The following is a 228,630-nucleotide window of genomic DNA, read 5'->3' on the forward strand; positions in this document are numbered from 1 at the left end:
CCACCCCCGCCCAAAAAAAGTTGCGGCAACCACACCTCCAACGCCCCCACCCAACCAGAGCCCCGCGGCCTCGGGTCGATCTGGCCCCGGCGCGTCCCCCCGCCGGGGGCGGGGGGGGGGGGGGCCCCCCCCCCAGGACTCAGACACGAGCCGTACGGGCTAGCTGACGTTGACCGCCGCGTCGTCGATCAGGAACGACGTCGCGAGGGAGGCGTCCTCGGTGCCGGTGAACTTCAGGCTGACGGTCTGGCCCTTGTAGGAGGACAGGTCGACCGAGCGCTGGACGTAGCCGGTGCCCTTGTTGACGTTGGAGTAGGTGACCAGGGTCGTGCTGCCCGCCGTGAGGGTGAGCTTGTCGTACGCCGTGGTCGTGGAGGTCTCCTGGCTGCTGATGTAGAGCCAGTAGGTGAAGGTGGCGCTTGTGCACGAGGCGGGGATCGTGACCGACTGGGCGAGCGTGTCGGTGTGCGTGGTCCCGTAGCCGTTCAGCCACGCCTTGTACGAGCCGCCGTGGGACGCGGCGCCGGTGCTGTTGTCGATCACGCCCGACGTCGTCGTCCAGCCGGTGTTGCCGCTCTCGAAGCCCGGGTTGGTCAGGAGCTGCGCCGCGGTGCAGCCGCCGCCGCCCGCGCTGGTGACCGTCCAGGTGAAGGTGGCCGTACCGGTGGCGTTGGTGGAGTCCTTCGCCGTGACCGTCACGCTGGAGCTGCCGGTCGCGGTCGGGGTGCCCGAGATCAGGCCGCTGGAGGCGTTGATCGACAGACCGGCCGGCAGGCCCGTCGCGGTGTAGGTCAGCGCGCCGCCGTTGGTGGTGCTCGCCTGGATCTGGAGGCTGGCCGCCGTGTTCACCACGGTGGACTTGGCGCCCGGGTTGGTGACGGTGACGCCGCTGGGCGTGGTGACCCGGCTGCCGACGTTGATCGCCGCCCAGGTGTTGGCGACCGTGTTGTACGTGGCGCTGTTGGCGCCCCACAGGTCGGCCGCCGCGAGCAGCGACTGGGTGCGGGCCGACGCGTAGTTGGTGGTCGAGGTGAAGCGCTCGGTGAGCGCCTTGTACCAGAGCTTGAGGGCGTTGTCCCGGCCGATGCCGGGCACCGACAGACCGTCGGAGGTCGGGCTGTTGTAGCTCACACCGCCGATGACCTTGGCGCCGCTGCCCTCGGAGAGCAGGTAGAAGAAGTGGTTGGCCGGGCCCGACGAGTAGTGCACGTCGAGGCCGCCCAGGCTGGAGGACCAGTAGTCCTTCGAGCCGCCGTCCTTGCTCGGCTGGTCCATGTACCGCAACGGTGTGCCGTTGCCGTTGATGTTGATCTTCTCGCCGATGAGGTAGTCACCCGGGTCGGAGGTGTTGTTGGCGTAGAACTCCACGCCGGTGCCGAAGATGTCCGAGGTGGCCTCGTTCAGACCGCCGGACTCACCCGAGTAGTTCAGCCCCGCGGTGTTGGAGGTGACGCCGTGGCTCATCTCGTGGCCCGCGACGTCGAGCGCGGTCAGCGGGTGCGTGTTGCCGCTGCCGTCGCCGTACGTCATGCAGAAGCAGGAGTCGTCCCAGAAGGCGTTGACGTAGCTGTTGCCGTAGTGGGCGCGGGAGTACGCGGCCACACCGTCGCCGCGTATGCCGCTGCGGCCGAAGGTGTTCTTGTAGAAGTCCCAGGTCTCCTGGGCGCCGTAGGCCGCGTCCACACCGGCGGTGGTGGCGGTCGACGGGTTGCCGTCGCCCCACGTGTCGCTGGACTGCGAGAACAGCGTGCCGGTGCCGGAGGTGCCGTGGTTCAGGTTGTACGTCTTGTGGCCGCCGCGCCCGCCGTCGGTCAGCGTGTACGTCGACCCGGACTGCGTGGTGCCGATGGTGACCTGGCCGCTGTACTCACTGTTGCCGATGCCGGTCTCGATGCCCTGGTACTCGTACAGGCGGTTGCCGGTGCTCGCGTCGGTGATGACGTGGAGCTGGTTCGGCGTGCCGTCCTCCTGGAAGCCGCCGATGACGGACTCCCAGGCCAGTACGGGCGTACCGGACGCGGCCCAGATGACCTTGTGCGGCGCGCCGACCGCGGCCGGGGAGTCCGCGCCGTCCGCCTTCGCGCGGGCGAGCGCCGTGGTCTTCGCCGAGTCCGCGCTCTTGACCGCGGTCGTGCTGGCCACCGCCACCGAGGCGTTGGTCGCCTTGTCGACACCGGTGGTCGCCCCTGCGGCGTCCTGGTGCACGATCAAGTCGCCGCCGAGGACCGGCAGGCCCTGGTACGTACGCTCGTAGCGGGTGTGGACGGCGCCGTCGGTGTCCTTGGTGACGGACTTGACGACCAGCTTCTCACCCGAGCTCAGGTGCAGCGAGGACGCGGTGGCCGCGCTCTTGGTCTGCGCCTGCGAGACGAGGGTGGCCTGCTGGGCCGGGGAGAGCGATGCGGGCAGCGCACCCGCTCGCGGCTGAACATGTGTACTGGCCTGGGCCGTTGCCTGCCCGGGTACGCCTGCTGAGGCCGTACCCGCGGGCAGTGCGACCGCCAGCATCGCTGCACCGGCAATCAGCACTCCTGCTGCTGTTGCCTTGCGGGGGGATCTGCGCACTCGTCACTCCTTCTGCGGCGACCGCGGATGGGCGGTCGGTGACAGTCCGGACAGGTGGGGTTGGTGATCTGTCCGGGTAGAGCTGTGGCACTGCTGTAGTGCTGTGGCGTTGCTGTGGAACGGGGCACAGAGTGGCATCCTTTACCGGTACATGTCAGTGGCGTGGGGCAAACTTGGCCGAAAACAGTCCGTTGTTCGGTGAGCGGTGTTCGCATAGCGGTCATTTGTCATCGCGGTGTTGCGCGGAGAAGAAGTTTTTCTGCGGGCGAATGGGGTCAAGAGGGGGCCAATCCGGCCCTCTGGATCAGGCGCAGTTGGTGTCCCGGCAATACGAACCGCCCTTCGCGCGTGGCGCGAAGGGCGGTTCGTTGGCGCGGGCCGGGCGGTGCGGCGTCGCGGGGCGGGGCGGTGCGCCGATCCGGACGGGGTGATTCGCCGACACCAGCGGGGTGGTGCGCCGACGCGGGCGGGTGCCGCGTCGGCGTGGACGGCCTCGTCGTAGGGGCGCTGACGGTCAGACCAGGCTGTCCCGCCACGCCTGGTGGAGTCCGGCGAAGTGGCCGTCGTCCGCGATGAGTTCGTCCGGGGTGCCGTCCTCGACGATCCGGCCGTCGCGCATGACCAGGACCCGGTCGGCGATCTCCACGGTCGACAGCCGGTGCGCGATGATCACCGCCGTACGCCCGTTGAGCACGGTGTGCATCGCGTGCTGGACGGCCTTCTCGCCCGGCACGTCCAGCGAGGACGTCGCCTCGTCCAGGATCAGCACGCCGGGGTCGGCGAGCAACGCCCGCGCGAAGGCGACCAGTTGGCGCTGGCCCGCGGAGATACGGCCGCCGCGCTTGCGTACGTCCGTGTCGTAGCCGTCCGGCAGCGCCGCGATGAAGTCATGGGCGCCGATGGCCTTCGCGGCGGCCTCCACATCCTCGCGGGAGGCGTCCGGCCGGCCGATCGCGATGTTCTCCGCGACCGTCCCGGAGAACAGGAACGCCTCCTGCGTCACCATCACGACCCCGCGCCGCAGATCGGTCTGCGTGAGATCGCTCAACTCCACGCCGTCCAGCAGCACTCGGCCGCTGGTGGGGTCGTAGAACCTGGCCAGCAGTTTGGCGAGCGTCGACTTGCCCGCGCCGGTCGCGCCCACCACGGCGACGGTCTGCCCCGCGGGCAGCCGCAGCGAGAACCGCGGCAGCACCTCGCCGCCCGTGCGGTACGCGAAGCGCACCTCGTCGAAGACGACCTCGCGGCCCGGCAGTTCGCCCGCCCGCTCCGGCAGCGGCACCGCGCGCTCGGGCGCGGGCTCCGGCACGGTCGGCCGCTGGGCCAGCAGCCCGGCGATCTTCTCCAGTGAAGCCGCCGCGGACTGATAGGAGTTGAGGAACATGCCGAGCCGGTCGATCGGGTCGTAGAGCCGCCGCAGATACAGCACGAAGGCGGCGAGCACACCGAGCGCCATCCCGCCGTCCGCCACCCGGTACGCGCCCCACATCACGATCGCGGCGATCGTCACGTTGGCGATCACGCGGGAGCCGACGACGTAACGCGCCATCTCCAGGATCGCGTCGCCGTTGGCCCGCTCATGGCGGTGGTTCAGTTCGAGGAACGCCTCGTCGTTCGGCTCCTCGCGGCGGAACGCCTTCACCGGGCGGATGCCGTTCATCGTCTCGGTGAACTTCACGATGACGGCCGCGATGGCCGTGGACCGCTTGCGGTAGGCGACCATCGAGCGCCGCTGGTACACGCGGATCGCCACGTACAGCGGGGCGTACGACACCAGGGCCGCCAGTCCCAGCTCCCAGTCGAGGAAGATCAGCAGCGCGGTGATGTAGACCGCCGACAGCACGACCTCGATCAGCTCGTCCAGGCCGTCGTTGAGCAGTTCGCGGATCGACTCGACGTCCGAGGTGGAGCGGGAGATCAGCCGGCCCGAGGTGTAGCGCTCGTGGAAGTCCAGGCTGAGGGTCTGGGCGTGCCGGAAGATCCGGCCGCGCAGGTCGACCAGCACGTCCTGGCTGACCCGGGCGGCGACCCGGATGAAGAAGCGCTGGAGCGTGCCGGAGGCGATGCCGCAGCCCATGTAGCCGCAGGCGACCGCGATCAGCGCGCCGTGCCGGCCGTCGCGCACCGCCGGGATGGCGTGGTCGATGGCGTACGCCACCAGGAGCGGGCCCGCCTGCACGGCCGCCTGCTGGACCAGCAGCAGGATCGCGGCCAGCCAGACGCGGGCGCGGTGCGGGCCGAGGAGCGAGCGCAGGAGGGTGAACTGGGCGTTCTTCGGGGCGGGCAGGACGTCTTTGGCGAAGGGGTCGTCGGGCGGGAGCGGCGCGGCGGTGGGCTCGTCGAAGTCGTACTCCTCGGTGGCGCCGGCTTCTGTCGCGTCCTCTTTCGCCGCCCTCTCTTTCGTCGAGCCCTGTTCCGTCGCGCCCTGTTCTGTCGCGGAGGTCATCGGGCGTCGCTCCTCTCCCGCGCGGCGGAAACCTCGTCGGCCTCCCCGGTCCGTTCTTCGGCGCCGTGCTGCTCCGGCAGGTCCGGGTGCCCCTCGGCGTCCGGCTCTTCGTCGGCGCCTGACTCTTCGTCGGCACCCGGCTCTTCGTCGGCGCCCGACATCAGGTGGCGGTAGACCGCGCTGTCCCGCAGCAGTTCGGCGTGCGTGCCGACGGCCGTGATCCGGCCGTCCTCCAGCAGCGCCACCCGGTCCGCGAGCATCACCGTGGACGGGCGGTGCGCGACGACCAGCGCGGTCGTGTCGGCCAGCACCTCGCGCAGCGCGGCCTCGACCAGCGCCTCGGTGTGCACGTCGAGCGCCGACAGCGGGTCGTCCAGGACCAGGAACTGCGGGCGGCCGACCACCGCGCGGGCCAGCGCGAGCCGTTGCCGCTGCCCGCCGGAAAGGCTCAGGCCCTGCTCGCCGACCTGCGTGTCCAGGCCCTGCGGCAGCCGCTCCACGAAGCCGCACTGCGCGACGGCCAGGGCTCGTACGATGTCCGCCTCGTCGGCGCCCTCAGGGCCCGCGCCCATCGCCACGTTCTCCCGTACGGTCGCGGAGAACAGCGTCGGCTCCTCGAAGGCGACGGCGAGCAGTTCGCGCAGCCGCTTGACCGGCAGGTCGGCGATGTCCGCGCCGTCCAGGGTGATCCGGCCGCCGGTCGCCTGGTGCAGCCGGGGGAGCAGCGCGGTCAGGGTCGTCTTGCCGCTGCCGGTGGCGCCGACCAGCGCCATCGTCTCGCCGGGGCCGATGTGCAGGTCGACGCCCTTGAGGAGGTCGGGGCCCGCGTCGGGGGCGTCGGGGTAACGGAAGCGGACGGCGTGCATGCGCAGGCCGTCGCTCGGTCGTCCGGCTCCGGTGCCGTCCGTCGCCCTCGCGGCGCTTCCGTCGTCCTCGCTCCCGCTGGTGCTGCCGGTCCTGCCGGTCCTGCCGCTGCTGTCGGGTTCGGGGGTGTCCATCGCCTCGAAGTACCGGTCGGCGGCGGTGGCCGCCTCGTTGCTCATCGCGAGCAGGAAGCCGATCGACTCGACCGGCCAGCGCAGCGCGAGCGCGGTCGACAGGAACGCCACCAGGGTGCCCGCCGACAGCTTGCCGTCCGCGACCTGGAGCACACCGCACACCAGCGCGGCGCCGATCGCCACCTCGGGCAGCGTCATGATCACGGCCCAGATGTCCGAGAGGAGCCGCGCCTTGCGCATCTCGGTACGCCACAGCCCCCGGGTCTGCGCGCGGAAGGCCCGCGCCTGGCTGCGGTGCCGGCCGAACGCCTTGATGATCCGGATGCCCAGCACCGACTCCTCGACCAGCGTGGCCAGATCGCCCGCCTGGTCCTGCGCGCGGCGGGCGGCCAGCGCGTACCGCGTCTCGAAGACGGAACACATGATCATCAGTGGCACGGCGGGCGCCAGCAGCACCAGGCCGAGCAGCCAGGACTGCGCGAACAGGATCGCGAAGCCGATCAGCACGGTGACGGTGTTGACCACCAGGAAGACCAGCGGGAAGGCGAGGAACATCCGCAGGATCTGCAGGTCCATCGTCGCCCGCGAGAGCAACTGCCCCGACGCCCAGCGGTCGTGGAACTCCACCGGCAGCCGCTGGAGATGCCGGTACAGATCCGCCCGCATCGCCGCCTCGACCCCGGCCAGCGGCCGGGCCACCAGCCACCGCCTGATCCCGAACAGCAGCGCCTCCAGCAGCCCGAGCAGCAGGATCAGCCCGCCGCCGAGCCACACCCCGGCCGGATCGTGGTCCGAGACCGGGCCGTCCACCATCCACTTCAGCACCAGCGGAATCAGCAGCGCCACGCACGACGCGCCCGCGCCCACCACCGCGGACACCCCCAACCGCACCCGCACCGCCCGCACATAAGGCCAAAGGCGCAGCAGCGACCGAATCGCTGATCTCGAACGGACGGCGGGCGCGGGGTCAGTGGTCGTGGCAGACATCCCTCCCGACATTAGGCGCGACCACCGACACCGCTCACCCTGTTTTCCGCCGCGCCCACGCCCCTCCGATCTCTTCCCGCCACGGGCACGGGGCCGCCCCCGCGATCACCTGTCGCACACCATGCGAATCCTTGAAGAATTCATTACCTCGCCATGACCCGAGGCCCCCCGGACCAGACGGCGAGGCCGCCCTCCGCGTGGTCCCCGCGCCGGGGGCGGGTGAGGCCGTCGGGACTCGGCGGCGGCACCGGCCCGCTGGCGACCGTCACGGTGGACGGCAAGTCGTACGGCATCACCGCTCCGTGGACGCTCCCGGCGCCGACCCTGACCGGGGCCACGGCCACTTACGCCTCCGTGCTGCCCGACGTGGACCTCGTGGTCTCCGCGGTCGCGGACGGATTCGCCGAGAACGTGATCGTCAAGTCGCGCGCCGCCGCGCAGAATCCGCAGTCAGCGGCCCTCCGGTTTCCCGTCACGCTGAATGAGAGTCGTATTCCGGCGGCAAATGAGTATCGCGGTCGAGCCGGAAGTGCGGCCACGGAGAAAGCGAAGTGTCGAACTTGTACCGCGGGTATACGGGTACCCACGGGGGCCATGGCAGTACCCTGCTCGTGTGGCGGAAGCTGTGCGGAACGCTGGTGCGGGCAAGGTGTGGCATGAGATGCCAATTGCACCGGCACGACTGGGATGCGTACCAGTGCGGGTGCGGGGAGACGGCGAGGCGCATTCCGGAGACCTTATCGTGGCTGTTCGACGCTGCTGTGCCCGGTGACATCTTTGATCACGGCTTGGATGGCCATCTGGAAGTCCAGTCAATGCTTTTCGGGGCCGCGGTCCCAGCGGTTTCCGTAAATTTGGCCGGCTTGGGGTATGGGGTAAAGCCATTCGTGTGGAGTCATCTTATGGTTACTCTGCTCCGGTTGGTTTCTGGAGAATCACATTCGAGTGAAGTTGCAGTTGGACGTCCTGATCTGGGTGAGGAGTACATTGCCGCGGCTCAATCGGGCATTTGGCTGCTAGAACGAAGGACAGATAACCAGGATTAAGGGCTGTCCCGCTCAATGGTCAGAGTGAGCAGCAGGTCTATGGCACCGGGGCTGGCTCAGGTTTCGAGGCGGCCCGGTCACCTGGCCGATCGTCGAAGCGCTTCCCGCCACTCGTCCTTCACATCGCTGGACTCATCCAGCGCGGGATCGCGCCTTCCGCCTGGCGCATAGGCCGGGGACCGCTCTGCGCGGAGCGGCACGTGGGCGCAGTACCAGGCCCGCTCGGCCCCCGCCTGCTCGGCGTCCGTGCCTGTCCGTAGATAGTCGAGTAGTGCGCTCATGACACGGCGTCGTCCGAAGGCGTAGACGGCTGGTTCGGCGAACCAGCGGCAGAAGCTAGGGTCCGGGTCGTAGACCGCTGCGGCCATCAACGGGGCGAAGAACTCTTCGGGTAGGTAGGCGCGTTGGAGCAGTGGCTTGCGCACCGCATGGGCCAGGTGCCGTGCCCGGCGGGTTTCCGGCACGTCGGCCGCGTTCCCGAGATCCATCAGCCGCGCCACCTCGGTGGCGCATGACAGGAATGTGCGTGCAGCTGCCTCGTTGTGCTCTTCGTCATCCATGGCGGCATTTTGGACCGAATCAGGCCGGGAGGGTATGGGGCGGTGGTTGTTTCTCTGCCGAGTGAAACGATCGCAAGGACACCGTGCCTCATCGTCGGCGGGACCCTGGTGCCCACCCTCCCGTGGCTGGGGGGAGTCCGGGGCCAAGGCTGCCGTCGGCACCGCTATGACTATCGTCACGGCGGCTACCAGGACACCGGTCTGGTCATCCCGCACCGCCGCCGTAAGGGCGAAGAACTTCGCCCCGGAAGGAGAAGCACAACCGCTCCCACAAACAGGTCCGCGCTCGCGTTGAGCACACCTTCGCCCGGATGAAGAGCTGGAAGATCCTCCGCGACTGCCGCCTCAAAGGCGATGGCGTGTACCGAGCTGTGCTCGGCGTCGCCCGGCTTCACAATCTTGCTCCGACCCGGTGACTGAGGGGGTCATTCCAGTGCAGGCATGTCAGAACCGGTCGGCCTCGGCGGCCTTTGGTGACCGCACTCCAGCCGAGTCCCGTTGGCGTCGGTCACTGTGTACTCAAGGACAATCCTGGTCGGATCGCCGTTCTCGTAGGGCCACACGGTGATGCCTCCCTCCCAGACAAGGGTGGAGAACCAGACATCGAGCCCTTCGGCTTCAGGTGCGACCGTGAAGACCTCCCCAGGCTTGAGGTAGAAGTCCTCGCCGTACGGCTCGATGAACAGACAGAGATCCCTTTCACCAGCGTTCTCCACGGGAAGCTCACTGCGCCCCACTGTTCCCCCCAGCCCCCTACCGATGAACCGCTCCACCGTATCCGCCACACCGGCATCGCCGTCACCCAAGCCTTACAAACTCTCTGCGGGACAGTCCTTAGTTGAGGGAACGCGTGCCGGGGGCGTTCACGTTCCGGCGGTTCGAGTTGACGACCGGAAGCGGGTCGTACGACCTGGCCGTGCCCACCGATGACGTGGAGACGGCGCGAGGGGACGCTTCCCGTGGTCGGTGGCGCGGTGGTCGTCGAACTCGACCCAGCAGGGCGGCGGTATCTCGCCGCGCTGACCGACCTCGTCGTGGCCAGAGTGAGCCTGGTTGTACCGGCGGTCCGGGGCAACGGAATTGCCCGTTGGGGCGGGTGGTGAGGGGCCGGTCGTGATCCGCCAGACAGGCCCTACGTCGTGGGGACTCGGCGGAGGTTGCGGATGGCGGGGACGGAGAGGAGGAGGGTGCAGACGATGAGGGTGACCACGGCGCCGGTCTGGAGGACGTGGCGGGCGCCGAAGGCGGCGGAGGCGGGGCCGGCGAGGGACTGGCCGACGGGCATCATGGCGATGGAGCCGGCGACCTCGTAGGCGTGGATGCGGTTGAGGATCTCGCCGGGGACCTGGGTCTGGACGCTGGTGGCCCAGTTGACGCCCCAGTAGGCCCAGCAGATGCCGGAGCCGAAGACGCAGGCGGCGATCGCGGGGACCGGGAGGTCGAAGCCGACCGAGGCGGGCATCAGGGCGGTGCCGAAGAGGGCGATGGAGCCCGCGCGCAAGGGGCGGTCCGCGCGTACGCGCATGGCGATCAGCGCGCCGACCGCGGTGCCGCCGCCGAGGGCGGAGTTGACGAGGCCGTAGGCGCCCGCGCCGTGCTCGGGGATGATCTGACCGGCGGCGAGCGGTATGTAGGGGCCGAAGACAAAGATCATGTAGCCCATCCAGATCACGATCACCCCCCACATCCAGGTGCGCGCGCGGAACTCCCGCCAGCCCTCCGCGAGATCGGCCTTGAACGTGCCAGTGCCAGTGCCAGTGCCCGAGCCGGTGCCCGACCCCGACCCCGTCCCGGCACCCTTCTTCGCTGGAAGCGGTCGCAGCCGCAGCGCGATCAGGCACAGCGCGCTGACCAGATACGTGGACGCGTGGACGGCGAAGACGACGCCCGGTGAGGTGAAGCCGATCAGGACACCGGCGACCGCGGGCCCGGCCAGCCCCGCGACGGACTCGGCGGTACGGGTCACACCGTTGGCGCCCTGCACATCGGTGGCGACCCGCACGACCGTACTGGCCACGCCCGGCTGGAACATGGCCGCCGCCGTGCCGTTGACGACGGCGATCAGCGCCATCTCCCACAGCGTGATGTGGTGGGTGAGGAAGAGCACCGCCGCGGTGGACTGCGTGCCGACGCGTACGAGATCGGCGCCGATCATCAGCCGCCGCGCGTTGAAGCGGTCCGCGAAGACCCCGCCGAAGATGACGAATCCGGCGAAGCACGCGGTGGACGCGGCCATCACCAGGCCGATGTCACCGGCCGAGTAGCCGTACTGGATCAGGCCCGCGGACAGCGCGACCGGCAGCATCGTGTCGCCGAGCATGGCGACGGAGCGGGCCGTGAAGTAGAACCGGAAATTCGCCGACCACAGCCGCTCCTTGCCAGGGAGCGGGGACGTGCGCGGGAGGTCCACCGCGGCGTCGGACAACGGCATGAGATTCGGCTGCGAAAGCGGCTCGGCGGCATCGGCCCCGGCGCGGTCGGGGCTGGGCGCGGAAGAGGTCACCAGGACATAGTGGACTGGACCATTCGGTGTCGTCCACACCGGTCCACACCGGTCCACGCCATCCCCCGCGCCGGTCCACGCACCAGTCAACGCACCGGTCCACGCCATCCCCCGCACCGGTCAACCCCCCGGTCAACGCACCGGCCCCCGCCACCCCCCACCCCGGCCCCCGCCACCCCGCGGCACCCCCCGCCGCCCACCCGCTCCGGTGACCGAACTCACCCGCTGAGCAGCTCTTCCCGCCCCTCACCGCCGCCGCACGCCCGGTACAGCCGTACGGACCTCTCCGCCACCGCCACCTCGGAACCAGCCGCCGCACGCGCCCCCTCCGGCGCCGCCGTCTGCTCCTCCAGGGCGGTGTCGACGAGCAGTTCGTACGCCGCCGCCCACGGCGACCCCGGCAGCGTGAAAGCGGCGGGCCGCGACCCCGCGTGCGCGATCAGCAGGAAGCTGTCGTCCACGACCGCCTCCCCCCGCGCGTTCCGCTGCGGAATCTCCTGCCCCGACAGGAACATCCCCAGCGTCGAGCCCGGCGCGAACCAGTCCTCGTCCGTCATCTCCTCGCCGCGCGGCCCGAACCAGGCCAGATCGCGCAGCCCCTCCGGCGCCTGCGCGAGCCCGGAGAAGAAGCCGCCGCGCCGCAGCACCGGATGGGCCCGGCGCAGGGCGATCAGCCGCGCCGCGAGATCGGACAGCGACCGCCAGGCCGGATCGTCCGCCAGCGACCAGTCGATCCAGCTCACCTCGTTGTCCTGGCAGTACGCGTTGTTGTTGCCGCCCTGCGTCCGCCCCATCTCGTCGCCCGCGACCAGCATCGGCACCCCGGTGGACAGCAGCAGTGTGGAGAGCAGGTTGCGGATCTGGCGGCGGCGCAGCGCGCTGATGCCGGGGTCGTCGGTCGGCCCCTCGGCGCCGCAGTTCCACGACCGGTTGCCGTCGGTGCCGTCCCGCCCGTCCTCGCCGTTGGCCTCGTTGTGCTTGCGCTCGTAGCTCACCAGGTCGCGCAGGGTGAAACCGTCGTGCGCGGTGACGAAGTTGACCGAGGCGTACGGCCGCCGCCCGCCCCAGTCGTACAGGTCGCTCGACCCGGACAGCCGGTACGCCAGATCGCGTACGTCCCCGGCCGCGCCCCGCCAGAAGTCCCGTACGGTGTCGCGGAACCGGTCGTTCCACTCCGTCCACAGCGGCGGGAAGGCGCCCACCTGGTAGCCGCCGGAGCCCACGTCCCACGGCTCGGCGATCAGTTTGACCCGGCGCAGCACCGGGTCCTGGGCGATCACCGTGAGGAAGGGGGAGAGCATGTCCACGTCGTGCGTCGAGCGGGCCAGCGCCGCCGCCAGGTCGAACCGGAAGCCGTCCACGCCCATTTCGGTCACCCAGTAGCGCAGGCTGTCGGTGATCAGCCGCAGCACGTGCGGCTGGACGACGCTGAGGGTGTTGCCGCAGCCGGTGTAGTCGGCGTAGCGCCGCGCGTCCTGCTGGAGCCGGTAGTAACCGCGGTTGTCGATACCGCGCAGCGACAGCGTGGGGCCGCCCTCGCCGCCCTCGGCGGTGTGGTTGTAGACCACGTCGAGGATCACCTCGATGCCCGCCGCGTGCAGCGCCCGCACCATCCGCTTGAACTCGCCGACCTGTTCGCCGCGCGTGCCGCTCGCGCTGTACGCGGCGTGCGGCGCGAAGTAGCCGATCGAGTTGTAACCCCAGTAGTTGCGCAGCCCCTTGCGCTCCAGGTGCTCCTCGTGCGCGAAGTGGTGCACCGGCAGCAGCTCGACGGCGGTCACCCCGAGCCGGGTCAGATGGGCGATGGCCGCCGGGTGCGCGAGACCGGCGTACGTACCGCGCAGCTCCGGCGGAATGTCCGGGTGCGCCCGGGTGAAACCGCGCACGTGCAACTCGTAGATCACCGAGTCCGACCAGGGCGTCTTCGGCCGGTGGTCGTCCTCCCAGTCGTCGTCATCGTCGACCACGACGCCCTTGGGGACGTACGGCGCCGAGTCGCGGTTGTCGCGCACGGTGTCGGCGACCTGCCGCTCGGGCCAGTCGCGCACGTGCCCGTACACCTCGGGGACCAGCGTGAAGTCGCCGTCCACCGCCCGCGCGTACGGGTCGAGCAGCAGCTTCGCCGGATTCCAGCGGGCCCCGGTCCACGGGTCCCAGCGACCGCCGACCCGGTAGCCGTACCGCTGGCCCGGCAGCGCGTCCGGTACGAAGCCGTGCCATATCTCATGGGTCAGCTCGGTCAGCGGCGCCCGCGTCTCGGTGCCGTCCGCGTCGAACAGGCACACCTCGACGGACTCCGCCCCGCCCGCCCACAGCGCGAAGTTGGTGCCCGCGCGCCCGCCGGGACCGGCGTGGAAACGCGCGCCGAGCGGCTGCGCCGAGCCGGGCCACACGGTCGCGAGCCGCGGCGCCACCCGCCGGTCCGACGCACCGGACGGCAGCGATACGGAAGCCACCGGCGGATTCCGCGGTACGGCCGGGGCGAGTGCGACAGACGGGTCCCGCGGTACGGCCGGGCCCGGCACCGGCGACGGCGGCGGTACGGTCGCCACCCCCGGATCGCCTGCGGGCAGCGGAAGACCCTCCGGGCGTCCCACGACGCCGTGTTCGCGTGTCTCTGACACGTGTATGCCTCCCGCGGCTCCGAAGGACCGAGCTGTGACCAGGTGCGCTGTGCCGGCAGGGCGGGCCGGGTCCGTACCGTACGCCGGGTGTCCCTCCCCGCGTCGACGGCCGTTTCCCCGCACCCGCTGCTCCATTCATTCCCACCGGGGGGTACGGAGTCACACGGTTGATCGGTGCACGTGCCGGCGGACAGCGCGTTTCCCCGGCGGCGGTCGTCTCGTTGACGGTGCGTGAAGACAGCGGTGAGGCGCGTGCTGCGCGCGGGTGCGGGAGTGGTACTGGGTGCGACGCTGATCGCGGGCTGCGGGGGACCGGGCGGGTCCGGCGGGTCCGGCGGGACGGGCGGGGGTGACGACCGGGCGCCGAGCGCCACGTCGACCGACACCTCGACCGCCGTACCGGACGTCTCGCAGGCGGCCATCACCGTATCGCCCGGCGACGGCGCGAAGGACGTACCCGCCAGCGGGACGCTGCGCGTCACCGTCGGCCAGGGCAAGCTCACCGGGGTCACCGCCAAGAGCGCGGACGGCACCCCCGTGCCCGGCACCCTCGCCGCCGACGGCAGCGGCTGGCAGCCCACCGGACGCCTCGCGCTGGCCACCCGCTACACCGTCGACGCCTACGCGGTCGACGAGCAGGGCCGCCCGGCCGCCAAGCACGCCGACTTCACCACCCTCGTGCCGCAGCACACCTTCATCGGCTTCTTCACCCCGGAGAACGGCTCGACCGTCGGCGTCGGCATGATCGTCTCGCTGAGGTTCAACCGCCCGGTCACCGACCGCGCCGCCGTCGAACGCGCCATCACGGTCACATCCGTACCCGCCGTCACCGTCACCGGCCACTGGTTCGGCGGCCAGCGGCTCGACCTGCGCCCCGCCGACTACTGGAAGGCCGGCACCCGCGTCACCCTCCACCTGCGGCTGCGCGACGTCCAGGGCGCGCCCGGCGTCTACGGCACCCAGTCCAAGGACGTGCGGTTCACCATCGGCCGCGACCAGCGCAGCACCGTGGACGCGGTGGCGCACACCCTGGTCGTCCGGCGCGGCGGCGCGGTCGTGCGCACCCTCCCCGCCTCGACCGGCGCGCCCCAGCACACCACGTACGACGGCGTGATGGTCATCGCCGAGAAGCACGCCGTCACGCGCATGAACGGCCAGACGGTCGGCTTCGGCGGCGAATACGACATCCCGGACGTCCCGCACGCGATGCGGCTGACCAACTCCGGCACCTTCGTGCACGGCAACTACTGGTCGCCCGCCGGGGTCTTCGGCACCACCAACGTCAGCCACGGCTGCATCGGGCTGCGCGACGTCAAGGGCGGCAGCGCCACCAGCCCGGCGGGCTGGTTCTTCGACCACTCCCTGGTCGGCGACCCGATCCGCGTGACCAACTCCCATGACCGCACGGTCGCCGCCGACAACGGGATGGGCGGCTGGAATCTCAGCTGGGCCCAGTGGCAGGCGGGTTCCGCGCTGTAGCGGCGGCCCCGCCCGTCCCGCGCGCGGGCTCGCCAGTCCGCCGCCCCCGTCCCGCATGCGCGGGCTCCCCAGTCCGCCGCCCCGCCCGCGCACGCGGGCTCCCCGTCCGCCGCACCCCCACTACACCCCCGACCGGCCCCGGTCCACAGCCATCTGGGACGGAACGGTGACAATCTCGTGAGCACTCGCGCTTGTTCCGTGTGATTGTCTTGCGCTGACCAGGGGAGTTCAGGTGTTCCGGGCGGTAGGGGAGAGCAAGAGTTGAAGCCGATATTGGCTGCGCCGGGTATCAGGAGAAACGTTCTGGTGCTGGCGCTCGGAGCGTTGCTGCTGATGGTCACCGCGTGCGGTGGCGGCGGTGGCGGCGGCAAGGCCGGCAGTGGGAACGGCTCCACGTCGGCCTCGAACGGCAAGGCGAACGCGTCGGACACGGTCGCCTCGACCGCCGTCGTGACGATCCTGCCGAAGGACGGCTCGACCGAGGTGTCGACCACGGGGACGCTGAAGGTCACGGCGCAGGGCGGCAAGCTCTCGTCGGTCGTCGTGAAGGACGACAAGGGCACGGAGGTGGAGGGCGCGATCTCCGCCGACGGCGCCGGATGGGTGCCGGCCGGGCACCTGGACACGTCCACGCAGTACTCGGTGGACGCGGTCGCCAAGGACGACGCGGGACGTGAGTCCGACAAGCACTCCAGCTTCACCACGGTCACCCCGAAGAACACCTTCGTCGGTTACTACACGCCGGAGGACGGTTCGACCGTCGGCGTCGGCATGGAGGTCTTCCTCAACTTCAACCGGCCGATCACGAACAAGAAGGCCGTCGAGGAAGGCGTCAAGGTCACCGCGAGCCCGTCGGTCCCGGTCGCCGCGCACTGGTACGGCGACCAGCAGCTCTACATCCGCCCGCAGGAGTACTGGGCGGCCGGTACGAAGGTCACGCTGAGCCTCAACCTCAACGGTGTCGAGGGCGCCCCCGGCGTCTACGGCAAGCAGCACAAGGACGTCCACTTCACCGTCGGCCGCCGCCAGGTGAGCATCGTGGACGCGGCCAAGCACACCATGACCGTCTACCGCGACAACAAGGTGCTGCGCACCATCCCGATCTCCTCGGGCGCGCCGGACCACACCACGTACAACGGCAAGATGGTCATCTCCGAGAAGTACGTGACCACCCGGATGAACGGCGACACGGTCGGCTTCGGCGGTGAGTACGACATCAAGGACGTGCCGCACGCCATGCGGCTGACCACCTCGGGCACCTTCATCCACGGCAACTACTGGGCCGCGACCTCGGTCTTCGGCAACAGCAACACCAGCCACGGCTGCGTGGGTCTGCACGACGTGCGCGGCGCGGGTGACGCGAGCACCCCCGCGGCCTGGTTCTACAACCAGTCGATCATCGGTGACGTGGTGCAGGTGCAGAACTCCAAGGACAAGACCGTCCAGTGGTACAACGGCCTCAACGGCTGGAACCTCCCCTGGAGCGAGTGGACGTCCTGACCGGGTTCCGCATCAGGTTCCGCATCGGGTTCCGCCCGTGTGAGGCACCGCACGTGAGCCGCGACGGCCCGCCCCTGACCTGGGGCGGGCCGTCCGTCGTACGCTCGCCCGTATGACTGTGACCTTTGAAGTCGACGAAGGCGTCGGCACCGTCCGGCTCGACCGGCCGCCCATGAACGCCCTGGACTCCGGCACGCAGGACCGGCTCAAGGAGGTCGCCGAGGAGGCGGCGCGGCGTCCCGAGGTGCGGGCCGTGGTGGTGTGGGGCGGGGAGAAGGTGTTCGCGGCGGGCGCGGACATCAAGGAGATGCAGGCCATGTCGTACGAGGACATGGTCGACCGCTCGCGGGCGCTCCAGGAGTCCTTCACGGCGGTGGCGCGGATTCCGAAGCCGGTGGTGGCGGCCGTGACCGGTTACGCGCTCGGGGGCGGCTGCGAGCTGGCACTGTGTGCCGACTACCGGATCGCGGGCGAGAACGCGAAGCTCGGACAGCCGGAGATCCTGCTCGGTCTGATCCCGGGCGCGGGCGGCACCCAGCGGCTGTCCCGGCTGGTCGGTCCCTCGCGCGCCAAGGACCTGATCTTCACCGGCCGGATGGTGACGGCGCGGGAGGCGCTGTCGCTGGGGCTGGTGGACGAGGTCGTCCCGGCCGACGAGGTGTACGCGCGGGCGCGGGCCTGGGCGGAGCGGCTGGCGCGCGGTCCCGCGTACGCGCTGCGGGCCGCGAAGGAGGCCGTCGACGCGGGTCTCGAAACGGATCTGGAGACCGGGCTGACGATCGAACGCACCTTGTTCGCGGGGCTGTTCGCCACGGCGGACCGCGAGACGGGGATGCGCAGCTTCGTCGAGGACGGACCGGGGAAGGCCACCTTCCGCTGAGCCCGCGGATGCTGACGCGTGGTCAGCCGGGGACGGCGATCCTGCGCACATGCGGCTGAGCGTCGAACGGGTGCTCGGCTGACAGCGCGTCAGAGGTGACGCAGGGTGCGCGGCTCACCTTAAGGCAACCTTATGCCAGTCTTAAGGAATGGGAGGCCGCCACCATCCGCTGTGATGGTTGCACACGTCAACTCCACTGATCAGCGGGGCCGTTGAGGGGTGTTCTGTGCCCAGGGCATATGCCTAGTCACAGGTGTGGGGCGGCGTACTCCGTCGGACGAATTCCCCCGGTTACCCCTCGGAGCGCTGCAATTGCAGCCATCATGAAGTCATGGCGGGCCGGGGAGCATCTGAGCAGCCGCAGCGGGTGGACACCGCCGCGGGTGCGGTTCCCGTTCTCACCGACGACACGGCGGCCAAGGCCCTCGATCTGTACGGCGACCCGTCCGTCCAGGAGGTCCATCTGACCTCCCGTCCCGAATCCGCCTCCACCGCCCGGCGCCTGGCGCTCTCCGTGGTACGGGTCTGGGGCCTCCCGCAGTTCGCCGACACCGTGGAACTGCTCGTCTCCGAACTCGTGGGCAACGCCGTACGGCACACCGGGGCGCGGACGTTCGGGCTGCGGATGCACTGGCGCCGGGGCTGGGTCAGGGTCGAGGTGCGGGACCCCTCGCGGGCGCTGCCCTGCCTGCTGCCGGTCCGCGGCCTGGACGCCAGCGGCCGGGGCCTGTTCCTGGTGGACAAGCTCTCCGATCGCTGGGGCGTCGACCTCCAGCCGCGCGGCAAGACGACGTGGTTCGAACTGCGGGTCCCGGAGCGGTAGTTCGCGCCCGGCGCGGGCGTCGGGGCCGTCGTGCGGGGGTGTCGGGGCCGTACCGCCGCGACCGGCCCGGATATTGTGAAGAGGCCCTTCGCGTCGTGGTAACGACTGCGCAAGGGCCTCTTCGAACCGCCGCGAAGCAAGGGGGGTGTGGTTCGCGGCGTCTGTGGAACGGCCGAGCGCGGGTCGGTGCGGGCCGTTGAGAAGACTCTGGCACGCAGTGCCAGGCATGGTCAAACGCGTATATGGCTCACATCTGGATAAAAGAGGCATTGTGCCGCGCAAAGCAAGGGTGATGTACGCCACCCGCCTTGTAAACCATGGATAAGTACGTTCATCTTCTTCTAATGATCGGAACCCTCGGGGATGTGGGGGGTACGCCCCTGAGGAGGGGTGGGGGTAGCCCCCACACGCAATGGGGGACACACCTGATGGGCCCGCGCGCGGCCGTGCGGAAGAGTCGGTGACACGACGACGGGCGCCCTCAGCGGCCGTCACCGACACAGGAGTTGACCATGGCCGCCAGCACGGCGATCACCGGCCCGGCGGCCATCGCGTCCCCGTCCTCGCGCACCGCGGCCCTCGCCTCCTTCGTGCGCTTCGTGCTGTGCGGCGGCGGAGTCACCGTCCTCGCCAGCGGCGTCCTCCTGCTGATCGGCGACAGCGTCCCCCTCGCCCTGTCCAACGCCGTCGTCACCATCGGCTCCACGGTCCTGGCCACCGAACTCCACGGCCGCTTCACCTTCGGCCGGGGCGGCGCCACCTGGTCCGACCACTGCGCCTGCGCGCTCACCGTCCTGCTGTCGTACCTCTTCACCACCGGGGCGCTGCTCGCCTACGCCTCCGTGTATCCGTCCGGCGACGCCCTCACCCGGCAGGGCGTCTACATCGCGGCCTCCGCCCTCGCCGGCCTCGGCCGCTTCCTGCTCCTGCGGCTCGTCGTCTTCCGGCCGGCCCGCGGCGGTGTCCGGCTCGGCCGCGCGGCGGTCGCCGTCGCGGCCTGACGCCCGACCGGTGACGGCTGTCCGCGGGCTACGCGGTGGCCGCCGCCGTACGGGCGAGGGCGGCGGCCTCGCCGCGGGAGGCGACGCCGAGCTTGGCGAGGATGTTGGCGACGTGGAATTTCACGGTGGACTCGCTGATGTGGAGGGCGAGGGCGATCTCGCGGTTGCGGCGCCCGAGGGCGAGCTCTTCGAGGACCTGCCGTTCCCTCGGATGGAGGGCGTCCAGCGGCCCGGCCGCAGCGGGGGCGGCCGGGAGGTCGGGGGACAGCGGCAGGGTGACGGTGAAGGTGGAGCCCCAGCCGGGCAGGGCGTCGAGGACGAGCCGCCCGCCGAGCGCCGTGAGCCGGTCGGTGAAGCGGTGGACGGCGAGCGCCTCCGGGGCGAGCAGGCCGGGCCCGTCGTCGCGTACCAGCACGCGGAGCGTGTCCTCGTCGAGCTGCCAGCTCACATGGAGCCGCCCCAGGTCGCCCTGCTCCAGCATGGCCAGGACGGCCCCGCGTACCGCCGCCCGCGCGCCGTGGGCCACGTCGGCGGCCAGCGTACGGCGGGAGGCGGGAGGTCGCAGGTCCAGCTCGACGGGGCTGTAGCGCAGCAGCGGGCGCAGCTCGGCGGTGAGGCGGCCGAAGGCGGCGTCCGCGGGCTCCTCGCTCAGCTCCCGGTCCAGGTCGGCGCCCGCGCGCAGGTCGATCAGGGCCGCGACGGCCAGGTCCACGGCGCCGCGCCGCGCGGCGGTGTCGTCCAGCGACGCGGCGCGCAGCGTACCGAGGATCGCCGACAGTACGGAGGAGTGCGCGTCGGTCAGCTTCGCGATGGCCCGCGCCCTGGCCGCGGCGGCGGCCCGCGAACTGGCCGCCTGCGTCGGTCCTGCCTCCGCCATCCGGCGCTCCTGGTTGACGGTGACCAGGTCCCACAGGCCCTGCGCCACCGCCGTGACGTCGGCGTCCAGCGGCTCGGCCGAGGAGCGTACGACGACCAGCAGCGGGCCGGCGCCCGCGCCCGTGTCGGCGGCCTCGGTAGCTTCGGCGGGTTCGGCGAACTCACGCGCGGAGGCGACGGCGAGCACCGGGTGCGGCGCCCCGGCCAGTACCGCCTCGCCCTGCCAGGGCGCGCCCGCCGTCACCCGCCCGGCCAGGCGCGTCAGTTCGGCGCCGGTGATCCGGCCGGTCAGCTCCTCGTCCCCGAAGGCCGCCGTCGGAGTGAACGTGCAGACGGCGCTCCGCCGGGCGACCGCCCGGTGCGGCACCAGGTCGGTCAGCACCTCCGACAGCCGCCGCATGGTGTCGGGCAGCGGTGCGCGGGTGACGACCAGGGCCCGCGCGAGGGCGTCCTGCGGGCGGATTCCGTCATGGCTCGGCATGCCTCCCGAGCGTACGGCGGCGATGATGGGCGCGGACTGTCCTTTCGGCCGGGCGGAACCGTCCGAACGGCGGGCCGGGTCGGCGGCGGCCCGCGGCGATGCTGGGAAGTGCCCTGAAGGACCCCGGGGAGTGCCGGGGACACCCGGGGAGTTCCCCGGGACACCCGGGGAATGCCCGGGGACGCCCGGGGAACGCCTAGGAGGTGCCGGCGGAACGCCCGGAGAATGCCGCCGTCGCACCGGGGCGCCGCGTCTCCTCGGGCGCCCGCCAAGGCAATTGCTTCAGGTTTTCGAATGTTCTCGAATATTTCCGAGTCCTCCGAAGGATTGTGAACCCATGACGAAGTCCATCGCCTTCACCGAATACGGCTCCGCGGACGTGCTGCGCGTCGTGGACACCGACGTGCCGGAGCCGGGCCCCGGCCAGGTGCGGATCACGGTGCGCACGGCGGGCGTGAACCCGCTCGACAGCAAGATCCGCGCCGGTTACATGGAGCAGGTCTTCCCCGTGGACTTCCCGCATGTGCCGGGCCTTGAGGCGGCGGGTGTCGTCGAGGCGCTGGGCGAGGGCGTCGAGGGCCTGGCGGTCGGCGACGACGTCTTCGGCCAGACCGCCACCGGCGCCTACGCCGAGCGGGCGCTCGCCGAGGTCGCGAAGGTCGCCCTCAAGCCCGGCACGCTGAGCTGGGAGCAGGCGGCGGCGCTGCCGGTCGCGGCGGAGACCGCGTACCGCGCGCTGGACATGCTCAAGGTGCGGCCCGGCGAGACGCTGCTGATCCACGGCGCGGCGGGCGGCGTCGGCACCGTCGCCGTACAGTTCGCGGTCGCGCGCGGCGTCAAGGTCGTCGGCACGGCGAGCGAGGCCAACCACGAGCACCTGCGGGCGCTCGGCGCGGTCCCGGTCGCCTACGGGGACGGGCTGGTGGAACGGGTGCGGGCCGCCGCGCCCGAGGGGATCGACGCGGCGCTCGACGCGGCCGGGCGGGGCGACGCGCTCCAGGCGTCGGTCGAGCTGACCGGCGGCACCGAGCGGGTGCTGTCCATCGCCGACGCGCCGGGCGCGGGCAAGCTCGGCGTCCGCTTCACCTCGGGCGCCGAGGGGTACTACGGCGAGCCCGCCTTCGCGGAGGCGCTGGCGCTGTTCGCCGCGGACAAGCTGACCATCGCCGTCCACGAGGTGTTCCCGCTGGAGGCGGCGGCCGACGCGCAGCGCGCGAGCGAGGCCGGGCACCTGACCGGCAAGATCGTGCTCAAGGTGTCCGAGGGCGTCTGACCCCCGGACCCGGGGACGTGGCGTGACGGCGGGCGGTACGGGCGGGCTCCGTACCGCCCGCAGCCGTACCGCCCGCCGCCGTGTGGCCCGCGATCCCTGTGGGGTCCCCGGCCCTTGTGGGGTCCCCGGCCCCTGTGAGGTGTCCGGCCCTTGTGAGGTCCCCGATTCCTGTTAAGTTAGGGCACCCTAACCTTAATGATCAGAGGGAGTCAGGGTGAGCAGCGAGGTCTTCAGGGACGCCTGGGGCATCCCCCACCTCCGCGCGGACAGCGCCCGCGAACTCGCCTTCGCTCAAGGCCGGAACGCCGCCGTCGACCGGGCCTGGCAGCTGGAGACCGAACGGCACCGTGCGGAGGGCGGCACCGCCGCGTTCCTCGGCGCCGACGCCGTCGAGTGGGACCGCTTCGCCCGCCGCGCGCTGCTCGCCGACACCGCCCGCCGCTGCCACGCCCGGCTCGACCGGGACACCGCGCGCTGGGTCGCCGCCTACGTGGACGGCGTCAACGCCGGGCTGCCCCAAGGCGCGGCGCAGGCACCGGAGTTCGCCGCCACCGGCCTCGCACCCGGCCGCTGGCAGCCCTGGACGCCGCTGGCCGTCTGGCTCTCCACCCACATCCTCTTCGCGGGCTTCCCCGCCAAACTCTGGCGGTACGAGGCGGCCCGGCGGCTCGGCCCGGACGCCGTCGCGGCCTTCGCCACCGACGGGCCCGGCACCGCGGGCAGCAACGGCTGGCTGATCACCGGGGACCGCACCGCCACGGGCGCGGCGCTCCTCGCGGGCGACCCGCACCGCTTCATCGAGGCACCGGGCGTCTACCAGCAGATCCGCCTGGCCTGCCCGGAGTTCGACGTCGTCGGCCTCGCCGTCCCCGGCGTCCCGGGCCTCGCCCACTTCGGCCACACCGGCCGGGTCGCCTGGGCCATCACCAACGCCATGGCCGACTACCAGGACCTCTACCGCGAACACCTGCGCCGCGCCCCCGACGGCTCCGTCCGGGCCCTCGGCCCCGACGGCTGGGAGCCCGCCGCTTCCCGTACCGAGACCGTCGCCGTCGCGGACGCCGACCCCGTCCGCGTCGAGATCGTCGAGACCGCACGCGGCCCGGTGATCATCGGCGGCCCCGACGCGCCGGAGAGCCCCGACGCGCCGGGGAACCCCGACGCGCCCGAGAGCCCCGACGCGTCGGACGGCGGCGCGGACACCATCTGGAACGCCGTCAGCCTGCGCTGTCCCGCCCGCGCTGGAGCCGAACTCGGCTTCTCCGCACTGCCGTCGCTGCTGCGCGCCACCACCGTCGGCGACGTCGACCGGGCGCTGGACGGCTGGGTCGAGCCGGTCAACGTCGTGCAGGCCGCCGACACCGAGGGCGGCCTCCTGCACCGGACGGCGGGCCGGGTGCCCGTACGGCATCCGGACAACTCCCTGTACGCCGTGCCCGCGTGGCGGAAGGAGCACGCGTGGACCGGCGCCTACGCGCCTCTGCCGCGCGCCGACGTCCGCGACGGCCTCGCGGTGATGGCCAACGCGCGCGAACTGGCCGCCCCGCTCGGCACCGAATTCGCCGCGCCGCACCGCGCGCGCCGCATCCGCCGCCTTCTGGCATCCGCCGACGACTGGACGGCGGACGGCATGGGGGCGATCCACACCGACGTCCATCTCGGCTCCGCCCGCGCCCTGTTGGACCTCGTGGCCGCCCTCCAGGGCCCTGACACGCCGCCGCTGAGTCCCGCGGCCTCCGCTCTCGGCGCGCGACTCCTGCGCTGGGACCGGCGAATGGCGGCCGAGAGCACTGACGCCGCGTCATACGCCCTACTGCGGGCGGCGGTCGTCCGCGGTCTCGCCGCGCACCCCGCGCTCGCCCCGCTGGCCGAACTCGTCCATCCGCCGTCGTATCCCGCGACGTTCACGCCGTGGCTGGCACTGGTGCCCCGGGTGGCGTTCGCGCTGGAGACGCTGCTGGGCGGCGGGCTCATACCCGCGCGGGACCGGGCCGCGATCGTACGGGCCGCGCTGGAGGAGACGGCGGGGGCCGGTGCGGGGGAGGCGGGTGCGGGGGAGCGGACCTGGGGGGAACTGCACCGGCTCGCGCCCTGGCAGGCGCTGCCGCCCGACGCGTACGGGCACGCGCCCGAGGTGTGGCCGGGGCTGGCGGGGGACCACGACTGCGTGCTGTCCACGTCCAGCGTCCCCGGCATCACCCACCACAGCCTGCGCGGGCCCGCCGCCCGCTACGTATGGGATCTGGCCGACCGTGAGAACAGCCGGTGGGTCGTGCCCTTCGGAGCGAGCGGAGTGCCCGGCGGCCCGCACCACCGCGACCAGCTTCCGTACTGGCTGCGCGGCGACCTCGTCCCCGTGGTCACCGACTGGACCCGACTCACCAGGGAGACCTCTGTGCCCGAAGCCCCCGAAGCCCCGAAAGCCCCCGAAGCGCCTGCCGCTGGCCCCGCTGGAGCCGCCGCCTTTCACGGGCCGCCCGCCGGCTTCGGGACCGTCCGCTTCGTGCCCGTCGACCCCGACCGGGACATCGACCTCATCCACGCGTGGGTCACCCAGGAGCGGGGCCGGTTCTGGGGCATGGGCGACGCGACCCGCGACCAGGTGCGCGAGATCTACGCCTTCCTGGACTCGCTCGACACCCACCACGCCTACCTGGTCCGCCGCGACGACCGCCCCGTGGCCCTCTTCCAGACCTACCAGCCGGAGGCCGACCCCATCGGCGACTTCTACGACCGGCTGCCCGGCGACGTCGGCGTCCACGTCTTCGTCGGCCCCATCGACCCCGGCGCCGAACGCGAACCCGACTACACGCGGCACCTGTTGACCGCCTTCCTCGCCCACGTCTTCGCCGACCCCGCCTGCCGCCGTATCGTCGCGGAACCCGACGCCCGCAACACCCGCGCGATCGACCGTCTCCTCAGCACCGGCTTCACCCTCGGCCCCCGCGTCGAACTCCCGGACAAACCCGCTCAGTTCGTCTTCCTCACACGCGACTTGACCACTGGTTGACCAAAAGAAAGCCGATACCGCGACCGGGAACCCTTCAGGTAGCGTGAAACGTCTCTACTGATGATCAGCTGTTGATCACCGGTTCACCACCCGTGAACACCACCCGCTGAACACCACGCGCCGACGGGGGGATTGACGCATGGGTCGTCCGAGCGACTGGCACATACTCGACATGGATCGCGATCCGGTTCCGGGTGACGCGTCGCGGGTGAAGACGTTGTCGCGGCAGTTGCACGAGTTCGCGGACGATGTGGGCGGCGCGCTGCGGCTGGTGAAGGGGATGCAGTCGGAGGACGCGATCCTGGCGTGGGCGGGGCTGTCGGCGGACGCGTTCCGGGAGGAGTTCGGGTCGACGCCGAAGAACCTCGACAAGCTGCATACGTCGTACCGGATCGCGGCGGAGGCGCTGGAGTCGTACTGGCCGGATCTGGAGCACGCGCAGTACCAGGCGGACCGCGCCCTGGCCGACGGGCGCACGGCGCATGCCCGGCTGGTCTCCGCGCAGAGCGGTCTGAACGGTGCGCAGGACTGGGTGCACACGGCCACGTCGACCGCCGACTCGTACGATCCGGCGAAGAACCACGGTGCGACCGTCCCGCCGCCCGATTCGGACCAGGTCCGCCAGGCCACCCGCGACCTGGCCGCCGCCAAGGCCCGTCGGGCCGACGCCCAGCTTGTGGGACGTGCTCTTCGCCGTCCTGGACTGCGTCCCCATGACCAAGGGCCTGACCTCCCTCGGCAAGCTCGCCGAGCTCTACAAGGCGGGCGGCCTGCTCAAGATCGGTGCCCACGCGCTGGGTTCGGCCAAGGGCGCGCTCAAGAACATGGCATCGCTGATCCGGGACGGCGGCGAGGGTCTCCGGGCGATCACGGTCGCCTTCAAGGGCGGCGACCGGCTGCCCGGCGGCACCATTCCCTTCCGCGATCTGTCACCGAAGGCCAAGCAGTTGGTGAAGGCGCTGGAGGACGGCCACATCCAGATCCGCCCCGCCGAGGTGAATGTCACCCACCTCGCGGAACTCCAGAAATTCGCGGGTGTGGAACACGCCATCGTCCAGGGCCCCGGCGGTGAACTGCGGCTTTTCCGGGGCACGGAGATCGGCAGTTCCATTCCGAAGGACCTGCGCGGCCGGGGCTACAAGTTCACCGTCCACACCCACCCCGAGGACCGCATACCGGGGCCGCCGACCGATATCGAACGGGCCCGGGGAATGCGGAACAGTATGCAGTTCGACCTCGACAACAAGGCGAGCAGGCACGTGGAAGCCGTGGTCAGCCGCGACGGCAATGTCACGTTCTTCGACCACAACGGAATTATCGACGTGCCACAGGGGCAATATCCGCCGGGCGGTCCCATGAATGACCGCGGGTACGTGGTGAGAGTGCCTCATGTATAGTCGGCGTGAATCACCTTCAGCGACGGCATTGAGTGTGAGTACGGAGGATTCGGGCGCGATGAACGGACCCAACGCCTGCCAGTTCTGCGGACGTTATGTCCTCCAGGTGCCGGGCTGGACCACGTTCGTGAAGAGCTACCGAATGCTGCTGGCGCCCTGGGACCCCCAAGAGGTGTTCCTGGAAGGCTCCTTCCACCACTCGTGCCTGCGCACCTCCCCGTACCGGCGGGAGTTCCGCGCGGACGCGCTGCGGCAGCTCACCCAGGGCGACCACGACGTGGAGGTCGAGTTCGAGGGGCGGACCCGGCAGCAGCGCCGCCCCGGAATGGCCTTCACCGAGCAGGTGTTCTTCGGCGCGTCCGGCGAGCTGTTCCGCCATGCCAACGTCGACAGCTGGGTGTTCGTCGAGAAGGACGGCCCCTGGCATTTCCTCTCCGCCGACGACGTGCGGACGCTCGCCGCAGGGAGTCCGCTGCGGAAGTCCTCGGAAGCCGGTACGACACGGCTGCCGAGCGACCCCGGCGAATCCGTCGCCGAATGGACGCTGCCGGAACTGCTCGACTTCCTCGAAGTCCGCGACCTCTACCAGGAAGTGCTCGACCGGCTCGAACCCGAATACACCTTCTGGGAGTACAACGCCATCGCGCCGAAATACTTCCTCGACTACTCGGTGGACTGCGTCCAGCCGCTCCCCGCCGAACTGGCCGCATTCTGCGCCACCTACACGTACCGCGCCCGCAGCCTGGACTGGGAGGACGGCGACGCATGAGCGAGGACCGGCTGGCGATACCGCTCGACCTGCTGGAGGACTTCGCCACGATGCTCGGGTCGATCACCAGGCGGCTCGACGACACGAAGGCGACCCTGCGGGCCTTCGAGGACGACATGGGCGACGGCAGCGTCGCCGGCGCGCTCGACCACTTCCAGTCCAACTGGAAGGACGGCAGGGGCGACATCCACAAGCAGCTCACCGGCCTGGAGAAGATGGCGACCACCGTGGTCAGCGAGATCCGCAAGGTGGACACCGACCTGGCCAAGCAGCTCGCCGACTCCACCGAGAGCGCCCCCGGCCCGCAGCAGGGGCCCGCCCCGCACGGCACGAAGGAATAGCCGGTCATGAACGAGAGCACGCCGGAAGCCCCCGCCGCCCCGCCGGTCGGCGTCTCCCTGTCCGTACCCGAGTCGTGGTGGGAGTTCGACGTACGGCCCGAGGGCCGCGAGGAGACCGTCCGCGCGCTGATCGACGCGCGCGTCCGGGCCGTCCCCGAACTGGCCCCGTACCGCAAGGACCTGGTCGCGCTGCTGCGCCGGATGGCCCGTGACGCCCATGACGCGGGGGCGCTCTACTGCGGCTGCATGGCCGAGAACTTCGAGGGCGTCCCGCTGACCGCGATGGTCACCGTCACCGTCGTGAGCGCCACCGGCTCCCAGGGCTCCACGCTGAGCACCGACCCGCGCGTCATCGCCGAGACGCTCAGGACGATCACGCCCCGCCGCGAAGGCGACGCCTGGCGGCGGGTCACCACCGTCGAGATCCCCGAAGTCGGCCTGTGCGCCCGCACGGTGGGCGTCGAGGACGTCCCCGTCGAGCAGGGCGACACCCGCACGGTCCGGATGGCGCTCACCCAGACCTACATCCCCGTTCCCGGCCGCCCCGCCGAGATCGTCCTCGTCTCCGGCGCCAGCCCCGTCCTCGACCTCGCCGAAGCGTTCCACGACATCTTCGACGCGGTGACGAGCACCTTCCGCTTCGCGACGGCGTAGGACACGCGGCGGTACGCGGCGAGGGCGGGCGGGCCCGGCAGGGGTCCGCCCGCCCTGGTACGCGGGGGAGGCGTTCAACTCTCCTGGAGGTGCGGGCTTCGGGCGGTGTCAGCTCCCGAAGACCTGGAAGTCCCAGAGGGAGTAGCCGTAGGCCGTGGCGCGTTGGGTGCCGTACACGCGGATGTAGCGGCCGGTGCAGTTGACGTTGAGGGTCTGGAGGCCGCCGGTGCCCGCCGTGGTGCTGTAGCAACTGGTCCAGTTGGTGCCGTCGTTGGAGACCTGTATCTGGAACGCCTTGGCGTAGGCGGCCTCCCAGTTGAGCTTGACCTGGTTGACGGCGTGCGAGGCGCCGAGGTCGACGCGCAGCCACTGCGGGTCGCTGAAGGCGCTGGACCAGCGGGTGGTGGTGCTGTTGTCGACGGCGGCCGAGGCGGGGGTGCCCGCGTTCTCCGTGGAGGAGGCCGTCGCGGGCTTGTTCAGCGCCAGGTTGGTGCCGTTGGACGGCGGAGTGGTGCTGCCCGGGCCCTTGTTGTAGACGGCCACGTAGTCGATGTTCATCTGGCCGCCGCTGACGGTCGCCGCGTTGGGGCCGCCGCCGAAGGCGTCGGGGAAGCCGCCGCCCATCGCGAGGTCGTAGATGATGAAGAACGGGTGGTCCACCGCGTTGGCCCAGGTCGTGGCGTCGACCTGATTGGCGTTGACGGTGAAGTAGTTGGCGCCGTCCAGGTACCAGCGGATCTGCTCGGGCGAGACCGAGCGGTCGATCTGCACGGCGTAGGTGTGGTAGCCGGTCTGGCAGCCGGAGCAGGCGCGTTCACCGCTGCCGATGCCGGTGGACTCGTTGCACGGACCGCCGGGGTTGACGCCGCAGTGCAGAGTGCCGAACACCGAACTGCGGGAGTTGATGTCCTCCATGATGTCGACCTCGCCGGAGGTCGGCCACGTGGTGCCGGTGCGCAGCGTCGAGCCGAGCATCCAGAACGCGGGCCAGTAGCCGGCGCCGTTGGCGGTCGTCAGATTCGGCTGCTGGATCGACGACTGCATCATCACGACGCCGCCGGGAGGCGCCCCGAAGGACGACGACTGCGTCTCGATCCGGCCCGAGGTCCAGCCCGCGCGCGGGTCGCTGCCCGAGTGGAGGGCGCGCAGCACGAGATGGCCGTTGCCGTCCTGGAAGACATTGGACGTGCTGTTGGTCATCGTCTCGATCTCACCGGTGCCGAAGCTGCTGCCGGGGCCGGTGTCGTACTTCCAGTTGCCGCCGTCGACCCCGGTGCCCGAGGCGCCGTTGAAGTCGTCGCTCCAGGTGGTGGTGAAACCGGCCGGAGGGGCGGGTACGGCGGCGGGTGCGACGGCCGGGGCCGCCGCGGGGGTGGCCGCGCCGCCCGGGCTCGCCACCGCCGTCAGGCCGGCCAGGGCCAGCGCGCCGACGGCCAGTGCCGCGAGGCCGATCCGGGTGCGGGAGCGGCGCCCGCGGTGCGACGCGGCGCCGGCCGTACCGGCCCGGTCCTGAGGGTCGTGCCGGTGGTCCTGCTCTGGTGCGTGTCCGGTGGACATGCGAGATCTCCTGTCCCGACGAAGCGTTGTGGGGGGTGCGCCCGTGTGCGGAGTACGGCGTGACCGCCGCGTACCGCGTGACCGCCGTGTACGGCGGGGCCGTTGAGCGCGGCGTGACCGCTGGGTGCGGCGGGACCGCGCGTTACGGCGTAACCGTTTCCGGCGGCTCAGGGAGCGTGCGGGAGCGCTGACTGCGAGAGGCTGCCGTGTGGCATCGCGCTGCCTTCCGGCATGGCGTGCATGAGGACTCCTGACCGGGTGGGGGGCCGTGTACAGGGTGGGGCACGCTCGTGAGAGCGCTCTCTCGAACAGGTAATGGTCTATAACTCCGCCATGCGCGCGTCAAGGCGTGGGGCAGGAAAGCCGGGCAGCGCGAAGGGGCGGACCCCGCCGGGCCCGCCCCTCACATGTGCCTCACGCGTCACTCAGGCGTACGACGACCTGCGACGACGTGCCGCCGTACGAATGACGACCTGCTACGGCTTGATCTTGACGACCTGCGGGTCGTGGTCGCTCGTCTGGTTGGCGAACTCCGAGTTGATGTGCACCACGTCGTAGTCGACGTGCTTCAGGCTGGGGCTGACCAGGATGTGGTCCAGGACCTGGGAGTTGCCCTCGTACACGTAGGAGTAACGCTCGTCCTTGGGCAGGGTGTTGACCAGGTCGGTGAGGACCGTGCCGTTGCCGGTGAGGGCCTGGGCGGCGGGCGAGAACTGGTAGTCGTTCAGGTCGCCGAGGACCACGACGTTGGCGTTGCGGTCGGCCTTCTCGAGCTGCTGCACGAAGTCGTGCTCCAGGATCGCCTGGCGGTTGCGCTGCACCTCCGAGCTGCGGACCGGCGGCTGGAAGCGGCTGTCGATGCCCTGGTCGCCGCCCTTGCTGTTGAAGTGGTTCGCGATCACGAACAACTTCTCGCCGCGGAAGGTGAATTCGCCCACCAGCGGCTTGCGGCTGCTGTTCCACGCCGGGTCGGTGGGCGCGATGCGGCCGGGGGAGACGGTCAGCGCGGTCTTGGAGCCGGTGCCGGTGATGCCCACCGCGGTGGTGGAGTCGCCGCCGGGACGGTCGACGAAGCTGACACGGTCGGGGTTGAACAGGAACACCGAGCGGATGTTGCCGCCGGGCTCGCCGCCGTCCTTGTCGTTGACCGGGTCGATCGAGCGCCACTGGTAACTCGGGCCGCCCGCCGCCTTGATGGCGTCGGTCAGCTTGGTCAGCGTCTTGTCCGCGGCGACCGTGCCGTCGTCGGTGGCGCCGTTGTTGTCCTGGATCTCCTCCAGCGCCACGATGTCGGGCGAACGGAGGTTGGTGACCAGGCCCTTGGCGAGCGCGTCGAACTTCGACTGCGGGTTGCCGGGCGCCAGGTTCTCCACGTTGTACGTGGCGATGGTCGCCTGGTCCGACTTGGCCTTGTCGGTCACCTCGGGCTTGAGGCCACCGCTCTTGACCGTGCCGATCGTGCGCGCCTGGACGGCGAAGGTGCCCGCGTACTGGTTGTAGTCCAGCGGACCCGCCGTCGTACCGCGCAGCGTGTCGCCGACGTTCGCCACCGGGAACGCCTGCGTGGCGGTCGGGATGAGCGACTGCACCATCAGACGGCCGGAGTTGGGCTGGTCGTAGCCCGTGTAGAGGGTGCCGCCGCGCTTGGTCTTGTTCTGGTCCGCCTTGACCGTCACCCACAGCTCGGAGTACGGGTCGGTGGCGCCGACGACGCGGCTGTCACCGATCTGCACGTTCATGCCCTCGAGCGAGGCGAAGAGGTCGAGCGCGTACTCGTCGGGACGCAGCGGCAGGTTCTCGATCGTGCCGCCGCCGACGGCCGGGACGAACGCGTCGGGGACGCTCTTCTTGTCCAGGACGACGGGCGCGGGGAGCGCGTTGCCGTGCGAGACCACCGTGGCGGCGGCCTTGGTCAGCTCGGTCACCGGCTGGCCGCCGGCGGAGGTGCCGCCCGGGTAGTAGTCGGAGACGGTGCCCGCGAGCGAGACGCTGTCGCCGACCGCGACGGTCGGGGTGACCGAGCCGGTGAAGACGTAGATGCCCTCGCTGGTACGGGGGTTGGCGTCCGGCGTCGGGTCCTGCACCCAGTAGCCCTGCGAGGAGCCGAAGGAGCGGACGCCGATGACGATGCCGGTCACGCCGGTGACCGCCTTGCCCGCGAGCGGGGAGAGCCGGGTGTCGCCCTGGATGTCGTGGATCTTCGCCTCGACGCCGGTCGGGGGCGAGGTGGGCGGCGTGGTCGGCGGGGTGGTGGGGGGCGTCGTCGGGCCGCCGCCGTCGCCCGCGGCGCCCGGAGTGGGCGCGCCCGCGGTGAAGTCCGCCGCGTTGTCGTCGGTGTCCGTCAGGGCGGGGCGCGCCACCGAGTCGGTGTTGCTCGCCCCGGCCGCCGGGCCGTTGCCCTCGAACACCGCGGCCGTGCCGTAGCCGACCAGGTCGCGGATGGTGCCGTCGGCGGCGCAGTCCGCCTTCGTCACGCAGGTCAGCGGGTCGGTGCCGTGCACAAGGGCGACCGTTCCCGTCGTACCGGACATGTTGATGGCGCCGACCACGTTCGGCGACGGCAGCGCCGTCGTCCCGCCGGTGCCCGCGGCCTCCTGCACCAGATACCGCGCGCCCGCGCCGAGCGACCCGGTCAGCGGCGTCACCTGCCACTTGGACGTCGGCGTCGGCGCGCCCGGCAGGTACTGCACGCTGTACCCGCTCAGGTCCAGCGGAGCGCTGCCCGAGTTGGCCAGCTCGATGAAGTCGTTCGTATACGTGGCACCGGAGTTGCCGCCGCCGCCGTACACCTCGGACACCATCACATCGGCGGACGGCGTCGCGAAGGCGGTGTGCACGCCGACCGCGGCCAGCACCACCGCGCCGGCTATCCCGATCGTGACCAGCCGCTTGCGGTTCCCGGCAGTACCGGGTCTGTCAGGGCGGGGCTCTGCCCCAGAGATGTGCGACACCGGTGAGGGTCTCCTTCGTGCGGTGCGTTGAACGCGATGAATACGTCGTGTTTCCACGTCTCATGACGGCACATCACCATGAGCCGGAATGAGCGATCCGGCTCAAGATACGCGCGTAGACCCCGCCGTAGAAGGAGCCGAGAGGTTAAATCTGCGTAGTTCCCGACGACGCTTTCCCGTACCGCCGATCAGTCCCCCCGCCCAGTGCTACCGCCAGGACCGCGGCTGCGCCGACGGGCGAGAGTCGCCGCGTGCCGCTTTCCGGCCTCTTCGGCGAGGACGGCGCGCAGCTTCTCGCGCCTGCGCCCGCGGGTCTTCACCGCGTGGCAGTTCGGGCACAGGGCGACCATGTTGGCCGGGTGGTCGCGTCCGCCGAGCTGGAGGTCGACGACGTGGTCGATCTCCACTATGGCCGCGCCGCTCGGTGTCGTGTCCGCGGGCTGGCCCGTGCAGCCGGGGTTCTCGCAGAGTCCGCGGCAGCGCTCGAGGACGGCCTGACGCGCCGCGCGCGACCGGACGTAGCGCTCGGTGGTGGTGCTCACGCGGCCGGTCCCGCGCCGCTTCTCGTGGTGCTCGGCGGCGCGGCAGAGCCGGTCGTAAGCGGCCGCGAGGACAACGGGGTCGGGGGTGAAGCGTTCCGCGCCCTCGGCGACCTGGCCGTCCTGATACGGCTGACCGTCCTCATGCGGCCCGGTTCCGTACCGTTCGGTCTCGTGGGTGTCGTGGGTCTCGTCGGGCACGTCGACTTCGTCGTCATCGAGCCCGACCTCGCGCAGGAGCGGGCCGGGGTCGACGTCCTGGTAGTACGTGTCCACGAGCGTGTCGACGACGACGGCCCGCGCCTCGCCCGACCGGCGCAGCAGGTCGTACACGGCCTCGGTCAGACCGCCCGACGGCTGCTGCTCGGCGAACCAGCGCGCCAGCGTCGCATCACCGTGCGCGGGCGGTACGGCGCCCGAGTGGCCGGACAGCTCCCACAGCCCCGCGCGGTACAGCGCCGCCACCGGATAGTCGGCCCGCGCCCGCTCGCCCCGCGTCCCGCGCCGTTCGAGCAGCCCGCCCAGCTCCTCCTCGACGCGGCTCCACGGCAGCACCCGCGCGCGCCCCCGCCCCGCCCGCCCGAGCGCCCAGAGCAGCGTCATGGGCTGGTACAGCAGCGGGGCCCCTTGCGCCTTGTTCACCTTCAACCGCCCTATGCGGCGGACGAGTTCGCCGTACGCGCCCAGCAGGACGGCGTTGTCGTCGGACCCGGACCCGGCCCCGCTCGCGACTTCGGCCCCGGCTTCGGCCCCGACTTCGGCCCCGACTTCGACTTCGACTTCGACTTCGGCCTCGGCCTCGGCTTGAGCTTCGACCACCCTGTAGCCGAGCGCGCGGAGCACGCCGACGGCGGCGGCCAGCCCGCCGGAGAAGTCGGCCGGGGCGAGCGGCTGCCGGCCGGGGAGGTAGCCGTGGGCCACGCCCACGATCGCCTTGGAGTCGTACCGCTTTCCGTCGTGCAGGAGGAAGTAACGCAGCGCGGGGCGGAAGCCGTACGTCCGCAGGAACGCGTCGCGGCCGAGCCGGTCGAACTCCTCGATCGCCCGGCTGATCTCCGTACGGGTGACGTCGCTCGGTGCCATGGCGGAAGGGTAAGGGGTGTGAACGGCCACGGGCGGGCCCGGCGGGGTCAGGGTCAGGGGCGGGGCCCGGGTCAGGCGATGGTGACGGTGATGCCGGCTTCTTCGAAGGCGGCGGCGGTTTCCGGGGGGATGGCCTCGTCGGTGATGAGGGTGTCGATGGTTTCGAGGCCGCAGACGCGGGCGAAGGCGCGGCGGCCGATTTTGGAGGAGTCGGCGGCGATGACGACGCGTTGGGCGCGTTCGGCGAGGAGGCGGTTGATGCTGGCCTCGTCCTCGTGATGGGCGTAGACGCCCTGGGCGGGGTCGAGGGCGTCGATGCCGAGGACGGCGATGTCGAGGATGATCTCCTGGAGGACGCCGCGGGCGAGGGGGCCGGTGAGTTCGTAGGACTGGGGGCGGGCGACGCCGCCGGTGACGACGATCTTGATCTGGGGCCGGATGACGAGCTCGTTGGCGATGTTGAGGGCGTTGGTGACGACGGTGAGGGCGGGCTGGCGGGTGCCGTCCGCGGTGACGTCGCCGCGCAGGGCCAGCGCGCGGGCGACCTCGGTGGTGGTCGTGCCGCCGGTGAGGCCGACGACGTCGCCGAGGGCGACGAGGGAGGCGGCCGTCCTGCCGATGCGCTGCTTCTGGGAGGCGTGCCTGGCCGTCTTGTAGCGCAGCGGCAGCTCGTACGAGACGCCGTGCGCGACGGCCCCGCCGCGGGTGCGGGTGAGCATCTGCTGCTCGGCGAGCTGGTCCAGGTCGCGGCGGATGGTGGCGGTGGAGACGTCGAGCGTGGTCGCGACCTCCTCCACCTCCACGCGGCCGTGCTCGGCCAGCAGATCCAGCAGTGCGGTCCACCGGGCGTCCCTGGACACAGGCGTTCTCCTCCGTGACGTGATCGTCCTCGGCTTGATCGTGCGTGTTTGGCCGGTTCGGCTTGACCGTGCGCGGCTGATCGGGCTCGGCTCGACCGGTTCGGCGTGATCGTGCGCGCACCAGCGTGGCACACGCGCGCGGACCCCACGGCCGTGCGGACTGCGCGCACCAGGAATGCTTGAAAGTGTTCGATTGTGCGGAGTAAGGTGCAAATACAAGCATCCTCGCGCAAGCACCGTCGGGAGAACCCATGCCTCTTGCAGCCGCCCGCGCGCTGATCACCGCCGCAGCGGTCGAGCACCGCGCCATCGCGGCCTTCGACGCGATCACCCTCGAACACGTACAAGCCGTCGTCGAAGGCGCGGAGTCGGTCGGCTCCCCGGTGATCATCCAGGTCAGCGAGAGCGTGGTGCAGTACTACGACGGGCGCCTGCTGCCGCTCGCCCGCGCCGCCGCGGAGACCGCGCGGGCCGCCGCCGTACCGGTCGCACTGCATCTGGACCGGGTGCGCAGGACGGCGCTCCTCGCCCAGGCCGCGCACTGCGGCTTCAGCTCGATCATGTACGACGCGGCGCGCCTGCCGTACGCGGAGAACGTGGCGGTGACGCGCGACGCCGCGCAGTGGGCGCACGAGCAGAATCTGTGGATCGAGGCCGACGCGGCGGCCGTCCCCGCGGGCGCCGCGACCGGTCCCGAGCCGGGCGGCGGCCCGGCCGCGGCCCGCGCCTTCGTCGCCGCGACGGGAGTCGACGCCCTGACCGTCCCGCTCGGCGCGCGCCCGGACCGCCGACTGCTGGCCCGGCTGCGTACCGCCCTCGACGTCCCCCTCGTCCTGCGCGACACGGCGGGCGCCACCGCCGGTGAACTCGGCCTCGCCGCCGCCGAGGGGATCAGCAAGGTCACTGTCGGAACCGGGCTCGACATCGCCATGACCGGCGCCGTCCGCGCCCGCCTCGCCGTGGACGACATCACCGACCCCCGCGTCTATCTCCGCGAGGGGCGGCGTGCCATGACCGCGACCGTCGCCGGGTTCATCCGGGCGCTGGACAGCCGCCTTCCGGCGGGGGCGTAAGGGGACATGAGGCTTCCGGCGGGGGCGTAAGGGGGCATGAGGCTTCGGGCGGGGCGTAAGGAGTGCGTGAGGCTTCGGGCGGGGGCGTGACGCTTCGGGCGGTCTGGGGCGCTGAGAGCGGCGGCGGGAACCGTTACGGCAGCAGCCGCAGTCCGGCGACGAGGACACCGGCCAGGCGCCGCGCGTCGTACGCCGGATCGCTGTCCGCCCCGATGCAGAGATTCCCGACCCCCCGCATGAGCACCCGCGCCTCGACGTCCGAGCGGATCTCGCCGGTGGCGACGGCGGCGTCGAGCAGCCGGGTGCACACGGGCACGAGCCGGTCGAGGAAGTACGCGTGCAGCGCGTCGAACCCGGCCTCGTCGGAGTGCAGCACGCCCGCCAGCCCGTGCTTGGTGACCAGGAAGTCCACGAAGAGGTCGATCCACTGCCCGAGGGCGGCGTACGGGGACGGGTCGGCCGCCAGCAGCGCGGGACCGGCCTCGGCGCAGGCGTCGACCTGGTGCCGGTAGACGGCGATGATGAGGTCGGCGCGGGTCGGGAAGTGCCGGTAGATCGTGCCGGTGCCGACGCCCGCCTCGGCGGCGATGTCCCGTACCGGCGCCTCGACGCCTGACGTCACGAAGACGGCCGCCGCCGCGTCGAGCAGGGCCTCCTTGTTGCGCCGGGCGTCCGCCCGCTTGGGCCGGGGGGCCGCGCCCGCGCCGCCTGCCGCGCCGCCCCTGCCGTCCGCGCCGCCCCCCATGTCCGGGCCGCCCCCCGCGCCCGCGCCGCCTTCTCCGTCGTTCACCGCACCGTCCTCCGTCCCACGTCCCCGGCAGTCGCGCTTGCTATCCGGAACGTCGTTCCGTATCGTCGTTTGTGGCGGAACAATGTTCCGTTTATCTCATGATGCCAGAGCACGGAGGAATCCACTCATGCAGTACCGCACTTTGGGCCGTACCGGCGTGCAGGTCAGCACCCTCGCGCTGGGCGCGATGAACTTCGGCGCGATCGGCCGCACCACGCAGGACGAGGCCACCGCCATCGTGGACGCCGCCCTCGAAGCCGGGATCAACGTCATCGACACCGCCGACATGTACGGGCACGGCGACTCGGAGGAGATGGTCGGCAAGGCCATCGCCGGGCGCCGCGACGACATCGTGCTGGCCACCAAGGCGACCATGCCGATGGACGACGAGCGCAACCACCGGGGCAGCTCGCGCCGTTGGCTGGTCACCGAACTGGACAACAGCCTGCGCCGCCTCGGCGTCGACCACGTGGACCTCTACCAGATGCACCGCTGGGACCCGCGCACCAGCGACGAGGAGACGCTGTCGGCCCTCACCGACCTCCAACGCGCGGGAAAGATCCGCTACTTCGGCTCCTCGACCTTCCCCGCGTACCGCATCGTGCAGGCGCAGTGGGCCGCCCGCGAGCAGCACCTGGCCCGCTACGTCACCGAGCAGCCCAGCTACTCGATCCTCCAGCGCGGCATCGAGACCCATGTCCTGCCGGTGACGGAGGAGTACGGGCTCGGCGTGCTCGCCTGGAGCCCGCTGGCCTCCGGCTGGCTGTCGGGCGCGGTCCGCGAGGGCCGCGACATCACCACCAACCGCTCCGCCCACCTCCCGGAGCGCTTCGACCTGACCGTCCCGTCCAACCGGGCCAGGCTCGACGCCGTCGAGCGGATCGCCCGCGTCGCCGACGACGCCGGTCTGACGATGATCCAGCTCGCGCTCGGCTTCGTCACCGCGCACCCCGCCGTGACCAGCGCGATCATCGGCCCCCGCACCCTGGACCACCTGCACTCGCAGCTCGCCGCCGCCGACACCGTGCTCTCCGCCGACGTCCTGGACGCCCTCGACGCCATCGTCCCGCCCGGCACCGACCTCGCCCCCCAGGAGAAGTTCGACACCCCGCCCGCCCTCCTCGACCCCTCCCTCCGCCGCCGCTGACTCAGCGGGCCGCGGCGGGAACGCGCACCGTATCGCGGGGGCCAGACCCGTGCGGCGGGGGTATCGACGGTCGTCGACGTGTGCGCGGTGCTCTTTGTCACGGGGCCGGCTGCGACCGGTCCCCGTACTCCTCGCCGGCGCGGTTCATGCCCGGCGCGTGTCTCACGCGGCGGCGCTGTCGAGGGCGCGCAGTCGGCTGCCGAGGTTCTCGAACTCCCTTCTGCGGTCTGCGCGGTTCCTCTGGCCGCCGGAGACGTACGGTGCCGCGACGGCCATCAGCTCCGCGGCCTGCTCGGCCCACCTGTCGCGGTCCGCCCTATCGTCCGGTATCGCGTACTCCGCCGAGGTCAGGAAGCAGTTCGCCAGGCTCAGCGCCATGACGAACCCGGTCGCCCGCTCGCCCGCGTACTCCAGCAGTCGGTCCACCTCGTCGGTGTTGGCCCGGATCTCCGCTGCGTACGTCCGGGCGGCCGCCAGGTGCTCGCGCGAGCGCTGCGGGTCGTCAAGGTCCCGGGCCAGCGAGACGTGCCCGCGCATCGCTACCTGGAGGACGTTGCGCAGGGAGGTGAACGCGGTGCCCAACTCGTTCATCCGGCGGCGGACCGGGATCACCTCGTTGTCGTACAGCTCCAGGCCCTCTTCGCGCATCTCGACGTTCGAGCCCGCCCCGACGAGGAAGGCGCAGTAGTTGTGCAGCCGCACGTAGTAGCGCGGGCTGCCGTTCTCGAAGAAGCAGGTGAGCAGTTCGATGCAGTCGTCCCAGAGCGGGATGAGCTCTCTCGTGATCTGCTCCGCGTCGGGAAGCCCGGTGACGTGAGCCTCATACTGCGCCTTGCGCAACTGGTTCACGCCGACCAGCAGGTCGTCGAGGCGGGTGGCGAGGTATCCGCCGTCCACGCTGCCCCCGCTGACCCGGCCCATCAGCGTCTTCGCCAGCGCGACGCCCTCGCGCAGCCACCCCGCACGCCGGGTGACGATCTGCGGGTGTGACGGGTCCTCGTCCTGCGCGGCGGGGAACTGCACGAGATCGGCCAGCGCGTGCAGCCGCTCCAACAGGAACTCGGGGGAGTCCGCGCCGAACAGTTCGCGGACCCGGTCGGCGAACTGTTCCAGCATGCGGGCCCGTACGTGCCGGGTCGACTCGTCCCGGTCCTCGAAGAGCGCCAGCGTCGCCGTCACCAGGCCCTGTCGCACGGTCAGGGCGGCCTTGACGTCGAGATCGGGACCGGACGGGGTCTCCTCGATCACGGACTGGAGCAAGCTGAGCTTGTCCGCCATCCGGGCGGGGGTCTCCTGTGGTGGCAGCTCGACGTGGGGGAGCACCGCCTGCGCGAAGCGCCGCACCCGTACCTCGGTGTGCAGATGGAGCTCAGCCCTGCGGCCCTTCTTGTTGTCCACGATGCGCACCGCGGCGTCGTCCGTGACCGCGGAGAGGTCGAAGAGCGTGGCCTGCGCCATGCCCACGACGGTGCGGCGCAAGCGGTCGCGGGCGCTCCCGCCCGGCAGCGGCTCGTTCATGCCGACCTCGTTCGACTCCCTGGGGCGCAGGCGCGCGCACAGGACCGTCGCCAACTTCTCCACGAGGTCCAGACCGAGCGGCGCGTGATCGGCGTCGTACCGCGCCCGGATCGGACCGTACTCGTGGGAGGCGAGGCTCCGCACGCCCTCGCTCCGGACCGGGGCGTCCAGGGCGCCCAACGCGTGCTGCACGCCCTGCGCCTGGAGCGCGGCGACAAGCAGGATCGGCTCCGAGCGGAAGACTTCGAGCAGGCTGTACGCGAAGGCGCCGATGAGCAGGTGCGGGTCCTCGACGGGAATCTCGTCGAGCGCCCGACCGAGGGCTTCGGTGACCGGCGCCAGCAGCACATTGGTGCCGATGAGGACGAACGCGGCCTTGGTGTCGGGGCCGTAGCGCGACGCCGTGGCGTTGGCGATCGGAGTGTGCCCCGCCTTGGTCACCTCGCTGTCCGGCAGTCCGCGGTCGGTGTGGTCCCCCAGTTCGGACGGCTTCGCGGGGCGCGGGGCGCCGCGCATGATCTCGGCGAGCGTCACCTGCGCGTAGTCGCAGCACCAGGAATGCATGCCGCCCGGGGCGCCGTCCCAGGCGACTCCGAAGAGCGGTCCCACCTTGCGGGCGAGCCGGGCCGGCATCTGCCGGCCCCGACTCTCCGGGATGGGGGGGATCTGGGCTTTGAGGATCACTGGCCGTCTCTCCTCTAATCGCAGGTCAGTGCACGTCACGAGAGTACTGGCTTGTAGCGATCTGTAAACCCCAGATAACTTTTGCTCTTGAAGTAGAGAATATTCACAAACAGAGTTGACTCTGGTTAGACAAGAAGAGACGCTTCATGTCGATGGACTTGCGAGGGTGCACAGGGCGTCCCTCCCGTCCGTCGCACCGCTTCGCGGTGCCTGCCAAGCCCACGGGAGGCCCCAGATGTCCCCTCGCCTCAACGGCCGTACCAAGCCCGCACCCCTGCCCAAGCCCCGGCGCTATGCGATCCACCTGCGCCTGGTGGACCGGCACCATGCCAACCGCGACGCGAAGGCCGGACTGCCCGCGCTCGGCGAGAGCGGCGTCGGCGGCACCCCGACGCCCGAGTTCCTCGGTCGCGGAGCCGCCGCTGGTCAGCAGGCCGAATGGATCCTCTGCCTCAGGGAGACCGCCGAGGACCGGGGCCGGGCGCTGGTCCTCCGGGCCCGCGTACAGGAGGCCGAACGGCTCGCCGCCGAGGCCGAAGCAGCCGTCGCCGAGTCGGCCGGCCCCCTGAGCGAGGAAGAGCAGAACCGGCGGCGCGGCGGCGAGCACAAGACCGCCGAGGCGGTGGTGCGCGCCCGCCGGGCGCGCGAATGGTCGCGCCGGCTCGCCGACCTGCGCTCCGCCGCCGAACAGGCCGCCGGGCGTGCTGCCGCACTGACCGTCGAACTGCACACGGTCGAGGCCCGTATCGCGGTGCGGCAGGAAGCCGCCGCGGCACGCGCGGTCTACCTGCACGAGCAGGCCATGCGCCGTGTCATGGCCTACGACCGGCAGTTGGTCCGGCGACACGCGGACGGTGCCCGGATCAACGGTGAGGCCAAGTACGGCGGTCCCGAGCTGCCCGCCTGGGTTGCGGGCCACCGTCCCGAACTCGGCTGAATTCCGCCGGACTCGTGAACGGCCGTTCCCTATACGGCCCAACCACCGACGGACCCGTGAACACCCGCCCCGAGAGGACCCTCCGTGGACCTTCCCTTTCTCCGCCGTAAGACCAAGCGCCCGCCCGAACAGCCCGAGCCGACGTTTTCGACCGTGGTCGACGGCGACCCGAGCTGGACCATTCCGGCGCTCTACCGGATGGCGCCACCGGCCGATCTCGGCACCGCCGAGGAGACCGTGCGCCAACTCGTCGGCGAACTCGCTCCCAACGCCATCGACGCCGGTACGGGCACCGCGCTGGACAACCTCATCGACGCCTGGACGGTCCAGTGGGTCACCCGGCTCGAATCCGAGCACAAGCTCCGCGAGGCGGTCTGCGACCACCTGATCGGCGTGGCCGCCGAGGAGCTCTCGGACGCGCAGACGGCACTCGACCACGCCAAGGACGACCTCAGCCGGGCCGAGAGCGACCTGAGCGCGTTCCGTGCCCGTCTCTCCCCGCCCGCCACTGTGAGCGTGTCGCCCGCCGGGCCTGCCGAGGCCGCGTCGCCCGCTGAACCCACCCCGCCCCCGCAAGGAGGACCGACCCCATGAGCAGAACCGTCCCGCCCGGTCACATGCCGTTCGCCGACCCTGATCTGGTCGTCGGCAGAACCAGGCACTACTACCCCTACCTCGCGCTGGTGCTGGCGGTGGGGGCAGACGGGATCGCCTTCTACCAAGTCGTCGGCCTGTTGGTGAACGAGGCCGGGTGGATGATCATTCCGCTTGTCCTCGGGTTCACCGGCCTGGCGCTGGCTGTGAGCCACCAGGTGGGTGTACTCGCCCGCAGGTTCGTGGAGCGGTCCACGCCGGCCGTGGGCGCTCTCGCGGTGGTGCTGACGATGGTCTGGCTGTTCATGGGCGCCGTGTGCTTCTTCGTCCGCGCCACCAACACGCCCGCCACGTCGGGGGGCAGCGGGCTCGAGACCCTCGGTCTCCCGAGCACCGCGGGGGCGCCCGCCGACGACTTGACCGGCAGCGCCAATCTCGGCACGGCCCTGCTGTTCCTCGGCCTCTACCTGGCCGGCGGCCTGCTGGCGGCGGTCACGGCGTACCTCGCCCACAATCCGCTGGCCACGGCGTACCGAATGGCCCTGGCACACCGTGCGGCCGCCCGGCAGGAGGTGCAGCGGCTGACGCCACGCCATGTCCGTGCCGTCCACCGCCACCAGCAGGAGCTGGCCGAGCGCGAGCGCGACCACCGGCGCTGGGAGGTGGCTACCGGGCAATGCCTCGGCTGGGCCGACGACCTGAAGCACTACGCCCGGTTCCTGATGGCCGTGCACATCGCTGACCCGGCGGCCACCGACGGACTCACCGACTCAGGGGACCGGCTCGTCCCCGGCGGTTGGAAGGGCCCCGACCTGCGCGCCGCCGATCGGCCCGACGGACCGGGGGAGTCCGACGAGCCCGATGCGGAGAACGGCCAAGGGGCGGCGGCGTGAGCCCGCAGCCGCGCCCGTTCCCGATGCGGCCGCCCGCTCCCCGGCCCGAGTTCTGCCCCCACTGCGCTCGTCGTCTGCTGCCGTGTCCGGACTGCTCGAACTGCCGTCTGGGCCTGCGCTGCCCGTCGTGCGGCCGGCACTGGACCAGCCCCTGACGTCTGCGCAGCGTCCCGCCACTTCCCGCTCGTCATCCGGTCGCCCGGACGCCTCCGGGCGGCCGGGCTCATTGAACCTGGCCCCGCGCCGTCGATCGATTCGAACTCCTGGAGCACACACCATGGCATCACCGAGATTACGATCCCTTCTCCGCGGACTCACCGCTCTCTGCCTGCTGGGTGCCGTGGCGCTTGCGGCATCCGGCTGCGGTCACCCGGCCAAGAACAGCGCGTCGGAGCAGCGGGAGCAGGCCGCCGCGTGCGCCACCGGCCGAGGCCGCGTCGCCCTCGTCCTCGGCGCCCGAGCCAACACACCCGCGCCCCGGCTGACACCCGCCGCGCTCTCACTGGTGGATACCGCGATCGACGGGGGTCAGCTGATCTCCGTGGTCGGAGTGGACGGCGCACCCGACGTGGAATTCCGCGGGGCCTTCGAGGACACGGGCAAGAACGGTTCCCGCAGCGCCAAAGACCACGACACATTCGTGAAGTCGCTGACGAACACGATCCACCGCATGAAAGCCGGCCGTCCCGAGGCCGACCTGCTCGCGGCGCTGGCCGAGGCCGCGGGGAACGTCGGTCCGGGCGGCACGGTCGTGGTGGCCGACTCCGGGCTTCAGACTGTCGCGCCACTGGACTTCCGCCGTGACGGCGTGCTGGACGCCCAGGCCACCGATGTCGCCGACTTCCTGAAGAGGCAGGGCTCGCTCCCGCAGCTCACCGGTATCTCCGTCCTCTTCAGCGGCGTCGGCGACACGGCGCCGCCGCAGGCCAGACTGCCGCTCCCGGAGCACAAGAACCTCGTCGCCATATGGAAGGCGATCGCCGTCGAGGCGGGGGCCGAGTGCGTCGCGGCCGACCCCGTGCCGGCGACGGGTGCCGCCGTACCGCACACCCCCGCCGTGTCCGTCGTCACGGTGCGTCCCCTGGAAACGTATCCGCCCTCCTGCGGGAACCACGTGCTGCGGAACAGCGGCAGTGTCGGATTCCTGCCCGACACGTCGGTACTGCGCGACCGGCCTGCTGCCGCCGCCGCCCTGAGGGAACTCGCCGACTGGGCCGTGGCCCACCACGCGAAGATCCGGCTCATCGGTACGACGGCGTCCGCGGGAACGGCCGATGGCCGTAGGCGACTGTCCCTCGACCGCGCAACAGCGGTCCGCGACGTCCTCGTCTCGCTCGGTGTGCCCGCCCACGACATCACGCTGCGGGGAGTCGGCACGCGGTGGCCGGGCCACGTCCAAGACCTCGACAGCGAAGGCCGGTTGCTGCCCGGCCCCGCCGAACGCAACCGCTCCGTCGTCCTGGACCTCGTCTGCTGAACCGTCCGGGCGCGCGCTCGGACATGACCGCCCGTCCGGGCGCGCGCTCGTCGGCAGCCGACCGCCCCACCCCGCGGCCCGCCGATCGCCACGTGCCGCGCGGCCGACCCGCAAGTCCCGACCGTCCCACCCTTCAGAGAGGACTCGACATGCCGGATATGAGAGCAGTCGTGGACCGCGTGATGCGACGCTGTGAAGCGTCCTGGTCGTCCGACATCGAACGCCGGGTCGGCGCGGTCCGCGCCGACCCGCGGAGCTGGCTGTCCGCCGCCGACGGACTGCTGCTGTCCTCCTGGTCGAGCGGCGGCCGCGACGCGGCGGTGGCCGCCGCGGCGCTGCTGGAGTTCGCGCTGGACACCGGCGCGCGGGACGATCCCGGGCGGCCTGCGTGGGTGTTGCACCTGTGGCTGGCCGAGCGCACCCTGTCGTTCCGCTTCGGCGACTACCGGTTGTCGCGCGACGTTCAGCACCATCTCGGCGCGCAGAAGCAGGGGCGTACGGCCGACGACCCGGTAAGGGTCGCCGCCACCTACCCCGAACTGCCGCTGCCCCGGCACTTCCAGCCGGTCCTGCCCATCGAGTCGGCGGCGGCCCGGCTGGCGGACTCGCTCCCGCGGGACGACATCGCACGCTGCTGCCTGTTGGTACGGCTCGCCCAGTCCGCGTGCTTCCGGTACGAGTCCGGCGACGAGTCGGCGCTCCCCGAGATGTGGCGGCTCGCCCGAGCCGCCCACGACGCCGTCACGCCCGACCACCTGGAGGCGGAACTGGTCGGGCGCACGGCCGCACACGCCGCCGTCGTCAGATTCCGTGCGGACCCGAAGGACCGCGCCTCGGCCGCCTTCGCGGTCACCGCCGGCCGACTGGCGCTGGCGGGCGTGGAGCACGCGCGGGTCCACGGCACCGACTATCGGCCCCACGAGGCGGCCCCGGTGCACCTCTTGCTGGCGATAGCCCTGATGTCCGTACTGACCTACGAACTCGACCTCAAGACGGCCGACGAGGCCATCGCGCACATGGAGGCGTTCCGGGCCGACGGGCCGCCGGACGACGGCGGTGTCTACGCGATCAACATGGCGTCCTTGCTGGCCGGGCGCGCCGTCCTCAGCGGATCCCGGCGGGACGTCGCCAGGTCGGACGAGCTGTGGGCGATGTTGCAGCGGGACCTGCGGCCGGGCGACCCGCTGCTTCCGCATATCGCCCAGAAGCGCGCCGCGACCGCCGAGATGGTGCGGCTGATGGGAATGCTTCCGTTCAAGTCGGGAGGTCTTCTCCGCCTCGTGCGGCCGTGGATGGGTCCACTCCTGACCTTTCCCCCGCTGCCGCCGATCCGGTTGTACGAACCGCCACGCAGCCCCGGTTACCGGTCACCGGGCGCAGGACCGGAGGAGATGGCCTCCTTCGGCGGTGCTCCGGACCCGGAGGCGCGAACTCCTCGCGGGCCGGACCGCGAACGCGCACCGGGCGGCGACGGGGGACCCGCGTCCTCCACCTCACCGCACTGGCCGCCCTGCCCGGCGCCCGCGCCGGGCCTCGTCTGCGACCCTGCCCTGGAGTCCGACCTGACCGGTCTGCCACCAGACGCGGAAGCGGTCCTCCGCAGTCTCGTCGGGGTCGACACGTCTCCGTCGGACCCGCGCCGACTGGCGCTCGCCGAGAAGCAGTTGCTCGCCAGGCTGGCCGAACCAGGACTCAGTGCCGGCCGCCGGGGATGGACGGCCGCGGCCCTGCTCCAGGTGTGGGCCGGGAAGTACCTCATCAGTAGGGACGCCGCGGACCTGGAGCGGGCTGTGCGGGCCGGCGACGACTTACTCGCCACCCTCCCGGCCACCAGCTCCCGCTATATCGAACTGCTGTGCGCGGTCGAGGAGCACCGGCAGGCGTACGGTTCGCTCCGCGGCGACGCCGTGACGATGCTCCGGGCCTGCGACGGCCTGCGGTGGGCCGTGGACCACGTCCGCCCCGAGTCACCGCAGTGGGTCGCCTGCGCGATGTTCTACGCCAAGGCCCTCGCCGGGGTCTCGATGCTCCGCCGCGACCCGGACCTGTCGAAGGAGGCGGTCGGGCTGGTGCGGAAGGTGGCCCGCACGTTGGAGGCGCTCCCGGACGCCCCCGGCCACTGGGGCAGCGTGGCGGAGCAGCGTGAACGCCTGCGGCCGACGCTGCGTACGATCACCGACCTGGTGGTGATGGCCGACCACGACCTCCGCGGAGACCTGATCGGGGTCGAGGAAGCCGAGGTGCGGTGGCAGCCTGAGGCAGAGGCCAAGCTGCCCCCAGCGCTGAGATTCGAGAACGCGCGCGTCGCGCTCGGCCGCCGGGTGGAGCTCGGGGACTGGGCACGGGCCGCGGACGCCGCGGCCGTCGCGCTGGAGATGCTGCCGCTGCTCACCTCGCGGGCGCTGCACCGCGACGATCGCCAGCGCGCCGTGCACACTGCCCTCCAAGGGCCGTCCCCGGACAGTTCGACGGGCACCAGCCTGACCCGAACCGGGTGCGCGGTGGCGCTCGCCGCCGGCCGGACCGAACAGGCGGCCGCGCTGCTGGAACAAGGCCGTGCCGTCCTCATGAGCCAGGACCTGGAGGCGCGCGGCGACGTGTCCGACCTCGCAGAGGCTCATCCGCGGCTCGCCGCGCGCTTCACCGACCTCGCCGGGCGGATGCGGGAGGCCGATGACATCGCGTCGCGGGACGAGACCTCGGGCGTACGGGCGCAGCACCGGGCGGCCGAGCAGTGGCGGCTGCTCCTCCGTGACATCCGGTCCCACCCCGGCTTCGGCAGTTTCCTGCTGCCGCCGACCGCGATGCAGATGCAGGCGGAGGCGGTACAGGGGCCCATCGTGCTGATCAACATTGACCGGCTGCGATGTGACGCGCTGGTGGTCACGTCCCGGGGCATCAGGACCGTGACACTCGACGTGACCGAAGGACTGCTGGCCCACACGGCCCGGGACTTCCTTGCCGCGGTCGCCGTGGATCTGGACAGCCCGAAGGACGTGCGCGCCGCGGCGGCCGAGACCATCTTCCGGACCCTTGAGTGGCTGTGGGACAAGGTCGCGGAACCGGTGCTGCGGGCGGCCGGCCTCACCGAGCCGATCCCGGACGGGACGCCGAGACACGCTGTCCCTCGGCTGTGGTGGTCCGCCTCCGGCCCGCTGGCGCATCTGCCGCTGCACGCCGCCGGCTACCAGCGCAAGGCGGACCTGGTGGAGCGCCGTTCCGTGCTCGACCGGGTCGCCTCCTCCTACACGCCCAGCATCAGGGCGCTGCGGCACGCCCGACTGGAACGTCGCCCCGCGGCGCAGGGCTCCGCCCGGCACCTCGCGGTGGGCCGCCCCACCGGTACGGACGGCGGCTCCGGGGCGGCCGCGGCGGAGATCTCCGCCGCGGCCGGCGCGCTGGCCGGACTGCGGGTGATCGCGGACGCCGACGCCACGGTCGACGGGGTGCTGGCCGCACTGCCGTCGGCGTCCACGGTGCACTTCGCCTGTCACGGTGTGAGCGACCCCGACAACCCCTCGAAGAGCCACCTGCTGCTGGCCGACGGACCCCTTGAGGTGCGGGCCGTCAACCGCCACGAACTGCCGTACGCCCAGCTCGCCGTGCTGCTCGCCTGCAACACCTCGCGGACCGACCGGCTCCCGGACGAGGCGATTCACCTGACGTCGGCGTTCCTGACCGCGGGATACCCCCAGGTGATCGGCTCACTGTGGGAGGCGGCGGACCTGGTCTCGGCCGGCCTCGCCCGTCGGCTGTACCGCTCGCTGCGGCGCTACGGCGGCGGCATCGACGTGGGCGACTGCGCCGTCGCCCTGCACGGGGTGGTACGCGAACTTCGCGCTCGCCACGCCGCCTCACCGGCGGCGTGGGCGCCCTACATCCACACCGGCCGGTGAGGCAGTACGCCTTTCCGGCCGCCGATGACGACGGTCGACAGGACCGGCAGCGCCACCAGGACCGACAGCACTTCCAGGATCAGCAGCACTTCCAGGATCAGCAAGATCAACAGGAGGCAGTGATGGGTACCTCGGACGGAGCACGACGGATCGGAAGGACGGCCAGGTTCGAGGCATTGGCGGTCCTTGACGCGGTGCTGGCCTGGCGGCTGCCGCCGGATTCGTGGGAGGAGGTCGACGAGCGGATCGCCGTGCTGACGAAAGCGGTCGGCGAGGGCGACACGGTCCTGGTCGGTGAGGTGACGGCGGAGCTGGAGACGAACGGTCGGCGTGTCGGACGGATGGGTCCCCATGGCACTACGGCACCCGACGGCAAGCAGCAGTCGCCGCCCCGGGTGCGCGAACGGGTCGTCGCTCTCATCCACACCCTGGACCCGGCCTCGAAGCCGGCGGGCGGCGGCGGCCAGGCACCGCCCGCGGGCAACGGCAAGGCATGACGTGGCCATGGGTGTGACCGGTCGAGATCTTCCGGCCGCACGGTGAACTGCCGCACAATGGGGGACTGTCCGGGGAGGGCGGCGCGATTATCTCAGTGCTGGTGAACATAGCGATCGGGCTGGTGACGAGCCTCCTGGGCCTCGGCTTCGGCTGGCTGTGGGAGCGGGGCAGGCGGTCCCGCGCACTGAATAGAAAGGCTGCCTTCTTCGGCGTCCGCCCCGGCGAAACCTGCCTCATCGTGCTCAGCAACAAGCACAACGCCCCCGGGACCGCACAGCACCGGGACGTGCGGGCGGTCATCGAACTGGCCATGCTCGCCGGTGAGCTGGGCTGCCGGGTGACCGTCGAGTCCGGAGAGTTCCGCGGCAGCAACGCCGACCGCACGGAATTCTGTGTCGGCGGACCGATCGGCGACTCGAACATCCGCACCGGCGGCCATCTGGCCGCCCACCTGCCGGGCGTGACCATCCACCCCTACAACGGCGGGCCCGACTCGGTGGCCATCGAGGTCGGAGGTGACCGCTTCCTCTTCGACCGCGGCAATCAGGAGTACGCCCTCGTCGCCAAGTTCACGCCTGCGGAGTCCAGCCGCCCCGTGCTGCTGATATGCGGCCAGACCTCCGCGGCGAACCAGGCGGCCATCAACTTCCTGCGGCGCGAGTACGACCGGCTCGGCAGGACCCTCGTCTCGGTGGACCGCTACTGCATCGTGATCAAGGCATCGCACCTCACGACATACGGAATCCACCGGGCCGTGCTGGAACGGGACGTCTCGGCCACGGCCTTCGGACACGAATGAACGCCCGGCGCGAAGCCGGACGTTCATTCGTCGGGCGGGCGGACCGGCCTTGCGGCCCCTCCCCTTGTCCGCTCAGATGCCCGTGTAGGTGAGGGAGGGATCTTCCTCCTGGAGCGAGACGACGAATCGGCGCATCTTGCGGTTCGCAAGGATGCGCAGGGCGCGCACGTTGCCTTCGGCTTCGAGCCGGATCTTCCGGCATTCCCCCCGGTCCCAGATGAGGAGGTGGACCGACAACCGCTCGGTGCTCTCTCCCCGGCTCACGAGTTCGGCTGTCAGCGCGAGGTCCGGCATATCGGTGTGGTGGATGCCGAGCGGTGAACCACCGCTCTCCGTGAACGTCGTGGCGATTCCGGTGTTGTTCTCCCCGAACCAGTTCGCTCGCATATCCGTGCGGAACAAGGCCGCTGCGTCCTCCACGGAGGCCGTGGTGGATATATCCACCGGCTGCTTGGTCATCTGCTCAACTCCCCGATGTGAACCCCGTGGTGCCGTGGGGGCGGTGCTCTTGTGCGGGAACTGCGTTCCGCCACGACCTTCTCACTGAAACGGAACCGCGGTGGGTTTTGTTGCACGGTTTCCGGAAGTACGGCAGCGGTTACCGTGAGGTGCGGCGTTTTCGGTCGGCCGGTCAGAGGCTCGGCGCGGAGAAGGGAATGAACGGCATGAGCTCGTCGGCGACCCAATGGGCCGGGACTTGTAATGCCTCGCCGATCCGCAGATAGAGTTCGTACTGCGTCGCGGCGCCGAACCAGTCGAACCGGCAACCGGCCGGATCGCGGCCCCGACCGCATGCCTCGACCACCGCCACGCAGCCGTCCTGGACATCGGCCCTGGCGTACACGGTCTCGGCGTGAGGTCCGGCCGACATCCGGGCGACCGGGCGCAGTTCCCCTGTTGCCAGCGGTGGGAGAGCCGCCCCCGGCGCCGGGGGCGGTCGGCCGACGAGCCAAGGCTCGTCGGGTCCCCGGTGCAGTCGCCAGAACTCGCGATCCCCTGCGGACAGGCGGTTGCCGGGTACCCCGCGAGCTCGGAAGAACTCCAGCGCGTCCATCCGCAAGGCGTCGTAGCAGGGATGCGCGAAGTCCGGGCCGAGCAGGTTCCAGACCGTCCTGGCCGCTCCGAAGAGCGCGAAGCCGCCTGCCGGTATGACGGCCGCGGCCAGTTGAGTGGTGAACCGGTCACTGTCGGACTGGGCGAATTCCAGAAACGGCGCCTGTAGTTCGCTCCACACCAGATCAGCGCCGAATTCGATCCCCGTGGCATCGAATTCGAAACGGCCGAACCGCTCCATCCGCAGAACGACATCGGCCGGGAGCCGTGAGGAGCCTGTGGCGTCCGAAGCGACTTTCATGATCCCTCCCTGCTTCGACCGTGCCGTCCACGGCGACGTGGGCCGCGAACCGGTCCGCGTGTCCGGTCGATACGTGTCCGGCGGCAGTACGTGTCTAGCAACGGACGGAGAATGGGCACAATGGTTCTCCGGCGTACCCGGACGATCTCCGGAGAACTCCGCACGGCACCGGCACCGGCCGCCGGGCGCTCCCAGGCCACCGGGCGTTGTGCCAGACTCGGCGGTGGCAGCAGGCAGCGAAAGGGAGTTCGGGGCATGGGCCGTCCGCAAAAGGAACTGCCTCCCGACGGTTCGCCCGTCACGCTGTTCGCGTTCTGGCTGCGAGATCTGCGTCGGACCGCGGGACTGACCTTCGACCAACTGTCCCGTCACACCGGGTACGGTCGCACCACCATGACCGACGCGCTCCGCGGGGACTCGCACCCGACTCTCCCGGTGACGATGGCGATCGTCGGCGCCTGCGGCGGCGACATCGACAAGTGGGGCGCGTTCTGGGCCGAGGTGCACCGCGCCCTGGACAAGGACGCCGTGCCCGGGACTGTCATCGTCTCGCCGCCCCCCTGGACCCCGTCGATCGCGGGCGGGGCGCACGGCGAACTCTGTCCGAGCGGCTGCGCCCGTACCGATCCGCACGGCTGGTACACCGAGTCGGTCGAGACCCGGCTGCGTCTGGACACCGTGACACCCGAGGCGGTGGAGCGGCGGGTCATCGTCGCCACCTGCGACGGCCTCGCCGAGATCCCGGTCGCGTTCAGCGTTCCGCGCCGCACCGACGACGAGGCCGACGGCCACGGTCTGGAGGTCTCTGTCCTCGACGGTGGCCGCCTCGATCTGCCCGAACACCCCTACGAGAGCTTCTTCCAACAGCGGCTGATCCTCCCGACCCCGCTGCGCACAGGTGCCCGCCACACGTACACGCTCCGGCTGCGCATCCCCCAGGACCAGCCGATGGCACCGCACTTCGTCCATGTCCCGCTGACCCGCAGCGAACGCTTCAGCCTGCGGGTGCGCTTCGCCCCCGGACGTCCGCCGCTGTCCGTCTGGCAGTTGAGCCGAGTTCCGACCGCCGTCATCTACCAGCGAGCGCCGGGGACATCCCTCCTGCGCCCCGACCGGCAGGGCACGGTGGCAGTGGAGTTCGACGCGATGCGGGTGGGATACGGCTACGGACTGTGCTGGCAGGACGGACCCGCCCCTGCCGCACCCGAGCCCGAAGTGCCGCCCGGCTACTGAGAGATCGGCGCGTCCGGCAGTTTGGCGCTGATCCGGGCGGCGTCCGGGTGGTGCAGGGTCCGCAGCACATCGAGCGCTTCCCGTCGCAGCGCGTACGCGTCGCGGTCGTGGCCGAGCGCGGCGTGCGCGTCCGCCAAATGATCGAGGGCGTGCGCCTCGCGGTAGCGGTCGCCCACCGCCCGGTCGAGAGCCAGGGACCGTTCATAGGTGCCGATCGCCGCCGCGTGCCGGCCCGAACTCTGCTCGGCCCGCCCGGTGGTGAGCAGGATCGCCGCCTGGCCGTCCAGATGGCCGAGTTCCGCGTACAGGTCGAACGCCCGGCGGCCGTGTACCAGCGCCGCCGCGTGGTCCCCCGAGCGTTCCTGCTCCTGGGCCAGGGCGCTGAGGCCATCTGCCAGCGGCAGCGGATCCGCGGTCCGCTCGGCCATCGCCAGCGCGAGCCGGGCCTGCGGGAGCGCCCGCCGGTGGTCGCCGCGCGCGGCGTACACCCGCACCAGGGACAGCCGCACCTGGCGCGCGCCGTCGTCATCACCCAGCCGGCGGCATTCGCGCAGCGCCTCGTAGAGCAGCGACAGGGCTTCGTCGGACCGGTCGAGGCGGGAGAGGGCGTCCGCCAGCCGGCGGGTGGCCGACGCCCAGGCCCGGCGGTCCCCGGCCTTCGCGGCCGCGTCCCGGGCGATTTCGTGCACCAGACCGCGCTGGAACCGCCGCCCCGAGCGACGCAGATAGACCGCGCACGCCTGGGCGAGGCGCCAGGTGTACGACTCCAGCCCCTCGCTCCGCGCGGCCAGCGCGATCACCGCCTGTAGCGTGCCCAACTCGGCCTCGAACCACGCCATGGCCGCCGCGTGATTCTCAACGGGCGGTTCGGTGCCAGTCGGCTCGACCGGAGCGCGCCGCCACGGTTCGAGGCGGCGGTCCGCCCGTCGCGCGGCACTCAGATAGTGCCGCAGCAGCCGCTCGACGGCGGAGGCGCGCTCGGCGGCCGGGCCGTCGTCCGCCAACTCCTGCGCGTACAGCCGCAACAGGTCGTGCAGTACATACCGGCCCGGCGCGTGCTGCCGCACCAGATGGGCGGCGGTGAGCGCGTCGAGCAGTTCGTCCGGCGGCGCCTGTTCGCCGAGCAGCGCCGCGCACGCGGTCGCGTCGAGGTCAGGGCCGGGGTGGCAGCCGAGCAGCCGGAACAGCCGCGCCACGGGCGGTGGCAGCAGGGCGTACGAACCCTGGAAGACCGACCGCAGGTTGACGTCCGCGTCCTTGAGCTCCAGGATGCCCAGCCGCGCGTTGGCCTGCCGGAGCCGTGCGACAAAAAGACCGATCGAGCCCTTGGGCTCCAGCGCCGCCCTCGCGCCGGCAACGCTCAGGGCCAAAGGCAACCGGGCGCACAGGTCCACGAGTTCGTCAGCGGCCCGTGGTTCGTCCGCCAACCGGTCGGCCCCGATCTGCCCTTCCACCAGGGCCCGGGCGGCATACCGCGGCAGCACGTCCAGGGTGACCCGGAACGCCCCGTCCCGTACCACCAGTCCGTCGAGGCGGTTGCGGCTGGTGACGATCACCAGCGATCCCGGCCCGCCCGGCAGCAGCGGGCGAACCTGATCGGCCGAGCGCGCGTTGTCGAGCACCACCACCACCCGACGGCCTGCCAGCACGGTACGCAACAGGCCGGCGGCGGCGGTCTCCCTGGCCGGGATCGCGTCGGGCGTCACGCCCAGCGACTGCAACAGGTCGTGCAGCGCTTCCGCGGGGGACATGGGCACTCCCGAGTCGAAGCCCCGCAGATTCAGGTGGAGTTGACCGTCGGGAAAGTGCTCCTCCACCCGGCGTGCCCAGTGCAGCGCCAGGGATGTCTTGCCGACTCCCGCAGTGCCCTCGATGCTGGTGATCACCACCGGCCGGACCGCCGCGACCGGATCCGGCTCCAGTAGCCCGTCAAGCCGCCGCAGTTCGGGCTCCCGGCCGACGAAATTCCGCAGAGACGGGGGAAGTTGGTGGGGCACGCGGGAGGACGGTGGCGGACCGCTCGTGCCGACGGTCGCTCTGGCCGCGGCGGGGCGGAGCCTCCGGGCCGCTTCGGCGCGGTCCCGGAGCGTGCTCAGCCGACCGGCTTCCGGGCCGCCGACACCGAGTGCGACCAGCAGTTCATCGAAGACGCCCACCCCCGCGAGCGTCGTCCCGTTGAGGTAGGCGTACAGACTGCTCGGCGAGACGTTCAGCCGTCTGGCCAGTTCGGCCCGGTCCAACGCGCGGCCGAGCCGCTTCTCGGCGCGGACCACGGCATGGGCCAACTCGACGGCCAGCCGCTGCCTGAGCGCCGACGGGTCCTCATCCGTCGCCGGGGTCCGATCCCCTGCCACCGCTTTCCCTCCGTACCGGCCCTACGCCTTGGCGGACGTGGCTGACGTGCACACCCGTACGGCATGCCCGCCGCGTGTCTCGTACCCGGATCGTGACGCATACGACCCGTGCGGATTCGTACCGCGCCTCCAGACTTGTCCAGTGTCTTCCAGAGCGGCCGGGAGTGCTGAGGATCCGCGTGTTCCGGTGGGGTCCGACACCGGCGGCGCGCTGTTCGCCGGGCCGGCCCGGGAGGACGACAGCCATGCAGACTCACTGAGGACACACACCGGAAGACCCCGGCACGACCGTCGGTTCAGGACTCCTGGGGCCGGCCGTCCACCTCCGCGCACCGCAGCACGTGGGCGGCGGCCGTGCCCCACGTCACTCTTTCAGCCATCGCCTCGCGCAGGCGGGCGGCCCGGGCGAAGGCGCTCGGCCGGTCGAACATCACCGAGTTGATGGCCCGTTCCCACGCGGCGGCGTCCGCCGCCAGCCGCTTCTCATAACCGTCCACGTCAACGACGACCTGCTCCGCCTCCGCGGGCAGGATCTCGCGAAGCAGCATGCCCAGCCCGCTGCGGCCGCTCACAAGAACCGGCACCCCGGCCACGATCGCCTCGAGCGCCACCAGACCGAACGCCTCGGCTCGGGACGGCATCAGCACCAGACTGGCCCGCCGCACATCCCTGCGGATCTTCTCCTGGTCTTCTGTGTAGGTCCGCACCTTGACGTCGATGGCCGGATGGCCGATCAAGTCCTTCGCGTACTCGCTCAGGCTGCGGGAGGTGTCCTCGGGCGCGCCGCGGACCAGCAGTTCCCAGTGTCCGGGCCCGGACCTCGGCGGTACCGCTTTCTCCAGTGCCCGGCAGGCGATGTCCAGCCCCTTCAACTGCGCATCCTTCAGGCGCCCCATGAACAGGATCTGCGTCCGACCGGAGCGCGGTCCGTCCACCGGGTCGGCCTCGCCGTCGAATCCGGGGTCGATGCGCTGTATCGGGGGCAGGTCCCGGTATCCCGGCAGACCTCGCTCCCGTTCCAGCAGTTCCTCGAGGCGCGGTCCCACCGGCATGATGCGGGCGGCACCTCGGCACAGGTCGAACTCCAACTCCGTGAGGGCCTCGGCGCGGGCACCCACGTCGTCACCCTCGTCTTCCTTGGACCATTCCGCCTGGTCCGGCTCGACATGGAGGAAGTGCAGCCGCCGCGCCCCCCTGAAATGGTCCTCCGCCTGTGCCTGCGCCGCAGGTCCGCTGACCCTGCCGTGCCCGATGACGAGGTCCGGCACGACTCCCTCCGGCAATTCGGCGCGACGCATCAGCGACTGCCGCCCGGTACGGCCCGGCCGGGCCGCGGCGAGCAGACGCACCCCGTGCTCCTCCGCGTCGGCCTGTTCCTTGGCGGTGAAATTCTCCACCAGCACGTGGACTTCGGCGCCCGCCGCCGTCAGCGCCAGGCACAGCCCTCGGTTGAACGCCGTCAGGCCGCCGTGCGCGGGAAACCACTCGTCGGTCACCGCGAGCACCCGCACGGGGCAGCCGTCCGGCCGCGTCGGCGCCGTCGCCGCGACCGGCGCCAACTCCGCCGACGGTTCCGATTCGTCGTTGTCCGGCGGCGGTTGCCGTGCGCCCTGACGCTCGGCGGTTGCCGTTACGGGCAGGCTGTCGGTCGTCTCCACGCGCGTGATGCCGTCCTCAAGAAGTTGGACGAACCAGTCGACGACCTCGCGGTCGTCGTCCAGCACGTCGGTGTCGGTCACATCGCCGCCGTGTGCCTCGCGGCTCCGACGCAGGGCCAGTCGCGCGTTGGTCCACGTGACGTCCACGGTGTGCCGGAGGCCGCGCAGTGCCCGCGCCGGATCGCCGAGCGGCAGTTCGCCGATCCCGCCGCCGTAGGGGAGCCGTACCAAGGCCCGCAGACCCGTGTCGCCGCCGTCGATGGCGGAGAGCCTTTTGTGGACCCGCAGTTGATGCCGGACAGCGGCCATATGCATCAGGTAGCTGACGAACGGCGGCATCTCGGCACTGCTGTCGGCCGACCACGCCCAGGCACCGAGGAAGGCGTCCTGCTCCGGATGCCCGAGCAGGAGGAGCCGGCGCAGGTACCGGTCGTCGTCCTCGCGCTCCGGTTCCAGCAGGTCCAGCCCGCCGACCGCCCCGCCGGGCTGCTTGCCGACCAGCAGCACCACGGCGCCCAGGCAGCTGGCGTCGAGCGGGCCGAGCACGTCGGCTGCCCGCTGCTCCAACTCCGGCCAGGCACGGTCCTCGCGCGCCCCGAGCAGCAGCGACAGATTCAGTACGGCACCGTGACGTCGCACGATCGCCTGGTCGAGGCCCCCGGGCGACTGGACGGCAGCCACCGTCACCGAGCCGTGCAGCGCCGCGTCCGGCAGCACCTCCGGGATCTCGGTGGGTGCCGTCGCCCACACCGGCTGGTTCGCGCCCTGGAGGGCACGGAAGCGCTGCCACATCACGCGGACTGCGGTCGGCCAGACGTCGGCACGCGGCGCGTCGAGCGGCACGAAGACGTGGGCCACGACTTCCTGTTCCGTCACGGCGAGTTCGTGCACTCGGTCGTTCGCCCCCGGGCTGCGTGCCGTACTCACTACGGTAAGTCCCCGCATTCTACTGACGGTTCGGCCGTGTCGAGGACCTCTCGGGCTACGTGCTCAACTGCTGTCGACCGTATCGGTGTTCAACACCACAAGCGTGGCGGCCGACGCCGGTCCGAACAAGGACACCGACCCGGCCGGACTGAACCTGGTCAAGACCACCGCCTACGACGCCCAGGGCCGCGTCATCAAGGCCACCCTGCCCAAGTCCACGGGCACCGACGCGGGGGCCACCGTCACGACCTACTGTTCCGCCACCGGCTCCGGCGTGGACCACCCAGGACGCCACCGGCATACCCACCCGCGACGTCCAGAGCATCGGCGGCGACCTCGCCGTCGCCACAGCGGCCAGCGACCCGAACAGTACGATCCTGCAACTGACCAGGCACGTTGCCTGGGGAACCGGTGTGGCGGGGGGGCTTCGGCATGATCGAATCCAAGATTCCGTGGCCCGCTGTCAAGGCTAGCGCCTACGCGCTCCGTTGGGGACTGTGGGCAGTCACGGCCAAGGCGTCCCACGTAGCAGTGCGAGCACGCTGTGTCACCTTCGTCGCAGATCTCCCCACCGGATTCTGGCGAATCAACGAACGGAAGTGCTGATCGATGCCTAGACCTGTCCGGATCACTATCCCGGCGCTTATCGCCCTACTGCTCGCGGCCGTAATGATCGAAGCGATAAGCCACTCTTCGTGGCCCACTGTAGCCCTCATGGGCGTCGGTATAGGCTTCATGGTCATCGATATCGTAAGAGCGCTGCGGGACAACCGTCACGAGTAGGAACTCGCGACGAGCGCTGTCGCGTCAAGCAGCCGCACAACTCGTCCCCCCTTCGGGAACACAGCCGCTAGGTCCTCCCTTCAGGGAGGGCCTAGCAAACCCCATTCCCGAGGGCAGCGCCAACGCCTGCGAAAGACCTTCCGTGCGGCACCCTTGGGCGTGCGGATTTTTGCAGGGTGGGTGACATTCCTTGTCGTGATGCGCTTGGCTAGTGGCGACCTCCTGGGTCGCTCGTCTACTGCCCTGTTCTTTGGTGCTCGGGTTTCGCACCGTGATGCACTGCCTCAACGGCCGAGCCCACGCGTGCCTACGCGGAGTCAGGGACTCTCCACTCGGTCGGAGGGACTTCCGAGGGACGTTCCGCCGTGCAAGCACGGAAGGCTCCGACAGCGCCGAAAGACGGGAACCCCAGCTCAGGCGCTAAAAGCTCAGCACTCGATCACGTTCACGGCGAGGCCGCCGCGGGCGGTTTCCTTGTATTTGACCTTCATGTCGGCACCGGTCTCCTTCATGGTCTTGATGACCTTGTCGAGGGAGACGTGGTGGCGGCCGTCGCCGCGCATGGCCATGCGGGCGGCGGTGACGGCCTTGACGGCGGCCATGCCGTTGCGCTCGATGCAGGGGATCTGGACGAGGCCGCCGACCGGGTCGCAGGTGAGGCCGAGGTTGTGCTCCATGCCGATCTCGGCGGCGTTCTCGACCTGTTCCGTGGAGCCGCCGAGGATCTCGGCGAGGCCGCCGGCCGCCATCGAGCAGGCCGAGCCGACCTCGCCCTGGCAGCCCACCTCGGCGCCGGAGATGGAGGCGTTCTCCTTGAAGAGCATGCCGATCGCGCCCGCCGCCAGCAGGTAGCGCACGACCGCGTCCTCCTGGTCGACGGCGCCGGCGGTCGGCGCCGCGACGAAGTTCAGGTAGTAGTGCAGGACGGCCGGGATGATGCCCGCGGCGCCGTTGGTGGGGGCGGTCACGACCCGGCCGCCCGCCGCGTTCTCCTCGTTGACGGCCATCGCGTAGAGGGTGACCCACTCCATCGCGTGCGCGGCCGGATCGCCCTCGGCGCGCAGCTGGCGCGCCGACTGCGCCGCGCGGCGGCGGACCTTCAGGCCGCCCGGGAGGATTCCCTCACGGGACATCCCGCGCCGCACGCAGGACTCCATCACCCGCCAGATGTCGAGCAGCCCGGCGCGGATCTCCTCCTCCGTACGCCACGCCTTCTCGTTCTCCATCATCAGCGCCGAGATCGACAGCCCCGTCTCGCGCGAGAGCCGCAGCAGTTCGTCCCCGGTGCGGAAGGGGTGCCGCAGCACCGTGTCGTCCAGCTTGATCCGGTCCTCGCCGACCGCGTCCTCGTCCACGACGAAACCGCCGCCCACCGAGTAGTACGTCTTCTCCAGCAGCGGGGCGCCGTCCGCGTCGTACGCGAACAGCGTCATCCCGTTGGCGTGGTACGGCAGCGACCTGCGCCGGTGCAGCACGATCTGCGTCTGCGGGTCGAAGGCGATCTCGTGCGCCCCGAGCAGGCTCAGCCTGCCCGCCGCGCGCACCGCCGCGACCTCGTCGTCCGCCGTCTCCACGTCCACCGTCCGCGGCGAGTGGCCCGCGAGCCCCAGCAGCACCGCCTTCGGCGTCCCGTGCCCGTGGCCCGTCGCCCCCAGCGACCCGAAGAGCTCCGCCCGGACCGACACGGTGTGCGCCAGCAGTCCCTCGTTCTTCAGCCGGTGCACGAAGATGCCCGCGGCACGCATCGGACCCACGGTGTGCGAGCTGCTGGGGCCGATGCCCACGGAGAAGAGGTCGAATACGGATATTGCCATGAGGACTCCAGATCTCGAAGGGGCACGGCCCCTTCACGGTTCCTCCCGTGGAGGAGGGTTTCCCAGGGGCGCGGGGAACTGCGCGACCAGCCCCCACCGGCGGGTGGTCCGGCGACAACCGGACTGCCCGCCGGGGCGGGTGGTGACCTGCGGGAGCGCTCCGGCTGAGCACGCGGTTCCTCCGTCGGCCTCCGGCCGGGAGGTGCCCCCCTCGCCCCTACGGGGCTACGCGTAGAGCGGGTGCTTGCGGGTCAGGGCGGCGACCCTGTCCCGGAGAGCCGCGGCATCGTAACTCGGCTTGAGGGCCGCCGCGATGATCTCCGCCACCTCCCGGAAGTCCTCCGCGTCGAAGCCCCGCGTGGCCAGCGCGGGCGTGCCGATGCGCAGCCCCGAGGTGACCATGGGCGGCCGGGGGTCGTTGGGGATCGCGTTGCGGTTGACGGTGATGCCGACCGAGTGGAGGCGGTCCTCGGCCTGCTGGCCGTCGAGCGCGGAGTCGCGGAGGTCGACCAGCACCAGGTGGACGTCGGTGCCGCCGGACAGGACGGAGACGCCGACCTCGGTGAGGTCGTCCCGTACCAGCCGCTCGGCGAGGATCTTGGCGCCCTGGAGCGTACGCGCCTGCCGGTCCTTGAACTCGTCGGTGGCGGCGGCCTTGAAAGCGACCGCCTTTCCGGCGATCACGTGCTCCAGCGGGCCGCCCTGCTGACCGGGGAAGACCGCGGAGTTGATCTTCTTGGCCAGCTCGGCCTTGGAGAGGATCACACCGCCGCGCGGGCCGCCGAGCGTCTTGTGGGTCGTGGTGGTGACCACGTCCGCGTACGGCACGGGGGAGGGGTGCAGACCGGCCGCGACCAGGCCCGCGAAGTGCGCCATGTCGACCATCAGGTACGCGCCGACCTCGTCCGCGATCCGGCGGAACTCGGCGAAGTCGAGCTGGCGCGGATACGCCGACCAGCCCGCGATGACGAGCTGCGGCCGGTGCTCCCTGGCCAGCTTCTCGACCTCGGCCATGTCGACCAGACCGGTGTGCTCGTCGACGTGGTAGGCCGCGACCTTGTACAGCTTGCCGGAGAAGTTGATCTTCATACCGTGGGTCAGGTGGCCGCCGTGCGCCAGGTCGAGGCCCAGGATGGTGTCGCCCGGCTTGATCAGGGCGGTCATCGCGGCGGCGTTCGCGGACGCGCCGGAGTGCGGCTGCACGTTCGCGGCCTCGGCGCCGAACAGCGCCTTGACGCGGTCGATCGCGAGCTGCTCGATCACGTCGACGTGCTCGCAGCCGCCGTAGTAGCGGCGGCCCGGGTAGCCCTCGGCGTACTTGTTGGTCAGCACGGAGCCCTGGGCCTCGAGGACCGCGACCGGCGCGAAGTTCTCCGACGCGATCATTTCGAGGGTGGACTGCTGGCGGTGGAGTTCGGCGTCGACCGCGGCGGCGACGTCCGGGTCGAACTCGTGCAGGGACTGGTTCTGCAGCGACATGAGATCTTCCTGGTCAGAAGGTCGATGAATACCGGGGGCCGGCGAACGGCCGGTGACGGCGGGCCCGGCGGGAAGCGAGCCCGCGATGACGGCCGGGGGCCGGCCCGCCGTGCAGGCCGGGGGACCGGCCCGTGACGGAGGCCGGAAGGTCAGCCCGCGATGAAGGCGTCGTACTCGGCGGCGGACAGCAGCTCGTCGGTCGCCTGCGGCTCGCGGACCTTGAACAGCCAGCCGTCCGCGAAGGGCGAGGAGTTGATCAGGGCCGGGTCGTCCACGATGTCCTGGTTGATCTCCGTGACCTCGCCGGTGACCGGCGAGTACAGGTCGCTGACGGACTTGGTGGACTCCAGCTCACCACAGGTCTCACCCGCCGTGACGGCGTCGCCCACCGCGGGAAGCTGCACGAACACGACGTCGCCGAGCGCGTCGGCGGCGTGCGAGGTGATCCCGACGGTGACGCCCTCGGCCTCGGGGGCCGACAGCCACTCGTGTTCCTTGGTGTACCGAAGATTCTGGGGGTTGATGCTCATGACGGAATTCTCCCGGATGCGAAGGGGTGCCCGCGCGCGGGGACGGCGCGGTCGGTCGGCTCGACGGACAGGTCCGGTACCGGACGCACAGGCCCGGTACCAGGTGGCGGTACGAGCGTGTCAGCGCTCACGCTTGTAGAACGGCAGCGCCACGACCCGGTGCGGCTCACGGGTGCCGCGGATGTCGACCGCGACCCCTTCCGTACCGGGCGCGGCATGCGCGGCGTCCACGTACGCCATCGCGATGGGCACGCCCAGCGTCGGGGACGGCGCGCCCGAGGTGACCTCGCCGACCACGGCGCCCGAGGCGTCGGTCACCGCGTACCCCGCGCGCGGCACCCGGCGGCCCTCGGCGATCAGCCCGACCAGCTTGCGCGGCGGGGTGGCCGCCGCCTTCTCCGCCGCGGCCTCCAGCGCCGCCCGGCCCACGAAGTCGCCCGCCTTGTCGAACTTCACGACCCGGCCCAGCCCCGCGTCGAACGGCGTCAGCGCGGTGGTCAGCTCGTGCCCGTACAGCGGCATGCCCGCCTCCAGGCGCAGCGTGTCCCGGCAGGACAGGCCGCACGGTACGAGCCCGGCCGCGGCCCCGGCCTCGGTGAGCGCCTGCCACAGCCGCTCGGCGTCGGCGGGCGCGACGAACAGCTCGAAGCCGTCCTCGCCGGTGTAACCGGTACGGGCGATCAGGGCGGGCACCCCGGCGACCGTGCCGGGCAGGCCCGCGTAGTACTTCAGCCCGTCCAGGTCCGCGTCCGTGACCGACTTCAGGATGCCGGGGGACTCCGGACCCTGGACGGCGAGCAGCGCGTACGCGTCCCGGTCGTCGCGTACGGCGGCGCCCGCGAAACCGGCCGCGCGCTCGGTGACGGCGTCCAGCACCACCTGGGCGTTGGAGGCGTTGGCGACGATCATGAACTCCTGCTCGGCGAGCCGGTACACGATCAGGTCGTCCAGGATGCCGCCGTCGGGTGCGCAGATCATCGTGTAGCGGGCCCTGCCGACCGCGAGCGCCGACAGGTGGCCGACCAGCGCGTGGTCGAGGGCCTCGCCCGCCTGCGGTCCCGTGACGGTGATCTCGCCCATGTGGGAGAGGTCGAAGAGTCCGGCGCGGGTGCGGACGGCGGTGTGCTCGTCGCGCTCGCTGCCGTACCGCAGCGGCATGTCCCAGCCCGCGAAGTCGGTCATGGTCGCGCCGAGCGCGCGGTGCGACGCGTCGAGGGCGGTGTGGCGCGGGGAGGTCGGTGGCTGGCTCATCGGAGGGCTCCCAGAGGGGTGACGGCACGGGACGGACAGGGCGGGCCGGGGCATGCTCGCCCCGGGTCTCCCCATCTGTCATCGGAACCTGAGAGGTTCACCGTGACCCTCGCGGGTCCCGGTTTGCACCTTGGGTGGGGCCGCTCCCCGTCAAGGGAGCCGCCCGCTTTTCAGATCTGCCTCGCCCGCGCGGTATCTGTGCCTGAGAGATTCAAGGGAGGGCTTGCTCCTTCGGCGCCCGGCCCGGTGAGGGGACGGAACTCTCCCGCGCGGCCTCCAACGGCCGGTATGCAAGTTGTGCCGCCAATCATTGCACGCCAGCCGCTAGGGTTTCCGGGCAGGACAGTGGCACATGGGCGGACAAGGGTGGACATGGAGATTCCGGCACCGTACACGGCACCGTACATATGGCCGGCCAACGAGCTGGAAGAGGTGCTCACCGCGAGCCTCGGCAACCCCTCGGCCGCCCCCCGGCTGCTGGAGGTGCTGGGGCGCTCCCATGTCTGGGTGCCGCTGCCGAACGGCGGGGCGCCGGACGCGCCGGGGCTCGACCTGCCCACCGTCGAACTGGAGGGCGCGACCTATGTGCCGGTCTTCAGCTCCGAGCAGCAGTTCCGGCAGGCCGCCGACGGCATGGCCTGCACCGTCGCGCCCGTCCACGAATTCGCCCGCGGCCTGCCGCCGCTGGTCGGCATCGCCCTGAACCCCGGCGGCGCCGTCGGAGTGCCGCTGCCGCCCGCCGCCGTCGCCGAGCTGTGCCGCGGCGGCGCCGCCGAACGGTACGAGCAGGACGGCACGCCCGGCCGTACGGTCGGCGCCCGCGTACGGCTGTGGGAACCGGACCACGACGACGAGCCGGTGGACTTCCTCGCCACCGCCGCGGGGGAGTTCGCCGTCACCCCGGTCGTGCTGTCCGCCCGCCGCGCGCTGGCCGCCGTGGAGGAGGAGCCGCCCGCGCTCTTCGTCGGGGTCGAGCTGGACCGCTGGCAGGACGTGGACCGCGCCGCGGCCATGGACGCCATCGGCCGCGCCCTCGGCGCCGCGCCGCTGCCCTGGCCCGTCCACCTGATTCTGCTGGACGTCGCACAGGACCCGGTCGCGGACTGGATGCTGGAGACCGTACGGCCGTTCTTCACGCGGGACTGAACCGGACCGAACCGGACTCATCGGGACCGAACGGGACCGACCGGCGGGAGGCCGTACGGCATGGGTGGGGATCCAGGACGTGACCTGGTTTGATGGCGGGCGGCGCACAGGTGTGCGCCGGGCAGACCGAACGAGGGGAAGGGGCGGTCCCACGTGATCGCGGGCGCGCAAGGCGGTGCGGCGGCGGCCGGCCATGTGGAGCAGATGCTGCTCCAGGTGGCGCCCGGTCGCTTCGACGCATACGAGAACCTGCTCGCGTCGCTGGCCGAGGGCCAGGTGTGGATGCTGCTCTGGCACGGCACGCCCGGTTCGGCCGATGCCCAGTACGGCAACCTCCGGATCGGCGGTCACGGCTACGCGCCGTGCGTCACCTCGCCGCGTGAGCTGGCCGCCAGCGGCTGGACCCGGGAGTACGAGGTCGTCTCGGGGCGCGACATCGCCCTGACCCTCTTCCCCGACCGCTGGGGCCTCTGGCTCAACCCGCACGCGCCGGGCGGCGGGGTCGGGGTGCCCTGGCTCGACCTGCGCCGGATCGCCGCCGGGCTGGACCTGCTGCCCGCCGGGCCGCTCCAGATCGGCGAACCCTCGCTACAGATTCCGCAGTTCTACGCTCTGCTCGCGCAGGCCGCGCACCGCACGCCCGCCGTGCGCGCCCTCCGGCGCGCCTGGGTCCAGCCCACCCTCGGCGAGCCCTATCTCGCCATCGGCGTCGAGGTCTACGACGACTCTCCGCAGTCCGTCGAGTCCGTCCGCCTCATGATGCAGCAGTCCGTGGCCGGTGTCCCCGACGGTCTGCCCGTCTCCACCGTCGCCATGGCCGACGCCTACGATCCCGTCGCCATGTGGATGCGCGCCAACGGGCAGCCCTTCTTCGACCGCGAAGCCTTCGCCGGCGGACCGGCCTGGGGCCCCCGCTAGGGCCTGTCCGGCGGATCCCGAACGGCGATGAGCGACCCTCAGGCGCCGGAATCGTCCAGGGCGGCGGACATCAGGCCGAGCGGCGGACTGCCCAGGGCGAGCAGGGCGGCGTGGAATTCGGACAAGGTGAAGGAAGCCTTCCGCTTGGCCCGCTCGCGCAGCCGCATGATCTCCAGCTTGCCCCAGGTGTACCGCCCGTAGGCCGCGTCGAAGGTGCCGCGCCGCGCCTCGGCGGAGGCCCCGGCCCGGGCGAGATGGGCGTCGCGCATGAAGAGCCGGGTCGCGTCCTCTAGGGACAGCGCCCCGGTGTGCAGCCCGATGGAACACGTCAGCCGCGTCACGCGGACCAGCGCTTCGAGCGCGACCCCGATCGCGAAGCGCGGGTCCCGCGCCCGGAACCCCTCTTCGAGGCAGACCTCCTCGACGTAGTGCGCCCACCCCTCGGCGAAGGAGAGGCTGTGCAGAACCCGCCGCACCGGCGTCGCGGCCCGGCGCAGCGAGCGGCTGTGCGCGAAGTGCCCGGGAGCGACCTCGTGGACGGTGATCGACGGCAGGCTGGTGCGGCTGAAGACGGTCAGCCACTCCTCGCGCTCCTCGGCCGGCCAGTCCGGCTCCGGCGGAGTGACGTGGTACCAGGACGCGGCATCGGCCTCGGCGGGCGCGGCCCAGCTCATCATGGCCATGGCCCAGCGCCGGGAGGGCGGCGCGGGCCCGACGAGACAGTCCCCGTCCACGTACGGCGCGAGCTTGTGCGCGCGGGTGAAGGCGATCACCTCGTCGGTGAGCCTGGCCGCCTCGGGGATGACGCCGTCGGCGTCGGGGTGGTCGGCCATCAGCTCGGGGAGCAGCTCGTCCACCCGCCGGTGCCGGTCGTACGCGCGGCAGGAGTCGACCAGCAGCTCGGTGAGCCGGGCCCGCTCCCGGTCGGCCTCGACGGCGAGCGCCGACAGGTCGACGCTCAGGCCCTCCTGACTGCCCATCAGCGCGGCCAGCGCGTTGCCGCCGAGCCGGGGGTCGGGGTCGCCGTGCTCGGCGGCCCGCTCGATGTGCGCGACCAGCCGCCCGTGCGCGGCCAGCGCGGCGGCGGTGTCGGGGCTGTCCTCGGCGTCGAGCCCGGCGGCGAGCCCGCGTACGGCGCCCAGCAGCGCGTCCGCGACCGGCGCGCTCACCCGGTCGAGTGACGCCACCGCCGCGTCCACGGCCTCCGGCCAGCGCGCCAGATGCTTGCGGCGGGCCTTGGCGCGCTCCCGCCCGGAGGCGTACTCCCGGTCGTAGCAGGCGAGTTCGAGATTGGACAGATGCGGGTACGGGTCGCGCCTGTGCAGCTCCAGCTCCCCGTACTGCACGCGCAGCGCCTCCTCGAAGACCGTCAGGTGCCGGTCGTCGTGGGCGGACTCCAGCGGTCCCGCGGCGCGCTGGGCGCGGGCCATCGCGTCGAGGCCGCGACGGACGCCGTCCGGCGACAGGTCCTGGACGCGGCCGTCGTACTCGTGACGCCCCGCCATTTCCCGTACCACCGGCACCATCAGGTCGCATACCGCACGCAGCCGCTCGTTCACCACACGACCGTACCCCGAGGTACGCGTCGGTAACGGTCGATGAATCACCACATCACAGTTGCGCATCCCTTCGTGGTGAGGGCTGGCGGGTGATCGACACATCGCAGAAGAATCCAGCGGCAAGGGCCTCAGGTCCCCCGTTGTCATCTGCACCACCTGCACCGCCTCGTACCAACAGCACTTTCTGCAGAGCCAGTTCATGCATCACGCAATTCATGAGACTCGCACCAGCAGCACGACTGATGAGTAAAGCCGCTACAGCGGCGGGCGCGCGCCGGTTACCCGCCGGCGAGAGGGGTCAGTCACACCATGACCGCACCGATTGAGACCACCCATGGGCAGGCCGAGGCACAGCCGGAAGCCATCCTCAGCGGGGTCGAGCGGAGCCAGATCGAGGGCCGGTCCCTCGGTCAGATCGCCTGGATGCGCTTCAAGCGCGACAAGGTGGCGGTGGCCGGCGGTGTCGTCGTCATCCTGCTGGTGCTGCTCGCGATCCTGGCCAAGCCGATCGAGCACGTCTTCGGCCTCGACCCGACCGCCTTCCACCAGGACCTCGTGGACCCCGTCCGCGTCGCCCCCAAGGGCCCCTTCGGCGGCATGAGCTGGGCCCACCCGCTGGGCATCGACCCGCAGTTCGGCCGTGACCTGCTGGCCCGGATCATCGAGGGCTCGTGGGTCTCGATGCTGGTGGCGACCGGCGCGACGATCCTGTCCAACATCATCGGCACCGTCCTCGGCGTCATCGCCGGGTACTACGGCGGCTGGGTCGACAGCCTGATCAGCCGTCTGATGGACACCTTCCTCGCCTTCCCGCTGCTGCTCTTCGCGATCTCGATCTCCGCCTCCCTCCAGGACGGCGCCTTCGGGATGAACGGGCTGCCGCTGCGGATCAGCGTGCTGATCTTCGTGATCGGCTTCTTCAACTGGCCCTACATGGGACGCATCGTGCGCGGCCAGACGCTGAGCCTGCGCGAACGCGAGTTCGTCGAAGCCGCCCGCAGCATGGGCGCCCGCGGCCCCTTCATCCTCTTCAAGGAACTGCTGCCCAACCTGGTCGCGCCGATCCTCGTCTACTCGACGCTGCTGATCCCGACCAACATCCTCTTCGAGGCCGCCCTGAGCTTCCTCGGCGTCGGCATCGCACCGCCCCAGGCCTCGTGGGGCGGCATGCTCAACGACGCCGTCGACCTCTTCTACGCCGACCCGCAGTACATGGTCGTCCCCGGCCTCGCGATCTTCATCACCGTCCTGGCCTTCAACCTGCTGGGCGACGGACTGCGCGACGCCCTCGACCCGCGCAGCAAGTGAACGGCCGCAGCACGCCACGCCGCACCGCCCGTACCGGGTACCAGCCCGCCCGTACCACCGCTTAAACCACGTATATCCATTCGATTTGGAGGCTTTCCTCGGCATGAACAGCAGAAAAGCGACAGCCGCGCTGGCGCTTGCCATGGCTCTGGCCCTGGGAGCATCCGCGTGCAGCAGTGACTCGAAGGACGACAAGGGCGGCAAGAACCCGAGCGGCGGCAGCAGCAAGTCCGCCTCCGGCTCCGACGCCGCGCTCACCTCCATCGTCAACAAGTCCGACAAGAAGGGGGGGACGGTCGTGATGGAGAACTCCGACGTGCCGGACTCCCTGGACATGGGCAACACGTACTACGGCTGGGTGCAGAACTTCTCCCGCCTCTACGCGCGTACCCTGCTCACCTTCAAGCCCGCCGCGGGCAAGGACGGCCTCACCGTCGTCCCCGACCTCGCCACCGGACTCGGCAAGGCCAGCGCGGACGCCAAGACCTGGACGTACACCATCCGGTCCGGCCTGAAGTACGAAGACGGCACGCCGATCACCACCAAGGACATCAAGTACGCGATCGAGCGCAGCAACTTCGCGCCCGAGGCGCTGTCCAACGGCCCGACGTACTTCAAGGCGTACCTCGCGGGCGGCGACAAGTACCAGGGTCCGTACAAGGACAAGAACCCCAACGGGCTCGCGTCCATCGAGACCCCGAACGACACCACGATCGTCTTCCACCTGGCGAAGCCCTTCGCGGACTTCGACTACCTGGCGACGTTCTCGCAGACGGCCCCCGTGCCGCAGGCGAAGGACGACGGCGCCGGTTACGTGAAGCACATCGTGTCGTCCGGCCCGTACAAGTTCTCCTCGTACACCGAGGGCGCGGGCGCCACGCTGGTCCGTAACCCGCAGTGGAGCCAGGCCACCGACCCGGTGCGCAACCCGCTGCCGGACAAGTACACGATCAAGTTCAAGGTCGACGCGGTCACCATCGACAACAACCTGCTGGCGGGCAACACCACGGTGGACTCCGGCGGTACCGGTGTCACCCCGCAGACCCAGGGCAAGGTGCTCGGCCCCAAGTACAAGGGCAGCACCGACGACTCGTACGCCGGCGCCACCGCGTACATGGCGATCAACTCCAAGGTCGCGCCGTTCGACAACATCGAGTGCCGCAAGGCCGTCGAGTACGCGATCGACAAGGTCTCGGTGCAGACCGCGATCGGCGGCAGCGTGAAGGGCGACATCGCCACCACGCTGCTCCCGCCGACCGTCAACGGCTACGCGAAGTTCGACCAGTACCCGACCGAGGGCAACAAGGGCGATGTGGCCAAGGCCAAGCAGGCCCTGAGCGCCTGCGGCAAGCCGGGCGGCTTCACCACCAACCTGACCGCCCGCTCGGACCGTCCGGCCGAGATGGCGCAGGCCACCGCGGTGCAGAACTCGCTCAAGCAGGTCGGCATCACCGCCAACATCAAGAGCTACCCGGCGGGCAAGTACTTCGCCAACTTCGCCGGTGTCCCGAGCTACGTGCACGAGCACCAGCTCGGCCTGATGATGATGGCGTGGGGCGCCGACTGGCCGACCGGCTACGGCTTCCTCGACCAGATCGTGGACGGCAGCGCCATCAAGCCCTCCGGCGGCAACAACCTGATGGAGCTGAACGACCCGGCCATCAACAAGGCGCTGTCGGACGCGATCGCCAACACCGACGCGGCCGCCCGTGAGAAGGCCTGGGGCGACATCGACAAGATGGTGCTCGACACCGCCACCGTCGTGCCGCTGATCTACCGCAAGAACCTGCTGTACCGCCCGGAGAGCGCCACGAATGTGACGATCACTCAGGCGTACCTGGGCATGTACGACTACCTGCTGCTCAGCTCCTCCAAGTAAGCGAGAGCACCGAACACCGGAAGGCAGGTGAAGGCATCGGCGTCCGCCGGGACCGGGGTTGACCCCCTGCCCGGCGGACCCGGCGCCGAACCGCTGTGACTGCGTACATCATTCGACGCGTGATCGCCGCGATAATCCTGGTGCTTGTCGTCAGCGCGGTCACTTTCGCGATCTTCTTCCTGGTCCCCAAGATCGGCGGCCAGAGCACGACCCAACTGGCCACCCAGTACGTGGGCAAGGACGCCAACCCCGAGTCGATCGCGGCGGTCAAGAAGAACCTCGGGCTGGACCTGCCGCTCTACCAGCAGTACTGGCACTTCATCAAGGCCATCGTCATGGGCGCGAACTACAAGTTCGGCCCGGACGCGGCGGTCTGCCACCGCCCCTGCTTCGGCTACTCCTTCAAGTCGCACGTCGAGGTGTGGCCGCAGATCAAGACCCGTATCCCGGTGACCTTCTCGCTGGCGATCGGCGCGGCCGTGATCTGGGTGGTCTCCGGTGTCGTCATCGGCGTCATCTCCGCGCTCAAGCGCGGCACGGTCTTCGACCGGATCTCCATGGGCGTGGCCCTGGCCGGTGTCTCACTGCCGATCTTCTTCACCGGCATGGTGCTGCTCGGCCTGTTCTCCTACAAGTGGACGATCTGGGACAACGTCGAATACGTCGGGTTCACCACCGATCCCGCCCAATGGGCGTGGAATCTGATCCTGCCGTGGATCGCGCTGGCCTTCCTCTACTCCGCGCTGTACGCCCGCCTCACCAGAGCCGGGATGCTGGAGACGATGGGCGAGGACTACATCCGTACCGCGCGGGCCAAGGGCCTGCCGGAGCGGACGGTCGTCGGCAAGCACGCGCTGCGCGCGGCCCTGACCCCGATCGTCACCATCTTCGGCATGGACTTCGGCCTGCTGATCGGCGGCGCGATCATCACCGAACGCGTCTTCTCCTTCCAGGGAGTCGGCGCCTACGCCGTGCAGGGCGTCAAGGACAACGACCTGCCGATCGTGCTCGGCGTGACGATGGTCGCGGCCACCTTCATCGTCTTCTGCAACCTTGTGGTGGACCTGCTGTACGCCGCCATCGACCCCCGCGTGAGGTACTCGTGAGCACCACGGACGGCAGTGCCCCCGACAGCGGCACGTCCGAAGCGTCCGAGGGCGGCGCCGTCGGGTTCGACAAGGCGGCGTCCGTCGTCGGGGAGCCGGTGGCGGACCCCGGCCCGGCCCCCGCGGGGGACGCGTATCTGTCGGTACGTGACCTGCGGATCCACTTCGACACCGACGACGGCCTGGTGAAGTCGGTCGACGGCCTCAGCTTCGACCTCCAGCGCGGCCGTACGCTCGGCATCGTCGGCGAGTCCGGCTCGGGCAAGTCCGTGACGTCGCTGGGCATCATGGGCCTGCACCGCACCTCGCGGGCCCGGATATCCGGCGAGGTCTGGCTGGACGGCGAGGAGTTGGTCGCCGCCGACCCGGACCACGTACGGCGGCTGCGCGGGCGCAAGATGGCGATGATCTTCCAGGACCCGCTCTCCGCGATGCACCCCTACTACACAGTCGGCGCGCAGATCGTCGAGGCGTACCGGGTGCACCAGAAGGTGTCGCGCAAGGTCGCGGCCGAGCGGGCCGTGGAGATGCTGGACCGGGTCGGCATCCCGGAGCCCAGGAAGCGCTTCTCGGACTACCCGCACCAGTTCTCCGGCGGTATGCGGCAGCGCGCGATGATTGCCATGTCGCTGGTCAACAACCCCGAGTTGCTGATCGCCGACGAGCCGACGACCGCGCTCGACGTGACCGTGCAGGCGCAGATCCTGGACCTGATCCGGGACCTGCAAAAGGAGTTCGGCTCCGCGGTCATCATGATCACCCACGACCTCGGAGTGGTCGCCGAGGTCGCCGACGACCTGCTGGTGATGTACGCGGGCCGGGCCGTGGAGCGCGGCACCGCCGAGACGCTGTTCACCGCGCCCCGACACCCTTACACCTGGGGCCTGTTGGGCTCCATGCCGCGTCTCGACCGGGAGCGCCTGGAGCGGCTCAACCCGGTCAAGGGCACCCCGCCCAGCCTGATCAACGTGCCGTCCGGCTGCGCCTTCCACCCGCGCTGCCCGTACGCGGCGCTGACCGGCGGCGCCGCGGAGACGGACGTGCCGGAACTGCGCGAGGTGGGCCCCGGCCACATGGCCGCCTGCCACCTCGGCGAGGCCGACCGCCTCCGGATCTGGACCGAAGAGATCGAACCGAAGCTGTGAAGGGTCAGGAAGAACCCGTGGCCGAGAACCCCTCGCCGGACGAGCCGCCGCAGGACGCGTCCTCGTCGGACGGCACACAGTCGGACGGCACGCCCCCGGACAACGCCGCTGCGGACGACGCGCCCTCGGACAACGCCGCGCCGGACGGCGGCACTTCGTCGGGCAGGCCCTCGCTCGACAAGAGCGTCCCGCTGCCGCGGCAGCGCGGCGGCGAGCCGCTGCTCAAGGTGACCGGTCTGGTCAAGCACTTCCCGATCACCAAGGGCCTGCTGCGCCGCCAGGTCGGCGCCGTACAGGCCGTGGACGGCATCGACTTCGAGGTCGCGGCGGGCGAAACGCTCGGCGTGGTCGGCGAGTCGGGCTGCGGCAAGTCCACGATGGGACGGCTGATCACCCGGCTGCTCGAACCGACCGGCGGCACGATCGAGTTCCAGGGCCGGGACATCACGCACCTGAGCACCGGGGCGATGCGCCCGATGCGGCGCGACGTCCAGATGATCTTCCAGGACCCCTTCTCCTCGCTGAACCCGCGGCACACCATCGGCACGATCGTCGGCGCCCCGTACAAGCTCCAGAAGGTCGCGACCGAGCACGGTGTGAAGCGCGAAGTGCAGAATCTGCTGGAGCTGGTCGGGCTCAGCCCCGAGCACTACAACCGCTACCCGCACGAGTTCTCCGGCGGTCAGCGGCAGCGGATCGGCATCGCGCGGGCCCTCGCCCTCAAGCCGAAGCTGGTCGTCGCCGACGAGCCGGTCTCGGCGCTGGACGTGTCCATCCAGGCCCAGGTGGTGAACCTGCTGGACGACCTCCAGTCGGAGCTGGGCCTGACGTATGTGATCATCGCCCACGACCTGTCGGTGATCCGCCATGTCTCGGACCGGATCGCGGTGATGTACCTCGGCAAGGTGGTGGAGATCGCGGACCGGGAGGCGCTGTACAGCGCGCCCTTCCACCCGTACACCACCGCCCTGATGTCGGCGGTGCCGGTGCCCGACCCGCGGCGGCGCACGCAGCGCAAGCGCATCCTGCTCACCGGTGACGTGCCGTCGCCGATCTCGCCGCCGAGCGGCTGCCGCTTCCACACCCGGTGCTGGAAGGCGACGGAGGTGTGCAAGACGCAGGAGCCGCCGCTGGCGCCGCTGGCGACCGGCCACCAAGTGGCGTGCCACCACCCGGAGAACCAGCCGGACAACCAGCAGGACAGCGCGGCTGTCACGCCGTAGGCAGTCGTGACGGGGCGGGCCGTACGGTCGCTGCTTTCTGGCCGTACGGCCGGCGCCGCCGGTCCGGCGCCGGTTCGTACGGTGGGCCTCGCGGTTCGTACGGCGGGCCGTAGTACAACATCGGCATGGCCACGGATCTGTTCACGCCCACCGTCCAGCACACGCTCGACGTCGTCGGGATCTTCGTCTTCGCGATCTCCGGCGCGCTGGCGGCGGTCCGCAGGAACTACGACGTGTTCGGCATGGCGGTGCTCGCCGAGGTCACGGCGCTCGGCGGCGGGGTCTTCCGCGATCTGGTCATCGGCGCGGTGCCGCCCGCCGCGTTCACCGACGTCGGCTACTTCTCGACGCCGCTGGTCGCCACCGCGCTGGTCTTCTTCCTGCACCCCGAGGTCGAGCGGATCACCGCCACGATGAACGTCTTCGACGCGGCCGGGCTCGGGCTGTTCTGCGTGAGCGGCACGATCAAGGCGCATACGTACGGGCTCGGGCTCACCCCGTCCGTCGCGCTCGGCCTCGCCACGGCGGCGGGCGGCGGCGTCCTGCGCGACCTGCTGGCGAACGAGGTGCCGTCGCTGCTGCGCTGGGACCGCGATCTGTACGCCGTCCCGGCCCTGGTCGGCGCGAGTACGGTCGCGCTGCTGATCCACTTCGACGTGCTGGGCGGTGTGACCGCGGGGCTCGCGGCGCTGGTCGCCTTCGTCCTGCGGCTGCTGGCGCTGCGGTTCCACTGGCGGGCGCCGCGGGCGTGGCACCGCAGGAGCGCGGCGGCGGAGGGGGAGTAGCGGACTCCGTCCGGGCCGGACCGCGCCGTGCGTATGCGGGCCGCGCGTGTGCCGGGCCGTGCGTATGAACGGCGGGGTCGCGCGGCCGGTCGCCGCGGCGGGAAACCGCCAGCGGTGGACACGGAGTCTCTACCGCTGGGTAACATCGGGGCATGGCACATGCGACAGCCCGCGCGACCCTCGGCGACAGCGAATTCGACCGCGACACGACGGTGACGGCCCGGCAGGGCGAGCCCGGCACGTACGACATCGACCTGTCACCGGGCTGGACCATCGCCGCGGCCGTCAACGGCGGGTATCTGCTCGCCGTCGTCGCCCGCGCCCTGCGCGACGCGCTGCCGCACGACGACCCCTTCACCATCACCGCCCATTACCTCACCGCCTCAGGCCCCGGCCCCGCCGTGATCAGGACCGAGACGGTACGGGCGGGCCGGACCCTCTCCAGCGGGCAGGCGTCGCTCTACCAGACCGACGAGCAGGGCCGCGAGGTCGAGCGGATGCGGGTCATCGCCGCGTACGGCGACCTGGGCGCGCTGCCCGACGACGTACGCACCACCGCGCCCGAGCCGTCGATGCCGGAGTACGCGGACTGCGTCGGCCCCGAGGACGCCCCCGAGGGCGGCGCGCCGCTGCCCGGCTCCAGCGCCCTCCTCGACCGCATCGCGCTCCGGCTCGATCCGGCCACCGCGGGCTGGGCCGTCGGCGCGCCCTCGGGGCGCGGTGACATGCGCGGCTGGTTCGGCCTGGCCGACGGCCGTGACCACGACGTCCTCTCGCTCCTCCTGGCCGTGGACGCCCTGCCCCCCACCGCCTTCGACCTCGGTCTCAAGGGCTGGGTCCCCACCCTCGAACTCACCGTCCACCTCCGCGCCCGCCCGGCCCCCGGCCCCCTCCGCATCGCCCTCACCACCCGCAATCTCGCCGGCGGCCTCCTCGAAGAGGACGCCGAAGTCTGGGACACCGCCAACCGCCTCGTGGCCCAGTCCCGCCAACTCGCCCGCGCCCCCCGCCCCTGACCCCCCTCCCGCCGCGGTCGGCCACCACGCCGGTGCCGTTGGCCATACGGTGAGGCGCCGGGTCCCACCCGGAGAGGGGGCATGGAGCGGTGAGGACACACCTGTTTCCCGCGTTCGCGAGGGTCTTCGCGTTCTGCGCGGCTGGAGGATTGACGGCTTTCGCGGTGCGGCGTTCGGGGGTGGCCGACGCCACATTGGCGGGTGCCATCTGGTACGGATTCCTCATGTGCGGAGTGGTTTCCGAGGTATTCCGCCATCGGCGCGACAAGGCGGCCGGTGGGCGCCCGCACCGCGAAAGACGGTAGCCATGAGCATCCGCCATCCATCGCTCCGGCCAATCGGTTGCCTCGCGCCGGGGGCGTTGTCGCCGGGGTGAGGCGCCTTGTGGGGTGGGCGGACGCGGGTGGGGGTCGGAAGGTTGCTCCGGCGAACGTAGAATCGGGGCACCATGGCCTACTTCGACCACGCCGCCACCACGCCCATGCTCCCGGAGGCGGTCCAGGCGATGACCGCCCACCTCACGGTGACCGGGAACGCGTCCGCACTGCATGCCGCCGGGCGGCAGGCCCGGCGGACCGTCGAGGAGTCACGGGAAGCGCTCGCCGCGGCACTTGGCGCGCGCCCCAGCGAGATCGTCTTCACCGGCGGCGGCACCGAGTCGGACAACCTGGCGGTGAAGGGCCTGTTCTGGGCGCGCAGGGACGCCGACCCGCGCAGGGTCCGCGTACTGGCCAGCCCGGTCGAGCACCACGCGGTGCTGGACGCCGTCCACTGGCTCGCGGAGCACGAGGGCGCCGTCGTCGAGTGGCTGGACGTCGACGGCTACGGCCGGGTCCACCCCGAGACACTGCGCGCCGCGATCGAGCGTGACCCCGACGACGTGGCCGTGATCACCGTGATGTGGGCGAACAACGAGGTCGGTACGGTGCTGCCGGTCGCCGAACTGGCCGAGGTGGCACGGGAGTTCGGCATTCCGATGCACTCCGACGCCGTGCAGGCGTTCGGCCAGGCCGAGGTGGACTTCACCGCGAGCGGCCTCGACGCGATGACGGTGACCGGCCACAAGATCGGCGGCCCGTACGGCGTCGGCGCACTCGTGCTGCGGCGCGAGGACACCCCCGTACCGCTGCTGCACGGCGGCGGCCAGGAGCGCAGCCGCTCCGGCACCCTCGACGTACCGGCCATCGCCGCCTTCGCGACCGCAGGCACCCTCGCCGCCGAGCGCCGCACCGCCTTCACCCGCGACATCGGCGCCCTGCGCGACACCCTCGTCCGCGACGTGCTCGCCACCGTGCCCGACGCCATCCTCAACGGCGACCCCGACCCCGCGGGCCGCCTCCCCGGCAACGCCCACTTCACCTTCCCCGGCTGCGAGGGCGACGCCCTCCTCCTGCTCCTCGACGCCCAGGGCATCGCCTGCTCCACCGGCTCCGCCTGCACCGCGGGCGTCGCCCAGCCCAGCCACGTCCTGCTCGCCATGCACCAGCCCCCCACCCACGCCCGCGCCACCCTGCGCTTCTCCCTGGGCCACACCACCACCCCCGCCGAGATCGCCACCCTCACCGCCGCCATCGGCCCGGCCGTCGAACGCGCCAGGGCCGCGGGACAGACCTGAGGGCCGGGCCGGGAGGCCGTTACTCTGGGGGAGTGAATGACTTCCCTGACGCCGATCGCAAGAAGCTGCGCGTACTGGCCGCGATGAGCGGCGGTGTGGACTCCGCCGTGGCGGCGGCGCGCGCCGCCGAGGCGGGGCACGACGTGACCGGCGTGCACCTGGCGCTGTCGGCGAATCCGCAGAGCTTCAGGACGGGCGCGCGGGGCTGCTGCACGGTGGAGGACTCGCGGGACGCGCGGCGGGCGGCCGACGTGATCGGCATCCCGTTCTACGTGTGGGACCTCGCGGAGCGCTTCCGGGAGGACGTGGTCGAGGACTTCGTCGCGGAGTACGCGGCGGGCCGGACGCCGAATCCCTGCCTGCGCTGCAACGAGAAGATCAAATTCGCCGCGCTGCTGGACAAGGCGCTGGCGCTGGGCTTCGACGCGGTCTGCACCGGGCACTACGCGACCGTGCTGGTCAAGGACGACGGCACGCGCGAGCTGCACCGGGCGAGCGACGCGGCCAAGGACCAGTCGTACGTGCTCGGCGTCCTGGACGAGCGGCAGCTCGCGCACGCGATGTTCCCGCTGGGGGACACCCTGACCACCAAGGACGAGATCCGCGCGGAGGCCGAGCGGCGCGGGCTCGCGGTGGCGCGCAAGCCCGACAGCCACGACATCTGCTTCATCGCGGACGGTGACACCCAGGGCTTCCTGGCCAAGCGCCTCGGCACCGCGGAGGGCGCGATCGTGGACGAGGACGGCGCGCGGGTCGGCACGCACACGGGCGCCTACGGCTTCACCATCGGCCAGCGCAAGGGCCTGCGGATCGGCGTCCCCGCGGACGACGGCAAGCCGCGCTACGTCCTGGACATCTCGCCGGTCGACAACACCGTGACGGTCGGCCCCCTCGACGCTCTCGACGTGACGTCGCTCACCGCGATCAAGCCGCGCTGGTGCGGCACCCCGCCGGCCGGCCCCGCCGCGTACACCGCGCAACTGCGGGCGCACGGCGAGGACGTACCGGTGACGGCGGAGCTGGTGGACGGCGAGCTGCGGGTCGGCTTCGGCGCGCCGGTGCGCGGCATCGCGCCGGGCCAGGCCGTCGTGCTGTACGACGGCACGCGCGTCGTCGGCTCGGCGACGATCGCCACGACGGACCGGGCGGGTTCGGCGGCGGACCGGGCCACCGCCGACCGGACGGACCCGCGGCCGGAACGGACCGCCGCCGTGAACGCCGATCAGGCCGCAGGAGCGCGCGCGGGCGCCGATACCGTGACCGTATGAACATCTGTGTCTTCCTCTCCGCCGCCGATCTCGACGAGCGGTATACGGCCCCTGCGCGTGAATTCGCCGAGCTGATCGGGCGCGGCGGCCACACCCTGGTCTGGGGCGGCTCGGACGTCGGCCTGATGAAGGTCGTCGCGGACGGCGTCCAGGAGAGCGGCGGCCGGCTGGTCGGGGTGTCGGTGGAATTCCTCCGGTCCAAGGCGCGGGAGAACGCGGACGAGATGGTGACCGCGGTCGACCTCGCCGAGCGCAAGGCGGAACTGCTGCGGCGCGCGGACGCGATCGTCATCATGGTCGGCGGCACCGGCACACTGGACGAGGCCACCGAGATCCTGGAGCTGAAGAAGCACGGGCTGCACGCCAAGCCCGTCGTGCTGCTCAACAGCGCCGGTTTCTACGACGGGCTCAGGGAACAACTGCACCGGATGGACGCGGAGGGCTTCCTGCCGCTCCCGCTGGCCGATCTGGTGGCCTTCGCCGACACCGGCGAAGAGGCCATGACCTACCTGACGGAGAACGTGTGAGCATCCACCTGGTCACCGGAGCCGGCTCCGGCATCGGCGCCGCGGTCGCGCGCGGGCTGCTGGAGCGCGGCGACGAACTGTGGCTGCTGGCCAGGGACGCGGGCCGGGCCAAGGCGCTGGCCGCCGCCTTCCCCGGCGCGCGGACCCTGGTCGGCGACCTCGCCGAGCCGTCCCGGCTGTCCTGGGCGCTCGGCCACCAGTCGCCGCCCGACCGGCTGGACTCGCTGCTGCACATCGCGGGCGTGGTCGAACTGGGCGACATCGGCGACCTCACCCCGAAGGTGTGGAACGAGACGCTCGCGGTCAACCTCGTCGGCCCCGCCGAGCTGACCCGGCTGTTCCTGCCCCAACTGCGGCTCTCCCGCGGCCATGTGGTCTTCGTCAACTCCGGCGCCGGACTCGACGCGCACGCGCAGTGGGGCCCGTACGCGGCCAGCAAGCACGGCCTCAAGGCCCTCGCGGACGCCCTGCGCCGCGAGGAGCACGCCAACGGCCTGCGCGTCACCTCCGTCTTCCCCGGCCGCACCGCCACGCCCATGCAGGCCAAGGTGCACCAGCAGGAGGGCAAGCAGTACGACGCCGAGCGCTGGATCGCGCCCGAGTCGGTCGCCACCACGGTCCTCACCGCGATCGATCTGCCCCGGGACGCGGAGATCACCGACCTGACGGTCCGACCGGGCCGGTAACGCCTCGGGCGCGCCTGGCGGCAGCGGTGTGCCGCCTCCGGCACGGCTGACGGACGACGGCTGACGGCTGACGGCGACGGCGGGGTGCGGGCTGCGGCGGGTGGCGCGCGCCGCGCGTGAGGCAGCCCGGCGCCCCGTCGTACGTCGGCCCCGGCCCGTCGCGTCTCGGCGGCCGGGGGCGCGTCACGTTTCGGGCGGGCGGCCCCCCGCCCCGCCGGTTTCGCTGGGCTTCCCGCAGGGGGGCGGTCGCCCAACCGTGTACTTATGCCGGTGTATTGCTCCGGCGCAGCCGATATCCGACCGCTTTCGTCACTTCCGCACCTTAAGGTCATCCGCGCCCCACCCCGATCCGAGGGAGCGGACCGACCATGGCCTCTGCCACCGCAGTACCCCGGCCGAGCAGCGCCGGGCGGGACGTACGGACCCGCGCCGAGGCCGCCCTGCGGCTCGCCGCCCCCGCGCTGCTCGGCTACGGCGCCGCCCGCGCCCTCGGCATCGTCCTGCTCTGCTACTTCGCCGAGCGGCGCGGCCGTTCACCCGGCACGGTGCTGTACGGGTCGTGGGACTCGCGCTGGTACCAGGACGTGGTCGAGCACGGCTACGACCGTACGGTCACCGGAGTGCCCAACGCCTGGCACGGCTGGAGCAACCTCGCGTTCTTCCCGCTGTACCCGGCGCTCTGCCGCGTCGCGGACGCGGTCCTGCCGGTCGGCGACGCCAAGGCGTCCTGGCTAGTCTCGCTGACCGCCTCGATGGCCGCGGCCTGGCTGATCTTCCTGGTCGGCAACCGCCTCCACCGGCGGCGTACCGGCGTCATCCTCGCGGTGCTGTGGGGCTGCCTGCCGCACGCGCTGGTCGAGAGCATGGCGTACACCGAGTCGCTGTTCACCGCGCTCTGCGCCGCCGCCCTCTACGCCACGCTGGCCAAACGCTGGGTGTGGGCCGGGACGTTCGCCGCGCTGGCCGGACTCACCCGGCCCACCGGCGTCGCCATCGCCGCGGCCGTCGGCCTCACCGCCGGGCTCGCCGCGGTCCGGGCACTGCGGCAGCCGCGCGAGGGACCCTGGTGGGGGCCGGTCTGGCGGCCCGCGCTCGGCATGCTGCTCGCGCCCGCCGGATGGCTGGCCTTCGTCGTGTGGGTGGGCGTGCGCGTGCACCGCGCCGACGGCTACTTCGCCGTCCAGGAAGCCTGGGGCAACCGCTTCAGCAAGGGCGGCTACCTGCTGCGGCGCTTCCGCTGGGTCTTCCTCGGCCCGCGCGGCAGCGACGTACCCGTCGCCTTCGTCGTCGTCACCCTCGTCGTCGTGGCCTGCTTCGCGCTCTTCGCCTTCAGCCTCGTCCAGCGCCAGCCGCTGCCGCTGCTGCTCTTCAGCGGCGCGCTCCTCGCCGTCCTCACCCTCGGCGCGGGCGTCTACATCGCCCGCGCCCGCTTCCTGCTCCCCGGCTTCCCCCTGCTGATCCCGCTGGCCCGCGTCCTCGCCCGCACCCACCCGCGCACCATCGCCTGCACCCTCTCCTTCGCCGCCGTCGCCTCCGCGATCTACGGAGTCCACCTGTCGCTGGTGTGGAACGGCCCGCCGTAGGGAGGGCGACCGGCAGGAGAGGACGACCGCCGGAGGAGAGGGCGACCGCCGCGAGGGAAAGCGACCGGCCGCGGAGCGCATACGCTTTCGGACGTGAGTACCCAGACTGACTTCTCCCTGCCCGCGGGCACCGCGACCGGTGTCGGGTCCATGCCGGGCGGCGACGCCCGGGAGGCGGCGCGGGTGGCCGTGGAGGCCACGGCGGGCATGGCCTTCCTGCCCGAGCTGCCCGGCCGGGGCCCCGGCGCCGACATGATCGGCCGGACCCTCGGCATGCTCGTGGACCTCTACGCCCGCGTGGAGCCCAGCGGCTGGCGCTTCGGCGACCGGCCGGGACGGGACTCGAAGCGGGCCACGTCCTGGCTCGGCGAGGACCTGGACGCGCTGGAGGAGTTCACCCAGGGCTACGAAGGGCCGCTCAAGATCCAGGCGGTCGGCCCGTGGACGCTGGCCGCCGGGGTCGAGACCCGCAACGGCGAGGCCGCGCTGCGCGACCACGGGGCCGTACGCGACCTGGCGGGATCGCTCGCCGAGGGCCTGCGGCTGCACGTCGAGGAGGCGCGGCGCCGGGTCCCCGGCGCCCAGATCGTGCTCCAGCTCGACGAGCCGTCGCTCACCTCCGTGCTGCACGGCAGGATCAGGACGGCCAGCGGCTACCAGACCTACCGCGCGGTGGACCGCGCCGTCATCGAGTCGACGCTGCGCGACCTGATCGCGGCGGTCGGCGCACCGGCCGTCGTCCACTCCTGCGCCCCCGAGGTGCCCTTCGGTCTGCTGCGGCGCGCCGGGGTCGTCGGCATCTCCTTCGACTTCGACCTGCTCACCGAGCGTGACTGGGACGACTTCGGGGAGGCCGCGGAAGGCGGCACCGCGCTCTTCGCCGGTGTCGTCGCCGGCAAGGATGCCCCATTGTCAGACCCTGGCGGTAGCGTCAGTGGTGTTCGGGCGCTGTGGCGCAGGCTGGGGCTGGCGCCGGGGGCATTGGGCTCCTCGGTCGCGGTCACCCCTTCCTGCGGTCTGGCGGGGGCCTCTCCGGCCTATGCCCGTGCCGCCCTGGTGCACTGCGCGAAGGCGGCGCGATCGCTCGTCGACAACCCTGAGTGAGGGAAGGGACAGTTTCGTGGCAGCCGTGGACGACGACGCAAGCCGGGGCGAGGCGAGCGCGGCGGAGATCCCCGCCGAGGCACGCGAGGAGCACGCACGCCTCGCCGAGCAGATCGAGGAGCACCGCTTCCGCTACTACGTCAACGACGCGCCCGTCGTCAGCGACGCCGAATTCGACACGCTGCTGCGCCGACTCGAAGCGGTCGAGGAGGAGCACCCGGGCCTGCGCACCCCCGACTCGCCGACCCAGAAGGTCGCGGGCGCGTACGAGACGGAGTTCACCTCCGTCCAGCACCGCGAGCGGATGCTGTCGCTCGACAACGCCTTCGCGCCGGAGGAGCTGGCCACCTGGGCCGAGCGCGTCGCCGCGGAGCTGGGCCCGCCGGACAACACGCACAGCCCGTACCACTTCCTGTGCGAGCTGAAGGTCGACGGCCTCGCGGTCAATCTGACGTACGAACAGGGCCGCCTCACCCGCGCCGCCACGCGCGGCGACGGCAGGACCGGCGAGGACATCACGCCCAACGTGCGGACGATCGCCGACATCCCCGACCGGCTCGCGGGCGACCGCGTGCCCGAACTGGTGGAGATCCGCGGCGAGGTGTACTTCCCCGGCGAGAAGTTCGAGGAGCTGAACGAGCGGCTGGTCGAGGCGGGCGACAAGCCCTTCGCCAACCCGCGCAACGCGGCGGCCGGTTCACTGCGGCAGAAGGACCCGCGGATCACTGCGAGCCGCCCGCTGCGCATGGTGGTGCACGGCATCGGCGCCCGCCAGGGCTTCGACATCGACTGCCAGTCGCACGCGTACGAGCTGCTGCGCGAGTGGGGCCTGCCGACCGCCCGCTACAACAAGGTGGTCGACTCGCTCGCCGAGGTCTCCGACGTCATCGCCTACTACGGCGAGCACCGGCACGACGTCGAGCACGAGATCGACGGCGTCGTGGTCAAGGTGGACGAGATCCCGCTCCAGGGACGGCTCGGCTCCACCTCACGGGCGCCGCGCTGGGCGATCGCCTGGAAGTACCCGCCCGAGGAGGTCAACACCAAGCTGGTGGACATCCGCGTCGGCGTCGGCCGCACCGGGCGCGTGACGCCGTACGCGGTCGTCGAGCCGGTGACGGTGGCGGGCTCCGAGGTCGAGTTCGCGACGCTGCACAACCAGGACGTGGTGAAGAAGAAGGGCGTCCTGATCGGCGACACCGTCGTGCTGCGCAAGGCGGGCGACGTCATCCCGGAGATCCTCGGGCCGGTCGCGGACCTGCGGGACGGCAGCGAGCGGGAGTTCGTGATGCCCGCCGAGTGCCCGGACTGCGGCACCGCCCTCCAGCCCATGAAGGAAGGGGACATCGACCTGCGGTGCCCCAACGCCCGCTACTGCCCTGCCCAGTTGCGCGAGCGGATCTACTACCTCGCGGGCCGCAAGTGCCTCGACATCGAGAACTTCGGATACGTCGCCGCGACCGCCCTGACGCAGCCGCTGGAGCCTTCCGAGCCGCCGCTGAAGGACGAGGGCGACCTGTTCGGCCTGGAGATCGAGGAGCTGCTGCCGATCCGCTCCTACGTACTCGACCAGGACACCGGCCTGCCCAAGCGGGACGCGGACAGCGGCGACGAGAAGATCGTCACCTTCTTCGCCAACCAGAAGGGCGAGCCGAAGAAGAACGCGCTGGCGATGCTGGAGCACATCGCCGCGGCCAAGGAGCGCCCGCTGGCCCGCATCCTCACCGGTCTGTCGATCCGTCATGTCGGCCCGGTGGCCGCCGAGGCGCTGGCCCGCGAATTCCGCGACCTGGACCGGATCAAGGACGCCGCAGAGGAGGAACTGGCCGCGGTCGACGGCGTCGGCCCGACCATCGCCGCGTCGGTGAAGCAGTGGTTCGCCGAGGACTGGCACCTGGAGATCATCGAGAAGTGGCGGGCCGCGGGCGTCAAGTTCACCGAGGAGGGCTCGGACGAGGGACCGCGTCCCCTCGAAGGACTCACCGTCGTCGTGACCGGAACACTGGCCGGACACACCCGGGACGGCGCCAAGGAGGCCCTGGTCAGCCGCGGTGCGAAGGTCACCGGCTCGGTCTCCAAGAAGACGAGTTTCGTCGTCGTCGGCGACAACCCCGGTTCCAAGTACGACAAGGCGCTCCAGGTGAAGGTGCCGGTGCTGGACGAGCCGGGCTTCGCCGTCCTGCTCGAACAGGGGGCCGAAGCCGCCAGAGCCGTGGCGGTGAATCCGCCGGAGGCGGCGGAAACGGAGGAAGGTGCCGCGGACAAGCCGGTGGCCGAAGACGCGGAAGCGGCGGACGCCGACGGCACAGAAACGGCCGCCGAATCCGGCTGAATGGCCCTGGGATGTCACCCGTTCGGCCTATATCAGAATACGGCGATCGCCCAGGTCGCATTCCGGGAACCCCTGCCGATCGGTGCCCGAGGTGGCGTGTCGCGGCCTACTGTTGAGAAGCGCGCCCGCCGGGCATGAACCTTCCAGCGGCCTCAGCGGGTCCCACCGCGGGCACCGGCGCGGTGGACCTGCTTGCCACACCAGGCTGCGAGAGGGACGGGCATGGAAACGACGGAGGGCGTCGTAGCGGCGCCGCTGCCCAGCAGCCAGGCCGCGACACCGCTCCCGTGCGCGACCCGGCCGTCGATCCGGATAGGGGTGCCGGCGGTGGCCGGTGCCGCGCTCGTCGCGGGCGTCGTCCGCATGGTCGTCAGCGGCCACGCGCTCTTCCCCGGCGGCACCATCGGCTGGGCCCTGGCCGTACTCACCGGCATCGTTGTCGGCCACCTGGTCGCGATGGGCCGCGACCGCTGGTGGGGCGGCACCGGATCCGGCGCCGCCCTCACCCTCGCCATGCTCCTGCTCTACGGCTGGGTGCCCGCCGTCCTCGTCAGCCTCGCCGTGGTCGTCCTGGTCGGGGCCGCCCGCAGGCACCGCTGGCGGGAGGCCGCCCTGCACGGCGCCATCGACATCCTCGGCATCGGCGCGGGCGCGCTCGCCCTCTACTGCTTCGGCGACCACCCCTCCGTCGAGGGCCCCTGGCGGCCCGCCGCCTGGACGCTGTCCGCCGCCCCGGCCATCCTCGTCACCGCGTTGGCCTATCTGACCGCGACCCGGCTGCTGCTGTGGCTCGCGTTCGCCCCGCGCGGCGGCGGCCTGCCCACGGTCGCGCGCACCGCGCTCATCCGGCAGGGCATGGTCGGCGTCGCCCTGCTCGGCATCTCCCCGCTGATCCTGGTCGTCGCCTGCGACATGCCCGTCCTGCTGCCGCTGTTCTCCGTCCCGCTGATCGCGCTGGACTCCACCTTGTGGATCGCGCACGCCCGCGCCGAGGAACAGCTCCGCGACCCGCTCACCGGCCTGCCGAACCGTCAATGGCTCCTGGAACGCGTCCGGTCGGCGCTCGACATCGCCCAGGGACGTGGCGAGCGCAGCGCCCTGATCCTCATCGACCTCGACAAATTCCGCTCGGTCAACGACACGCTCGGGCACCTCGCGGGCGACCGGCTGCTCCTCCAGGTCGCCGACCGGCTGCGGCTCGCGCTGCCGCGCGGCGCCGAGGCCGCCCGGCTCGGCGGCGACGAATTCGCCGTCCTGCTGCCCATCTGCGACTCGCCGACCCGCGCCCAGCGCGTCGCCCGCGCGCTGGCCCTGGCGCTCGGCTCCCCGATCAGCCTGGACGGCCTGACCCTGGTGCTGGAGGCCAGCGCCGGGGTCGCCGTCTTCCCCGACCACGCGGTGGACGCCGAAGGGCTGCTGCGCCGCGCCGACGTCGCGATGTACCAGGCCAAGCTGGACCGCAGCGGCGTCGAGGTCTACGAGGCCAAGCGCGACGGCAACACCCCCGACCGGCTCGGCCTGCTCGGCGACCTGCGCCGCGCCCTGGACGCCGGGGACGTCCAGCTCCACTACCAGCCCAAGGTCCGCTTCGACGGCCAGGTCGCCGGACTCGAAGCGCTGGTGCGGTGGGAGCACCCGGAGCGCGGCCGGGTGAACCCCGAAGAGTTCATCACGATGGCCGAGACGTCCGGGCTCATGCCGCAGCTCACCGAGTACGTCCTCGACACCGCCCTCGCGCAGGTCGCCCGCTGGCGCCGGATGGGCCTCGAAGTCCCCGTCGCCGTCAACGTCTCGCCCCGCGACGTCCACAGCCCCGGCTTCGCGGGCGCCGTCGCCGCCCGCCTCGCCCGGCACCAGGTCCCGCCGGGCTCGCTCCAGTTGGAGATCACCGAGCACGTCCTGCTCGAAGACCCGCAGCGCGCCGCCGACACCCTCAACGGGCTCACCGGACACGGCGTCAAGATGTCCCTCGACGACTTCGGCACCGGCTACTCCTCCCTGGTCCACCTGCGACGGCTCCCCGTCAGCGAACTCAAGATCGACCGCTCCTTCGTCGCCCGCCTGGTCATCGACAACGAGGACGCCGAGATCGTGCGCTGCACCATCGACCTCGCCCACTCCCTCGGCCTCCTCGTCGTCGCCGAGGGCGTCGAGGACGACGAGACCTGGGAACGCCTCCGTGACCTGCGGTGCGACGCCGTCCAGGGGTGGCTCGTCGCCGCCGCCATGCCTCCCGACGAAGCCACGGCGTGGCTGCGCGCCCGCGGTGAACGAGGGTGGCAGCGGCCTGTCGCCGCGCTGGCGGCGACGCCCGAACCCGAGCCCGAGCATTCGGCTCTGCCGGAGATCCGCCGACCCTGACGCGCCCATGGGCACGGCCCTTGTGCGTCCGCTTGCGCAGGTGGGTACGCCCCTGAAAAGCACGGTCCCGCGTCAGCGCACCGTACCGGGGCCGCGCCCCTGAAAAGATCGGGTTGCCGCGCGCGGGAGGGAAATGGGGTCTGGGGGCGTGCCCCCGGGCCCGTAGGATGAGGGGTCCACCGACATCTCACCCCGCAGAGGATCGCAATCGCATGCCTGGCATCACGCGCGAGGAGGTCGCCCACCTCGGCAAGCTGGCACGGCTGGAACTGTCCGCCGACGAGCTGGACCACTTCGCCGGACAGCTCGACGACATCATCGGCGCGGTAGCCCGCGTGTCCGAGGTGGCCGGCGAGGACGTACCGCCGACCTCGCACCCGCTGCCCCTGACCAACGTCATGCGCCCGGACGACGTCCAGCCGTCGCTGACCCCGGAGCAGGCCCTGTCGGGCGCCCCGGCGCAGGAGCAGCAGCGCTTCAAGGTGCCGCAGATCCTGGGGGAGGACTAAGACCATGACGGACATCATCAGGCTGACCGCCGCTCAGACGGCGGAGAAGATCGCGTCCGGCGAACTGACCGCGGTCGAGGTCACCGAGGCGCACCTGGCCAGGATCGAGGCCGTCGACGAGAAGGTGCACGCCTTCCTGCACGTCGACCGCGAGGGCGCGCTCAAGCAGGCCCGCGCCGTGGACGCCAAGCGCGCGGCGGGCGAGCCGCTCGGCCCGCTGGCGGGTGTGCCGCTGGCGATGAAGGACATCTTCACCACCGAGGGCGTGCCCACCACCGTGGGCTCGAAGATCCTCGAAGGGTGGATCCCGCCGTACGACGCGACCGTCACGAAGCGGCTGAAGGCCGCCGACGTGGTGATCCTCGGCAAGACCAACATGGACGAGTTCGCGATGGGCTCCTCGACGGAGAACAGCGCGTACGGCCCGACCGGCAACCCGTGGGACCTGACCCGTATCCCCGGCGGCTCCGGCGGCGGTTCGGCCGCGGCGCTCGCCTCGTACCAGGCCCCCCTGGCCATCGGCACCGACACCGGCGGCTCCATCAGGCAGCCCGCCGCGGTGACCGCGACGGTCGGCGTGAAGCCCACCTACGGCGGCGTCTCGCGGTACGGCATGGTCGCCTTCTCGTCCTCGCTCGACCAGGGCGGCCCCTGCGCCCGTACGGTGCTGGACGCCGCGCTGCTGCACGAGGTGATGGCCGGGCACGACCCGCTCGACTCCACCTCCGTCGACGCGCCGGTGCCGCCGGTCGTCGAGGCCGCGCGCAACGGCGGCGTGGCGGGCCTGCGGGTCGGCGTCGTCAAGGAGTTCGGCGGCGAGGGCTACCAGGCCGGTGTCGTCCAGCGGTTCAACGAGTCGGTGGAGCTGCTGCGCGACCTGGGCGCCGAGATCGTGGAGATCTCCTGCCCGTCGTTCACGTACGCGCTCGCCGCGTACTACCTGATCGCGCCGTCGGAGTGCTCCAGCAACCTGGCCCGCTTCGACGCCATGCGCTACGGCCTGCGGGTCGGCGACGACGGCACGAAGTCGGCCGAGGAGGTCACCGCGCTGACCCGTGACGCGGGCTTCGGCCCCGAGGTCAAGCGCCGCATCATGCTCGGCACGTACGCGCTCAGCTCCGGCTACTACGACGCGTACTACGGCTCGGCGCAGAAGGTCCGCACGCTGATCACCCGGGACTTCGAGAAGGCATTCGAGAGCGTCGACGTGATCGTCTCGCCGACGACGCCGACCACCGCCTTCCCGATCGGCGAGCGCGCCGACGACCCGATGGCGATGTACCTCGCGGACCTGTGCACCATCCCCGCGAACCTCGCGGGCAACGCGGCGATGTCGCTGCCCTGCGGACTGGCCCCCGAGGACGGGCTGCCGGTGGGACTCCAGATCATCGCACCCGCACTCAAGGACGACCGGCTCTACCGGGTCGGCGCCGCCGTCGAGGCCGCCTTCGTGAAGAAGTGGGGCCACCCCTTGCTAGAGGAGGCACCCCAGCTATGAGCACCGTGAAGAAGAAGGGCAAGCCGGGCACGTACCTGGCCATCGGCAGCACGCTCTTCGCGGCCTTCAGCAACATCAAGAAGGTCCGCACCGCCCGCGGCGAGCAGGACACCCTCCAGTTGGTCGACGGCCTGATCCGGGTGGCCGCGGTGGCCACCGGCGTCGCCCTGCTCATCCGCGAGCTGCGCCAGGCGAACGACGACGACATCCTGACCGGCTGACCGGACGGACTGAGAAGGTAGAGGGAACTGTGACCGTCACGGAGCTGCTGTCCTACGAGGACGCGCTGGCGTCGTACGACCCGGTGATGGGCCTCGAGGTCCATGTCGAGCTGGGCACCAGGACCAAGATGTTCTGCGGCTGCTCGACCGAACTGGGCGCCGACCCCAACTCGCAGACCTGCCCGACCTGTCTTGGCCTGCCCGGCGCGCTGCCGGTGGTCAACGCGGTCGGCGTGGAGTCCGCGATCAAGATCGGCCTCGCGCTCAACTGCGACATCGCGCAGTGGTGCCGCTTCGCCCGGAAGAACTACTTCTACCCGGACATGCCGAAGAACTTCCAGACCTCGCAGTACGACGAGCCGATCGCGTACAACGGCTATCTGGACGTCCAGTTGGAGGACGGCGAGGTCTTCCGGGTGCAGATCGAACGCGCCCACATGGAGGAGGACACCGGCAAGTCGCTGCACGTCGGCGGCGCCACCGGGCGGATCCACGGCGCCTCGCACTCGCTGCTGGACTACAACCGCGCGGGCATCCCGCTGATCGAGATCGTCACCAAGCCGATCGAGGGAGCGGGCGCGCGCGCCCCCGAGGTCGCCAAGGCGTACGTCGCCGAGCTGCGCGAGCTGATCAAGGCGCTGGGCGTGTCCGAGGCCCGGATGGAGCAGGGCCAGATGCGCTGCGACGTCAACTTGTCGCTGCGCCCGCACGGGCGGGAGAAGTTCGGCACCCGCAGCGAGACCAAGAACGTCAACTCGCTGCGCAGTGTGGAGCGGGCGGCCCGCTTCGAGATCCAGCGGCACGCGGCGGTGCTGTCCTCCGGCGGCACGATCCTCCAGGAGACCCGGCACTTCCACGAGGAGGACGGGTCGACGACCTCCGGCCGGATCAAGGAGGAGGCCGAGGACTACCGGTACTTCCCCGAGCCCGACCTGGTGCCGGTCGCCCCGGCCCGTGACTGGGTCGAGGAGCTGCGCGCCGGGCTGCCCGAGCTGCCGCGGCTGCGCCGCAAGCGGCTCCAGGAGAGCTGGGGCATCGCCGACCACGAGATGCAGTCGGTGCTCAACGCGGGCGCGCTCGACCTGATCCTCGCCACCATCGACGAGGGCGCGGACGCGGCGGCGGCCCGTAAGTGGTGGATGGGCGAGCTGGCCCGGCACGCCAACGAGTCCGGCACCGAGCTGGCCGATGTGCCGATCACCCCGGCGCAGGTGGCCAGGGTCGCGGCGCTGGTCTCGGCGGGCGACCTCAACGACAAGCTGGCCCGCCAGGTCATCGAGGGCGTTCTCGCGGGCGAGGGCGACCCCGACCAGGTGGTCGACAAGCGCGGCCTGAAGGTCGTGTCCGACGACGGCGCCCTGGGCGCGGCCGTGGACGAGGCCATCGCGGCCAACGCGGCGATCGCGGACAAGATCCGTGGCGGCAACCTGGCCGCGGCGGGCGCGCTGATCGGCGCCGTCATGAAGCTCACGCGCGGGCAGGCGGACGCGAAGCGGGTCCGTGAGCTGGTGCTGGAGAAGCTGGGCGTGCAGGGCTGAGGCCAGGCCGCCCGCGCGTGCCCGGACGGTTATACGAGGGCGGTTCCCGGTGGCGGGGGCCGCCCTCGGCCGTGGGCGGCCCACGTCGCCGGAGGGTGGCCTCGGCCGTGCCCGGCCGGGATGTGGACAGTGGATCTCACAGGTTGAGGCGGGCACTCTCAGACGACTCTCAGTCCGCTCTCAGAAAGCATCCCTACGGTGCGGACCATGGAGACCACCAAGCCCCCCACAGTGACCGACGCCGAGACCGAGAGCGGGATTGAGAGCGGGACCGAGAGCGGGACCGCGTCCGCGCGGGAGAAGCCCGGCACCCCCGCCGCGGAGACCGCGGCCGACCTCGAAGTCGTGGACGAGACCGACTACGAGGTGACCGGCGACGGAGCCGACGACGAGGAGGAGGACGACGCCCTCGCCGCGGAGCCCGCGGCGCCGTCCGCCGCCTCCGCCATCGTGACCGGCGCCGCCGCCGTCGCGGGCGCCGCGCTCGCGCTGTCCTCGCTCACCGGCACCTGGCTCAGCAACGTCGTCTCCCAGCGGCAGGGCCTGATCGGCCAGATCAAGACGTCCAGCGGCACCGCCAAGCAGCAGATCGCCGCCGGATACGGCACGCCCTGGCACGCGATCGCCCTGGTCAACGGCATCTTCGCGGTCGTCGCGCTGATCGTCTGCGGCGGAGTGCTGCTGCACCCGGCCTCCCGGGCCCGCGCCGCCCGCGGCCACTGGAGCCAGGCGCTGGCCTGGGGCGGTGTCGTCCTGGCCTTCATCGGCCTGCTCATCGCGGGCGCCATGTGGTTCGACGTGTTCGCCGACCTCCCTACGGTACCCGCGTCCTGACCCCCGCGCGGTGAGCGTCTAAGGCACCCGCACCCCGTACGGGGCGGCCGTCTAAGGCCCCCTGGGGCCGAGAGTTGCGGCAACTGCCCGATGTGGCGGGACCCCCTTGGAGACGAAGCTTGTGGCAGCGGAACAAGCACATCATCCAAGGGGAGAGACCGATGTTCGCGTACGAACTCCAGCAGGCCCGCCGTGACGACCTCCAGCACCGCGCCGACGCCTGGCGGCTGGCCCGGGACGCCAAGGCCGCCCGCGACGCCGCCCGCAGGAACCGCAGGACCACCAGGACCGCCGCCCGCACCGGCACCGAGGCGGACTCGGCCGCGGAGGCCCCCGCCTCCCCGCGCCCGTCCCGCGGCCGAGCCCGCCACCAAGCCGCATGACTGCGCCGCACCCGGCGCCGGCCCGGACCACCGCGACCGCGCTGCCGGGTGCGCGGGCGCAGGGGCCGCCCCCGGCGGGCGGCCCCTCTCCCGCGCCCGGCGGGAGGGACGGGCAAGGCGCCGCCCGGGTAATCGGTGTCGGGGGAAGGCGTGGGCGTGCGATGCTCGGCAGCGTGCAGACGCAGTCGCTGAGTCCCGAGTTCATTGGCCGTGACGCCGAGCTGGCGAAGCTCGGCGCCGCGCTGGCCGCCGCGGCGGCGGGGGAGCCGCAGGCGGTGCTGATCGGCGGGGAGGCGGGGGTCGGCAAGACCCGGCTGACCGAGGAATTCGTGGCCGCCGCGCGGGCGGCCGGCGCGGTCACCGCGGTCGGCGGCTGCGTGGAGATCGGCGCGGACGGACTGCCGTTCGCCCCGATCTCGACGGCGCTGCGCGCCCTGTACCGGGCGCTCGGCGCCGAGCTGACGGCCGCCGCGGCCGGGCAGGAGGCCGAGCTGGCCCGGCTGCTGCCCGAGCTGGCCGAATCCGGCGGCGGCCTGCCGCGCGACCCGCACGACGAGGACGGCCGGGTCCGCCTCTTCGAGCTCACCGCCCGCCTGCTGGAACGGCTCGGCGCCGACCGTACGCTCGTCGTCGTCCTGGAGGACCTGCACTGGGCCGACCGCTCCACCCGCGAGCTGCTGGCGTATCTCTTCCGCTCCCTCCAGCGCGCCCGCGTGCTGATCGCGGGCACCTACCGCGCCGACGACATCCACCGCAGGCACCCGCTGCGGCCCTTCCTCGCCGAGACCGACCGGCTGCGGACCGTCAAGCGCATCGAGCTGCCCCGCTTCAGCCGCGCCGAAGTGCGCCGTCAGCTCGCGTCGATCCTCGGCGCGGAGCCCGCGGACGCCGTCGTGGACGAGGTCTTCACCCGCTCGGACGGCAACCCCTTCTTCGTCGAGGAGCTGGCGTGCAGCATCACCCGCGGCTGCGCCACCGGCATCAGCGAATCCCTCCGCGACCTGCTGCTGGTCCGCGTCGAGGCGCTGTCCGACGACGCCCAGCGGGTGGCGAAATTCGTCGCGGAAGGCGGCAGCACGGTGGAGTACCGGCTGCTCGAAGCCATCACGGGACTGGACGAGGACGCCCTGCTGGACGCGCTGCGCACCGCCGTGGGCGCCAACATCCTGCTGCCCTCCGACAGCGGTGAGGGCTACCGCTTCCGGCACTCCCTGGTCCGCGAGGCCGTCGGCGACGACCTGCTGCCCGGCGAGCGCAGCCGGATCAACCGGCGGTACGCGCGGGCCGTCGAGGCCGACCCGACGCTCGTCCGCGCCGACGAGCGGGCCGCGCGGCTCGCCAGTTACTGGTACGCCGCCCACGACCCGGCCAAGGCGCTGCCCGCCGTCCTGCGCGCCTCCGTCGAGGCCAGGCGGCGGCACGCGTACGCCGAGCAGTACCGGCTGCTGGAACGCGCGCTCGAACTGTGGGACGACGCCCCCGAGGAGACCCGCGCCGAGCTGCGGCCCGCCGACTACGCGGAGGCGTACCCGGCGTGCGGCTGCCACCCCGACACCCCGCTGAGCCTGCTCGACCTGCTCGCCGAGGTCACCGTCGCCGCCCGGCTCGGCGGCGAGCGGGAACGCGCGCACGCGATGGCCAAGCGGGCACTGCGGCTGATGGACCGCGCCGACAGCGGCGACGACCCGCTGCGCGCCGCCTGGTTCTGGGCGCAGCGCTCCCGCGTCACCGAGGCGCTGGGCCGCGGCGACGGCTGGGACGAGCTGTCGCGCGCCCGCGAACTGGTCCGCGGCCAGCCGCCGTCCGCCGCGCACGCCGAGGTCCTCACGATGATCGCGAGCTGGATCATGGTGCACAAATCCGGCGCCGAGGGCATCGACATCGGGCGCCGCGCCGTCGAGTACGCCCGGCAGGCCGGCGCCCGCGACACCGAACTGCACGCCCGCGTCACCCTCGGCCTGCTCCAGGCCGACGGCGGTGACATTGACGGCGGCATCGCGGAGGTCGAGGAGGTACGGCGGCTGCTCAGCGGCGACCACGCGGTGCCCGGCGCCATCGCCCGCACCTACGGCAATCTGTCCTCCGTCCTGGAGGGCGCGGGCCGCTCCCGCGAGGCCGTCGCCGTCGCCCGCGAGGGCCAGCGGCTGATCGGCGCGCGCGTCTCGCTCGGCATCCGCTCGTGGCTGCTCACCAACGAGGGCGAGTCGCTGATCTCGCTCGGCCGGTACGCGGAGGCCGCCGTCGCCCTCGCCGAGGCGCTGCGGTACGCCGACGGCTCGTATCCGCGCGCGGGCATCGAGATGCACCACGGATTCCTCGCCCTGCTGCTCGGCGACACCGAGGCCGCCGTCCGCTACCAGGCCGCCGCCCGGTCCGGTCTCCTCCACGACACGCAGCCGCAGCACCTCATCCCGAGCCGCACCCTGGCGCTCCAACTGGCCTCGGCCCAGGGCCGGTTCGACGACGCGCGCCGCGAACTCCTCGGCGCGATCGACAGCGGCTTCGCCACCGGGACCACCCGCTTCGCCTGGCCCCTGCTCGCCGCGGGAGCCGCCGCCGAGGCCGACGGCGCCGCCGAACCGCGCGTCCTGGAACGTATCCGCGCCGCCGCCCGCGAGCTGTCCCGGCCGACGCCGCTCGCCGAGGCGTACGCCCTGGTGGTCGACGCCGAACTGGCCCGCGCCGAAGGCCGTACGGAGCCCGACCTGTGGGCCGCCGCCGCGCTCGCCTTCGCCCGCCAGGAACGGCCGTACGAACTGGCCGCCGTACGCCACCGGCACGCCGAGGCGCTGCTGGCCGCGGGACCCGAGGGCCGTGAGGAGGCCGGGTGCCTGCTCGCGCAGGCGTACGCGACGGCGGACGCCTTCGCCGCGCGCCCCCTGCGCGACCGGATCACCCGACTGGCCCAGCGCGGTCGCCTGCCCCTGGACAGCCCCGCGCCCCCCGCCGCGGACCCCGTCGAATCCCTCGGGCTCACCGCCCGTGAACGCGACGTGCTCCGCCTGGTCGCCGACGGCCTCACCAACCGTCAGGTCGCCGAAGTCCTGTTCATCTCACCCAAGACGGCGAGCGTCCACGTCTCCAACATCCTCGCCAAGCTCTCGCTGTCCACCCGCGGTGAGGCCGCCGCGCTGGCCCACCGGCTGAATCTCTTCGCCCCGGCGGCGTCCTGACGCCGCCCGCGCGGGTCAGCTCACCGTGAGGTGCAGGATGCGGTCGTCGCCCTTGGCGGGGGTGCCGCGACCGTCGGTGTTGCTGGTCGTCAGGTACAAGGTGCCGTCGTCGGCGGCGACGACGGTGCGCAGGCGGCCGTAGGCACCGGTGAAGAAGGACTGCGGCGCGGCGGCGGCGTGGACGCCGTCGAGGGGGATGCGCCACAGGCGGGCGCCGTGGAGGGCGGCCATCCAGATGGACCCGGCGGCGTAGGCGATCCCGCTGGGCGACGCCTGGTCGGTGTGCCACTGGACGACGGGGTCGACGTACCCCGCGCGGTGCGCGATGCCCTCGACGACCGGCCAGCCGTAGTTCTTGCCGGGCTCGATGAGATTCAGCTCGTCCCAGGTGTCCTGGCCGAACTCCGAGGCCCACAGGCGGCCCTTGTCGTCCCAGGCCAGGCCCTGCACATTGCGGTGGCCGTCGGAGTAGTCGAGGGAGCCGGGCGTGGGGTTGTCCTTCGGCGGCTGCCCGTCGGGCGTCATCCGCAGGATCTTCCCGGCGAGCGAGGACTTGTCCTGCGCGAGCCCGCGCTGGTTGGTCTCGCCGGTCCCGGCGTACAGCATCTTGTCGGGGCCGAAGGCGATCCGCCCGCCGTTGTGGATGGTGCCGCTGGGGATGCCCCGCAGGATCGTGTCGGGGGCGCCGAGCTGCTGGCCCTCGGCGTGCGAGGTGTCGTACAGCATCCGGACGATGCGGTTGTCCGACGCGGTCGTGAAGTACGCGTAGACCAGCCGGTCGGAGCCGAAGTCGGGGGAGACCGCGAGGCCGAGCAGACCGCCCTCGCCGCCCGCCTGGACGCCGGGCACGGTGCCGACCGCGCTGGTGGTCTTCTTGACCGGGTCCACGCGGACGATCCGGCCGGTGTCGCGGGAGCCGACCAGCATGGTGCCGTCCGGCAGCGTCGCGACGCCCCACGGGGTGTCGAGCCCGGAGGCGACGGTGCCGGTCACCTTCGCGGTGCCCTTGGCGGGCGCGGCGGACTCCGACGGGCTGGCGGGCGGCGCGGTGGTCCCGGCCGTGCCGCCGCTCGGGGAGGGCGCGGACGGCGAGACGCCACTGCCCGACGGCCGGGGAGTGACGAGATTCGGGCCGTCCGACGAGCAGCCGCCGAGGACGAGTACGGCCACGGCGGCCACAGTCCCGGCCGCCGTCCGGCGGACCCGCCCGCGGCGCACTGCGCTCCAAGACCTCACGGCGCTCACTCCCTCGTTTCGCCCCAGCACATCACACGCGAGCGGCGTCCCGCCCGCCGATCACCCGTACCCGCCGAGGCCGCACGGCAGACCCGCGTCAGTCCCACGAGCCGCGCGCGGCGGGCAGCTCCGCGATCTCCGACAGGTCCTCCGAGGTCAGCCGCAGCCGCGCGGCCCCGGCGTTCTCGGCCGTCCAGCGGGCCGACTTGGCGCCGGGGACCGGCACGACGTGCGGCCCCTGGGCGAGGACCCAGGCCAGGGCGACCTGGGCGGCGGTCGCGTCGTGCCGCTGGGCCACCCGGCGCAGTCCCGCCACCACGGGCTGGTTGGCGGCCATCATCTCGGCGGTGAAGCGCGGATGCCGGGCGCGCAGGTCGTCCGGCTCGAAACCGCCGCCGGGCGTCAGCGTGCCGGTGAGGAAGCCGTTGCCCAGCGGCATCGCGGCCATGAAGCCGATCCCGCGCGCCGCGCACCACGGCAGCAGCGACTCCAGGGCCTCGGCCGCCCACACCGACAGCTCGGCCTGCACACAGCTGACCGGGAAGACCTGCTGGGCGCGTACGAGGTGCCGGATCGTCTCGTCGTGCAGGTGCGCGCCGGTGCGGCGGTTGCCGCGCGCGCCGACCGCGCACAGGCCGAGCGCCCGCACCTTGCCCGCCGCGACCAGTTCCGCCATCGCGCCCCAGGTCTCCTCGATGGGCACCTCGGCGTCCACCCGGTGGAGCTGGTAGAGGTCGATGACGTCGGTCTGGAGGCGGCGCAGCGACGCGTCGCAGGCGCGTTTGACGTACCCGGGGCGGCCGTTGGCGACGATGTGCTGCTCGCCGACGAGCAGCCCGCACTTGGTGGAGACGAACGCGTCGCGCCGCCGCTCCCTCAACACCCGCCCCAGCAGCAGCTCGTTGGTGAACGGGCCGTACATGTCGGCGGTGTCCAGCAGCGTCGAACCCGTGTCGAGCGCGGTGTGCACGGCCCGCAGCGACGTCTCGCCGTCCTGGCGCGAGGTGCTGTACGCCCAGCTCATCGGCATGCATCCCAGGCCCACGGCGCCCACTTCGAGAGCTGCTGCACCGATTGTCCTGCGCTCCACCCGACCGTCCTCCCTCAAAGGGCCGTTCGTGATCCGCCGGACCGATCCCAGCCGCCGCCCCACTGTGTCATAGCCTCCTGACCATGAACGACATGACCCGAGACCGCCGTCCCCAGGTGTGGCTCTCTGTGCCGCCCGAGGGCGTGGACGGACTGCCGGACGCCTTCGAGTACGTCTTCTGGGACGGTGACGGCGACTTCCCCGCCGACCCGGCGGACGCCGCCTTCTACGTCGTCCCCTACATGAAGGGCGCGACCGCGGGAGCGCTGCCGCTGCCGCGGATGACCGGGGTGCGCGCCGTGCAGACGCTCAGCGCCGGAGTGGACCACATCCTGCCGCACCTGGAGCGACTGCCGCCCGGCGTGAGCCTGTGCAACGCGCGCGGGGTGCACGAGGCGAGCACCGCGGAACTCGCCCTCGCGCTCGTCCTCGCCTCGCTGCGCGGCATCCCGCGCTTCGTGCGCGGCCAGGACGCCGAGGAGTGGCACGGCGGTTTCTACCCGGCGCTCGCCGACCGCGAGGTGCTGATCGTCGGGTACGGCTCGATCGGCGCGGCCGTCGAGGAGCGGCTGATCCCGTTCGAGTGCGAGGTGGTGCGGGTGGCGCGCGGCGCCAGGAACGCGCCGCGCGGACCGGTGCACGCCCTCTCCGAGCTGCCGCGCCTCCTTCCGTCCGCCGACGTGGTGGTGCTCACCACTCCGCTGACCGAGCAGACCCGCGGTCTGGCCGGCGCGGAGTTCCTGGCCCGGATGAAGGACGGCGCGCTGCTGGTGAACATGGCGCGCGGCCCGGTCGTCGACACCGAGGCGCTGCTCGCCGAGACCGGGGCGGGGCGGCTGACCGCGGCGCTCGACGTCACCGACCCCGAACCGCTGCCCGCGGGGCACCCGTTGTGGCACGCGCCGGGCGTGCTGATCAGCCCGCACGTGGGCGGCAGCACCTCGGCCTTCCTGCCGCGCGCCCAGCGGCTGATCCGCGAGCAGCTCGTACGCTTCGCGGCCGGTGAACCGCTGGAGAACGTCGTCGCGACGAGCTGACCCGGCTGGCCGAGCGACCGGCCGACCGGCCGATGGGCGGACCGAGACGTCCCGCGCACGGCCGTCGGGGCGCGGCCGACGCGTATGCGTGAGGCGGGACGGGCACGCCTACAGCACGGGGGAGGACGGCCCTTCGGCACGCGGCGACCGCACGCGCGTCCGCCATCTTCCCCGTGGTTACGCTGAGTAGAGGAACTATGTCCCTGAGTGACGGATCTGGTGTATCGTCCCGATCGGGGGACTCACCGGGGCCGGGAGGGACGGCCACGGTGATGTGAACGACGAGCAAGTGAAGGGGGGCGACGGGCGATGCACGGCCGATGGATTCACTCCGGTCACTCCAGCGCGCGGGCCCAGAGCGCCGTACTGAGCAGCACACCGCGGCCGTTCGGCCCGCGCCGACGACACCGGACCGCACGGTGAGCTCCACCGGGGCGGTGCTCGCCCGCCCTTCGGCGCGCGGCGGCCGGGCGGGCCTGCTGCCCCAACTCCTGGTCGCGGTCCTGTGTGGCGGCTACACCACCGGCGCCGTGCTCGGCTGGGGCTCCAGCGAAGTCGCCCTGGTCATGGGCGACTTCGGACTCTCCGCCGCCGCGGCCACCGCCACCGTCTCCTCGCTGGTCTACGCGCGCAAGGTCTGCGGCCAACACCGCCCCGCCTGGCTGCTGTTCGCGGTCTCCTCCGCGATGGTCGCGCTCGGCAACGGCATCTGGGGCTGGTACGAGGTGGTGCTGCGCCGCCCGGTGCCGCAGACCTCCGCCGCCGACTTCTGCTTCCTGATGTTCGCGCCGCCCGCCATCATCGGCCTGCTCGTCCTGGCCAAACGCCCGGTCACCAGAGCCGGTTGGGTCTGCCTGGCGCTGGACGCGTCGCTGATCGGCGGCTCGCTGCTCACCTTGTCGTGGAGCCTGGCGCTCGCCCACACCGCGGCCTGGGACGGCCCGAGCACCGCCCGCATGGCGCTCTCGCTGGCCTACCCGCTGCTGGACATCGTCCTGGTCAGCATGGTGCTCGCCCTGCACTTCCGGCGCTCGGCCGCCAACCGCGCCGCGGTCAACACCGCCATCGCCGCGCTCGCCATGACCGTGCTGTGCGACGCCCTGTTCACCTCGCCGATCCTGCGCGAGCACTACCGCTCGGGCCAGATCCTCGACGCGGGCTGGTTCGCGGGCAGCATGCTGCTGGCGTACGCGCCGTGGACCGGCACCCGCACCGACCCGGTGCGGCGCACCGCCACCGCGACCCGCAAGGTCACCGGCTCGCTCGCCGCCCTCACGCCGTATCTGGCCGCCGCCGTCTGCACCCTCGGCATCCTCTACAACGTGATCACCGGCCAGAAGTGCGACCGCGTCGTCCTCTTCACCGGCTGCACCGTCGTCCTCGCCCTCGTCGTACGCCAGGGCATCATGCTGCTCGACAACATCTCGCTCACCCAGGAACTGGCCCAGAAGGAGAACCACTTCCGCTCCCTGGTCCAGGGGTCGAGCGACGTCATCATGATCGCCGCGCCCACCGGAGTGCTGCGCTACGTCAGCCCCGCCGCGCAGGGCGTCTACGGCCGCGACCCGGAGGAACTGGTCGGCACCGAACTGGCCGCGCACATCCACCCCGACGACCTGGGACGCGTCGTCCACGAGGTCCGCAGATTCCTCGCCGCGCCGCCCGGCGACGAACCCGCGACCCGGATCGAGTGCCGCATCCGCTCCGGCCACACCCGCAACCAGGACGGCTCGATGGCCGACGACTGCTGGCTCAGCGTCGAGTCCAGCGTCAACCGCTACCAGGGCGGCCTGATCTTCAACAGCCGGGACGTCACCGAACGCGTCAGGCTCCAGGCCCAGTTGCAGCACAACGCCTCGCACGACCCGCTCACCGACCTGCCCAACCGCGCGCTGTTCACCGAGCGCGTCACCCGCGCCCTGAGCGGCCGGAGGGCCGGTGACGCCCACGCCGCCCTGCTCTACGTCGACCTCGACGGCTTCAAGGCCGTCAACGACACGGTCGGCCACCAGGCGGGCGACGAACTGCTGGTCCAGGCCGCCCGGCGGATACGGGACGCGCTGCGCTCCGGCGACACCGCGGCCCGGCTCGGCGGCGACGAGTTCGCCGCCCTGGTCTGCGGCGCCAGCGCCGACCCGCGTGAGCGCGAGTTCCAGATCCTCGACATCGCGGAGCGCCTGCGGTCGGTGCTCTGCGAGCCGTACCGCGTGGAGGGCGGCGAGGTACGGGTCGCCGCCAGCATCGGCATCGCCTTCGCCGAACCCGGCGCCACCCCCGGCGAGCTGATGCGCAACGCGGACCTGGCGATGTACCGCGCCAAGCAGGCGGGCAAGGGCCGCGTCGAGGTCTACGCACCGCAGATGCAGGCCGACGTCGTCCGCCGCACCGAACTGGCCGGCAGGCTCCGCAAGGCGCTGCACGACGGCGAGTTCACCCTGCTCCACCAGCCCGTGGTGGAACTGGACAGCGGCCGGGTCACCTCCGTCGAGGCGCAGGCCCGCTGGCGGTCCGCGCAGGGCATCCTCTTCACTCCCGCCGAATTCCTGCGCGCCACCGAGGACACCGACCGTTCCTTAGAGCTGGGGCGGTGGCTGCTGGAACAGGCGGTGGAGCAGGCGGCGCTGCGGTACGGGGCCGGTCACACCGTCCCCGTCGCCGTCCGGCTCCCCGCCCACCGCCTGCTCCACCGCGACCTCCCCGTGTCCGGCATCGAGACCATGCTCACCCGGCACGGACTGCCCCCCGGCGGCCTCGTCCTGGAGCTGGCGGGCGGCGACCCCCGGATCGCCCTGGACGACCTGGAGCGGCGGCTGTCGGCGCTGCGCAGGATGGGCGTACGGATCGCGCTCGGCGGCTTCGGCGGCGGCTACGCCTCGCTCATCGCGCTGCGCAGACTCCCCGTCGACCTCGTCAAGCTCGACCGCTGCTTCGTGGAGGGCGTCGTGGAGTCGGCCCGGCTGCACAAGATCACCCGCGGTCTGCTGCGGATCGCCCACGACCTGGGCGTGGGCAGCGTCGCCGACGGCGTGGACCGCCCCGAGCAGCTGCACGTCCTGCGCGACATGGGCTGTACGCACGGCCAGGGCATGGCCTTCTCGGGGCCGCTGGACGAGCACCGGCTGCGCGGCTCGCTGACCCGCGGCGGCTATCCCGTACCGCGGGAAACACCCCGTGAACAGGTCACATCGAACGGACTTCCGCTGCCCTCGCGTCGCTCAAATACTGAGACGCGTGTCCCACCGGCTTGACACCCGCCGGGGTCCGGGAGGAAGGTCAAGGCCATGCGCACCCGAATTCTCGTACTTGGAAAGCGCGTCGGCTGACCGAGGCCGTACAGCCTCGCACACGCACCGACGCGCTCCCCTCGCTTGCCTCACGGCACGAGGGGTTTTTTGTTGTCCGGCCCCCGTCGGACACCCCCACAAAACCCTCATCACCCCCATCTTCGAGAGAAGAGAACGCAGATGACCGAGCAGGCCAACGGGTCCCACCATCCGCAGCCGCGGACCCGCAGCGCGGCTCCCGCCGCAGCAGCCACCCCCGAGCGCATGACGGGCGCGCAGTCGCTCATCCGCTCCCTCGAGGCCGTTGGCGCCGACACGGTATTCGGCATTCCCGGGGGCGCGATCCTGCCCGCGTACGACCCGCTCATGGACTCCGCGAAGGTCCGGCACATCCTGGTCAGGCACGAGCAGGGCGCCGGTCACGCCGCCACCGGCTACGCGCAGGCCACCGGCAAGGTCGGCGTGTGCATGGCCACCTCGGGCCCCGGCGCGACCAACCTCGTGACGCCGATCGCCGACGCCCACATGGACTCGGTGCCGATCGTCGCCATCACCGGGCAGGTCGCCGCCAAGGCCATCGGGACCGACGCCTTCCAGGAGGCGGACATCTGCGGCATCACCATGCCGATCACCAAGCACAACTTCCTGGTCACCGACGCGGCCGACATCCCGCGCACCATCGCCGAGGCGTTCCACATCGCCTCCACCGGCCGCCCCGGCCCGGTCCTGGTCGACATCGCCAAGGACGCGATGCAGAACGAGACGACGTTCTCCTGGCCGCCGCAGCAGGACCTGCCCGGCTACCGCCCGGTGACCAAGCCGCACGCCAAGCAGATCCGCGAGGCCGCCCGGCTGATCAACGAGGCCAAGCGCCCCGTGCTCTACGTCGGCGGCGGCGTCATGAAGGCCCGCGCCACCGGCGAGCTGCGCATCCTCGCGGAACTGACCGGCGCGCCCGTCACCACCACCTTGATGGCGCTCGGCTCCTTCCCCGACAGCCACCCGCAGCACGTCGGCATGCCCGGCATGCACGGCGACGTCGCCGCGGTCACCGCGCTCCAGAAGGCCGACCTGATCGTCGCCCTCGGCGCCCGCTTCGACGACCGCGTCACCGGCCGCCTCGACACCTTCGCGCCGTACGCCAAGGTCGTGCACGCCGACATCGACCCGGCCGAGATCTCCAAGAACCGCGTCGCGGACGTCCCGATCGTCGGTGACGCCCGCGAGGTGCTCGCCGATCTGATCGTCGCCGTCCAGGCCGACCACGAGGCCGGTCACAAGGGCGACTACACCGGCTGGTGGGAGCACCTGAACTTCTGGCGCAACACCTACCCGCTCGGCTACGACCTGCCCTCCGACGGCAGCCTGTCCCCGCAGCAGGTCATCGAGCGGATCGGCCAACTCGCCCCGGAGGGCACGCTGTTCGCCGCGGGCGTCGGCCAGCACCAGATGTGGGCCGCCCAGTTCATCAAGTACGAGAAGCCCTCCACCTGGTTCAACTCCGGCGGCGCGGGCACCATGGGCTACGCGGTCCCGGCCGCCATGGGCGCCAAGGCCGGCCGCCCCGACGCCACCGTCTGGGCGATCGACGGCGACGGCTGCTTCCAGATGACCAACCAGGAACTGGTCACCTGCGCGCTCAACAACATCCCGATCAAGATCGCGATCATCAACAACGGTGCGCTGGGTATGGTCCGCCAGTGGCAGAACCTCTTCTACGGCGAGCGGTTCTCCAACACCGTGCTGCACTCAGGCGCCGAGAACGTCCCCGGCTCCACGCAGGGCGTCGGCTCCATCCAGAACCGCGGCACCCGCGTCCCGGACTTCGTGAAGCTGTCCGAGGCGATGGGCTGCGTGGGCTTGCGCTGCGAGACCCCCGAGGAGCTGGACGCGGTCATCGCCAAGGCCAACTCCATCAACGACCGCCCCGTCGTCGTGGACTTCATCGTCCACGAGGACGCGATGGTGTGGCCGATGGTCGCCGCAGGCACCTCCAACGACGAGATCATGGCCGCCCGCGACGTCCGCCCGGACTTCAGCGACGAGCTGGACGACTGAAGCGACCGCGGACACGTGAGAGAAGGAATCCCGACCATGTCCAAGCACACCCTCTCCGTCCTGGTGGAGAACAAGCCCGGTGTCCTCGCCCGGATCACGGCGCTGTTCTCCCGGCGCGGCTTCAACATCGACTCCCTCGCGGTCGGCACCACCGAGCACCCCGAGATCTCCCGCATCACCATCGTGGTCAACGTGCTGGACGAACTGCCGTTGGAGCAGGTCACCAAGCAGCTCAACAAGCTCGTCAACGTGCTGAAGATCGTCGAACTCGACCCCGCGTCGGCGGTTCAGCGCGAACTCGTTCTGGTGAAGGTGCGGGCCGACAACGACTCGCGCTCCCAGATCGTGGAGATCGTCCAGCTCTTCCGCGCCAAGACCGTGGACGTCTCCCCGGAGGCCGTCACCATCGAGGCCACCGGCGGCGCCGACAAGCTGGAGGCCATGCTCAAGATGCTGGAGCCCTTCGGCATCAAGGAACTCGTCCAGTCCGGCACCATCGCCGTCGGCCGGGGCGCCCGTTCCATCACCGACCGCAGCCTGCGCGCGCTGGACCGCTCCGCGTAGCACCGCGGCGTCACGTAACGCCTCCTCGCCCGAATCCGTATGGCGAGACCCCGCAACCCCCGTGTCCCCACCCGTCGTACGGTGGGCCGTACAACCCGATCCAAGGAGAGACCCGAAGTGGCCGAGCTGTTCTACGACGACGACGCCGACCTGTCCATCATCCAGGGCCGCAAGGTCGCGGTCATCGGATACGGCAGCCAGGGCCACGCCCACGCGCTGTCGCTGCGTGACTCGGGCGTCGACGTGCGCGTCGGTCTGCACGAGGGCTCCAAGTCCAAGACCGTGGCCGAGGAGCAGGGCCTGCGCGTGGTGTCGGTGGCCGAGGCCGCCGCCGAGGCCGACGTGATCATGATCCTGGTCCCGGACCCGATCCAGGCCAAGGTCTACGAGGAGTCCATCAAGGACAACCTGAAGGACGGCGACGCCCTCTTCTTCGGCCACGGCCTCAACATCCGGTTCGGCTTCATCAAGCCGCCGGCCGGTGTCGACGTGTGCATGGTCGCCCCCAAGGGCCCCGGCCACCTGGTCCGCCGTCAGTACGAGGAAGGCCGCGGCGTGCCCTGCATCGCCGCCGTCGAGCAGGACGCCACCGGCAAGGGCTTCCCGCTGGCCCTGTCGTACGCCAAGGGCATCGGCGGCACCCGCGCCGGCGTCATCAAGACCACCTTCACCGAGGAGACCGAGACCGACCTCTTCGGTGAGCAGGCGGTCCTGTGCGGCGGCACCTCCGCACTGGTCAAGGCCGGCTTCGAGACCCTGGTCGAGGCGGGCTACCAGCCGGAGATCGCGTACTTCGAGTGCCTCCACGAGCTGAAGCTGATCGTGGACCTCATGTACGAGGGCGGCCTGGAGAAGATGCGCTGGTCGGTCTCCGAGACCGCCGAGTGGGGCGACTACGTCTCCGGCCCGCGGATCATCAACGAGAACACCAAGGCCGAGATGAAGAAGATCCTCGGCGAGATCCAGGACGGCACCTTCGCCAACAACTGGATCGCCGAGTACAACGCCGGTCTGCCGAAGTACAACGAGTACAAGAAGGCCGACGAGGACCACCTGCTGGAGACGACCGGCCGCAAGCTGCGCAAGCTGATGAGCTGGGTCGACGAAGAGGCGTAACACCCCTCACACGGTCTCGGGGGCTCTCGGCCGCCGGGCGGGCCAAGGGGTCTGTCCGGCGGGTGAGAAGCCCCTTGGCCGTGGCGTACAACCACCTTCGGGTGATCCTTACACCAAGGCGTAGGGTGCCCGTCAACGCGCCGATACACTGCCTTAACAAGCGCGTCAGGCTCACAGCGTCGTGCGTCTTCCACGCGGCATGCCATCCCCTCCCTCCCTGGAGCGACCGCGGGACCGGCCGCCCACGAAGGACAAGTGAGGACCACGTGAGCCAGAAGCCTGTCGTACTCATCGCAGAAGAGCTGTCGCCCGCCACGGTGGACGCGCTCGGCCCGGACTTCGAGATCCGGCACTGCAACGGGGCGGACCGAGCCGACCTGCTGTCCGCGATCACCGATGTCGACGCCATCTTGATCCGCAGCGCCACCAAGGTCGACGCGGAAGCCGTAGCCGCCGCGAGCAAACTCCGGGTCGTCGCCCGCGCGGGCGTCGGCCTCGACAACGTCGACGTCTCCGCCGCCACCAAGGCCGGCGTCATGGTCGTCAACGCGCCGACCTCCAACATCGTGACCGCCGCCGAGCTGGCCTGCGGTCTGATCATCGCCACCGCGCGCAACATCGCCCCGGCCAACGCCGCGCTCAAGAACGGCGAGTGGAAGCGGAACAAGTACACCGGCGTCGAGCTGAGCGAGAAGACCCTCGGCGTCGTCGGCCTCGGCCGGATCGGCGTGCTGGTCGCCCAGCGGATGTCCGCCTTCGGGATGAACATCGTCGCGTACGACCCCTATGTGCAGCCCGCGCGCGCCGCGCAGATGGGCGTCAAGCTGCTCACGCTGGACGAGCTGCTCGAAGCCGCGGACTTCATCACCGTGCACCTGCCCAAGACGCCCGAGACGCTCGGCCTGATCGGTGACGAGGCGCTGCACAAGGTCAAGCCGTCGGTCCGGATCGTGAACGCCGCGCGCGGCGGGATCGTGGACGAGGAGGCGCTGGCCTCGGCGCTCAAGGAGGGCCGGGTCGCGGGCGCGGGTCTGGACGTATACAGCAAGGAGCCGTGCACCGACTCCCCGCTGTTCCAGTTCGACAACGTGGTGGCCACCCCGCACCTGGGCGCCTCCACCGACGAGGCGCAGGAGAAGGCGGGCATCGCCGTCGCCCGCTCGGTGCGCCTCGCGCTCGCCGGTGAGCTGGTCCCGGACGCGGTGAACGTCCAGGGCGGCGTCATCGCCGAGGACGTCAAGCCCGCTCTGCCGCTCGCCGAGAAGCTCGGCCGGATCTTCACCGCGCTGGCCGGGGAGGTCGCGGCCCGCCTCGACGTCGAGGTCTCCGGCGAGATCACCCAGCACGACGTGAAGGTGCTGGAACTCAGCGCGCTCAAGGGCGTGTTCGAGGACGTCGTCGCCGAGACGGTCTCCTACGTCAACGCGCCGCTGTTCGCGCAGGAGCGCGGGGTCGAGGTCCGCCTCACCACCAGCTCCGAGTCGCCCAACCACCGCAATCTGGTGACGGTGCGCGGCACGCTCGCCGACGGCACCGAGGTCTCGGTCTCCGGCACGCTGGCCGGGCCGAAGAACATCCAGAAGATCGTCGCGGTCGGCGACGTCGACACCGACCTGGTGCTCGCCGACCACATGGCCTTCCTGCGCTACACCGACCGCCCCGGCGTGGTCGGCACCCTCGGCCGCATCCTCGGCGAGGTCGGCGTCAACATCGCCGGTATGCAGGTCGCCCGCGCCGCCGCAGGCGGCGACGCGCTGGTCGCCCTCACCGTCGACTCCACGATCCCGGCCGGTGTCCTCAGCGACATCGCGGCGGAGATCGGCGCGACGTCCGCCCGCGCGGTGAACCTGACGGACTGACGGTCCGCACGCGTACGACGGCGCCGCCTCCCACCGGGTGTGGGGGGAGGCGCCGTCGGTATGTCCGGCCGCCCTACAGCCGCGCCGCCTTCAGGGCCATGTGGAGCAGCAGCCGCGACTCGCCGTCGGCCAGGTCGAGGCCGGTCAACTGCTCGATGCGCGAGAGCCGGTAGTAGAGGGTCTGGCGGTGGATGGCCAGCGCGGTGGCGGTGCGGCCGGCCTGCCCGGCGTTGTCGAGGAACGCCTCGGCGGTGTGGGCCAGTTCGCGGTGCGCGGGGGAGAGCAAGGGGGCGATCACCGGGTCCGGCGGGACGTCCGCCGGGAGCGCGGTCAGTAAACGGTAGGGGCCGATGCCCGACCACTTCGCGATCGGCCCGTGCAGCGGCTGCGCGAGCGCGGCGCGCGCCGCGTCCCCCGCCTCCCGCCACGCCTCCGGCAGCTCCGCGAGCGACTTGCGCCCGTCGCTGACCCCGGCCACCGCGCCCTCCGAGGCCACCTCCCCGAGCACCCGCGCCGCCGCCGACCTGGCCGTGGCCAGCAGTTGTACGGTGCGCAGCCGCACCAGCAGCGCGACGCAGTCGCCGCGCGGGCCCGGCACGAAACAGAGCGCGGCGGCCGACGGGATCGTCCGCGGCCCCGGCAGGTCGTCCTCGCCGCCGGACGGCGGCCGGATGCAGACCAGCGCGTGCGGCTCGTCGGCGTCCGGGCCGAGCGCCGTCCGCAGCGCGTCCTCCGCGTTGTCGCGGGCGGCGCGGGTGCGGGCGGTCAGCAGGTCGCGCAGCGCCCGGCCGGTGCCCGCGCCCTCGCGGGCCGTCACCGCGAGCCGGTCGCCGATCCTGGCGGCCACCGCCATCGCCGCGTCGAGCTGGGTCGCGGTGTGCTCGGCCTCGTCCAGCAGCCAGACGTAGCCGTGCACCACGCCGCCGTGCCGCACGGGCAGGCAGAGTCTGCCGCGGAAGACGCCCGCCGAGGGCGCGGCCGGAATCCGTACCGGCCCGGTGGCGCGGGTGATGCCGAACTGCTCGAACCAGGCGCGGACCTCGGTGGTGGAGCCGCGCGTGAGGATCGACCGGGTACGCACCGGGTCCGTCGCGCCGTCGTCACCGTCGTGCACGCCGAAGGCGATCAGCCGGAAGTCCCGGTCCTCCAAGGTCGCGGGCGCCCCCAGCAGCGCCGACACCTCGTCGACCAGCTCCTGGAGATCGCCGCCGAAGCCACTGAAACCGCCGCTGCCGCCGTAGTCACTACGCACTCGTCCATTCTCCCTCATACATCTGTATGAGGGACCACACCCTGATGCGTGACAGGTGTCGCTGGTCCAACGGGTAGGCGAATCCTAGATTCGGGGCGACGGCCGGAGACGGCCGTTCCCCCGTACCGCCCTCGTCCCGGAGGAGCCACCGTGCTCGGTCCCGTGTTGCTCGCCGCCTCGCGCAGCGACCGTATGCGCCGCGTCGTCGCCGCCGCACCCGTCACCCGTCCCGTGGTGAACCGCTTCATCGCGGGCGACGAACTGCGCCCCGCGATGGACACCGTGCGGTCGCTGACCGCCTCCGGCCTCGACGTCACCCTCGACCACCTCGGTGAGGACGTCACCGACCGGGCCACCGCGCAGGCCACCAGGGACGCGTATCTGCGGCTGCTGGAAGCGCTGCGGAACGACGGCCTCGGCAGCCGCGCCGAGGTGTCGGTGAAGCTGTCCGCCTTCGGCCAGACGCTGCCCGACGGCGGCCACGACATCGCGCTGGCCAACGTACGGCGGATCGCCGAACTGGCCGCCGAGGTCGGCACCACCGTCACCCTCGACATGGAGGACCACACCACCGTCGACTCGACGCTGGCGATACTCCACGAGCTGCGCCGCGAGCACCCCGGCACCGGCGCCGTCCTCCAGTCGTATCTCTTCCGCACCGAGGACGACGCCCGCGCGCTGGCGGTCGCGGGCTCGCGCGTACGGCTGGTCAAGGGCGCGTACAAGGAGCCCGCCGAGGTCGCCTTCCAGGCCAAGGCCGACGTGGACAAGGCGTACGTCAGGGCGCTGCGCATCCTCTTCGCGGGCGACGGCTACCCGATGGTCGGCTCGCACGACCCGCGCATGATCGCCATCGCTCAGGACCTGGCGGCGCGCAACCACCGGCCGGCCGGGTCGTACGAGTTCCAGATGCTGTACGGCATCCGGGCCGCGGAGCAGCGGCGGCTCGCGGACGAAGGCGAACGTATGCGCATCTATGTGCCGTACGGCGCAGACTGGTACGGATACTTCATGCGCCGCCTCGCGGAGCGCCCGGCGAACCTCGCCTTCTTCCTCCGCTCCTTCCTCCCCGCCCGCTGATCCGGCCCGCCGGTCCCGGGCCCCTGATCCGCCCGTCGACTCCCGCCCGCTGATCCCCCCTTTCTTCACCGAAGGAGAAACGCTTCATGGACGCCGTGACCCAGGTTCCCGCGCCGGTCAACGAGCCGGTGCACTCGTACGCGCCGGGCAGCCCGGAGCGCGCCCGTCTGGAGGCGAAGCTCAAGGAACTGGCGGGCAACCCCGTCGACCTGCCGATGTTCATCGGCGGCGAGCAGCGCATGGGCGGCGGCGAGCGCTCCGACGTCGTGCAGCCGCACAACCACGGCGCCGTGCTCGGCAGCTACGCCGAGGCCACCGCGCAGGACGCGCAGGACGCGGTCGACGCCGCGCTGGCCGCCGCCCCCGCCTGGCGCGCGATGGCCTTCGACGACCGCGCCGCGATCATCCTGCGCGCCGCGGAACTGCTCGCCGGACCCTGGCGCGAGACGATCGTGGCCTCCACGATGCTCGGCCAGGGCAAGACCGCCCAGCAGGCCGAGATCGACAGCCCCTGCGAACTGGTCGACTTCTGGCGGTTCAACGTCCACTTCGCGCGGCAGATCCTCGCCGAGCAGCCGGTCGCCAACGCCCCCGGCGTCTGGAACCGCCTCGACCACCGCCCGCTCGAAGGCTTCGTCTACGCGATCACGCCGTTCAACTTCACGGCCATCGCGGGCAATCTGCCCACCGCGCCCGCCCTGATGGGCAACGTCGTGGTGTGGAAGCCGTCGCCGACGCAGACCCACTCGGCCGTCCTGCTGATGAAGGTGCTGCGCGAGGCCGGGCTGCCCGACGGCGTCATCAACCTGGTGACCGGCAACGGCATCGCCGTCTCCGAGGTCGCCCTGACCCACCCGGACCTCGCCGGTATCCACTTCACCGGCTCCACCAAGACCTTCCAGCACCTGTGGCGCACGGTCGGCGAGCACATCGAGGGCTACAAGTCCTACCCCCGGATCGTCGGCGAGACCGGCGGCAAGGACTTCGTGGTCGCGCACCCGTCCGCCGACCCCGCGATCCTGAAGACCGCGCTGACCCGCGGCTCCTTCGAGTACCAGGGCCAGAAGTGCTCGGCCTCCTCCCGCGCCTACATCCCGCGCTCGATCTGGGACGGCGGCTTCAAGGAGGAGTTCGCGGCCGAGGTCGACGGCATCACCATGGGCGACGTCACCGACCTGTCCAACTTCCTCGGCGCCGTCATCGACGAGCGGTCCTTCGCCAAGAACAAGGCCGCCATCGACCGCGCCAAGGCCGACCCGACGATCGAGGTCGTCGCGGGCGGCACGTACGACGACTCGGTCGGGTACTTCATCCGCCCGACCGTCCTGGTCTCCACCGACCCGGCCAACGAGATCTTCCGCGAGGAGTACTTCGGCCCGGTGCTCGGTGTGTACGTCTACGAGGACGCCGACTTCGAGACGATGCTCGCGCAGATGGAGTCGGTCTCGGCGTACGGCCTGACCGGCTCGGTCATCGCGCAGGACCGGGCCGCGGTGGCCGACGTGATGGAGAAGCTGCGGTTCGCCGCGGGCAACTTCTACATCAACGACAAGTCGACCGGCGCCGTCGTCGGCCAGCAGCCGTTCGGCGGCGGCCGGGCGTCGGGCACCAACGACAAGGCGGGCGCCGCGCAGAATCTGCTGCGCTGGACGTCCACGCGCTCCATCAAGGAGACGCTGGTCCCGCCGACGGACTACCGCTACCCGCACCAGGGCTGACCACGCCCTGCCCTCAGCGGCCCCCGTCACCGGTCCCCATCCGGTGGCGGGGGCCTCCTCATGGGTGACGGTCGTCTCAGATAGTAGGAAGTCCGAGTAATTGTGGCGACAGGACGGCCACGCTGACCTAACTTTGTAAGAAGCCGAACGTCTCGCTCCATCGAGCGAGCGGCGGATGCGAGCAGCGCCCTTCGCGCGGGTCACCCCCGCGGCGCCCGCTCCCCGCCCCGTTCCGTGGCGACCGCCATCCATCTCCTCAAGTTTTCCCTGGAGTTGATCACCATGGACGAGACCGCCCGCCAGAACGCCCTCCGCGCCCTCCAGCGCAGCATGGACCGCCGCGACAACGGCGGCAGCACGGGCCACGAGGCCCGCTGACCGCACCCCGCACGAGCGGCGCGCGGCCCGCGGCCGGCCCCGTGGCCCGGCCTCATGAGACCGGCTCCACACCACCGGTCTCACGGTTCCGGCCCTACCGCGCGCGCCGCGCCACCGTGAAGTGGTCGATCCGCGCACCCGTCTCCGCCAGCGCGGACACGGTCAGGGTCGACTCCCGCCCCGGCCGCGCGGGCTCGACGTCCACGGAGATGAACGAGTAGCCGGTGTAGCGGACCCGCGACCACTCGACGGTGTCGGCGACCTTGCCGCCGCCCTTCGCGGAGTGCCACGTCGTGACCGAGTCCACGTGGTGCTCCGCGCCCTCCACCGAGTCCGGCGCCGGGAAGTCGTACAGGCTGCGGCCCGCGCCGCCCGCGGTCACATAGACGACGCCGTCCGTCTCCGGCCGGGTCGTCGCACCGATCGCCACCTGCCGGGACACCTGCCCGCCGCGGATCGCGTCGGTCCGCTCGTACACGTGGTTGTGGCCGTTGATCACCAGGTCCACCCGGTGCTTCTCGAACAGCGGCACCCACTGCGCCTGCACACCGCCGTCCGAGGCGTGCGCGTTGGTGGTCGAGTACGCGCAGTGGTGGAAGAAGACCACCAGGAAGTCGATGCCGTGCTGCTTGCGGTACTGGCCGAGCGTCCGGTCCAGCCACGCGGTCTGCTTGCCGCCGGTGATCCCGTAGTTGGCCGGGATCTCGTACGAGACGTCGTTGGCGTCCAGCGCGATCACCGCGGTGTTGCCGTAGACGAAGGAGTACGAGCCCGGCTGGTTCTTCGGGTCGTGGCCGTTGCCGGGCAGCGCCCAGCGGGCCTCCTGGCCGCCGTAGCCGTTGGGCGAGTACCAGGCCTCCATGTCGTGGTTGCCGGTGGTCACCATCCACGGCACCCGCGCGGCCACCGACTCGGTCTGCGCGAGGAAGGAGTCCCAGGTGCGCGCGTCGTAGTCCGCGCCGTCCGCGGGCAGGCCCGCGCCGTCCGGGTCGGCGTAGCAGATGTCACCCGCGTGCAGGTGGAAGGCCGGGTTGCGGGCCAGGATCAGCGAGTCGTTGGCCAGTGCGTGGTAGCTGACGCCCTGGTCGCCGAAGGCGGTGAAGGTGAAGCGCTCCCGCTTGCTCTGCGAGGGAGCGGTGGTGAAGGAACCCACGGTCGCGAAGGCGGCGGCGTCCGCCGGGTCGAAGCCCTCGTGGCCGACGCCGTAGTAGTAGGTGGTGTCGGGACGCAGCTTGTCCAGCGCCACGTGCAGGTAGTACTGGTCGACCGGCGGCAGCTTGCTGTTGAGGAGCTGCGGGGTGTGCAGCGCCCGCACCTCCGCCTCGATCTTGTGGCTGAGCGACCAGGGCTGGAGACCGACCCGCAGGAACGGCCTGCGGACCGCGAGCGGCACCTGCCAGGAGACCCGGAACTGGGTCTTCGGGTCGGGGCCGAAGGCGAGGTGGCGGCCGAACGGGGCGACCAGCGCGCCGTCGACGTGGTGCCCGGTGGCGGGCCGGCCGAGCAGCGTCGGGCCCGCGCCGGGGCTCGGGGTGCTCGCGGCGGCGACGCCGCTGAGGAGGCCGGAGGCGGCGATCGTGCCCGCGGCCGCGACACTGCCGCCGATGACCCGGCGGCGGGTCAGCTTGGCGCGCAGGTATTCGTGCTGCTCCGCCATGCTCATCCGACCGGCGAGCCTGGCGTCGATACCCATCTGTGGTGTGTCCATGACGCGCAATCTCCCAGCGCCGTCCTACCGTGGCCCGACTGGCGTCCGTCCGCGCGGTGAACGCGGCGTGGCGACCGGCTGACGCCCAGGATGCCGGATACCTCCGGTCGTCCGGCATGCGGACACGCCGTGTCAGGGGCTGGGACGCGGAGTAGGGTGCACGGCATGTCTCGCAGCATCAGCCTCGCAGTGATCCCCGGTGACGGAATCGGCCAGGAAGTCGTGACGGAGGGCCTCAAGGTCCTTGCCGCCGTGCTTCCGCAGGACGTCAAGCTGGAGACGGAGGAGTTCGACTTCGGCGCGAAGCGCTACCACGCCACCGGTCAGACGCTGACCGACGACGACCTCGGCCGGCTCAAGGCGCACGACGCGATCCTGCTGGGCGCGATCGGCGACCCGTCGGTGCCGTCGGGCGTGCTGGAGCGCGGCTTCCTGCTCAAGCTCCGCTTCGCCTTCGACCACCATGTGAATCTGCGGCCGAGCAAGCTGTTCCCCGGTGTCGCCTCGCCGCTCGCGGGCACCCCGGAGATCGACTTCGTCGTGGTCCGCGAGGGCACCGAGGGCCCGTACACCGGCAACGGCGGCTCGATCAGGACCGGCACCGAGCACGAGGTGGCCACCGAGGTCAGCCTGAACACCGCCTTCGGCATCGAGCGCGTGGTGCGCGACGCGTACGCCCGCGCCCAGGCCCGCCCCCGCAAGAAGCTCACGCTCGTGCACAAGAACAACGTGCTCGTGTACGCGGGCCACCTGTGGACCCGGATCTTCGAGCAGGTCGGCGCCGAGTTCCCCGAGGTCAGCACCGACTACCTGCACGTGGACGCGGCGACGATCTTCCTCGTCACGCAGCCCGAGCGGTTCGACGTGATCGTCACCGACAACCTCTTCGGCGACATCATCACCGACCTGGCCGCGGCCGTCTCCGGCGGCATCGGCGTGGCCGCCAGCGGCAACATCAACCCCAGCCGCGACTTCCCCTCGATGTTCGAGCCGGTGCACGGCTCCGCGCCCGACATCGCGGGCCAGTCCAAGGCCGACCCGACCGCCACCGTGCTCTCGGTCGCCCTGCTCCTGCGGCACCTCGGTTACGAGGACGAGGCCGAGCGGATCGACGCCGCCGTCCAGGCCGACCTGTCCGAGCGCACCGGACAGCCCGCCCGCAGCACGGTCGCGATCGGCGACGCGCTGGCCGCCCGGGTATCCGCCTGACGCGGCGGTCCGACCTCGAGGCCAGGGGCTGCCCCGGCCCCACCTGTAGGTACCCGGCCCCACCGCTGCGATAATCGGCGGTGGGGCCGCGGTGCGACCGGATGCTCGGACGTCCTAGGACCTGTCCCGGTGTCCCCGCCGCCACGACGGCGAACGACAACGGCTGACCTGCGCTGACAGCACCTGCCAGCGCACGACGGCGAACGACAGCGAACACGGCGAAGGACACGGACATGACGACACCCACGATCGAGCTGAAGCCCTCCGCCCACCCGCTGGCCGCCGCCGAGCGCGAGGCGATCCTGGCCGACCCCGGCTTCGGGCGGTACTTCACCGACCACATGGTCACCATCAAGTGGACCGAGGGCCGCGGCTGGCACGACGCCCAGCTCGTGCCGTACGCCCCGCTCTCGATCGACCCGGCGAACATGACGCTGCACTACGCGCAGACGATCTTCGAGGGCCTGAAGGCGTACCGCCAGCCCGACGGCACCGTGGCCACCTTCAGGCCCGAGGCCAACGCGCGGCGCTTCCAGTCCTCCGCGCGCCGCCTGTCGATGCCCGAGCTGCCGGTCGAGACCTTCATCGAGGCGTGCGACGTGCTGGTCAGGCAGGAGAAGGCGTGGGTGCCGGACGCGGGCGAGGCGTCCCTGTACCTGCGGCCCTTCATGATCGCCACCGAGGTCGGCCTCGGGGTGCGCCCGGCCAACGAGTACCTCTTCCTGGTGATCGCCTCCCCGGCCGGTTCCTACTTCTCCGGCGGCGTCAAGCCGGTCTCGGTGTGGCTGTCCGAGGAGTACGTGCGCGCCGCGCCCGGCGGCACCGGCGCCGCGAAGGCGGGCGGCAACTACGCCGCCTCCCTCGTCGCCCAGGCCCAGGCCATCGAGCACGGCTGCGACCAGGTGGTCTGGCTCGACGCGATCGAGCGCCGCTGGATCGAGGAGATGGGCGGCATGAACCTGTACTTCGTGTACGGCAACCGCATCGTCACCCCCGAGCTGTCCGGCTCCCTCCTGCCGGGCATCACGCGCGACTCCCTCCTCACCATCGCCGCGGACCTCGGCTACGAGGTCGGCGAGGGCCGGATCTCCGTGGACGACTGGAAGCGGGACGCCGCGGACGGCACCCTCACCGAGGTCTTCGCGTGCGGCACCGCCGCCGTGATCACTCCGGTCGGGTCCGTCAAGTCCACCCGCGCGAGCTGGCCGGTGGCCGACGGCGCGCCCGGCGCGGTCACCATGCGCCTACGGGAGGCGCTTCTCGACATCCAGGGCGGCCGGGCCGCCGACCCGTACGGCTGGATGCACCCGCTGGGCGGCTGAGCGCGGGCGGGGGCGGCGCGTCGGACCGCGAGGCGCCGCCCAGCAGAGAAGCGACCGAATGGTGAGACCGGCGTCCCGAGCGGGCCGGTTTGTGGCACACTGCCAACGTGCACCCGTACGCCAACGTGATTATTGGCCGCAGGCACGCCGGTCCGCAGTGACTGATCCCCTGACCACAGGGGAGCGTCACCCGCCCAGACCCGCGTGCAGACCTCTCGCATCCGCGAGAGGTTTTTTCGTTTTCCGGCCCACCACCGCCGGGAGGCGGGGCGCGAGGGACGATGGGGGCAAGTGGAGCTGGATCCTCCCGATATCCGCATGTCAGGACGGGAACCCACTCACCCGACAGGAGTTACGACAGCCATGACCGCCGAACTGGACGACAGCTTCCACGTCTTCGACACCACGCTGCGCGACGGCGCCCAGCGCGAGGGAATCAACCTCACCGTCGCCGACAAGCTGACGATCGCCCGGCACCTGGACGACTTCGGAGTGGGGTTCATCGAGGGCGGCTGGCCCGGCGCCAATCCCCGCGACACCGAGTTCTTCGCCCGCGCCGCCACCGAACTGGACCTGAAACACGCGACGCTGGTGGCCTTCGGCGCCACCCGCCGCCCCAACGCGGTCGCCGCGCAGGACCCGCAGGTCAAGGCCCTGCTGGACTCCGGCGCCCCGGTCATCACCCTGGTCGCCAAGTCCCACGACCGGCATGTGGAACTGGCCCTGCGCACCACTCTCGAAGAGAACCTGGCGATGGTGACGGACACCGTCTCCCACCTCGTCGCCCAAGGGCGCCGCGTCTTCGTCGACTGCGAGCACTTCTTCGACGGCTACAAGGCCAACGCCGCCTACGCCACCGCCGTCGTACGGGCCGCGCACGAGGCGGGCGCGTCCGTCGTCGTCCTGTGCGACACCAACGGCGGGATGCTGCCCGCCCAGGTCCAGGCCGTCACCGGGCTGGTCCTGGCCGACACCGGCGCGCGCCTGGGCATCCACGCGCAGGACGACACCGGCTGCGCGGTCGCCAACACCCTGGCCGCCGTGGACGCGGGCGCCACCCACGTCCAGTGCACCGCCAACGGCTACGGCGAGCGCGTCGGCAACTCCAACCTCTTCCCGGTGGTCGCCGCGCTGGAGCTCAAGCACGGCCGCCGCGTCCTGCCGCCCGGCACGCTCGGCGAGATGACCCGCATCTCGCACGCCATCGCCGAGGTCGTCAACCTGCCGCCCTCCACCCACCAGCCCTACGTCGGCGTCTCCGCCTTCGCGCACAAGGCCGGTCTGCACGCCTCCGCGATCAAGGTCGACCCCGACCTCTACCAGCACATCGACCCCGAGCAGGTCGGCAACACCATGCGGATGCTGGTCTCCGACATGGCGGGCCGCGCCTCCATCGAGCTCAAGGGCAAGGAACTCGGCATCGACCTCGGCGGCGACCGCGAGCTGGTCGGCCGGGTCGTCGCGCGCGTCAAGGAACGCGAGCTGAAGGGCTACACCTACGAGGCCGCCGACGCGTCGTTCGCGCTGCTGCTGCGCGAGGAGCTGGAACGCGCTGAGAACGGCGGCCCGCGCCGCTTCTTCCGCACCGAGTCCTGGCGCGTCATCACCGAGGACCGCCCCGACGGCACCCACGCCAACGAGGCGACGGTGAAGATGTGGGCCAAGGGCGAGCGCATCGTCGCCACCGCCGAGGGCAACGGCCCGGTCAACGCCCTGGACCGCGCCCTGCTCGCGGCCCTCGGCCGGATCTACCCGCAGCTCGCCGCCTTCGCGCTGGTCGACTACAAGGTCCGTATCCTCGAAGGCCGTTCGGGCACCGACTCCACCACCCGCGTCCTGATCACCACCACGGACGGCGCCGCCGAGTGGTCCACGGTCGGCGTCGCGGACAACGTGATCGCCGCGTCCTGGGCGGCACTTGACGACGCGTACACGTACGGGCTGCTGCGCGCGGGCCTCGAACCCCAGGAGCAGTAGCGGGATTTGGCCCCCTGGGCGTCACCCCTCGCGGGCCGTTTACCGGCCTTTACCGGTCTTTGCCGGTCTTTGCCGTGCTCCGGGTCCCGGTCGTGTTCCCCGCGACCGGGACCGTTCATGTGCGGACACTGGCGGACGCGCGTAGAGCTCGGGCACACTCCTCCTGCGCCACCTGCACACCGGTCACCCGCACACCACCCACCCCAGCGGAAACAGCAGGAGGAATCGCATGACGCTACGTCTGCGCGCCCGATCCGTGCTCAGTGTCCTGACTCTCGTCGTCACCGCGGTGTTCGCCCCCGGCATCGGACTGGCCAGCTCCACCGACGCGTTCGCCGTCACCAAGCTCACCCACGCCCAGGCGACGAGCATGTTCAGCGGCGCGGGCATCACCTGGTCGTCCTCCGGCGGCTGCTCCAACCGCAACGTCTCGACGTGTACGTCCTTCGACCAGCTCAACCTCACCACCGCCCAGGGCGCCGTCACCCTCAAGCACGCCAGCGGCTGCGCCCTCAACATCACCGGCGGCACCGAGACCGGCCACGCCAGCGGCACGTACTCCCACTGGAACGGCTACAAGCTCGACTTCGGCAAGAACACCTGCATCACCAACTACATCCACAGCGCCTTCACCTACATCGGTCTCCGCGGTGACGGCTACCCCCAGTACCAGGCTGCCTCCGGCAACATCTACGCCGACGAGGGCAGCCACTGGGACGCCCTGTTCTACACCTGCGGCGGCTGCTGACCCCCTCCGGGGCGCGGGGAACGTGCGCTGCCACAGCGCAGGGCCTTGTTCTCGGGGGCGCGGGGAACCGCGCGACCAGCCCCCACCGGGCTGTCAGCCCGAGGACAACGGCATCTGCCCCGCTGGCGCCGGTCTTCAAAAGGCCGCGCCACCGTCGGCGGCTGAGCGCGCGGCTCCCCGCGCCCCTCAAAAGATCGGCGAACCGCCCCACAGCAGAGGAACCGCACGGGGCCGCGCCCCGGGAAGGATGAGTACGGATGCTCAGGCCCGCGCCGGAGGCGGACGGCTAGCGTCGGGGTAGGCGAAAGGAGCCCCCCGTGCTGTGGTTGGTGATGCTGCTCGGAGCGGCGACAGGTCTGCTCGGCACGCGGCGGCAGCGCCGCACGGCGGCCCGCATGGGCGACCGCCTCTTCCCCGGCCGACTGGCCGTCTACGGCGCGCGTTCCCGCTTCCCCGCGGCCGGCGGCGCCGAGGTGATGTTCCGGGTGACGGACGACCCGGACGCCGTCGTGCGGCTGAGGGTGGACCGGGCGGAGCCGGAAGAGGACGAGCTGCGCAAGGCGGTGGCGGACGCCCTGGACCGGGCGCGTACCTGGCGCGACCTCGACGCGGCGTTCCGCGAAGGCGGTTACGAGGTGTACGCCCTCGGCAACGTCGTCGCCGAGCCGTGGATCGCGGCCGACCCCCGTAACGGAACGGTCGACGACCTCCTCACCCGTATCGCCGCGTGCCTGACCCGCTGGTCCGGCGCCACGCCCACGACCGTACTGATCGCCCACCCCGACCTGGTGGCGGGCCTGAAGGACCGGGACCCGAGCGCCCCGACGCTGCTGCGGGTGACCGCGAGGCGGCGGCTCGCCGCCCTGTCCGGCCAACGCCCGTACTACCGCGCCTGGTTCGAATGGCGCGACGGCGTCCCCGTCCCCGGCTCGGGGCGCCTCGACCTCGTCCGCCCCTTCGACGACAGCCAGCGCTTCGCCGCCGCCGTGGAGGCGAGCGCCGCCGCGTGGCTGGCCGAGGCGGTCCCGGAGGCGACGGTGTGCTCCGCGACCGGCGTGTGGCGGCTGCTCCCGAACCGCGTCGACCGCGTCACCGGCTTCGTCCTCTACCGCGACGAGCCCGAGCCGGGCCCCGTCTACCTCGGCAAACACGCCCTGCGCGTGACGACGGACCTGGACGGCGCGCTGGTCGGCGACCCGACCGTCCTGCCCCACGTGCGGGAGGGCCGGGGCCGCCTGCACCTGCCCGCCCTGTGAGGAGCGCGGCCCCCTGCTCCGTCACGCGTCCCGTCCCCGCAGCAGCACCCCGCCCCCGAGCAGGGCCGCCGCCGCCCACGCGGCCAGCACCCCGAGCCCCGCCCACGGCGGCAGCCGTCCTGGGCGGGACCGTCCCGGGCGGGGCCGTCCTGGCAGGGGTGACGGAAAATGGGTCGAGCCCACGGCCCCCGATACGTAAGGTCACGCGGGTGACAGACACCCCCGAGACCATCGTCAGGGACGCGGTGGCGGCCGACGCCGCCGCCATCGCGCACGTCCACGTCGCCTCGCGCGAGGTGACCATGCCGTACCTGCCGCCGCGCAAGCGGACGGACGCCCAAGTGGAGGCGTGGGTGCGGGACATCGTGCTGCCCGGCTCGGCGGTGTGGGTGGCCGAGCAGGGCGGCGCCGTCGTCGGCTACGCGTCCGTCGAGGACGGGGTCCTCGACGCCCTCTACCTCCTGGCGGAGGTGCGCCGCCAGGGCATCGGCAGCCGCCTCCTCGCCCGCGCCAAGGCGCACAGCCCCGCCGGCCTCACCCTCTTCGCCTTCCAGCGCAACACCGACGCCCGCGCCTTCTACGAGCACCACGGCTTCACGCTGGTCGACACCAACGACGGCTCCCGCAACATGGAGAAGGAGCCCGACCTCTCCATGCGCTGGCCGTAACCCCCTTTCCAGGGGCGGCGGGTGTCAGACCCCGGCGCTAGCATGCGACGCATGGGCATGATCGAGAACTACGCACGTCTGACACCCGCCGAACTCGACCGCGCCGTCCGGGAACCGGACTGGACGCAGGAGTTCGTCTTCGACCTGATGTACGCCGAATCGGAGGAGACCACGGGCGCGGGTCAGCCGCGCTGTCTCGACATCGACAAGGCGTGGGACGCCCTGGACTTCCTGTTCCGGCGGATCGAGTTCCCGCTCGACATCGTCCACGGCGGCCAGCCGATACCCGGCGCCGGCGACTGGGGCTACGGCCCGCCCCGTTACCTCACCCCCGACCAGGTCCGCACGGCCGCTGCCGCCCTGACCGCACTCCCCGCCGCCGCCCTCACCAAGGACCTCACCGAAGCCGAGGTCGAAGAGGGCGTCCTCTACCCGAGCGTCGAGGGCGAGGCCCTCGAAACGCTCGAATACGCGACCCAGCACTACGAGGCCCTCGTCCCCTTCTTCCAAGCGGCAGCCGCCGAAGGCGACGCGATAGCCCTCTGGCTCAGCTAGCCCCTCCCAGCGCCTCCCTACCCTCACGCACCGCCCTCCCCACGGCCTCCGGCGTAGCCGTGTCCTCGACGGACTCCATTCCCAACAGCCCGAGCGGAAACAGCAGTACGTCCACTCGCGGCACCTCCCCGCCCGCGTTCCACTCCCGCACCGCCTCGAGCGCCCGCGACACCCCGAAATACGCGGGGCTGACGTCGGCGTACTCCGGCCGCACCACCGGTCGCCCCTCGCCGTCCAGCATCGCCGGGCGCGTGGCGGGCACCACGACAAGACCCGGATAACCGTCCCCCCGCACGTTCCGCAAAATCTGCGCCCGCCCCGGCGTCGGCCTCCCCCCGTACCGCCCGTGCGCGAACACCCCGGCCACCATCACGGCATCAGCGCCCACATCCCGGGCCTCGGCCTCCCACAACTCCACCGGCAGACCATCCCCCAAATGCCGCCGCCACACCTCAAGAAGCCGTGCGTTGTCCGAAACGATGATGATGTCCACGTCGCGTTCCACTCAGAAGGGGTGCATCAGGGCAGGGGCATGAAGGGAAGGATGCGAACTCGTCCCGCGTGGGCCATCTCTTCCACGGACAGGGCCAGAGCGTCGATTCCGCCGCCCGCGTCCGCCAGGTGGTCGATCAGGCTCTCGGGGTTGATCGCGTCCTTGTGGATCACCGATCTGACCAGGGTATAAGGACCTTCTTCCTTGTACGCCTTGAACGCGGCCCGGGCATAAGCCGCCGCGCCCTCCATCGTCGTCGAGAAGTACTTGGTCTCGATGCCGAGGACGTTCTCGAACCGCCGCGTCTTGAGCAGCTGTGCCAGCTCCTTGGCCTGGACGGCACGGTAGATGAAGATCTCGCCCGGCTTGAGGGCGCGACCCAGTTCCGTACAGGGACTCAGGCCGAACGGGTCGATCTCGTCGTATGGATTCTCCACATACGTGTGGTGGTTGGGAGCCGGGACCAGGCCGAGGGGATCGGGGCTCTGGTAGCGGGCGGTGACCGGGTCGTAATACCGCAGATGGTTGTAGTGGAGTCCGGTCTCGGCGTCGGCGTACTGGCCGGGGAAGCGCAGCGGGCAGTCGGTCTGCCCGTCGACGGCTGGTTGCCGGTCCCATACCGTGCGCGTGCTCCGCCACGCCACATCGCCGTCGGAGCCGATGAGTTCGCTGGGGGCACCGATGAGATCGGTGACGATGGCGTAGAAGCGTTCGTCGATCTGGGCCAGCGGACGGTGTGTGCCAGGCGCGTACTCCCAGGTCGTGGCGGCCTGCCCCGTCACCTCTTCCGTCATGCGCGCGCCGTCCCAGACGAACACGGTCTCCGCGATGAGGCCGCTGTCGCCCCACTGCTGCTTGGCGATCCGGCGGCCCAGCGCGTCGTACAGATAGCGCCAGACGCTGCCGTCCGGCGTGGTGACGCCCGTCCCCCCGTGGTCCCCGTCAGCTCCGGGGCATTGTTTCACCTCGGTCATGAGTGACGTGTGGGAACTGCGGCGGGGTTCCCGATGACCGGAACAGGTGGTCGCGGCCTGCGGATCACTGCTCCAGCAGGGGAGGGGGCGGGGTGAGGTGGGCTTCGGTGCGGGCCAGGCGGTGGGTGGTGCGGCGGGTGGAGGGGAGGGCGGTGAGGAGAAGGAGGGCGGCGAGGGCCAGGTAGATGGCGGCGAGGTCCTTGGCGGTGGGGCCCCACAGGAGCACGGCGGCGCCCAGGGCGCCGAAGAGGGTGGCGAGGGCGAGCGCCAGGCGGCGGGTGGTGCGGGCTGCCCGGCGTTGGCGGTGCAGGAGGAGGGTCATGGCGTGGCGGGCCGCGGGGTCGGAGGGGATGACCTCCTTGCGCATGAGGCGGGCGGCCACGGCGACCTGCCGGGGGGTGAGCCCGGTCTCTGAGGCGATGTGCCGCCGGCTTCTCAAGTCTCGCCACGCGAACACCAAGCCGCCGGCCATGCCGCCGACGAGCGGGACGGTGGGGGCGGGCAGCCAGAACAGGCACACGGCGACGTAGAGCACGGCGGGCGCGAGGCGGACCCATATGTTGTCGCGCCAGGGACGTTCGCGGTCCCAGTCCATGGAGGCGGGCCTATCCGTGTCCGGGCGCCCCGGCGGCAGGGCCGGGGCACACGGACAACAGGGTGCGGGTCAGGGCTTGATGACGACGGAGTGGACGATCTTGTCCGCGAAGGTCTGCTTCTTGGCGTCCCAGGCGGGCCACAGGAAGCCGAGGTAGCAGGGCAGAGCGTCCAGGATGTGCAGCAGGCGCCGGCCGAAGGCCAGACCGAAGCCGAGGACCTGGCCGTCCGCCTCGCGCAGCGTGCGGGTGCCCACGACCTTCTTGCCCGGCGTCTGCCCGGTCGTACCCTCCATGTAGGAGAAGTAGATCGAACCGGCCAGGGCGACGACCGCGCCCAGCAGGGCCCCGGCCGTGCCGCCGATGCCGAAGCGCAGGATCGCGTACGGGACACCGAGGATGAGCGCGTCGATGAGATACGAACCCGCCCGCGCCCCCCAGTTGGCCAACGGGGGCATTCCGGTCGGCTGTTGACCGTAGTTCGCGACGTCAGGCTGGCCGCCGCCGGGGTAGGACGGTATGGGTCCCTGCCCGTAAGGGCCGGGCTGGCCATAGGGGTTGGGCTGTTGCTGCCCCTGCGGGTTGTGCTCCCAGGGGCCGGACTGTCCGCCGTTGTCGCCGTCGTATGGAGGTGGCTGTCTGTCACTCATGCCGCCGAGTACACAGGGCCTACCGGCAGGAGACAACCCTCTACCTGCAACGATTGCGTACCACTCGCCCAGCCGGGGCCGGTCAGCCGATCGGTTCGACGTACGTGGCGAGGTTGGCGAGCGAGGAGGCGATGCCGGTTTCGTGGTCGGCCTGGTCGATACCGGGCGGTACGTCGGTTGCGGTGACGGCGACCTCGGTGGCGTCTCCGGCGTCGTCGGTGGGCGTGAGAGACCAGGTCATCGTCATGGTGCCCGCATACAGAGGGTCGTCCGCCTCGAAGACGGCCTGCTGGACGACGCGGCGGTGCGGGACCAATTGCGTGAAGGCGACCGTGACGACGTCCGTCGCGTCCGAGGACTTGCCCGGACTGTCGGCCGCGTCGAGATACGTGAGCACCATACGGAAGCCGCCGCCGGGGCGGGGGTCCCAGTGCTCGATCCGGCCGCGCATACCGTCCGGCGGCAGCCAGGCTTCGAGGGAGTCGCGGTCGATGAGGGCGCCGTAGATGGTCGCCGGTGGTGCCGCGATCACCCGGCTGGCGCGGTCGGTCCTACCCATGAGCCGAGTCTAGGACCGCAACGTCGGCGCCCGCACTCACGCCGTGCGGGCGATCCGTCGGACGTGTCGCCCGATACGTCAGAGCGCGGGCTGCTGCGCGGCGGCGAACGTCACGAACGCCGACCACGCGGCGGGCGTGACGGTGAGCGCCGGGCCCTCGGGGTCCTTCGAGTCGCGGATGTGAATCGCCTGCGGATGCGCGGCGACCTCGACGCAGTTGCCGCCGTCGCCGGTGCTGTGTGAGGACTTGTGCCAGTCGCACGCGACCTCAACGCAGTTCCCGCCCTCGCTGCCGCTGTACGAGGACTTGCGCCAGTCGTAGGCGAATTCGATGCAGTTCCCGCCCTCGTCGCTGCTGAAGCTGGACTTGACCCAGACGAGGTCGGGGGAGGGGCTCGGCCGTGCTGCGCGGTTCATTGCTCTCCTAGCAGATCGTCCAGCAGGCGCTTGCTCTCCTCGGGAGTGAGGGCCTGCGCACGCAGCATCCCATATTTCTGCTGGAGCACGCTGACTTCATCTGGATCATCGACGAGGACGCTGACGCGCTGTCCCTCGATGTACGCCAAGTGTTCGTGTGCGGGCGTCTCCAGCAGCACCATGGGCCCGGCCAGCCCCGCATGATGCTCGCAGTCAGTCGCCATGATCTGGATGGTGACGAAGGGTAAATCGGCCAGCGCCCGCAGGTGCTGGATCTGGCGGCGCAGCGTCGTCCTTCCACCGATCGGACGGTGAAGGATCGACTCCTCGATGACGTGCGTCATGTTCGGCGGGGGCTTGCGGTCGAAGACCTTCAGCCGCGCCAAGCGGTCCGCGATCCGTTCCTCGATCTCGTCCGGGCTCAGGGGCGGGTAGACCTGGTTGATCACCGCTCGGACGTACTCCTCGGTCTGGAGCAGGCCGGGGACGACGACCGTCTCGTACGACATCAGGCTCAGCGCCAGCGGCTCCTCCTCCATGTAGTCCTGCGCGAACAGCGGATACCGCTCCGCCTGCGGGACTTCGGCGACGGCCACCTCCAGCGTCTGGCTCGTGCGGAGCAACTGGTCGAGCTGGCGGGCCAGCCGCAGGCCGAGCGGTCTGCGGCCCTGCTCGATCGATGCGATCTGGTCCAGGCTGAGATTCACCTCGTCGGCGAGCCGCTGCTGCGACATACCGCTCGCACGCCTGAACTGGCCGACCGTGGCGCCGATGACGCGCCACGCTGAGTTTTTTCGTGGTCGCTTTCCGTAGGGCATGCGATCTCTATTTCCGTCCCAAACCCGCGCCACCCTCGTCCGGCTCGTACAGTCCGGTTGTACGGGTTCACGCGGGGTACGGTCCCGCGCCTCTTCTTCTGTAGCGGGCCGAAATCCACGGCCCCTCGGGGAGGGACACCATGGACCGGGCCACGCTTGCCGTCACCGTTCTCTCGGTCCTCACGGCCAAGGGGTGCGCGCTGCTGGGGTATTGGCTGCGGCTGCGCTGGCGGGCGCGTTACGAGCACGCGCGCGCCGCGTATCTCGCCGAGGCCGTCAACGGCCTCGGGGCGGGGGACCGGCTGGAACTGGACGACGCACGCGGTGGCGGCCACCGGCTCCACCTGACGATCAGCCGCGCGGCGGGCCGAAGGGACGATGAGAGCACGTGACCGACCATGAACCGCCGACCACCGCGTCGGCACAGCGCTTACCGGGGGAGACCGGCGCCCCCGAGCGCGTACGCGGCACCGTGGACGAGGAGTTCTCGGACTTCTACCGCGCCGAGATACGCGGCCTCGTCGTCTTTCTGCTGCACCACGGGGCCGCGCTGGCCGTCGCGGCCGACATGGCGCAGGAGGCGATGATCCAGGTCCACCGCTACTGGACCACGGTCCGCACTCCGCGCGCGTACGTCCGCACCGTCGCCGCCCGCGCGCTCGCCCGCAAGACGGCGGCGGTCCGGGAGGACCCGGTGGACGAGGTGCCGGAACCCACCTCGCTGCTGCCGCGTCCGGACGCGTACGCCGACTGGGAGGAGCGGCATGTGACGCTCGCCCTGCTCCGGAGTCTTCCGCCGCGCCAACGGCAGATCCTGGCCTGGACGTTGGACGGGTACGCGCCCGCCGAGATCGCCGAGCAACTGGCGATGACTCCCGAGGCCGTACGCGCCAGTCTGAAGAAGGCGCGGCGCGCCGCCGTGCGTCTCCTCGCCGAGGAGGACGACCGGTGACCGCGGAACACCACCACGACGAGCGGCTGCTCGCGGAGCACGCCCGCTCCCTCGCCGGGGACCTCGACGGCGTCCTCGACATCGAGGCGGGTCTGTCCGAGGTGCTGCTCCAGTCCCGCCACGCGGCTCTCACGCAGGACGTGCCCCTCGACGTCGACGCGGGCCTCGCGTCCGTACTCCCCGCGCCGGACCCGGACCGGATTCCCGGCGCGCCGCCGCCACCCGCCCCGACCACGAAGTACGCCCCGCCCAGGAGTCCGAACCTCGTGGAGGCGATGCTGCACGTCAACTTCCCTGCTGGCATGGCCAAGTCTGAATCCACGCTGACCCCGGCCGTCGGGCGCATGGAAGTGCGGAGCCAGCCGCAGATCGCCGCCGGTACACGGGCCGTCTTCCTGGCACAGCGCCTCGCGGACGACGACGGCGGAGACCGGGGGCGCGCCCTCGACCGCGTCGACCTGCTCGCGGCGGTCCTCGACTTCGCCCGGCATATGGTCAGGGAACCCGAGTTCGTCAGCGCTTTCCGCCGTGCGGCGACCTTCCTCGGGCGCGCTGAACCGGCGCCCGGCCGGCCCCTGACCGCGGACGGCTATCTCAGGGAGGCTCTGCGACTCGCCCGCGAGGCGACGCACGGGATGGCCGCCGGAGGAGACTCCTACCTGTCGCGGACGGCTGATCTGGCCTACGAGATCGCCGCCGCCCCCGGCCTCGACAGGGCCCTGGCCGAACGCGCCGCCCGCATCCTCGGCGCGGTCCGGATCGCCCTGGTGCGGAGCCAGTTCGCCACTCACCTGGTCACCCACGACGACCAGCGGATGGCGCTGCTCCTGGACGACTTCACCGTCACCGACCTCACCTCGGTCGACCTGCGCGGCGCCGACCTCACCGCCGTCCGCTGGACCGAGACCGGCACCCGCTGGCCCCCCGGCTTCGACCTCGCCGACCTCCGTTCCCGCTCGGACGAGTCCCCGCCGGGCAGCGCCATCTACGTCGTCCGAGGCGACTCGGCCACCGTCTCCGACTCCGTGGACCCGTAGGAGGCCCCCAGAGCCCGGCTTGCCCTGGGGCCGACTACTTCCCGGCCGGAGGCCCGTACCACTGGAGTGCCTGGCCGGTAACGGCCGCGACGCGCTCGAAGTCGCGGTCGCGGTGCAGGAGGGTGAGGCCCTGCAGTTCCGCTGTGGCGGCGACCACCAAGTCCACGGCGCCGGCGCCGCGGTGCTCTCCGCGTTCCGTGAGGAGGCCCTGCACTTGCCAGGCGCGGTCGTACGCGCGGTCGTCCACGGGCACCCAGCCGAACAGCATGCGCATGTCGGCGGTGGCCTGCGCACGGTCGGCGGCCGACCGTGCGCTGTAGAAGAACTCCAACTCGGTGATCGGGCAGGTGGCGATCAGACCGGCCGCTGCCGCTTGGTCCCAGCCGAACTGCTCCGCGTCGCCGCGCATGATCCGTGCGAGGGCGCTGGTGTCGATCAGAAACTGCGCCGCGCTCACCGGCGGTAGTTCGTCTTGTCCTCGAAGATCTCCAAGTCGAAGGCCCCGTTGGCGGCTTGGGCACGCAAACGCGTGAGGGCGAGCGCTCGTCTCCGGTTCTCCAAAACCTCACGCAGGGCTGTGTTGACGGTCTCTCTCTTCGTGCCCGTGCCAAGGGCCTGGGCCACATCGGCGAGCAGTTCGTCGTCCAGGTCGATCACGGTCCGGCTCATATGATGCACCTCCGGTGATATCAACTTAGGTGTCGAGTATATCTCGCTCGATATCGAAAACGGGCCGGTGACGAACGGCACACGTACTGTCGGGTAACCCGGAGAGGGCGCGGTCATAAGGTGAGCGGCGTACGGATGGGCGCGGGCGGGCTCATACGTGCGGGCACAGACGTAGGCTCCCCACCCTCGATCGATGAAACGGGAGATGGCATGCGCTCGGCGAAGGACTTCTTTCGGCCGTTGGCCGTGGGGGCACCGGCCCCCGTGCGGGAGGTGCCGTTCCGGCCCTCGCGGATGATCCACTTCTTTGATCCCGGCAACGAGAAGATGGCGGCGAAGGTGCCGACGCTGGCGCCGCAGGTCGACGTGCTGCTGGGGAATCTGGAGGACGCCGTACAGGCGGACCGCAAGGTGGTGGCGCGCGAGGGCCTGGTGGCGGTCGCGAAGGCGAACGACTTCGGCGACACGCAGTTGTGGACGCGGATCAACAGCCTGGACTCGCCGTGGGCGCTGGACGACCTGCTGACGCTGGTGACGGAGATCGGCGACCGCCTCGACGTCATCATGGTGCCGAAGGTGGAGGGCGCGGCGGACATCCACTACGTGGACCGGCTGCTGGCGCAGCTCGAGGCCAAGGCACACGTCGAACGGCCGATCCTGGTGCACGCGATCCTGGAGACGGCGACCGGCGTGGCCAATGTGGAGGAGATCGCGGGCGCGAGCCCCCGGATGCAGGGGCTGTCGCTCGGGCCGGCCGACCTCGCCGCGAGCCGCCGGATGAAGACCACCAGGGTCGGCGGGGGACACCCCGGCTACCTGGTGCGGGAGGACCCGAAGGGCGACGGCGCGCCCCGGGCGACGTACCAGCAGGACCTGTGGCACTACACGATCGCCCGAATGGTCGATGCCTGCGCCGCGCACGGGATTCTGCCGTACTACGGGCCCTTCGGGGACATCCAGGACGTGACGGCCTGCGAGGACCAGTTCCGCAACGCCTTCCTGCTCGGGTGCGTCGGCGCGTGGTCGCTGCACCCGGTGCAGATCGCCGTCGCCAAGCGGGTCTTCTCGCCCGCCCCCGAGGACGTGGCCTGGGCGCGCCGGGTGATCGACGCCATGGGCGACGGTACGGGCGCGGTGATGATCGACGGCAAGATGCAGGACGACGCCACGTACAAGCAGTGCCTGGTGGTGTCGGAACTGGCGGACGCCCTCGCCGCCCGCGACCCGGAGCTGGCCGACGCCTACGCGGCGGCGGAGAAGGCGGAGAAGGCGGAGAACGCCGAGCAAGCGGAGAAGGCCGAGCAAGCGGAGAAGGCCGAGCAAGTGGAGAAGGCCGAGCAAGTGGAGAAGGCCGAGCAAGTGGAGAGGGCCGAGCAAGTGGAGATGGCCGGGCAGGCCGAGAAGGAGGACACCCGATGAACGACCGGATCACCCCCCGCCGCTCCGTCCTCTACATGCCCGGCGCCAACGACCGCGCCCTGGAGAAGGCCAAGACCCTCCCCACCGACGCCCTCATCCTCGACCTGGAGGACTCCGTCGCCCCCGACGCCAAGGCCGACGCCCGCAAGCGCGTCGCCGAGGCCGCGGCGAGCGGCGAGTACGGCTACCGCGAGGTGACCGTCCGGGTCAACGCGCCCGGCACCCCCTGGCACGCCGACGACGTGAAGGCCGCGGCGGAAGCGGCCCCGGACGCCGTCGTCGTACCGAAGGTCGACTCCCCGGAGACCGTACGGGAGGTCGAGGAGGCCCTGGTGAGGGCCGGGGCCCCGGACCGCACCGCGATCTGGGCGATGATCGAGACCCCGCGGGCCGTCTTCGCCGCCGCGGCCATCGCGGCGGCCTCCCCGCGGCTCACCGTCCTCGTCATGGGCACCAACGACCTCGCCAAGGAACTGCGCGCCGAGCACGTACCGGGCAGGGCCCCGCTGCTCACCGGTCTGTCCCTCGCCCTGCTCGCGGCCCGCGCCAGCGGCAAGGCCGTCTTGGACGGTGTCTACAACGACGTACGTGATCTGCCCGGCTTCGAAGCCGAGACCCGACAAGCCAGGCAGCTCGGCTTCGACGGCAAAACGCTGATCCACCCCACACAGCTCGAACCGTGCAACCGGATCTTCGCCCCCGCGCAGGAGGAGATCGACAGGTCCCGCCGGATCGTCGAAGCCTTCGAAGAGGCCACGTCACAGGGGCGAGGCGTGGTCACCGTGGACGGCAGGATGATCGAGAATCTGCACGTGGAAGAGGCCCGCAGGGTCCTCGCCCTGGCCGAGGCCGTCGCCGGACGCTGACCCGAATGCCCGTCAAGGACGGGCAAAAAGCGACAAGAAGCGGGGCCCGGCCGACCGGCGGCGGGGCCCCGCCCGCATGCGCTTCTGTTGGGATCCACCATGAAGTGCGGACGGACACTGTACGAAGTAGATGGCCCGTTATTCGGTTCCCGCTCGTACTGTCGAGGCATGACCACATCGCAAGAGGTGCCTGCGGACGTGAACGACGCCCGCGGTCGCGTAGCCGATCTGCTCGCCATCCGCGAGCAGGTCCGTCGCGGGCCGAGCGAGCGGGCGACCGAGGCCCAGAAGGCCAAGGGCAAGCTCACCGCCCGCGAGCGGATCGATCTGCTGCTCGACGAGGACAGCTTCCGCGAGGTGGAACCGCTGCGGCGGCACCGTGCGGTCGGCTTCGGTCTCGAAGCCAAGCGGCCCTACACCGACGGCGTCATCACCGGCTGGGGCACCGTCCACGGCCGTACGGTCTTCGTCTACGCCCACGACTTCCGGATCTTCGGCGGCGCGCTCGGCGAAGCGCACGCCACCAAGATCCACAAGATCATGGACATGGCCATCTCGGCCGGCGCGCCCCTGATCTCCCTCAACGACGGTGCCGGAGCCCGCATCCAAGAGGGCGTCTCGGCGCTCGCCGGATACGGCGGCATCTTCCAGCGCAACACCAAGGCGTCGGGCGTGATCCCGCAGATCTCGGTGATGCTCGGCCCGTGCGCGGGCGGCGCGGCGTACAGCCCGGCGCTCACGGACTTCGTGTTCATGGTCCGCGAGACCTCGCAGATGTTCATCACCGGTCCCGACGTCGTCCAGGCCGTGACCGGCGAGAAGATCACGCAGAACGGACTCGGCGGCGCCGACGTCCACTCCGAGGTCTCCGGCGTCTCGCACTTCGCGTACGACGACGAGCAGACCTGCCTCGAAGAGGTGCGCTACCTGCTCTCGCTGCTCCCGCAGAACAACCGCGAGAACCCGCCCGCCGTCGAGAGCCACGACCCGGCCGACCGGCGCGGCGACGTCCTGCTCGACCTGGTGCCGGCCGACGGCAGCCGCGGCTACGACATGCGCAAGGTCATCGAGGAGATCGTCGACGAGGGCGAGTTCCTGGAGATCCACGAGCGCTGGGCGACCAACATCATCTGCGCGCTGTCCCGGCTCGACGGCCAGGTGGTCGGCATCATCGCCAACCAGCCGATGTCGCTGGCCGGTGTGCTGGACATCGAGGCGTCCGAGAAGGCCGCCCGCTTCGTCCAGATGTGCGACGCCTTCAACATCCCGCTGGTCACGCTGCTGGACGTGCCGGGCTTCCTGCCCGGCGTCTCCCAGGAGCACGGCGGCATCATCCGGCACGGCGCGAAGCTGCTGTACGCGTACTGCAACGCCACCGTGCCGCGCATCTCGATCATCCTGCGCAAGGCGTACGGCGGCGCGTACATCGTCATGGACTCGCAGTCCATCGGCGCCGACCTGACCTACGCCTGGCCCACCAACGAGATCGCGGTGATGGGAGCGGAAGGCGCCGCCAACGTCATCTTCCGCCGCCAGATCGCGGAGGCCGACGACCCCGAGGCGATGCGGACGCGCATGGTCAAGGAGTACAAGTCCGAGCTGATGCACCCGTACTACGCGGCCGAGCGCGGCCTCGTCGACGACGTGATCGACCCCGCGGACACCCGCGCGGTGCTGATCAGCTCGCTGGCGATGCTCCGCACCAAGCACGCGGACCTGCCGTCGCGCAAGCACGGCAACCCGCCCCAGTAGTCATGGAGACCACCTTGAGCACTCCCGCCGATTCCCTCGTGCGCGTCGAGAAGGGGCACGCCGCTCCTGAGGAGCTGGCCGCGCTCACCGCCATCCTGCTGGCGCGTGCCGCCGCCGGTGACGCCCCCGAGGCCGCCGACACCCCCAAGCGCCGCTCCACGGCCGGCTGGCGCCGCCTGGAGCGCACCCCCGGCTTCCGCGCCCCGCACTCCTGGCAGGGCTGAGCCGCACCTTCCACGGGCCGCCCGGCGCGACCCACGACGGCTTCGGGCCCCACCGCTTTCGCGGTGGGGCCCGAAGCCGTTACGGGAGAGGGGACCCGGCACCTACCGCAGCCGCGCCATCAGGGCGTGCTCGACCAGCGTGATGAGCGCGCTCTTGGCATCGCCGCGATTGCGCGCGTCCGTCGTGATGATGGGGGCCTCGGGCCCGATCTGGAGGGCCTCACGGACCTCCTCGGGACCGTACGGCTGGTGTCCGTCGAAGCCGTTGAGGGCGATGACGAACGGCAGGCCGCTGTTCTCGAAGTAGTCGACGGCCGGGAAGCAGTCCGCCAGGCGCCGCGTGTCGACCAGCACGATCGCGCCGATCGCGCCGCGCACCAGGTCGTCCCACATGAACCAGAAACGGTCCTGCCCCGGCGTCCCGAACAGATAGAGGATCAGATCCTCGTCGAGCGTGATGCGGCCGAAGTCCATCGCCACGGTCGTCGTGGTCTTGTCCGGCGCGTGCGTCAGATCGTCGATCCCGGCCGACGCGGACGTCATCACTGCTTCGGTGCGCAACGGATTGATCTCCGACACGGCCCCGACGAACGTGGTCTTGCCCACGCCGAACCCGCCGGCCACCACGATCTTCGCAGACGTGGTCGACCGGCGGACCGTATCGCCCCCGCTGGAGCCCCCGCTAGAGCTTCCGAAGTCCACTGAGCACCCTTTCAAGCAATGTCACGGCTGGCTGTCCGCCCGAGGACTCGTCGCCGCCGGGCTGGTGGATCTGGACCAGTCCGGCCTCAGCCAGGTCGGCCACGAGAATCCGGACCACACCGAGCGGAATCGTCAGCAGAGCGGAGATCTCCGCGATCGACTTGATCTCCCGGCAGAGCAGGCAGATCCGCTGGTGTTCCGGCAACTGCCCACGCAGTCGCTCGGGGTCGGCGGTGGTACTGACCAGCGCCTCTATGGCGAGCTGGTAACGCGGCCTGGTACGGCCGCCGGTCATCGCGTAAGGGCGGACGAGCCCGGAAGGGGCGGGGGGCCGCTTGCTCGCGCCGCCGCTCCCACCGCCGTTCCCGTAACTGCCGCCGCCCCCGTGACCGCCGCTGCCGCCGCCGTGGCGGGGGCCCTGCGGCGGCGCGTAGGGCTGGATACGCGGTTGCCGGTACTGCGGCTCGGGCTCCGGAGAGGGCGCCGAGGGGAAGGTGTAGGGGTTGAGGGGCGGCTGATGCTGGCTGCCGTACGGGTCTCCACCGGGGGACGTGCTCACGAGTCCTCCTCCTGATACGGCTGCGATCCCCCGTCCGAGTACCCGGCTGGTACTCGGACGACCGCTGCCCTTCGCTTTGTTGACGCTGTTCGAGCTAGTTGAGCAGGCTGCCCTGAAGCTCGGCCCGCAGGTCCGGGGTGAGGACGGTGCCCGCTCGGTCGACGAGCAGGGCCATTTCGTAGCCGACCAGGCCGATGTCGCACTCGGGGTGCGCCAGCACGGCCAGCGAGGATCCGTCGGAGACGGACATGATGAAGAGGAAGCCGCGCTCCATCTCCACCACGGTCTGGTTGACGGAGCCGCCCTCGAAGATGCGGGAGGCCCCGGCGGTGAGCGACGTCAGCCCGGAGGCGACGGCGGCGAGCTGGTCGGCGCGGTCGCGGGGGAATCCGTCGGACATCGCGAGCAGCAGGCCGTCGGCGGAGACCACCACCGTGTGGGACACCCCGGGGGTGTTGTCCACGAAGTTGGTGATCAACCAGTTCAGGTTCTGTGCCGCCTGGCTCATCGGACTCAACTAGCGCTCCTGGTTCTGGGGGCCGCCGAATGGGTGCTCGGTGGCCTGTCCGTTCGTATCAGTTCCAGCAGTGCGTCCCTTCTGGACGCCACGCCGCAGGTTACTCAACCTGCCGCGTACGTCCTCGGGGGCGCGGGAGACCTGTGGGCCGCCCTGCGGGGTCTGCGCCGCGGTACCCGGGACCAGATTGGCCTTGGGCACCCGTCGGGGCAGGCCCGAGGGGGTGACCCCGCCCGCCTTGGGCTCGCGGACCTGCTCGGCCCGGTGCCAGTTCTCGTCATTCGTCGACCGCCATTCGGTCGTCGGCTCCGGTTCCCGGTGCTGCCGGGGCTCTGGAGCCTCCTGGGCAGGCTGTTCCTGAGGTGGTTCCGGCCGCTGGCGGTCACGGCGCGGCAAACCCGCGTCCGTCAGCGAAGGGGAGCCTACGCTCTCGGACGGCCGCTGGGGGAGCGGCGGAGCGGATTCCGTTACGTCCGCCCGCGGCTCGGGCTCCTGCGGGGGCTCCGGAACCGGCCACTCCTGCGACGGGGCCTGGTAACCGGTGAACTCCGGCTGGAAGCTCTGGCCGTACGCGGGGTCGTAGGGCTGGTCGAATCCCTGGTCGAAGCCCTGCGGGACGCCCTGGTCATAGCCCTGCTGAGCGCCCTGGCCGTACCCCGGCACCGCGCCGTCGTCGAAGGCCCGCGCGCTCTCGGGGAAACCGTTCTGCTGGTAGCCCTGCTGCTCGTAACCGGACTGGAAGCCCTGCTCGTAGGTCTGCTGCTGATAGCCGGGGTCGAAGCTCGGGTCGTACGGGGGCTGCGCCTGCCGGCCCTGCTCCGGGTAGCCGTTCTGCTCCGCCTGCTCCGGGTAGCCGCCCTGTCCGGGGAAACCGTTCTGCTCCGGGAAGCCGGGCTCGTCGCCCTGGCGGTCCGACGTGGCCGCTTCGAGCTGGGCGCGGCGCTCCTCGCGGACCAGCGACCGGCCCACCGGGTCGAGCGTCGGCGCCGCCGTACCGTCGGCGGTCTCGTAACGCGAGTCGTCGAAGCCCAGCTCGGCCGCGGTCGGCATGTGGCCGACGTCCTGCACCGACTGCTCGGGCACGATCCGCGAGACGGTGAAGTCGCGCTCGTCGTCCTCCGGCAGCAGGGCCTCGCCGCCACCGCCGTGGGTGATCGGCTCGGGCAGCATCACCAGCGAGGTCGTACCCGCCTGCTCGCCCGACGGCCTGAGCTGCACCCGGATGCCGTGCCGGTCGGACAGCCGCCCGACCACGAACAGGCCCATCCGCTTGGCGATCTCCACATCGACCGTCGGCGGGTCGGCCAGCTTGTGGTTGATGTCGGCGAAGTCCTCGGCGGTCAGGCCGATGCCCTTGTCGTGGATCTCCACCATCACCCGGCCGTCCGGCAGCCGGGTCGCGGTCACCCGCACCTTGGTCTGCGGCGAGGAGAACGTCGTCGCGTTCTCCAGCAGCTCGGCCAGCAGGTGCACCAGGTCGGTCACGGCGCTGCCGTGGATGTCCGTCTCCGGGATGCCGACCAGCTCTATACGGTCGTACGCCTCCACCTCGGACGCGGCGGCACGGAGCACGTCGACCAGCGGAATCGGCTGATTCCACTGCCGGCCCGGCTCCTCACCCGCGAGGACCAGCAGATTCTCGCCGTTGCGGCGCATGCGGGTGGCGAGGTGGTCCATCTGGAAGAGGTGCTCGAGCTGGTCGGGGTCGGCCTCGTTGTTCTCCAGCTCGGTGATCAGGGTGAGCTGGCGCTGGATGAGGCCCTGGTTGCGCTGCGAGAGGTTGGTGAAGATCGCGTTGACGTTGCCCCGCAGCAGCGCCTGCTCCGCGGCGAGCCGCACGGCCTCGCGGTGCACCTGGTCGAAGGCGCGCGCGACCTCGCCGATCTCGTCCTGGCTGTTGATCGGGATCGGCGCCACGGTGGTGTCCACCCGGCCCGGGTCGGTCCGCGAGAGCTGGTCGACCATCGACGGCAGCCGCGTCTCGGCGATCTCGAAGGCCGCGCCGCGCAGCCGCCGCATCGCCCGGCTCATCGAGCGGGCCATCATGCCCGCCACGATGAAGGCCAGGATCAGCGCCACGATCACGATCGCGGAGTTCACGATCGCGTCCCGCTTGGCGTTCGACGCGATCGTCGAGGCGTCGGCGGCGGCCTGGTCGGCCAGCGAGTTCTCGACCGTGTGATAGGCGTCGAAGGAGAGCGTGGAGGCGGCGAAGTACGACTCGGGCGTGATGCCCTCGGCGCGCAGCTGCGCGACGGTCTTCCCCGGCGTGGCGATCTCGGTGACCATCTTCGGCAGGTCCGGCGGTACGACGAACGCCGTGTGCGCGGCCTCCGCCTTGCGCTGCGCCTCGCCGATCAGGTCGGTGCCCTTCTTCTCCGCGGCGGCCTGCGCGTCCTTCAGCCGCTGCACGTCCGCGGCCGTACCGCTGCCGTTGTACTCCGCGACCGAGATGCCCTGGAGGTACTGGTACGAGCCCAGCGCGGTCTTCTGGAGGGCCAGCTCCTTGTCGGAGACCGGCTTCTGCACCAGGATGTGCGTGCCGATCGACCTGGTCAGGGACTCGGCGGCCTTGGCCAGTGACACCGCGTAGAGGGTGCGGCCGTAGGCGGTGACATTGCTGGTGCCGTAACCCAGCTCGTTGTCCAGTTCCAACAGCGGGTGCTGGATCTTGACGTAGAACTCCTCGGTCTGCACCCCGGAGAGCTGACGGGTGTACGCGACCTTGCGGAGCGTGGCGAGCTGCGGCTCGACGGTCCTGAAGTTGGCCATCCGGCGCTTGAGCCCGGCCTCGTTCGGCATCTTGGCCGCGGCGGCGTCGAATTCGCGGGCCGCCTCGTCGGTGGCGGCGCGGGCGGTGGAGACCGCCGGATCGTCACGTTTTCCCGCCAGCAGCGGAACCGCGGTGACATCACGTTCGTTGATCAGTGCGTGACTGTAGGTCGTGGCGGCGCGTACCAGATTCGCGGTACGTACGGCGTCGTCGGCCTGGCTCCAGGTGTCGACCGAGCTCTTGACCCGGAAGCCGCCGAAGACGAGGGCGACCAGGACCGGGATCAGCAGGATGACGTTGAGGCGGGTCGCGACCCGCCAGTTGCGCATGCTCAGCCGGGTGCCCGGGTCGTCCGGCGGCTCGGGAGCCGAGATGGCGGGTGCGCCCCCGGGACGTTGGGGCGGCGTGAAGTTCCCCCGCGGACCCTGAGCAGGGCCCGCTTCTGCTCGCCTCGTGTTCCTCACTGGACCAACAACCTCTCGGCGACGGCACGAACGAAGGCCGTTACTACTCTCGGGTTCTGCGAATTCCAGCACGTCATGTAGGCCCCAGCCAAACGTCCGGCATATGGGACGCGGCACAGTAACGGCGAAGATAAAACGGGCATAAGTAAAATCCCCCGTCAAACCATATGACAGATGTACGCGCTGCGACACCGGCTGAGCGCGAGCCGTGTTCGACGCCCGCCGAAACTCTCTCGAAATGTTATGAAGACGGGGACCGGCCGTGTCTCCTGACACAGCCGGTCCCCGTGGCTTGTTTTCACCAGCAACTCGCCGCTGGCGCCTGTCTGTTGAGCCTTCTTCCGAGCCTGCCCGCTACTTCAGCCGGGCAAGCAGCGCGTGCTCGACCAGCGTGATCAGCGCGCTCTTCGCCTCGCCGCGATGGCGGGCGTCGGTCGTGATGATCGGTGCCTCGGGCCCGATCTGGAGGGCCTCGCGCACCTCCTCCGGACGGTACGGCTGGTGTCCGTCGAAGCCGTTGAGGGCGATGACGAACGGCAGGCCGCTGTTCTCGAAGTAGTCGACGGCCGGGAAACAGTCCGCGAGCCTGCGGGTGTCCACCAGCACCACGGCGCCGATCGCACCGCGCACCAGGTCGTCCCACATGAACCAGAAACGGTCCTGGCCGGGCGTCCCGAACAGGTACAGGATCAGGTCGTCGTCCAGGGTGATACGGCCGAAGTCCATGGCCACCGTGGTGGTGGTCTTGTCCTGGACGTGGCTCAGGTCGTCGATCCCGGCCGAGGCCGAGGTCATCACGGCCTCGGTGCGCAGCGGGTTGATCTCCGACACGGCACCCACGAACGTGGTCTTGCCGACACCGAAGCCACCCGCCACCACGATCTTCGCAGACGTGGTGGACCGCACCGATTGCTGCGCGCCGTACGCCGGCTGCGGCTGCGGCCTAGAGCTTCCGAAGTCCACTGAGCACCCTCTCAAGCAGTGTCACATCAGGCTGGCCGCCCGCCTCGCCGCTGCCCGGCTGATGGATGGCGACCATGCCGGCCTCGGCGAGGTCGGCCACAAGAATCCTGGCCACACCGAGCGGGATGGCGAGCAGAGCGGAGATCTCCGCGACCGACTTGATCTCGCGCGTGAGATGGCAGATCCGCTGGTGTTCCGGCAGCAGCCCCGCGTACTGCCCCGGGTCGGCGGTCGTGCTGACCAGCGCCTCGATGGCGAGCTGGTAGCGGGGCCGAGTGCGGCCACCTGTCATGGCGTACGGCCGAACCAGCGGCTGATCGCCTTCCACCCCGTACGGCGCGTGGTGGGACGCGCCGTACGGGCCCGGCGAAGCGGGTGGCGGGGTCATGAGGGTCCTCCGTGTCCGGGCAGTGCTGTCGCGGTGCGGGAAGTACGGAAAAACATGGGGGGAGACGGATGGTTCAGTGCATGAGGCTGCCCTGGAGCTCTGCACGGAGATCCGGGGTGAGGACGGTGCCCGCTCGGTCGACGAGCAGGGCCATTTCGTAGCCGACCAGGCCGATGTCGCACTCGGGGTGCGCCAGCACGGCGATGGAGGAACCCTCGGAGACCGACATGATGAAGAGGAAGCCGCGCTCCATCTCCACCACGGTCTGATTGACCGCGCCGCCCTCGAAGATCCGGGACGCCCCGGCCGTGAGGGAGGTCAGCCCGGAGGCGACGGCGGCGAGCTGGTCGGCGCGGTCGCGGGGGAATCCGTCGGACATCGCGAGCAGCAGGCCGTCGGCGGAGACCACCACCGTGTGGGACACCCCGGGGGTGTTGTCCACGAAGTTGGTGATCAACCAGTTCAGGTTCTGTGCCGCCTGGCTCATCGCACTCAACTAACGCTCCTGATTCGTACCGAAACCACGGCCGTCGGTGTTGCCCCCGGCCTCGCGGCCCTGCTGGATACCACGGCGGAGGTTGGTCAGACGTCCGCGTACGTCGTCGGGCGCCCGCGAGATCTGCGGGCCGCCCTGCGGCGCTTGCTGCGGCGCCGCGCCACCGGCGACGAGGTTGGCCCTCGGCACCCGGCGCGGCAGCCCCGACGGAGTGACCCCGCCGGCCGAAGGTTCGCGGATCTGCTCGGCCCGCTGACGCAGCGCGTCGTTGGGCGAGGTCCGCCAGTTCGGGGTCTCCCTGGGCAGCGGCTGCGCCACCGGAGCGGCGGGAGCCTGGCCCTGGTACTGCGCCGAAGCGGGCACGGAGGCGGGCGGCGCCTGTACGGGCTGCTGCTGACCGCCGCCGGGGCGCTGGACGCCGTTCCCGTTGCCGTTGCCGCCGTTGCCGCCGTTGCCGCCGTTGCCGTTTCCATTGCCGTTGCCATTGGCGACACCGGGCGCCGTCGTGCCGGGGCGCTGCGGGCGGAACCGCTGCGGGGCCGCGGGCGGAGCCGTACGGCCCACCGGGCGGACCGGCGGGGCCTCCTGGCCGCGCGCGCTCTGCTCCACGTGGATCTGCTGCATCCGCTCGGCCTGGCCGGTGCGGAACCAGTCCGACTCGATCGACGAGAAGATCGGCGTCGGCTCGTCCCCGCGGGTCGGGGCCGGGGGCAGCGCCATCGGCTCGGCGGGCTGCTGGGGCTGCTGCTGCTGAGGCTGCGGCGCCTGGGGCTGCTGCGGGCTCTGCATCGGCTGCTGGACCGGGTACTGACCGGTGTTGCCCTGCTGCGGCTGCTGCGGCTGCACGGGGAACTGCCCGGTCCCGTACGGGTCCTGGTACTGCTGCTGGTTCTGGTCGTAGCCCTGGCCGCCGTTGCCATGCTGGGGGCCGCCGCGCTGCGGCAGACCCTGGCCGGGGAAGGCGTCGGGGCGCGGGCCGCTGGGGGGCGGGCCCTGGTACTGGTTGCTGCCGGGGAAGCCCTGCTGCTGACCGGGCTGACCGCCCTGTCCCTGCTGACCGCCCTGGCCCGGACGGGCCTGCGGCTGCTGGCCGGGCATCCGGAACTCGCCGGTGCCGTCGGCCTGCACGGCCGGGAACTGCGCCGTGTCGCCGGGACCGCCCTGGCCCTGGCCGCCCTGCGGCTGGCCGGGCATCGCGAACTGACCCGTGCTGTACGTCTCTTCGGGGCTGCGGGCGCCGCGCTGCGGCAGGCCCGGGTTGGGGCCGCCCTGCACCGGGAACTGCCCGGTGTCGCTGGTGCCGCGACCGCCGCCCTGGTTGCCCTGGTTGCCCTGGTTGCCGTGACCCTGGCTGCCCTGGCTCTGGTTGCCCTGGCCGGTCGGTGCGAAGTCGTCGTCGCGGACCGGCGGGAACTGCGCGGTGTCAGCGGGGCCGTTCTGCCGCGGCGCGGGGCCCGAGCGACCGCCGAACACGTCGGAACGGAAGCCGGAGGGGCCGGTGCTCTGCGGCTGCGGCGGCGGGAACTGGCCCGGCTGCTGCTGACCGCTCTGCTGACCGCTCTGCTGGCCGCCCTGCCGGCCGCCGAAGTTCTGGCCGCCCTGCTGACCGCCCTGACCGCCCTGGCCGAAGTCCTGACCGCCGCCGGGGGGACGGCCGAAGGCGCCACCGGGCTGCTGGAAGTCGCCGCGCGGGCCCTGTCCGGGAGCGTCGAAGGCGGAGGCCGCCTCGACGTCCTCGTGGCCGCGCGGGGTGTCCTGGAGACCGCGGTCGTCGGGGAAGCCCTGCTGGCCGCCGTTCTGGTCCTGCGCCCAGCGCGGCGTGCCGCCCTGCTGCGGGGGACCGCCGGGACGGCCCGCTCCGGGGCTCAGCGCCGGACGCTGCTGGCCGCCCGCGACCGGGGTGCGCTGCGGCGGCCGGTTGACCGGCGCGGAGTTGGGCGAGTTGCCGAACGCGCCGGCGATGCCGGAGCCCGCGGCGGCCGGGGGAGCGCCCGCGGGGCGCCCGCCGCCCATCTGGCCGATGTTCTTGGGGTTACGGCCGCCCTGCGTGACGTCCACGGGCAGCATGACCAGCGCGGTCGTACCGCCGGAGTCGGACGGGCGGAGCTGGATCCGGATGCCGTGCCGCAGCGACAGGCGGCCGACCACGAACAGACCCATGCGGCGGGAGACGGAGACGTCCACCGTCGGCGGGTTCGCCAGCCGCTCGTTGATGTCCGCGAGGTCCTCGGGCGACAGGCCGATACCGGTGTCGTGGATCTCGATCAGCACCCGGCCGTCCGGCAGCGAGTGACCGGTGACCTTCACCTTGGTCTGCGGCGAGGAGAACGACGTCGCGTTCTCCAGCAGCTCGGCGAGCAGGTGGACGAGGTCGTTGACGATACGGCCGGTGACCTCGGCCGACGGTACCGACGTCAGTTCGATCCGCTCGTACTGCTCCACCTCGGACGCGGCGGCGCGCAGCACGTCGACCAGCGGGACCGGGCGGGTCCACCGGCGGCCCGGCTCCTCACCGGCGAGGACCAGCAGATTCTCACCGTTACGGCGCATGCGGGTCGCGAGGTGGTCGAGCTTGAAGAGCGAGGAGAGCTGGTCCGGGTCGGCCTCGCGGGACTCCAGTTCGGAGATGAGCGAGAGCTGACGCTGGATGAGGCCCTGGCTGCGGCGCGAGAGGTTGGTGAACATCGCGTTGACGTTCCCTCGCAGGAGGGCCTGCTCGGCGGCGAGTCGTACGGCCTCGCTGTGGACCTCGTCGAAGGCCCGCGCCACCTGGCCGATCTCGTCGCGGCTGTTGATGCCGATCGACTCGACCGAGGTGTCGACGTCCTGCGGGTCGGTCTCGGAGAGCTGCTTGACCAGCTCGGGCAGCCGCTTCTGGGCCACGTCGTTGGCGGTCTGCTGGAGCCTGCGCAGCGACCGGATCATCGAGCGGGCCACGATGAAGGCGCCGACCACGGCGACGCCGAGGACCAGCAGGATGATCGCGCCGGAGATCAGCGCGGACTGCTTGGCCTCGCTCTGCAGCTTGAGGGCCTTCTGCTGCATCTCGTTGAGCAGCGACCGCTCGATCTGGCTCATCGCCTGGATCTTGGTCTTGGCCGCGTCGTCCCAGTCGAGGTACGAGCTGTCGATCTTGGTGATCGCGTTCTGCGAGGCGGCGATGCGCTGGCGCGTGGTGTCGTGCGCGCTGATCGTGAGGTTGCCGCCCTCGATCGGGGTCAGCAGCGCCGCGCTCTTGGGTCCGTAGATCTTCTGGAACCGGGTGAGCGCGGTGTCCTCGTTCGCGGCGCCGTACTTCACCGACTGGTAGTCGTTGGCGTTCAGCTTGCCGCCGGTGGCCAGCGCGGCGCTGATCACCGCGCGCTGGATCGACTCGTACTCCTTGGCGGAGGAGAAGGCGGCCAGCGCGCGGGTGCTCTGGATCATCTCGGGGTTGTTGGTCGCCTGCGCCATGTCCTGGGACAGCGAGAGCAGGGACTGCACCAGGTCGTCGTACTGCGAGACCGTCTGCGAGATGGTGGAGGTCGAGGTGTACGCCTCGTCGCGGATCTCCGCCAGGTTGGCGAGCTGCGTGCCGATCGCCAGCAGGGTGGCGCGGACGCCGGAGAAGACCGGGTCGCGCTCGGAGACGTTGTCGCTGGCGTTCAGATACTGCTTGTACTCGCGGTCGGTGGCCTGCCGGGAGGCCTCCACCGCGTCGTTGGTCTTGTCGCCGGACGACAGCGGTCCGGCCGAGCTGTCCCGTTCCTCCTGGAGCGCGGCGGCGAGCTGCGTCGCGTGCTCGGTGATGTCGGTCAGCGTCTTCATGTGCTCGAGCTGGTTGATGTTGTCCAGCGAGCTGTTGATGCGCATGCCGCCCAGGACGGTGGCCGTGACCACCGGGAGGGCGAGCAGGGAGACGAGTCTGGTGCTGATGCGCCAGTTGCGCATGGCTATTCGGGGCCCCGGCTTGCCCGCGAGACCGGTGATCTTGCCCGCCTCGATGCCGCTGGGCGTGCTCGGTCGTCCGGTGGCAGCCGTCGTGCCCGGCGCAGTGCTCGCCGAGTCACCCGCCTGCTGCGGTGTCGGGCCGTTGCCGGTCCCGCCGGGCTGCTGCTCCGGGTCGCCCGCAGCGCCGCTGTCCCTCTTGAAACGTCCCTGCACTAGCGTCGCAACCTCTGGACCAGGCGTCCCCCGCGATGAAGCGGACAGGACGGTGTCGAGTCATGGGGGCTCAGGCCGCCCCGGGTTGCGAGGAGGCCGATTGATGCCCTTCACCACCGCTCGGTGCTCGAACGCGCCCCCTGCGCGCCGGCTCGATGTGATGCGGCGGTCCGGGGAATTCCAGCACAGTGCTGGATCTCCCAACAAGGGCCGTAGCCGACCTGTTGGAATCCGTTACTCGTCGCGTCGGGCCAAGCACTGAGTGTTGACATTTGATGTGGTGAAAGCGGGGGATTCCGGACCTAGCACCCCCCTGTTCGCACGAGTCACTCGCTGTCCCAGCCGGGTCGATGACAGCTGAATCGTACGACTGTGTGGGACTTGACCGGTTTGAGTCTGCCGGTCGGATGCGCGCAATGCCTGCTTTGCGACTCACTTAGTGAGCAAAATCACAGCCTGGTGCATGTCTGGGCCACGTTGTTCCGGGAAAGGGCCGCACTAGCCTGGTGCTTTACACATCGCGGTTTTCTGTCAACCCGCGCCCTGCGGGCGCCCCGAGTCACCGAGGTCCACACGGCCGATGAAGACCACCATGCTGTTCCGTCCGATCGCGAACCCGCGCCGCACCACCCTCGCGCACCTCAAGGACGCCGCTGAACTCGGGGTCCCCGCCGCGTCGGACACCGAAGCCGCCACGACCGCCGAGCAGGCCGTCGCCGAGCCCCTGCCGCAGGTCACCGCGAACCCGCGCCGCACCGTCCTGCACGAGCTGCCCACCGCCTGATCGGCGCGTATGGGCCCGGCCACTAAGCTGGGCCCATGCGTATCGCGAGGTTCTCGATCGACGGCAATGTCGCCTTTGGGGCTGTCGAAGCGGCCGAAGGCACCGACGGCGGCGAAGGCGACGGCGGAACAGCCGGCCACGACGGCCTCGTCATCAACATCATGAAGGGCATCCCCTTCGCGGACTTCGAGCTGTCCGGTACGCGGGTCCCGCTCGACAAGGTGCGGCTGCTGCCGCCCGTCCTGCCGAACAAGGTCGTCGCCATCGGCCGCAACTACGCGGACCACGCGAAGGAGTTGGGCCACGAGGTGCCGACGGCGCCCTGGGCCTTCTTCAAGCCCTCCACCTCCGTGATCGGCCACGGCGACCCGATCGTGTACCCCTCCTTCTCGCAGGAGGTGCACCACGAGGCCGAACTGGCCGTCGTCATCAGCCGGTTGTGCCGCGAGGTGCCGCGCGAGCGGGTCCGCGACGTCATCCTCGGCTACACCTGCGCCAACGACGTGACGGCCCGCGACACCCAGCGGACCGAGAAGCAGTGGGCGCGCGCCAAGGGCTTCGACTCCTCCTGCCCGCTCGGCCCCTGGATCGAGACCGACCTCGACCCCTCCGACCTCGCCATCACCGCGACGGTCAACGGCGAGCTGCGCCAGGCGGGCCGCACCGCGCAGATGATCAACTCGATCGAGGACCTGATCGTCAACATCACCGAGGCGATGACGCTGCTCCCCGGTGACGTGCTGCTCACCGGCACCCCCGCGGGCGTCGGCCCGATCCGGCCGGGTGACGAGGTCTCCGTGACCGTCGAGGGCATCGGCACCCTGACCAACAAGGTCGTCGCGCGGAGCTGACCCGCTTCGTACCCTGGGCGTTATGCCGATACGAGCGGTTCTCTGGGACATCGACGACACGATCTTCGACTACGCGAGCGCCGACCGCGTCGGCCTGCGGGCCCATCTGGCCGTCGAGGGACTGCCGGACGGGTGCGGGAGCGTGGACGCCGCCGTGCTGCGCTGGGCCGAGCTGACCGAGCTCCACTGGGCGCGGTTCTCGGCGGGGGAGTGCGACTTCGAGGCGCAGCGCAGGGACCGCGTGCGCGACTTCCTGGGGCTGCCGCTGACGGACGCGGAGGCCGAGGAGTGGTTCGACCGCCACCGCACGCACTACGAGGCCGCCTGGTCCCTCTTCCCCGACGCCGTACCCGCCCTGGACGGCCTCACCCCCCACTACCGGCACGCGGTGCTGTCCAACTCCGCCTTCGTCGTACAGGACCGCAAGCTGCGCGCGCTGGGCGTACGGGACCGCTTCGAGGTGCTGCTGTGCGCCGCGGAGCTGGGGGTCTCCAAGCCCGCCGCCGCGGCCTTCCACGCGGCCTGCGAGGCGCTGTCCCTGGAGCCGCACGAGGTCGCGTACGTGGGCAACGAGCCGGACATCGACGCCCGCGGCGCGGCCGACGCGGGCCTGGTCGGCATCTGGCTGGACCGCCACGACCTCGGCTCCCGTCCCGACCTCACCCGCATCACCGGTCTCGCCGAGCTTGCTGACCTGCTGCGCGGCGATACTCGTTTTGGAGCGGTGTCCCGCATCGGGTAATGTTCTTCCTGCGCCGCCCGAGAGGGCCGAAAGGTCCGGCAGGGGGGCGTGATCCAAGCACAATCCCGCAAGGGGTTGCGTTTTGATGGGGTATGGTGTAATTGGCAACACGGCTGATTCTGGTTCAGTTGTTCTAGGTTCGAGTCCTGGTACCCCAGCGCATAGTTCAGTGCATTGCAGTGCGAGCCCCCGTTGTGTAGCGGCCTAGCACGCCGCCCTCTCAAGGCGGTAGCGCCGGTTCGAATCCGGTCGGGGGTACAGATCCTTCCCGCGTGATCACCTGGGTCGCACCCGTTGGTCATGATGCAGGATCGCTAGGGCCCCCGTTGTGTAGCGGCCTAGCACGCCGCCCTCTCAAGGCGGTAGCGCCGGTTCGAATCCGGTCGGGGGTACGCAAGCAGAGAAGTAACGGTACGGCCGAGGTCCTCACTCAGGTGGGGGCCTTTTTCGTTTCCGGCCGTCGTCCTCTCCAGCAGTCCAACCGCCGTACCGGGCAGGGGCGTTCGCGCACCGGCGGCCCCTGCCGAGGACGGTTCAGCCGCTGCGGCGCAGCGCCTCGCTCAGCCGGGCCGCGGCGTCGATGACGGCCTGCGCGTGCATCCGGCCCGGGTGCCGGGTCAGCCGCTCGATCGGTCCCGAGACGGAGACGGCGGCGACCACGCGGTTGGAGGGGCCGCGGACGGGCGCGGACACCGAGGCGACCCCGGGCTCCCGCTCGCCGATCGACTGCGACCAGCCGCGGCGGCGTACGCCCGACAGCGCCGTGGCGGTGAAGCGCGCGCCCTGGAGGCCGCGGTGCAGCCGCTCGGGCTCCTCCCAGGCCATCAGGACCTGCGCGGCGGACCCGGCCTTCATCGGGAGCGTGGAGCCGACCGGCACGGTGTCCCGCAGGCCGGAAAGGCGCTCCGCCGCGGCCACGCAGATGCGCATGTCGCCCTGACGGCGGTAGAGCTGGGCACTTTCTCCCGTGACGTCCCGCAGGTGGGTCAGGACCGGGCCCGCCGTCGCCAGCAGCCGGTCCTCGCCCGCGGCGGCGGCCAGCTCCGACAGCCGCGGTCCCAGGATGAAACGGCCCTGCATGTCGCGGGCCACCATGCGGTGGTGTTCGAGCGCGACCGCCAGGCGGTGCGCGGTGGGGCGGGCCAGGCCCGTGGCGCCGACGAGGCCGGCCAGGGTGGCCGGTCCCGACTCCAGTGCGCTGAGCACCAGAGCCGCCTTGTCGAGAACGCCGACGCCGCTAGAATTGTCCATGCAACGATATTCGCGTCTCACACTGTGAAACGCAAGCTCAATTTTCCGGGGAAGCCGTCAGGCTGGGGGCACAGGGCAGGACCGCCGTGCTCCCGCGGAGACACCAGGGGAACCGACGGCGTCCGGCATACACGTGCACCACACACGAGTTGGCCCGCGAGGGTGCGGGCCGGAGGGACAGCGATGGGTAGGACACTCGCGGAAAAAGTCTGGGACGACCATGTCGTCCGCCGCGTCGAGGGCGAGCCCGATCTGCTCTTCATCGATCTTCACCTGCTCCACGAGGTGACCAGCCCCCAGGCGTTCGACGGGCTGCGGATGAACGGCCGACCGGTGCGGCGTACCGACCTCACCATCGCCACCGAGGACCACAACACCCCCACCCTCGACATCGACAAGCCCATCGCGGACCCGGTCTCCCGCACCCAGCTCGAAACGCTGCGCAAGAACTGCGCGGAGTTCGGCGTACGGCTGCACCCGCTGGGCGACGTCGAGCAGGGCGTCGTCCACGTGGTGGGCCCGCAGCTCGGGCTGACCCAGCCGGGCACCACCGTGGTCTGCGGCGACTCGCACACCTCCACGCACGGCGCCTTCGGCGCGCTGGCGTTCGGCATCGGCACCTCCCAGGTCGAGCACGTGCTGGCCACCCAGACGCTGCCGCTCGCGCCGTTCAGGACGATGGCGATCACCGTGGACGGCGAACTGCCCCCCGGCGTCACCGCCAAGGACCTGATCCTCGCCGTGATCACGCAGATCGGCACCGGCGGCGGCCAGGGTTATGTCATCGAATACCGCGGCTCCGCCATCGAGAAGCTGTCGATGGAATCGCGGATGACCGTCTGCAACATGTCGATCGAGGCGGGCGCGCGGGCCGGCATGATCGCCCCCGACCAGACCACGTTCGACTACCTGGAAGGGCGCGTGCACGCCCCCAAGGGCGCGGACTGGGACGCGGCGGTGGCGTACTGGAAGACGCTGCGCACCGACGACGACGCGGTCTTCGACCACGAGGTGCGGATCGACGCCGCCACCCTGGCGCCGTTCGTCACCTGGGGCACCAACCCCGGCCAGGGCGCGCCGCTGAGCGCGGCCGTGCCGGACCCGGCGTCCTTCGCCGACCCCGGCGACCGGCTCTCCGCCGAGAAGGCGCTGGAGTACATGGGCCTGTCCGCGGGCCAGCCGCTGCGCGAGGTCGCCGTGGACACCGTCTTCGTCGGCTCCTGCACCAACGGCCGGATCGAGGACCTGCGGGCCGCCGCGTCGGTCGTCGAGGGCCGCAAGGTGGCCGACGGCGTCCGCATGCTGGTCGTGCCGGGCTCCGTACGGGTCGCGTTGCAGGCCGTCGAGGAGGGCCTGGACAAGGTGTTCACCGCCGCCGGCGCCGAATGGCGGCACGCGGGTTGCTCGATGTGCCTGGGTATGAACCCGGACCAACTCGCCCCCGGCGAGCGCTCCGCGTCCACCTCGAACCGCAACTTCGAGGGACGGCAGGGCAAGGGCGGCCGTACGCACCTGGTCTCGCCGCAGGTGGCCGCCGCCACCGCGGTGCTCGGCCACCTCGCCTCGCCCGCCGACCTGTCCGACGCCCCTGTCCTGACGGAGGTCTGAGCCCCCATGGAAGCCTTCACCACGCACACCGGCCGGGCCGTACCGCTGCGCCGCGGCAATGTGGACACCGACCAGATCATCCCCGCGCACTGGCTGAAGAAGGTCACGCGCAACGGATTCGAGGACGGGCTGTTCGAAGCCTGGCGCAAGGACGAGAACTTCGTCCTCAACGCCCCCGAGCGGCAGGGCGCCACCGTGCTCGTCGCCGGACCCGACTTCGGCACCGGTTCGTCGCGCGAACACGCGGTCTGGGCCTTGCAGAACTACGGCTTCAAGACCGTGATCTCGTCCCGCTTCGCGGACATCTTCCGCGGCAATTCGCTGAAGAACGGCCTGCTCACGGTCGTATTGCCGCAGGAGACGGTGGAATCGCTCTGGAAGCTGGTCGAGGCCGACCCGCAGGCCGAGATCACCGTCGACCTGGTGGCCCGCGAGGTGCGCGCCGAGGGCCCCGGTGTGTCGCTGACCGAGGCGTTCGAACTGGACGACAACGCCCGCTGGCGGCTGCTGGAAGGGCTGGACGACATCAGCCTGACCCTCGCCAACGAGGCCGACATCTCGGCGTTCGAAGCCGGCCGCCCGTCCTTCAAGCCGAGCACCGTGCAGGTCTGACCGACCCGTTCGGCCCTGTTCGGCCCCAAGAAGCGCCCTCTGCCCGTCCGCAGAGGGCGCTTCTGCGTGTCCGGGCGATGTCTGGGCCGGTCCCGAAGTGCCCGTGGGGGCGGCCCAGGAGGGTCCGTCCGGGCGGTCCAGGAGTGTCCGGAAAACGGCCCGGAACACCCGGTTGGCCCTGTCGCTCCCGACAACTCGCCGCAGATGGCACAATCGACGCATGGAACGCGACGGCCAACTCCAGCTCTACGGGGTTCTCGCCGCGCGTCTGAAGCAGGCGCATCTGCGCGTCGCGAATCCCGAAGTCCCTGATGGGACACGGCGGGAGTTGAGTCGCCGGCTGCTCGCGGTGACCGCTGTGGCGAAGCACGATCTCGCCGACGCGGCACGGCGCCTGGACGTGTTAACGGCTGAGTTGGACGACCTCGGAATCCCGGATCGCTGATCCCGTAGAGCACCGAGTTCGTTGCGGCACAAGGGTGATTCGCCCGTTTCGTATTTGATTTGCGGTATATATCCGCCTAGCGTGCGAAAAAGCCCGCACTCATTCGCCGGGCAAGTTTCCGAAGGGGAAGACGTGAACAAGGCGCAGCTCGTAGAAGCGATTGCCGACAAGGTAGGTGGCCGCCAGGCCGCCGCGGACGCGGTTGACGCGGTTCTCGACGCGATCGTCCGTGCGACGGTCTCGGGCGACCGGGTCTCGGTCACCGGTTTCGGTTCGTTCGAGAAGGTGGAGCGTCCGGCCCGTTACGCCCGCAATCCCCAGACCGGGGAGCGGGTCCGGGTCAAGAAGACCTCGGTGCCGCGGTTCCGCGCGGGTCAGGGCTTCAAGGACCTGGTCAGCGGCACCAAGAAGCTCCCGAAGAACGACGTCGCGGTGAAGAAGGCGCCCAAGGGCAGCCTCAGCGGCGGCGCTTCCACCACCACGAGGACCACCACCAAGAAGGCGGCGGCCAAGAAGGTCACCGCGGCCAAGAAGACGGTCGCGAAGAAGGCCTCCGCCGCCAAGAAGACCGCCGCGGCCAAGACCACGGCGGCCAAGAAGACCACCGCCAAGAAGGCCACGGCGAAGAAGACCACCGCCAAGAAGGCGGCGGCCAAGAAGGCCCCGGCCAAGAAGGTCGCCGCGAAGAAGGCCCCGGCCAAGCGCGCGACCGCCCGCAAGACCGCCGCCAAGCGGAGCGCCACCAGGTAGTAGTCCGTCCCACGGACCGCGACGGGCCGGGTTCCCCCAGGGGAGCCCGGCCCGCGCTCGTTTTTTTTGGCCGCCTTCTCTCCCCCCGGACTCCGTCCGGGGGCGCCCCCACGGGCGGCTTGGACCCGCCTTCGGCTCGTCGGCTACCGGCGAACCGCCCTGCGTCAGGGAGCTTCGCTACGCCGCAGGGTCCGGGAAGGTCTGGAGGGTGATGAAGACCACCCGGCGGGTGTCGGCGGAGCCGTCGGTGCGGATGCGGACGCGCTGGCCGGGGCGCAGGAGGCGCAGGCCGCCCGCGTCGAAGGCGGCGGCGTCGAAGGGCAGCGGCGTCCCGTCGTCGAGGAGCACGCTGCCGCCGCGGGTCTCGGGGTCGTAGGTGAACGCGGTTGCCTGCATGGGCCGCAGCCTAGTGCCCGGCCCGGGGGAGACCGCCGGTCACGGCACGGGTGCCCGGCCCGGCCGGTGGTTCAGTCCGCGATCAGCAGCCCGGCGGCGGCCAGCGCCGTACGCTCGCCGACGCCGAGGGCCAGGGCCGCGCGCAGGTCGTCGCCGGTGTCCACGTCCTGCCGCACCGACGGCACCCGTCGCAGGGCGATCTCGCGGGCCCCGGTGGCCAGGTGGCGGGCGCGGGAGGCGCCGCCGAAGGCGGGGGAGAGGGCCGAACCGCGCGGAGCGGCGAGCAAGGTTGTCCCCACACCGGCCGCGTCGGCCAGAAAAGCCCGCTCCTGGCCGCCCGCGGCCTCCCGGAGCACCCACGCCAGCTCAGCGGGCCGCAAGGCCGGGAGATCGCCGTTCAGCGCCGCGACCGCCGCGTACGGATCGCGGGCCCGCACCCGGTCCGCCCCGTACCGCAGCGCGGCGTTCAGCCCCGCCGCCGGGGCGTCGGGCACCACGAAGGCACCCAGGGCGGCCAGCTCCGCCCCGGCCCGCTCGTCGTCCGTGACCACGGTCACGTCGGCCACCTCGGCGCAGGCCAGCGCCGCCGCGACCGTGTCCAGCGCGAACGCCAGGGCCAGCGCGGGCCGTACCGCACCGGCCGCCGTGGCCAACCGGCTCTTGGCCACGGCCAGCGGCTTCAGCGGCACGACAAGGGACCACTTCCAGGTCACATCTATCGCCACCGCACCATTGTGCGGCCTTCCCCAGGCGCCCCACGGGCCGCCGGGCCCTGGCGTTAACGTGTCCATAGCCGCAGACTTGTGCGGCTGCCGCACGGGTGGTGCTGCGCGAGCCTCTACGAGCGCGGCGTCACAGCAACGAAGAGGAGTCCTGGTGTCCCGCCGCAGAATCGGTTTCTGGTACCGCCTGGCGGCCGTCATCGCGAAACCGCCGCTCATTGTGCTGTTCAAGCGGGACTGGCACGGAATGGAGCACATTCCGGCCGACGGCGGTTTCATCACGGCGGTGAACCACAACTCGTACCTGGACCCGCTGTCGTACGCGCATTTCCAGTACAACACCGGCCGCGTCCCCCGCTTCCTGGCCAAGGCGGGGCTCTTCAAGCCCTTCTTCGTCGGCACGATGCTGCGCGGCACCGGCCAGATCCCCGTCTTCCGCGAGACCACCGACGCCGCGAACGCCTTCCGCGCCGCCGTCGCCGCCATCAACTCCGGCGAGTGCGTCGCCTTCTACCCCGAAGGCACCCTCACCCGTGACCCCGACATGTGGCCGATGGTCTCCAAGACCGGTGTCGCCCGCGTCGCGCTGCTCACCAAGGCGCCCGTGATCCCCGTCGCCCAGTGGGGCGCCAACGAGGCCGTGCCGCCGTACGCCAAGAGCAAGCGCGTACGCCTGCTGCCGCGCAAGACGCTGCGGGTGCTCGCGGGCGAACCCGTCGACCTGACCGCGTTCTACGGCCAGGACCCCACCCCCGACGTGCTGCGCGCCGTCACCGAGACCATCATGCTCGCGGTCACCGCGCTGCTCGCCGAGGTACGCCAGGAACCCGCGCCCGCCGGTCTCTACGACCCGCGCAAGGCACGGGAGGGCGCATGACGGTCCGCTGCGCCGTCTACGGCACCGGCTCCTGGGGCACCGCCTTCTCGATGGTCCTCGCCGACGCCGGGTGCGAGGTGGCGCTCTGGGGCCGCCGCCCCGAGCTGACCGCGGCGATCAACGCCGACCGCAGGAACCCCGAATACCTCCCCGACCTCGAACTGCCCGCCGCCGTCACCGCCACCGCGGACCCCGCGGAAGCCGCCGCCGACGCCGAATTCGTCATCTTGTGCGTCCCGTCCCAGACGCTGCGCGCCAACCTCGCCGACTGGGCACCGCTGCTGCGCCCCGACGCGGTCCTGGTCAGCCTGATGAAGGGCGTCGAACTGGGCACCGCCAAGCTGATGAGCGAGGTGATCGAGGAGGTCGCCAAGGCAGGACCCGACCGCGTCGCCGTCCTGTCGGGCCCCAACCTCGCCCCGGAGATCGCCGCCAGGCAGCCCGCCGCCGCCGTCGTCGCCAGCCGCGACGAAGCCGTCGCCCGCCGTTTCCAGGCCGCCTGCCACACCGGCTACTTCCGCCCGTACACCAACACCGACGTCGTCGGCGTCGAACTCGGCGGCGCCGTCAAGAACGTCATCGGCCTCGCGGTCGGCATCGCCGACGGCATGGGCCTGGGCGACAACACCAAGGCGTCCCTGATCACCCGCGGCCTGGCCGAGACCACCAGGCTCGGCATGGCGATGGGCGCCGACGCGCACACCTTCGCCGGCCTCGCGGGCATGGGCGACCTGGTCGCCACCTGCTCCTCACCGCTGTCGCGCAACCACACCTTCGGCATGAACCTCGGCCGCGGCATGACCCTGGCCGAGACCATCGCCGTCACCAGCCAGACGGCCGAGGGCGTCAAGTCCTGCGAGTCCGTGGCCGATCTGGCCCGCAGGCACGGCGTCGACATGCCGCTGACGGACACCGTGGTCGACATCGTGCACAACGGGAAACCGCCCGTCGTGGCCGTACAGGAGTTGATGTCACGCTCCGCCAAGCCGGAACGGTAGGGTCATCGCGACATGAGCAACCTTGCATCCCACGACAGCTCCCAGAGCCCTGACCGGCGCGAATCCGGCCCGGACCGGCCCGCGGACCCGTACGCGGACCGGCGCGTGGTAGGCCACGCGAGCGAGAACTACCCGCGCAAGCCGCGGGTCGCGGTCGTCTTCGGCGGACGCAGCTCCGAGCACGGCGTCTCGGTGGTCACCGCGGCCAGCGTGCTCAGCGCCATCGACCGCGACAAGTACGACGTCCTGCCCATCGGCATCACCACCGAGGGCCGCTGGGCACTGACCGCGGACGCCCCCGAGCGGATGGCCATCGCCGACCGCCGGATGCCGACCGTCGAACAGGTCACCGACCACGAGGGCGCCGTCATGCTCCCGGTCGACCCGGCCAACCGCGAGGTCGTCTACACCGAAGCGGGCGCCGTCCCCAAGGCGCTCGGCGAGGTCGACGTCGTCTTCCCCATGCTGCACGGCCCGTACGGCGAGGACGGCACCCTCCAGGGCCTGCTCGAACTCTCCGGCGTCCCGTACGTCGGCGCGGGCGTGCTCGCCTCCGCCGTCGGCATGGACAAGGAGTACATGAAGCGCGTCTTCACCTCCTTCGGCCTGGCCGTCGGCCCCTACACCGTCATCCGCCCCCGCGAATGGGAACGCGACAGCGACGCCGTACGCCGCAAGGTCACCGACTTCGCCGCCGAGCACGGCTGGCCGCTGTTCGTGAAGCCCGCCCGCGCCGGATCGTCCTTCGGCATCACCAAGGTCGAAGGCCCGGAAGGGCTCGACGCGGCCATCACCGAGGCCAGGCGGCACGACCCCAAGGTCATCGTCGAGGCGCTGCTGCGCGGACGCGAGATCGAGTGCGGCGTCCTGGAGTTCGAGGACGGCCCGCGCGCCTCCGTACCGGCCGAGATCCCGCCGGTCACCAGCCACGCGTTCTACGACTTCGAGGCGAAGTACATCGACTCCGCCGAGGGAATCGTTCCTGCGCCGCTCACCGAGGAGCAGACCGCCGAGGTACGGCGGCTCGCCGTCGAGGCGTTCGAGGCCGCGTCCTGCGAGGGCCTGGTCCGCGCCGACTTCTTCCTGCTGGACAGCGGGGAGTTCGTCATCAACGAGATCAACACGATGCCGGGCTTCACCCCGATCTCGATGTACCCGCGGATGTGGCAGGAGACGGGCGTCGACTACCGGCAACTGGTCGACCTGCTCATCCAGGCGGCGCTGCGCCGCTCGACCGGCCTGCGCTAGCCCGCCGGGGCCGCGCCTGTGCGCGGCCTTCGGACGGACAGCCGAACCCCGAGGGGGGTCAGACCCCCTCGGGGACCGTCTTCTTCACCGCGTCGGCGAGGTCGGTCAGCGGACCGAGATCGCTGGCGAACTTCTTGGGCAGCGTCACCTCGACATACGCCTTGCGCAAGGTCGTGGTGAGCCGGAAGACCCCGCCGGACTCCTGCTCGATCACCCAGCCCACACCGTCGACCGTCACACCGCTGGCGTTCGGGTCCTTGAGGATCTCCGGGCGCGGGACACCGCAGCGCAACACGATCGGCGGATTGCCCCACCCGGCTGTCAGCTCCGATTCCGGCTTGAGATCATGCCGGGAGAGACCGTCGACCTTCGCGGGCAGATCGCCGTACAGCGCGTGACAGTATCCGGCGACACGTGCGTCAGGAACCGGTACGGCGATCGCTTCGTCCGTACCGGACGTGAACGCGTAGACCGCCGCCGCAGAAAGGCACGCGACGGCGGACACGGCGGTCAGTACAACTCGGCGATACAGCATCACCGGTGAGCATAGTGGGGGCTAGATATGGACGACGGGGCAGGTCAACGTTCGAGTGATGCCGTCCGCCTGCTGGACTTTGGCGACCACCATGCGGCCGAGATCATCGACCGTGTCTGCTTGGGCCCTGACGATGACGTCATAAGGACCGGTGACGTCCTCGGCCTGAATGACTCCTTCGATCTTGGAGATCACCTCCGCTACTGCCGAGGCTTTGCCGACCTCGGTCTGGATCAGGATGTACGCCTGTACCACGGAACCTCCAGGGCGGCTTCGAGGATCATGTGGGAAGGGGGACGCCACGTTATCGCGTCGTCGCGCACAGCGGGGAGACCCGCGCGGTACCTGACCCCCGTATTGACGGGTCTCACGCCCGTATTGACGGGAAACACGCAGCAGAACCGGCTCAGGCCGCGACTCGAGGGGACGTTGGGATGAAGGGGACTGTGGGCGAGTTGGGCGAGTTCGGGCTCATCAGGGAGTTGACCTCCCGGCTCACCACCACACCCGCGGTGAAAATCGGACCGGGTGACGACGCGGCCGTGGTCGCCGCGCCCGACCGCCGGGTGGTCGCCACCACGGACGTCCTCATCGAGGGCCGCCACTTCCGCCGCGACTGGTCCACCGCCTACGACGTGGGCCGCAAGGCCGCCGCGCAGAACCTCGCCGACATCGCCGCCATGGGCGCCTTCCCCACCGCCGTGCTGCTCGGCCTCGTCGTCCCCGCCGAACTCCCCGCCACCTGGGCCGTCGAACTGATGGACGGCATCCGCGACGAGTGCCAGGTCGCGGGAGCGGCCGTGGTCGGCGGCGACGTCGTACGCGGCGACACCATCACGGTGGCCGTCACCGCGCTCGGCGACCTCCGCAGCCGCGAGGCCATCACCCGATCGGGTGCCCGCGCGGGCGACATCATCGCCGTCACCGGCTGGCTCGGTTGGTCGGCCGCCGGACTCGCCGTGCTCTCCCGCGGCTTCCGTTCCCCGCGCGCCTTCGTGGAGGCCCACCGCCGCCCGGAACCGCCGTACCACGCGGGCCCCGCGGCGGCCGAACTCGGCGCCACCGCCATGACCGACGTCAGCGACGGCCTGGTCGCCGACCTCGGCCACATCGCCGCCGCCAGCGGCGTCGACATCGATTTGCGCTCCGCCGACATCGACGTACCCGCCCAGATGTCCGACATCGGGCAGGCCGTGGGCGTCGACCCGCTGCACTGGGTGCTCACCGGCGGCGAGGACCACGCGATCGTCGCCGCCTTCCCCCGCGAGGTGAAGCTGCCCGCCCGCTGGCGGGTCATCGGCGCCGTCAGCGCCCCCGGGGGCCGCACCCCGCAGGTCACCGTGGACGGCGCGCCCTGGGACAAGGCGGGCGGCTGGGACCACTTCGGGGACGAGGAGTGACCCTCCCGCACCCCGGCCTCCCGAACCCCACCGTCCCAGACCCCGGCCTCCCGCGCCCCGCGCCTGTGCGGGCCGCCCCCGCCCGGGTGCTCACCGTCGCCGGATCCGACTCCGGCGGCGGCGCGGGCATCCAGGCCGACCTCAAGACGATGCTCGCCCTCGGTGTGCACGGCATGAGCGTGCTCACCGCCGTCACCGCGCAGAATTCGCTGGGCGTGCACGGCGTCTGGGACCTGCCGGAGGCGGCCGTACGCGCCCAGTTCCACGCCGTCGTCGGCGACATCGGGGTGGCGGCGGTCAAGACCGGCATGCTCTCCTCGGCGGCCCTCACCGAGACCGTCGCCGGTCTCCTCGCCGCGCTGGACGGCCGCGTCCCCGTCGTCGTCGACCCGGTCGGGATCTCCAAGCACGGCGACGCGCTGCTCGCCGAGGAAGCCGTCGAGACCGTACGCACCCGGCTGCTGCCGCTCGCCACCGTCGCCACCCCCAACCTGGACGAGGTCACCCAGCTCACCGGTCGTACCGTGCACGACGAGGCCGGCATGCGGGCCGCCGCCGACGCCGTACTCGCCCACGGGCCGCGCTGGGTCCTGGTCAAGGGCGGCCACCTCGCCGACAGCCGCTCGGCCGAGGCCGTCGACCTGCTCACCGACGGCGCCGCCGAGCACTGGTACCGCGCCCCGCGGCTCGACAACCGGCACACCCACGGGACCGGCTGCACCCTGGCCAGCGCGATCGCCTGCCACCTCGCCCTCGGCCGCGACGTGCCGGACGCCGTCGGACGGGCGAAGACGTACGTGACCGGCGCCATCGCGGCGGGCTTCCCGCTCGGCGCCGGGACCGGCCCCGTCGACCACGGCTGGCGCACGCGCTGAGCCGTCACCCGAGCCGCACGGGCACCCGTACAACGCAAGAAAACCGGCCCACCCTGAGGTGGACCGGCATTCGAGTAGCCGCTAAGGCTGCGCTGCTACGACGTGATGTACGACGACGCGTCAGCGCGAGACCTTACCGGCCTTGATGCACGAGGTGCAGACATTGAGGCGCTTCGGCGTCCGCCCGACCACTGCACGCACGCGCTGGATGTTGGGGTTCCAACGACGCGGGGTACGGCGGTGCGAGTGGGAGATGCTGTTGCCGAAGCCCGGCCCCTTGCCGCAGACGTCGCAGTTGGCAGCCACGGGTCACTCCAAAGACTTCAGATGCACTTACGATGAAAAGCCTGAGAGAGCCCCAGGCAACCGGAGCAGCATACAACGACCGCTCCCGTACAACGAAACTACCATGGTCCGCGGGTGCCCAGATCCGGACGCCCGCCCCCGTGACCGGGGTCACCACCAGGCCGTTTCCGTGCGGTCACGGGCGGCCCCGTCGCCCCCCGGCCCGCTCCCGACCGCCCCGAAAGGGCCTAGGCTCACCTGGCAGTTCCCGATATCCCGGTGTTCCGCAGGAGGACCTGTTGCCGCCCTCGCTCGACGCTTCCGCGGTGCTCGCCTGGTGCCGCCTCTCGCTCCAGGCACTGGGCAGGGCCCGCGAGGAGATCGACGCGATCAACGTCTATCCCGTCGCGGACGGGGACACCGGCACCAATCTGTACCTGACGTTCGAGTCCGCCGCGCAGGCCGTGGAAGCGGTCTTCGACGCGCACGCGACGGCCGCCGCCCCCGCGACCCGGCCCACCCTCCCCGACGTGCTCCGCGCCATGTCGCACGGCGCCCTCATCGGCGCCCGCGGCAATTCCGGCACGATCCTCGCCCAGCTTCTGCGCGGCATGAACGAGGCGGTCGCCTCGCCCGCCGACGCCCCTGAACGGATCGGGGCCGCCGAACTGCGGCGGGCCCTGCGGATCGCCGCGGAATCGGCGTACGACGCGGTCGCCCGGCCGGTCGAGGGCACGATGCTCACGGTGGCCGTCGGCGCGGCCGACGCCGCGGAGGCCGCGACGGGCGGCGTCGACGAGGTCGTACGGGCCGCGTACGCCGGAGCGCGCGCCGCGCTGGCCGCCACCCCGGGACAGCTCGGCGTGCTGCGCCGCGCGGGAGTGGTCGACGCGGGCGGCCTCGGCCTGGTCGCCGTGCTCGGCGCGCTGGCCGACGCCGTGACCGGCGACGCCCCGGAACAGCCCCTGGCCGGAACGGACTTCCGCGCCGGGCACACCGTCCCGGTCGAGGACGAGGACCTGTGCCCCGACGACGCGGTCCCCGACGGCCCCGCCTTCGAGGTGATCTTCCTGCTGGAGGCCGCCGACTCCGCCGTCACCCTGCTGCGGGCCCGGCTCGACGCGCTCGGCGACTCCCTCGTCGTCGTCGGCGGCGACGGGCTCTTCCACGTGCACGTCCACGTGGACGACGTCGGCGCCGCCATCGAGGCGGGCATCGAGGCCGGCCGCCCGTACCGCATCCGCGTCACCCACTTCGCCGACCAGACCAGGCCGCGCACCGAACCCGCGCACCGCGCCGTCGTCGCCGTCGTCCGCGGCGACGGCCTGTCGGAACTGTGCGCCCGCGCCGGGGCCACCGTCGTCGCCGTCCGCCCCGGCGAACAGCCCGCCAGCGGCGAGATCGCCGCCGCCATCCGCCGCGCCCACGCCCTTGAGGTCGTCCTGCTGCCCAACGACCGCGACCTGCGGCACGCGGCGGGCGCCGCCGCGGAACAGGCCCGCGCCGACGGCGTCCGGGTCGCCCTCATCCCCACCCGCTCCGCCGTCCAGGGCCTGGCCGCCCTCGCAGTCCACGAGCCCTCCCGGCGCTTCGACGAGGACGTCGTCGCCATGACCTCCGCCGCCGGAGCCACCCGCTACGCCGAACTCGCCGTCGCCGAGCACCGCTCCTGGACCTCGGCCGGCATCTGCCAGGCCGGCGACATCCTCGGCCTCATCGACGGCGACGTCTCCGTCATCGGCACCACGCTCGCCGGTACCGCCACCGCCGTCCTGGACCGCATGCTCGCCGCCGGCGGCGAACTCGTCACCCTCATCCCGGGACCCGACGCCCCCGCCGACCTCACCGCCCACATCGAGTCCCACGTCCGCGAGGCCCACCTGGCGGTGGACACCGTGACCTACGAGGGCGGCCAGGGCACCTGCCCCCTGCTGGTGGGCGTCGAGTAACCCGCCCCTCCCGCGGACCGCCGCGCGGACCTGCCCGAGGGGGATTTGTCGGTGGGGTGCGCCAAGATAGATCCCGATGTCGAACCCCATGGACGATCCGCTGCGGAAAATCGTCGGTGACCGTACCGCGAAGGTGCTCGCCGACCACCTCGGGCTGCACACCGCCGGTGACCTGCTGCATCACTATCCGCGCCGGTACGCCGAGCGCGGGGAGCTGACGCGGCTGGCGGATCTGCCGGTGGACGAGTACGTCACGGTGGTGGCGCAGATCGCGAAGGCGGACAAGCGGACGTACGGCCGCGGGTCCGGGGTGCGGCTCGAAGTCGTGGTGACCGACGGCAGCGGTTCGCTGACCCTGGTGTTCTTCAGCAAGGCGGCACACGCGCACGCCCACCGGCTGATCCCGGGGCGGCGCGGGATGTTCTCGGGGAAGGTCTCGGTCTTCAACCGGACGCGCCAACTGGCCCACCCGGACTACCAGTTGCTGGACGCGGACGAGGGGGCGGAGAAGGACGCGCTGGACGCGTTCGCGAACCGGCTGATCCCGCTGTATCCGGCGTGCAAGCAGATCACCTCGTGGCGGATCGGGCAGGCGGTGGACACCGCGCTCAACTCGCTGACGGCGATCGGCTGGGAGGGCGTGGGGGAGCCGCTGCCCGCGGCGCTGCGCGAGGCGCGCGGGCTCGCGCCGCTGCCGGAGGCGCTGGAGCGGATTCACCGGCCGCGGACGAAGGCGGACATCGCGGCGGCCAGGGACCGGCTGAAGTGGGACGAGGCGTTCGTGCTCCAGGTGGCGCTGGCCCGCCGCAGGGCGGCGGACTCCGCGCTGCCCGCGGTGCCGCGCCGGCCGGGCCGGGACGGGCTGCTGACGGCGTTCGACGCGAAGCTGCCGTTCACGCTGACCGACGGCCAGCGGAGGGTGTCGGGCGAGATCTTCGAGGACCTGGCGGCCGAGCACCCGATGCACCGGCTGCTCCAGGGCGAGGTCGGCTCGGGCAAGACGATGGTGGCGCTGCGGGCGATGCTCGGGGTGGTGGACGCGGGCGGCCAGGCGGCGATGCTCGCGCCGACCGAGGTGCTGGCCCAGCAGCACCACCGCTCCGTCACCGAGATGATGGGCGAACTGGCCGAGTCCTCCGGCATGCTGGGCGGCTCGGACCTCGGGACGAAGGTCGTGCTGCTGACCGGTTCCATGGGGACGCCCGCGCGGCGGCAGGCGCTGCTCGACCTGGTGACGGGCGAGGCCGGGATCGTGATCGGCACGCACGCGCTGATCGAGGACAAGGTGAAGTTCCACGACCTGGGCCTGGTCGTGGTCGACGAACAGCACCGCTTCGGCGTGGAGCAGCGGGACGCGCTGCGCGCCAAGGCCGCCCAGCCGCCGCACCTGCTGGTGATGACGGCCACCCCGATCCCGCGGACCGTCGCCATGACGGTCTTCGGCGACCTGGAGACGTCCGTACTGGACCAACTGCCCGCCGGGCGCTCGCCGATCGCCACCCATGTCGTACCGGCGGCCGAGAAGCCGCACTTCCTCAGCCGGGCCTGGGAGCGGGTACGGGAGGAGGTCGAGGGCGGGCACCAGGCGTACGTGGTGTGCCCGCGGATCGGCGACGAGGAGGAGGGCAAGGGGAGCGGCAAGGCCAAGGCGGCCAAGAAGGACAAGGAGCCGGGGCCCGACGACGACGAGCGCAGGCCGCCGCTGGCGGTGCTGGACGTCGCCGAGCAGATCGCCCAGGGGGCCCTGCGCGGGCTGCGCGTCGAGGTGCTGCACGGCCGGATGCAGCCGGACGCCAAGGACGACGTGATGCGCCGGTTCACCGCGGGCGAGGTGGACGTCCTGGTCGCCACCACGGTCATCGAGGTCGGGGTGAACGTGCCGAACGCCACCGCCATGGTGATCATGGACGCCGACCGCTTCGGCGTCTCGCAACTCCACCAGCTGCGCGGCCGGGTCGGCCGCGGCTCCGCGCCCGGCCTGTGCCTGCTGGTCTCCGAGGCGCCCGAGGCGACCCCGGCCCGCATGCGCCTGGAAGCGGTGGCCGGGACGCTGGACGGCTTCGAACTCTCCGAGATCGACCTCCAGCAGCGCCGCGAGGGTGACGTCCTCGGCCAGGCCCAGTCCGGCAGCCGCTCCTCGCTGCGGGTGCTCACCGTCATGGACGACCGCGACGTCATCGAGGCCGCCCGCGAGGAGGCCACCGCGGTCGTGACCGCCGATCCCGAACTCACCGCGCACCCCGACCTCCGCAGCGCCCTGGACAGCCTGCTGGACGCGGACCGCGAGGAGTATCTGGAAAAGGGGTAGCCGGGCCCGGGCCCGTATCGTGGGGCGCGTCGGACCAGGTCCCCGCACCGGAAGTGAGTTCCATGACCCGCGTGATCGCCGGCGCCGCCGGGGGGCGGCGCCTCGCCGTACCGCCGGGCGACGGCACCAGGCCGACGTCCGACCGCGCCAAGGAGGGGCTGTTCTCCACCCTTCAGTCGCTGCGCGGCACGCTGGAGGGGGCCAGGGTGCTCGACCTCTACGCGGGCTCCGGCGCGGTCGGCCTCGAAGCGCTCTCGCGCGGCGCCGAACACGTCCTGCTGGCCGAGGCCGAGCCGCGGGCGGCGCGGGTGATCAGGGAGAACGTGGCGGCGCTGAAACTGCCCGGCGCCGAGGTGCGCTCGGGACGCGCGGAGAAGATCGTCGCGGGACCGGCGCCGCGGCCGTACGACGTGGTCTTCCTCGACCCGCCGTACGACGTCGAGGACGGCGAACTGCGGGAGATCCTGCTCACACTCCTGGCCAATGACTGGCTGACGGAGGAAGCGCTGGTCACCGTGGAGCGCAGGACCCGGGGCGGCGAATTCGGCTGGCCCCCGGGTTTCACGGGCCTGCGGTCCCGGCGGTACGGCGAAGCGACGCTTTGGTACGGTCGCGCCGCCCGGGTCACCGCCGGGTCATGAGCCCGCGGAGTCGACATGAACCCGCACCATGAGCCGTAGCACCCGCCGTACGGAGAGCGAGGAACCACTCTTGCGCCGCGCCGTCTGTCCGGGGTCCTTCGACCCCATCACCAACGGACACCTCGACATCATCGCCCGCGCCTCACGGCTGTACGACACCGTGTACGTCGCCGTGATGATCAACCAGTCCAAGCAGGGCCTGTTCACCATCGAGGAGCGCATCGCGCTGATCGAGGAGGTCACGGGCGACCTGGGCAACGTCAAGGTCGAGTCGTTCCACGGCCTGCTGGTGGACTTCTGCAAGCAGCGCGAGATCCCGGCCATCGTGAAGGGCCTGCGCGCGGTCAGCGACTTCGACTACGAGTTGCAGATGGCCCAGATGAACATCGGCCTCACCGGTGTCGAGACCCTCTTCGTCCCCACCAACCCCGCCTACAGCTTCCTGTCCTCGAGTCTGGTCAAGGAAGTCGCCCAATGGGGCGGCGACATCTCCCACTTGGTGCCGTCCGTCGTCCTCGACGCGCTCAAGCCCAAACTCCGACAGCGCTAGGCTCTCCCCCGTGGACGTCCAGAAGAAGCTCGATGAGATCGCGGCCACCGTGGCTAACGCCCGGTCGATGCCGATGTCGGCCTCCTGCGTGGTGAACCGTGCCGAGCTGCTCGCCATGCTCGACGAGGTCGCCGCCGCGCTTCCCGACTCCCTCTCCCAGGCGCAGGCACTGCTCGGCGACCGGGAGACGATGGTCGGGGAGGCCCGAGCCGAAGCCCAGCGGATCATCGAATCGGCCCACGCCGAACGCGGATCGCTGGTCTCCGACACCCAGGTGGCCCGCCAGTCGCAGGACGAGGCGGAGCGGATCGTCGCCGAGGCGCGCCGCGAGGCCGCCGAGATCCGCGCCGAGGCCGACGACTACGTCGACAGCAAGCTCGCCAACTTCGAAGTGGTCCTCACCAAGACCATCGGCTCGGTCGACCGCGGCCGGGAGAAGCTGCTCGGCCACGACCCCAACGGCTACGACCAGGGTTACGGCCAGGCCGAGGAGGACGCGGACGCCCCCGAGCGCAGCGCCGACCCGGAGACCCTGCGCCGCCGCGCCGACGAGTACGTGGACGCCAAGCTGGGCGCCTTCGAGGCCGTCCTGAGCAAGACCCTGGAGGCCGTCGGCCGCGGGCGCCTGAAGCTCACCGGCCACAATCCGATCGACGACCTCGCCGCGCAGATGGCCGCGCAGGACGCCGCGGACGGCGACGGCGAGCACGGCGGGCAGCGGCAGAGCGACGCCGACTACATGGCGGGCCTGGCCGCGCCCACCGCCCCCGAACAGGCCGACCTGGCGCAGTACGGCTACGACCCGGCCCCGCAGCAGGCCGCCGCCGCGGCGGCTCCCGGCTACGGCTATTCGCAGCAGGACACCGCGTACCAGCAGGGCGGCTACCAGGGCGACGGCGGCTACCGGCCGGAGTACCAGCAGGCCGCCGCCGACTCCGGCGCCTACGTCGACTACGGCACCCAGGCCCAGGACCCGTACGGCCAGCAGCAGCCCGCGTACCAGCAGGACCCGGCCGGCTACGGCTACGACCAGCAGCAGTACGACCAGCAGATCCCGTACCAGCAGCAGGGCTATCCGCAGCAGCAGCCGCAGGGGCAGCAGCCCGCGGCGCTGGACGAGACCAGCTTCTTCGACACCGGACTGATCGACCTCAACCGGCTGAGAGAGCTGGAGCAGGGCCGCTGAGGACGCCCGCGGGAGCCTGCCGGCGGCCCCGGACAGGCTCCGTTTGGGTGCGGGCGGGGTGGTCCAGTATCCTGTCACTTCCAGCCGTGTGAATTCCCGGCGCTTTGGCCTGCCCGCCCGCAAGGGTCGCCCGCGAGGGCCGCGGGGCAGGCCGTACCGATGAAAGCAGGAAGCCCTGAACACCCGCCTCGACCACCGCAACCCACTCGTGTTCGACACACACGAGCTGGGCCGGCGTCCTGGTGCGATGAGGAAGGTCTCCCGCTCGGTGCCGGCCCCCAAGGACCTCGGCCTCGTCGATGTCATCGGGGTGCCGGAGGGCGCCACGGTCGAGCTGGAGCTCCGCCTGGAGTCGGTCATGGAGGGTGTGCTGGTCACCGGCACCGCCCATGCGCCGGTCACGGGGGAGTGCGTAAGGTGTCTGGAACCCGTCGAGCGTGAGCTGGACGCGGAATTCCAGGAGATGTTCTCCTACCCCGACGCCGACACCAGGACCGCCCGCAAGGACGAAGCCGGTGACGACGCCGAGGACGAGGACGCGCTGGAACTCGAGGACGATCTCTTCGACCTCGAACCCGTACTGCGCGACGCGGTGGTGCTCGCACTGCCGTTGCAGCCGGTGTGCCGGGAGGACTGCGAAGGGCTGTGCTCCGAATGCGGAGTTCGCCTCGCGGACGACCCGGACCACCACCACGAGGTCACCGACATCCGGTGGGCGGCCTTGAAGGATCTCAACCAGAGTTTCGGTACCGACCATGGTGCCGACGAGAACCAGGAGAAGTAGCCGTGGCTGTTCCGAAGCGGAAGATGTCGCGCAGCAACACGCGCCACCGCCGTTCGCAGTGGAAGGCTGCGCCCGTGAGCCTGGTGGCGTGCGAGCGCTGCCACGAGCCGAAGCTCCAGCACATCGCGTGCCCGAGCTGCGGCACGTACAACCGCCGTCAGGTCATCGACGTCTGATCGGCAGGTGACAGGCTCCATGTCAGACGCCTCAGCGCCACAGTCGGCCACGGCGGACAAAGCCTCGTCCCCCACGCTTCTGGAAGGGCGGCTCGGGTACACCCTCGAGCCCGCCCTTCTGGTGCGTGCGCTGACCCACCGCTCGTACGCGTACGAGAACGGCGGGCTGCCCACCAACGAGCGGCTGGAGTTCCTCGGGGACTCCGTGCTCGGCCTGGTGGTCACCGACACCCTCTACCGCACCCACCCCGACCTGCCCGAGGGCCAACTGGCCAAGCTGCGGGCCGCGGTGGTCAACTCGCGTGCCCTGGCGGGCGTGAGCCGCGGGCTCGACCTCGGCGCGTTCATCCGCCTGGGCCGGGGCGAAGAGGGCACCGGCGGCCGGGACAAGGCATCCATCCTCGCGGACACCCTGGAAGCCGTCATCGGCGCGGTCTATCTCGACCAGGGGCTCGAAGCGGCCTCCGAGCTGGTGCACCGGCTCTTCGACCCGCTCATCGAGCAGTCCTCCAACCTCGGTGCGGGACTGGACTGGAAGACCAGCCTCCAGGAACTCACCGCAGCCGAAGGGCTCGGCGTTCCCGAGTACGTGGTCACCGAGTCAGGACCCGACCACGAGAAGACCTTCACGGCTGCCGCCCGCGTCAGTGGCGTCGAGTACGGCACCGGCACCGGCCGCAGCAAGAAGGAAGCCGAGCAGCAGGCGGCGGAGTCCGCCTGGCGCTCCATCCGCGAAGCCGCCGCCTCAGCGGCGAGCTGAGCCCCGAAGGGGCGCGGGGAACCGCGCGATCGGCCGCGACGCGGCCGCAGGTCACCACCTGCCCCGGCGGGGCAGACCGGTCGTCTCCCGACCACCGGCCGTGGGGGGCCTGTCGCGCGGTTCCCCGCGCCCGTGGCAGGGGCACACGCACCCGCGTGGACCATGAGGGGATGTCATGCCGGAGCTGCCGGAGGTGGAGGTCGTCCGGCGCGGACTCTCGCGCTGGGTCTCGGGCCGCACCGTCGAGACGGCCACCGTTTTCCATCCGCGGGCCGTACGGCGGCACGTGGCCGGGCCCGAGGACTTCGCGGCGCGGCTCAAGGGCGCGGCGATGGGCGAGGCGCACCGCAGGGGCAAGTATCTGTGGCTGCCGGTCACCGAGGACCTGTCGCTCATGGCCCACCTGGGGATGAGCGGTCAGCTCCTGGTGCAGCCGCAAACCGCGGCGGCCGAGACCCACCTGCGGATCCGTATCCGATTCCAGGACACCCTCGGCACCGAACTGCGCTTCGTCGACCAGCGCACCTTCGGCGGGCTGTCCCTGCACGAGGCGGTGCCGGGCGCGGCGGACGGCCTCCCGGCGGTCCTGGCGCACATCGCGCGCGACCCGCTGGACGACGCCTTCGACGAGGACGCCTTCCACACGGCGCTGCGCCGCAAGCGCACCACGATCAAGCGGGCGCTGCTCGACCAGTCGCTGATCAGCGGGGTCGGCAACATCTACGCCGACGAGGCGCTGTGGCGCACGCGGCTGCACTACGAGCGGCCGACGGCGTCGATGACCAGGCCGCGTACGGCGGAGCTGGTCACGCACATCCGCGAGGTGATGGGCGACGCGCTCGCCGCGGGCGGCACCAGCTTCGACAGCCTGTACGTCAATGTGAACGGTGAATCGGGCTACTTCGACCGGTCGCTGGACGCGTACGGCCGTGAGGACGAGCCGTGCCGCCGCTGCGGCACACCGATCAGGCGCCGGCCGTGGATGAACAGGTCGAGCTACTTCTGCCCGCGCTGTCAGCCGGTGCCGCGCTCCGCGTCGTAGCGTTCGCGCGCGGCCAGTACCTCCGGCATCCGGCCCTCGACCAGCGCGATCAGTGACAGCAGGCGCGCGGCGGTGTCCCGGCCGAGCGGGGTGAGCCGGTATTCGACGTGCGGCGGATTCGTCGGCCGAGCGTCCCTGACGACCAGGCCGTCGCGCTCCAGCGCGTGCAGCGTCTGCGACAGCATCTTCTCGCTGACCCCGTCCACGCGGCGGCGCAGCGCGTTGAACCGCAGCGTGTCCTCGTAGAGCGCGCCCAGCGTCAGGCCGCCCCACCGCCCGGTGACGTGCTCCAGCGTCCCGCGCGACGGGCAGGAGCGCGCGAAGACGTCGAAGGCGAGCCTGCCGTCGTCCTTCACGGTGGCCCCGGCGCACTCCGCCGTCCGGTCGCTGTCTGTCATACGGCCAGCGTACCCCCGCACAGCGCTCACCTCAGGGGTGCGCGATCCGCCGGTTAGCGCCCTGGCCAGGGCGGCTCCGGCTCCAGCGGCTCCAGCGGCTCCCACGGCTCCCACGGCTCCACAGGCCGCGACGGCTCCAGCGGCTCCCACGGCTCCACAGGCCGCGACGGCTCCAGCGGCCTCAGAAGCCGAAGTCCTGGGTCCACCAGGGGCCGCCGCTGCCGTAGTGGATGCCGACGCCGAGGGTCTTGTAGTCGCAGTTGAGGATGTTGGCGCGGTGGCCGGGGCTGTTCATCCAGGCGTCCATGACGGCCTGGGCGGTGGCCTGGCCGCGGGCGATGTTCTCGCCGCCGAGGTTGGTGATGCCCAGGGCCTTGGCGCGGTCCCACGGGGTCTTGCCGTCGGGGTCGGTGTGGTCGAAGAAGCCGCGGGCGGCCATGTCCTCGCTGAACGCCTGCGCGAGGCCGTCGAGGGAGGAACTGGCGGTGAGCGGCGAGCAGCCCGCGCTCGCCCGCTGGGTGTTGACCAGGGAGAGGATCGCCGCGCGGGCCGCCGTGACGGCGTCGGCGGAGGCCGGGGCGGCGGTCGTGGGCGGCTGGGTGCGGGCCGCGGTGGTGGTCGGCACCGGGGCGGTGGGCGCGGCCGTCGTACGGGTCGGCGTGGGGGCGGCGGCCGGGCTGGTGGCCGTACGGGACGGCGTCGCCGTGTTCGACCGCATCGTGCCCGGCTTCGACGGCGTACCGGAGGACGGGGTGCCGGGGGAGCCGGTGGTCTGCCCGGGGGTCGGCGCCGTGCTGTCGCCCAGCGGCGAGGGCATGTCGCTGCCGTCGCGCGACGGGTCCGCCGGGCCGTCGGCCTGCGTGTGGCCCGCGTCGCCCTGGTGGTAGTCGAGGCCGGCGGTGAGGCCGCTGAGCATCCCGGAGGACGCGGCGACCGCGCCCACGGCCATCGCGGCCGAGGTGGCGAGCAGTCCGGTACGGACCGGGTGGTGCTTACGGCGCCCGCGGTGCGAGCGGGGTCCCGTCTCCGGCGCTGCCGGTTGCGCATGACGGCTGTGACGGCCCATCCTTCGCGCTCCTCTGGTCGGCTCGGTTCTGGCGGCCCGATTCGGCGGATTAACCCGAACGGGTGACCCCGTTGTCGGGTGACTGTAGCGAATGACGCCGCCCGCCGATGTGCTGCTGATCCAACTGGCGGGATAGCGTGCGGACATGAACGAAGATGTCCGGCTCACCGCGTGGGTGCGCGGCCGCGTCCAGGGCGTCGGCTTCCGGTGGTGGACCCGGGCCACCGCCCTGGAACTGGGCGGCCTCGTCGGCTACGCGGGCAATCTGGGCGACGGCCGGGTCCAGGTCGTGGCCGAGGGCACGCGCGAACAGTGCGAGCGGCTGCTGGAGTGGCTGCGCCGCGGGGACACGCCCGGACGGGTCGACGGAGTGACCGAGATCTGGGGCCGGCCGCGGGGCGGATACGAAGGTTTCGAGATCCGCTGAGCAATTTGGTTGCCATACGACGATCGCCGTGTCAGGCTGCCCCCATCGAGCATGATCCCTATGCCACGCGGGCAGCCCGCGGCGCCGTCAGCGCCGTGTTTTCTGAGGCGGACCCGACGACTGGGCTGTGATCGTGTTGACCGTCCCGTTATTTGGTGAGACTCTGGAAGCCCCGCGCATCGTGGCTCCAGGATTGTTCAGCGGCGGTCACGGCACTCACCCTGCGCGGGCGAGCAACCCTCACCCACGACCCAAACCGCATTCGGTCGGTCACTCAGCGTGGAGGACCATCCATCATGGCAAAGGCGCTTCTCGGTTACGTCGGCGGTCCCGACCCGCGACTTCTCGCCGAGATGCGAAGGCTCCAGCAGCGCGTTCAGGATCTGGAATCCGAGCTTGTCCGGATGCAGGCCGAGAACGACGCTCTGACTGTCGCATCGCACGAAGAGTCGCTGCTCAGCAGCATCGACGTATCTCGCGCGGAGCCCGTGCTCGCCTGAACCGGTCCCCGGCCCGGACAGGTGTCCCCGGACACCGCCTGAGAATCTGCAGAATCCGCGAGGGACGCTTCGGCGTCCCTTTCGTCATTCCGCGCGCTGTCCCCTCGCCCTGCTCCCCACCCGCTCCCCGCCTGGACGTCGCTTCTTAACGCATGATGTGCCCTGCGCCTTCCTCGGTGAAACCGAGGACGGCTAGTAGAGTCGACCGGCGTGCATCTCAAGAGCCTCACGCTGCGCGGTTTCAAGTCGTTCGCCTCGGCGACGACCCTGCGCTTCGAACCCGGAATCACCTGCGTCGTCGGCCCCAACGGGTCCGGCAAGTCCAATGTGGTCGACGCGCTGTCCTGGGTCATGGGCGAGCAGGGGGCCAAGTCGCTGCGCGGCGGCAAGATGGAGGACGTCATCTTCGCCGGCACCACGGGCCGCCCCCCGCTGGGCCGCGCCGAGGTGTCCCTGACCATCGACAACAGCGACGGCGTCCTGCCGATCGAGTACGCCGAGGTCACCATCACGCGGATCATGTTCCGCAACGGCGGCAGCGAGTACCAGCTCAACGGCGACACCTGCCGCCTGCTGGACATCCAGGAACTCCTGTCCGACTCCGGTATCGGCCGCGAGATGCACGTCATCGTCGGCCAGGGCCAGCTCGACTCCGTACTGCACGCCGACCCGATGGGCCGCCGCGCCTTCATCGAGGAGGCCGCGGGTGTGCTCAAGCACCGCAAGCGCAAGGAGAAGGCGCTGCGGAAACTGGACGCGATGCAGGCCAATCTCGCCCGTGTGACGGACCTCACCGGTGAGCTGCGCCGCCAGCTCAAACCGCTCGGCCGCCAGGCCCAGGTCGCCCGCCGCGCCGCCGTCATCCAGGCCGACCTGCGCGACGCCCGGCTGCGGCTGCTCGCCGACGACCTGGTCACGCTGCGGGAGGCGCTGAGCGCCGAGGTCGCCGACGAGGCCGCGCTCAAGGAGCGCCGCGACGCCGTCGAGACGGAACTGGCCGCCGCCGTCCAGCGCGAGGCCCGCCTGGAGGAGCAGGTACGCGCCCTGTCGCCGCGGCTGACCGACGCGCAGGCCACCTGGTACGCGCTGTCCCAGCTCGCCGAACGCGTACGCGGCACGATCGGCCTCGCCGAGCAGCGGCACCGGCACGCCACGTCCCAGCCCGCCGAGGAGCGGCGCGGCCGGGACCCGGAGGACATGGAACGCGAGGCCGCCCGCATCCGCGAGCAGGAGGCCGAGCTGTCCGAGGCGCTGGACGCGGCCCAGCGCGCCCTGGACGACACCGTCGACCACCGCGCCGAGCTGGAGCGCCGGCTCGCCGAGGAGGAGGCCCGGCTTAGGACCGCCGCCCGCGCCATCGCCGACCGCCGTGAGGGCCTGGCCCGGCTGCACGCCCAGGTCAACGCCGCCCGCTCCAAGGCCGCCTCCGCCGAGGCCGAGATCGGCCGCCTCGCCGCCGCCCGCGACGAGGCCCGCGACCGGGCGGAGTCCGCGCAGGGCGAGTACGAGGAACTGCGCGCGCAGGTCGACGGCCTGGACGCCGACGACTCGGAGCTGGAGGAGCGGTTCCAGGCCGCGCGCCGCGAACAGGCCGCGGCGGAGGAGGCGTTCAGCGCCGCGCGCGAGGCCGCCACCGCGGCGGAGCGCCGCCGCGCCGCCGTCGCCGCCCGCCGGGACGCGCTCGCGCCGTCGCTCCGCCGCAAGGACGGCACCGGCGCGCTGCTCAGCGCGGGCGAGGGGCGCGACGCCCTGCCCGGCATCCTGGGCTCGGCCGCCGCGCTGCTCCGCGTCACCCCCGGCTACGAGATCCCGCTCGCCGCCGCGCTCGGCGCCGCCGCCGACGCCGTCGCGGTCACCGGCCCCTCCGCCGCCGCGGACGCGCTGCGCCTGCTCCGCAAAGAGGACGCGGGCCGCGCGGCCCTCCTCCTCGCGGCCCCGGCCGCCGAGCCCGTCGTCGCCCGCGACCACCGCCCGCCGACGGAGGCCGCCCGCGACGCGGCCGACGGGGACGGTCAGGGCCTCGCGAGCGGGGGCGTTTCCGGGGGCGGCGCGGGGTCCGGCGGGTCGGGCCCGGGCCCGGCAGACGCGGGCGTTTCCGGCGACCCGGGGCCGGACGCGGCCGAAGCGGGCGGGCGGCGTGCCGCGCTGCCGGGGCAGGCGGGCGGCGGCTCCGCCGTGGCCGGTGACGGGGATCGCCTTCCGGCGGCGACGGCGGGCGCCGGTGTGCCGGGTCCGAGGCCGGAGGCCGCAGGGCTGCCCGGGCAGGCGCGGTGGGCCGTGGAACTGGTCGCCGCGGACGGGGAGCTGCTGCCCGCGGTGCGGCGGCTGCTGGACGGGATCGTCGTCGTGGAGTCGCTGGAGGAGGCCGAGGCGCTGGTCGGGCGGCGTCCCGAGCTGACCGCGGTGACCGCGGAGGGCGATGTGCTGTCCGCGCATCTCGCGCAGGGCGGCTCGGCGAAGGCGCCCAGCCTGCTGGAAGTGCAGGCGCAGGTGGACGAGGCGACGGCCGAGCTGGAGCAGCTCGACGCGCGCTGTGCGGCCCTGGCGGCCGAGCAGCAGGACGCCAAGGAGCGCCGGGCGGTGGCGACGCGCGAGGTCGAGGCGCTGACGCAGCTGCGCCGCGCGGCGGAGAAGGAGAAGTCCTCGGTCGCGCAGCAGCTGGGCCGGTTCGGCGGCCAGGCCAGGGCGGCGGCGGGGGAGGCGGACCGGGCCGCCGCGGCCGTGGGCCGCTCCGAGGAGGCGCTGGCGGCGGCCCGCGAGGAGTTCGAGGAGCTGTCGTACCGGCTGAGCGAGGCCGAGGAGGAGCCCGGCGAAGAGGAGCCGGACACCTCCGTACGGGACCGGCTGTCCGCCGACGGCGCGAACGCCCGGCAGACCGAGATGGAGGCGCGGCTCCAGGTCCGTACGCACGAGGAGCGGGTCAAGGGCCTGGCGGGCCGGGCCGACGGCCTGGACCGGGCGGCGCGCGCCGAGCGTGAGACCCGGGCCCGCGCCCAGCAGCGCAGGGCCCGGCTCGCCTACGAGGCGTCGGTCGCGGCGGCCGTGGTGGAGGGCGCCCGGGCGCTGCTGGACTGCGTCCAGATCTCGCTGGGCCGCGCCGAGGCGGAGCGGGCCGCCGCCGAGCAGGCGAGGGCGGAGCGCGAGGCGGAGCTGGGCCAGGAGCGGCGGCGCGGCCGGGACCTGAAGAGCGAGCTGGACCGGCTGACCGGCGACGTCCACAAGGGCGAGGTGCTGGGCGCGGAGAAGCGCATGCGGATCGAGCAGCTGGAGGCCAAGGCGCTGGAGGAGCACGGCATGGAGCCCGCGGGGCTCGTCGCGGAGTACGGCCCCGACCAGCTCGTGCCGCCGTCGCCGCCCGCCGAGGGCGAGATCCTGCCCGAGGACCCGGAGGACCCGCGCAACCAGCCGCGCCCGTACCACCGCCCCGAGCAGGAGAAGCGGCTGAAGGCGGCGGAGAAGGCGTACGCGCAGCTCGGCAAGGTCAACCCGCTGGCGCTTGAGGAGTTCGCGGCGCTGGAGGAGCGGCACAAATTCCTCACCGAGCAGCTGGAGGACCTGCGCAGGACGCGGGCCGACCTGCTCCAGGTGATCAAGGACGTGGACGAGCGGGTGGAGCAGGTCTTCACCGCCGCCTTCCATGACACCGCCCGCGAGTTCGAGGGCGTCTTCTCGCGGCTTTTCCCAGGTGGGGAGGGTCGGCTGCTGCTCACCGACCCGGACAACATGCTGACCACAGGTGTGGAGGTTGAGGCGCGTCCGCCCGGGAAGAAGGTCAAGCGGTTGTCGCTCCTGTCGGGCGGTGAGCGCTCGCTGACCGCGGTGGCGATGCTGGTGTCGATCTTCAAGGCACGGCCGAGTCCGTTCTATGTGATGGACGAGGTCGAGGCCGCGCTGGACGACACCAATCTCCAGCGGCTCATCCGGATCATGGAGGAGCTTCAGGAGAGCTCGCAGCTCATCGTGATCACGCACCAGAAGCGGACGATGGAGGTCGCCGATGCCCTGTACGGCGTATCGATGCAGGGCGACGGTGTCTCCAAGGTGATCAGCCAACGGCTGCGGAACGGCAAGCAGCCGGCCGCGTAGGGCTCCGGGTCAGGCCCGGTTCCCGAGTGGTGGTGACCGACGCGTCGGCTGACACTCGAAGATCCAGACCCTCATGTGAGGGCTCACCGCCGAGCCCGAGGAGCCATCTTGACCAGCACCGCACGAGCCTCCGCCTCGGCAGATCACAACCCGCTGCCGGAGCACATCGGCCACATCATCTTCATCACGGCCGCCGCCGCCATGGGCGGCTTTCTCTTCGGCTACGATAGCTCCGTCATCAACGGCGCCGTCGAGGCCATCCGTGACAAGTACAACATCGGCTCCGGCACGCTCGCCCAGGTCATCGCCATCGCCCTGATCGGCTGCGCCATCGGCGCCGCGACCGCGGGCCGGATCGCCGACCGGATCGGCCGTATCCGCTGCATGCAGATCGCCGCGGTGATGTTCACCGTCAGCGCCGTCGGCTCGGCACTGCCCTTCGCGCTGTGGGACCTGGCCCTGTGGCGGATCATCGGCGGCTTCGCGATCGGCATGGCCTCGGTCATCGGCCCGGCCTACATCGCCGAGGTCTCGCCGCCCGCCTACCGCGGCAGGCTCGCCTCGTTCCAGCAGGCCGCCATCGTGCTCGGCATCGCGGTCTCGCAGCTCGTCAACTACGCCATCCTCAAGGGCGCCCACGGCGACCAGCGCGGCCACATCGTCGGCCTGGAGGCGTGGCAGGTCATGCTCGGTGTGATGGTCATCCCCGCGGTGGTCTACGGGCTGCTGTCGTTCGCGATCCCCGAGTCGCCGCGCTTCCTGATCTCCGTGGGGCGCGAGCAGGACGCCAAGGCCGTACTCGCCGATGTCGAGGGCTCGGACACCGACCTGGACGCCCGTGTCGCCGAGATCGAGACCGCCATGCGGCGCGAGCACAAGTCGACCTTCAAGGACCTGCTCGGCTCCCGCGGCGGTTTCCTGCCGATCGTCTGGATCGGTATCGGCCTGTCGGTCTTCCAGCAGCTCGTCGGCATCAACGTGGCCTTCTACTACTCGTCCACGCTCTGGCAGTCGGTCGGCATCAACCCCAGCAGCTCGTTCTTCTACTCCTTCACCACGTCGATCGTGAACATCATCGGCACGGTGATCGCGATGATCTTCGTGGACCGGATCGGCCGCAAGCCGCTGGCGCTGATCGGCTCCACCGGCATGGCCGTCGCGCTCGCCCTGGAGGCGTGGGCCTTCTCGTCCAAGTCCGGTGCCACCCTGCCGAACACCGAGGGCACGGTCGCCCTGATCGCCGCCCACTGCTTCGTGCTCTTCTTCGCCCTGTCGTGGGGCGTCATCGTCTGGGTCTTCCTCGGCGAGATGTTCCCCAACAAGATCCGGGCCGCGGCGCTCGGCGTCGCCGCCTCCGCGCAGTGGATCGCCAACTGGGCCATCACCGCGAGCTTCCCGAGCCTGGCGGACTGGAATCTGTCGGGCACGTACGTCATCTACGCGTGCTTCGCGACGCTCTCCATCCCGTTCGTGCTGGTGTTCGTGAAGGAGACGAAGGGCAAGACGCTGGAGGAGATGGGATAGCCGGGCGCCAAGCTCGCCGGGTGCCGGGTGCCGGGTGCCGGGTGCCGGGTGCCGGGTGCCGGGTGCCGGGTGCCGGGTGCCGGGCCGCGGGCCCCGGAGGCTACGCGGCGAGCTTGGGGAGCACCTGCTCCGCGAGCAGCCGCAGGCTCCGCCAGCCCTCGTCGACGGGCATGCCCCCGCACAGCGGGTGCAGCACCAGGCTCGCCTGGTCACCGCCCGCCTCGGCGAGGGCGACGCACTGCGCCGGTGTGACGATCCGGTAGACGCCCTCCGCGCGCAGTTCCGCCACGCCCGACGCGGCCGAGCGGACCGCCGAGTGGATGTCGCCCGACTGCCAGGACGCGTAGGTACGCGCCTCGTGCAGCAGGTGCCCGCCGTACTCGGCCCAGGCCCGGTCCGGGTCCTCCGCGATGTGCAGCAGCGGCACGTCGGCAGGGGGCATCAGGCACCAGCCCTCCGTGCCGTACGCGGCCAGCCGCTCCTCGTAGTACGCCGCCAGCTCCGGCAGGTGCGCGCTGGGGAAGAACGGCAGGCCGAGCCGGGCCGCCCTGCGGGCCGCGGCCCGTGAGCTGCCGCCGATCAGCAGCGGCGGATGCGGCCGGGAGTACGGACGGGGCGTGACGCGTACGGTCCGGCCGCGGTAGTCGAAGGGCTCGCCGGTCCAGGCCGCGATCAGCGTGTCGAGCACCTCGTCCTGGAGGGCGCCGCGCCGGTGCCAGTCCTGGCCGAAGGCCGCGTACTCCTCCGGGCGGTAGCCGATCCCGGCCACCGTGACCAGCCGCCCGCCGCTGACCAGGTCCAGTACGGCCAGGTCCTCCGCCAGCCGCAGCGGGTCGTGCAGCGGCCCGATCAGCGCGGACACCGTCACCGAGATCCTGCTGGTGGCGCCGAGCACCGCTCCCGCGAAGGCCAGCGGCGCCGAGAGCCAGTTGTTCTCCGCGCCGTGGTGCTCCTCGGTCTGCACGGTGGTGACGCCGTGCTCGTCGGCGTACCTGGCCATCTCCAGGGCCGCCCGGTACCGTGCGCCGAGTGCCTTCGGCTCGGCCCCCGGATCGATCAGATTCATGCGCACGACGGTCACGGTCATGGCGGACGGCCCCCTTCGCCGGATGCGGGCGACCGGAGATTAGCTGACGCGGCGTCAGATTCACAGGGCCGCGACGGTCCGGGGACGGCTGGGGCGGGCCGGGAAGGCCGCGGTCCGCCGCTCGCTCGCCGCCCGCGCACCGCTCGCTCGCCGCCCGCGCGGCGTGGATACAGGCGCGGGTCCTGGGCGGGCGGGGGGTTTCCCGTACGGTTGACGTGCGCGTGTGCCTGACCGAGCCGTGACGCCTCGGTGGTCTCGAGCGTCGGTGGGCTAGCATGCACACGCCCTGACCTGGTGAAAGGCTCCGAAAGAAACCATGGAAATCGTCGTCCTTGCCGTAGTCATCGCCCTGGTCGTGATCCTCGGCGCCGGTGGACTGGTCGTCGGCAGCCGCCGCAAGAAGCGGCAGCTCCCGCCGACGCCGCCGAGCAGCCCGTCCGTCACCGCGCCTCCCGCGGAACCGCACGTCGGTGACGAGGCCGAGGCCCCGCGGGAGGAGCCCCGCAGGACCATCGAAGAGGTCGCCCTGCCCGGCGCGACCGCCGCGCCCGACGCCGTGGAGGAGGTGCAGGTCCCCCAGGCGCCGGTGCTCGAACAGCCGGAGCCCACGGCGGGACGCCTCGTCCGGCTGCGCTCACGCCTGTCGCGCTCGCAGAACTCGCTGGGCAAGGGCCTGCTCACGCTGCTCTCCCGCGAACGCCTCGACGAGGACACGTGGGAGGAGATCGAGGAGATCCTGCTCACCGCGGACGTCGGCGTCGCGCCCACCCAGGAACTGGTGGAGCGGCTGCGCACCCGCGTGCGGGTGCTGGGCACCCGGACCCCGGACGAGCTGCGCGGGCTGCTCCGTGAGGAGCTGATCACGCTCCTCGACCCGGAGCTGGACCGCACCCTGCGCACCGAGAGCCACGAGACGTCCCCGGCCGTCCTGATGGTCGTCGGCGTCAACGGCACCGGCAAGACCACCACCACGGGCAAGCTCGCCCGCGTGCTGGTCGCCGACGGCCACAGCGTCGTGCTCGGCGCGGCCGACACCTTCCGCGCCGCCGCCGCCGACCAGCTCCAGACCTGGGGCGAGCGCGTCGGGGCGCGTACGGTACGCGGCCCCGAGGGCGGCGACCCCGCCTCCATCGCCTTCGACGCGGTCAAGGAAGGCATCGCCGAGGGCGCCGACGCGGTGCTCATCGACACCGCGGGCCGCCTGCACACCAAGACCGGCCTGATGGACGAACTGGGCAAGGTCAAGCGCGTCGTGGAGAAGCACGGCCCGGTCGACGAGGTGCTGCTCGTCCTCGACGCCACCACCGGCCAGAACGGCCTCGTCCAGGCGCGCGTCTTCGCCGAGGTCGTCGACATCACCGGCATCGTCCTCACCAAGCTCGACGGCACCGCCAAGGGCGGCATCGTCGTCGCCGTCCAGCGCGAGCTGGGCGTCCCGGTCAAGCTCATCGGCCTCGGCGAGGGCGCCGACGACCTTGCCCCGTTCGAGCCGGGCGCCTTCGTGGACGCGCTCATCGGGGACTAGGGCCCGTCGTACGGCTGCGGTAAGGGGCGCTCACCCAGGTGGGCGTCCCTTACTCGTACCTGGTTGTGTACGGCAGGCGGCAGGCGGCAGGCGGCAGGCGGCAGGCGGCAGGCGGCGGGCGGCGAGGAGCGAGCGGCAAGCGCCGAGCGGGACGGCAGGGCTCAGGCGAAGGCGCTGTCGCGGTGGCTGACGTACGCCAGAGTGCCGAGCAGGAGGCGGGCCTCGGGGGGCTGGGCGGCCGAGTCGAGGACCGGCTCGCGCAGCCAGCGGACCGGGCCGTGGCCGCCGAGGTCGGACGGGGGAGCCGTCACATGGTCGCCGGGGCCCAGGCAGCGCAGGTCGAGGCGCGCGTCGTCCCAGCCCATCCGGTAGAGCAGGTGCGGCAGCTCGGCGGCGGCGCCCGGCGCGACGAAGAACTGCGCGCGCCCCGTCGGCGTCAGCAGGACCGGACCGAGCCGCAGTCCCATCCGCTCCAGCCGTACCAGCGCCCGGCGCCCGGACGCCTCGGCCACGTCGAGCACGTCGAAGGTCCGCCCCGCGGGCAGCAGCACCGCGGCCCCCGGCACCTGTGACCAGGCATGGGCGGCCCGCTCAAGCGTGGTGCCCGCAGGGATCTCGTCGGCGAAGGGCAGCGGATGCGCGCCCGGCTCCTTGCAGTCGTCCGCGCCGCACGAGCACGAACCGCCGCCGCGCGCGGCCCGCGCGCCGGGCACCACGGCCCAGCCGCACAACCCCGTGTACTCCGCGACAGTGGTGCACACGGCGGCGCGCGTTCGCCGGCGCGCGCCGGGCCGAACCCCGGACCGCCCTCCGGTCCGCTGCTGCCGGATCTCCCGCATGCTGCCGATCGTGAACACCATGACACCTCCAACGGATCGCCGCGCCCGATGGTTACGCACCCGCCTGACCTCGTCCGACCGGCATGTGTCAAGTGAATCGCCTGTCGCCATAGTCGAGTTCATTCGAAGGGGTGGCGAATGGTGGCGTTTCCGCAACAACGGTCGCGGACGGGTGATCGTAGGATTACTTTCGGTTCGTAGGCCGACGAGGGCCGTCCGCACGCCTGCTCGGTTGTGCCGCAGGCATGCCTACGGCGGTGCGTGCGGTGTCGACAGGACTCAACCAGCCCTGGTATCCAAAGGGTTGAGCTAGTTCGGATGGGGGCTTGACCGTGGGCGGCACACAAGAGAAGCAGCCCAACGCGCAGTTGACCTCCTGGTTCGTGCGCAGCGGCTGGTCCAAGGGCGAGCTGGCCCGTCAGGTGAACCGCAGGGCACGCCAGTTGGGCGCCCACCACGTCAGCACCGACACCTCACGCGTGCGCCGCTGGCTCGACGGCGAGCAGCCCCGCGAGCCCATCCCGCGCATCCTGTCCGAGCTGTTCTCCGAGCGCTTCGGCTGCGTGGTGCCCGTCGAGGACCTGGGGCTGCGCTCCGCGCACCAGCCCGCCGCGGGCGGCGACGTCGACCTGCCGTGGGCGGGCCCGCAGACCGTCCAGTTGATCAACGAGTTCTCCCGCAGCGACCTGATGCTCGGCCGCCGCGGCTTCCTCGGCGCCTCGCTCGCGCTGTCCGCGGGCCCCGCGCTCATCGAGCCCATGCAGCGCTGGCTGGTGCCCACCGGCTCCGCCGCGGGCGGCCCGCAGGGCCCATCGGGGGCCGACGGCCCGCTGCTCACCGCGCCCCGCGACACCGCGGGACGCCCCTCGCGGCTGTCGGAACAGGAGTTGCAGCTCCTGGAGTCCACCACCGTGATGTTCCGCGAGTGGGACAATCAGTGCGGCGGCGGCCTGCGCCGCAAAGCCGTCGTCGGCCAGCTCCACGAGGTCACCGACCTGCTCCAGGAACCGCAGCCCGAGGCCGTGGCCCGCAGGCTGTACCGGATCACCGCCGACCTCGCCGCGCTCGCCGGATGGATGAGCTACGACGTCGGACTCCAGCCCACCGCCCAGAAGTACCTGGTCCTCGCGCTGCACGCGGCCAAGGAAGCGGGCGACCGGCCGCTCGGCGCCTTCATCCTGTCCTCGATGAGCCGTCAGATGATCCACCTGGACCGGCCGGACGACGCCCTGGAGCTCATCCACCTCGCGCAGTACGGCAGTCGGGATTCGGCCACCGCCACCACCCAGGCGATGCTGCACTCGCTGGAGGCCCGCGCGTACGCCAACATGGGCCAGGTCAACAAGTGCCACCGCGCCGTCCGGATGGCCGAGGACACCTGGAGCGACTCCCGCCCGGCCGAGGACCCGTCCTGGATCAGCTTCTTCAACGAGGCCGAGCTGAACGCGGAGAACGCGCACTCCTACCGCGACCTCGCCTACATCGCGGGCCGCAGCCCCACGTACGCCTCCCTCGCGCACCCCGTCATGGAGCGCGCCGTCGAGCTGTTCAGCGACGACCCGGTGCACCAACGCGCGTACGCGCTCAATCTGGTGGGCATGGCCACCGTGCACCTGCTCCAGCAGAACCCCGAGCAGGCCGCGCACTTCACCGAGCACGCCATCACCGTCGCCAAGCGGGTCCGCTCCGAGCGCGTCAACACCCGTATCCGCAAGACCACCCAGTCCGCGGTACGCGACTACGGCGATGTCGCCGAGGTCGTCGCGCTCTCCGACCGGCTCTCGGCGGAGCTCCCGGAAGTCGCCGCGTCCGCGTGAACGTCGCCGCGTCCGTACACGTCAACGCGTCCGCGTAAACGCCGCCGCGTCCGCTGTGGCTCGGCCCTCCGCGTAACGCGGCATTACTGTCACGCCTGTCCCGGCCGTCCCGTATACCGACGGGTATCCGACCGGCTTCCCCGACTCGTGGCCGGTCCGTATCCGCTTCGTATCCCATCCCACGTCACACGCGTATACAGCCTTCCGGTCACGTACGGCCGGTTCACCTTCACGTAACACGCGCGACTTCTTCGTCACGGCGCCGAAACACCGTGCGGCATCGTCGGAAACCCGCCTGAGCGAATCTCTTGGCGAAAACCGGCCCAACCCTTGCACCGCCCGCACGGGCCGTTCGGATGACGAGGAGACGCCGATGGCACCAGCCATCATCACGCTGGCCGCGGATGCGCCCAAGCTCGATACCGGAAGTACGGCGTTCATGCTGATCAGCGCCGCCCTAGTGATGGTGATGACCCCAGGTCTCGCCTTCTTCTACGGCGGCATGGTGCGCGTCAAGAGCGCCCTGAACATGTTGATGATGAGTTTTATCAGTCTGGGCATCATCACCATTCTCTGGACGCTGTACGGATTCAGTTTCGCCTTCGACAGCGGTAGCGGCTTCATGGGCGGCACCGACTGGCTGGGCATGCGCGGTATCGGTATCTCGGAGCTCTGGCCCGGATATGGCATCCCGGTCTATGTCTTCGCCGTCTTCCAGCTCATGTTCGCGATCATCACCCCGGCGCTGATCAGCGGCGCCCTCGCCGACCGCGTCAAGTTCACCGCCTGGGCGCTGTTCATCACCCTGTGGGCCACGGTCGTCTACTTCCCGGTCGCGCACTGGGTGTGGGCCTCCGACGGCTGGCTGTTCAAGAAGGGTGTCATCGACTTCGCCGGTGGTACCGCGGTGCACATCAACGCCGGCGCCGCGGCCCTCGGAGTCATCCTCGTGATCGGCAAGCGCAACGGGTTCAAGAAGGACCCGATGCGCCCGCACAGCCTCCCGCTGGTCATGCTCGGCTGCGGCCTGCTGTGGTTCGGCTGGTTCGGCTTCAACGCGGGCTCCTGGCTCGGCTCCGACGGCGTCGCCGCCGTGGCCTTCACCAACACCCAGGTCGCCACCGCCGCCGCGATGCTCGGCTGGCTGATCTACGAGCGGATCAGGCACGGCTCCTTCACCACCCTGGGCGCCGCGTCCGGCGCGGTCTCCGGTCTGGTCGCCATCACCCCGGCCTGCGGCTCGGTCTCCCCGCTCGGCGCCATCGCCGTCGGTCTGATCGCCGGTGTCGCCTGCGCCGCGGCCGTCGGCCTGAAGTACCGCTTCAACTACGACGACTCGCTCGACGTCGTCGGCGTCCACATGGTCGGCGGCATCGTCGGCTCCCTGCTCATCGGCTTCTTCGCCACCGGCGGCGTCGGCCAGACCGCCAAGGGCGTCTTCTACGGGGGCGGCTGGCACCAGCTCGGCCTCCAGTTCATCGGTGTCGGCGCGGTCCTCGGCTACTCCCTGGTGTGCGCCGCGATCCTCGCCAAGCTCATCGATGTCACCATGGGCTTCCGGGTCACCGACGACGAAGAGGTCACCGGCGTCGACCAGGTCCTGCACGCCGAGACCGCGTACGACTTCGCGGGTGTCGGCGGCCGGTCCTCCGTCCCCGTGCCCGGTGCGAACAGCGAGGCGGACGCCTCCAGCAAGAAGGTGGACGCGTGAAGCTCATCACCGCCGTCGTGAAGCCCCACCGGCTCGACGAGATCAAGGAAGCACTCCAGGCGTTCGGCGTCCACGGCCTCACGGTCACCGAGGCCAGCGGCTACGGTCGGCAGCGTGGACACACCGAGGTCTACCGGGGCGCGGAGTACACCGTCGACCTGGTGCCGAAGATCCGCATAGAGGTACTGGCGGAGGACGCGGACGCCGAACAGCTCATCGAAGTGATCGTGAAAGCGGCCAGAACCGGCAAGATCGGTGACGGCAAGGTGTGGAGTCTGCCGGTCGACACGGCCGTCAGGGTCCGCACCGGCGAGCGCGGCCCCGACGCGCTTTAGTGCCGTGACCGGCGGTGTTCGCCGGGAGGGGCATCAGGACCACACCATTGGCCCCCAGCGTGGAGAACGAGTGACCGACAGCGTCGAAGCGCAGGACAGCAGTTACGCGGCGGCCCGGCTGCGTCTCCTCAACGAGGAGGCGCGGTCCGGGCCGCCGCGCCGTGCGGCCCTGGCCGCCCTCACCGACCAGTGGCTCGCGCAGCTCGCCACCGAGGCCGCGGCGGCCACCGGCACCACGGGCTTCGCCCTGCTGGCCGTCGGCGGCTACGGGCGCGGCGAGCTGTCGCCGCGCAGCGACCTCGACCTGGTGCTGCTGCACGACTCGCAGAAGACCGTCGCGGCCCTCGCCGACCGCATCTGGTACCCGGTCTGGGACCTCGGCCTGGCCCTGGACCACTCGGTACGCACCCCGGCTGAGGCCCGGCAGACCGCGGGGGAGGACCTCAAGGTCCAGCTCGGCCTGCTCGACGCCCGGCACATCGCGGGCGACTCCGCGCTCACCGCGGCCCTGCGCAGCAGCGTCCTGGCCGACTGGCGCAATCAGGCACCCAAGCGGCTGCCCGCGCTGCACGAGATGTGCCAGGAGCGCGCCGAACGCCAGGGCGAGCTGTCGTACCTGCTGGAACCCGACCTCAAGGAGGCCCGCGGCGGCCTGCGCGACGCCACCGCGCTGCGGGCCGTCGCCGCCTCCTGGCTCGCCGACGCGCCCCGCGAGGGCCTCGAAGAGGCCCGCACCACCCTGCTGGACGCCCGCGACGCCCTGCACCTGGCCACCGGCCGCGCCACCGACCGGCTCGCCCTCCAGGAGCAGGACCAGGTCGCCGACGCGCTCGGCCTGCTCGACGCCGACGCGCTGCTGCGCCAGGTCTACGAGGCCGCCCGGCGGATCGCGTACGCCTCCGACGTCACCTGGCGCGAGGTCGGCCGCGTCCTGCGCTCACGCCAGCAGCGCCCCCGCCGCCGCGGACTGCTCGGCCGCGGCCGTACGACCCCCGCCGCCGTCCACACCCCCGAACGCGTACCGCTGGCCGACGGCGTCGTGGAGCAGGAGGGCGAGGCCGTGCTGGCGCTGGCCGCCAGACCCGACCGCGACCCCGTACTGGCGCTGCGCGCCGCGGCGGCCGCGGCCCAGGCCGGGCTGCCGCTGTCGCTGCACGCCGTCCGCAGGCTCGCCGCGTCGGCCAAGCCGCTGCCCGTGCCGTGGCCGGGGGAGGCCCGCGAACAGCTCGTGACGCTGCTGGGCGCCGGTGAGTCCACCGTCCAGGTCTGGGAGGCGCTGGAGGCCGAAGGGCTGATCACCCGGCTCCTGCCCGACTGGGAGCGGGTCCGCTGCCGCCCGCAGCGCAACGCCGTGCACCGCTTCACCGTCGACCGGCACCTGGTGGAGACCGCCGTGCAGGCCGCCGAGCTGACCCGCCGCGTCGGCCGCCCCGACCTGCTGCTGACCGCCGCGCTGCTGCACGACATCGGCAAGGGCTGGCCCGGCGACCACAGCGAGGCGGGCGAGGTCATCGCCCGCGACGTCGCCACCCGGATCGGCTTCCACGAGGCCGACGTCGACACCCTCGCCCTGCTGGTCCGCCACCACCTGCTGCTCATCGACACCGCGACCCGCCGCGACCTCGACGACCCCGAGACCATCCGGTCGGTCGCCGAGACCGTACGGGACACCTCCACGCTGGAACTGCTCGCCGCCCTCACCGAGGCCGACGCGCTGGCCACCGGGCCCGCCGCCTGGAGCACCTGGCGGGCCTCGCTCCTGGCCGACCTGGTCGACCGGGTCGCCGGGGCGCTCGACAGCGGCGCGCTGCCGCAGGTCGCCGACCGCGAGCCCACCGCCGAGGAGGAACGCCTGGTCATCGAGGCCGCCCGCACCGGCGGCCCGGTGCTGGCGCTGCACGCCCACACCGAGCCCGAGGCCGAGGGCGACGCCCAGGACGAGGCGCTGGGCGTGGAACTCGTCCTCGCCGTCCCCGACCGGCCCGGCCTGGTCGCCCAGGCCGCGGGCGTCCTCGCCCTGCACCGGCTCACCGTCAGGGCCGCCGACCTGCGCGCCGTCGACCCCCTCGGCGAGGGCCCGATCGCGCTGCTGACCTGGCGGGTCTCCGCCGAGTACGGCGCGCTGCCCGAGGCCGCCAGGCTCCGCGCCGACCTCGCCCGCGCCGTCGAGGGCACCCTGGACATCGAGGCCAGGCTCGCCGAGCGGGAGGCCGCCTATCCGCGGCGGCGCGGCATCACCCCGCCGCCGCCCCGCGTCAGCGTCGCTCCCGGCGGCACCTCGCAGACCGCCACCGTCCTCGAAGTCCGCGCCCACGACGCCCCCGGCCTGCTGCACCGCATCGGCCTCGCCCTGACCGCCACCGCCGTCACCGTCCGCTCCGCGCGCATCTCCACCCTGGGCGCCAACGCGGTCGACGCCTTCTACGTGGTCGGCAAGGACGGCGAGCCGCTGCCGCCCGCCCGCGCGGCCGAGGTGGCCCGCCAGGTCGAGAAGGCGCTGCGGTGAGGGGGCGGTCGCGCGGCGGCGATGAATCGCGGTCGCGGCGGCGACAATGAATCCGGGGCGAACCGAACGGGGGTCGGCCAAGTACCCTTGAGGACGACCACCGCCCACCCCCGACGCGAGGATCCACGACCGACGTGTTCGATACCCTCTCCGACCGCCTTGCAGCAACCTTCAAAAACCTCCGGGGCAAAGGCCGTCTGTCCGAGGCGGATATCGATGCCACCGCGCGCGAGATCCGGATCGCGCTGCTCGAAGCCGACGTCGCCCTCCCCGCGGTGCGCTCCTTCATCGCGAACGTCAAGGAGCGCGCCCTGGGCGCGGAGGTCTCCAAGGCGCTCAATCCCGCGCAGCAGATCGTCAAGATCGTCAACGAGGAACTGGTCGGCATCCTCGGCGGCGAGACCCGCCGCCTGAGGTTCGCCAAGCAGCCGCCGACCGTGATCATGCTCGCGGGCCTCCAGGGCGCCGGTAAGACGACGCTCGCAGGAAAGCTCGGCAAGTGGCTCCAGGGCCAGGGACACACCCCGCTGCTGGTCGCCTGCGACCTCCAGCGCCCCAACGCCGTCAACCAGCTCAGCGTCGTCGCCGAGCGCGCGGGCGTCGCCGTCTACGCGCCCGAGCCGGGCAACGGGGTGGGCGACCCCGTCAAGGTCGCCGGGGACTCCATCGAGTTCGCGAAGACCCAGCAGTACGACATCGTCGTGATCGACACCGCGGGCCGCCTCGGTGTCGACGAGGAGCTGATGCGGCAGGCCGCGGACATCCGCGACGCCGTACGCCCCGACGAGATCCTCTTCGTCGTCGACGCGATGATCGGCCAGGACGCGGTCAACACCGCGGAGGCGTTCCGCGACGGCGTCGGCTTCGACGGCGTGGTGCTGTCCAAGCTGGACGGCGACGCCCGAGGCGGCGCCGCGCTGTCGATCGCGCACGTCACCGGCAAGCAGATCATGTTCGCGTCGAACGGCGAGAAGCTGGACGACTTCGACGCTTTCCACCCGGACCGGATGGCCTCCCGGATCCTGGGCATGGGCGACATGCTGTCGCTGATCGAGAAGGCCGAGCAGACCTTCAGCCAGGCCGAGGCCGAGAAGATGGCCGCCAAGCTGCAGAGCAGCAAGGGCGGCAAGGACTTCACGCTCGACGACTTCCTGGCCCAGATGGAGCAGGTCCGCAAGATGGGCTCCATCTCCAAGCTGCTCGGCATGCTGCCGGGCATGGGCCAGATCAAGGACCAGATCAACAATCTGGACGAGAAGGACGTCGACCGCACCGCCGCGATCATCAAGTCGATGACGCCCGGCGAGCGGCAGGACCCGCACATCATCAACGGCTCGCGCCGCGCCCGTATCGCCAAGGGCTCCGGCGTCGAGGTCAGCGCGGTCAAGGGCCTGGTGGAGCGGTTCTTCGAGGCGCGCAAGATGATGTCGCGGATGGCCCAGGGCGGCGGCATGCCCGGAATGCCGGGGATGCCGGGCATGGGCGGCGGTCCGGGGCGGCAGAAGAAGCAGCAGAAGCAGGCCAAGGGCAAGCGGCAGTCGGGCAACCCGATGAAGCGCAAGGCGGAGGCCGCGGCTGCCGCCGCCCGCCGCGAGCAGCAGGGCCAGGGGCAGGAGGGCGACAGCCCGTTCGGTCTGCCCCCGGGCGGCGAGAACTTCGAACTGCCCGACGAGTTCAAGAAGTTCATGGGCTGAGCCCGGCGACGGGACCCGGCGGCGTGCGCATCCCGCAGGCGCGCACGCCGTCCGGGAGGCGATGATGGGCGCATGCGCGTTTCCATTCGAGAGCCCAGGCCCGCAGACGCCGAAGCCCACCGCGCGGCGGTGCTGCGCTCGGCGGAACACCTCAGACCGTGGAATCCGGTGGACCCGGACGGCTTCCACGAGCTGCTGCGGCAGCAGGGCGGCGAGCTGCGGACCTTCCTCATCTTCAACGACGAGGACGGCGGCCTGGTCGGCAAGTGCAATGTCGCCAACATCGTGCGGGCCCGCTTCCGCAACGCCGCGCTGGGCTACGACAGTTACCTGCCGTACAACGGCACCGGCCGGATGAGCGAGGGGCTGCGGCTGGTGGTGGACCGCTGCTTCACCAGCTATCCGAACGGGCTCGGGCTGCACCGCCTGGAGATCAACGTCCAGCCGGACAACAGCCGTTCGGTCGCGATGGCCAAGCGGCTCGGTTTCCGCCACGAGGGCTTCTCGCCGCGCATGCTCTTCATCAACGACGCGTGGCGCGACCACGAGCGGTTCGCGCTCACCGCCGAGGAGTGGCCGGGCCTGCCGTCCGACTGACGACCGGCCGCCGTACGCGTATCCGTATCCGTAGGGGTGCGGTCGCAGGGCCCGGCGCTCAGGCCAGCAGCCCGCGCAGCCCTCCGGCCCGTGCCAGCGCCTCCAGTTCGTCCAGCGCGCGCACGGCCCGCCGCGCGGCCTCGGGGTCGGTGCCCGGCAGGCCGCTCGCCGCGAACTCGTCCTCGTCCAGGCGCAGTACGGCCGTGCCCTCGGCGGACACCCACAGGTCGAGGTCCAGATCCTCGACGGTGAGGCCGTCGGCGGCCACGAGCGCGGGCCTGGCGATGTCGCAGTACCAGCCCTTGAGGCAGCCGCGCCCGTCGCGCACCTCCTTCACGGCGTACCAGCGGTCGCGCCAGTAGGTCTCGGTGAACACGTCGCCGGGCTCGAAGCGGACGAAGCCGAAGTCCCTGGCCTCGGGCGCCGCCCAGTCGGCGCGTACGGTCACGCGTACGCCGTCGTCGTGCAGCACGGTCGCGGGATAGCGGCGCTTCTCACGGCCGGCCTTCGTCAGGCGGACGGTGGTCGGGGCGGCGGCCGGGAGCGGCGGGGGAGTGTCGGGCATGCCGCCGACCCTGTCCGACGCGCGGCGGGGCGGGCCACCGAATTTCCGCGGACCGCCTGGTTCCCCGCGAGCCACCGGATGCCTGCGGACCGCCTGGTTCTGCGCGGGCCACCGGATACCCGCGGACCATCGGATTCCTACGGCCCCGCGAGGTTTCGGCGGGTGGGCCGGCCGGACCGCGTGCGCCGCTTCGTATACGACGCCGGCGCGGGTTCGGACGCGGACCCGTTATCGGAGCGGGGCAAGATTTTACCTACGCCCGCCTACGCCCGCCTCCGCGCGGCCTGCCCGCCGGGCCGGTCTGCGCCGGGATCACCCGCGTCCGGCGTGCGGACGATCAGATACCGGAAGACGTTCTCCATCCGCACCGAGCCGTCCGGCCGCCGGTACGGGTGCAGCGCCTCGGCGATCTCCTTGTCGACCTGCTGCCGGTCGGTGGCCTCGACCGCCGCGTCGAAGAGCCCGGTGGAGAGCAGACCGCGCACCGCGCTCGGCAGATCCGGGTAGCCGAAGGGGCAGGACACCCGCCCCGAGCCGTCAGGGCGCAGCCCCGCGGCGAGCGCCAGATTCTCCAGGTCGTCCCGGCCGCTGAGCCGTACCTCCCGGGCGGCGGGCCCGCGCGGCTCCGCCAGCCGGGTCGCCACCCGCAGGACCCGCGAGGTCGCGCACCGCTCGGGCGGACCCCAGCCCGCCAGGACGATCGCGGTGTCCGGGTCCGCCGTGGCCGCGGCGGCGCACAGCGACGGCAGCAACTCGGCCGCCGGAGCCGCCGGGTCGAAGGCCGTGACCAGGTCGAAGCCGCCGGTGAGCCGGTGCGGAACACCCGCCGTCAGCCGCGTCCTGCCCCGGGCGCGCGCCGGTCCGCCCCAGGGATGCGCGGGAAGCAGCCGCTCGCGGGCCAGCGCCAGCCGCTGCTCGTCCGTCTCGAAGCCGGTGACGGCCGCGCCCCGGTCCGCCGCCAGCAGCAGCGCGAGCCCCGCGCCGCAGCCGAGGCCCAGTAACCGGGTGTCCGCGCCGACCTCCAGCCGGTCGTACACGCTCTCGTACAGCGGGACGAGCATCCGTTCCTGGATCTCCGCCCAGTCCCGCGCCCTGCTTTCCGCGTCGGACCTGGTTCCGCGATAGAGCGTAGAAGCCATCGACCGCCCCAATCAGATGTGCGCCGTCGTTTTGCCCCCGTGGTGCCGTACCTGCCGCTTGCGTCCCCGAAAGCCAGACAACTGCTGAATCCCGACGCCGTCCAGGGTCCGGAGTGCCCATTTTTGGAACTACCCGCCCAGGCGCCGCACCGGTCCCGGGGCCGACCGGACCGATTCACGCTCGGGGCGGGCGGGGCCGTAACATCTGCGTCATGGCAAAGGCTCCCGTTCTCACCCCCCAGGCGGACGATTTCCCGCGCTGGTACCAGGACCTGATCAGCAAGGCCGAGTTGGCCGACAACGGCCCGGTGCGCGGCACCATGGTCATCCGGCCTTACGGCTACGGCCTGTGGGAGCGGATGCAGCAGGACATGGACGCGCGGATCAAGGAAGCGGGCGCGCAGAACGCGTACTTCCCGCTCTTCATCCCGCAGTCGTACCTGACGCGCGAGGCCGAGCACGTCGAGGGCTTCGCGCCCGAGCTCGCGGTCGTGACGCACGCCGGCGGCAAGGAGCTGGAAGAGCCGATCGTCGTCCGGCCCACGTCCGAGACGATCATCAACGAGTACTTCTCCAAGTGGGTGCAGAGCTACCGCGACCTGCCGCTGCTGATCAACCAGTGGGCGAACGTGGTCCGTTGGGAGCTGCGCCCGCGGCTGTTCCTGCGCACCACCGAATTCCTCTGGCAGGAGGGCCACACCGCCCACGCCACGTACGAGGACGCGCGCGCCTACGCCGCCCGGATCCAGAAGGACGTCTACGCGGACTTCATGGAGAACGTGCTGGCGATGGACGTCGTCCTCGGCCGCAAGACCGCCAAGGAGCGGTTCGCGGGCGCGATCAACACCCTCACCCTGGAAGGGATGATGGGTGACGGCAAGGCGCTCCAGCTCGGCACCAGCCACGAACTGGGGCAGAACTTCGCCAAGGCGTTCCACACGCAGTACCTGTCGAAGGACGGCACGCAGGAGCACGTCTGGCAGACGTCCTGGGGCAGCACGACGCGGATGATCGGCGCCCTGGTGATGACGCACGGCGACGACAACGGGCTGCGGGTGCCGCCGAGGCTCGCGCAGACCCAGGTCGTGGTGCTGGCGATCAAGGGCGACGAGGCGGTCGTCGCCAAGGTGCGGGAGATCGGCGAGACGCTGCGCGCGGCCGGGCTGCGCGTGCACGTGGACGACCGCACCGACACCCCCTTCGGCCGCCGCGCGGTCGACTGGGAGCTGAAGGGCGTGCCCGTCCGCGTCGAGATCGGGCCGCGCGACCTGGAGGCGGGCACCGCGATGCTGGCCCGCCGGATTCCCGGCGGCAAGGAGCCGGTCGCGATCGACACCCTGGCCGACCTGCTGCCCAAGGTGCTCGAAGAGGACCAGGCGACGCTGCTGCGCGAGTCCCGCGAGCGCCGGACGTCCCGCACCGTGGACGTCACGACGATCGAGGAGGCCGCCGAGGCCGCCGCCACCGGCTGGGCCCGCATCCCCTGGGCCGACCTCGGTCCCGAGGGCGAGGCCAAGCTGGCTGAGCAGGGCGTTTCCGTACGCTGCCTGGTCGCGCCCGACGGTTCGGTGCCGGACGCCGACGACACCCCGGGCACGCTGGCGATCGTCGCGCGCGCCTACTGAGGCCGCTCGCGTCCGCTGACCGAAAAGCGGCGTGCGTTATATGTGAATCGTCCGTCGATGGGGCGGGTGCGCGGGTTCTCCACAGACCTGCACACCCGCCCTTCGTCATGCGCATCATCCGGAACTGACCGATCAGTGCAAATTATTTACGGTAGCCCGGTATCGGAACACCGGGAGCGCCCGGCTCGTTGTCACGGCGTGAGCACGACACCACCTGTTCTCGCCGCCGAGCTGGCAGTCGCCTGGGCCGATATTCAACGGCACCATCCCGAGCTGCCCGACCTGGCCGCGCCCGAGTCCCTGATCGGAGAGTCGTCGTCCGCCTGCGGCAACGAGCTCTCCTTCGAAAGGCTGCTGCACGAGGCCGTGCACGGGATCGCCGCTGCCCGCGGAATCCGTGACACCTCGCGTGCCGGCCGCTACCACAACCGCCGATTCCTGGCCATCGCCGACGAAATGGGCCTCGATCACGCGGAGGAGCCGCACCCGAGCAGCGGCTTCTCCCTCGTGGTGATGCGCCCGGACACCCGGAAGCGTTACCGGGTCACCATCGACCGGCTACAGCGCGCCCTCAAGGCGCACACCGTGGCCACCACCGCCGACACCGCACGCTCCTTCCGCGGGCCGGCCGCCAGGCACGGCTCGTCGGGCGGCGGGGTACGGGTCAAGGCCGTGTGCGACTGCGGGCGCAATGTCCGGGTCGTCCCGTCGGTGCTGGCCCAGGCGCCCATCATGTGCGGGGCCTGCGGGCAGCCGTTCCGGATCCCGGAGGTCGTCGGGGTCGGCTGAGTGTGGCAGAATGTCCAGTCGAGAACTCGACAGCCGTGCAGGAACCCTCTCTCCTTCGGCTGACGCGTCCACCGGGCGCGACGACTCCCACAACCCCACGTGGAAGTCCGCTGTGCCCAAACACGTCAATTCCAGGAGAACCCACTCCCGTGGCAGTCAAGATCAAGCTGAAGCGTCTGGGCAAGATCCGTTCGCCTCACTACCGCATCGTCGTCGCCGACTCCCGTACCCGCCGTGACGGCCGGGCCATCGAGGAGATCGGCCTGTACCACCCGGTGCAGAACCCCTCGCGCATCGAGGTCGACTCGGACCGCGCGCAGTACTGGCTCTCCGTCGGCGCTCAGCCGACCGAGCCCGTGCTCGCCATCCTGAAGCTCACCGGCGACTGGCAGAAGTACAAGGGCCTCGATGCCCCGGCACCGCTGCTCGTCGCCGAGCCGAAGGCCGACAAGCGCGCCCTCTTCGAGGCCGCCGCCAAGGACAGCGCGGACGAGCCCAAGGGTGAGGCGATCACCCCGAAGGCGAAGAAGTCCGAGAAGTCCGAGAAGAAGGCCGATGACACCGCCGAGGCTCCGGCCGCGGCCGAGTCGACCGAGGCCTGAGCATGCTCGAGGAGGCCCTTGAGCACCTCGTGAAGGGCATCGTCGACAATCCTGACGATGTGCACGTGGGTATGCGCACCCTGCGTCGCGGCAGCGTGCTCGAGGTCCGGGTGCACCCCGACGACCTCGGCAAGGTGATCGGCCGCAACGGCCGTACCGCCCGCGCGCTGCGTACCGTCGTGGGCGCCCTCGGCGGCCGTGGTGTCCGTGTCGACCTCGTCGACGTGGACCAGGTTCGCTGAGCGGGCCGACACAGAGAACACCGGCGCGGGCCGGGGGTGGCAGTCGCCGCTCCCGGCCCGCGCCGCGTTCGTACCCTTTTCATCCCTGTTCCGGAGTCGGAGAGTGAGCCGTACATGCAGTTGGTAGTCGGCAGGATCGGCCGCGCCCACGGCATCAAGGGCGAGGTCAGCGTCGAGGTGCGGACCGACGAGCCGGAGTTGCGGCTCGCGCCCGGAGCCGTCCTCGCCACCGACCCGGCCGCCACGGGCCCGCTGACCATCGCCACCGGACGCGTGCACAGCGGCCGGCTGATGCTGCGCTTCGAGGGCGTCGCCGACCGCACCGCCGCCGAAGCGCTGCGCAATACGCTGCTGATCGCCGAGGTCGACCCGGAGCAGACGCCGGAGGACCCCGAGGAGTTCTACGACCATCAGCTCATCGACCTCGACGTGGTGACGGTCGACGGCCGCGAGGTCGGCCGGATCGCCGAGATCAGCCATCTCCCGTACCAGGACCTGCTGATCGTCCGGCGGCCTGACGGCACCGAGGTGCTCATCCCGTTCGTCGGCGAGATCGTGCCGGAGATCGACCTGGAGGAGCAGCGCGCGGTGATCGACCCGCCGCCGGGGCTGCTGGAAGAGGCCGACGCGGAAGTGGCGACGTCCGGCGAGGGCGCGGGCGGCACCACGTCCGGCGACGCCACGGATGACGGTGCCACTGATGCCGACGCCACGGATGACGGCGCCACGTCCGGCGACGACGCGGACGGCGTGTGACATGCGGATCGACGTCGTCACGATCTTCCCCGAGTACCTGGAGCCGCTGAACGTCTCGCTGGTCGGCAAGGCGCGGGCGAGCGGGCGGCTCGACGTGCGGGTGCACGACCTGCGCGGGTGGGCGTACGACCGGCACAACACGGTGGACGACACCCCGTACGGCGGCGGACCCGGCATGGTCATGAAGACCGGCCCCTGGGGCGAGGCGCTCGACCAGACCCTCGCCGACGGCTACGAGGCGGGCGCCCGCCGCCCCGCGCTCGTCGTCCCCACCCCCAGCGGCCGGCCCTTCAGCCAGGCGCTCGCCGTCGAACTCTCCGCCAGCCCCTGGCTGATCTTCACACCCGCCCGCTACGAGGGCATCGACACCCGCGTCACCGACGAGTACGCGACCCGGCTGCCGGTCCACGAGGTCTCCATCGGCGACTACGTGCTGGCCGGCGGCGAGGCGGCGGTCCTGGTGATCACCGAGGCGGTGGCCCGGCTGCTGCCCGGCGTCCTCGGCAACGCCGAGTCGCACCGCGACGACTCCTTCGCGCCGGGACCGATGGCCAATCTGCTGGAGGGCCCGGTCTACACCAAGCCGCCGCAGTGGCGCGGGCGCGGCATCCCCGACGTGCTCCTCAGCGGCCACCACGGCAAGGTCGCGCGCTGGCGGCGGGACGAGGCGCTGCGCCGTACCGTCGCCAACCGGCCCGACCTGGTGGAGCGTTGCGACCCCGCGGCCTTCGACAAGAAGGACCGCGAGATGCTCTCCATCCTCGGCTGGGGGCCCGGCCCCGACGGCCGATTTGGGCCCAGCCCGGAGACCGTGGAAGAATGAGCCGCTGCTGTCCGTCCGGCGCGCGCCCCTGCCACAGGGGGAACGACGTCCGTCCGACGCGGCGGCACCCCATTTTTTGGCAAATCCGCATCGCGACATTCCGTCGATGACCTGTGGCATCGGCGAGGAAGCAGAATCTCATGCCCAACCTGATCGACAGCGTCAACAGCGCCTCGCTGCGCACCGACGTCCCGGCCTTCCGCCCCGGCGACACCGTCAACGTCCACGTGCGCGTCATCGAGGGCAACCGCTCCCGTGTGCAGCAGTTCAAGGGTGTTGTCATCCGCCGCCAGGGCGCGGGCATCAGCGAGACCTTCACGGTCCGCAAGGTCAGCTTCTCCGTCGGCGTCGAGCGCACGTTCCCCGTGCACACCCCGATCGTCGAGAAGATCGAGGTCGTCACCCGCGGTGACGTCCGTCGCGCGAAGCTGTACTACCTCCGTGAGCTGCGCGGCAAGGCCGCGAAGATCAAGGAGAAGCGCGACAACTGATCCATGGGAAGGCCGGATAAGCTCTGGCCTCGATGGACAGCGAAGCGACACTTCCGGAACGCGACCGTTCCTCTCCCGCCGACGAGGCGGATACGGAGGAGCGGTCGCGTTTCGTCGTGTCAGGAGGCGATGCGGCGGGTCCCGGATCCCGGTCCCCGATGCGGGTCCTCGTGCGCGAGGCCGTGCCGCGCTGGTGGGCGGAGTGGCGGCGTACGGTGCTGCTCGCGGTCGGCTGCGTCGTCGCGCTGCTGCTGGTGAGCACGTATGTCGTGCAGCCCTTCCAAGTGCCCAGCGGCTCCATGGAGAACACGCTGCGGGTCGGCGACCGGGTGCTGGTCAACAAGCTGGCGTACCGTTTCGGCGGCCATCCGCGGCGCGGGGACGTGATCGTCTTCGACGGCGACGGATCGTTCACTCAGCAGGGTGGGACGGACTACGTGAAGCGCGTCATCGGCATCGGCGGCGACCGCGTCACCTGCTGCGACAAGCAGGGCAGGCTGCTGGTCAACGGCCGCCCGCTGGACGAGGGCTACCTCTTCCCCGGCGACGCCCCCTCGCGGGTACCTTTCGACATCGTGGTGCCGGACGGAAGGCTGTGGGTGATGGGCGACCACCGCGACGACTCCCGCGACTCACGGGACCACCTCGGGGAACCGGGCGGCGGCACCGTACCGCTCGGCAAGGTGATCGGCCGGGCCGAGTGGATCGGCTGGCCGTTCGGCCACTGGACCCGGCTCAACCGCCCCGCGACCTTCGCCGCCGTCCCCGCACCCGCCGCGGGTCACCATGGGTAACCGCGGGCGGCCCCGCTACGGCCACCACCGCGCCGCCCCGGTGACGGGCGCGGCGGGCTCCGGCGCGGGCGGCGCCCCGGGAAGCGGCACGGGCGACGGCGCGTACGGCGGACCGCACGGCGGCGGCAGCACCCGTATCGAGCGCCGCAAACTGGCCCGCAAGGTCAAGCGCAAGCGCCGCCGCTCGCTTGCCAGGGAGGTGCCGCTGCTGGTCATGGTGGCCCTGCTGATCGCGCTGGTGCTCAAGACGTTCCTGCTCCAGGCGTTCGTCATCCCGTCCGGGTCGATGGAGCAGACCATCAAGATCGGCGACCGGGTGCTGGTCGACAAGCTCACCCCGTGGTTCGGCGCCGAGCCGCACCGCGGTGACGTCGTGGTCTTCAAGGACCCCGGCGGCTGGCTGCCGCCCGAGGAGCAGAAGAAGCCCGACCCCGTGGTGATCAAGCAGGTGAAACAGTTCTTCACCTACATCGGCCTGCTGCCGTCCGCCGACGAGCAGGACCTGATCAAGCGGGTCATCGGCGTCGGCGGCGACACCGTGAAGTGCTGCGACGCCGACGGGCGCATCACCGTCAACGGCGTGCCCCTCAGTGAGCCGTATCTTTACGCCGGTAATCCACCCTCAATGATGAAATTCACCGTGCACGTACCCCAGGGCAGGCTCTGGGTGATGGGCGACCACCGGTCGGATTCGGCCGACTCGCGGTACCACACGGACAAGCCCGGAGGCGGCACGATTCCGCTGAATCTGGTGGTGGGAAGGGCCTTCGTCATCGCCTGGCCGTTCGGTCACTGGGAGCGACTGAAGGAACCCGGCACGTTCGCGTCCGTCCCCGACGCGCAGGTGGCGGCGACCGCGGCCACAGCCGGGACGGCTAGGGTGGCCCAGGCCAACAACGGCCAAGGAACGAGCCAGACACCGACTCCTGCGGAACTCCCGCTCGTTATGGGAGTGGCGGGCCTGCGCCGGAAACGGGGCAGGCGGCGGACTGGAGTGAGGAGTGGATGTGGGGGACCTGGTGGTCGGCGCACGGTCTGGATCCGGCGAGCCCGAAAAAGGGGATGTCACGGTGCCGTCTGTCGACAAGTCGGAGGCCGATGGCCGAGTCCCCGAGCCCGCGGACAGTACGGAGTACGGCGGCGGGCAGTACCCGGGCGGCGGGTCGTACCCCGGCAGCCACGCCGATGCGGGTCAGGTTCCCGGCCAGGCTCCGGAGGCCCCCGTGGGGCCGGCGGACGGCACGGACCCGCGGGACCCCGCGGCGGGCGGTCCCGCTGACCGCCCCCAGGGCCCCGGCGGCCCCGGGGACCCCGGCTCGGGTGACGAGCCGCCGTCCCACTCCTCGGGCGGCTCCGCGAGCAAGAACCGGTCGTTCTGGAAGGAACTGCCGCTCCTGATCGGCATCGCGCTGGTCCTGGCGCTGCTGATCAAGACCTTCCTGGTGCAGGCGTTCTCCATCCCGTCCGACTCCATGCAGCACACGCTGGAGCGCGGCGACCGCGTCCTGGTCGACAAGCTCACCCCCTGGTTCGGCTCCAAGCCGAGCCGCGGCGAGGTCGTCGTCTTCCACGACCCGGGCGGCTGGCTCGGCGAGAATCCGCCCGCCAGCGGCAACGCGGTGACCAGGGGCGTGCAAAAGGGCCTCAGCTTCATCGGCCTGATGCCGTCCGCCGAGGAGAAGGACCTGATCAAGCGGGTCATCGGCGTCGGCGGTGACACGGTCGAGTGCAACGGCACGGGACCGGTGAAGGTCAACGGCAAGGCGCTGGACGAGCCGTACGTCTTCGCGGGCAACACCCCCTGCACCCCCGACCGGCCGTTCAAGGTCACCGTGCCCAAGGGCCGGATCTGGGTCATGGGCGACCACCGCCAGGACTCCCTCGACTCCCGGTACCACATGACACTGCCCGGCGGCGGCACCGTGTCCGACAACGAGGTCGTCGGCCGCGCCGTGACGGTGGCCTGGCCGGTCAACCGCTGGGACTGGCTCTCCATCCCCAGCACCTTCAGCCAGCCGGGCATCAACGCGGCGGGCACCGCGGGCCCGGCCGCGGTGGGCCTCCTCGGTGCCGCGCCGCTGGTGCTGATGCGCCGCCGCAAGCTGCTGCGCGCACAGCCGCCGGTCACTGCGGAGACGGAAGAGGACTGACGGACGTACCCGGCCCGCGGCGGCGGGCGCCCGATCGAGCACCGACGGGCGTCCGGGCCTACGGTCCGGGGCGTACCGCCGGGTAGGGTTCCGGTCCATGAGCAGCAGCAGTGCGATACGCAAGGGTGAGGGCCGGTTCGGACGTACGGTGTCCGGGCTGGCCATCGCTCTTGGCTGTGCCCTGTTCCTCGGCGGCTTCGCCTGGGGAGCGGTCGAGTACCGGCCGTACACAGTGCCCACCAATTCCATGCAGCCGACCGTGCAGCCGGGCGACCGGGTGCTGGCCCAGAAGGTCTCCGGCTCCGATGTGCGCCGCGGCGACGTGGTGGTCTTCCAGGACAAGCTCTGGGGCGACCTGCCCGAGGTCAAGCGGGTCGTCGGCGTCGGCGGCGACGTCGTCAAGTGCTGCGACACCCAGAGCCGCCTCACGGTGAACGGCACGGCGGTCGACGAAGAGGGCTATCTCGACGGCTCCGACGCCTCTGCCGCGCCCGGTGGCTCCGGCCTTCCCGGCGTTCCCGCCTCCGTGACGAAGTTCAGCACCACGGTGCCGCGCGGCTCGCTCTTCCTGCTCGGTGACAACCGCGCGGTCTCCCAGGACTCCCGTATCCGCCTCAGCGACGCCCAGCACGGCGCGGTCCCCGTGAGCGCCGTGAAGGGCCGCGTGGGCGGCACGGTGTGGCCCATGGGGCGGATGGGGACGCTGTCGCCCACGACCGCCTTCAAGGCCGTGCCGGGCGGAGGTACGTCCGCCGAGGGGCCGCTGCGCTGGATCGTCGTCATGGTGGTCGTGGGCGCCGTGCTGATTCTCGGCGGCGCGGCGTACGGACCGGTGGCCGGGCTGCTGAGGCGGCGCAGGTGACCGTGGTGCGTCGGCGCGTCGCCCGTGTGGTGCTGCTCGACCCGGCGGACCGGATCCTGCTGCTGAACGGCGTCGATCCGGCCGATCCGGCGGTGGGCTCGTGGTTCACGCCGGGCGGCGGGGTCGAGGGCGGTGAGAGCCTGGAGGAGACGGCGCTGCGCGAGCTCGCCGAGGAGACCGGCATCACCGATGTACGGCTCGGCCCGGTGCTGTGGGAGCGGACCAGCTCCTTCAGCTTCGACGGGCGGCGCTGGGAGCAGGACGAGTGGTACCACCTGGGCCGTACCGACACCGTCGACATCGACACCAGCGGCCAGACGGACCTGGAACGCAGAAGTGTCTCGTCGTTGCGCTGGTGGACCTGCGAGGAACTTTTGCGCACTCGTGAGACGGTGTACCCCATCAGACTCGCTGAGCTGCTGCGTACGCTGCTCGGCGAAGGCCCCCCGCAATCCCCGATCCCCCTGGGGACGGAGCGCGACTGACGCACAATGGGGGGCACGTACGGCTGAAGGGGAACATGCCATGAGCGCCGAGGACCTCGAAAAGTACGAGACCGAGATGGAGCTGAAGCTCTACCGGGAGTACCGCGATGTCGTTGGCCTGTTCAAGTACGTGATCGAGACCGAGCGACGCTTCTACCTCACCAACGACTACGAGATGCAGGTGCACTCGGTCCAGGGTGAGGTCTTCTTCGAGGTCTCGATGGCCGATGCCTGGGTCTGGGACATGTACAGGCCCGCCCGCTTCGTCAAGCAGGTCCGTGTCCTCACGTTCAAGGACGTGAACATCGAGGAGCTGAACAAGGCGGATCTGGATCTGCCGTCGGACGAGTCGGGCTTCAATAGTTGAAGCTGAGGCCCTTTTGAGGGGGCCTTCGGGGGTGCCGGTGCGCTCTTGGTGGGGCGCGGGCCGGGTGCTGGCGCGGGCCCAGGCGCGGGGCGCGGTGCGGGGTCGCGGCGCGGGCCCCGGTGCATGGGCGCGGCGCGGGTTGCGGTGCGGGGTCGCGGCGCGGGTCGCGGGGAGTTATCCACAGGCTGGGACCAAGATCATCTTCGGCGGTCGAACTCTGTCACAGTGAGTGACGGAGGTGGTACGCATGAACGCACGAGGTGCGCTGGGGCGGTACGGCGAGGGGCTGGCGGCCCGCAGGCTGGAGGACGCGGGACTGACCGTGCTCGACCGGAATTGGCGGTGCGGGCGCGACGGGGAGATCGACATTCTGGCGTCCGAGGGGGACGCCCTGGTGGTGTGCGAGGTGAAGACCCGCCGTGACGGCGGCTTCCAGCACCCCATGGCGGCGCTCGGGCCGCGGCAGATCCACCGGCTGCGGTCGCTCGCCGACCGCTGGGCGGCGGAACACGGCGGCGCGCCACCGGGCGGCGTGAGAATCGACCTGGTCGGCGTCCTGCTGCCCGCCCGCGGCGCGGCCCGCGTCGAGCATGTGCGGGGGGTGGCGTGATGGGCTTCGCCCGTACGTGCTCGGTCGCGCTGATCGGCGTCGAAGGCGTCGTGGTCGAGGTCCAGGCCGACCTCGAACCCGGCGTGGCGGCCTTCGCCCTGGTCGGACTGCCCGACAAGAGCCTCACCGAGAGCCGCGACCGGGTGCGCGCCGCGATCGTGCACAGCGGCGAGGTCTGGCCGCAGAAGAAGCTCACCGTCGGCCTCAGCCCGGCCTCGGTGCCCAAGGGCGGTTCGGGGTTCGATCTCGCCGTGGCGTGTGCGATCCTCGCCGCCAACGACCGCATCGCCCCCGGATCCATCGCCGATCTCATGATGATCGGTGAGCTGGGACTCGACGGACGGGTCCGCCCGGTCCGGGGGGTGCTGCCCGCCGTCCTGGCGGCGGCCGACGCCGGATACCGGCACGTCGTGGTGCCGGAGCGCACCACGGCCGAGGCATCCCTGGTCCCCGGCGTCTCCGTCCTCGGCATCCGCACCCTGCGGCAGCTCGTCGCCCTCCTCAACGACGAGCTGGCCCCCGAGGAGGACCAGGACCCGGCGCGGGCGGACGGCCGCCCCGACCCGATACTGGCCGGGCTGACCGTGCCGGGCGGCGGCGTCGGGACCGGACTGGCCGGCAGCCTCGGCGACGCCTCGCTCACCGGCCACGGCCCCGACCTGGCCGACGTCGCCGGACAGCGGACCGCCCGCACCGCGCTGGAGGTCGCTGCCGCAGGCGGACACCATCTGTATCTGAAGGGCCCGCCGGGCGCGGGCAAGACGATGCTCGCCGAGCGGCTGCCCGGCATCCTGCCGCCGCTCACCCGCCAGGAGTCCCTGGAGGTCACCGCCGTCCACTCGGTGGCGGGCATCCTCCCGCCAGGACGGCCCATGGTCGACGCCCCGCCGTACTGCGCGCCGCACCACTCGGCCACCATGCCCTCGCTGGTCGGCGGCGGCAGCGGACTGCCCCGACCGGGCGCGGTCTCGCTCGCCCATCGCGGGGTGCTGTTCCTTGACGAGGCTCCGGAATTCAGCGTGCGGGCGCTGGAGGCGCTGCGGCAACCGCTCGAATCGGGCCATGTCGTGGTCGCCCGCGCGGCGGGCGTGATGCGGCTCCCTGCCCGCTTCATGCTGGTGCTCGCCGCCAACCCCTGCCCCTGCGGGCGCTACTCGATGCTGGGCGAGGGCTGCGACTGCTCGCCCACCGCCGTCCGCCGCTACCAGGGCAGGCTTTCTGGGCCGCTGCTGGACCGCGTCGACCTGCGCGTCGAAGTGGAATCCGTCAGCAGATCCGACCTCCTCGGCCAGGGCCCCGGCGAATCCACCGCCACCGTCGCCGCCCGGGTCGTCGCCGCCCGCGAGCGTGCCGCGACCCGCTACCGGGACACCCCCTGGAAGCTGAACAGCGAGATCCCCGGCCACGAGATGCGCACCCGCTGGCACGTCGCCCCCGGCGCCCTGCACCCCGCCGAGCGCGACATGGAACGCGGCCTGCTCACCGCCCGTGGCCTCGACCGCGTCCTGCGCGTTGCCTGGTCCCTCGCCGACCTCGCGGGCCACGACCGCCCCGATGTCGACGACGTCTTCCAGGCGCTCCACCTCAGGACCGGTGTCAGCCGCGGCGTGCCCGTAGCGGGAGGTGTGTGATGCGGCGGCGGAGGGGGTCGCCGGGCCCCGATGGGGCCGGGCCGCCGGGGGAGGAGACGGCCACTGGTTCAGCCGCCGAGGTTGGCGCAGGGAGGGTCCGGGGTTCGCAGGCCGCCGATGGCTCTCAGGTCGGCCTCGTAACCGGTGGGGCCGGGCCACCGACGCTGGCGGTGCCCCCGCCGACGGTGCCCGCTTTGGCGGTACCTGCCTTGGCGGCTGCCGTGCCGGAGGCGGAGCGGTTGGCGCGGGTGGCGATCACGCGGATCGCCGATCCCGGGGACGAGGTGGTGGGGCGGGCGCTGCGGGAGAGGGGAGCCGAAGAGGTGCTGCGCGCGCTACGGGAGGGGGAGGCGCTGCCCGGAGCCGGTCCGCGCCGGACCGACGGATACCGGACGCGGTCGGTTCGGGCCGACCCCGAGCGGGATCTGGAGGCCGCACGCCGGGCCGGAGGACGGTTCGTGTGCCCCGAGGACGCCGACTGGCCGGGGCAGTTGGACGACCTCGGGCCGCAGCGCCCGTACGGCCTGTGGGTACGCGGGCAGCCGTCGCTACGGCTGTGGGCACTGCGCTCGGTGGCCGTGGTCGGCGCACGGGCCTGCACCGACTACGGCGCCCACATGGCGGCGCGGCTCGGCGGGGGACTGGCGCGGGCGGGCTGGGTGGTGGTCTCGGGAGCCGCCTACGGGGTGGACGGTGTGGTGCACCGGGGCGCGCTGCGGGCGGGCGGCGCCACCATCGGCGTGGTGGCCAGCGGCGTCGATGTGCCGTACCCGCCGGGCAACACCCAGTTGATCGGCGAGATCGCCGAACGCGGCCTGCTCGTCGGTGAACTGCCGCCGGGCGACCACCCCACCCGCAGCAGATTCGTGCTGCGGAACCGGGTGATCGCCGCCCTGACCCGCGGCACGGTGGTGGTCGAGGCGCGCTACCGCAGCGGTTCCCTGGTCACCGCGCGGCGGGCCGCCCAGTTGGGGCGGGTGACGATGGGGGTGCCGGGGCCCTGCACGAGCGGTCTGTCGGAAGGGGTGCACGAACTGCTGCGCGGAGACGCCGTGGTGGTGACCGACGCGGCCGAAGTCATCGAGATGGTGGGGGAGATCGGCGCCGACCTCGCACCCGCCCGCCGCGGACCCGTACTGCCGCGCGATCTGCTCGACCCGGCGGCGGCCCGCGTACTGGAAGCGCTCCCCGGTCAAGGGGACGCCTGCGAAGAGGAGATCGCCCTCGCCGTGGGGTCCACCAGCGACGACACGCTGAGACGGCTCTACGAATTGCAGGCCCTCGGCTTCGTCGAACGCGACGACGGGCGGTGGAAGTTGGTCCGTACCGCGCACGACGGCGCGCCGCGTCGGGAGGGTTGACGCCATCGACACACCATCAGGTGACAGGAAACCGCCGTGACCTGGGACGATCGTAGGACCGGCCGCGGGCGGCCCGGCGGCCCACCATGATGACCCGAGGGGCTCCCGCGCGGGCCCCGTACCGGGCGGTATAGCCGGTCCGGTGAGCGCGCACCGGTAGAGGAACGTATCTGCGCATGTCCCATACGGATGATGTAGCAATAAGCGACACTATGGTCACGCTACGCTCGCGGAGGCTCGATTTCCCGCCCACGTCTCGGCAGAACGGCTCAAAACGGCACATGCCCCAGTACACCCCCGGGTCCGAGCGGGCGACGGCGGCGACCGCCCCCCGCACCTCCCCTCGGCCAGCCGCCCCCACGTCGCTCGACGAACTGTGGCGGACCTATAAGTCCACGGGGGACGCCCGGCTGCGGGAGCAGTTGATCCTGCACTACTCGCCGCTGGTGAAGTATGTGGCGGGCCGGGTCAGCGTCGGACTCCCGGCCAACGTCGAGCAGGCCGACTTCGTCTCCTCCGGGGTGTTCGGACTCATCGACGCGATCGAGAAGTTCGACCCGGAACGCGCGATCAAATTCGAGACCTACGCGATCACCCGTATCCGCGGCGCCATGATCGACGAACTGCGCGCGCTCGACTGGATCCCGCGCTCCGTCCGGCAGAAGGCGCGCGCCGTCGAACGCGCCTACGCCACCCTTGAGGCCAAGCTGCGCCGCACTCCGAGCGAGCCCGAGGTGGCGGCGGAGATGGGCGTCGGGATCGAAGACCTGCACGCGGTGTTCAGCGCGCTGTCCCTGGCCAACGTCGTCGCGCTGGAGGACCTCCTGCACGCGGGCGGGGAGGGCGGCGACCGGCTCAGCCTCGTCGACACCCTGGAGGACACCGGCGCCGACAACCCCGTCGAGGTCGCCGAGGACCGTGAGCTGCGCCGACTGCTCGCCCGCGCGGTCAACACCCTTCCCGAACGCGAGAAGACCGTCGTCACCCTCTACTACTACGAGGGCCTGACACTCGCCGAGATCGGCCAGGTACTCGGCGTCACCGAAAGCAGGGTCAGCCAGATCCACACCAAGTCCGTCCTCCAACTACGGGCAAAGCTGGCCGACGTCGGGCGCTGACAGGCGCGGCGCAGTGTCTACAGTGGTGGGATGCCCAGGATTCGAGCGGCCTCGGTGGCCGAACACCGGACGATGCAGCGCCAGGCCCTGCTGGACGCCGCGCGTTCGCTGCTGTCCGAGGGCGGCACGGAGGCGCTGACCTTCCCCGCCCTGGCCGAGCGCACCGGACTGGCGCGCTCCTCGGTCTACGAGTACTTCCGCTCCCGCGCCGCGGTGGTCGAAGAGCTGTGCGCCGTGGACTTCCCCGTCTGGGCCGCCGAGGTCGAGGCCGCCATGCAGGCCGCCGACACCGCCGAGGGTCAGATCGAGGCCTACGTACGCAGTCAGCTCGCGCTGGTCGGCGACCGCCGCCACCGCGCCGTCGTCGCGATCTCCGCCGGTGAACTGGACGCGGGCGCCCGCGAGAAGATCCGTGCCGCCCACGGCGGCCTGGTCACGATGGTCGGCGCCGCCCTCGCGGCCCTCGGTCACGCCGAGCCCCGCCTGACCGCCATGCTCCTGCAAGGCGTGGTCGACGCCGCGGTCCGCCGGATCGAACTCGGCGCCGCAGAAGACCCCGTCCACATCACCGAGTCGGCCGTCACGATGGCGCTGCACGGGGTGACCGGCCACCCCTGACCCGGGCTGCCGCCTCCGCCTTCCGTTCCGTCCCGTCCGCCGCCGCGCCGAACACCGGCAGCAGCCGGGAGGGCCCCGCGCGCAGCAGCCACGGCGGCAGCAGGGTCAACGGGTCGAGGTAGACGTCACCCCGCAGGAGGCCCCAGTGGAGGCAACCGGGTGAGTGGTGGACGGCGGAGTCGGTCACCACTCCCAGCGGCCCGCCCGCGGCGAGCCGGGTGCCGACCGCGACCGTCCCCCGTACCGGCTCATAGGTGACGCGCAGGCTCGCGTCCGGCCGGTCGAGCCGCAGCACGACGACATCGGTGCCCGCCACCTTCCCCGCGAAGGTCACCTCGCCGGGAGCCGCCGCCCGCACCACGCTCCCCGGCCCCGCGCGTAAGTCGACCCCGCGGTGTCCCGCGGCATAGGGCGTCGCGGGCGGCTCGAAGGCGCGCAGCACCGCCGGCCGCCCCCGTACTCCCGGCCCTGCCACGGGCCAGCAGCGCGCGTCCGAGCTGGCGCCCGCGCACCCCGCGCCGCCCGCCGTCCCCGTGCCGCCCGCCGTCCCCGTGCCGCCGGCCGTCCCCGTGCCGCCCGCCGTATCGGCGCCGCTCGCCGTTCCCGCGCCGCCAGCCGTCCCCGTGCCGCCGGGGAGGGCCGTCAGCAGAGCTGTCATCACCACCGTCAACCACATGTGAAGTGCCATGGCACGAGCATCCCGGATCCGGGCGGCGAAAGATGATCATGGTCCTGGCCTGTGGATAACTCGGGTGTCGCCCGGCACTCCACCGGTCCCGTACACTTTCTCTGGCGATCCGGGTCACCGGGTCGACTTCGCACGCCCCGCCACCCACTCCCCTCATCGGGACGGTGGCCGCGCCCCTCGGTCCCTCGTGGCACGGCGCGTCGGGACGTCAGGCGCGACCGCCGTCCGGCGGTCGCGATAACCGAGTACCTCAAGGAGTACGGCCATGGCCGTCGTCACGATGCGGGAGCTGCTGGAGAGCGGCGTCCACTTCGGGCACCAGACCCGTCGCTGGAACCCGAAGATGAAGCGCTTCATCTTCACCGAGCGCAATGGCATCTACATCATCGACCTGCTCCAGTCGCTGTCGTACATCGACCGCGCCTACGAGTTCGTCAAGGAGACCGTCGCGCACGGCGGCTCCATCATGTTCGTCGGCACCAAGAAGCAGGCGCAGGAAGCCATCGCGGAGCAGGCCTTCCGCGTCGGCATGCCCTACGTCAACCAGCGCTGGCTGGGCGGCATGCTCACCAACTTCTCGACCGTCTACAAGCGCCTCCAGCGCCTGAAGGAGCTCGAGGAGATCGACTTCGACGACGTGGCCGCGTCCGGCCTCACGAAGAAGGAGCTGCTGGTCCTCTCCCGCGAGAAGGACAAGCTGGAGAAGACCCTCGGCGGCATCCGCGAGATGCAGAAGGTGCCGAGCGCCGTCTGGATCGTCGACACCAAGAAGGAGCACATCGCCGTCGGTGAGGCGCGCAAGCTCCGCATCCCGGTCGTCGCGATCCTCGACACCAACTGCGACCCCGACGAGGTCGACTACAAGATCCCGGGCAACGACGACGCGATCCGTTCCGTCACGCTGCTCACCCGTGTGATCGCCGACGCCGTCGCCGAGGGCCTCATCGCCCGCTCCGGTGCCGCCACCGGTGACAAGAAGGCCGAAGGCGTCGCCGAGCCGCTCGCCGAGTGGGAGCGTGACCTGCTCGAGGGCGAGAAGAAGGCCGACGAGGCGCCCGCCGCCGACGCGACCGCCGCCGCTGCCGAGGCGCCCGCCGCCGAGGCCGAGGCTCCGGCCGACGCCGCCCCGGCCGACGCCGAGACCGCCGAGGCTCCGGCCGACGCCGCCCCGGCCGCCACGGAGGGCGAGTCCGAGCAGGCCTGAGCCTGTTCCGACCCGTACCGACGGCACACCGGCACCACCGGTCAACCGCACAGCAGCAGGACGCGTATCGCGTACGACGCGTACGACGTGAACCACGCGTGACGACGGCGGGGGCCCATGCCCCCGCCGTCCACCCGTAGATCCACCGACCATTCGGGAAGAGACTTAAACCCATGGCGAACTTCACCGCCGCTGACGTCAAGAAGCTCCGCGAGCTGACCGCCGCGGGCATGATGGACTGCAAGAACGCCCTTGTGGAGGCCGAAGGCGACCTGGACAAGGCCGTCGAGATCCTTCGGGTCAAGGGCCAGAAGGGCGTCACCAAGCGCGAGGGCCGCTCGGCCTCCAACGGTGCGGTCGTCTCCCTGATCGCCGCCGACAACTCCGAGGGCGTCCTCGTCGAGCTGAAGTGCGAGACGGACTTCGTCGCCAAGGGCGACAAGTTCGTCGCCGTGGCCGACGCCATCGCCGCCCACGTCGCCGCCAGCAAGCCGGCCGACATCACGGCGCTGCTCGGCTCCGAGATCAAGGACGGCCAGACCGTCCAGGCGTACGTGGACGAGGCGAACGCCACCCTCGGCGAGAAGATCGTGCTCGACCGCTTCGCCCAGTTCTCCGGCACCTACGTGACCTCCTACCTGCACCGCACCAGCCCCGACCTGCCCCCGCAGGTCGGCGTCCTGGTCGAGCTGGACAAGGCCGACGCGCAGGTCGCCAAGGACGTCGCCCAGCACATCGCCGCCTTCGCGCCGACCGCCCTGTCCCGCGACGAGATCCCGGCCGAGACGGTCGAGAACGAGCGTCGCGTCGCCGAGGCCACCGCCCGCGAGGAGGGCAAGCCCGAGGCCGCCCTGGCGCGCATCGTCGAGGGCCGGGTGAACGGCTTCTTCAAGGAGAACGTCGTCCTGGAGCAGGCCTTCGCGAAGGACTCCAAGAAGACCGTCCAGAAGGTGCTGGACGAGGCCGGCGTCACGCTGAAGCGTTTCGCGCGTTTCCGCGTCGGCGTCTGATCGCGCTGGACACGAAAGCAGCGAATGACCGACGGCCCGGCTAGGGTCGTACGCGGTCGGCCGCCCGCCGACCGGCCGCAGATGTGACGAGGAGGCCATTGCCGTACAGGGAACCCACGAGGACCCGCGGCAATGGCCTCCTTCGTACGTGCACGAGGAGATCTCCATGGACAAAGGCGCCGATACGGCCCACCACACCACCGCCCACCGCCGCTATCTGCTGAAGCTGTCCGGCGAGGCGTTCGCCGGGGGAGGCGGTCTCGGAGTCGATCCCGACGTCGTGCACGCCATCGCCCGCGAGATCGCCGCGGTCGTCGCGGACGGCTACGAGATCGCCCTCGTCGTCGGCGGCGGCAACTTCTTCCGCGGCGCCGAACTCCAGCAGCGCGGCATGGACCGGGCCCGCTCGGACTACATGGGCATGCTCGGCACGGTCATGAACTGCCTGGCCCTCCAGGACTTCCTGGAGAAGGAGGGCGTCGAGACCCGCGTGCAGACCGCGATCACCATGGGCCAGGTCGCCGAGCCGTACATCCCGCTGCGGGCCGTACGGCACCTGGAGAAGGGCCGCGTCGTCATCTTCGGCGCCGGTATGGGCATGCCGTACTTCTCCACCGACACCACCGCCGCCCAGCGGGCCCTGGAGATCGACGCGGCGGCCATGCTGATGGGCAAGAACGGGGTCGACGGGGTCTACGACTCCGACCCCAAGCTGAACCCGGACGCGGTGAAGTTCGACGCCCTGGAGTACGGCGAGGTCATCACCCGCGACCTGCGGGTCGCCGACCTCACCGCGATCACCCTCTGCCAGGACAACAAGCTGCCGATCCTCGTCTTCGAGCTGCTCGCCGAAGGGAACATCGCGCGGGCCGTGAAGGGTGAGAAGATCGGCACGCTGGTCAACGACCGGGGCTCCAGGGCTTAATGACCGCCCGAGCGCCGGGTGGTGACACGTCCCGGTTCGCCCGGTCCGGGGATGGACAACAGGCTGCCGGTCGGACACCGTGCAGGAAAGACGCGCGCAGGGGCCCGACCGTCAGGCTCCGCCTTCTGAATACCAGGAGCACATGGTGATTGAAGAGACCCTCCTCGAGGCCGAGGAGAAGATGGAGAAGGCCGTCGTCGTCGCCAAGGAGGACTTCGCGGCGATCCGTACCGGCCGGGCGCACCCCGCGATGTTCAACAAGATCGTGGCCGAGTACTACGGCGCGCCCACCCCGATCAACCAGCTCGCCTCGTTCGCGGTGCCCGAGCCGCGGATGGCGGTGATCACCCCCTTCGACAGCAGCAGTCTGCGCAACATCGAGGAGGCGATCCGCAACTCCGACCTCGGCGTCAACCCGAGCAACGACGGCCGGATCATCCGGGTGGCGTTCCCGCAGCTCACCGAGGAGCGGCGCCGGGAGTACATCAAGGTCGCCAAGACCAAGGGCGAGGACGCCAAGATCTCGATCCGCAGCGTCCGCCGCAAGGCCAAGGAGACCCTCGACAAGCTCGTCAAGGACGGCGAGTCGGGCGAGGACGAGGTGCGCCGCGCGGAGAAGGAGCTGGACGACACGACGTCGAAGTACGTCGCCCAGGTCGACGAGCTGCTCAAGCACAAGGAAGCCGAGCTGCTGGAGGTCTGACCGGGCCGGGCCCCCGGGCCCGCCCCGGAAACACGCCCCGGACATCTCAGTCCGTCCGGACACGCCCGTCCGGACACGCCCGTCCGGACACGCCCGTCCGGACACGCCCGTCCGGACACGCCCGTCCGGACACGCCCGTCCGGGCACCGTTCCTGACGCCCGTCCGGACACCGGCAGTACGACCGTATGCACGATCCCGCCCTCAGCCCTTCCCGGCCGACACACGACGACGCGAGGCGAAGCTCAGTGAACGACTCTTCCTGGGGCGCTTCGCCACGCGCCGGTCACTGGGGAGCGCCCGAGGACACGGTCACCAACGGCGCGGCCGACGGCTCGATTGCGGATGACACGATCATCTATCCGGCGGGTTCCGCACCCGATTCCGGGCGCGGCAGGAAGACTCCTCCTATGCCAACCGCCCCGGAGCCGACACCGCCGCCGCAGCCCCCCGCGAAGAAGTCCGCAGGGCGGAATCTGCGCGCGGCGATAGGGGTCGGCCTCGGCCTCGGCGCGGTCATCGTCGCCTCGCTCTTCATCGTGAAGGCGGTGTTCGTCGGCGTCGTGGTCGTCGCCGCCGCCGTCGGCGTCTGGGAGCTGACCTCGCGGCTGGCGGAGCGCAAGGGCATCCGCGCCCCGCTGATCCCGATCGCGGCCGGCGGTACGGCGATGATCATCGCCGGGTATCTGCGCGGCGCGGACGGCGCCTGGGTGGCGATGGCCCTCACCGCGCTCGCCATCCTCGTGTGGCGCATGACGGAGCCGCCCGAGAACTACCTGCGCGACGTCACCGCCGGCGTCTTCGCCGCCTTCTACGTGCCCTTCCTGGCCACCTTCGTGGTCATGATGCTCGCCGCCGACGACGGCCCGCGCCGCGTCCTGGTCTTCCTGCTGCTCACCGTGATCAGCGATACCGGCGCCTACGCCGTCGGCTGGCGCTTCGGCAAGCACAGGCTCGCGCCCCGCATCAGCCCCGGCAAGACCCGCGAGGGCCTGCTCGGCGCGATCTCCTTCGCCATGGTCGCGGGCGCCCTGCTCATGCAGTACGTCATCGACGACGGCCGCTGGTGGCAGGGCCTCCTCCTCGGCCTCGCCGCCGCCGTCAGCGCCACCCTCGGCGACCTCGGCGAATCCATGATCAAGCGCGACCTCGGCATCAAGGACATGGGCACCCTCCTGCCGGGCCACGGCGGCATCATGGACCGCCTCGACTCCCTGCTCCCCACCGCCCCCGTCGTCTGGCTCCTCCTGGCCGTCTTCGTCGGCACCGGCTGACCCCCCGACGGCCCGCCGCCCGAGCGACAGCCCCCGGACCAGCGGGCGACCGGCCGACCCATTTCGATCTGCGACACTTGTCAGATCATGCCTGTACCCGGAGAACTCACTTTTGCCGCGCCGCGTGGGGCCAAGAAGCCGCCGCGGCACCTTGCCGACCTCACTCCCGTCGAGCGGCGGGAGGCGGTGGCCGCGCTCGGGGAGAAGCCGTTCCGGGCGAAGCAACTGTCGCAGCACTACTTCGCGCGGTACGCCGACGATCCGGCGGCGTGGACGGACATTCCGGCCGCGGCGCGGGGGAAGCTGGCGGAGGACCTGCTGCCGGAGCTGATGACGGTGGTGCGGCACGCGTCGTGCGACGACGGGGACACCCGTAAGACGCTGTGGAAGCTGTTCGACGGGACGCTCGTCGAGTCGGTGCTGATGCGGTACCCAGACCGGGTCACGATGTGCATCTCCTCGCAGGCGGGCTGCGGCATGAACTGCCCGTTCTGCGCGACCGGGCAGGCCGGTCTCGACCGGAATCTGTCCACCGCCGAGATCGTGCACCAGATCGTCGCGGGCATGAAGAGCCTGCGCGACGGCGAGGTGCCCGGGGGGCCCGCGCGGCTGTCGAACATCGTCTTCATGGGGATGGGCGAGCCGCTGGCCAACTACAAGCGCGTGATCGGCGCGATCCGCCGCCTCACCGACCCCGAGCCGGACGGCCTCGGCCTGTCGCAGCGCGGCATCACCGTCTCCACGGTCGGCCTGGTCCCGGCGATCTACCGGTTCGCCGACGAGGGGCTGAAGTGCCGCCTCGCGGTCTCGCTGCACGCGCCCGACGACGAGCTGCGCGACACCCTGGTGCCGGTCAACACCCGCTGGAAGGTCCGCGAGGTGCTGGACGCGGCCTGGCACTACGCCGAGGTCTCCGGCCGCCGGATCTCCATCGAGTACGCGCTGATCCGGGACATCAACGACCAGGCGTGGCGCGCGGACCGGCTCGGCCGGATGCTGAAGAACCACCGGGTGCACGTCAATCTGATCCCCCTCAACCCCACGCCCGGCTCCAAGTGGACGGCCTCCCGGCCGGAGGACGAGCGGGCGTTCGTCGCCGCGCTCGAGTCCCACGGCGTGCCCGTGACCGTACGGGACACTCGCGGCCAGGAGATCGACGGCGCGTGCGGCCAGCTCGCGGCCTCGGAGCGCTGAGGCGCCGGGCGCGATAGGGGCCAGGCGCTGACCAGCCCTTTCGCACCTGCTGCTATCGTGCACGTGCAATCACACAAGTACGTACAAGTGAACATTCCGACAGGGGAGCGCCTGAGACGGCGCTGAGAGTGCGGCCCACGAGACCGCAGACCCTCGGACCTGATCCGGGTCATACCGGCGTAGGGAGTCTGCACAGATGAACACCATCCGTCGGCGTGCCATCGGCGCGCTCGTCCTGGCCACGGTCGGCGCCACCGCGCTCGCCGCGTGCGGCAGCGACTCGGGCGGCACCAAGACCAGCGGCGGCAGCACGTCCAAGACCGTGACGCTGGTCAGCCACGACTCCTTCGCGGCGTCCGACGCCGTGCTCAAGGACTTCACCAAGGAGACCGGCTACACGGTCAAGGTGCTGCGCGGCGGAGACGCGGGCGCGGCCGTCAACCAGGCGATCCTCACCAAGGACCACCCGCAGGGCGACGTCTTCTTCGGCGTCGACAACACGCTGCTGTCCCGCGCGCTCGACAACGGCCTGTTCACCCCGTACGCGGCCAAGGGCCTCGACCAGGTGCCCGCCGACCTCCAACTCGACGCGGCCAAGCACCGGGTGACGCCCATCGACTCCGGTGACGTCTGCGTCAACTACGACCGGGCGTACTTCACCGCGCACAAGCTGGCCCCGCCCGCCACCTTCGCGGACCTGGTCAAGCCGGAGTACAAGAACCTGCTGGTCACCGAGAACGCCGCGACGTCCTCGCCCGGTCTGGCCTTCCTGCTCGGCAGCGCCGCCGCCTACGGGGACTCCGACTGGCAGTCGTACTGGAAGAAGCTCAAGGCCAACGGCGTCGAGGTCGTGGACGGTTGGGAGCAGGCGTACAACGACCGCTTCTCCGGCTCCTCGGCAGGCAAGAAGGCCAAGGGCGACAAGCCGCTGGTCGTGTCGTACGCGTCCAGCCCGCCCGCCGAGGTCGTGGGCGTCACCCCCGCGCCCGCCCAGTCCCCGACCGGGGTCTCCACCGGCACCTGCTTCCGGCAGATCGAATTCGCCGGGCTGCTGCACGGCGCGAAGAACACCGCGGGCGGCCAGGCGCTGATCGACTTCCTGCTGAGCAGGACGTTCCAGGAGGACATGCCCCTCCAGATGTACGTCGACCCGGTGCGCAAGGACGCCACCGAGCCCGAGGTGTTCACCAAATACGGCGCGAAGATCACCGACCCGAAGACGCTGGCGCCCGACAAGATCGCCGCCAAGCGCGACGAGTGGGTCAAGGCATGGTCGTCGATCGTCCTCAAGTGACGCCCGGCGCCGAAAAGACGGACGCGGCCGATACGTCGGGCCACGCCGATACGACGGATACGACCGGCACGGCGGACACGACCGATACGTCGGACACGACCGGCACGGCATCGGCGGTACGCGGCAGGGTCCGGTCGCTCGTACCCGGTCGCGGCACCGCGATCCGGCTCGCCCTGATGGCCGTGCCCGCCGCCTTCTTCGGAGTGTTCTTCGCCTACCCCGTGGTCTCCATCGTCGGCCGCGGCCTGCACCAGGGCGGCCGGTGGCAGATCGGCCGGATCGGCGACGTCCTCGGCGACGGCTCCATCCGGCACGTGCTGTGGTTCACCTGCTGGCAGGCCGCCGCGTCCACCGCGCTGACCCTGGCCGTCGCCCTGCCCGGCGCGTACGTCTTCGCGCGGCTCGACTTCCCCGGCAAGCGGCTGCTGCGGGCCGTCGTCACCGTGCCCTTCGTGCTGCCGACCGTGGTCGCCGGTTCGGCCTTCCTCGCGCTGCTCGGCCGCGGCGGCTTCACCGACTCGCTGTGGGGCGTCCGCCTGGACACCACCGTGTGGGCGATCCTCATCGCGCACGTCTTCTTCAACTACGCGGTGGTCGTCCGCACCGTCGGCGGTCTGTGGGCGCAGCTCGATCCGCGTCAGGAAGAGGCCGCGCGGATGCTCGGCGCGAGCCGGCTCGCCGCCTGGCGGCGGGTCACGCTGCCCGCGCTCGGCCCCTCGGTGGCCGCCGCCGGGCTGATGGTGTTCCTGTTCACCTTCACCTCCTTCGGCGTGATCCAGATCCTCGGCGGCCCGCTGTACTCCACCCTCGAAGTGGAGATCTACCGGCAGACCGCGGAACTCCTCGACCTGCCGACCGCCGCCGTGCTGACCCTGCTGCAATTCGCCGCCGTCGCCGCGATCCTCGCCGTGCACGCCTGGACCGTACGCCGCCGGGAGTCCACGCTGCGGCTGGTCGACGCGGCCACCACCGCGCACCGGCCGCGCGGCAGGGGGGAGCGGACGCTGCTCGCCGGAGTGCTCGCCGTCATCGCGCTGCTGATCCTGCTGCCGCTGGGCGTGCTCGTCGCCCGATCGCTGGACGGCCCGGACGGCTACGGCTTCGCCTTCTACCGCTCGCTCGGCTCCGTCGGCTCGGGTCGGAGCGGCGGCACCTTCACCGTCGCCCCGCTGGAGACGGTCTGGAATTCGCTGCGGTACGCCGCCGTCGCCACCGTCATCGCCTTGACGGTCGGCGGGCTCGCCGCCGCGGCCCTGGTCCGCAGGGCGGGACGGCTGGTCCGCGGCTTCGACGCGCTGCTGATGCTGCCGCTCGGCACCTCCGCCGTCACCGTCGGCTTCGGCTTCCTGATCACCCTCGACAAGCCGCCGCTCGACCTGCGGTCCTCCTGGATCCTGGTGCCGCTCGCCCAGGCGCTGGTCGGTGTGCCGTTCGTCGTACGCGTCATGCTGCCGGTGCTGCGCGCCGTGGACGACCGGCTGCGGGAGGCCGCAGCGGTGCTCGGCGCGTCACCGCTACGGGTCTGGCGCGAGGTCGAACTCCCGCTCGTCGGACGGGCGCTGGCCGTCGCCGCGGGCTTCGCCTTCGCCGTGTCGCTCGGCGAGTTCGGCGCCACCGTCTTCATCGCCCGCCCCGACAGCCCCACCCTCCCGGTCGCCGTCGCCCGCCTGCTCGGCCGCGCGGGCCCGTCCACGTACGGCCAGGCCATGGCACTGAGCACCATCCTCATGCTGGTCTGCGCCGCGTCGCTGCTGGTGCTGGAGAATCTGCGCCCGCGCGGCCGGGGCGCCGACCCCTCACCCGGGGAGTTCTGATGACGCTGCTGCGAGTCGAGGACGCGACCGTACGGTTCGGCGCGCGGGCCGCGCTGGACGCCGTCACGCTGGAGGTGGCCGCGCACGAGACGGTGTGCGTGCTCGGGCCCAGCGGCAGCGGCAAGTCCACGCTGCTGCGGGCCGTCGCCGGACTCCAGCCGCTGGACGGCGGACGGGTGCTGCTCGACGGCGCCGACCAGGCGGGCGTTCCCGCGCACCGGCGCGGCGTCGGCCTGATGTTCCAGGACCACCAGCTCTTTCCGCAGCGCGACGTCGGCGGCAACGTCGCCTTCGGGCCGCGCATGCACAAGGTGCCGCGCGAGCGGCGCGAGGAGCGGGTGCGCGAACTGCTCGACCTCGTCGGGCTGCCCGGCGCGGGCGGGCGCGGCGTCGCCACGCTCTCCGGCGGGGAGCAGCAGCGGGTCGCCCTGGCCCGCGCCCTCGCCCCCGAGCCGCGGCTGCTCATGCTCGACGAGCCGCTGGGACAGCTCGACCGGGCGCTGCGCGAACGGCTCGTGGTGGAGCTGCGCGAACTCTTCCGTCGCCTGGGGACGACGGTCCTGGCCGTCACGCACGACCAGAGCGAGGCGTTCGCCCTCGCGGACCGGGTCGTGGTGATGCGCGACGGGCGCATCGCGCAGTCCGGTACGCCGCTGGAGGTCTGGCAGCGGCCGGTGTCGCCCTTCGTGGCCCGCTTCCTCGGCTTCGACAACATCGTGGAGGCCAGCGTCGGGGGTGGCGTCGCCGATACGCCGTGGGGGAAGGTGCCGGTGCCCTCCGGCACCCCGCAGGGGCCCTGCCACCTGCTCATCCGGCCCGCCGGGGTGCGCCTCACCGGACTCGAGTCCGGGCTTCGCTGCACTGTCGTCGCCCGCACCTTTCGTGGCGACCACATCACGCTCGTCCTGGCGCCGGAGGCGGGGCCGCGCCTCGAAGCCGGGTGCCCTTGGCGGGCGGCACCCGAGGTCGGTGCCGAGGTCGCCGTGACCTTCGCCCCCGAAGAGGTCGTCCTCCTCGCGGACGCCCCCCACCGCCCCTAGGGCCGGTCCTTCAGGGGCGCGGGGAACCGCGCGAGCAATCCGCCACCGGCCGGTGGTCCGACGACAACCGATCCGCCCCGTTGGGAAAAAGGTCGGCTGACCGTCTCGGTCAGAGAGCCGTTCTAGGGGGTGGCCAGCCTGGACAGGGCGGCGGGGACTTCCGCGACGGAGTCGACGAGGGCGAGGAGGGGGGACATGGGGCGGCCGGAGGCGAGGGCGGTGAGGAGGGGCCAGGCGGGGAGAGTGGTGGTCCAGTGGACGCGGTCGACGAGGACGAGGGGTACGGGAACCCCTCGGGAGCAGTAGTAGTCGGGGGTGGCGGCGTCGAAGATCTCCTGGACGGTCCCGGCGGCGCCGGGGAGGAAGACGACCCCGCCGGTGCAGCGCGAGAGCAACCCGTCCTCGCGGGTCGCGTTGGCGAAGAACTTGGCGATGCCGGAGGCGAAGGCGTTCGGCGGCTCGTGGCCGTAGAACCAGGTGGGCAGCCCGTAGGAGGGTCCGCCGTCCGGCCAGCGGTCGCGTACCTCGAAGGCGGTACGGGCCCAGTCGCCGACGGAGGGCGCGAAGGACGGGACGCCGGCCAGGACGGCGAGGGCCTTGCGGAGCATCAGGTCGTCGTAGGGCGCGGCGTAGGCGCCGAAGTTGGCGGCCTCCATCGCGCCGGGGCCGCCGCCGGTGGCGACGGTGTGCCCGGCCCTGGCGAGGTCGCGGCCGAGCCGTGCGGCGCCCGCGTAGGCGTCGGAGCCGCGCTCCATGGCGTGGCCGCCCATGACGCCGACCACGCTGAGGCCGCGCAGGCGCTCGTCGAGGGCGTCGGACACGGCGTCGTCGTGGATCGAGCGCAGCATCGAGGCGAGTATGTCGCCCTCCGCCGCGGCGGAGCGCGCCCAGGCGTGCGTACGGGCGTCCGGCGTCCGCTCGTAACCGTCCTCGTCGAGGCCCGCGTACAGCTCGTCGGGGCTGTAGAGCGCGCCCCGGTACGGGTCGAAGGGCAGGTCGGGGACGGGCGGGAAGACCAGCGCGCCGCCCGCGCGCACATGGGCGAGGGCCTGCGGTTCCATCGGGCAGCCGAGGAAGACGGCCTGCGAGGTGTCGGTGACGAGGAGCGCGAACGTACGGTCGGTCAGGTCGACGGCCTGTACGCGGTATCCGGCGAAGGAACCGCTCAGGGCGACCTGGTCGAATTCGGCCAGCGACTCAACTTCCCTGTCCCGTCCGGGAGTTCGGGGAGTGTCGGGCGCTGCGGGCGGGATGTCGGCGGGCACGTCTGAACGATAGTCCTCGGTGCGGCTCACCGGCCCGGCGGGACGGTGGTGAGTACGGCGACCAGGGCCGTGAGGGGGACGGCGGCGGCCAGCAGGACGCCCGCCCGCAGCGCGACCGCGCCGCGCAGGAGCGCGGGGGAGGCGCCGACCTGGCGCAGGGCGGCCATCGCGGGCTCCCGGCCGCGCCGGGCCTCCAGCAGCGCGGTGCCCGCGGTGGCCAGCACGCACACCACGATCAGGACACCGGCCAGGGCGGTGAGGGGGCCGAAGGGGCGGGCGCCGCCGCGGTGCAGGTCGTACGCGGCCACGGCCGCGGCGGCGGTGGCGCACAGGGCGCCGAGCGGGCGGCCGACCGCACCGGCCTCCTCCTGGAGGGCGCGTCCGGCCAGCAGCCGGAGCGCGCCGGGGCGGAAGGCGGCGAGCAGCCGTCCGCAGGCGTGCACGAGGCCGGGACCGGCGAGGACCATGCCCGCGGTGGCGACGACCCAGCCGCCGAGCGCGAGCGGCGCGATGGAGCCGAGACCGCCGGGCAGCGGCACCTCGTGGCCGTGCGGCGCGGCCACCTCGGCGGCGAGCCCGACGGCGATCAGGGCGACGCCCCAGGGCAGGCCGCCGGGCGGATCGGCCGCGGAGACCTTGCGGGTCGCGGGGGCGGGCGCGGTGGAGACGGTGCGCGGTGGCCACAACTGGGCCGCGCCGATGACGGCGGCGCTCACCGGGACCAGCGCGAGCAGCGTCAACGCGCCCGCGAGCGGCACCTGTTCGCCGCCGCCGAGGAGGTCGGAGGCGGCGCCGTGGAAGGGCAGCGCGCCCGTCAGGTCGCCGCGCAGGTGCAGAAACGCCAGCAGGGCCACCGCGCTGCCGACCGCGCAGGTCAGGGCGGTCGCCGACGCGGCGAGCAGGGCCACGCCGACCCGGCCGAGGCCCACCGCGGCCAGTCCGGGACGCGGCCACCGCGCGGGCACCGCCCGCCCCGCGGCCACCGCGAACTGCACGGTCACCACGACCGGCAGCGCGCACCACGCCAGCCGCGCGGCGGCGTCGGCCGGCCGGTGCGGGTGCCCGAGGGCGTATCCCAGCGCGGCCAGCAGCAGCAGTCCGGTGGCCGCCGACGCGGCGGCGACCAGCACCCACCGCACCAGCGCGGTGTACCGCGCCCCGCGTACGACACGAAAACTCAGCACGCCCGGCTCCCTTCCGACACGGGCCGCCGCCCCGCACGGGCCATGGCCACGGCACCGGCCCCGCCGAAGCGGGCACCCGTAAGGGCACGGGCGGTGTGGACAGTCGAGGTCATACGGACGCGGCCCGCGTCGTCGTCGCGGTCGGCTCGGAATCCCGCTCCTGCGCGGGCATCGCGGCGTTGACCCGGCCGTCGAGCAGCGGGATCACGCGGTCCGCGAAGGGCGCGATGTCGTGGTCGCAGGCGCTGAGCACGACGGTGATGCCGTGCGAGCGGGCCGCGCTGGTGAGGGTCCGCATCACCAGGGCGCGGTCGGGGCGGTGCAGCGGCGCGCCCGGGTCGTCGGCGAAGACGATCTCCGGGGTGGTGACCAGGGCGCGGGCCACCGCGATCCGCTGCCGCTCGGCCTGGAGGAGTTCGGCCGGGCGCTTGCGGGCGGCGGCCCCGATGTCGAGCCGGTCCAGCCACTCCTGCGCCGCGGCCCTGGCCGCGCGGTACTTGGTGCCGCGCAGCAGCAGCGGCAGCGCCGCGTTCTCCCAGGCCGTCAGCTCGGGCAGCAGTTGCGAGGTGCTGCCGACCCAGCCGAAGCGGTCCCTGCGCAGCTCGTCCCTGGCCGTCTCGGGGAGGGTGTGGACCGGGGCGCTGTTGAACCACACCTCGCCCTCGTCCGGCACCAACTGCCCCGACAGGCAGCGCAGCAGCGTCGACTTGCCCGCGCCTCGCGGACCCACGACGGCCAGGATCTCGCCCTGCCGTACGCCCAGCGACACACCCAGCAGCGCGGGGGACCCGTCGTGCGCGTGGCGCAGCGAACGGGCCCACAGCACGTCATTGTCCGGCGGGGCCACCATGCCGTTACCTCCGCGGTTCGCGAACCAATCCCCTCCGGGGAGGTTAGGCGCCGTCAGCCCCCGCGGCCCGCAGGCACGGCGTACGTCCCCCGCGAGCCGCCCGTCCGGGTGACAAGCCCCCGACGCCTGCCTGACGCAGGCGGGTGCCCCAGTTCCCCGCGCCCCCAAAAGAAGCACGGCGATGGCGTCTCACGCCGCGGGAGCGCGCTGGAAGCGTCAGAGCTTGGTCCACGCCTCGGTCAGGACGCCGCGCAGGATGGCCTCGATGTCGTTGAAGAGGGACTGGTCGGAGGTGAGCGGCGGGGCGAGCTGGACGACGGGGTCGCCGCGGTCGTCGGCGCGGCAGTAGAGGCCGGCGGCGTACAGCTCCTTGGAGAGGAAGCCGTACAGGACGCGCTCGGTCTCCTCGTCGGTGAAGGTCTCCTTGGTGGCCTTGTCCTTGACGAGTTCGATGCCGTAGAAGAAGCCGTTGCCGCGGACGTCGCCCACTATGGGCAGGTCGTTGAGCTTCTTGAGGGTGTCGAAGAAGGCGCCCTCGTTGTCCAGGACGTGCTGGTTGAGGCCCTCGCGCTCGAAGATGTCGAGGTTGGCGATGCCGACGGCGGCCGAGACGGGGTGGCCGCCGAAGGTGTACCCGTGGAGGAAGGTGTTGTTGCCCTTGTAGAAGGGCTCGGCGAGCCGGTCGGAGATGATGCAGGCGCCGATGGGGGAGTACCCGGAGGTCATGCCCTTGGCGCAGGTGATCATGTCGGGCACGAAGTCGAACTTGTCGCAGGCGAACATCGTGCCGAGCCGACCGAAGGCGCAGATGACCTCGTCGGAGACGAGCAGGACGTCGTACTGGTCGCAGATCTCGCGGACGCGCCGGAAGTATCCGGGGGGCGGCGGGAAGCAGCCGCCCGCGTTCTGCACCGGCTCCAGGAAGACGGCGGCGACGGTGTCGGGGCCCTCGAAGAGGATCTGCTGCTCGATCTGGTCGGCGGCCCAGCGGCCGAACGCCTCGGGGTCGTCACCGTGGATCGGGGCGCGGTAGATGTTGGTGTTGGGCACCTTGCGCGCGCCGGGGACCAGCGGCTCGAAAGGGGCCTTCAGGGCGGGCAGCCCGGTGATCGACAGGGCGCCCTGCGGGGTGCCGTGGTAGGCGACGGCCCGTGAGATCACCTTGTACTTGGTGTGGTTGCCGGTCAGCTTGTGATACTGCTTCGCGAGCTTCCAGGCCGTCTCGACGGCCTCGCCGCCGCCGGTGGTGAAGAAGACCTTGTTGAGGTCGCCGGGCGCGTAGTGCGCGAGCCGCTCGGCCAGTTCGATCGCCTTGGGGTGCGCGTAGCTCCAGATCGGGAAGAAGGCCAGCTCCTGGGCCTGCTTGTACGCGGTCTCGGCCAGCTCGTGCCTGCCGTGCCCGGCGTTGACCACGAAGAGCCCCGACAGACCGTCGATGTACCGCTTGCCGTGGTCGTCGTAGATGTACGTGCCCTCGCCGCGCACGATGGTCGGCACGGGGGCGTTCTCGTACGACGACATGCGGGTGAAGTGCATCCACAGGTGGTCGTGGGCGGTCCTGGAGGAGTCCGAGGCAGTCGCGGACGGTGCGGGGTTCGTGGAGGTCATGGCTATCTGGTTCCCCAGGTGTAGGTCTGCTTCCGCAGCTTGAGGTAGACGAAGGTCTCGGTGGAGCGGACGCCGGGCAGCGCCCGGATCCGCTTGTTCACCAGGTCCAGCAGGTGGTCGTCGTCCTCGCAGACGATCTCCACCATCAGGTCGAAGGAACCGGCGGTGATGACGACGTAGTCGACCTCGTCCAGCGCGGTCAGCGTCTCGGCGACCGGGTCGATGTCGCCGTCCACGTTGATGCCGACCATCGCCTGCCGCCGGAAGCCCACGGTGAGCGGGTCGGTGACGGCGACGATCTGCATGACGCCCTGGTCGAGCAGCTTCTGTACGCGCTGCCGCACCGCCGCCTCGGACAGGCCCACGGCCTTGCCGATCGTCGCGTACGGACGGCGTCCGTCCTGCTGGAGCTGTTCGATGATCGCGTTCGACACCGCGTCTATCGACGGCGCTCCGCCGTTCTTGTCCCGAGTGGCCACGCGCCCCACTGTGCAGGAGAGGTCGACGGTCGCGCAAGCCCTTCACGATGAAAATCGTCGCCGACGGCCCTCTGTGGTACCGAATCGGTTGTTGAGGGGGGATGGGTGTGTCGAATACGGCAGTCCTGCGGCTAAGCTGGGGAACGTCTCAGCCCGTGGACACCGGACTCGTACGACCAGGGAGCAAGCGCCGTGACCGAACTCCGTACTCTGCGCAATTACATCGACGGAGAGTTCCGCGACGCCGCGGACGGCCGGACCACCGAGGTGGTCAGCCCGGTGACCGGCGACGCGTACGCCACCGCGCCGCTGTCCGGCGCGGCCGACGTGGACGCGGCGATGGCCGCCGCGGCGGCCGCCTTCCCCGCGTGGCGCGACGCCACCCCGTCGGAGCGACAGAAGGCGCTGCTGAAGATCGCCGACGCGATCGAGGCGCGCGCCGATGAGCTTATCGCGGTGGAGAGCGAGAACACCGGCAAGCCGATCGGACTGACCGCCAGCGAGGAAATCCCGCCGATGGTGGACCAGATCCGCTTCTTCGCGGGCGCCGCGCGCATGCTCGAAGGCCGCTCGGCCGGTGAGTACATGGACGGCATGACGTCCATCGTGCGGCGCGAGCCGGTCGGCGTCTGCGCGCAGGTCGCGCCCTGGAACTACCCGATGATGATGGCCGTGTGGAAGTTCGCCCCGGCCATCGCGGCGGGCAACACCGTCGTCCTCAAGCCGTCCGACACCACGCCCGCCTCCACCGTGCTGCTCGCCGAGATCCTCGGCGGCATCCTCCCCAAGGGCGTCTTCAACGTCGTCTGCGGCGACCGGGACACCGGCCGGGCGATGGTCGAGCACCCGGTGCCCGCGATGGCCTCCATCACCGGTTCGGTACGCGCGGGCATCGAGGTCGCCGGATCGGCCGCCAAGGACGTCAAGCGGGTCCACCTCGAACTGGGCGGCAAGGCCCCCGTCGTGGTCTTCGAGGACACCGACATCGCCAAGGCCGTCGAGGACATCGCCGTCGCCGGATTCTTCAACGCCGGGCAGGACTGCACCGCGGCCACCCGCGTCCTGGTCCAGGAGTCGATCCACGCGGAGTTCACCGCGGCCCTCGCCAAGGCCGCCGCCGAGACCAGGACCGGCCTGCCGGACGACGAGGACGTGCTGTACGGGCCGCTGAACAACGCCAACCAGCTCGCCCAGGTCAGCGGCTTCATCGAGCGGCTGCCCGCGCACGCCAAGGTCGAGACCGGCGGCCACCGGGTCGGCGAGCGCGGCTACTTCTACGCGCCGACCGTCGTGTCCGGGCTGCGGCAGGACGACGAGATCATCCAGCGCGAGGTCTTCGGCCCCGTCATCACCGTCCAGTCCTTCACCGACGAGGAGCAGGCCGTCGCCTGGGCCAACGGCGTGGACTACGCGCTGGCCTCCTCGGTGTGGACCAAGGACCACGGGCGCGCCATGCGGATGTCCAAGCGGCTGGACTTCGGCTGCGTGTGGATCAACACCCACATCCCGCTGGTCGCCGAGATGCCGCACGGCGGCTTCAAGCGGTCCGGCTACGGCAAGGACCTGTCGGGCTACGGCTTCGAGGACTACACGCGGATCAAGCACGTGATGACCTCGCTGGACGGCTGAGCCGGCCGTCCGGCCTCCCCCGCGGGCGGGCCCGCGGGGGAGGGGCGGTCAGGCGCGGCGCCGCAGCAGCCGCTGCAAGGCGTCCAGCCGGTTCGTGGTGATCGCGTCCACGCCCAGGTCGAGCAGCCGGGTCATGTTGCGCTGCCAGTCCGCCGTCCACGCGCCGACCAGCAGCCCGTTGTCCGCGGCCCACCGCACGGTCGTGGCGTCGATCAGCCCGAAGCGCAGATTGATCCACCGCGGCTTCAGCTCGTCCAGGAGCGAGCGCGGCGGCGGGGCCACCGTCGTCCAGGTCATGGCGATCTCCGCCGACGCGTCCAGGTCGCGCACGGTCAGCATCGCGCCGAGCCCGCCGCAGTAGTAGACGCGGTCGCCGACGCCCGCCTCCGCCACCGCGGCCATGGTCGCCTTCACCTGGCCGACCGAGGTCAGGTCCAGCATCATCCGGCCGCCGCCGGGGTGCCGCAGCAGCTCGGCGAAGGCGTCCGCCAGGGTGGGCACACGGCCGTCGGTGAGGTCCACGACGTCGTTCAACGACAGGTCGCCGACCGCCTCCGGCACCTTCCACAGCCGCTCCAGCGTCTCGTCGTGCAGCAGCACCGGCACGCCGTCGGCGGTCAGCTTCACGTCGACCTCCACCGCGCCCGCGCCCTTGAGCAGCGCCGACCGCACGGAGGGCAGGGTGTTCTCGCGCTCGTGATACGGGTCGCCGCGGTGGGAGACCGCGACGGTCACCGCCACGCCGCCGTGTACGCGTCGATCTCGGCGGCCAGCGCCCGCTTGCCCGCCGGGTCGAGGAAGGAGACCTCGACGGCGTTCTTGGCGAGCGCCGCGACCCCGGTGTGGTCCAGCTCCAGCAGCCGGGCGGCGACCGCGTACTCGGTGTTGAGGTCGGTGCCGAACATCGGCGGGTCGTCGCTGTTGACCGTGACCAGCACGCCCGCGTCGATCATCTCCCTGATCGGGTGCTGGTCGATCTCGGTGACCGCGCGGGTGGCGATGTTGGAGGTGGGGCAGACCTCCAGCGGGATGCGCTGCTCCGCGAGGTGATCGAGCAGCCGCCGGTCGCGTACCGCGCTGGTGCCGTGGCCGATGCGCTCCGCGCCCAGTTCGTTGATCGCGTCCCAGATCGTCTCGGGGCCCGTCGTCTCGCCCGCGTGCGGCACGCTGTGCAGACCGGCGGCGCGCGCCCGGTCGAAGTACGGCTTGAACTGCGGCCTCGGCACGCCCAGTTCCGGTCCGCCCAGACCGAAGGAGACCAGGCCCTCGGGGCGCAGGTCGAGCGCCAGGTGCGTGGTCTGCTCGGCGGACTCAAGACCCGCCTCGCCGGGGATGTCGAAGCACCAGCGCAGGGTCACGCCCAGCTCGGACTCCGCGGCCTTGCGCGCGTCCTCGATGGCCTCCATGAACGCCTGCTCGTGGATGCCGCGCCGGGTCGAGCTGAACGGGGTGACGGTCAGCTCCGCGTAGCGGATGTTCTGCCGCGCCATGTCCCTGGCCACCTCGAAGGTGAGCAGCCGTACGTCCTCGGCGTCCCTGATCAGGTCCACCACCGACAGGTAGACCTGGATGAAGTGCGCGAAGTCCTTGAAGGTGAAGAAGTCGGCGAGGGCCGCGGGGTCGGCGGGGACCGCGGAGTCCGGGTGCCGGGCGGCCAGTTCCGCGACGATCCGCGGTGACGCGGACCCGACGTGGTGGACATGCAACTCGGCTTTCGGAAGTCCGGCGATGAAGGTGTCGAGGCCGGAGCCGAAGCCGGGCGCGGTGTCGGGCATGCGGGGTCCTCCCAGGGGTCCGATCGGTGCGGTTCATCGTAAACGGCACCGGGAAACGGCGCTGGGACGGCGGGCGGCGACGCCGTGACGGCGGGTGGGGACGCCGTGACGGCGGGCGGGGACGGCCGACGTCGCACCATGGCCCCCTGACGTCCCCCGGTCACGCCGCCGGGGATCGCCGCGACGGCCGGATTCACACAGAATTCGTCGCGTAACCAAAAGGCAACAACGGAATCACTTGTTGAAGGACGGCTCCTCTGCCAGGATCGGCGATCAATCCAGAGTTTGGCCACGCCGCCAGGAGTGGGCGCGGAGGCGAGGAGAACGTGATGGACCACGTGACGGACGTGGCGAAACGGTTCGCGGGCGGAGCCCAGTACATCGACGGCCGCCCGCGAACCGGCGGCAGCGGCGACACGCACTCCGTCGTGGACCCGGCGACGGGCCGCACGGTGTGGACGTACGCCACCGCGGGACCCGCCGACGTGGACGCCGCCGTCGCCGCCGCGAAGGCCGCGCTGCCCGGCTGGGCGGCCACCGCGCCCGGCGAGCGCTCCGCCGCGCTGCACCGGCTGTCCGCCGCCCTCGACGCGCGCGCCGACGAACTCGCCCGCGCCGAAACCCTCCAGTGCGGCAAGCCGATCAAGCTCAGCACCGAATTCGACGTGCCGGGCACCGTGGACAACGCCGCGTTCTTCGCCGGGGCCGCCCGCCACCTGGAGGGCAAGGCGGCAGGCGAGTACAGCCCGGACCACACCTCGTACGTGCGCCGCGAGCCGGTCGGTGTCATCGGCTCCGTCGCCCCCTGGAACTACCCGCTCCAGATGGCCGGGTGGAAGATCCTCCCGGCGGTCGCGGCGGGCAACACCATCGTGCTCAAGCCGTCGGAGCTGACCCCGCTGACCGCCCTGATGTTCGCCGAGGCCGCCACCGAGGCCGGAATCCCGGACGGCGTGCTCAACATCGTCACCGGCACGGGGCAGGGCGCGGGCGAACACCTGGTCACCCACCCCGACGTCGCCATGACGTCCTTCACCGGCTCCACCGCCGTCGGCACCCGGATCGCCCGGCTCACCGCGGGCACCGTCAAGCGCCTGCACCTCGAACTGGGCGGCAAGGCCCCCTTCGTGGTCTTCGACGACGCCGACCTCGACGCGGCCGTGCACGGCGCGGTCGCCGCCGCCCTGATCAACAGCGGCCAGGACTGCACCGCCGCCACCCGCGCCTACGTCCAGCGCCCGCTGTACGACGCCTTCGTGACCGCCGTCGCCGACCTGATGGCCACCGTACGGCTCGGCGACCCCGCCGACCCGGCCACCGACCTCGGCCCGCTCATCTCCTTCGCGCACCGCGACCGCGTCGCGGCCGTCGTCGAGCGGGCCCGTACGTACGCCACCGTCGTCACCGGCGGCGCGGCGCCCGGCGGCGGGCTCGCGGCCGGCGCGTACTACCGGCCCACGCTGCTCACCGGCGCGCCGCAGCACAGCGAGGCCGTCCAGCAGGAGATCTTCGGCCCGGTACTGGCGGTGCTGCCGTTCGACAGCGACGATCAGGGCCTGGCGTACGCCAACGACACCCCGTACGGCCTGGCCGCCTCCGCCTGGACCCGCGATGTCTACCGGGCCGGGCGGGCCGCGCGGGAGATCACCGCGGGCTGCGTCTGGATCAACGACCACATCCCGATCGTCAGCGAGATGCCGCACGGCGGAGCGAAGTCCTCGGGCTTCGGCAAGGACATGTCCACGTACTCCTTCGAGGAGTACACGCAGGTCAAGCACGTGATGTTCGACAACACCGCGGTGGCGCGCAAGGACTGGCACCGCACCGTCTTCGGAGACCGATAGCGGAAGGGCACCACCCATGGAGCAGTACGAGACCCTGTCCCCGCCGGTGCGCGCGGCGATTCTCCGCAGCATGACCGGCGGGCGCGGCGCCCTCGGCCGCCGGACGCTGCTGCGCGCCGCGGGGCTGGGCACCGTCGCCACGGCGGGACTGACGGCGTGCGGCATCCCGGCCGCGGGCCGCAAGGGCGACACCACGGCGTCGACCGACCACTCGGCGCAGGAGAAGGTCGTGAACTTCTCCAACTGGGACCAGTACATCGACGTCACCGACGACGGCAAGCACCGCCCGAGCCTCGACCAGTTCACCAAGGCCACCGGCATCAAGGTCGACTACACCGAGGACATCAACGACAACGTCGAGTTCTTCGGCAAGATCAAGCCGCAACTGTCCGCGGGCCAGGACACCGGCCGCGACCTGATGGTGCTCACCGACTGGCTCGCGGGCCGGATGATCCGGCTCGGCTGGGTCCAGAAGCTCGACCCCTCGAACCTGCCGCACGCCTTCGCCAACCTGGAACAGCGCTTCCGCAGCCCCGACTGGGACCCCGGCCGCGCCTACTCCTACCCCTGGGCCGGCATCCCCACCTGCATCGCCTACAACAAGAAGGTCACCAAGGGCCGCAAGGTCACCTCGGTGTCGCAACTGCTGGACGACCCCGCGCTCAAGGGCAAGGCCGCCATGCTCTCCGAGATGCGCGACACCGTCGGGATGACGCTGCTCGACATGGGCAAGAAGCCGGAGACCGTCACCGACGACGAGTACGACGCCGCGCTCAACCGCATCCAGGGCGCGGTGGACAAGGGGCAGATCCGCAAGTTCACCGGCGGCGAGTACACCGACGGCCTCAGCAAGGGCGACATCGCCGCCTGTATCGCCTGGGCCGGTGACCTGGTGCAGCTCAGGCTCGACGACCCGAACATCGAGTACGCCTTCCCGGCCGCCGGTTACATGACCTCCACGGACAATCTGCTGATCCCCGCCAAGGCGCGGCACAAGACCAACGCCGAGCGGCTGATCGACTGGTACTACCAGCCGCGGATCGCGGCCGAACTGGCCGCCTACACCACCTATGTGTCACCGGTGATGGGCGTCCGCGAGGAACTGGCCAAGATCGACCCGTCGCTCGCCACCAACCCGCTGATCATCCCGAACGCCCAGATGAACGCCACGTCGCACGCCTTCCGCTCGCTCAGCGAGGACGAGGACACCCGGTACGAGGCGAAGTTCTCCAAGCTCACCGGCGCCTGACCGGCGCTCCAGCAGCCCGCACTCCCCGACGACTTCCGGGACACCTCATGACGACCCCCAAGACCCCGGCCGACGACGCCGTCAGCCTCACCGGGATCAGCAAGACCTACGGCTCCTTCACCGCCGTCCACCCGCTGGACCTCGCCGTGCCCGCCGGTTCCTTCTTCGCACTGCTCGGCGCCTCCGGATGCGGCAAGACCACCACCTTGCGCATGATCGCGGGCCTGGAGGACCCCTCCTCCGGCTCCGTACGCCTCGGCGGCCAGGACGTCACCGCCCTGCCGCCGTACAAGCGCCCGGTCAACACCGTCTTCCAGAACTACGCGCTCTTCCCGCACCTCGACGTCTACGAGAACGTCGCCTTCGGACTGCGCCGCCGCGGCATCAAATCCGTCAAGAAGCAGGTCGGCGACATGCTGGGCCTCGTCCAGCTCGGCGCGCTCGCCCGCCGCAAGCCGCACCAGCTCTCCGGCGGCCAGCAGCAGCGCGTCGCCGTGGCCCGCGCGCTGATCAACCAGCCGCAGGTGCTGCTGCTCGACGAACCGCTCGGCGCGCTCGACCTCAAGCTGCGCCGCCAGATGCAGCTCGAACTCAAGCGCATCCAGACCGAGGTGGGCATCACCTTCATCCACGTCACCCACGACCAGGAGGAGGCCATGACGATGGCCGACACCGTCGCGGTGATGAACGCCGGACGCGTCGAGCAGATGGGCGCGCCCGCCGACCTCTACGAGAACCCCGCCTCCACCTTCGTCGCCAATTTCCTCGGCACCTCCAACCTCATCGAGACCGAGGTGACCGGCGTCAGCGGCGGCGAACTCCAGCTCACCGCCGCCGGACAGAAGCTCACCCTGCCCGCCGCGCGATGTCGCGTCGACGTGACGACCGGCGGCCGGGTGCTGGCCGGGGTCCGCCCCGAGAAGATCACCCTGGCGCACAGCGACGACGAGCACGAGATAGCCGAGAGCCGCAACCGGGTGCGCGGCCGGATCGTCGACTCCAGCTTCATCGGCGTCTCCACGCAGTACGTCATCGACAGCCCGGTCTGCCCGGAGCTGGAGGTCTTCGTGCCCAACGTGGAACGCGACGGCCGCCTGGTGCCCGGCGCGCCCGTCGTCCTGCACTGGAACCCCGAGCACACCTTCGGCCTCGACGCCGACCAGGACATCGACGCCGGTACCGACACCGACGAGGGGGAGGCCGCCGCATGAGCGCAGCGACCGCGCCCGTCACCGGGCCGCCGGCCCCGGCCGAGGCGGCCCCGCTGCCCGCCGCCCTGAAGAGGGCCGCCCGCAGACGGCGGCGCATCCCGTACCTGCTGCTGCTCGCGGGCGTCGCCTGGCTGCTGGTCTTCTTCGTGGCCCCGATGGTCTACCAGGCGTCGACCTCGGTGCAGACCGGCTCGCTCGACGACGGCTTCAAGGTGACCTGGCACTTCGCCACGTACTGGGACGCCTTCCACGAGTACTGGCCGCAGTTCGTGAAGTCGCTGGTCTACTCCGGCATCGCCACCGTGCTGTGCCTGGGCATCGGCTA

195 protein-coding genes, 3 tRNA genes, 4 pseudogenes and 2 riboswitches (1 of these 204 only partly in view) are annotated in these 228,630 nt (G+C 71.5%); of the genes and pseudogenes, 137 read left to right on the plus strand and 65 right to left on the minus strand.

What is annotated here, in order from left to right:
- Window positions 1-159: 159 nt before the first annotated feature.
- The 4 genes from ACIO6U_RS26070 to ACIO6U_RS26085 form a co-directional block, all read right to left on the minus strand.
- Window positions 160-2,508, minus strand: coding sequence for a M4 family metallopeptidase (locus ACIO6U_RS26070; RefSeq protein WP_401723092.1), 2,349 nt, complete (start codon window positions 2,506-2,508; stop codon window positions 160-162).
- Between the two features lie 571 nt (window positions 2,509-3,079).
- On the minus strand, window positions 3,080-5,011 hold the full coding sequence (locus tag ACIO6U_RS26075; RefSeq protein WP_401722771.1) for an ABC transporter ATP-binding protein: 1,932 nt from the start codon (window positions 5,009-5,011) through the stop codon (window positions 3,080-3,082).
- Window positions 5,008-6,996, minus strand: coding sequence for an ABC transporter ATP-binding protein (locus ACIO6U_RS26080; protein WP_401722773.1), 1,989 nt, complete (start codon window positions 6,994-6,996; stop codon window positions 5,008-5,010). The genes ACIO6U_RS26075 and ACIO6U_RS26080 overlap by 4 nt, the downstream gene beginning before the upstream one ends.
- Window positions 6,997-8,119: 1,123 nt before the next feature.
- The gene (locus ACIO6U_RS26085) at window positions 8,120-8,602 is read right to left on the minus strand and encodes a hypothetical protein (RefSeq protein ID WP_401306250.1); all 483 of its coding nucleotides are present in this window, start codon (window positions 8,600-8,602) and stop codon (window positions 8,120-8,122) included.
- A gap of 121 nt (window positions 8,603-8,723) precedes the next feature.
- Between ACIO6U_RS26085 and ACIO6U_RS26090 the strand changes: the two are divergent.
- A pseudogene (locus ACIO6U_RS26090) lies at window positions 8,724-9,018 on the plus strand (transposase family protein); the annotation flags it as partial.
- A 9-nt stretch (window positions 9,019-9,027) separates the two neighbouring features.
- Here ACIO6U_RS26090 and ACIO6U_RS26095 read toward each other — a convergent pair.
- The 3 genes from ACIO6U_RS26095 to glgX all read right to left on the minus strand — a co-directional run bounded on the left by ACIO6U_RS26095 (window position 9,028) and on the right by glgX (window position 13,561).
- Window positions 9,028-9,408 carry a hypothetical protein gene (locus ACIO6U_RS26095; protein ID WP_401722777.1) on the minus strand — a complete coding sequence of 127 codons (381 nt, stop codon included), beginning with the start codon at window positions 9,406-9,408 and terminating at the stop codon, window positions 9,028-9,030.
- 326 nt (window positions 9,409-9,734) lie between these two features.
- A complete protein-coding gene (locus ACIO6U_RS26100) occupies window positions 9,735-11,033 on the minus strand; it encodes an MFS transporter (RefSeq protein ID WP_401723095.1) in 1,299 nt (432 codons plus the stop codon).
- 290 nt (window positions 11,034-11,323) lie between these two features.
- Window positions 11,324-13,561 carry a glycogen debranching protein GlgX gene (glgX, locus tag ACIO6U_RS26105; RefSeq protein WP_391161516.1) on the minus strand — a complete coding sequence of 746 codons (2,238 nt, stop codon included), beginning with the start codon at window positions 13,559-13,561 and terminating at the stop codon, window positions 11,324-11,326.
- Between the two features lie 399 nt (window positions 13,562-13,960).
- On the opposite strand from glgX, the gene ACIO6U_RS26110 reads away from it, so the two are divergent.
- The 5 genes from ACIO6U_RS26110 (at window position 13,961) to ACIO6U_RS26130 (ending at window position 19,412) form a co-directional block, all read left to right on the plus strand.
- Window positions 13,961-15,208: an Ig-like domain-containing protein gene (locus ACIO6U_RS26110; RefSeq protein ID WP_391161515.1), complete on the plus strand. Its 1,248-nt coding sequence runs from the start codon at window positions 13,961-13,963 to the stop codon at window positions 15,206-15,208.
- A 333-nt stretch (window positions 15,209-15,541) separates the two neighbouring features.
- Complete coding sequence (locus tag ACIO6U_RS26115; RefSeq protein WP_401723098.1) at window positions 15,542-16,708, plus strand: Ig-like domain-containing protein; 1,167 nt, start codon at window positions 15,542-15,544, stop codon at window positions 16,706-16,708.
- Between the two features lie 112 nt (window positions 16,709-16,820).
- On the plus strand, window positions 16,821-17,588 hold the full coding sequence (locus ACIO6U_RS26120) for an enoyl-CoA hydratase-related protein (protein ID WP_391044672.1): 768 nt from the start codon (window positions 16,821-16,823) through the stop codon (window positions 17,586-17,588).
- A gap of 331 nt (window positions 17,589-17,919) precedes the next feature.
- Window positions 17,920-18,411, plus strand: coding sequence for an ATP-binding protein (locus ACIO6U_RS26125; RefSeq protein ID WP_355349293.1), 492 nt, complete (start codon window positions 17,920-17,922; stop codon window positions 18,409-18,411).
- Between the two features lie 512 nt (window positions 18,412-18,923).
- On the plus strand, window positions 18,924-19,412 hold the full coding sequence (locus ACIO6U_RS26130) for a hypothetical protein (protein WP_401722781.1): 489 nt from the start codon (window positions 18,924-18,926) through the stop codon (window positions 19,410-19,412).
- A 28-nt stretch (window positions 19,413-19,440) separates the two neighbouring features.
- Here the strand turns inward: ACIO6U_RS26130 and ACIO6U_RS26135 are convergent, their stop codons facing one another.
- Window positions 19,441-20,769, minus strand: coding sequence for a LuxR C-terminal-related transcriptional regulator (locus ACIO6U_RS26135; protein WP_401722784.1), 1,329 nt, complete (start codon window positions 20,767-20,769; stop codon window positions 19,441-19,443).
- A gap of 337 nt (window positions 20,770-21,106) precedes the next feature.
- Here ACIO6U_RS26135 and ACIO6U_RS26140 point away from each other — a divergent pair, with 337 nt between their 5' ends.
- From ACIO6U_RS26140 to ACIO6U_RS26170, 7 genes and pseudogenes are all read left to right on the plus strand, one after another.
- Window positions 21,107-22,042, plus strand: coding sequence for an NADP-dependent oxidoreductase (locus ACIO6U_RS26140; protein WP_401722787.1), 936 nt, complete (start codon window positions 21,107-21,109; stop codon window positions 22,040-22,042).
- Window positions 22,043-22,256: 214 nt separating this feature from the next.
- Window positions 22,257-25,052 (plus strand): GNAT family N-acetyltransferase, encoded by a 2,796-nt coding sequence (locus tag ACIO6U_RS26145; RefSeq protein ID WP_401722789.1) that lies wholly within the window; start codon window positions 22,257-22,259, stop codon window positions 25,050-25,052.
- 172 nt (window positions 25,053-25,224) lie between these two features.
- Window positions 25,225-25,710 (plus strand): annotated as a pseudogene (locus ACIO6U_RS26150) (putative T7SS-secreted protein); the annotation flags it as partial.
- A gap of 25 nt (window positions 25,711-25,735) precedes the next feature.
- The gene (locus tag ACIO6U_RS26155; RefSeq protein WP_391161510.1) at window positions 25,736-26,449 is read left to right on the plus strand and encodes a hypothetical protein; all 714 of its coding nucleotides are present in this window, start codon (window positions 25,736-25,738) and stop codon (window positions 26,447-26,449) included.
- 58 nt (window positions 26,450-26,507) lie between these two features.
- Window positions 26,508-27,218, plus strand: coding sequence for a hypothetical protein (locus tag ACIO6U_RS26160; RefSeq protein WP_355349311.1), 711 nt, complete (start codon window positions 26,508-26,510; stop codon window positions 27,216-27,218).
- Window positions 27,215-27,559 (plus strand): hypothetical protein, encoded by a 345-nt coding sequence (locus ACIO6U_RS26165; RefSeq protein WP_401722792.1) that lies wholly within the window; start codon window positions 27,215-27,217, stop codon window positions 27,557-27,559. Before ACIO6U_RS26160 ends, ACIO6U_RS26165 begins: the two co-directional genes overlap by 4 nt.
- A 6-nt stretch (window positions 27,560-27,565) precedes the next feature.
- Window positions 27,566-28,213, plus strand: a complete 648-nt coding sequence (locus ACIO6U_RS26170; protein ID WP_391044687.1) for a hypothetical protein — start codon at window positions 27,566-27,568, stop codon at window positions 28,211-28,213.
- 108 nt (window positions 28,214-28,321) lie between these two features.
- On the opposite strand, the gene ACIO6U_RS26175 is transcribed toward ACIO6U_RS26170, so the two are convergent.
- The 4 genes from ACIO6U_RS26175 to ACIO6U_RS26190 form a co-directional block, all read right to left on the minus strand.
- Window positions 28,322-29,770: a discoidin domain-containing protein gene (locus ACIO6U_RS26175; RefSeq protein WP_401722795.1), complete on the minus strand. Its 1,449-nt coding sequence runs from the start codon at window positions 29,768-29,770 to the stop codon at window positions 28,322-28,324.
- Between the two features lie 476 nt (window positions 29,771-30,246).
- Window positions 30,247-32,655, minus strand: coding sequence for an endonuclease/exonuclease/phosphatase family protein (locus ACIO6U_RS26180; RefSeq protein ID WP_391161736.1), 2,409 nt, complete (start codon window positions 32,653-32,655; stop codon window positions 30,247-30,249).
- Between the two features lie 254 nt (window positions 32,656-32,909).
- Window positions 32,910-34,343 (minus strand): HNH endonuclease, encoded by a 1,434-nt coding sequence (locus ACIO6U_RS26185; RefSeq protein ID WP_401722798.1) that lies wholly within the window; start codon window positions 34,341-34,343, stop codon window positions 32,910-32,912.
- Window positions 34,344-34,414: 71 nt separating this feature from the next.
- Complete coding sequence (locus ACIO6U_RS26190) at window positions 34,415-35,203, minus strand: DeoR/GlpR family DNA-binding transcription regulator (protein WP_188283080.1); 789 nt, start codon at window positions 35,201-35,203, stop codon at window positions 34,415-34,417.
- A 251-nt stretch (window positions 35,204-35,454) separates the two neighbouring features.
- On the opposite strand from ACIO6U_RS26190, the gene ACIO6U_RS26195 reads away from it, so the two are divergent.
- Complete coding sequence (locus tag ACIO6U_RS26195) at window positions 35,455-36,276, plus strand: class II fructose-bisphosphate aldolase (RefSeq protein ID WP_401722801.1); 822 nt, start codon at window positions 35,455-35,457, stop codon at window positions 36,274-36,276.
- Window positions 36,277-36,409: 133 nt separating this feature from the next.
- Here ACIO6U_RS26195 and ACIO6U_RS26200 read toward each other — a convergent pair whose 3' ends face one another.
- On the minus strand, window positions 36,410-37,021 hold the full coding sequence (locus ACIO6U_RS26200) for a TetR/AcrR family transcriptional regulator (RefSeq protein ID WP_401723103.1): 612 nt from the start codon (window positions 37,019-37,021) through the stop codon (window positions 36,410-36,412).
- A 172-nt stretch (window positions 37,022-37,193) separates the two neighbouring features.
- On the opposite strand from ACIO6U_RS26200, the gene ACIO6U_RS26205 reads away from it, so the two are divergent.
- On the plus strand, window positions 37,194-38,213 hold the full coding sequence (locus tag ACIO6U_RS26205) for an aldo/keto reductase (RefSeq protein WP_391044700.1): 1,020 nt from the start codon (window positions 37,194-37,196) through the stop codon (window positions 38,211-38,213).
- Window positions 38,214-38,375: 162 nt separating this feature from the next.
- Here the strand turns inward: ACIO6U_RS26205 and ACIO6U_RS26210 are convergent, their stop codons facing one another.
- Entirely contained in the window at window positions 38,376-40,415 is a 2,040-nt protein-coding gene (locus ACIO6U_RS26210) for a hypothetical protein (protein ID WP_401722804.1), read from the minus strand.
- A gap of 235 nt (window positions 40,416-40,650) precedes the next feature.
- On the opposite strand from ACIO6U_RS26210, the gene ACIO6U_RS26215 reads away from it, so the two are divergent.
- The 5 genes from ACIO6U_RS26215 (at window position 40,651) to ACIO6U_RS26235 (ending at window position 48,212) form a co-directional block, all read left to right on the plus strand.
- Window positions 40,651-41,352, plus strand: a complete 702-nt coding sequence (locus ACIO6U_RS26215; protein ID WP_355349334.1) for a hypothetical protein — start codon at window positions 40,651-40,653, stop codon at window positions 41,350-41,352.
- Window positions 41,353-41,436: 84 nt separating this feature from the next.
- Window positions 41,437-41,946, plus strand: coding sequence for a hypothetical protein (locus tag ACIO6U_RS26220; RefSeq protein WP_391044707.1), 510 nt, complete (start codon window positions 41,437-41,439; stop codon window positions 41,944-41,946).
- On the plus strand, window positions 41,943-42,839 hold the full coding sequence (locus tag ACIO6U_RS26225) for a hypothetical protein (RefSeq protein WP_355349340.1): 897 nt from the start codon (window positions 41,943-41,945) through the stop codon (window positions 42,837-42,839). The genes ACIO6U_RS26220 and ACIO6U_RS26225 overlap by 4 nt, the downstream gene beginning before the upstream one ends.
- A 340-nt stretch (window positions 42,840-43,179) precedes the next feature.
- Window positions 43,180-44,316, plus strand: a complete 1,137-nt coding sequence (locus ACIO6U_RS26230) for an OmpA family protein (protein ID WP_401306229.1) — start codon at window positions 43,180-43,182, stop codon at window positions 44,314-44,316.
- 182 nt (window positions 44,317-44,498) lie between these two features.
- Window positions 44,499-48,212, plus strand: a complete 3,714-nt coding sequence (locus tag ACIO6U_RS26235) for a CHAT domain-containing protein (RefSeq protein WP_401722808.1) — start codon at window positions 44,499-44,501, stop codon at window positions 48,210-48,212.
- Here ACIO6U_RS26235 and ACIO6U_RS26240 read toward each other — a convergent pair.
- Window positions 48,191-48,322: a hypothetical protein gene (locus tag ACIO6U_RS26240; protein ID WP_401722810.1), complete on the minus strand. Its 132-nt coding sequence runs from the start codon at window positions 48,320-48,322 to the stop codon at window positions 48,191-48,193. The two genes, ACIO6U_RS26235 and ACIO6U_RS26240, sit on opposite strands and share 22 nt — an antisense overlap.
- Window positions 48,323-48,334: 12 nt before the next feature.
- Between ACIO6U_RS26240 and ACIO6U_RS26245 the strand changes: the two genes are divergently transcribed.
- Window positions 48,335-48,709, plus strand: coding sequence for a CATRA system-associated protein (locus ACIO6U_RS26245; protein WP_391044718.1), 375 nt, complete (start codon window positions 48,335-48,337; stop codon window positions 48,707-48,709).
- Window positions 48,710-48,810: 101 nt separating this feature from the next.
- The gene (locus ACIO6U_RS26250) at window positions 48,811-49,509 is read left to right on the plus strand and encodes a hypothetical protein (RefSeq protein WP_401722813.1); all 699 of its coding nucleotides are present in this window, start codon (window positions 48,811-48,813) and stop codon (window positions 49,507-49,509) included.
- A 72-nt stretch (window positions 49,510-49,581) separates the two neighbouring features.
- On the opposite strand, the gene ACIO6U_RS26255 is transcribed toward ACIO6U_RS26250, so the two are convergent.
- Both ACIO6U_RS26255 and ACIO6U_RS26260 read right to left on the minus strand, forming a co-directional pair.
- On the minus strand, window positions 49,582-49,968 hold the full coding sequence (locus ACIO6U_RS26255; RefSeq protein WP_355348019.1) for a hypothetical protein: 387 nt from the start codon (window positions 49,966-49,968) through the stop codon (window positions 49,582-49,584).
- Window positions 49,969-50,140: 172 nt separating this feature from the next.
- Window positions 50,141-50,803 (minus strand): hypothetical protein, encoded by a 663-nt coding sequence (locus ACIO6U_RS26260; protein WP_355348022.1) that lies wholly within the window; start codon window positions 50,801-50,803, stop codon window positions 50,141-50,143.
- A 315-nt stretch (window positions 50,804-51,118) separates the two neighbouring features.
- On the opposite strand from ACIO6U_RS26260, the gene ACIO6U_RS26265 reads away from it, so the two are divergent.
- The gene (locus ACIO6U_RS26265; protein WP_401722817.1) at window positions 51,119-52,096 is read left to right on the plus strand and encodes a helix-turn-helix domain-containing protein; all 978 of its coding nucleotides are present in this window, start codon (window positions 51,119-51,121) and stop codon (window positions 52,094-52,096) included.
- Here the strand turns inward: ACIO6U_RS26265 and ACIO6U_RS26270 are convergent.
- The 6 genes from ACIO6U_RS26270 to gcvT all read right to left on the minus strand — a co-directional run bounded on the left by ACIO6U_RS26270 (window position 52,090) and on the right by gcvT (window position 62,892).
- Window positions 52,090-54,450, minus strand: coding sequence for an ATP-binding protein (locus ACIO6U_RS26270; RefSeq protein WP_401722820.1), 2,361 nt, complete (start codon window positions 54,448-54,450; stop codon window positions 52,090-52,092). The two genes, ACIO6U_RS26265 and ACIO6U_RS26270, sit on opposite strands and share 7 nt — an antisense overlap.
- A 296-nt stretch (window positions 54,451-54,746) precedes the next feature.
- Window positions 54,747-56,984 (minus strand): CATRA conflict system CASPASE/TPR repeat-associated protein, encoded by a 2,238-nt coding sequence (locus ACIO6U_RS26275; protein WP_401722823.1) that lies wholly within the window; start codon window positions 56,982-56,984, stop codon window positions 54,747-54,749.
- 1,262 nt (window positions 56,985-58,246) lie between these two features.
- Window positions 58,247-59,632 (minus strand): L-serine ammonia-lyase, encoded by a 1,386-nt coding sequence (locus ACIO6U_RS26280; RefSeq protein WP_355348034.1) that lies wholly within the window; start codon window positions 59,630-59,632, stop codon window positions 58,247-58,249.
- A gap of 225 nt (window positions 59,633-59,857) precedes the next feature.
- Window positions 59,858-61,111 carry a serine hydroxymethyltransferase gene (gene glyA, locus ACIO6U_RS26285; RefSeq protein WP_355348037.1) on the minus strand — a complete coding sequence of 418 codons (1,254 nt, stop codon included), beginning with the start codon at window positions 61,109-61,111 and terminating at the stop codon, window positions 59,858-59,860.
- Between the two features lie 149 nt (window positions 61,112-61,260).
- Entirely contained in the window at window positions 61,261-61,641 is a 381-nt protein-coding gene (gcvH, locus tag ACIO6U_RS26290) for a glycine cleavage system protein GcvH (RefSeq protein ID WP_401722827.1), read from the minus strand.
- Between the two features lie 120 nt (window positions 61,642-61,761).
- On the minus strand, window positions 61,762-62,892 hold the full coding sequence (gcvT, locus tag ACIO6U_RS26295; RefSeq protein WP_355348043.1) for a glycine cleavage system aminomethyltransferase GcvT: 1,131 nt from the start codon (window positions 62,890-62,892) through the stop codon (window positions 61,762-61,764).
- A 180-nt stretch (window positions 62,893-63,072) separates the two neighbouring features.
- Window positions 63,073-63,170: riboswitch (glycine riboswitch) on the minus strand.
- Window positions 63,171-63,264: 94 nt separating this feature from the next.
- Between gcvT and ACIO6U_RS26300 the strand changes: the two genes are divergently transcribed.
- Together ACIO6U_RS26300 and ACIO6U_RS26305 are read left to right on the plus strand one after the other, a co-directional pair.
- On the plus strand, window positions 63,265-64,038 hold the full coding sequence (locus ACIO6U_RS26300) for an enhanced serine sensitivity protein SseB (RefSeq protein ID WP_355348046.1): 774 nt from the start codon (window positions 63,265-63,267) through the stop codon (window positions 64,036-64,038).
- 204 nt (window positions 64,039-64,242) lie between these two features.
- The gene (locus ACIO6U_RS26305) at window positions 64,243-64,956 is read left to right on the plus strand and encodes an enhanced serine sensitivity protein SseB C-terminal domain-containing protein (protein WP_355348163.1); all 714 of its coding nucleotides are present in this window, start codon (window positions 64,243-64,245) and stop codon (window positions 64,954-64,956) included.
- A 38-nt stretch (window positions 64,957-64,994) separates the two neighbouring features.
- Here ACIO6U_RS26305 and ACIO6U_RS26310 read toward each other — a convergent pair whose 3' ends face one another.
- A complete protein-coding gene (locus ACIO6U_RS26310) occupies window positions 64,995-66,515 on the minus strand; it encodes a DUF885 family protein (RefSeq protein WP_401722831.1) in 1,521 nt (506 codons plus the stop codon).
- A 309-nt stretch (window positions 66,516-66,824) separates the two neighbouring features.
- Between ACIO6U_RS26310 and ACIO6U_RS26315 the strand changes: the two genes are divergently transcribed.
- The 22 genes and pseudogenes from ACIO6U_RS26315 to ACIO6U_RS26420 all read left to right on the plus strand — a co-directional run bounded on the left by ACIO6U_RS26315 (window position 66,825) and on the right by ACIO6U_RS26420 (window position 94,609).
- Window positions 66,825-67,823: an ABC transporter permease gene (locus ACIO6U_RS26315; protein ID WP_188283044.1), complete on the plus strand. Its 999-nt coding sequence runs from the start codon at window positions 66,825-66,827 to the stop codon at window positions 67,821-67,823.
- Between the two features lie 103 nt (window positions 67,824-67,926).
- Entirely contained in the window at window positions 67,927-69,702 is a 1,776-nt protein-coding gene (locus ACIO6U_RS26320) for an ABC transporter substrate-binding protein (RefSeq protein ID WP_401722834.1), read from the plus strand.
- Between the two features lie 95 nt (window positions 69,703-69,797).
- Window positions 69,798-70,808, plus strand: coding sequence for an ABC transporter permease (locus ACIO6U_RS26325; RefSeq protein WP_355348056.1), 1,011 nt, complete (start codon window positions 69,798-69,800; stop codon window positions 70,806-70,808).
- A 98-nt stretch (window positions 70,809-70,906) separates the two neighbouring features.
- Window positions 70,907-71,953 carry an oligopeptide/dipeptide ABC transporter ATP-binding protein gene (locus ACIO6U_RS26330; RefSeq protein WP_391161733.1) on the plus strand — a complete coding sequence of 349 codons (1,047 nt, stop codon included), beginning with the start codon at window positions 70,907-70,909 and terminating at the stop codon, window positions 71,951-71,953.
- A 191-nt stretch (window positions 71,954-72,144) separates the two neighbouring features.
- Window positions 72,145-73,176, plus strand: a complete 1,032-nt coding sequence (locus tag ACIO6U_RS26335) for a dipeptide ABC transporter ATP-binding protein (RefSeq protein ID WP_391044839.1) — start codon at window positions 72,145-72,147, stop codon at window positions 73,174-73,176.
- A gap of 125 nt (window positions 73,177-73,301) precedes the next feature.
- Window positions 73,302-73,961: a trimeric intracellular cation channel family protein gene (locus ACIO6U_RS26340; protein ID WP_355348059.1), complete on the plus strand. Its 660-nt coding sequence runs from the start codon at window positions 73,302-73,304 to the stop codon at window positions 73,959-73,961.
- 152 nt (window positions 73,962-74,113) lie between these two features.
- Window positions 74,114-74,977, plus strand: a complete 864-nt coding sequence (locus ACIO6U_RS26345) for a thioesterase family protein (RefSeq protein WP_401722837.1) — start codon at window positions 74,114-74,116, stop codon at window positions 74,975-74,977.
- Window positions 74,978-75,425: 448 nt separating this feature from the next.
- Window positions 75,426-76,592, plus strand: a complete 1,167-nt coding sequence (locus ACIO6U_RS26350) for a cysteine desulfurase family protein (protein WP_401722840.1) — start codon at window positions 75,426-75,428, stop codon at window positions 76,590-76,592.
- A gap of 32 nt (window positions 76,593-76,624) precedes the next feature.
- Window positions 76,625-77,746: pseudogene (gene mnmA / locus ACIO6U_RS26355) on the plus strand (tRNA 2-thiouridine(34) synthase MnmA); the annotation flags it as partial.
- A 110-nt stretch (window positions 77,747-77,856) separates the two neighbouring features.
- On the plus strand, window positions 77,857-78,387 hold the full coding sequence (locus ACIO6U_RS26360; RefSeq protein WP_355348068.1) for a TIGR00730 family Rossman fold protein: 531 nt from the start codon (window positions 77,857-77,859) through the stop codon (window positions 78,385-78,387).
- Window positions 78,384-79,073, plus strand: a complete 690-nt coding sequence (locus ACIO6U_RS26365; RefSeq protein ID WP_355348071.1) for an SDR family oxidoreductase — start codon at window positions 78,384-78,386, stop codon at window positions 79,071-79,073. Before ACIO6U_RS26360 ends, ACIO6U_RS26365 begins: the two co-directional genes overlap by 4 nt.
- 368 nt (window positions 79,074-79,441) lie before the next feature.
- The gene (locus ACIO6U_RS26370; RefSeq protein ID WP_391044745.1) at window positions 79,442-80,656 is read left to right on the plus strand and encodes a hypothetical protein; all 1,215 of its coding nucleotides are present in this window, start codon (window positions 79,442-79,444) and stop codon (window positions 80,654-80,656) included.
- A gap of 93 nt (window positions 80,657-80,749) precedes the next feature.
- Window positions 80,750-81,760 (plus strand): methionine synthase, encoded by a 1,011-nt coding sequence (locus ACIO6U_RS26375; RefSeq protein WP_355348077.1) that lies wholly within the window; start codon window positions 80,750-80,752, stop codon window positions 81,758-81,760.
- 25 nt (window positions 81,761-81,785) lie between these two features.
- Window positions 81,786-84,092, plus strand: a complete 2,307-nt coding sequence (ligA, locus tag ACIO6U_RS26380; protein ID WP_355348080.1) for an NAD-dependent DNA ligase LigA — start codon at window positions 81,786-81,788, stop codon at window positions 84,090-84,092.
- A 222-nt stretch (window positions 84,093-84,314) separates the two neighbouring features.
- Window positions 84,315-86,453 carry a bifunctional diguanylate cyclase/phosphodiesterase gene (locus ACIO6U_RS26385; RefSeq protein ID WP_355348083.1) on the plus strand — a complete coding sequence of 713 codons (2,139 nt, stop codon included), beginning with the start codon at window positions 84,315-84,317 and terminating at the stop codon, window positions 86,451-86,453.
- 212 nt (window positions 86,454-86,665) lie between these two features.
- On the plus strand, window positions 86,666-86,962 hold the full coding sequence (gene gatC / locus ACIO6U_RS26390) for an Asp-tRNA(Asn)/Glu-tRNA(Gln) amidotransferase subunit GatC (protein WP_401722856.1): 297 nt from the start codon (window positions 86,666-86,668) through the stop codon (window positions 86,960-86,962).
- 4 nt (window positions 86,963-86,966) lie between these two features.
- Entirely contained in the window at window positions 86,967-88,460 is a 1,494-nt protein-coding gene (gene gatA, locus ACIO6U_RS26395; protein WP_355348089.1) for an Asp-tRNA(Asn)/Glu-tRNA(Gln) amidotransferase subunit GatA, read from the plus strand.
- On the plus strand, window positions 88,457-88,681 hold the full coding sequence (locus ACIO6U_RS26400; protein ID WP_355348092.1) for a hypothetical protein: 225 nt from the start codon (window positions 88,457-88,459) through the stop codon (window positions 88,679-88,681). The genes gatA and ACIO6U_RS26400 overlap by 4 nt, the downstream gene beginning before the upstream one ends.
- 29 nt (window positions 88,682-88,710) lie before the next feature.
- Complete coding sequence (gene gatB / locus ACIO6U_RS26405) at window positions 88,711-90,219, plus strand: Asp-tRNA(Asn)/Glu-tRNA(Gln) amidotransferase subunit GatB (protein WP_355348095.1); 1,509 nt, start codon at window positions 88,711-88,713, stop codon at window positions 90,217-90,219.
- 207 nt (window positions 90,220-90,426) lie between these two features.
- Window positions 90,427-91,053, plus strand: coding sequence for a hypothetical protein (locus ACIO6U_RS26410; RefSeq protein WP_401722860.1), 627 nt, complete (start codon window positions 90,427-90,429; stop codon window positions 91,051-91,053).
- Between the two features lie 161 nt (window positions 91,054-91,214).
- A complete protein-coding gene (locus tag ACIO6U_RS26415; protein ID WP_355348101.1) occupies window positions 91,215-91,436 on the plus strand; it encodes a hypothetical protein in 222 nt (73 codons plus the stop codon).
- 161 nt (window positions 91,437-91,597) lie between these two features.
- Entirely contained in the window at window positions 91,598-94,609 is a 3,012-nt protein-coding gene (locus ACIO6U_RS26420) for an AAA family ATPase (RefSeq protein ID WP_401722863.1), read from the plus strand.
- A 15-nt stretch (window positions 94,610-94,624) separates the two neighbouring features.
- Here the strand turns inward: ACIO6U_RS26420 and ACIO6U_RS26425 are convergent, their stop codons facing one another.
- Both ACIO6U_RS26425 and ACIO6U_RS26430 read right to left on the minus strand, forming a co-directional pair.
- Window positions 94,625-95,779, minus strand: a complete 1,155-nt coding sequence (locus ACIO6U_RS26425) for a PQQ-dependent sugar dehydrogenase (RefSeq protein ID WP_401722866.1) — start codon at window positions 95,777-95,779, stop codon at window positions 94,625-94,627.
- Window positions 95,780-95,942: 163 nt separating this feature from the next.
- Window positions 95,943-96,935 (minus strand): aldo/keto reductase, encoded by a 993-nt coding sequence (locus tag ACIO6U_RS26430; protein ID WP_355348110.1) that lies wholly within the window; start codon window positions 96,933-96,935, stop codon window positions 95,943-95,945.
- A 92-nt stretch (window positions 96,936-97,027) separates the two neighbouring features.
- On the opposite strand from ACIO6U_RS26430, the gene ACIO6U_RS26435 reads away from it, so the two are divergent.
- From ACIO6U_RS26435 to serA, 6 genes are all read left to right on the plus strand, one after another.
- A complete protein-coding gene (locus ACIO6U_RS26435) occupies window positions 97,028-97,972 on the plus strand; it encodes a 2-hydroxyacid dehydrogenase (protein WP_401723107.1) in 945 nt (314 codons plus the stop codon).
- A gap of 419 nt (window positions 97,973-98,391) precedes the next feature.
- Window positions 98,392-101,220 (plus strand): EAL domain-containing protein, encoded by a 2,829-nt coding sequence (locus ACIO6U_RS26440; RefSeq protein WP_355348113.1) that lies wholly within the window; start codon window positions 98,392-98,394, stop codon window positions 101,218-101,220.
- Window positions 101,221-101,436: 216 nt separating this feature from the next.
- Window positions 101,437-103,314: an acetolactate synthase large subunit gene (locus ACIO6U_RS26445; protein WP_355348116.1), complete on the plus strand. Its 1,878-nt coding sequence runs from the start codon at window positions 101,437-101,439 to the stop codon at window positions 103,312-103,314.
- 36 nt (window positions 103,315-103,350) lie between these two features.
- Window positions 103,351-103,878 (plus strand): acetolactate synthase small subunit, encoded by a 528-nt coding sequence (gene ilvN / locus ACIO6U_RS26450; RefSeq protein WP_188284938.1) that lies wholly within the window; start codon window positions 103,351-103,353, stop codon window positions 103,876-103,878.
- Window positions 103,879-103,995: 117 nt separating this feature from the next.
- Complete coding sequence (gene ilvC / locus ACIO6U_RS26455) at window positions 103,996-104,994, plus strand: ketol-acid reductoisomerase (protein WP_355348120.1); 999 nt, start codon at window positions 103,996-103,998, stop codon at window positions 104,992-104,994.
- A 266-nt stretch (window positions 104,995-105,260) separates the two neighbouring features.
- Window positions 105,261-106,853 (plus strand): phosphoglycerate dehydrogenase, encoded by a 1,593-nt coding sequence (serA, locus tag ACIO6U_RS26460; protein ID WP_355348123.1) that lies wholly within the window; start codon window positions 105,261-105,263, stop codon window positions 106,851-106,853.
- A gap of 73 nt (window positions 106,854-106,926) precedes the next feature.
- On the opposite strand, the gene ACIO6U_RS26465 is transcribed toward serA, so the two are convergent.
- Complete coding sequence (locus ACIO6U_RS26465; protein WP_355348126.1) at window positions 106,927-108,123, minus strand: helix-turn-helix domain-containing protein; 1,197 nt, start codon at window positions 108,121-108,123, stop codon at window positions 106,927-106,929.
- A 132-nt stretch (window positions 108,124-108,255) separates the two neighbouring features.
- Between ACIO6U_RS26465 and ACIO6U_RS26470 the strand changes: the two genes are divergently transcribed.
- The 3 genes from ACIO6U_RS26470 (at window position 108,256) to ACIO6U_RS26480 (ending at window position 111,281) form a co-directional block, all read left to right on the plus strand.
- A complete protein-coding gene (locus ACIO6U_RS26470; RefSeq protein ID WP_401722872.1) occupies window positions 108,256-109,185 on the plus strand; it encodes a proline dehydrogenase family protein in 930 nt (309 codons plus the stop codon).
- Between the two features lie 86 nt (window positions 109,186-109,271).
- On the plus strand, window positions 109,272-110,903 hold the full coding sequence (gene pruA, locus ACIO6U_RS26475) for an L-glutamate gamma-semialdehyde dehydrogenase (protein WP_391044767.1): 1,632 nt from the start codon (window positions 109,272-109,274) through the stop codon (window positions 110,901-110,903).
- A gap of 234 nt (window positions 110,904-111,137) precedes the next feature.
- Window positions 111,138-111,281, plus strand: coding sequence for a hypothetical protein (locus ACIO6U_RS26480; protein WP_188284990.1), 144 nt, complete (start codon window positions 111,138-111,140; stop codon window positions 111,279-111,281).
- A 94-nt stretch (window positions 111,282-111,375) separates the two neighbouring features.
- On the opposite strand, the gene ACIO6U_RS26485 is transcribed toward ACIO6U_RS26480, so the two are convergent.
- The gene (locus tag ACIO6U_RS26485) at window positions 111,376-112,989 is read right to left on the minus strand and encodes a fibronectin type III domain-containing protein (protein WP_401722875.1); all 1,614 of its coding nucleotides are present in this window, start codon (window positions 112,987-112,989) and stop codon (window positions 111,376-111,378) included.
- A gap of 165 nt (window positions 112,990-113,154) precedes the next feature.
- On the opposite strand from ACIO6U_RS26485, the gene ACIO6U_RS26490 reads away from it, so the two are divergent.
- The 7 genes from ACIO6U_RS26490 (at window position 113,155) to ACIO6U_RS26520 (ending at window position 120,724) form a co-directional block, all read left to right on the plus strand.
- The gene (locus ACIO6U_RS26490; protein ID WP_401722878.1) at window positions 113,155-114,198 is read left to right on the plus strand and encodes a 3-isopropylmalate dehydrogenase; all 1,044 of its coding nucleotides are present in this window, start codon (window positions 113,155-113,157) and stop codon (window positions 114,196-114,198) included.
- A gap of 233 nt (window positions 114,199-114,431) precedes the next feature.
- On the plus strand, window positions 114,432-115,520 hold the full coding sequence (locus tag ACIO6U_RS26495; protein ID WP_355348140.1) for a branched-chain amino acid aminotransferase: 1,089 nt from the start codon (window positions 114,432-114,434) through the stop codon (window positions 115,518-115,520).
- A 363-nt stretch (window positions 115,521-115,883) separates the two neighbouring features.
- Window positions 115,884-117,497, plus strand: a complete 1,614-nt coding sequence (cimA, locus tag ACIO6U_RS26500) for a citramalate synthase (protein ID WP_355348143.1) — start codon at window positions 115,884-115,886, stop codon at window positions 117,495-117,497.
- A 229-nt stretch (window positions 117,498-117,726) separates the two neighbouring features.
- Window positions 117,727-118,245: a hypothetical protein gene (locus ACIO6U_RS26505; RefSeq protein ID WP_401722882.1), complete on the plus strand. Its 519-nt coding sequence runs from the start codon at window positions 117,727-117,729 to the stop codon at window positions 118,243-118,245.
- A 317-nt stretch (window positions 118,246-118,562) separates the two neighbouring features.
- Complete coding sequence (locus tag ACIO6U_RS26510) at window positions 118,563-119,501, plus strand: hypothetical protein (RefSeq protein ID WP_401722885.1); 939 nt, start codon at window positions 118,563-118,565, stop codon at window positions 119,499-119,501.
- Window positions 119,502-119,710: 209 nt separating this feature from the next.
- Window positions 119,711-120,169 (plus strand): GNAT family N-acetyltransferase, encoded by a 459-nt coding sequence (locus tag ACIO6U_RS26515; RefSeq protein ID WP_401722888.1) that lies wholly within the window; start codon window positions 119,711-119,713, stop codon window positions 120,167-120,169.
- A gap of 51 nt (window positions 120,170-120,220) precedes the next feature.
- Window positions 120,221-120,724 carry a YfbM family protein gene (locus ACIO6U_RS26520; protein WP_355348154.1) on the plus strand — a complete coding sequence of 168 codons (504 nt, stop codon included), beginning with the start codon at window positions 120,221-120,223 and terminating at the stop codon, window positions 120,722-120,724.
- Here the strand turns inward: ACIO6U_RS26520 and ACIO6U_RS26525 are convergent.
- The 7 genes from ACIO6U_RS26525 to ACIO6U_RS26555 all read right to left on the minus strand — a co-directional run bounded on the left by ACIO6U_RS26525 (window position 120,717) and on the right by ACIO6U_RS26555 (window position 125,228).
- Window positions 120,717-121,217 (minus strand): hypothetical protein, encoded by a 501-nt coding sequence (locus tag ACIO6U_RS26525; protein WP_401722891.1) that lies wholly within the window; start codon window positions 121,215-121,217, stop codon window positions 120,717-120,719. The two genes, ACIO6U_RS26520 and ACIO6U_RS26525, sit on opposite strands and share 8 nt — an antisense overlap.
- A gap of 26 nt (window positions 121,218-121,243) precedes the next feature.
- Window positions 121,244-122,191 (minus strand): RHS repeat-associated core domain-containing protein, encoded by a 948-nt coding sequence (locus ACIO6U_RS26530; protein WP_391161480.1) that lies wholly within the window; start codon window positions 122,189-122,191, stop codon window positions 121,244-121,246.
- Between the two features lie 64 nt (window positions 122,192-122,255).
- Window positions 122,256-122,786, minus strand: coding sequence for a hypothetical protein (locus ACIO6U_RS26535; protein WP_401722895.1), 531 nt, complete (start codon window positions 122,784-122,786; stop codon window positions 122,256-122,258).
- Window positions 122,787-122,855: 69 nt separating this feature from the next.
- Window positions 122,856-123,434: an RDD family protein gene (locus ACIO6U_RS26540; RefSeq protein ID WP_355349367.1), complete on the minus strand. Its 579-nt coding sequence runs from the start codon at window positions 123,432-123,434 to the stop codon at window positions 122,856-122,858.
- A gap of 82 nt (window positions 123,435-123,516) precedes the next feature.
- The gene (locus tag ACIO6U_RS26545) at window positions 123,517-123,993 is read right to left on the minus strand and encodes an SRPBCC domain-containing protein (protein ID WP_391050378.1); all 477 of its coding nucleotides are present in this window, start codon (window positions 123,991-123,993) and stop codon (window positions 123,517-123,519) included.
- A 78-nt stretch (window positions 123,994-124,071) separates the two neighbouring features.
- A complete protein-coding gene (locus tag ACIO6U_RS26550; protein WP_401722899.1) occupies window positions 124,072-124,410 on the minus strand; it encodes a DUF397 domain-containing protein in 339 nt (112 codons plus the stop codon).
- Window positions 124,407-125,228, minus strand: coding sequence for a helix-turn-helix domain-containing protein (locus tag ACIO6U_RS26555; RefSeq protein ID WP_401306171.1), 822 nt, complete (start codon window positions 125,226-125,228; stop codon window positions 124,407-124,409). Before ACIO6U_RS26555 ends, ACIO6U_RS26550 begins: the two co-directional genes overlap by 4 nt.
- A 140-nt stretch (window positions 125,229-125,368) precedes the next feature.
- On the opposite strand from ACIO6U_RS26555, the gene ACIO6U_RS26560 reads away from it, so the two are divergent.
- Genes ACIO6U_RS26560 through ACIO6U_RS26570 form a run of 3 tightly spaced genes read left to right on the plus strand, consistent with a single transcriptional unit; the run spans window position 125,369 to window position 127,217 of the window.
- Window positions 125,369-125,620, plus strand: coding sequence for a hypothetical protein (locus ACIO6U_RS26560; RefSeq protein ID WP_355349376.1), 252 nt, complete (start codon window positions 125,369-125,371; stop codon window positions 125,618-125,620).
- Window positions 125,617-126,180, plus strand: a complete 564-nt coding sequence (locus ACIO6U_RS26565; RefSeq protein ID WP_401722902.1) for an RNA polymerase sigma factor — start codon at window positions 125,617-125,619, stop codon at window positions 126,178-126,180. The genes ACIO6U_RS26560 and ACIO6U_RS26565 overlap by 4 nt, the downstream gene beginning before the upstream one ends.
- Window positions 126,177-127,217: a hypothetical protein gene (locus tag ACIO6U_RS26570; protein ID WP_401722905.1), complete on the plus strand. Its 1,041-nt coding sequence runs from the start codon at window positions 126,177-126,179 to the stop codon at window positions 127,215-127,217. Before ACIO6U_RS26565 ends, ACIO6U_RS26570 begins: the two co-directional genes overlap by 4 nt.
- Before the next feature lie 34 nt (window positions 127,218-127,251).
- Here the strand turns inward: ACIO6U_RS26570 and ACIO6U_RS26575 are convergent, their stop codons facing one another.
- Both ACIO6U_RS26575 and ACIO6U_RS26580 read right to left on the minus strand, forming a co-directional pair.
- On the minus strand, window positions 127,252-127,674 hold the full coding sequence (locus ACIO6U_RS26575) for a PIN domain nuclease (RefSeq protein ID WP_401722907.1): 423 nt from the start codon (window positions 127,672-127,674) through the stop codon (window positions 127,252-127,254).
- Window positions 127,671-127,886, minus strand: a complete 216-nt coding sequence (locus ACIO6U_RS26580; RefSeq protein ID WP_355349388.1) for a type II toxin-antitoxin system VapB family antitoxin — start codon at window positions 127,884-127,886, stop codon at window positions 127,671-127,673. The genes ACIO6U_RS26575 and ACIO6U_RS26580 overlap by 4 nt, the downstream gene beginning before the upstream one ends.
- Before the next feature lie 210 nt (window positions 127,887-128,096).
- On the opposite strand from ACIO6U_RS26580, the gene ACIO6U_RS26585 reads away from it, so the two are divergent.
- The 4 genes from ACIO6U_RS26585 (at window position 128,097) to ACIO6U_RS26600 (ending at window position 132,147) form a co-directional block, all read left to right on the plus strand.
- A complete protein-coding gene (locus ACIO6U_RS26585; protein ID WP_401722910.1) occupies window positions 128,097-129,305 on the plus strand; it encodes an aldolase/citrate lyase family protein in 1,209 nt (402 codons plus the stop codon).
- Window positions 129,302-130,171, plus strand: a complete 870-nt coding sequence (locus ACIO6U_RS26590; protein ID WP_355349394.1) for a CoA ester lyase — start codon at window positions 129,302-129,304, stop codon at window positions 130,169-130,171. Before ACIO6U_RS26585 ends, ACIO6U_RS26590 begins: the two co-directional genes overlap by 4 nt.
- Window positions 130,172-130,339: 168 nt before the next feature.
- Window positions 130,340-131,923: an acyl-CoA carboxylase subunit beta gene (locus ACIO6U_RS26595; RefSeq protein ID WP_355349397.1), complete on the plus strand. Its 1,584-nt coding sequence runs from the start codon at window positions 130,340-130,342 to the stop codon at window positions 131,921-131,923.
- 2 nt (window positions 131,924-131,925) lie between these two features.
- Window positions 131,926-132,147 carry an acyl-CoA carboxylase epsilon subunit gene (locus ACIO6U_RS26600; RefSeq protein WP_355349400.1) on the plus strand — a complete coding sequence of 74 codons (222 nt, stop codon included), beginning with the start codon at window positions 131,926-131,928 and terminating at the stop codon, window positions 132,145-132,147.
- Window positions 132,148-132,249: 102 nt separating this feature from the next.
- Here the strand turns inward: ACIO6U_RS26600 and ACIO6U_RS26605 are convergent, their stop codons facing one another.
- From ACIO6U_RS26605 to ACIO6U_RS26640, 8 genes are all read right to left on the minus strand, one after another.
- Window positions 132,250-132,849: an ATP/GTP-binding protein gene (locus ACIO6U_RS26605; RefSeq protein ID WP_355349403.1), complete on the minus strand. Its 600-nt coding sequence runs from the start codon at window positions 132,847-132,849 to the stop codon at window positions 132,250-132,252.
- Complete coding sequence (locus ACIO6U_RS26610; protein WP_401722915.1) at window positions 132,830-133,408, minus strand: DUF742 domain-containing protein; 579 nt, start codon at window positions 133,406-133,408, stop codon at window positions 132,830-132,832. Before ACIO6U_RS26610 ends, ACIO6U_RS26605 begins: the two co-directional genes overlap by 20 nt.
- Window positions 133,409-133,502: 94 nt before the next feature.
- Window positions 133,503-133,916 (minus strand): roadblock/LC7 domain-containing protein, encoded by a 414-nt coding sequence (locus tag ACIO6U_RS26615; RefSeq protein ID WP_033173109.1) that lies wholly within the window; start codon window positions 133,914-133,916, stop codon window positions 133,503-133,505.
- Between the two features lie 9 nt (window positions 133,917-133,925).
- Window positions 133,926-137,027, minus strand: coding sequence for a nitrate- and nitrite sensing domain-containing protein (locus ACIO6U_RS26620; protein WP_401722918.1), 3,102 nt, complete (start codon window positions 137,025-137,027; stop codon window positions 133,926-133,928).
- A gap of 489 nt (window positions 137,028-137,516) precedes the next feature.
- Entirely contained in the window at window positions 137,517-138,125 is a 609-nt protein-coding gene (locus ACIO6U_RS26625) for an ATP/GTP-binding protein (RefSeq protein WP_391050368.1), read from the minus strand.
- On the minus strand, window positions 138,106-138,513 hold the full coding sequence (locus tag ACIO6U_RS26630) for a DUF742 domain-containing protein (protein WP_093717892.1): 408 nt from the start codon (window positions 138,511-138,513) through the stop codon (window positions 138,106-138,108). The genes ACIO6U_RS26625 and ACIO6U_RS26630 overlap by 20 nt, the downstream gene beginning before the upstream one ends.
- A 73-nt stretch (window positions 138,514-138,586) precedes the next feature.
- A complete protein-coding gene (locus tag ACIO6U_RS26635) occupies window positions 138,587-139,000 on the minus strand; it encodes a roadblock/LC7 domain-containing protein (protein ID WP_317452960.1) in 414 nt (137 codons plus the stop codon).
- Window positions 139,001-139,009: 9 nt separating this feature from the next.
- A complete protein-coding gene (locus ACIO6U_RS26640) occupies window positions 139,010-143,152 on the minus strand; it encodes a nitrate- and nitrite sensing domain-containing protein (protein ID WP_401722922.1) in 4,143 nt (1,380 codons plus the stop codon).
- A 580-nt stretch (window positions 143,153-143,732) separates the two neighbouring features.
- On the opposite strand from ACIO6U_RS26640, the gene ACIO6U_RS26645 reads away from it, so the two are divergent.
- The 6 genes from ACIO6U_RS26645 (at window position 143,733) to ACIO6U_RS26670 (ending at window position 145,921) form a co-directional block, all read left to right on the plus strand.
- Window positions 143,733-143,936 (plus strand): hypothetical protein, encoded by a 204-nt coding sequence (locus ACIO6U_RS26645; RefSeq protein WP_188284971.1) that lies wholly within the window; start codon window positions 143,733-143,735, stop codon window positions 143,934-143,936.
- A 35-nt stretch (window positions 143,937-143,971) separates the two neighbouring features.
- Complete coding sequence (locus ACIO6U_RS26650; RefSeq protein WP_355349418.1) at window positions 143,972-144,787, plus strand: fumarylacetoacetate hydrolase family protein; 816 nt, start codon at window positions 143,972-143,974, stop codon at window positions 144,785-144,787.
- A gap of 22 nt (window positions 144,788-144,809) precedes the next feature.
- Complete coding sequence (locus ACIO6U_RS26655; RefSeq protein WP_401722926.1) at window positions 144,810-145,529, plus strand: HAD family hydrolase; 720 nt, start codon at window positions 144,810-144,812, stop codon at window positions 145,527-145,529.
- Between the two features lie 86 nt (window positions 145,530-145,615).
- Window positions 145,616-145,687: transfer RNA gene (locus ACIO6U_RS26660), tRNA-Gln, on the plus strand.
- A 27-nt stretch (window positions 145,688-145,714) separates the two neighbouring features.
- Window positions 145,715-145,787, plus strand: a tRNA-Glu gene (locus tag ACIO6U_RS26665).
- Window positions 145,788-145,848: 61 nt separating this feature from the next.
- Window positions 145,849-145,921 (plus strand) — tRNA-Glu (locus tag ACIO6U_RS26670).
- Window positions 145,922-146,063: 142 nt separating this feature from the next.
- Here the strand turns inward: ACIO6U_RS26670 and ndgR are convergent.
- Window positions 146,064-146,780 (minus strand): IclR family transcriptional regulator NdgR, encoded by a 717-nt coding sequence (gene ndgR, locus ACIO6U_RS26675; protein WP_188284974.1) that lies wholly within the window; start codon window positions 146,778-146,780, stop codon window positions 146,064-146,066.
- Window positions 146,781-146,963: 183 nt separating this feature from the next.
- On the opposite strand from ndgR, the gene leuC reads away from it, so the two are divergent.
- The 4 genes from leuC to ACIO6U_RS26695 all read left to right on the plus strand — a co-directional run bounded on the left by leuC (window position 146,964) and on the right by ACIO6U_RS26695 (window position 150,195).
- Entirely contained in the window at window positions 146,964-148,388 is a 1,425-nt protein-coding gene (leuC, locus tag ACIO6U_RS26680) for a 3-isopropylmalate dehydratase large subunit (protein ID WP_391123042.1), read from the plus strand.
- A 6-nt stretch (window positions 148,389-148,394) separates the two neighbouring features.
- On the plus strand, window positions 148,395-149,000 hold the full coding sequence (gene leuD, locus ACIO6U_RS26685) for a 3-isopropylmalate dehydratase small subunit (protein ID WP_355349427.1): 606 nt from the start codon (window positions 148,395-148,397) through the stop codon (window positions 148,998-149,000).
- 220 nt (window positions 149,001-149,220) lie between these two features.
- Window positions 149,221-149,445: a hypothetical protein gene (locus ACIO6U_RS26690; protein ID WP_188284977.1), complete on the plus strand. Its 225-nt coding sequence runs from the start codon at window positions 149,221-149,223 to the stop codon at window positions 149,443-149,445.
- A 132-nt stretch (window positions 149,446-149,577) separates the two neighbouring features.
- Complete coding sequence (locus tag ACIO6U_RS26695) at window positions 149,578-150,195, plus strand: HU family DNA-binding protein (protein ID WP_355349430.1); 618 nt, start codon at window positions 149,578-149,580, stop codon at window positions 150,193-150,195.
- Between the two features lie 177 nt (window positions 150,196-150,372).
- Here ACIO6U_RS26695 and ACIO6U_RS26700 read toward each other — a convergent pair whose 3' ends face one another.
- Both ACIO6U_RS26700 and cofC read right to left on the minus strand, forming a co-directional pair.
- On the minus strand, window positions 150,373-150,591 hold the full coding sequence (locus ACIO6U_RS26700; protein WP_391050364.1) for a hypothetical protein: 219 nt from the start codon (window positions 150,589-150,591) through the stop codon (window positions 150,373-150,375).
- 71 nt (window positions 150,592-150,662) lie between these two features.
- Window positions 150,663-151,316 (minus strand): 2-phospho-L-lactate guanylyltransferase, encoded by a 654-nt coding sequence (gene cofC / locus ACIO6U_RS26705; protein WP_355349436.1) that lies wholly within the window; start codon window positions 151,314-151,316, stop codon window positions 150,663-150,665.
- Window positions 151,317-151,467: 151 nt separating this feature from the next.
- Between cofC and ACIO6U_RS26710 the strand changes: the two genes are divergently transcribed.
- Genes ACIO6U_RS26710 through ACIO6U_RS26720 form a run of 3 tightly spaced genes read left to right on the plus strand, consistent with a single transcriptional unit; the run spans window position 151,468 to window position 154,436 of the window.
- Window positions 151,468-152,190, plus strand: coding sequence for a lysophospholipid acyltransferase family protein (locus tag ACIO6U_RS26710; protein WP_401722933.1), 723 nt, complete (start codon window positions 151,468-151,470; stop codon window positions 152,188-152,190).
- Window positions 152,187-153,188: an NAD(P)H-dependent glycerol-3-phosphate dehydrogenase gene (locus tag ACIO6U_RS26715; protein WP_355349442.1), complete on the plus strand. Its 1,002-nt coding sequence runs from the start codon at window positions 152,187-152,189 to the stop codon at window positions 153,186-153,188. Before ACIO6U_RS26710 ends, ACIO6U_RS26715 begins: the two co-directional genes overlap by 4 nt.
- 12 nt (window positions 153,189-153,200) lie before the next feature.
- The gene (locus ACIO6U_RS26720) at window positions 153,201-154,436 is read left to right on the plus strand and encodes a D-alanine--D-alanine ligase (protein ID WP_391050363.1); all 1,236 of its coding nucleotides are present in this window, start codon (window positions 153,201-153,203) and stop codon (window positions 154,434-154,436) included.
- A 58-nt stretch (window positions 154,437-154,494) separates the two neighbouring features.
- Here the strand turns inward: ACIO6U_RS26720 and ACIO6U_RS26725 are convergent, their stop codons facing one another.
- On the minus strand, window positions 154,495-154,971 hold the full coding sequence (locus ACIO6U_RS26725; RefSeq protein ID WP_401722936.1) for a DUF3515 domain-containing protein: 477 nt from the start codon (window positions 154,969-154,971) through the stop codon (window positions 154,495-154,497).
- Between the two features lie 21 nt (window positions 154,972-154,992).
- Window positions 154,993-155,226, minus strand: a complete 234-nt coding sequence (locus ACIO6U_RS26730) for an Lrp/AsnC family transcriptional regulator (protein ID WP_188284985.1) — start codon at window positions 155,224-155,226, stop codon at window positions 154,993-154,995.
- Between the two features lie 179 nt (window positions 155,227-155,405).
- On the opposite strand from ACIO6U_RS26730, the gene ACIO6U_RS26735 reads away from it, so the two are divergent.
- Window positions 155,406-156,371 carry a thiamine-phosphate kinase gene (locus tag ACIO6U_RS26735; RefSeq protein WP_401722939.1) on the plus strand — a complete coding sequence of 322 codons (966 nt, stop codon included), beginning with the start codon at window positions 155,406-155,408 and terminating at the stop codon, window positions 156,369-156,371.
- Between the two features lie 86 nt (window positions 156,372-156,457).
- Window positions 156,458-157,246 (plus strand): bifunctional hydroxymethylpyrimidine kinase/phosphomethylpyrimidine kinase, encoded by a 789-nt coding sequence (gene thiD / locus ACIO6U_RS26740; protein WP_391050383.1) that lies wholly within the window; start codon window positions 156,458-156,460, stop codon window positions 157,244-157,246.
- A 120-nt stretch (window positions 157,247-157,366) separates the two neighbouring features.
- Here the strand turns inward: thiD and rpmB are convergent, their stop codons facing one another.
- Window positions 157,367-157,552: a 50S ribosomal protein L28 gene (gene rpmB / locus ACIO6U_RS26745; RefSeq protein ID WP_028426177.1), complete on the minus strand. Its 186-nt coding sequence runs from the start codon at window positions 157,550-157,552 to the stop codon at window positions 157,367-157,369.
- Window positions 157,553-157,830: 278 nt separating this feature from the next.
- Between rpmB and ACIO6U_RS26750 the strand changes: the two genes are divergently transcribed.
- The 9 genes from ACIO6U_RS26750 to mutM all read left to right on the plus strand — a co-directional run bounded on the left by ACIO6U_RS26750 (window position 157,831) and on the right by mutM (window position 166,927).
- Window positions 157,831-159,480: a DAK2 domain-containing protein gene (locus ACIO6U_RS26750; protein ID WP_355349455.1), complete on the plus strand. Its 1,650-nt coding sequence runs from the start codon at window positions 157,831-157,833 to the stop codon at window positions 159,478-159,480.
- A 76-nt stretch (window positions 159,481-159,556) separates the two neighbouring features.
- A complete protein-coding gene (recG, locus tag ACIO6U_RS26755) occupies window positions 159,557-161,788 on the plus strand; it encodes an ATP-dependent DNA helicase RecG (RefSeq protein WP_401722943.1) in 2,232 nt (743 codons plus the stop codon).
- Window positions 161,789-161,850: 62 nt separating this feature from the next.
- Complete coding sequence (gene rsmD, locus ACIO6U_RS26760) at window positions 161,851-162,429, plus strand: 16S rRNA (guanine(966)-N(2))-methyltransferase RsmD (RefSeq protein ID WP_355349461.1); 579 nt, start codon at window positions 161,851-161,853, stop codon at window positions 162,427-162,429.
- Window positions 162,430-162,499: 70 nt separating this feature from the next.
- Window positions 162,500-162,979, plus strand: coding sequence for a pantetheine-phosphate adenylyltransferase (gene coaD, locus ACIO6U_RS26765; RefSeq protein WP_355349488.1), 480 nt, complete (start codon window positions 162,500-162,502; stop codon window positions 162,977-162,979).
- Between the two features lie 10 nt (window positions 162,980-162,989).
- On the plus strand, window positions 162,990-164,165 hold the full coding sequence (locus ACIO6U_RS26770; RefSeq protein ID WP_401722946.1) for an ATP synthase F0 subunit B: 1,176 nt from the start codon (window positions 162,990-162,992) through the stop codon (window positions 164,163-164,165).
- A gap of 175 nt (window positions 164,166-164,340) precedes the next feature.
- Complete coding sequence (locus tag ACIO6U_RS26775) at window positions 164,341-164,949, plus strand: YceD family protein (protein WP_355349491.1); 609 nt, start codon at window positions 164,341-164,343, stop codon at window positions 164,947-164,949.
- Window positions 164,950-164,951: 2 nt separating this feature from the next.
- Window positions 164,952-165,125, plus strand: coding sequence for a 50S ribosomal protein L32 (gene rpmF / locus ACIO6U_RS26780; protein WP_188281855.1), 174 nt, complete (start codon window positions 164,952-164,954; stop codon window positions 165,123-165,125).
- Window positions 165,126-165,144: 19 nt separating this feature from the next.
- Window positions 165,145-165,885, plus strand: a complete 741-nt coding sequence (gene rnc / locus ACIO6U_RS26785; protein ID WP_188281856.1) for a ribonuclease III — start codon at window positions 165,145-165,147, stop codon at window positions 165,883-165,885.
- Window positions 165,886-166,060: 175 nt separating this feature from the next.
- Entirely contained in the window at window positions 166,061-166,927 is an 867-nt protein-coding gene (gene mutM / locus ACIO6U_RS26790; RefSeq protein WP_401306141.1) for a bifunctional DNA-formamidopyrimidine glycosylase/DNA-(apurinic or apyrimidinic site) lyase, read from the plus strand.
- Here the strand turns inward: mutM and ACIO6U_RS26795 are convergent.
- Window positions 166,900-167,325, minus strand: coding sequence for a winged helix-turn-helix transcriptional regulator (locus tag ACIO6U_RS26795; RefSeq protein ID WP_391050358.1), 426 nt, complete (start codon window positions 167,323-167,325; stop codon window positions 166,900-166,902). The genes mutM and ACIO6U_RS26795 overlap by 28 nt on opposite strands.
- 181 nt (window positions 167,326-167,506) lie before the next feature.
- Window positions 167,507-168,391, minus strand: a complete 885-nt coding sequence (locus ACIO6U_RS26800) for a CAP domain-containing protein (RefSeq protein WP_401722951.1) — start codon at window positions 168,389-168,391, stop codon at window positions 167,507-167,509.
- Between the two features lie 145 nt (window positions 168,392-168,536).
- Here ACIO6U_RS26800 and ACIO6U_RS26805 point away from each other — a divergent pair, with 145 nt between their 5' ends.
- The 4 genes from ACIO6U_RS26805 (at window position 168,537) to ACIO6U_RS26820 (ending at window position 174,928) form a co-directional block, all read left to right on the plus strand.
- Complete coding sequence (locus ACIO6U_RS26805) at window positions 168,537-168,818, plus strand: acylphosphatase (protein ID WP_355349478.1); 282 nt, start codon at window positions 168,537-168,539, stop codon at window positions 168,816-168,818.
- 296 nt (window positions 168,819-169,114) lie between these two features.
- A complete protein-coding gene (locus ACIO6U_RS26810) occupies window positions 169,115-169,318 on the plus strand; it encodes a hypothetical protein (protein WP_188281861.1) in 204 nt (67 codons plus the stop codon).
- A gap of 210 nt (window positions 169,319-169,528) precedes the next feature.
- Window positions 169,529-173,404, plus strand: coding sequence for an AAA family ATPase (locus ACIO6U_RS26815; protein WP_401722956.1), 3,876 nt, complete (start codon window positions 169,529-169,531; stop codon window positions 173,402-173,404).
- A gap of 108 nt (window positions 173,405-173,512) precedes the next feature.
- Window positions 173,513-174,928 carry a sugar porter family MFS transporter gene (locus tag ACIO6U_RS26820; RefSeq protein ID WP_355346347.1) on the plus strand — a complete coding sequence of 472 codons (1,416 nt, stop codon included), beginning with the start codon at window positions 173,513-173,515 and terminating at the stop codon, window positions 174,926-174,928.
- Window positions 174,929-175,028: 100 nt separating this feature from the next.
- On the opposite strand, the gene ACIO6U_RS26825 is transcribed toward ACIO6U_RS26820, so the two are convergent.
- Window positions 175,029-176,015, minus strand: a complete 987-nt coding sequence (locus ACIO6U_RS26825; RefSeq protein ID WP_188281234.1) for an LLM class flavin-dependent oxidoreductase — start codon at window positions 176,013-176,015, stop codon at window positions 175,029-175,031.
- A 316-nt stretch (window positions 176,016-176,331) separates the two neighbouring features.
- On the opposite strand from ACIO6U_RS26825, the gene ftsY reads away from it, so the two are divergent.
- Complete coding sequence (ftsY, locus tag ACIO6U_RS26830) at window positions 176,332-177,540, plus strand: signal recognition particle-docking protein FtsY (RefSeq protein ID WP_355346350.1); 1,209 nt, start codon at window positions 176,332-176,334, stop codon at window positions 177,538-177,540.
- Between the two features lie 161 nt (window positions 177,541-177,701).
- On the opposite strand, the gene ACIO6U_RS26835 is transcribed toward ftsY, so the two are convergent.
- Window positions 177,702-178,400 carry a bifunctional DNA primase/polymerase gene (locus ACIO6U_RS26835; RefSeq protein ID WP_391161457.1) on the minus strand — a complete coding sequence of 233 codons (699 nt, stop codon included), beginning with the start codon at window positions 178,398-178,400 and terminating at the stop codon, window positions 177,702-177,704.
- A gap of 311 nt (window positions 178,401-178,711) precedes the next feature.
- Between ACIO6U_RS26835 and ACIO6U_RS26840 the strand changes: the two genes are divergently transcribed.
- From ACIO6U_RS26840 to ACIO6U_RS26865, 6 genes are all read left to right on the plus strand, one after another.
- Window positions 178,712-180,196 carry a hypothetical protein gene (locus ACIO6U_RS26840; RefSeq protein ID WP_355346356.1) on the plus strand — a complete coding sequence of 495 codons (1,485 nt, stop codon included), beginning with the start codon at window positions 178,712-178,714 and terminating at the stop codon, window positions 180,194-180,196.
- A gap of 373 nt (window positions 180,197-180,569) precedes the next feature.
- Window positions 180,570-181,907, plus strand: a complete 1,338-nt coding sequence (locus ACIO6U_RS26845) for an ammonium transporter (protein ID WP_391050352.1) — start codon at window positions 180,570-180,572, stop codon at window positions 181,905-181,907.
- Window positions 181,904-182,242: a P-II family nitrogen regulator gene (locus ACIO6U_RS26850; RefSeq protein ID WP_355346362.1), complete on the plus strand. Its 339-nt coding sequence runs from the start codon at window positions 181,904-181,906 to the stop codon at window positions 182,240-182,242. Before ACIO6U_RS26845 ends, ACIO6U_RS26850 begins: the two co-directional genes overlap by 4 nt.
- Window positions 182,243-182,312: 70 nt before the next feature.
- Window positions 182,313-184,748 (plus strand): [protein-PII] uridylyltransferase, encoded by a 2,436-nt coding sequence (locus ACIO6U_RS26855; RefSeq protein ID WP_391161456.1) that lies wholly within the window; start codon window positions 182,313-182,315, stop codon window positions 184,746-184,748.
- Between the two features lie 134 nt (window positions 184,749-184,882).
- On the plus strand, window positions 184,883-186,442 hold the full coding sequence (gene ffh, locus ACIO6U_RS26860) for a signal recognition particle protein (protein WP_391050350.1): 1,560 nt from the start codon (window positions 184,883-184,885) through the stop codon (window positions 186,440-186,442).
- A 72-nt stretch (window positions 186,443-186,514) separates the two neighbouring features.
- Window positions 186,515-187,039, plus strand: coding sequence for a GNAT family protein (locus ACIO6U_RS26865; RefSeq protein WP_355346371.1), 525 nt, complete (start codon window positions 186,515-186,517; stop codon window positions 187,037-187,039).
- A 58-nt stretch (window positions 187,040-187,097) separates the two neighbouring features.
- On the opposite strand, the gene ACIO6U_RS26870 is transcribed toward ACIO6U_RS26865, so the two are convergent.
- On the minus strand, window positions 187,098-187,604 hold the full coding sequence (locus ACIO6U_RS26870; protein WP_401722964.1) for a DUF402 domain-containing protein: 507 nt from the start codon (window positions 187,602-187,604) through the stop codon (window positions 187,098-187,100).
- Between the two features lie 263 nt (window positions 187,605-187,867).
- The gene (locus ACIO6U_RS26875; protein ID WP_391161454.1) at window positions 187,868-188,743 is read right to left on the minus strand and encodes an SAM-dependent methyltransferase; all 876 of its coding nucleotides are present in this window, start codon (window positions 188,741-188,743) and stop codon (window positions 187,868-187,870) included.
- Window positions 188,744-188,955: 212 nt separating this feature from the next.
- Here ACIO6U_RS26875 and proS point away from each other — a divergent pair, with 212 nt between their 5' ends.
- The 18 genes and pseudogenes from proS (at window position 188,956) to ACIO6U_RS26965 (ending at window position 204,067) form a co-directional block, all read left to right on the plus strand.
- Window positions 188,956-190,368: a proline--tRNA ligase gene (gene proS / locus ACIO6U_RS26880; protein WP_355346380.1), complete on the plus strand. Its 1,413-nt coding sequence runs from the start codon at window positions 188,956-188,958 to the stop codon at window positions 190,366-190,368.
- A gap of 198 nt (window positions 190,369-190,566) precedes the next feature.
- Window positions 190,567-191,157, plus strand: a complete 591-nt coding sequence (locus tag ACIO6U_RS26885; protein ID WP_188281222.1) for a hypothetical protein — start codon at window positions 190,567-190,569, stop codon at window positions 191,155-191,157.
- A gap of 149 nt (window positions 191,158-191,306) precedes the next feature.
- Entirely contained in the window at window positions 191,307-191,759 is a 453-nt protein-coding gene (rpsP, locus tag ACIO6U_RS26890) for a 30S ribosomal protein S16 (protein WP_355346383.1), read from the plus strand.
- 2 nt (window positions 191,760-191,761) lie between these two features.
- Window positions 191,762-192,001 carry an RNA-binding protein gene (locus ACIO6U_RS26895; RefSeq protein WP_355346386.1) on the plus strand — a complete coding sequence of 80 codons (240 nt, stop codon included), beginning with the start codon at window positions 191,762-191,764 and terminating at the stop codon, window positions 191,999-192,001.
- A gap of 114 nt (window positions 192,002-192,115) precedes the next feature.
- On the plus strand, window positions 192,116-192,757 hold the full coding sequence (gene rimM / locus ACIO6U_RS26900; RefSeq protein WP_401722969.1) for a ribosome maturation factor RimM: 642 nt from the start codon (window positions 192,116-192,118) through the stop codon (window positions 192,755-192,757).
- A 1-nt stretch (window position 192,758) separates the two neighbouring features.
- Window positions 192,759-193,580: a tRNA (guanosine(37)-N1)-methyltransferase TrmD gene (gene trmD / locus ACIO6U_RS26905; RefSeq protein WP_401722971.1), complete on the plus strand. Its 822-nt coding sequence runs from the start codon at window positions 192,759-192,761 to the stop codon at window positions 193,578-193,580.
- A gap of 140 nt (window positions 193,581-193,720) precedes the next feature.
- Window positions 193,721-194,071, plus strand: coding sequence for a 50S ribosomal protein L19 (gene rplS, locus ACIO6U_RS26910; RefSeq protein ID WP_093716565.1), 351 nt, complete (start codon window positions 193,721-193,723; stop codon window positions 194,069-194,071).
- 32 nt (window positions 194,072-194,103) lie between these two features.
- Entirely contained in the window at window positions 194,104-194,865 is a 762-nt protein-coding gene (gene lepB / locus ACIO6U_RS26915; RefSeq protein ID WP_401722974.1) for a signal peptidase I, read from the plus strand.
- Window positions 194,858-196,144, plus strand: a complete 1,287-nt coding sequence (lepB, locus tag ACIO6U_RS26920) for a signal peptidase I (RefSeq protein WP_401722976.1) — start codon at window positions 194,858-194,860, stop codon at window positions 196,142-196,144. Before lepB (ACIO6U_RS26915) ends, lepB (ACIO6U_RS26920) begins: the two co-directional genes overlap by 8 nt.
- Window positions 196,089-197,015 (plus strand): signal peptidase I, encoded by a 927-nt coding sequence (lepB, locus tag ACIO6U_RS26925; protein WP_401306124.1) that lies wholly within the window; start codon window positions 196,089-196,091, stop codon window positions 197,013-197,015. The genes lepB (ACIO6U_RS26920) and lepB (ACIO6U_RS26925) overlap by 56 nt, the downstream gene beginning before the upstream one ends.
- A gap of 97 nt (window positions 197,016-197,112) precedes the next feature.
- On the plus strand, window positions 197,113-197,877 hold the full coding sequence (gene lepB / locus ACIO6U_RS26930) for a signal peptidase I (protein WP_401722980.1): 765 nt from the start codon (window positions 197,113-197,115) through the stop codon (window positions 197,875-197,877).
- Window positions 197,878-197,882: 5 nt separating this feature from the next.
- Window positions 197,883-198,362 carry an NUDIX hydrolase gene (locus ACIO6U_RS26935; RefSeq protein ID WP_401723112.1) on the plus strand — a complete coding sequence of 160 codons (480 nt, stop codon included), beginning with the start codon at window positions 197,883-197,885 and terminating at the stop codon, window positions 198,360-198,362.
- A gap of 40 nt (window positions 198,363-198,402) precedes the next feature.
- Window positions 198,403-198,729 (plus strand): DUF2469 domain-containing protein, encoded by a 327-nt coding sequence (locus tag ACIO6U_RS26940; RefSeq protein ID WP_188281213.1) that lies wholly within the window; start codon window positions 198,403-198,405, stop codon window positions 198,727-198,729.
- Between the two features lie 123 nt (window positions 198,730-198,852).
- Window positions 198,853-199,339, plus strand: a pseudogene (locus ACIO6U_RS26945) (YraN family protein).
- A complete protein-coding gene (locus ACIO6U_RS26950; RefSeq protein ID WP_401722983.1) occupies window positions 199,339-200,970 on the plus strand; it encodes a YifB family Mg chelatase-like AAA ATPase in 1,632 nt (543 codons plus the stop codon). Before ACIO6U_RS26945 ends, ACIO6U_RS26950 begins: the two are co-directional and overlap by 1 nt.
- Window positions 200,970-202,331 (plus strand): DNA-processing protein DprA, encoded by a 1,362-nt coding sequence (dprA, locus tag ACIO6U_RS26955; protein WP_401722986.1) that lies wholly within the window; start codon window positions 200,970-200,972, stop codon window positions 202,329-202,331. Before ACIO6U_RS26950 ends, dprA begins: the two co-directional genes overlap by 1 nt.
- A 281-nt stretch (window positions 202,332-202,612) precedes the next feature.
- Window positions 202,613-203,449, plus strand: coding sequence for an RNA polymerase sigma factor WhiG (gene whiG, locus ACIO6U_RS26960; protein ID WP_355346480.1), 837 nt, complete (start codon window positions 202,613-202,615; stop codon window positions 203,447-203,449).
- Window positions 203,450-203,479: 30 nt separating this feature from the next.
- Window positions 203,480-204,067, plus strand: a complete 588-nt coding sequence (locus ACIO6U_RS26965; RefSeq protein ID WP_401722989.1) for a TetR/AcrR family transcriptional regulator — start codon at window positions 203,480-203,482, stop codon at window positions 204,065-204,067.
- Here the strand turns inward: ACIO6U_RS26965 and ACIO6U_RS26970 are convergent.
- The gene (locus ACIO6U_RS26970) at window positions 204,030-204,755 is read right to left on the minus strand and encodes a peptidoglycan DD-metalloendopeptidase family protein (RefSeq protein WP_401722992.1); all 726 of its coding nucleotides are present in this window, start codon (window positions 204,753-204,755) and stop codon (window positions 204,030-204,032) included. The two genes, ACIO6U_RS26965 and ACIO6U_RS26970, sit on opposite strands and share 38 nt — an antisense overlap.
- 265 nt (window positions 204,756-205,020) lie before the next feature.
- Here ACIO6U_RS26970 and rpsB point away from each other — a divergent pair, with 265 nt between their 5' ends.
- From rpsB to ACIO6U_RS27015, 9 genes are all read left to right on the plus strand, one after another.
- Window positions 205,021-205,959 carry a 30S ribosomal protein S2 gene (gene rpsB, locus ACIO6U_RS26975; RefSeq protein ID WP_401722995.1) on the plus strand — a complete coding sequence of 313 codons (939 nt, stop codon included), beginning with the start codon at window positions 205,021-205,023 and terminating at the stop codon, window positions 205,957-205,959.
- 173 nt (window positions 205,960-206,132) lie between these two features.
- Window positions 206,133-206,969 carry a translation elongation factor Ts gene (tsf, locus tag ACIO6U_RS26980; protein WP_391050340.1) on the plus strand — a complete coding sequence of 279 codons (837 nt, stop codon included), beginning with the start codon at window positions 206,133-206,135 and terminating at the stop codon, window positions 206,967-206,969.
- A gap of 166 nt (window positions 206,970-207,135) precedes the next feature.
- On the plus strand, window positions 207,136-207,894 hold the full coding sequence (gene pyrH, locus ACIO6U_RS26985; protein ID WP_355346495.1) for a UMP kinase: 759 nt from the start codon (window positions 207,136-207,138) through the stop codon (window positions 207,892-207,894).
- 145 nt (window positions 207,895-208,039) lie between these two features.
- Window positions 208,040-208,597, plus strand: coding sequence for a ribosome recycling factor (gene frr, locus ACIO6U_RS26990; RefSeq protein WP_188281238.1), 558 nt, complete (start codon window positions 208,040-208,042; stop codon window positions 208,595-208,597).
- Window positions 208,598-208,843: 246 nt separating this feature from the next.
- The gene (locus ACIO6U_RS26995; RefSeq protein ID WP_391161444.1) at window positions 208,844-209,869 is read left to right on the plus strand and encodes a phosphatidate cytidylyltransferase; all 1,026 of its coding nucleotides are present in this window, start codon (window positions 208,844-208,846) and stop codon (window positions 209,867-209,869) included.
- 87 nt (window positions 209,870-209,956) lie between these two features.
- A complete protein-coding gene (gene rlmN, locus ACIO6U_RS27000) occupies window positions 209,957-211,063 on the plus strand; it encodes a 23S rRNA (adenine(2503)-C(2))-methyltransferase RlmN (RefSeq protein ID WP_355346501.1) in 1,107 nt (368 codons plus the stop codon).
- A gap of 91 nt (window positions 211,064-211,154) precedes the next feature.
- Window positions 211,155-211,266: riboswitch (TPP riboswitch) on the plus strand.
- Window positions 211,260-212,357 carry a thiamine ABC transporter substrate binding subunit gene (locus ACIO6U_RS27005; RefSeq protein ID WP_401723000.1) on the plus strand — a complete coding sequence of 366 codons (1,098 nt, stop codon included), beginning with the start codon at window positions 211,260-211,262 and terminating at the stop codon, window positions 212,355-212,357. Its footprint overlaps the riboswitch before it by 7 nt.
- Window positions 212,358-212,533: 176 nt before the next feature.
- Window positions 212,534-214,171: an ABC transporter permease gene (locus ACIO6U_RS27010; protein WP_401723115.1), complete on the plus strand. Its 1,638-nt coding sequence runs from the start codon at window positions 212,534-212,536 to the stop codon at window positions 214,169-214,171.
- Window positions 214,171-215,211 carry an ABC transporter ATP-binding protein gene (locus ACIO6U_RS27015; RefSeq protein WP_401723003.1) on the plus strand — a complete coding sequence of 347 codons (1,041 nt, stop codon included), beginning with the start codon at window positions 214,171-214,173 and terminating at the stop codon, window positions 215,209-215,211. The genes ACIO6U_RS27010 and ACIO6U_RS27015 overlap by 1 nt, the downstream gene beginning before the upstream one ends.
- 122 nt (window positions 215,212-215,333) lie before the next feature.
- Here the strand turns inward: ACIO6U_RS27015 and ACIO6U_RS27020 are convergent, their stop codons facing one another.
- From ACIO6U_RS27020 to ACIO6U_RS27040, 5 genes are all read right to left on the minus strand, one after another.
- Window positions 215,334-216,476 (minus strand): LOG family protein, encoded by a 1,143-nt coding sequence (locus ACIO6U_RS27020; RefSeq protein WP_401723005.1) that lies wholly within the window; start codon window positions 216,474-216,476, stop codon window positions 215,334-215,336.
- A 26-nt stretch (window positions 216,477-216,502) separates the two neighbouring features.
- Window positions 216,503-217,660: a hypothetical protein gene (locus ACIO6U_RS27025; protein ID WP_401723008.1), complete on the minus strand. Its 1,158-nt coding sequence runs from the start codon at window positions 217,658-217,660 to the stop codon at window positions 216,503-216,505.
- A 109-nt stretch (window positions 217,661-217,769) separates the two neighbouring features.
- Window positions 217,770-218,510, minus strand: coding sequence for an ATP-binding cassette domain-containing protein (locus ACIO6U_RS27030; protein WP_355346516.1), 741 nt, complete (start codon window positions 218,508-218,510; stop codon window positions 217,770-217,772).
- A 216-nt stretch (window positions 218,511-218,726) separates the two neighbouring features.
- On the minus strand, window positions 218,727-220,118 hold the full coding sequence (locus ACIO6U_RS27035; RefSeq protein WP_355346519.1) for an aspartate aminotransferase family protein: 1,392 nt from the start codon (window positions 220,116-220,118) through the stop codon (window positions 218,727-218,729).
- A gap of 2 nt (window positions 220,119-220,120) precedes the next feature.
- Window positions 220,121-220,597: an Lrp/AsnC family transcriptional regulator gene (locus tag ACIO6U_RS27040; protein ID WP_355346522.1), complete on the minus strand. Its 477-nt coding sequence runs from the start codon at window positions 220,595-220,597 to the stop codon at window positions 220,121-220,123.
- A 192-nt stretch (window positions 220,598-220,789) separates the two neighbouring features.
- On the opposite strand from ACIO6U_RS27040, the gene ACIO6U_RS27045 reads away from it, so the two are divergent.
- Window positions 220,790-222,226: a gamma-aminobutyraldehyde dehydrogenase gene (locus ACIO6U_RS27045; RefSeq protein WP_355346525.1), complete on the plus strand. Its 1,437-nt coding sequence runs from the start codon at window positions 220,790-220,792 to the stop codon at window positions 222,224-222,226.
- Between the two features lie 48 nt (window positions 222,227-222,274).
- Here the strand turns inward: ACIO6U_RS27045 and ACIO6U_RS27050 are convergent, their stop codons facing one another.
- Together ACIO6U_RS27050 and ACIO6U_RS27055 are read right to left on the minus strand one after the other, a co-directional pair.
- The gene (locus tag ACIO6U_RS27050) at window positions 222,275-222,961 is read right to left on the minus strand and encodes a glycerophosphodiester phosphodiesterase (protein WP_401723013.1); all 687 of its coding nucleotides are present in this window, start codon (window positions 222,959-222,961) and stop codon (window positions 222,275-222,277) included.
- Complete coding sequence (locus ACIO6U_RS27055) at window positions 222,958-224,001, minus strand: adenosine deaminase (protein WP_355346531.1); 1,044 nt, start codon at window positions 223,999-224,001, stop codon at window positions 222,958-222,960. The genes ACIO6U_RS27050 and ACIO6U_RS27055 overlap by 4 nt, the downstream gene beginning before the upstream one ends.
- A gap of 329 nt (window positions 224,002-224,330) precedes the next feature.
- Here ACIO6U_RS27055 and ACIO6U_RS27060 point away from each other — a divergent pair, with 329 nt between their 5' ends.
- The 4 genes in view from ACIO6U_RS27060 to ACIO6U_RS27075 are tightly spaced (at most 47 nt apart) and all read left to right on the plus strand, a layout consistent with a single transcriptional unit that may run on beyond the window.
- On the plus strand, window positions 224,331-225,845 hold the full coding sequence (locus tag ACIO6U_RS27060; RefSeq protein ID WP_391050331.1) for an aminobutyraldehyde dehydrogenase: 1,515 nt from the start codon (window positions 224,331-224,333) through the stop codon (window positions 225,843-225,845).
- A gap of 16 nt (window positions 225,846-225,861) precedes the next feature.
- Window positions 225,862-227,094 (plus strand): spermidine/putrescine ABC transporter substrate-binding protein, encoded by a 1,233-nt coding sequence (locus tag ACIO6U_RS27065; protein ID WP_355346537.1) that lies wholly within the window; start codon window positions 225,862-225,864, stop codon window positions 227,092-227,094.
- Window positions 227,095-227,141: 47 nt separating this feature from the next.
- Window positions 227,142-228,305 carry an ABC transporter ATP-binding protein gene (locus tag ACIO6U_RS27070; protein ID WP_401723017.1) on the plus strand — a complete coding sequence of 388 codons (1,164 nt, stop codon included), beginning with the start codon at window positions 227,142-227,144 and terminating at the stop codon, window positions 228,303-228,305.
- Window positions 228,302-228,630: the start of an ABC transporter permease gene (locus tag ACIO6U_RS27075; protein ID WP_355346541.1), read on the plus strand. Its footprint extends 619 nt past the window's final position; only the first 329 of its 948 coding nucleotides appear in the window; its start codon is at window positions 228,302-228,304; the stop codon falls past the right edge of the window. The genes ACIO6U_RS27070 and ACIO6U_RS27075 overlap by 4 nt, the downstream gene beginning before the upstream one ends.

Source organism: Streptomyces sp. NPDC087422 (assembly GCF_044744145.1).
Taxonomy (GTDB): Bacteria; Actinomycetota; Actinomycetes; order Streptomycetales; family Streptomycetaceae; genus Actinacidiphila.

What these genes read in the sequence shown, in the direction of transcription:
- ACIO6U_RS26070 (WP_401723092.1), bottom strand. Translation starts at nt 2,508, where the DNA reads ATGCTGGCGGTCGCACTGCCCGCGGGTACGGCCTCAGCAGGCGTACCC.
- ACIO6U_RS26075 (WP_401722771.1), bottom strand. Translation starts at nt 5,011, where the DNA reads ATGACCTCCGCGACAGAACAGGGCGCGACGGAACAGGGCTCGACGAAA.
- ACIO6U_RS26080 (WP_401722773.1), bottom strand. Translation starts at nt 6,996, where the DNA reads ATGTCTGCCACGACCACTGACCCCGCGCCCGCCGTCCGTTCGAGATCA.
- ACIO6U_RS26085 (WP_401306250.1), bottom strand. Translation starts at nt 8,602, where the DNA reads ATGGATGACGAAGAGCACAACGAGGCAGCTGCACGCACATTCCTGTCA.
- ACIO6U_RS26100 (WP_401723095.1), bottom strand. Translation starts at nt 11,033, where the DNA reads ATGCCGTTGTCCGACGCCGCGGTGGACCTCCCGCGCACGTCCCCGCTC.
- ACIO6U_RS26115 (WP_401723098.1), top strand. Translation starts at nt 15,542, where the DNA reads ATGGTCACCGCGTGCGGTGGCGGCGGTGGCGGCGGCAAGGCCGGCAGT.
- ACIO6U_RS26120 (WP_391044672.1), top strand. Translation starts at nt 16,821, where the DNA reads ATGACTGTGACCTTTGAAGTCGACGAAGGCGTCGGCACCGTCCGGCTC.
- ACIO6U_RS26125 (WP_355349293.1), top strand. Translation starts at nt 17,920, where the DNA reads ATGGCGGGCCGGGGAGCATCTGAGCAGCCGCAGCGGGTGGACACCGCC.
- ACIO6U_RS26130 (WP_401722781.1), top strand. Translation starts at nt 18,924, where the DNA reads ATGGCCGCCAGCACGGCGATCACCGGCCCGGCGGCCATCGCGTCCCCG.
- ACIO6U_RS26135 (WP_401722784.1), bottom strand. Translation starts at nt 20,769, where the DNA reads ATGCCGAGCCATGACGGAATCCGCCCGCAGGACGCCCTCGCGCGGGCC.
- ACIO6U_RS26140 (WP_401722787.1), top strand. Translation starts at nt 21,107, where the DNA reads ATGACGAAGTCCATCGCCTTCACCGAATACGGCTCCGCGGACGTGCTG.
- ACIO6U_RS26160 (WP_355349311.1), top strand. Translation starts at nt 26,508, where the DNA reads ATGAACGGACCCAACGCCTGCCAGTTCTGCGGACGTTATGTCCTCCAG.
- ACIO6U_RS26165 (WP_401722792.1), top strand. Translation starts at nt 27,215, where the DNA reads ATGAGCGAGGACCGGCTGGCGATACCGCTCGACCTGCTGGAGGACTTC.
- ACIO6U_RS26170 (WP_391044687.1), top strand. Translation starts at nt 27,566, where the DNA reads ATGAACGAGAGCACGCCGGAAGCCCCCGCCGCCCCGCCGGTCGGCGTC.
- ACIO6U_RS26175 (WP_401722795.1), bottom strand. Translation starts at nt 29,770, where the DNA reads ATGTCCACCGGACACGCACCAGAGCAGGACCACCGGCACGACCCTCAG.
- ACIO6U_RS26185 (WP_401722798.1), bottom strand. Translation starts at nt 34,343, where the DNA reads ATGGCACCGAGCGACGTCACCCGTACGGAGATCAGCCGGGCGATCGAG.
- ACIO6U_RS26195 (WP_401722801.1), top strand. Translation starts at nt 35,455, where the DNA reads ATGCCTCTTGCAGCCGCCCGCGCGCTGATCACCGCCGCAGCGGTCGAG.
- ACIO6U_RS26200 (WP_401723103.1), bottom strand. Translation starts at nt 37,021, where the DNA reads ATGGGGGGCGGCGCGGACGGCAGGGGCGGCGCGGCAGGCGGCGCGGGC.
- ACIO6U_RS26205 (WP_391044700.1), top strand. Translation starts at nt 37,194, where the DNA reads ATGCAGTACCGCACTTTGGGCCGTACCGGCGTGCAGGTCAGCACCCTC.
- ACIO6U_RS26215 (WP_355349334.1), top strand. Translation starts at nt 40,651, where the DNA reads ATGTCCCCTCGCCTCAACGGCCGTACCAAGCCCGCACCCCTGCCCAAG.
- ACIO6U_RS26225 (WP_355349340.1), top strand. Translation starts at nt 41,943, where the DNA reads ATGAGCAGAACCGTCCCGCCCGGTCACATGCCGTTCGCCGACCCTGAT.
- ACIO6U_RS26235 (WP_401722808.1), top strand. Translation starts at nt 44,499, where the DNA reads ATGCGACGCTGTGAAGCGTCCTGGTCGTCCGACATCGAACGCCGGGTC.
- ACIO6U_RS26245 (WP_391044718.1), top strand. Translation starts at nt 48,335, where the DNA reads ATGGGTACCTCGGACGGAGCACGACGGATCGGAAGGACGGCCAGGTTC.
- ACIO6U_RS26255 (WP_355348019.1), bottom strand. Translation starts at nt 49,968, where the DNA reads ATGACCAAGCAGCCGGTGGATATATCCACCACGGCCTCCGTGGAGGAC.
- ACIO6U_RS26260 (WP_355348022.1), bottom strand. Translation starts at nt 50,803, where the DNA reads ATGGAGCGGTTCGGCCGTTTCGAATTCGATGCCACGGGGATCGAATTC.
- ACIO6U_RS26265 (WP_401722817.1), top strand. Translation starts at nt 51,119, where the DNA reads ATGGGCCGTCCGCAAAAGGAACTGCCTCCCGACGGTTCGCCCGTCACG.
- ACIO6U_RS26280 (WP_355348034.1), bottom strand. Translation starts at nt 59,632, where the DNA reads ATGGCAATATCCGTATTCGACCTCTTCTCCGTGGGCATCGGCCCCAGC.
- glyA (WP_355348037.1), bottom strand. Translation starts at nt 61,111, where the DNA reads ATGTCGCTGCAGAACCAGTCCCTGCACGAGTTCGACCCGGACGTCGCC.
- gcvH (WP_401722827.1), bottom strand. Translation starts at nt 61,641, where the DNA reads ATGAGCATCAACCCCCAGAATCTTCGGTACACCAAGGAACACGAGTGG.
- gcvT (WP_355348043.1), bottom strand. Translation starts at nt 62,892, where the DNA reads ATGAGCCAGCCACCGACCTCCCCGCGCCACACCGCCCTCGACGCGTCG.
- ACIO6U_RS26300 (WP_355348046.1), top strand. Translation starts at nt 63,265, where the DNA reads ATGGAGATTCCGGCACCGTACACGGCACCGTACATATGGCCGGCCAAC.
- ACIO6U_RS26305 (WP_355348163.1), top strand. Translation starts at nt 64,243, where the DNA reads ATGCTGCTCCAGGTGGCGCCCGGTCGCTTCGACGCATACGAGAACCTG.
- ACIO6U_RS26315 (WP_188283044.1), top strand. Translation starts at nt 66,825, where the DNA reads ATGACCGCACCGATTGAGACCACCCATGGGCAGGCCGAGGCACAGCCG.
- ACIO6U_RS26320 (WP_401722834.1), top strand. Translation starts at nt 67,927, where the DNA reads ATGAACAGCAGAAAAGCGACAGCCGCGCTGGCGCTTGCCATGGCTCTG.
- ACIO6U_RS26340 (WP_355348059.1), top strand. Translation starts at nt 73,302, where the DNA reads ATGGCCACGGATCTGTTCACGCCCACCGTCCAGCACACGCTCGACGTC.
- ACIO6U_RS26345 (WP_401722837.1), top strand. Translation starts at nt 74,114, where the DNA reads ATGGCACATGCGACAGCCCGCGCGACCCTCGGCGACAGCGAATTCGAC.
- ACIO6U_RS26350 (WP_401722840.1), top strand. Translation starts at nt 75,426, where the DNA reads ATGGCCTACTTCGACCACGCCGCCACCACGCCCATGCTCCCGGAGGCG.
- ACIO6U_RS26360 (WP_355348068.1), top strand. Translation starts at nt 77,857, where the DNA reads ATGAACATCTGTGTCTTCCTCTCCGCCGCCGATCTCGACGAGCGGTAT.
- ACIO6U_RS26370 (WP_391044745.1), top strand. Translation starts at nt 79,442, where the DNA reads ATGGCCTCTGCCACCGCAGTACCCCGGCCGAGCAGCGCCGGGCGGGAC.
- ACIO6U_RS26385 (WP_355348083.1), top strand. Translation starts at nt 84,315, where the DNA reads ATGGAAACGACGGAGGGCGTCGTAGCGGCGCCGCTGCCCAGCAGCCAG.
- gatC (WP_401722856.1), top strand. Translation starts at nt 86,666, where the DNA reads ATGCCTGGCATCACGCGCGAGGAGGTCGCCCACCTCGGCAAGCTGGCA.
- gatA (WP_355348089.1), top strand. Translation starts at nt 86,967, where the DNA reads ATGACGGACATCATCAGGCTGACCGCCGCTCAGACGGCGGAGAAGATC.
- ACIO6U_RS26400 (WP_355348092.1), top strand. Translation starts at nt 88,457, where the DNA reads ATGAGCACCGTGAAGAAGAAGGGCAAGCCGGGCACGTACCTGGCCATC.
- ACIO6U_RS26410 (WP_401722860.1), top strand. Translation starts at nt 90,427, where the DNA reads ATGGAGACCACCAAGCCCCCCACAGTGACCGACGCCGAGACCGAGAGC.
- ACIO6U_RS26415 (WP_355348101.1), top strand. Translation starts at nt 91,215, where the DNA reads ATGTTCGCGTACGAACTCCAGCAGGCCCGCCGTGACGACCTCCAGCAC.
- ACIO6U_RS26420 (WP_401722863.1), top strand. Translation starts at nt 91,598, where the DNA reads ATGCTCGGCAGCGTGCAGACGCAGTCGCTGAGTCCCGAGTTCATTGGC.
- ACIO6U_RS26435 (WP_401723107.1), top strand. Translation starts at nt 97,028, where the DNA reads ATGACCCGAGACCGCCGTCCCCAGGTGTGGCTCTCTGTGCCGCCCGAG.
- ACIO6U_RS26445 (WP_355348116.1), top strand. Translation starts at nt 101,437, where the DNA reads ATGACCGAGCAGGCCAACGGGTCCCACCATCCGCAGCCGCGGACCCGC.
- ilvN (WP_188284938.1), top strand. Translation starts at nt 103,351, where the DNA reads ATGTCCAAGCACACCCTCTCCGTCCTGGTGGAGAACAAGCCCGGTGTC.
- ACIO6U_RS26465 (WP_355348126.1), bottom strand. Translation starts at nt 108,123, where the DNA reads ATGAGGGAGAATGGACGAGTGCGTAGTGACTACGGCGGCAGCGGCGGT.
- pruA (WP_391044767.1), top strand. Translation starts at nt 109,272, where the DNA reads ATGGACGCCGTGACCCAGGTTCCCGCGCCGGTCAACGAGCCGGTGCAC.
- ACIO6U_RS26485 (WP_401722875.1), bottom strand. Translation starts at nt 112,989, where the DNA reads ATGGACACACCACAGATGGGTATCGACGCCAGGCTCGCCGGTCGGATG.
- ACIO6U_RS26490 (WP_401722878.1), top strand. Translation starts at nt 113,155, where the DNA reads ATGTCTCGCAGCATCAGCCTCGCAGTGATCCCCGGTGACGGAATCGGC.
- ACIO6U_RS26495 (WP_355348140.1), top strand. Translation starts at nt 114,432, where the DNA reads ATGACGACACCCACGATCGAGCTGAAGCCCTCCGCCCACCCGCTGGCC.
- cimA (WP_355348143.1), top strand. Translation starts at nt 115,884, where the DNA reads ATGACCGCCGAACTGGACGACAGCTTCCACGTCTTCGACACCACGCTG.
- ACIO6U_RS26505 (WP_401722882.1), top strand. Translation starts at nt 117,727, where the DNA reads ATGACGCTACGTCTGCGCGCCCGATCCGTGCTCAGTGTCCTGACTCTC.
- ACIO6U_RS26520 (WP_355348154.1), top strand. Translation starts at nt 120,221, where the DNA reads ATGGGCATGATCGAGAACTACGCACGTCTGACACCCGCCGAACTCGAC.
- ACIO6U_RS26530 (WP_391161480.1), bottom strand. Translation starts at nt 122,191, where the DNA reads ATGACCGAGGTGAAACAATGCCCCGGAGCTGACGGGGACCACGGGGGG.
- ACIO6U_RS26535 (WP_401722895.1), bottom strand. Translation starts at nt 122,786, where the DNA reads ATGGACTGGGACCGCGAACGTCCCTGGCGCGACAACATATGGGTCCGC.
- ACIO6U_RS26540 (WP_355349367.1), bottom strand. Translation starts at nt 123,434, where the DNA reads ATGAGTGACAGACAGCCACCTCCATACGACGGCGACAACGGCGGACAG.
- ACIO6U_RS26545 (WP_391050378.1), bottom strand. Translation starts at nt 123,993, where the DNA reads ATGGGTAGGACCGACCGCGCCAGCCGGGTGATCGCGGCACCACCGGCG.
- ACIO6U_RS26550 (WP_401722899.1), bottom strand. Translation starts at nt 124,410, where the DNA reads ATGAACCGCGCAGCACGGCCGAGCCCCTCCCCCGACCTCGTCTGGGTC.
- ACIO6U_RS26555 (WP_401306171.1), bottom strand. Translation starts at nt 125,228, where the DNA reads ATGCCCTACGGAAAGCGACCACGAAAAAACTCAGCGTGGCGCGTCATC.
- ACIO6U_RS26560 (WP_355349376.1), top strand. Translation starts at nt 125,369, where the DNA reads ATGGACCGGGCCACGCTTGCCGTCACCGTTCTCTCGGTCCTCACGGCC.
- ACIO6U_RS26580 (WP_355349388.1), bottom strand. Translation starts at nt 127,886, where the DNA reads ATGAGCCGGACCGTGATCGACCTGGACGACGAACTGCTCGCCGATGTG.
- ACIO6U_RS26585 (WP_401722910.1), top strand. Translation starts at nt 128,097, where the DNA reads ATGCGCTCGGCGAAGGACTTCTTTCGGCCGTTGGCCGTGGGGGCACCG.
- ACIO6U_RS26590 (WP_355349394.1), top strand. Translation starts at nt 129,302, where the DNA reads ATGAACGACCGGATCACCCCCCGCCGCTCCGTCCTCTACATGCCCGGC.
- ACIO6U_RS26595 (WP_355349397.1), top strand. Translation starts at nt 130,340, where the DNA reads ATGACCACATCGCAAGAGGTGCCTGCGGACGTGAACGACGCCCGCGGT.
- ACIO6U_RS26600 (WP_355349400.1), top strand. Translation starts at nt 131,926, where the DNA reads ATGGAGACCACCTTGAGCACTCCCGCCGATTCCCTCGTGCGCGTCGAG.
- ACIO6U_RS26615 (WP_033173109.1), bottom strand. Translation starts at nt 133,916, where the DNA reads ATGAGCCAGGCGGCACAGAACCTGAACTGGTTGATCACCAACTTCGTG.
- ACIO6U_RS26620 (WP_401722918.1), bottom strand. Translation starts at nt 137,027, where the DNA reads ATGCGCAACTGGCGGGTCGCGACCCGCCTCAACGTCATCCTGCTGATC.
- ACIO6U_RS26630 (WP_093717892.1), bottom strand. Translation starts at nt 138,513, where the DNA reads ATGACCCCGCCACCCGCTTCGCCGGGCCCGTACGGCGCGTCCCACCAC.
- ACIO6U_RS26635 (WP_317452960.1), bottom strand. Translation starts at nt 139,000, where the DNA reads ATGAGCCAGGCGGCACAGAACCTGAACTGGTTGATCACCAACTTCGTG.
- ACIO6U_RS26645 (WP_188284971.1), top strand. Translation starts at nt 143,733, where the DNA reads ATGAAGACCACCATGCTGTTCCGTCCGATCGCGAACCCGCGCCGCACC.
- ACIO6U_RS26650 (WP_355349418.1), top strand. Translation starts at nt 143,972, where the DNA reads ATGCGTATCGCGAGGTTCTCGATCGACGGCAATGTCGCCTTTGGGGCT.
- ACIO6U_RS26655 (WP_401722926.1), top strand. Translation starts at nt 144,810, where the DNA reads ATGCCGATACGAGCGGTTCTCTGGGACATCGACGACACGATCTTCGAC.
- ndgR (WP_188284974.1), bottom strand. Translation starts at nt 146,780, where the DNA reads ATGGACAATTCTAGCGGCGTCGGCGTTCTCGACAAGGCGGCTCTGGTG.
- leuC (WP_391123042.1), top strand. Translation starts at nt 146,964, where the DNA reads ATGGGTAGGACACTCGCGGAAAAAGTCTGGGACGACCATGTCGTCCGC.
- leuD (WP_355349427.1), top strand. Translation starts at nt 148,395, where the DNA reads ATGGAAGCCTTCACCACGCACACCGGCCGGGCCGTACCGCTGCGCCGC.
- ACIO6U_RS26690 (WP_188284977.1), top strand. Translation starts at nt 149,221, where the DNA reads ATGGAACGCGACGGCCAACTCCAGCTCTACGGGGTTCTCGCCGCGCGT.
- ACIO6U_RS26700 (WP_391050364.1), bottom strand. Translation starts at nt 150,591, where the DNA reads ATGCAGGCAACCGCGTTCACCTACGACCCCGAGACCCGCGGCGGCAGC.
- ACIO6U_RS26715 (WP_355349442.1), top strand. Translation starts at nt 152,187, where the DNA reads ATGACGGTCCGCTGCGCCGTCTACGGCACCGGCTCCTGGGGCACCGCC.
- ACIO6U_RS26720 (WP_391050363.1), top strand. Translation starts at nt 153,201, where the DNA reads ATGAGCAACCTTGCATCCCACGACAGCTCCCAGAGCCCTGACCGGCGC.
- ACIO6U_RS26725 (WP_401722936.1), bottom strand. Translation starts at nt 154,971, where the DNA reads ATGCTGTATCGCCGAGTTGTACTGACCGCCGTGTCCGCCGTCGCGTGC.
- ACIO6U_RS26735 (WP_401722939.1), top strand. Translation starts at nt 155,406, where the DNA reads ATGAAGGGGACTGTGGGCGAGTTGGGCGAGTTCGGGCTCATCAGGGAG.
- recG (WP_401722943.1), top strand. Translation starts at nt 159,557, where the DNA reads ATGTCGAACCCCATGGACGATCCGCTGCGGAAAATCGTCGGTGACCGT.
- rsmD (WP_355349461.1), top strand. Translation starts at nt 161,851, where the DNA reads ATGACCCGCGTGATCGCCGGCGCCGCCGGGGGGCGGCGCCTCGCCGTA.
- rnc (WP_188281856.1), top strand. Translation starts at nt 165,145, where the DNA reads ATGTCAGACGCCTCAGCGCCACAGTCGGCCACGGCGGACAAAGCCTCG.
- mutM (WP_401306141.1), top strand. Translation starts at nt 166,061, where the DNA reads ATGCCGGAGCTGCCGGAGGTGGAGGTCGTCCGGCGCGGACTCTCGCGC.
- ACIO6U_RS26795 (WP_391050358.1), bottom strand. Translation starts at nt 167,325, where the DNA reads ATGACAGACAGCGACCGGACGGCGGAGTGCGCCGGGGCCACCGTGAAG.
- ACIO6U_RS26800 (WP_401722951.1), bottom strand. Translation starts at nt 168,391, where the DNA reads ATGGGCCGTCACAGCCGTCATGCGCAACCGGCAGCGCCGGAGACGGGA.
- ACIO6U_RS26805 (WP_355349478.1), top strand. Translation starts at nt 168,537, where the DNA reads ATGAACGAAGATGTCCGGCTCACCGCGTGGGTGCGCGGCCGCGTCCAG.
- ACIO6U_RS26810 (WP_188281861.1), top strand. Translation starts at nt 169,115, where the DNA reads ATGGCAAAGGCGCTTCTCGGTTACGTCGGCGGTCCCGACCCGCGACTT.
- ACIO6U_RS26825 (WP_188281234.1), bottom strand. Translation starts at nt 176,015, where the DNA reads ATGACCGTGACCGTCGTGCGCATGAATCTGATCGATCCGGGGGCCGAG.
- ftsY (WP_355346350.1), top strand. Translation starts at nt 176,332, where the DNA reads ATGGAAATCGTCGTCCTTGCCGTAGTCATCGCCCTGGTCGTGATCCTC.
- ACIO6U_RS26835 (WP_391161457.1), bottom strand. Translation starts at nt 178,400, where the DNA reads ATGGTGTTCACGATCGGCAGCATGCGGGAGATCCGGCAGCAGCGGACC.
- ACIO6U_RS26845 (WP_391050352.1), top strand. Translation starts at nt 180,570, where the DNA reads ATGGCACCAGCCATCATCACGCTGGCCGCGGATGCGCCCAAGCTCGAT.
- ACIO6U_RS26865 (WP_355346371.1), top strand. Translation starts at nt 186,515, where the DNA reads ATGCGCGTTTCCATTCGAGAGCCCAGGCCCGCAGACGCCGAAGCCCAC.
- ACIO6U_RS26870 (WP_401722964.1), bottom strand. Translation starts at nt 187,604, where the DNA reads ATGCCCGACACTCCCCCGCCGCTCCCGGCCGCCGCCCCGACCACCGTC.
- ACIO6U_RS26875 (WP_391161454.1), bottom strand. Translation starts at nt 188,743, where the DNA reads ATGGCTTCTACGCTCTATCGCGGAACCAGGTCCGACGCGGAAAGCAGG.
- proS (WP_355346380.1), top strand. Translation starts at nt 188,956, where the DNA reads ATGGCAAAGGCTCCCGTTCTCACCCCCCAGGCGGACGATTTCCCGCGC.
- ACIO6U_RS26895 (WP_355346386.1), top strand. Translation starts at nt 191,762, where the DNA reads ATGCTCGAGGAGGCCCTTGAGCACCTCGTGAAGGGCATCGTCGACAAT.
- rimM (WP_401722969.1), top strand. Translation starts at nt 192,116, where the DNA reads ATGCAGTTGGTAGTCGGCAGGATCGGCCGCGCCCACGGCATCAAGGGC.
- trmD (WP_401722971.1), top strand. Translation starts at nt 192,759, where the DNA reads ATGCGGATCGACGTCGTCACGATCTTCCCCGAGTACCTGGAGCCGCTG.
- rplS (WP_093716565.1), top strand. Translation starts at nt 193,721, where the DNA reads ATGCCCAACCTGATCGACAGCGTCAACAGCGCCTCGCTGCGCACCGAC.
- lepB (WP_401722974.1), top strand. Translation starts at nt 194,104, where the DNA reads ATGGACAGCGAAGCGACACTTCCGGAACGCGACCGTTCCTCTCCCGCC.
- lepB (WP_401722976.1), top strand. Translation starts at nt 194,858, where the DNA reads ATGGGTAACCGCGGGCGGCCCCGCTACGGCCACCACCGCGCCGCCCCG.
- lepB (WP_401722980.1), top strand. Translation starts at nt 197,113, where the DNA reads ATGAGCAGCAGCAGTGCGATACGCAAGGGTGAGGGCCGGTTCGGACGT.
- ACIO6U_RS26940 (WP_188281213.1), top strand. Translation starts at nt 198,403, where the DNA reads ATGAGCGCCGAGGACCTCGAAAAGTACGAGACCGAGATGGAGCTGAAG.
- ACIO6U_RS26950 (WP_401722983.1), top strand. Translation starts at nt 199,339, where the DNA reads ATGGGCTTCGCCCGTACGTGCTCGGTCGCGCTGATCGGCGTCGAAGGC.
- dprA (WP_401722986.1), top strand. Translation starts at nt 200,970, where the DNA reads ATGCGGCGGCGGAGGGGGTCGCCGGGCCCCGATGGGGCCGGGCCGCCG.
- whiG (WP_355346480.1), top strand. Translation starts at nt 202,613, where the DNA reads ATGCCCCAGTACACCCCCGGGTCCGAGCGGGCGACGGCGGCGACCGCC.
- ACIO6U_RS26965 (WP_401722989.1), top strand. Translation starts at nt 203,480, where the DNA reads ATGCCCAGGATTCGAGCGGCCTCGGTGGCCGAACACCGGACGATGCAG.
- ACIO6U_RS26970 (WP_401722992.1), bottom strand. Translation starts at nt 204,755, where the DNA reads ATGGCACTTCACATGTGGTTGACGGTGGTGATGACAGCTCTGCTGACG.
- rpsB (WP_401722995.1), top strand. Translation starts at nt 205,021, where the DNA reads ATGGCCGTCGTCACGATGCGGGAGCTGCTGGAGAGCGGCGTCCACTTC.
- tsf (WP_391050340.1), top strand. Translation starts at nt 206,133, where the DNA reads ATGGCGAACTTCACCGCCGCTGACGTCAAGAAGCTCCGCGAGCTGACC.
- pyrH (WP_355346495.1), top strand. Translation starts at nt 207,136, where the DNA reads ATGGACAAAGGCGCCGATACGGCCCACCACACCACCGCCCACCGCCGC.
- rlmN (WP_355346501.1), top strand. Translation starts at nt 209,957, where the DNA reads ATGCCTGTACCCGGAGAACTCACTTTTGCCGCGCCGCGTGGGGCCAAG.
- ACIO6U_RS27005 (WP_401723000.1), top strand. Translation starts at nt 211,260, where the DNA reads ATGAACACCATCCGTCGGCGTGCCATCGGCGCGCTCGTCCTGGCCACG.
- ACIO6U_RS27010 (WP_401723115.1), top strand. Translation starts at nt 212,534, where the DNA reads ATGGCCGTGCCCGCCGCCTTCTTCGGAGTGTTCTTCGCCTACCCCGTG.
- ACIO6U_RS27015 (WP_401723003.1), top strand. Translation starts at nt 214,171, where the DNA reads ATGACGCTGCTGCGAGTCGAGGACGCGACCGTACGGTTCGGCGCGCGG.
- ACIO6U_RS27030 (WP_355346516.1), bottom strand. Translation starts at nt 218,510, where the DNA reads ATGGTGGCCCCGCCGGACAATGACGTGCTGTGGGCCCGTTCGCTGCGC.
- ACIO6U_RS27035 (WP_355346519.1), bottom strand. Translation starts at nt 220,118, where the DNA reads ATGACCTCCACGAACCCCGCACCGTCCGCGACTGCCTCGGACTCCTCC.
- ACIO6U_RS27055 (WP_355346531.1), bottom strand. Translation starts at nt 224,001, where the DNA reads ATGCCCGACACCGCGCCCGGCTTCGGCTCCGGCCTCGACACCTTCATC.
- ACIO6U_RS27060 (WP_391050331.1), top strand. Translation starts at nt 224,331, where the DNA reads ATGGACCACGTGACGGACGTGGCGAAACGGTTCGCGGGCGGAGCCCAG.
- ACIO6U_RS27065 (WP_355346537.1), top strand. Translation starts at nt 225,862, where the DNA reads ATGGAGCAGTACGAGACCCTGTCCCCGCCGGTGCGCGCGGCGATTCTC.
- ACIO6U_RS27070 (WP_401723017.1), top strand. Translation starts at nt 227,142, where the DNA reads ATGACGACCCCCAAGACCCCGGCCGACGACGCCGTCAGCCTCACCGGG.